The 230,686-nt window shown below is 51.4% G+C and carries 234 protein-coding genes, 1 other RNA gene and 2 pseudogenes (1 of these 237 only partly in view); 199 read left to right on the forward strand and 38 right to left on the reverse strand.

What is annotated here, in order from left to right:
* Together V5G20_RS11380 and V5G20_RS11385 are read left to right on the forward strand one after the other, a co-directional pair.
* A protein-coding gene (locus tag V5G20_RS11380; RefSeq protein ID WP_311068360.1) for a glycerol-3-phosphate dehydrogenase/oxidase crosses the window boundary here: on the forward strand, positions 1-1,047 show its 3' portion. Its footprint begins 669 nt before the window's first position; 1,047 of the gene's 1,716 nt are visible here — the last part of the coding sequence; the start codon falls outside the window, past its left edge; the stop codon is at positions 1,045-1,047.
* A gap of 42 nt (positions 1,048-1,089) precedes the next feature.
* Positions 1,090-1,905 carry a VOC family protein gene (locus V5G20_RS11385; protein WP_122958683.1) on the forward strand — a complete coding sequence of 272 codons (816 nt, stop codon included), beginning with the start codon at positions 1,090-1,092 and terminating at the stop codon, positions 1,903-1,905.
* Between the two features lie 69 nt (positions 1,906-1,974).
* On the opposite strand, the gene V5G20_RS11390 is transcribed toward V5G20_RS11385, so the two are convergent.
* Both V5G20_RS11390 and V5G20_RS11395 read right to left on the reverse strand, forming a co-directional pair.
* Positions 1,975-2,457 (reverse strand): CcdC family protein, encoded by a 483-nt coding sequence (locus V5G20_RS11390; RefSeq protein ID WP_003386163.1) that lies wholly within the window; start codon positions 2,455-2,457, stop codon positions 1,975-1,977.
* A 105-nt stretch (positions 2,458-2,562) separates the two neighbouring features.
* Entirely contained in the window at positions 2,563-3,765 is a 1,203-nt protein-coding gene (locus V5G20_RS11395; RefSeq protein ID WP_039070108.1) for an MFS transporter, read from the reverse strand.
* A 157-nt stretch (positions 3,766-3,922) separates the two neighbouring features.
* Here V5G20_RS11395 and V5G20_RS11400 point away from each other — a divergent pair, with 157 nt between their 5' ends.
* Together V5G20_RS11400 and V5G20_RS11405 are read left to right on the forward strand one after the other, a co-directional pair.
* Positions 3,923-4,606 carry a CPBP family intramembrane glutamic endopeptidase gene (locus V5G20_RS11400; protein WP_003386161.1) on the forward strand — a complete coding sequence of 228 codons (684 nt, stop codon included), beginning with the start codon at positions 3,923-3,925 and terminating at the stop codon, positions 4,604-4,606.
* Between the two features lie 22 nt (positions 4,607-4,628).
* A complete protein-coding gene (locus V5G20_RS11405; protein ID WP_024982924.1) occupies positions 4,629-5,189 on the forward strand; it encodes an RNA 2'-phosphotransferase in 561 nt (186 codons plus the stop codon).
* On the opposite strand, the gene V5G20_RS11410 is transcribed toward V5G20_RS11405, so the two are convergent.
* Complete coding sequence (locus V5G20_RS11410) at positions 5,153-5,698, reverse strand: DUF309 domain-containing protein (protein WP_171505979.1); 546 nt, start codon at positions 5,696-5,698, stop codon at positions 5,153-5,155. The two genes, V5G20_RS11405 and V5G20_RS11410, sit on opposite strands and share 37 nt — an antisense overlap.
* A gap of 88 nt (positions 5,699-5,786) precedes the next feature.
* On the opposite strand from V5G20_RS11410, the gene V5G20_RS11415 reads away from it, so the two are divergent.
* The gene (locus V5G20_RS11415; protein WP_003386158.1) at positions 5,787-6,026 is read left to right on the forward strand and encodes a hypothetical protein; all 240 of its coding nucleotides are present in this window, start codon (positions 5,787-5,789) and stop codon (positions 6,024-6,026) included.
* A gap of 52 nt (positions 6,027-6,078) precedes the next feature.
* Here the strand turns inward: V5G20_RS11415 and V5G20_RS11420 are convergent, their stop codons facing one another.
* The gene (locus V5G20_RS11420) at positions 6,079-6,249 is read right to left on the reverse strand and encodes a YjzC family protein (protein ID WP_003386157.1); all 171 of its coding nucleotides are present in this window, start codon (positions 6,247-6,249) and stop codon (positions 6,079-6,081) included.
* A gap of 143 nt (positions 6,250-6,392) precedes the next feature.
* Here V5G20_RS11420 and V5G20_RS11425 point away from each other — a divergent pair, with 143 nt between their 5' ends.
* From V5G20_RS11425 to ssrS, 5 genes are all read left to right on the forward strand, one after another.
* Positions 6,393-7,337, forward strand: a complete 945-nt coding sequence (locus V5G20_RS11425; RefSeq protein WP_024982922.1) for a GntR family transcriptional regulator — start codon at positions 6,393-6,395, stop codon at positions 7,335-7,337.
* A 23-nt stretch (positions 7,338-7,360) separates the two neighbouring features.
* Positions 7,361-8,296, forward strand: a complete 936-nt coding sequence (locus tag V5G20_RS11430) for a DMT family transporter (RefSeq protein ID WP_003386153.1) — start codon at positions 7,361-7,363, stop codon at positions 8,294-8,296.
* A gap of 546 nt (positions 8,297-8,842) precedes the next feature.
* Complete coding sequence (locus V5G20_RS11435; protein WP_251247280.1) at positions 8,843-10,015, forward strand: CaiB/BaiF CoA transferase family protein; 1,173 nt, start codon at positions 8,843-8,845, stop codon at positions 10,013-10,015.
* 27 nt (positions 10,016-10,042) lie between these two features.
* Complete coding sequence (locus V5G20_RS11440; protein ID WP_024982920.1) at positions 10,043-10,813, forward strand: enoyl-CoA hydratase/isomerase family protein; 771 nt, start codon at positions 10,043-10,045, stop codon at positions 10,811-10,813.
* 92 nt (positions 10,814-10,905) lie between these two features.
* A non-coding RNA gene (ssrS, locus tag V5G20_RS11445) (6S RNA) lies at positions 10,906-11,099 on the forward strand.
* A 109-nt stretch (positions 11,100-11,208) separates the two neighbouring features.
* Here the strand turns inward: ssrS and V5G20_RS11450 are convergent.
* The 3 genes from V5G20_RS11450 to V5G20_RS11460 are packed head-to-tail and all read right to left on the reverse strand — an operon-like array spanning position 11,209 to position 13,833.
* Positions 11,209-11,682 (reverse strand): hypothetical protein, encoded by a 474-nt coding sequence (locus tag V5G20_RS11450; RefSeq protein WP_003386150.1) that lies wholly within the window; start codon positions 11,680-11,682, stop codon positions 11,209-11,211.
* Between the two features lie 31 nt (positions 11,683-11,713).
* Complete coding sequence (locus tag V5G20_RS11455) at positions 11,714-12,058, reverse strand: DUF2512 family protein (protein ID WP_003386149.1); 345 nt, start codon at positions 12,056-12,058, stop codon at positions 11,714-11,716.
* A 35-nt stretch (positions 12,059-12,093) separates the two neighbouring features.
* Positions 12,094-13,833: an Rqc2 family fibronectin-binding protein gene (locus tag V5G20_RS11460; protein WP_338463464.1), complete on the reverse strand. Its 1,740-nt coding sequence runs from the start codon at positions 13,831-13,833 to the stop codon at positions 12,094-12,096.
* Positions 13,834-14,047: 214 nt separating this feature from the next.
* Here V5G20_RS11460 and V5G20_RS11465 point away from each other — a divergent pair, with 214 nt between their 5' ends.
* From V5G20_RS11465 to rpe, 14 genes are all read left to right on the forward strand, one after another.
* Positions 14,048-14,935, forward strand: coding sequence for a YicC/YloC family endoribonuclease (locus V5G20_RS11465; RefSeq protein WP_243014279.1), 888 nt, complete (start codon positions 14,048-14,050; stop codon positions 14,933-14,935).
* 25 nt (positions 14,936-14,960) lie between these two features.
* Positions 14,961-15,221 (forward strand): extracellular matrix/biofilm regulator RemA, encoded by a 261-nt coding sequence (gene remA / locus V5G20_RS11470; protein ID WP_003386147.1) that lies wholly within the window; start codon positions 14,961-14,963, stop codon positions 15,219-15,221.
* A gap of 20 nt (positions 15,222-15,241) precedes the next feature.
* The gene (gene gmk, locus V5G20_RS11475; RefSeq protein WP_003386146.1) at positions 15,242-15,856 is read left to right on the forward strand and encodes a guanylate kinase; all 615 of its coding nucleotides are present in this window, start codon (positions 15,242-15,244) and stop codon (positions 15,854-15,856) included.
* Between the two features lie 3 nt (positions 15,857-15,859).
* Positions 15,860-16,066: a DNA-directed RNA polymerase subunit omega gene (gene rpoZ, locus V5G20_RS11480; protein ID WP_003386145.1), complete on the forward strand. Its 207-nt coding sequence runs from the start codon at positions 15,860-15,862 to the stop codon at positions 16,064-16,066.
* Between the two features lie 94 nt (positions 16,067-16,160).
* Complete coding sequence (gene coaBC, locus V5G20_RS11485; RefSeq protein WP_003386144.1) at positions 16,161-17,396, forward strand: bifunctional phosphopantothenoylcysteine decarboxylase/phosphopantothenate--cysteine ligase CoaBC; 1,236 nt, start codon at positions 16,161-16,163, stop codon at positions 17,394-17,396.
* Positions 17,393-19,825 (forward strand): primosomal protein N', encoded by a 2,433-nt coding sequence (priA, locus tag V5G20_RS11490; RefSeq protein WP_003386142.1) that lies wholly within the window; start codon positions 17,393-17,395, stop codon positions 19,823-19,825. The genes coaBC and priA overlap by 4 nt, the downstream gene beginning before the upstream one ends.
* A gap of 16 nt (positions 19,826-19,841) precedes the next feature.
* Complete coding sequence (gene def / locus V5G20_RS11495; RefSeq protein WP_003386140.1) at positions 19,842-20,318, forward strand: peptide deformylase; 477 nt, start codon at positions 19,842-19,844, stop codon at positions 20,316-20,318.
* 30 nt (positions 20,319-20,348) lie between these two features.
* Positions 20,349-21,275 carry a methionyl-tRNA formyltransferase gene (gene fmt, locus V5G20_RS11500; protein WP_172921162.1) on the forward strand — a complete coding sequence of 309 codons (927 nt, stop codon included), beginning with the start codon at positions 20,349-20,351 and terminating at the stop codon, positions 21,273-21,275.
* Positions 21,276-21,278: 3 nt separating this feature from the next.
* The gene (gene rsmB, locus V5G20_RS11505; protein WP_338463414.1) at positions 21,279-22,625 is read left to right on the forward strand and encodes a 16S rRNA (cytosine(967)-C(5))-methyltransferase RsmB; all 1,347 of its coding nucleotides are present in this window, start codon (positions 21,279-21,281) and stop codon (positions 22,623-22,625) included.
* Positions 22,626-22,825: 200 nt separating this feature from the next.
* Entirely contained in the window at positions 22,826-23,896 is a 1,071-nt protein-coding gene (gene rlmN / locus V5G20_RS11510) for a 23S rRNA (adenine(2503)-C(2))-methyltransferase RlmN (RefSeq protein WP_024982916.1), read from the forward strand.
* Between the two features lie 4 nt (positions 23,897-23,900).
* Positions 23,901-24,662, forward strand: a complete 762-nt coding sequence (locus V5G20_RS11515; protein ID WP_024982915.1) for a Stp1/IreP family PP2C-type Ser/Thr phosphatase — start codon at positions 23,901-23,903, stop codon at positions 24,660-24,662.
* Between the two features lie 5 nt (positions 24,663-24,667).
* Positions 24,668-26,620 (forward strand): Stk1 family PASTA domain-containing Ser/Thr kinase, encoded by a 1,953-nt coding sequence (gene pknB / locus V5G20_RS11520; protein ID WP_338463415.1) that lies wholly within the window; start codon positions 24,668-24,670, stop codon positions 26,618-26,620.
* Positions 26,621-26,638: 18 nt separating this feature from the next.
* The gene (rsgA, locus tag V5G20_RS11525; RefSeq protein ID WP_003386133.1) at positions 26,639-27,529 is read left to right on the forward strand and encodes a ribosome small subunit-dependent GTPase A; all 891 of its coding nucleotides are present in this window, start codon (positions 26,639-26,641) and stop codon (positions 27,527-27,529) included.
* Complete coding sequence (gene rpe / locus V5G20_RS11530; protein ID WP_338463416.1) at positions 27,523-28,170, forward strand: ribulose-phosphate 3-epimerase; 648 nt, start codon at positions 27,523-27,525, stop codon at positions 28,168-28,170. Before rsgA ends, rpe begins: the two co-directional genes overlap by 7 nt.
* Positions 28,171-28,235: 65 nt before the next feature.
* Here rpe and V5G20_RS11535 read toward each other — a convergent pair.
* Positions 28,236-28,648: pseudogene (locus V5G20_RS11535) on the reverse strand (RDD family protein).
* Between the two features lie 50 nt (positions 28,649-28,698).
* On the reverse strand, positions 28,699-29,829 hold the full coding sequence (locus V5G20_RS11540) for a M20 family metallopeptidase (RefSeq protein WP_338463417.1): 1,131 nt from the start codon (positions 29,827-29,829) through the stop codon (positions 28,699-28,701).
* A 392-nt stretch (positions 29,830-30,221) separates the two neighbouring features.
* Between V5G20_RS11540 and V5G20_RS11545 the strand changes: the two genes are divergently transcribed.
* The 6 genes from V5G20_RS11545 to spoVM all read left to right on the forward strand — a co-directional run bounded on the left by V5G20_RS11545 (position 30,222) and on the right by spoVM (position 33,677).
* Positions 30,222-31,043, forward strand: coding sequence for a transporter substrate-binding domain-containing protein (locus tag V5G20_RS11545; RefSeq protein WP_003386129.1), 822 nt, complete (start codon positions 30,222-30,224; stop codon positions 31,041-31,043).
* A gap of 69 nt (positions 31,044-31,112) precedes the next feature.
* Positions 31,113-31,772 carry an amino acid ABC transporter permease gene (locus V5G20_RS11550; protein ID WP_003386128.1) on the forward strand — a complete coding sequence of 220 codons (660 nt, stop codon included), beginning with the start codon at positions 31,113-31,115 and terminating at the stop codon, positions 31,770-31,772.
* Positions 31,765-32,487, forward strand: coding sequence for an amino acid ABC transporter ATP-binding protein (locus tag V5G20_RS11555; protein WP_003386127.1), 723 nt, complete (start codon positions 31,765-31,767; stop codon positions 32,485-32,487). Before V5G20_RS11550 ends, V5G20_RS11555 begins: the two co-directional genes overlap by 8 nt.
* 168 nt (positions 32,488-32,655) lie before the next feature.
* Positions 32,656-33,216, forward strand: a complete 561-nt coding sequence (gene thiT / locus V5G20_RS11560; protein WP_003386126.1) for an energy-coupled thiamine transporter ThiT — start codon at positions 32,656-32,658, stop codon at positions 33,214-33,216.
* Positions 33,217-33,395: 179 nt separating this feature from the next.
* The gene (locus V5G20_RS11565; protein ID WP_024982910.1) at positions 33,396-33,572 is read left to right on the forward strand and encodes a hypothetical protein; all 177 of its coding nucleotides are present in this window, start codon (positions 33,396-33,398) and stop codon (positions 33,570-33,572) included.
* A gap of 21 nt (positions 33,573-33,593) precedes the next feature.
* On the forward strand, positions 33,594-33,677 hold the full coding sequence (spoVM, locus tag V5G20_RS11570; RefSeq protein WP_003386125.1) for a stage V sporulation protein SpoVM: 84 nt from the start codon (positions 33,594-33,596) through the stop codon (positions 33,675-33,677).
* A gap of 99 nt (positions 33,678-33,776) precedes the next feature.
* Here spoVM and rpmB read toward each other — a convergent pair whose 3' ends face one another.
* Positions 33,777-33,965 carry a 50S ribosomal protein L28 gene (gene rpmB, locus V5G20_RS11575; protein ID WP_003386124.1) on the reverse strand — a complete coding sequence of 63 codons (189 nt, stop codon included), beginning with the start codon at positions 33,963-33,965 and terminating at the stop codon, positions 33,777-33,779.
* A 401-nt stretch (positions 33,966-34,366) separates the two neighbouring features.
* Here rpmB and V5G20_RS11580 point away from each other — a divergent pair, with 401 nt between their 5' ends.
* The 4 genes from V5G20_RS11580 (at position 34,367) to V5G20_RS11595 (ending at position 38,043) form a co-directional block, all read left to right on the forward strand.
* Complete coding sequence (locus V5G20_RS11580) at positions 34,367-34,732, forward strand: Asp23/Gls24 family envelope stress response protein (protein ID WP_003386122.1); 366 nt, start codon at positions 34,367-34,369, stop codon at positions 34,730-34,732.
* A gap of 13 nt (positions 34,733-34,745) precedes the next feature.
* Positions 34,746-36,449 carry a DAK2 domain-containing protein gene (locus V5G20_RS11585; protein ID WP_338463418.1) on the forward strand — a complete coding sequence of 568 codons (1,704 nt, stop codon included), beginning with the start codon at positions 34,746-34,748 and terminating at the stop codon, positions 36,447-36,449.
* Positions 36,450-36,499: 50 nt separating this feature from the next.
* Positions 36,500-37,354: a DegV family protein gene (locus V5G20_RS11590; protein ID WP_003386119.1), complete on the forward strand. Its 855-nt coding sequence runs from the start codon at positions 36,500-36,502 to the stop codon at positions 37,352-37,354.
* A gap of 179 nt (positions 37,355-37,533) precedes the next feature.
* Positions 37,534-38,043, forward strand: coding sequence for a GNAT family N-acetyltransferase (locus tag V5G20_RS11595; RefSeq protein ID WP_003386118.1), 510 nt, complete (start codon positions 37,534-37,536; stop codon positions 38,041-38,043).
* Between the two features lie 25 nt (positions 38,044-38,068).
* On the opposite strand, the gene V5G20_RS11600 is transcribed toward V5G20_RS11595, so the two are convergent.
* The 3 genes from V5G20_RS11600 to V5G20_RS11610 form a co-directional block, all read right to left on the reverse strand.
* The gene (locus V5G20_RS11600) at positions 38,069-38,197 is read right to left on the reverse strand and encodes a hypothetical protein (protein WP_255320315.1); all 129 of its coding nucleotides are present in this window, start codon (positions 38,195-38,197) and stop codon (positions 38,069-38,071) included.
* A 76-nt stretch (positions 38,198-38,273) separates the two neighbouring features.
* Complete coding sequence (locus tag V5G20_RS11605) at positions 38,274-39,509, reverse strand: amidohydrolase family protein (RefSeq protein ID WP_031932947.1); 1,236 nt, start codon at positions 39,507-39,509, stop codon at positions 38,274-38,276.
* 2 nt (positions 39,510-39,511) lie between these two features.
* Positions 39,512-40,012 (reverse strand): hypothetical protein, encoded by a 501-nt coding sequence (locus V5G20_RS11610; protein WP_052259638.1) that lies wholly within the window; start codon positions 40,010-40,012, stop codon positions 39,512-39,514.
* A gap of 471 nt (positions 40,013-40,483) precedes the next feature.
* Between V5G20_RS11610 and sdaAB the strand changes: the two genes are divergently transcribed.
* The 4 genes from sdaAB (at position 40,484) to V5G20_RS11630 (ending at position 45,998) form a co-directional block, all read left to right on the forward strand.
* Positions 40,484-41,149 (forward strand): L-serine ammonia-lyase, iron-sulfur-dependent subunit beta, encoded by a 666-nt coding sequence (gene sdaAB / locus V5G20_RS11615; protein ID WP_024982905.1) that lies wholly within the window; start codon positions 40,484-40,486, stop codon positions 41,147-41,149.
* Positions 41,150-41,175: 26 nt separating this feature from the next.
* Positions 41,176-42,063 (forward strand): L-serine ammonia-lyase, iron-sulfur-dependent, subunit alpha, encoded by an 888-nt coding sequence (gene sdaAA / locus V5G20_RS11620; RefSeq protein WP_003386114.1) that lies wholly within the window; start codon positions 41,176-41,178, stop codon positions 42,061-42,063.
* Positions 42,064-44,118, forward strand: a complete 2,055-nt coding sequence (gene recG, locus V5G20_RS11625) for an ATP-dependent DNA helicase RecG (RefSeq protein ID WP_024982904.1) — start codon at positions 42,064-42,066, stop codon at positions 44,116-44,118.
* Between the two features lie 284 nt (positions 44,119-44,402).
* Positions 44,403-45,998, forward strand: coding sequence for a hypothetical protein (locus V5G20_RS11630; protein WP_003386112.1), 1,596 nt, complete (start codon positions 44,403-44,405; stop codon positions 45,996-45,998).
* Between the two features lie 258 nt (positions 45,999-46,256).
* Here the strand turns inward: V5G20_RS11630 and V5G20_RS11635 are convergent, their stop codons facing one another.
* Positions 46,257-46,754: a GNAT family N-acetyltransferase gene (locus V5G20_RS11635; protein ID WP_024982903.1), complete on the reverse strand. Its 498-nt coding sequence runs from the start codon at positions 46,752-46,754 to the stop codon at positions 46,257-46,259.
* Positions 46,755-46,995: 241 nt separating this feature from the next.
* Between V5G20_RS11635 and V5G20_RS11640 the strand changes: the two genes are divergently transcribed.
* From V5G20_RS11640 to V5G20_RS11680, 9 genes are all read left to right on the forward strand, one after another.
* A complete protein-coding gene (locus tag V5G20_RS11640) occupies positions 46,996-48,237 on the forward strand; it encodes a DNA polymerase IV (RefSeq protein WP_024982902.1) in 1,242 nt (413 codons plus the stop codon).
* The gene (locus tag V5G20_RS11645; RefSeq protein WP_003386107.1) at positions 48,234-48,674 is read left to right on the forward strand and encodes a hypothetical protein; all 441 of its coding nucleotides are present in this window, start codon (positions 48,234-48,236) and stop codon (positions 48,672-48,674) included. The genes V5G20_RS11640 and V5G20_RS11645 overlap by 4 nt, the downstream gene beginning before the upstream one ends.
* The gene (locus tag V5G20_RS11650) at positions 48,671-49,021 is read left to right on the forward strand and encodes a YolD-like family protein (RefSeq protein ID WP_003386106.1); all 351 of its coding nucleotides are present in this window, start codon (positions 48,671-48,673) and stop codon (positions 49,019-49,021) included. Before V5G20_RS11645 ends, V5G20_RS11650 begins: the two co-directional genes overlap by 4 nt.
* 67 nt (positions 49,022-49,088) lie before the next feature.
* Positions 49,089-49,874 (forward strand): C39 family peptidase, encoded by a 786-nt coding sequence (locus V5G20_RS11655; protein ID WP_051925549.1) that lies wholly within the window; start codon positions 49,089-49,091, stop codon positions 49,872-49,874.
* Positions 49,875-50,091: 217 nt separating this feature from the next.
* Positions 50,092-50,376, forward strand: a complete 285-nt coding sequence (locus tag V5G20_RS11660) for a hypothetical protein (protein ID WP_003386104.1) — start codon at positions 50,092-50,094, stop codon at positions 50,374-50,376.
* A gap of 346 nt (positions 50,377-50,722) precedes the next feature.
* On the forward strand, positions 50,723-51,451 hold the full coding sequence (locus V5G20_RS11665) for an EAL domain-containing protein (RefSeq protein WP_003386103.1): 729 nt from the start codon (positions 50,723-50,725) through the stop codon (positions 51,449-51,451).
* A gap of 28 nt (positions 51,452-51,479) precedes the next feature.
* Positions 51,480-51,833: a hypothetical protein gene (locus V5G20_RS11670; protein ID WP_003386102.1), complete on the forward strand. Its 354-nt coding sequence runs from the start codon at positions 51,480-51,482 to the stop codon at positions 51,831-51,833.
* The gene (locus V5G20_RS11675; protein WP_003386101.1) at positions 51,830-52,648 is read left to right on the forward strand and encodes a CBS domain-containing protein; all 819 of its coding nucleotides are present in this window, start codon (positions 51,830-51,832) and stop codon (positions 52,646-52,648) included. The genes V5G20_RS11670 and V5G20_RS11675 overlap by 4 nt, the downstream gene beginning before the upstream one ends.
* Before the next feature lie 311 nt (positions 52,649-52,959).
* On the forward strand, positions 52,960-54,036 hold the full coding sequence (locus V5G20_RS11680; RefSeq protein ID WP_031932941.1) for a hypothetical protein: 1,077 nt from the start codon (positions 52,960-52,962) through the stop codon (positions 54,034-54,036).
* Positions 54,037-54,105: 69 nt separating this feature from the next.
* On the opposite strand, the gene V5G20_RS11685 is transcribed toward V5G20_RS11680, so the two are convergent.
* Positions 54,106-55,454 (reverse strand): IS3 family transposase gene (locus V5G20_RS11685; protein WP_155808037.1). Its coding sequence is split into 2 segments (ribosomal slippage): positions 54,106-55,010 and positions 55,010-55,454, totalling 1,350 coding nucleotides; the frame shifts between segments, so codons are not numbered across the junction.
* 194 nt (positions 55,455-55,648) lie between these two features.
* Between V5G20_RS11685 and V5G20_RS11690 the strand changes: the two genes are divergently transcribed.
* Genes V5G20_RS11690 through V5G20_RS11710 form a run of 5 tightly spaced genes read left to right on the forward strand, consistent with a single transcriptional unit; the run spans position 55,649 to position 60,634 of the window.
* Positions 55,649-56,641, forward strand: a complete 993-nt coding sequence (locus V5G20_RS11690; protein WP_003386097.1) for a hypothetical protein — start codon at positions 55,649-55,651, stop codon at positions 56,639-56,641.
* Positions 56,638-57,273 carry a DUF4129 domain-containing protein gene (locus V5G20_RS11695; protein ID WP_003386095.1) on the forward strand — a complete coding sequence of 212 codons (636 nt, stop codon included), beginning with the start codon at positions 56,638-56,640 and terminating at the stop codon, positions 57,271-57,273. The genes V5G20_RS11690 and V5G20_RS11695 overlap by 4 nt, the downstream gene beginning before the upstream one ends.
* Positions 57,257-58,384 (forward strand): DUF4350 domain-containing protein, encoded by a 1,128-nt coding sequence (locus V5G20_RS11700; RefSeq protein WP_003386094.1) that lies wholly within the window; start codon positions 57,257-57,259, stop codon positions 58,382-58,384. The genes V5G20_RS11695 and V5G20_RS11700 overlap by 17 nt, the downstream gene beginning before the upstream one ends.
* 8 nt (positions 58,385-58,392) lie before the next feature.
* Positions 58,393-59,313, forward strand: coding sequence for an AAA family ATPase (locus V5G20_RS11705; RefSeq protein WP_003386093.1), 921 nt, complete (start codon positions 58,393-58,395; stop codon positions 59,311-59,313).
* On the forward strand, positions 59,264-60,634 hold the full coding sequence (locus V5G20_RS11710; RefSeq protein WP_024982964.1) for a DUF58 domain-containing protein: 1,371 nt from the start codon (positions 59,264-59,266) through the stop codon (positions 60,632-60,634). The genes V5G20_RS11705 and V5G20_RS11710 overlap by 50 nt, the downstream gene beginning before the upstream one ends.
* Here V5G20_RS11710 and V5G20_RS11715 read toward each other — a convergent pair.
* On the reverse strand, positions 60,601-61,593 hold the full coding sequence (locus V5G20_RS11715) for a stage II sporulation protein M (protein ID WP_031932938.1): 993 nt from the start codon (positions 61,591-61,593) through the stop codon (positions 60,601-60,603). The two genes, V5G20_RS11710 and V5G20_RS11715, sit on opposite strands and share 34 nt — an antisense overlap.
* Positions 61,594-61,657: 64 nt before the next feature.
* Here V5G20_RS11715 and V5G20_RS11720 point away from each other — a divergent pair, with 64 nt between their 5' ends.
* The 7 genes from V5G20_RS11720 (at position 61,658) to ltrA (V5G20_RS11750) (ending at position 70,488) form a co-directional block, all read left to right on the forward strand.
* Positions 61,658-62,482, forward strand: a complete 825-nt coding sequence (locus tag V5G20_RS11720; protein WP_003386090.1) for an RDD family protein — start codon at positions 61,658-61,660, stop codon at positions 62,480-62,482.
* A gap of 103 nt (positions 62,483-62,585) precedes the next feature.
* Complete coding sequence (locus V5G20_RS11725) at positions 62,586-63,098, forward strand: hypothetical protein (RefSeq protein ID WP_003386089.1); 513 nt, start codon at positions 62,586-62,588, stop codon at positions 63,096-63,098.
* Positions 63,088-64,155: a phosphodiester glycosidase family protein gene (locus V5G20_RS11730; RefSeq protein WP_170208355.1), complete on the forward strand. Its 1,068-nt coding sequence runs from the start codon at positions 63,088-63,090 to the stop codon at positions 64,153-64,155. The genes V5G20_RS11725 and V5G20_RS11730 overlap by 11 nt, the downstream gene beginning before the upstream one ends.
* Positions 64,156-64,352: 197 nt before the next feature.
* Positions 64,353-66,404, forward strand: a complete 2,052-nt coding sequence (gene ggt / locus V5G20_RS11735; protein ID WP_003386085.1) for a gamma-glutamyltransferase — start codon at positions 64,353-64,355, stop codon at positions 66,402-66,404.
* 157 nt (positions 66,405-66,561) lie between these two features.
* The gene (locus V5G20_RS11740) at positions 66,562-67,437 is read left to right on the forward strand and encodes an NAD-dependent epimerase/dehydratase family protein (RefSeq protein ID WP_338463419.1); all 876 of its coding nucleotides are present in this window, start codon (positions 66,562-66,564) and stop codon (positions 67,435-67,437) included.
* Between the two features lie 123 nt (positions 67,438-67,560).
* Entirely contained in the window at positions 67,561-68,601 is a 1,041-nt protein-coding gene (locus tag V5G20_RS11745; RefSeq protein ID WP_338463420.1) for a M15 family metallopeptidase, read from the forward strand.
* Positions 68,602-69,222: 621 nt separating this feature from the next.
* Complete coding sequence (ltrA, locus tag V5G20_RS11750) at positions 69,223-70,488, forward strand: group II intron reverse transcriptase/maturase (protein WP_024985202.1); 1,266 nt, start codon at positions 69,223-69,225, stop codon at positions 70,486-70,488.
* A 205-nt stretch (positions 70,489-70,693) separates the two neighbouring features.
* On the opposite strand, the gene V5G20_RS11755 is transcribed toward ltrA (V5G20_RS11750), so the two are convergent.
* Both V5G20_RS11755 and lepB (V5G20_RS11760) read right to left on the reverse strand, forming a co-directional pair.
* Positions 70,694-71,029 (reverse strand): hypothetical protein, encoded by a 336-nt coding sequence (locus V5G20_RS11755; protein WP_003386081.1) that lies wholly within the window; start codon positions 71,027-71,029, stop codon positions 70,694-70,696.
* Positions 71,030-71,108: 79 nt separating this feature from the next.
* Positions 71,109-71,669: a signal peptidase I gene (gene lepB, locus V5G20_RS11760; RefSeq protein WP_003386080.1), complete on the reverse strand. Its 561-nt coding sequence runs from the start codon at positions 71,667-71,669 to the stop codon at positions 71,109-71,111.
* Positions 71,670-72,080: 411 nt separating this feature from the next.
* Between lepB (V5G20_RS11760) and V5G20_RS11765 the strand changes: the two genes are divergently transcribed.
* From V5G20_RS11765 to V5G20_RS11775, 3 genes are all read left to right on the forward strand, one after another.
* Positions 72,081-72,509 carry a MarR family winged helix-turn-helix transcriptional regulator gene (locus V5G20_RS11765; protein ID WP_003386079.1) on the forward strand — a complete coding sequence of 143 codons (429 nt, stop codon included), beginning with the start codon at positions 72,081-72,083 and terminating at the stop codon, positions 72,507-72,509.
* A 92-nt stretch (positions 72,510-72,601) separates the two neighbouring features.
* A complete protein-coding gene (locus V5G20_RS11770) occupies positions 72,602-73,147 on the forward strand; it encodes a hypothetical protein (protein ID WP_024982970.1) in 546 nt (181 codons plus the stop codon).
* Between the two features lie 183 nt (positions 73,148-73,330).
* Complete coding sequence (locus V5G20_RS11775) at positions 73,331-74,446, forward strand: aminopeptidase (protein ID WP_122958705.1); 1,116 nt, start codon at positions 73,331-73,333, stop codon at positions 74,444-74,446.
* 10 nt (positions 74,447-74,456) lie between these two features.
* Here the strand turns inward: V5G20_RS11775 and V5G20_RS11780 are convergent, their stop codons facing one another.
* The 4 genes from V5G20_RS11780 to V5G20_RS11795 all read right to left on the reverse strand — a co-directional run bounded on the left by V5G20_RS11780 (position 74,457) and on the right by V5G20_RS11795 (position 77,940).
* Positions 74,457-74,777 (reverse strand): hypothetical protein, encoded by a 321-nt coding sequence (locus V5G20_RS11780; protein WP_003386074.1) that lies wholly within the window; start codon positions 74,775-74,777, stop codon positions 74,457-74,459.
* Between the two features lie 125 nt (positions 74,778-74,902).
* Positions 74,903-75,412, reverse strand: a complete 510-nt coding sequence (locus V5G20_RS11785; protein WP_003386073.1) for an isoprenylcysteine carboxyl methyltransferase family protein — start codon at positions 75,410-75,412, stop codon at positions 74,903-74,905.
* Positions 75,413-75,416: 4 nt separating this feature from the next.
* Entirely contained in the window at positions 75,417-76,487 is a 1,071-nt protein-coding gene (locus V5G20_RS11790; protein ID WP_024982973.1) for a type III polyketide synthase, read from the reverse strand.
* A 193-nt stretch (positions 76,488-76,680) separates the two neighbouring features.
* The gene (locus V5G20_RS11795; protein WP_003386071.1) at positions 76,681-77,940 is read right to left on the reverse strand and encodes an MDR family MFS transporter; all 1,260 of its coding nucleotides are present in this window, start codon (positions 77,938-77,940) and stop codon (positions 76,681-76,683) included.
* A 223-nt stretch (positions 77,941-78,163) separates the two neighbouring features.
* Here V5G20_RS11795 and V5G20_RS11800 point away from each other — a divergent pair, with 223 nt between their 5' ends.
* The 4 genes from V5G20_RS11800 to V5G20_RS11815 all read left to right on the forward strand — a co-directional run bounded on the left by V5G20_RS11800 (position 78,164) and on the right by V5G20_RS11815 (position 81,179).
* On the forward strand, positions 78,164-78,595 hold the full coding sequence (locus tag V5G20_RS11800) for a MarR family winged helix-turn-helix transcriptional regulator (RefSeq protein ID WP_003386070.1): 432 nt from the start codon (positions 78,164-78,166) through the stop codon (positions 78,593-78,595).
* A gap of 67 nt (positions 78,596-78,662) precedes the next feature.
* Positions 78,663-79,229, forward strand: a complete 567-nt coding sequence (locus V5G20_RS11805; RefSeq protein WP_003386069.1) for a DUF167 family protein — start codon at positions 78,663-78,665, stop codon at positions 79,227-79,229.
* Between the two features lie 320 nt (positions 79,230-79,549).
* Positions 79,550-80,167: a DUF47 domain-containing protein gene (locus tag V5G20_RS11810; protein WP_003386068.1), complete on the forward strand. Its 618-nt coding sequence runs from the start codon at positions 79,550-79,552 to the stop codon at positions 80,165-80,167.
* Positions 80,160-81,179 (forward strand): inorganic phosphate transporter, encoded by a 1,020-nt coding sequence (locus tag V5G20_RS11815; protein WP_003386067.1) that lies wholly within the window; start codon positions 80,160-80,162, stop codon positions 81,177-81,179. Before V5G20_RS11810 ends, V5G20_RS11815 begins: the two co-directional genes overlap by 8 nt.
* 87 nt (positions 81,180-81,266) lie before the next feature.
* Here V5G20_RS11815 and V5G20_RS11820 read toward each other — a convergent pair whose 3' ends face one another.
* The 3 genes from V5G20_RS11820 to ligD form a co-directional block, all read right to left on the reverse strand.
* A complete protein-coding gene (locus V5G20_RS11820) occupies positions 81,267-81,506 on the reverse strand; it encodes a hypothetical protein (RefSeq protein ID WP_003386066.1) in 240 nt (79 codons plus the stop codon).
* Positions 81,507-81,622: 116 nt separating this feature from the next.
* The gene (gene lgt, locus V5G20_RS11825; protein ID WP_003386064.1) at positions 81,623-82,420 is read right to left on the reverse strand and encodes a prolipoprotein diacylglyceryl transferase; all 798 of its coding nucleotides are present in this window, start codon (positions 82,418-82,420) and stop codon (positions 81,623-81,625) included.
* A gap of 108 nt (positions 82,421-82,528) precedes the next feature.
* On the reverse strand, positions 82,529-83,431 hold the full coding sequence (gene ligD, locus V5G20_RS11830; protein WP_003386062.1) for a non-homologous end-joining DNA ligase: 903 nt from the start codon (positions 83,429-83,431) through the stop codon (positions 82,529-82,531).
* Between the two features lie 136 nt (positions 83,432-83,567).
* On the opposite strand from ligD, the gene V5G20_RS11835 reads away from it, so the two are divergent.
* The 8 genes from V5G20_RS11835 (at position 83,568) to V5G20_RS11865 (ending at position 92,252) form a co-directional block, all read left to right on the forward strand.
* On the forward strand, positions 83,568-85,124 hold the full coding sequence (locus tag V5G20_RS11835) for a spore germination protein (RefSeq protein ID WP_003386060.1): 1,557 nt from the start codon (positions 83,568-83,570) through the stop codon (positions 85,122-85,124).
* A 40-nt stretch (positions 85,125-85,164) separates the two neighbouring features.
* Positions 85,165-86,340 carry a Ger(x)C family spore germination protein gene (locus V5G20_RS11840; protein WP_003386059.1) on the forward strand — a complete coding sequence of 392 codons (1,176 nt, stop codon included), beginning with the start codon at positions 85,165-85,167 and terminating at the stop codon, positions 86,338-86,340.
* 1 nt (position 86,341) lies between these two features.
* Positions 86,342-86,578, forward strand: coding sequence for a hypothetical protein (locus V5G20_RS11845; RefSeq protein WP_003386058.1), 237 nt, complete (start codon positions 86,342-86,344; stop codon positions 86,576-86,578).
* 14 nt (positions 86,579-86,592) lie between these two features.
* Positions 86,593-87,936 (forward strand): GerAB/ArcD/ProY family transporter, encoded by a 1,344-nt coding sequence (locus V5G20_RS11850; protein WP_003386057.1) that lies wholly within the window; start codon positions 86,593-86,595, stop codon positions 87,934-87,936.
* A gap of 369 nt (positions 87,937-88,305) precedes the next feature.
* Positions 88,306-89,553, forward strand: coding sequence for an MFS transporter (locus V5G20_RS11855; protein WP_216621063.1), 1,248 nt, complete (start codon positions 88,306-88,308; stop codon positions 89,551-89,553).
* A 278-nt stretch (positions 89,554-89,831) separates the two neighbouring features.
* On the forward strand, positions 89,832-90,086 hold the full coding sequence (locus V5G20_RS27120; protein WP_422387994.1) for a hypothetical protein: 255 nt from the start codon (positions 89,832-89,834) through the stop codon (positions 90,084-90,086).
* Between the two features lie 213 nt (positions 90,087-90,299).
* Positions 90,300-91,238 (forward strand): RNA ligase family protein, encoded by a 939-nt coding sequence (locus V5G20_RS11860; RefSeq protein ID WP_311068380.1) that lies wholly within the window; start codon positions 90,300-90,302, stop codon positions 91,236-91,238.
* A 135-nt stretch (positions 91,239-91,373) separates the two neighbouring features.
* Complete coding sequence (locus tag V5G20_RS11865) at positions 91,374-92,252, forward strand: cation diffusion facilitator family transporter (RefSeq protein WP_024982980.1); 879 nt, start codon at positions 91,374-91,376, stop codon at positions 92,250-92,252.
* 17 nt (positions 92,253-92,269) lie between these two features.
* Here V5G20_RS11865 and V5G20_RS11870 read toward each other — a convergent pair whose 3' ends face one another.
* A complete protein-coding gene (locus V5G20_RS11870; protein WP_338463421.1) occupies positions 92,270-93,202 on the reverse strand; it encodes a Ku protein in 933 nt (310 codons plus the stop codon).
* A 149-nt stretch (positions 93,203-93,351) separates the two neighbouring features.
* A complete protein-coding gene (locus V5G20_RS11875; RefSeq protein WP_170208356.1) occupies positions 93,352-93,495 on the reverse strand; it encodes a hypothetical protein in 144 nt (47 codons plus the stop codon).
* Positions 93,496-93,897: 402 nt separating this feature from the next.
* Here V5G20_RS11875 and rsmD point away from each other — a divergent pair, with 402 nt between their 5' ends.
* On the forward strand, positions 93,898-94,539 hold the full coding sequence (gene rsmD, locus V5G20_RS11880) for a 16S rRNA (guanine(966)-N(2))-methyltransferase RsmD (protein WP_024982981.1): 642 nt from the start codon (positions 93,898-93,900) through the stop codon (positions 94,537-94,539).
* Positions 94,540-94,570: 31 nt separating this feature from the next.
* Entirely contained in the window at positions 94,571-95,053 is a 483-nt protein-coding gene (coaD, locus tag V5G20_RS11885) for a pantetheine-phosphate adenylyltransferase (protein WP_003386050.1), read from the forward strand.
* Positions 95,054-95,083: 30 nt separating this feature from the next.
* On the opposite strand, the gene ylbJ is transcribed toward coaD, so the two are convergent.
* On the reverse strand, positions 95,084-96,316 hold the full coding sequence (ylbJ, locus tag V5G20_RS11890; RefSeq protein WP_003386048.1) for a sporulation integral membrane protein YlbJ: 1,233 nt from the start codon (positions 96,314-96,316) through the stop codon (positions 95,084-95,086).
* Positions 96,317-96,442: 126 nt separating this feature from the next.
* Between ylbJ and V5G20_RS11895 the strand changes: the two genes are divergently transcribed.
* The 30 genes from V5G20_RS11895 to V5G20_RS12040 all read left to right on the forward strand — a co-directional run bounded on the left by V5G20_RS11895 (position 96,443) and on the right by V5G20_RS12040 (position 123,524).
* Positions 96,443-97,240 carry a patatin-like phospholipase family protein gene (locus tag V5G20_RS11895; RefSeq protein WP_003386047.1) on the forward strand — a complete coding sequence of 266 codons (798 nt, stop codon included), beginning with the start codon at positions 96,443-96,445 and terminating at the stop codon, positions 97,238-97,240.
* On the forward strand, positions 97,233-98,300 hold the full coding sequence (locus V5G20_RS11900) for a SepM family pheromone-processing serine protease (protein WP_003386045.1): 1,068 nt from the start codon (positions 97,233-97,235) through the stop codon (positions 98,298-98,300). The genes V5G20_RS11895 and V5G20_RS11900 overlap by 8 nt, the downstream gene beginning before the upstream one ends.
* Before the next feature lie 84 nt (positions 98,301-98,384).
* Positions 98,385-98,900, forward strand: a complete 516-nt coding sequence (locus V5G20_RS11905) for a YceD family protein (protein WP_003386043.1) — start codon at positions 98,385-98,387, stop codon at positions 98,898-98,900.
* Positions 98,901-99,038: 138 nt separating this feature from the next.
* On the forward strand, positions 99,039-99,209 hold the full coding sequence (gene rpmF / locus V5G20_RS11910) for a 50S ribosomal protein L32 (protein ID WP_003386041.1): 171 nt from the start codon (positions 99,039-99,041) through the stop codon (positions 99,207-99,209).
* Positions 99,210-99,339: 130 nt separating this feature from the next.
* Entirely contained in the window at positions 99,340-100,857 is a 1,518-nt protein-coding gene (locus V5G20_RS11915; protein ID WP_338463423.1) for an IS1182 family transposase, read from the forward strand.
* A 142-nt stretch (positions 100,858-100,999) separates the two neighbouring features.
* Positions 101,000-101,788, forward strand: coding sequence for a DeoR/GlpR family DNA-binding transcription regulator (locus tag V5G20_RS11920; protein ID WP_031932925.1), 789 nt, complete (start codon positions 101,000-101,002; stop codon positions 101,786-101,788).
* A gap of 315 nt (positions 101,789-102,103) precedes the next feature.
* Complete coding sequence (fapR, locus tag V5G20_RS11925) at positions 102,104-102,715, forward strand: transcription factor FapR (protein WP_051925547.1); 612 nt, start codon at positions 102,104-102,106, stop codon at positions 102,713-102,715.
* A gap of 20 nt (positions 102,716-102,735) precedes the next feature.
* A complete protein-coding gene (gene plsX, locus V5G20_RS11930) occupies positions 102,736-103,743 on the forward strand; it encodes a phosphate acyltransferase PlsX (protein WP_003386038.1) in 1,008 nt (335 codons plus the stop codon).
* A 6-nt stretch (positions 103,744-103,749) separates the two neighbouring features.
* Positions 103,750-104,769 carry a beta-ketoacyl-ACP synthase III gene (locus V5G20_RS11935; protein WP_003386037.1) on the forward strand — a complete coding sequence of 340 codons (1,020 nt, stop codon included), beginning with the start codon at positions 103,750-103,752 and terminating at the stop codon, positions 104,767-104,769.
* Positions 104,769-105,716, forward strand: coding sequence for an ACP S-malonyltransferase (gene fabD, locus V5G20_RS11940; protein ID WP_003386036.1), 948 nt, complete (start codon positions 104,769-104,771; stop codon positions 105,714-105,716). Before V5G20_RS11935 ends, fabD begins: the two co-directional genes overlap by 1 nt.
* The gene (gene fabG / locus V5G20_RS11945; RefSeq protein ID WP_003386035.1) at positions 105,713-106,453 is read left to right on the forward strand and encodes a 3-oxoacyl-[acyl-carrier-protein] reductase; all 741 of its coding nucleotides are present in this window, start codon (positions 105,713-105,715) and stop codon (positions 106,451-106,453) included. Before fabD ends, fabG begins: the two co-directional genes overlap by 4 nt.
* Positions 106,454-106,518: 65 nt before the next feature.
* Positions 106,519-106,752, forward strand: a complete 234-nt coding sequence (gene acpP / locus V5G20_RS11950; RefSeq protein ID WP_003386034.1) for an acyl carrier protein — start codon at positions 106,519-106,521, stop codon at positions 106,750-106,752.
* 126 nt (positions 106,753-106,878) lie between these two features.
* Complete coding sequence (fabF, locus tag V5G20_RS11955; protein ID WP_003386033.1) at positions 106,879-108,120, forward strand: beta-ketoacyl-ACP synthase II; 1,242 nt, start codon at positions 106,879-106,881, stop codon at positions 108,118-108,120.
* Entirely contained in the window at positions 108,121-108,861 is a 741-nt protein-coding gene (gene rnc, locus V5G20_RS11960) for a ribonuclease III (protein WP_031932924.1), read from the forward strand. It begins immediately after the preceding gene.
* Between the two features lie 280 nt (positions 108,862-109,141).
* Complete coding sequence (gene smc / locus V5G20_RS11965) at positions 109,142-112,711, forward strand: chromosome segregation protein SMC (RefSeq protein ID WP_031932923.1); 3,570 nt, start codon at positions 109,142-109,144, stop codon at positions 112,709-112,711.
* A gap of 66 nt (positions 112,712-112,777) precedes the next feature.
* Positions 112,778-113,788 carry a signal recognition particle-docking protein FtsY gene (gene ftsY / locus V5G20_RS11970; RefSeq protein WP_003386029.1) on the forward strand — a complete coding sequence of 337 codons (1,011 nt, stop codon included), beginning with the start codon at positions 112,778-112,780 and terminating at the stop codon, positions 113,786-113,788.
* A 155-nt stretch (positions 113,789-113,943) separates the two neighbouring features.
* Complete coding sequence (locus tag V5G20_RS11975) at positions 113,944-114,282, forward strand: putative DNA-binding protein (RefSeq protein WP_003386028.1); 339 nt, start codon at positions 113,944-113,946, stop codon at positions 114,280-114,282.
* A 10-nt stretch (positions 114,283-114,292) separates the two neighbouring features.
* On the forward strand, positions 114,293-115,699 hold the full coding sequence (gene ffh, locus V5G20_RS11980) for a signal recognition particle protein (protein WP_003386027.1): 1,407 nt from the start codon (positions 114,293-114,295) through the stop codon (positions 115,697-115,699).
* Between the two features lie 108 nt (positions 115,700-115,807).
* Complete coding sequence (gene rpsP, locus V5G20_RS11985; RefSeq protein ID WP_003386026.1) at positions 115,808-116,080, forward strand: 30S ribosomal protein S16; 273 nt, start codon at positions 115,808-115,810, stop codon at positions 116,078-116,080.
* Between the two features lie 23 nt (positions 116,081-116,103).
* Positions 116,104-116,331 carry a KH domain-containing protein gene (locus V5G20_RS11990; RefSeq protein WP_003386025.1) on the forward strand — a complete coding sequence of 76 codons (228 nt, stop codon included), beginning with the start codon at positions 116,104-116,106 and terminating at the stop codon, positions 116,329-116,331.
* Between the two features lie 68 nt (positions 116,332-116,399).
* Entirely contained in the window at positions 116,400-116,831 is a 432-nt protein-coding gene (locus tag V5G20_RS11995; RefSeq protein ID WP_003386024.1) for a YlqD family protein, read from the forward strand.
* A gap of 66 nt (positions 116,832-116,897) precedes the next feature.
* On the forward strand, positions 116,898-117,416 hold the full coding sequence (gene rimM / locus V5G20_RS12000) for a ribosome maturation factor RimM (protein WP_024982988.1): 519 nt from the start codon (positions 116,898-116,900) through the stop codon (positions 117,414-117,416).
* Between the two features lie 13 nt (positions 117,417-117,429).
* Complete coding sequence (gene trmD / locus V5G20_RS12005) at positions 117,430-118,182, forward strand: tRNA (guanosine(37)-N1)-methyltransferase TrmD (protein WP_003386022.1); 753 nt, start codon at positions 117,430-117,432, stop codon at positions 118,180-118,182.
* A gap of 147 nt (positions 118,183-118,329) precedes the next feature.
* Positions 118,330-118,677 carry a 50S ribosomal protein L19 gene (gene rplS / locus V5G20_RS12010; RefSeq protein WP_003386021.1) on the forward strand — a complete coding sequence of 116 codons (348 nt, stop codon included), beginning with the start codon at positions 118,330-118,332 and terminating at the stop codon, positions 118,675-118,677.
* 118 nt (positions 118,678-118,795) lie between these two features.
* The gene (gene lepB / locus V5G20_RS12015) at positions 118,796-119,353 is read left to right on the forward strand and encodes a signal peptidase I (RefSeq protein WP_003386020.1); all 558 of its coding nucleotides are present in this window, start codon (positions 118,796-118,798) and stop codon (positions 119,351-119,353) included.
* 39 nt (positions 119,354-119,392) lie between these two features.
* Positions 119,393-120,283, forward strand: coding sequence for a ribosome biogenesis GTPase YlqF (ylqF, locus tag V5G20_RS12020; RefSeq protein ID WP_338463424.1), 891 nt, complete (start codon positions 119,393-119,395; stop codon positions 120,281-120,283).
* 80 nt (positions 120,284-120,363) lie between these two features.
* Positions 120,364-121,140: a ribonuclease HII gene (locus V5G20_RS12025; RefSeq protein WP_327927360.1), complete on the forward strand. Its 777-nt coding sequence runs from the start codon at positions 120,364-120,366 to the stop codon at positions 121,138-121,140.
* A gap of 37 nt (positions 121,141-121,177) precedes the next feature.
* Positions 121,178-122,842: a hypothetical protein gene (locus tag V5G20_RS12030; protein ID WP_338463425.1), complete on the forward strand. Its 1,665-nt coding sequence runs from the start codon at positions 121,178-121,180 to the stop codon at positions 122,840-122,842.
* Positions 122,839-123,132, forward strand: a complete 294-nt coding sequence (locus tag V5G20_RS12035) for an EscU/YscU/HrcU family type III secretion system export apparatus switch protein (RefSeq protein WP_024982994.1) — start codon at positions 122,839-122,841, stop codon at positions 123,130-123,132. The genes V5G20_RS12030 and V5G20_RS12035 overlap by 4 nt, the downstream gene beginning before the upstream one ends.
* Positions 123,129-123,524, forward strand: a complete 396-nt coding sequence (locus V5G20_RS12040; protein WP_327985859.1) for a YraN family protein — start codon at positions 123,129-123,131, stop codon at positions 123,522-123,524. Before V5G20_RS12035 ends, V5G20_RS12040 begins: the two co-directional genes overlap by 4 nt.
* Before the next feature lie 285 nt (positions 123,525-123,809).
* On the opposite strand, the gene V5G20_RS12045 is transcribed toward V5G20_RS12040, so the two are convergent.
* On the reverse strand, positions 123,810-124,625 hold the full coding sequence (locus V5G20_RS12045; RefSeq protein ID WP_003386014.1) for a hypothetical protein: 816 nt from the start codon (positions 124,623-124,625) through the stop codon (positions 123,810-123,812).
* 367 nt (positions 124,626-124,992) lie between these two features.
* Between V5G20_RS12045 and V5G20_RS12050 the strand changes: the two genes are divergently transcribed.
* The 4 genes from V5G20_RS12050 to istB all read left to right on the forward strand — a co-directional run bounded on the left by V5G20_RS12050 (position 124,993) and on the right by istB (position 129,014).
* A complete protein-coding gene (locus tag V5G20_RS12050; protein WP_003386013.1) occupies positions 124,993-125,763 on the forward strand; it encodes a nucleotidyltransferase domain-containing protein in 771 nt (256 codons plus the stop codon).
* 58 nt (positions 125,764-125,821) lie between these two features.
* Positions 125,822-126,433, forward strand: a complete 612-nt coding sequence (locus tag V5G20_RS12055) for a 3'-5' exonuclease (protein ID WP_338463426.1) — start codon at positions 125,822-125,824, stop codon at positions 126,431-126,433.
* A 353-nt stretch (positions 126,434-126,786) separates the two neighbouring features.
* On the forward strand, positions 126,787-128,289 hold the full coding sequence (gene istA, locus V5G20_RS12060) for an IS21 family transposase (protein WP_122906950.1): 1,503 nt from the start codon (positions 126,787-126,789) through the stop codon (positions 128,287-128,289).
* On the forward strand, positions 128,286-129,014 hold the full coding sequence (gene istB, locus V5G20_RS12065) for an IS21-like element helper ATPase IstB (protein WP_122906949.1): 729 nt from the start codon (positions 128,286-128,288) through the stop codon (positions 129,012-129,014). Before istA ends, istB begins: the two co-directional genes overlap by 4 nt.
* Before the next feature lie 140 nt (positions 129,015-129,154).
* Here istB and V5G20_RS12070 read toward each other — a convergent pair whose 3' ends face one another.
* Complete coding sequence (locus V5G20_RS12070; protein WP_327970465.1) at positions 129,155-129,880, reverse strand: polysaccharide deacetylase family protein; 726 nt, start codon at positions 129,878-129,880, stop codon at positions 129,155-129,157.
* 41 nt (positions 129,881-129,921) lie between these two features.
* Entirely contained in the window at positions 129,922-130,233 is a 312-nt protein-coding gene (locus tag V5G20_RS12075; protein WP_003386010.1) for a hypothetical protein, read from the reverse strand.
* 123 nt (positions 130,234-130,356) lie between these two features.
* Here V5G20_RS12075 and V5G20_RS12080 point away from each other — a divergent pair, with 123 nt between their 5' ends.
* Complete coding sequence (locus tag V5G20_RS12080) at positions 130,357-131,889, forward strand: YifB family Mg chelatase-like AAA ATPase (RefSeq protein WP_338463427.1); 1,533 nt, start codon at positions 130,357-130,359, stop codon at positions 131,887-131,889.
* A gap of 139 nt (positions 131,890-132,028) precedes the next feature.
* Here V5G20_RS12080 and V5G20_RS12085 read toward each other — a convergent pair whose 3' ends face one another.
* The 3 genes from V5G20_RS12085 to V5G20_RS12095 form a co-directional block, all read right to left on the reverse strand.
* Complete coding sequence (locus tag V5G20_RS12085; RefSeq protein ID WP_422387995.1) at positions 132,029-133,408, reverse strand: TrkH family potassium uptake protein; 1,380 nt, start codon at positions 133,406-133,408, stop codon at positions 132,029-132,031.
* Positions 133,409-133,453: 45 nt separating this feature from the next.
* Complete coding sequence (locus V5G20_RS12090) at positions 133,454-135,658, reverse strand: YhgE/Pip domain-containing protein (protein ID WP_122958711.1); 2,205 nt, start codon at positions 135,656-135,658, stop codon at positions 133,454-133,456.
* A 126-nt stretch (positions 135,659-135,784) separates the two neighbouring features.
* Positions 135,785-135,961, reverse strand: a complete 177-nt coding sequence (locus V5G20_RS12095) for a hypothetical protein (protein WP_170208357.1) — start codon at positions 135,959-135,961, stop codon at positions 135,785-135,787.
* A gap of 367 nt (positions 135,962-136,328) precedes the next feature.
* On the opposite strand from V5G20_RS12095, the gene V5G20_RS12100 reads away from it, so the two are divergent.
* The 82 genes from V5G20_RS12100 to dapA all read left to right on the forward strand — a co-directional run bounded on the left by V5G20_RS12100 (position 136,329) and on the right by dapA (position 218,380).
* Positions 136,329-136,643: a YbjQ family protein gene (locus tag V5G20_RS12100; RefSeq protein WP_003385915.1), complete on the forward strand. Its 315-nt coding sequence runs from the start codon at positions 136,329-136,331 to the stop codon at positions 136,641-136,643.
* A 199-nt stretch (positions 136,644-136,842) separates the two neighbouring features.
* Positions 136,843-137,166, forward strand: a complete 324-nt coding sequence (locus tag V5G20_RS12105) for an SCP2 sterol-binding domain-containing protein (RefSeq protein WP_003385914.1) — start codon at positions 136,843-136,845, stop codon at positions 137,164-137,166.
* A 163-nt stretch (positions 137,167-137,329) separates the two neighbouring features.
* Positions 137,330-138,223, forward strand: coding sequence for a helix-turn-helix domain-containing protein (locus V5G20_RS12110; RefSeq protein ID WP_024983000.1), 894 nt, complete (start codon positions 137,330-137,332; stop codon positions 138,221-138,223).
* 41 nt (positions 138,224-138,264) lie between these two features.
* Positions 138,265-139,320 (forward strand): hypothetical protein, encoded by a 1,056-nt coding sequence (locus tag V5G20_RS12115; RefSeq protein ID WP_024983001.1) that lies wholly within the window; start codon positions 138,265-138,267, stop codon positions 139,318-139,320.
* A 190-nt stretch (positions 139,321-139,510) separates the two neighbouring features.
* Entirely contained in the window at positions 139,511-140,671 is a 1,161-nt protein-coding gene (gene sucC, locus V5G20_RS12120) for an ADP-forming succinate--CoA ligase subunit beta (RefSeq protein ID WP_003385911.1), read from the forward strand.
* An 84-nt stretch (positions 140,672-140,755) separates the two neighbouring features.
* Positions 140,756-141,658 carry a succinate--CoA ligase subunit alpha gene (sucD, locus tag V5G20_RS12125; protein WP_003385910.1) on the forward strand — a complete coding sequence of 301 codons (903 nt, stop codon included), beginning with the start codon at positions 140,756-140,758 and terminating at the stop codon, positions 141,656-141,658.
* A 150-nt stretch (positions 141,659-141,808) separates the two neighbouring features.
* Complete coding sequence (locus V5G20_RS12130) at positions 141,809-143,254, forward strand: IS1182 family transposase (protein ID WP_024985259.1); 1,446 nt, start codon at positions 141,809-141,811, stop codon at positions 143,252-143,254.
* A gap of 587 nt (positions 143,255-143,841) precedes the next feature.
* A complete protein-coding gene (ltrA, locus tag V5G20_RS12135; RefSeq protein ID WP_024985202.1) occupies positions 143,842-145,107 on the forward strand; it encodes a group II intron reverse transcriptase/maturase in 1,266 nt (421 codons plus the stop codon).
* Between the two features lie 230 nt (positions 145,108-145,337).
* On the forward strand, positions 145,338-146,462 hold the full coding sequence (gene dprA, locus V5G20_RS12140) for a DNA-processing protein DprA (RefSeq protein WP_122957625.1): 1,125 nt from the start codon (positions 145,338-145,340) through the stop codon (positions 146,460-146,462).
* 118 nt (positions 146,463-146,580) lie between these two features.
* The gene (topA, locus tag V5G20_RS12145) at positions 146,581-148,659 is read left to right on the forward strand and encodes a type I DNA topoisomerase (RefSeq protein WP_003385908.1); all 2,079 of its coding nucleotides are present in this window, start codon (positions 146,581-146,583) and stop codon (positions 148,657-148,659) included.
* Between the two features lie 33 nt (positions 148,660-148,692).
* Positions 148,693-150,015, forward strand: coding sequence for an FADH(2)-oxidizing methylenetetrahydrofolate--tRNA-(uracil(54)-C(5))-methyltransferase TrmFO (gene trmFO / locus V5G20_RS12150; protein ID WP_003385907.1), 1,323 nt, complete (start codon positions 148,693-148,695; stop codon positions 150,013-150,015).
* A 55-nt stretch (positions 150,016-150,070) separates the two neighbouring features.
* Positions 150,071-151,012, forward strand: a complete 942-nt coding sequence (xerC, locus tag V5G20_RS12155) for a tyrosine recombinase XerC (RefSeq protein ID WP_122957626.1) — start codon at positions 150,071-150,073, stop codon at positions 151,010-151,012.
* Between the two features lie 16 nt (positions 151,013-151,028).
* The gene (gene hslV, locus V5G20_RS12160; protein ID WP_003385905.1) at positions 151,029-151,571 is read left to right on the forward strand and encodes an ATP-dependent protease subunit HslV; all 543 of its coding nucleotides are present in this window, start codon (positions 151,029-151,031) and stop codon (positions 151,569-151,571) included.
* 19 nt (positions 151,572-151,590) lie between these two features.
* Positions 151,591-152,985: an ATP-dependent protease ATPase subunit HslU gene (gene hslU, locus V5G20_RS12165; RefSeq protein ID WP_003385904.1), complete on the forward strand. Its 1,395-nt coding sequence runs from the start codon at positions 151,591-151,593 to the stop codon at positions 152,983-152,985.
* A gap of 39 nt (positions 152,986-153,024) precedes the next feature.
* Positions 153,025-153,804 (forward strand): GTP-sensing pleiotropic transcriptional regulator CodY, encoded by a 780-nt coding sequence (gene codY / locus V5G20_RS12170; protein WP_003385901.1) that lies wholly within the window; start codon positions 153,025-153,027, stop codon positions 153,802-153,804.
* Between the two features lie 417 nt (positions 153,805-154,221).
* Positions 154,222-154,635, forward strand: coding sequence for a flagellar basal body rod protein FlgB (gene flgB / locus V5G20_RS12175; protein WP_003385900.1), 414 nt, complete (start codon positions 154,222-154,224; stop codon positions 154,633-154,635).
* 2 nt (positions 154,636-154,637) lie between these two features.
* The gene (flgC, locus tag V5G20_RS12180) at positions 154,638-155,096 is read left to right on the forward strand and encodes a flagellar basal body rod protein FlgC (protein ID WP_003385899.1); all 459 of its coding nucleotides are present in this window, start codon (positions 154,638-154,640) and stop codon (positions 155,094-155,096) included.
* An 18-nt stretch (positions 155,097-155,114) separates the two neighbouring features.
* Positions 155,115-155,414, forward strand: a complete 300-nt coding sequence (gene fliE / locus V5G20_RS12185; RefSeq protein ID WP_039070085.1) for a flagellar hook-basal body complex protein FliE — start codon at positions 155,115-155,117, stop codon at positions 155,412-155,414.
* A gap of 31 nt (positions 155,415-155,445) precedes the next feature.
* Positions 155,446-157,026: a flagellar basal-body MS-ring/collar protein FliF gene (fliF, locus tag V5G20_RS12190; protein ID WP_024983841.1), complete on the forward strand. Its 1,581-nt coding sequence runs from the start codon at positions 155,446-155,448 to the stop codon at positions 157,024-157,026.
* Between the two features lie 13 nt (positions 157,027-157,039).
* On the forward strand, positions 157,040-158,053 hold the full coding sequence (fliG, locus tag V5G20_RS12195) for a flagellar motor switch protein FliG (protein ID WP_003385895.1): 1,014 nt from the start codon (positions 157,040-157,042) through the stop codon (positions 158,051-158,053).
* Positions 158,037-158,855: a flagellar assembly protein FliH gene (fliH, locus tag V5G20_RS12200; RefSeq protein WP_031932912.1), complete on the forward strand. Its 819-nt coding sequence runs from the start codon at positions 158,037-158,039 to the stop codon at positions 158,853-158,855. The genes fliG and fliH overlap by 17 nt, the downstream gene beginning before the upstream one ends.
* A complete protein-coding gene (gene fliI, locus V5G20_RS12205; RefSeq protein ID WP_003385893.1) occupies positions 158,852-160,171 on the forward strand; it encodes a flagellar protein export ATPase FliI in 1,320 nt (439 codons plus the stop codon). The genes fliH and fliI overlap by 4 nt, the downstream gene beginning before the upstream one ends.
* A gap of 1 nt (position 160,172) precedes the next feature.
* On the forward strand, positions 160,173-160,619 hold the full coding sequence (gene fliJ / locus V5G20_RS12210) for a flagellar export protein FliJ (protein ID WP_003385892.1): 447 nt from the start codon (positions 160,173-160,175) through the stop codon (positions 160,617-160,619).
* A 12-nt stretch (positions 160,620-160,631) separates the two neighbouring features.
* A complete protein-coding gene (locus V5G20_RS12215; protein WP_003385891.1) occupies positions 160,632-161,531 on the forward strand; it encodes a magnesium transporter MgtE N-terminal domain-containing protein in 900 nt (299 codons plus the stop codon).
* Positions 161,532-161,603: 72 nt separating this feature from the next.
* Entirely contained in the window at positions 161,604-162,806 is a 1,203-nt protein-coding gene (locus V5G20_RS12220) for a flagellar hook-length control protein FliK (protein WP_003385890.1), read from the forward strand.
* A 24-nt stretch (positions 162,807-162,830) separates the two neighbouring features.
* Positions 162,831-163,226, forward strand: coding sequence for a TIGR02530 family flagellar biosynthesis protein (locus V5G20_RS12225; protein ID WP_003385889.1), 396 nt, complete (start codon positions 162,831-162,833; stop codon positions 163,224-163,226).
* Positions 163,227-163,319: 93 nt separating this feature from the next.
* Entirely contained in the window at positions 163,320-164,138 is an 819-nt protein-coding gene (flgG, locus tag V5G20_RS12230) for a flagellar basal body rod protein FlgG (protein WP_003385887.1), read from the forward strand.
* A 67-nt stretch (positions 164,139-164,205) separates the two neighbouring features.
* On the forward strand, positions 164,206-164,430 hold the full coding sequence (locus V5G20_RS12235; protein WP_003385886.1) for a flagellar FlbD family protein: 225 nt from the start codon (positions 164,206-164,208) through the stop codon (positions 164,428-164,430).
* Positions 164,431-164,445: 15 nt separating this feature from the next.
* Entirely contained in the window at positions 164,446-164,904 is a 459-nt protein-coding gene (locus tag V5G20_RS12240; protein WP_003385884.1) for a flagellar basal body-associated FliL family protein, read from the forward strand.
* 39 nt (positions 164,905-164,943) lie between these two features.
* Positions 164,944-165,939 (forward strand): flagellar motor switch protein FliM, encoded by a 996-nt coding sequence (fliM, locus tag V5G20_RS12245; RefSeq protein ID WP_003385883.1) that lies wholly within the window; start codon positions 164,944-164,946, stop codon positions 165,937-165,939.
* Positions 165,932-167,281 carry a flagellar motor switch phosphatase FliY gene (gene fliY, locus V5G20_RS12250; RefSeq protein WP_003385882.1) on the forward strand — a complete coding sequence of 450 codons (1,350 nt, stop codon included), beginning with the start codon at positions 165,932-165,934 and terminating at the stop codon, positions 167,279-167,281. The genes fliM and fliY overlap by 8 nt, the downstream gene beginning before the upstream one ends.
* A gap of 29 nt (positions 167,282-167,310) precedes the next feature.
* Positions 167,311-167,673: a response regulator gene (locus V5G20_RS12255; protein WP_003385881.1), complete on the forward strand. Its 363-nt coding sequence runs from the start codon at positions 167,311-167,313 to the stop codon at positions 167,671-167,673.
* Positions 167,673-168,347 carry a flagellar biosynthetic protein FliO gene (locus tag V5G20_RS12260; RefSeq protein WP_024983837.1) on the forward strand — a complete coding sequence of 225 codons (675 nt, stop codon included), beginning with the start codon at positions 167,673-167,675 and terminating at the stop codon, positions 168,345-168,347. The genes V5G20_RS12255 and V5G20_RS12260 overlap by 1 nt, the downstream gene beginning before the upstream one ends.
* Positions 168,344-169,105, forward strand: coding sequence for a flagellar type III secretion system pore protein FliP (gene fliP / locus V5G20_RS12265; protein WP_003385879.1), 762 nt, complete (start codon positions 168,344-168,346; stop codon positions 169,103-169,105). The genes V5G20_RS12260 and fliP overlap by 4 nt, the downstream gene beginning before the upstream one ends.
* A gap of 34 nt (positions 169,106-169,139) precedes the next feature.
* Positions 169,140-169,409, forward strand: a complete 270-nt coding sequence (fliQ, locus tag V5G20_RS12270) for a flagellar biosynthesis protein FliQ (protein WP_003385878.1) — start codon at positions 169,140-169,142, stop codon at positions 169,407-169,409.
* A gap of 3 nt (positions 169,410-169,412) precedes the next feature.
* Entirely contained in the window at positions 169,413-170,195 is a 783-nt protein-coding gene (gene fliR / locus V5G20_RS12275) for a flagellar biosynthetic protein FliR (RefSeq protein WP_003385877.1), read from the forward strand.
* Positions 170,192-171,289 (forward strand): flagellar biosynthesis protein FlhB, encoded by a 1,098-nt coding sequence (flhB, locus tag V5G20_RS12280; protein WP_338463429.1) that lies wholly within the window; start codon positions 170,192-170,194, stop codon positions 171,287-171,289. Before fliR ends, flhB begins: the two co-directional genes overlap by 4 nt.
* 25 nt (positions 171,290-171,314) lie before the next feature.
* Complete coding sequence (gene flhA, locus V5G20_RS12285; RefSeq protein WP_003385875.1) at positions 171,315-173,357, forward strand: flagellar biosynthesis protein FlhA; 2,043 nt, start codon at positions 171,315-171,317, stop codon at positions 173,355-173,357.
* Positions 173,354-174,754 carry a flagellar biosynthesis protein FlhF gene (gene flhF, locus V5G20_RS12290; RefSeq protein WP_024983836.1) on the forward strand — a complete coding sequence of 467 codons (1,401 nt, stop codon included), beginning with the start codon at positions 173,354-173,356 and terminating at the stop codon, positions 174,752-174,754. Before flhA ends, flhF begins: the two co-directional genes overlap by 4 nt.
* 5 nt (positions 174,755-174,759) lie before the next feature.
* Complete coding sequence (locus V5G20_RS12295) at positions 174,760-175,626, forward strand: MinD/ParA family protein (protein WP_003385872.1); 867 nt, start codon at positions 174,760-174,762, stop codon at positions 175,624-175,626.
* Positions 175,627-175,658: 32 nt separating this feature from the next.
* Complete coding sequence (locus V5G20_RS12300) at positions 175,659-176,771, forward strand: protein-glutamate methylesterase/protein-glutamine glutaminase (protein ID WP_003385871.1); 1,113 nt, start codon at positions 175,659-175,661, stop codon at positions 176,769-176,771.
* Positions 176,772-176,791: 20 nt separating this feature from the next.
* Positions 176,792-178,852: a chemotaxis protein CheA gene (locus V5G20_RS12305; protein ID WP_003385870.1), complete on the forward strand. Its 2,061-nt coding sequence runs from the start codon at positions 176,792-176,794 to the stop codon at positions 178,850-178,852.
* Between the two features lie 15 nt (positions 178,853-178,867).
* The gene (locus V5G20_RS12310) at positions 178,868-179,344 is read left to right on the forward strand and encodes a chemotaxis protein CheW (protein WP_003385869.1); all 477 of its coding nucleotides are present in this window, start codon (positions 178,868-178,870) and stop codon (positions 179,342-179,344) included.
* 3 nt (positions 179,345-179,347) lie between these two features.
* Positions 179,348-179,974 (forward strand): chemotaxis protein CheC, encoded by a 627-nt coding sequence (locus V5G20_RS12315; protein WP_003385868.1) that lies wholly within the window; start codon positions 179,348-179,350, stop codon positions 179,972-179,974.
* On the forward strand, positions 179,961-180,446 hold the full coding sequence (locus V5G20_RS12320; protein WP_003385867.1) for a chemotaxis protein CheD: 486 nt from the start codon (positions 179,961-179,963) through the stop codon (positions 180,444-180,446). Before V5G20_RS12315 ends, V5G20_RS12320 begins: the two co-directional genes overlap by 14 nt.
* A 2-nt stretch (positions 180,447-180,448) precedes the next feature.
* Positions 180,449-180,820 carry a hypothetical protein gene (locus V5G20_RS12325; protein WP_003385866.1) on the forward strand — a complete coding sequence of 124 codons (372 nt, stop codon included), beginning with the start codon at positions 180,449-180,451 and terminating at the stop codon, positions 180,818-180,820.
* 17 nt (positions 180,821-180,837) lie between these two features.
* Complete coding sequence (locus V5G20_RS12330; RefSeq protein ID WP_003385865.1) at positions 180,838-181,626, forward strand: FliA/WhiG family RNA polymerase sigma factor; 789 nt, start codon at positions 180,838-180,840, stop codon at positions 181,624-181,626.
* A 72-nt stretch (positions 181,627-181,698) separates the two neighbouring features.
* Complete coding sequence (locus V5G20_RS12335; RefSeq protein ID WP_003385864.1) at positions 181,699-183,117, forward strand: DUF342 domain-containing protein; 1,419 nt, start codon at positions 181,699-181,701, stop codon at positions 183,115-183,117.
* A gap of 32 nt (positions 183,118-183,149) precedes the next feature.
* Entirely contained in the window at positions 183,150-183,494 is a 345-nt protein-coding gene (locus tag V5G20_RS12340; RefSeq protein WP_003385863.1) for a hypothetical protein, read from the forward strand.
* 43 nt (positions 183,495-183,537) lie between these two features.
* Positions 183,538-184,038 carry a DUF6115 domain-containing protein gene (locus tag V5G20_RS12345; protein WP_003385861.1) on the forward strand — a complete coding sequence of 167 codons (501 nt, stop codon included), beginning with the start codon at positions 183,538-183,540 and terminating at the stop codon, positions 184,036-184,038.
* Positions 184,031-184,696, forward strand: coding sequence for a DNA polymerase III subunit gamma/tau (locus V5G20_RS12350; protein WP_251255737.1), 666 nt, complete (start codon positions 184,031-184,033; stop codon positions 184,694-184,696). The genes V5G20_RS12345 and V5G20_RS12350 overlap by 8 nt, the downstream gene beginning before the upstream one ends.
* Before the next feature lie 193 nt (positions 184,697-184,889).
* On the forward strand, positions 184,890-185,597 hold the full coding sequence (gene rpsB, locus V5G20_RS12355) for a 30S ribosomal protein S2 (RefSeq protein WP_003385859.1): 708 nt from the start codon (positions 184,890-184,892) through the stop codon (positions 185,595-185,597).
* A 95-nt stretch (positions 185,598-185,692) separates the two neighbouring features.
* Positions 185,693-186,580, forward strand: a complete 888-nt coding sequence (gene tsf, locus V5G20_RS12360; protein WP_003385858.1) for a translation elongation factor Ts — start codon at positions 185,693-185,695, stop codon at positions 186,578-186,580.
* Positions 186,581-186,739: 159 nt separating this feature from the next.
* Positions 186,740-187,462 carry a UMP kinase gene (pyrH, locus tag V5G20_RS12365; RefSeq protein ID WP_003385857.1) on the forward strand — a complete coding sequence of 241 codons (723 nt, stop codon included), beginning with the start codon at positions 186,740-186,742 and terminating at the stop codon, positions 187,460-187,462.
* 3 nt (positions 187,463-187,465) lie between these two features.
* Positions 187,466-188,023 (forward strand): ribosome recycling factor, encoded by a 558-nt coding sequence (gene frr, locus V5G20_RS12370; protein ID WP_003385856.1) that lies wholly within the window; start codon positions 187,466-187,468, stop codon positions 188,021-188,023.
* 63 nt (positions 188,024-188,086) lie between these two features.
* Positions 188,087-188,857 (forward strand): isoprenyl transferase, encoded by a 771-nt coding sequence (locus V5G20_RS12375; protein WP_003385855.1) that lies wholly within the window; start codon positions 188,087-188,089, stop codon positions 188,855-188,857.
* Between the two features lie 18 nt (positions 188,858-188,875).
* Entirely contained in the window at positions 188,876-189,664 is a 789-nt protein-coding gene (locus tag V5G20_RS12380) for a phosphatidate cytidylyltransferase (protein ID WP_003385854.1), read from the forward strand.
* A 40-nt stretch (positions 189,665-189,704) separates the two neighbouring features.
* Positions 189,705-190,865, forward strand: coding sequence for a 1-deoxy-D-xylulose-5-phosphate reductoisomerase (locus tag V5G20_RS12385; protein WP_311068393.1), 1,161 nt, complete (start codon positions 189,705-189,707; stop codon positions 190,863-190,865).
* Between the two features lie 26 nt (positions 190,866-190,891).
* A complete protein-coding gene (gene rseP / locus V5G20_RS12390) occupies positions 190,892-192,160 on the forward strand; it encodes an RIP metalloprotease RseP (RefSeq protein WP_003385852.1) in 1,269 nt (422 codons plus the stop codon).
* A 45-nt stretch (positions 192,161-192,205) separates the two neighbouring features.
* Positions 192,206-193,288 carry a flavodoxin-dependent (E)-4-hydroxy-3-methylbut-2-enyl-diphosphate synthase gene (gene ispG, locus V5G20_RS12395; RefSeq protein ID WP_003385851.1) on the forward strand — a complete coding sequence of 361 codons (1,083 nt, stop codon included), beginning with the start codon at positions 192,206-192,208 and terminating at the stop codon, positions 193,286-193,288.
* 48 nt (positions 193,289-193,336) lie between these two features.
* Complete coding sequence (locus tag V5G20_RS12400; protein ID WP_171506816.1) at positions 193,337-195,061, forward strand: proline--tRNA ligase; 1,725 nt, start codon at positions 193,337-193,339, stop codon at positions 195,059-195,061.
* A gap of 159 nt (positions 195,062-195,220) precedes the next feature.
* A complete protein-coding gene (locus V5G20_RS12405; protein WP_327970469.1) occupies positions 195,221-199,531 on the forward strand; it encodes a PolC-type DNA polymerase III in 4,311 nt (1,436 codons plus the stop codon).
* Positions 199,532-199,723: 192 nt separating this feature from the next.
* Positions 199,724-200,182 carry a ribosome maturation factor RimP gene (rimP, locus tag V5G20_RS12410; RefSeq protein ID WP_003385847.1) on the forward strand — a complete coding sequence of 153 codons (459 nt, stop codon included), beginning with the start codon at positions 199,724-199,726 and terminating at the stop codon, positions 200,180-200,182.
* A gap of 39 nt (positions 200,183-200,221) precedes the next feature.
* Positions 200,222-201,313 (forward strand): transcription termination factor NusA, encoded by a 1,092-nt coding sequence (gene nusA, locus V5G20_RS12415; protein ID WP_003385846.1) that lies wholly within the window; start codon positions 200,222-200,224, stop codon positions 201,311-201,313.
* A gap of 2 nt (positions 201,314-201,315) precedes the next feature.
* Complete coding sequence (gene rnpM / locus V5G20_RS12420; protein ID WP_003385845.1) at positions 201,316-201,606, forward strand: RNase P modulator RnpM; 291 nt, start codon at positions 201,316-201,318, stop codon at positions 201,604-201,606.
* Positions 201,603-201,902: a YlxQ family RNA-binding protein gene (locus V5G20_RS12425; RefSeq protein WP_003385844.1), complete on the forward strand. Its 300-nt coding sequence runs from the start codon at positions 201,603-201,605 to the stop codon at positions 201,900-201,902. The genes rnpM and V5G20_RS12425 overlap by 4 nt, the downstream gene beginning before the upstream one ends.
* A gap of 18 nt (positions 201,903-201,920) precedes the next feature.
* Positions 201,921-204,383 (forward strand): translation initiation factor IF-2, encoded by a 2,463-nt coding sequence (gene infB, locus V5G20_RS12430; RefSeq protein WP_003385843.1) that lies wholly within the window; start codon positions 201,921-201,923, stop codon positions 204,381-204,383.
* Positions 204,383-204,664 carry a DUF503 domain-containing protein gene (locus tag V5G20_RS12435; RefSeq protein ID WP_171506804.1) on the forward strand — a complete coding sequence of 94 codons (282 nt, stop codon included), beginning with the start codon at positions 204,383-204,385 and terminating at the stop codon, positions 204,662-204,664. The genes infB and V5G20_RS12435 overlap by 1 nt, the downstream gene beginning before the upstream one ends.
* Positions 204,665-204,686: 22 nt before the next feature.
* On the forward strand, positions 204,687-205,058 hold the full coding sequence (gene rbfA, locus V5G20_RS12440) for a 30S ribosome-binding factor RbfA (RefSeq protein WP_003385841.1): 372 nt from the start codon (positions 204,687-204,689) through the stop codon (positions 205,056-205,058).
* Positions 205,051-206,046 carry a DHH family phosphoesterase gene (locus V5G20_RS12445; RefSeq protein ID WP_031932903.1) on the forward strand — a complete coding sequence of 332 codons (996 nt, stop codon included), beginning with the start codon at positions 205,051-205,053 and terminating at the stop codon, positions 206,044-206,046. The genes rbfA and V5G20_RS12445 overlap by 8 nt, the downstream gene beginning before the upstream one ends.
* Positions 206,039-206,965 carry a tRNA pseudouridine(55) synthase TruB gene (gene truB, locus V5G20_RS12450; RefSeq protein WP_003385838.1) on the forward strand — a complete coding sequence of 309 codons (927 nt, stop codon included), beginning with the start codon at positions 206,039-206,041 and terminating at the stop codon, positions 206,963-206,965. The genes V5G20_RS12445 and truB overlap by 8 nt, the downstream gene beginning before the upstream one ends.
* A gap of 2 nt (positions 206,966-206,967) precedes the next feature.
* A complete protein-coding gene (locus V5G20_RS12455) occupies positions 206,968-207,909 on the forward strand; it encodes a bifunctional riboflavin kinase/FAD synthetase (protein ID WP_003385836.1) in 942 nt (313 codons plus the stop codon).
* Between the two features lie 129 nt (positions 207,910-208,038).
* Positions 208,039-208,308 (forward strand): 30S ribosomal protein S15, encoded by a 270-nt coding sequence (gene rpsO / locus V5G20_RS12460; RefSeq protein ID WP_003385834.1) that lies wholly within the window; start codon positions 208,039-208,041, stop codon positions 208,306-208,308.
* 161 nt (positions 208,309-208,469) lie between these two features.
* Positions 208,470-210,605, forward strand: a complete 2,136-nt coding sequence (gene pnp / locus V5G20_RS12465) for a polyribonucleotide nucleotidyltransferase (RefSeq protein WP_003385833.1) — start codon at positions 208,470-208,472, stop codon at positions 210,603-210,605.
* A 174-nt stretch (positions 210,606-210,779) separates the two neighbouring features.
* Positions 210,780-211,757, forward strand: a complete 978-nt coding sequence (locus tag V5G20_RS12470; RefSeq protein ID WP_338463430.1) for a polysaccharide deacetylase family protein — start codon at positions 210,780-210,782, stop codon at positions 211,755-211,757.
* Positions 211,758-211,858: 101 nt separating this feature from the next.
* Positions 211,859-213,112 (forward strand): M16 family metallopeptidase, encoded by a 1,254-nt coding sequence (locus V5G20_RS12475; protein ID WP_251255738.1) that lies wholly within the window; start codon positions 211,859-211,861, stop codon positions 213,110-213,112.
* A gap of 146 nt (positions 213,113-213,258) precedes the next feature.
* Entirely contained in the window at positions 213,259-213,519 is a 261-nt protein-coding gene (locus V5G20_RS12480) for a YlmC/YmxH family sporulation protein (protein WP_003385830.1), read from the forward strand.
* A gap of 136 nt (positions 213,520-213,655) precedes the next feature.
* Positions 213,656-214,558 (forward strand): dipicolinate synthase subunit DpsA, encoded by a 903-nt coding sequence (gene dpsA / locus V5G20_RS12485; protein WP_024983827.1) that lies wholly within the window; start codon positions 213,656-213,658, stop codon positions 214,556-214,558.
* Positions 214,551-215,147, forward strand: a complete 597-nt coding sequence (locus tag V5G20_RS12490) for a dipicolinate synthase subunit B (RefSeq protein WP_003385828.1) — start codon at positions 214,551-214,553, stop codon at positions 215,145-215,147. Before dpsA ends, V5G20_RS12490 begins: the two co-directional genes overlap by 8 nt.
* Positions 215,148-215,187: 40 nt before the next feature.
* On the forward strand, positions 215,188-216,228 hold the full coding sequence (locus tag V5G20_RS12495; RefSeq protein WP_003385827.1) for an aspartate-semialdehyde dehydrogenase: 1,041 nt from the start codon (positions 215,188-215,190) through the stop codon (positions 216,226-216,228).
* An 11-nt stretch (positions 216,229-216,239) separates the two neighbouring features.
* Complete coding sequence (gene dapG, locus V5G20_RS12500; RefSeq protein ID WP_003385826.1) at positions 216,240-217,466, forward strand: aspartate kinase; 1,227 nt, start codon at positions 216,240-216,242, stop codon at positions 217,464-217,466.
* Between the two features lie 47 nt (positions 217,467-217,513).
* Complete coding sequence (gene dapA, locus V5G20_RS12505) at positions 217,514-218,380, forward strand: 4-hydroxy-tetrahydrodipicolinate synthase (RefSeq protein WP_003385825.1); 867 nt, start codon at positions 217,514-217,516, stop codon at positions 218,378-218,380.
* 60 nt (positions 218,381-218,440) lie between these two features.
* Here the strand turns inward: dapA and V5G20_RS12510 are convergent, their stop codons facing one another.
* From V5G20_RS12510 to V5G20_RS12525, 4 genes and pseudogenes are all read right to left on the reverse strand, one after another.
* The gene (locus tag V5G20_RS12510) at positions 218,441-218,653 is read right to left on the reverse strand and encodes a CLC_0170 family protein (RefSeq protein WP_122957631.1); all 213 of its coding nucleotides are present in this window, start codon (positions 218,651-218,653) and stop codon (positions 218,441-218,443) included.
* Between the two features lie 11 nt (positions 218,654-218,664).
* Positions 218,665-219,891 (reverse strand): Ger(x)C family spore germination protein, encoded by a 1,227-nt coding sequence (locus V5G20_RS12515; RefSeq protein WP_003385822.1) that lies wholly within the window; start codon positions 219,889-219,891, stop codon positions 218,665-218,667.
* Positions 219,860-220,981, reverse strand: coding sequence for an endospore germination permease (locus V5G20_RS12520; protein ID WP_338463431.1), 1,122 nt, complete (start codon positions 220,979-220,981; stop codon positions 219,860-219,862). The genes V5G20_RS12515 and V5G20_RS12520 overlap by 32 nt, the downstream gene beginning before the upstream one ends.
* Positions 220,965-222,624 (reverse strand): annotated as a pseudogene (locus V5G20_RS12525) (spore germination protein). Before V5G20_RS12525 ends, V5G20_RS12520 begins: the two are co-directional and overlap by 17 nt.
* Before the next feature lie 213 nt (positions 222,625-222,837).
* Here V5G20_RS12525 and V5G20_RS12530 point away from each other — a divergent pair.
* The 6 genes from V5G20_RS12530 to V5G20_RS12555 all read left to right on the forward strand — a co-directional run bounded on the left by V5G20_RS12530 (position 222,838) and on the right by V5G20_RS12555 (position 230,686).
* Positions 222,838-224,514, forward strand: coding sequence for a ribonuclease J (locus V5G20_RS12530; protein ID WP_024983824.1), 1,677 nt, complete (start codon positions 222,838-222,840; stop codon positions 224,512-224,514).
* A 340-nt stretch (positions 224,515-224,854) separates the two neighbouring features.
* Positions 224,855-226,111: a hypothetical protein gene (locus V5G20_RS12535; RefSeq protein WP_338463432.1), complete on the forward strand. Its 1,257-nt coding sequence runs from the start codon at positions 224,855-224,857 to the stop codon at positions 226,109-226,111.
* Positions 226,112-226,188: 77 nt separating this feature from the next.
* Positions 226,189-226,986, forward strand: a complete 798-nt coding sequence (locus V5G20_RS12540) for a ClpP family protease (protein ID WP_003385817.1) — start codon at positions 226,189-226,191, stop codon at positions 226,984-226,986.
* Positions 226,983-227,216 carry a YlzJ-like family protein gene (locus V5G20_RS12545; protein ID WP_003385816.1) on the forward strand — a complete coding sequence of 78 codons (234 nt, stop codon included), beginning with the start codon at positions 226,983-226,985 and terminating at the stop codon, positions 227,214-227,216. Before V5G20_RS12540 ends, V5G20_RS12545 begins: the two co-directional genes overlap by 4 nt.
* Before the next feature lie 106 nt (positions 227,217-227,322).
* Complete coding sequence (locus V5G20_RS12550; protein WP_338463433.1) at positions 227,323-229,746, forward strand: DNA translocase FtsK; 2,424 nt, start codon at positions 227,323-227,325, stop codon at positions 229,744-229,746.
* Between the two features lie 214 nt (positions 229,747-229,960).
* Positions 229,961-230,686 (forward strand): GntR family transcriptional regulator, encoded by a 726-nt coding sequence (locus V5G20_RS12555; RefSeq protein WP_003385811.1) that lies wholly within the window; start codon positions 229,961-229,963, stop codon positions 230,684-230,686.

Raw genomic sequence — 230,686 nt, forward strand, 5'->3', positions numbered from 1 at the left:
GCCAAATATGTCGTCAATGCGACGGGGCCATGGGTAGATGGCGTACGGCAAGTGGACGGCTCCCTGCAAGGCAAACGGCTCTATTTGACAAAAGGTGTTCACCTGGTCGTATCGGCGGACAGATTGCCGGTCAAGCAGGCCGCCTATTTTGATACGCCGGATGGACGGATGGTTTTTGTCATTCCCAGAGGAAGAATCACGTACATCGGCACAACGGATACGGCCTACGAGCATTCCATTGACCATCCGCGCACGACAGAAGAGGACCGGGATTATTTGCTCCGTGCCGTAAACAGCATGTTCCCGTCCGTCAGGCTGGAGCCGGCAGATGTCCACTCCAATTGGGCCGGGCTTCGTCCGCTCATTTACGAGGAGGGAAAGGGACCGTCGGAATTATCCCGCAAGGATGAAATTTTTCACTCGCCTACCGGATTGATCACCATCGCTGGCGGCAAGCTGACGGGCTTTCGCAAGATGGCGGAAAAAGTGGTCGACACGATCGCCCACAAGCTGAAGGAGAAAGAAGGCAAGGAGTACCCGGCTTGCTCCACCGACCGCATTGTCATCAGCGGAGGGGTACACCATGGATATGAAAAGTACGGGGATTGGAAAAAAGAGATGCTTCGACAGGGAATCGAGCTGGGAGTAGAAACGGAGATAGCGCAGGAGTGGATCGATACTTTCGGTAGCAACACATTGAGCATTTACAAGCGGATTTCCGAGGGCTCACCCACCCGGGAACAATTGCTGGCGGCACAGATCAAGTATGCAATCGAGGAAGAAATGACCGTCCAGGCCGTTGATTTCCTCCGACTGCGTACGGGATGGACCTATTTTCAACTGCACAAGGCCGAGGAGCTAAGAGAGCTTGTCGTCCGGCTGATGGCACAGGAGCTGGGCTGGAGCGCTGCAGAGGCAGCTCGCCAGAATGCCGAAGCGCAAAACTACCTGCATTCGCTGAAAAATCTCCCGCGAAATGAGCAGGACCTATCCGATCATGTTGGGGAATCAATTGACTTTTCCCAAAAATCAGGTACTATTTTTTGAAACGATCATTATGAGGACGTTCAAGAAAAGAGGGCGGATAGGATGAAACTTTCGTTTGATCACCTCGTTCACTTTCTTTACAGACCACCCCTGGAGGCTTCTGATCGGCTGAAAAAGGCGGGCTTTCATACAGTAGCGGGGGGACGGCATGAATCGTGGGGGACTTACAACAGCCTCAGCTATTTCGGCTTATCCTACGTGGAGTTTCTCGCCGTAGAATTTCCCGATATTGCCGCGAGTGCAGAGAATCCGCTCGTCCGGCAATTGGTTGCCGAGGCGACAGTCGGCGAAGGAATGGGGCAGCTTGCCTTTCGCACAGATGAGATCGAGCGGTGGGCAGAGCGCTTTGAACAGCGCGGATACCAGGTGACAGGGCCGTTGCCTGGCAGCAGAAAGCGGGAGGACGGCACGTTCATTCAGTGGAAAATGCTTTTTGCCGAGGGGGCCGAAAAGCAGCGCCGCATTCCCTTTCTGATCCAATGGGATGAGTCAGATGAAGCCAGAGTGAATGACTTGACCAGACGAGGGATGATCGCCCCGCATGAAAACGGCTCACAAGAAATCGCATACATTGCGCTTGCTACCGGCAATTTGGACGAAGCGGCCCGCGACTGGCAGGAGTGGCTCGGTCTTGTGGCAGGCGAAGAATTTGCGGACGAACGGCTGCAAGCCAAATGCCGGCGCGTCCAATGCGACGGGGCCGATCTGCTGCTCTGTCAACCGATGGGAGCCGGTGTCACCAAGGATGCGTTGTCCACCAGAGGGGAACGTCCCTTTCTCATCCGTTTTGCAGGTCCCGGCTCCAGCGTGCACAGCGCAGGAATTTTCGGCGGCAACTACGAGTGGTCGTCCATTTGATGCGAAAAAGAGCAGTTCCCTGGTTTTCCGCAGGGGACTGCTCTTGTTTTTTTGGAAGCACGTGTTTTGTTACGATTCCCGGACAGGATTTTTGGTAAATTGGCGATACATGTAGAGCATCGCCAGTCGCCACGGAACGATCATGCCATACGCCAAGACGAAGAACAGGCCGGCTGTCTGCATGACTGAAAACGAGTCGTTGACCCACAGCTTGATCACGGTCCGGATAACGAGCAACGCCAAAAGAATCATAAAAAACGCTTTGGATCGTTTCAAATATACGTCCTGCCCGACAATTTCAAAACGGGACGTCATAATCAACGGAATGGAAAGAATCATCCCTGCACCAAATGCAATCACGTGGTAGATCAGCGGTGTTGCCGTTTCCGGAAAGTGAAACATGGCAAAACCGGTTGACATGAACAATGGCGGCAGGATTATCCGGCGTGCGGAGACCGGCTTTTTCTGTCCGCGGAGTCGCAGAAAGATAACCGCGGTAGCCATGAGTAACGGGATAAGCATCCCGAGAGCGGTCGTTGACAGGATGTGCATGGAAATGCTCCTCCTTACTCCATGATGGTACTAGTTTACACCATTTTTTAAAAAAGAGGAAAGCGCTCTTTTCCATTTCTGCAAGCAATCGCAGTCAGACGGGTGTCAGGCGACTGCAGGCTCATCCGTCTCGCGGACGTCGAGTTTGTGCTTCTTGCTATACACCATCGTCAGCGCGGCCATCAGCAGCGTAACGGAGCCGATCCCGAGCATGTAACCGGAGACGCCGAACAGATCGAGGCAAATCCCGGTCGTTCCCAAAGCGACGAGAAAGAACCCGCGGTCAAGCATCCCTTTGAAGGAGAAGAACCGGCCTTGCTGGTGCTCTGGCAGCCGGCGCTGAAAAATCGTCGTGGTCACGGGGAAAAAGAAAGCGACGGTAAAGCCAAAGACGCCAAATGAAGCCAAGACCATGAACCGGCTGTCTGCAAACGACATGCCGTACTGCGAAAGGGCAAAAAAGAACAGCAAAACAGTGGATGCGGCGATCAGGTTGCGTCCGCCAATCCAACGCTTGGCAAGGAGTCCGCCCGCCAAAATGCTCATGCCCTCTACCGTATAAATCCAGCCCATCAGCTCGGGACTTTGCTGGATTTCGCTGAAATTGAGCACGAGCAGGTTAAAGCCGCCGAGAAACAGCGTAATCAGGCCTGTGTTGAGCAAGGCAACCATCAGCGCAGGGTCTTTCTTCGTCACGGTCAGCACCTCGCGGAATTCTACCTTTTCCTGTCGCTTGCGGGAATCGACTGCGGGGATACGCAAAAATCTGGTGACAAAGGCCAGAGCCAGATAAGCCGCGAGCGAAAACAGGTAGAGTTGGGATAAATCCATGTTCGCGACGAGTATGCCGCCTATGGCTGTTCCGCCAATCCGTGACAATGTCGAGAGGTTGAGGTAGACGCTGTTTGCCTTCAACAAGTCAGCCGGACTGAGGATGGCTGGCAGGGAAGACTGCACGGTCGGAAAATAAAAAGCGGCAGAGACCTGCATGATGACCAGAGAGACGACCATCCATGAAAGGGAGCCGTAGTAGATCGCAGGGAGCATGCATATCGGACTGAGACAACGCACGAGGCTCGCATAAAGCATGATCTTTCCTTTGTCGTAACGGTCGATCATGACGCCGGCTTTTGGTGACAAGAGAATGCTGACGATCAGTCCGCTCATCAGAATCAATCCCTTGACCGTGTCGGAAGGGATCATGTGCTGCATGAACTGGAGGTTGGCGATAATGGAAATCCACATACCGGCACCAGCGATCACTTCTCCGGTCATTAGGAGGAGAAAGGTACGATTGCGCCACAACATCTAAGCCACTCCTTCTGCCTATTCAAAATTTTTTTATTAATTGGATTCACACAGTATAGCATTTGCCCAAAATTTTGTATATTGATTCCCGGCTGTCGTATGCGCGACGGAAAATGGGGAACCCTATATTTGTCAAAAGGGAAAAGGGTGTTCCTCTGTGAAACGAAAGCGAGCTTTGCTCTTATTGGTGGCTTACGGTTTTTCAGCTACCTTGGCGATATTTTACGGATTGGTGGAAAAACGCAGCCTGTTTGCCACCTTTCTCTTGTTTCACTTGCTCGTTTGTCTGTTGGTGCCGCTGTTTCACGGCATGTGGGAAGAAAAGCTGTCCGCACAGTGGAAGCGGGCATGGGTGCCCTTTGATCAAAAAGGAATGCTATACGGTCTGGGCCTAGGAGCGATGCTCATGACGGGAGTGATGGCGGGGACCTGGCTCTTGATCAGCGGGGGAATAGTGAACGCCAGTCACGTCAAATACACGCTAAATGATTGGGGAGTGACACCTGACTGGCTTCTCCCGTTTTCCCTGTATTTGGTCGTTGTCAATTCCTTGTTGGAGGAGCTGCTCTGGCGCGGCTTTGTTCTGGAGCGTCTGCTGGATGCGCTGGCCCGGCCTGTCGCTGTGCTGATAAGCGGTTTTTTTTACTGCTTGTATCATCTCGTCGTCGGAGTCATTTTGTTTGGATTGTTATGGGGAGTGCTGATCACGGGACTTGTGTTTGGAACGGGCCTTTTGTGGGGCTGGCTGAAAGGATTGTTCCCGACCGTTTACGCGACCTGGCTGAGCCACCTCATGGCCGATTTGGGGATCATTCTCGCACTGCACATCTGGGTTTACTGAATTGACCATAGGAGGGTGCCGAATGCTCAAGGATTATGAAGAACAACGGCTGCGGAAAAGGCTGCTCTCGGCTCTCAGACAAAACGGAGAACAGCCTTTGCTTTATTTTGATACATATGGATATACGCCTGTGAATGCCTTGCTGGCCTACATCCGCACGTTAAAAGGCTGCAGCGGTGTCACCCTGAACGACATCCGGCAAGTGGTCGATCACGATCCGGAGCACCGGATCGACTGGGATGGCGGAGCGTTGATCCGCGCTACGTACGGGTTTTTGCCAGGTCCGAAAAAATGGGGCGAGGAGGTGGAGCCGCCGCCGCAGCTGTTTTATGGTACGCATCGAAAGCTGATCCCGCAAATAGCCGAGGGAGGACTCCTGCCAATTGCAAACGAACATGTGCAGTTGGCTGCAAGCCCGGCCGATATCGGTGAGGAGCAAGGTACACTGGTCTTGCTTGCAGTCAGTGCCCACGATGCATGGCAGCAAAAGATACGCTTTTATCAAGGCTCGGAACGTTATTTTTTTGCCGAGGCCATTCCTGCTGCTTACTTATCCGCATCGGTGCTGCCTGAGCGCCGCTGACTGCGCTCATCGAGCCGGCGAAGCCTTTCGGCGATTACATCCGACCGGTCCCGCTGTGTATGTTTATGTAACAAAAATGTATTGAACAGATCGCTTTCGCTGTCAAAATGAAGGCCTCGTTCTTCGCAACGCTTCCGGCAATCGGCCAGCAAGGCCGGGTCGGCAATAGGCAATCGGATGCTGTGATAGGGACTGTTTTGCTTCATCTCAGCAAGGAGCTGGCTGAGCGTTTGGATGGTTGCATCCGGGTCCAGGCCAAGCGACTGGACGTCGGTCCTCTCTCTATTGAGGATCTTGATCGCGCTGTCCACCATTTTGATGGCTCCGGCAAAATTCCCTCTGCGCTGGTGGTAGAGCGACACGGCTACTTGAATCAAGCCGACCCAAACCGCCCTTCTTTCTCCGGGAGGGCTTTCTTTCCAATATTCCTCCAGAATTTCGTGGCATTCAAAATAATCCCGTTCGGCATGGAACTGTATCAGGTATTCCAGATAGGGTTGGGGGTACATAACGATGACCTCACTCTTTTGTTTTCCGTTTTCACTATGTACTATTATAGAGGAGGATACATACAGAAAACGAGGTGCAGGAAAGAAAATGACCAAAGAAGAAATTCTTGCCATTCTGGAAGAGAAGCAATTGACAGATGTGATTGAACTGATACAAGATGCGGAAACGGGTGATCTGGAGGAGCTGGAGCTGGTTGAGAGTCTGGGGCTTCTCTGGGACGAGACGCTGAACCGGGAAGTGCTCCAGCTGCTTGAGAGCATGGGGGTTTCGATTATTTACGTGACCGATGATGACGAAGAAGGCGAGGAAGACGAAGGCGCTGATTGATACATGAAGAAGAACCAACCTTCCGGTGGGGGTTGGTTCTTCTCTTTATTCTTTACTTTTGAGTCCAAACCCGATTCTTGTTCCGGGTGGGAGGAAATTTGTCGCCTTTCCCCAGTTCGATGATCATCGGGTCCTGGACACTCGCTCCAGTCTCCCCGATTTCCATGTATACGGCGTTTTTCGGAGACTTGTCTCCCTCGTGAAAACGGCTGCGCTCGCCCATCTATATTCCCCTCTTTCCATGCGATGTAATCGTCACGCTTAGTATTTCATACGGCAGCGTGGTTCATCCTGATTGTTCATGTTGACGATACATTCAGAATTGATTTACGATTGAAATTAAATGATATACGGGGAGGTTGCCACGTGCTTCGCCTGTCTTTGCAAAAGGATTCCAATGTTTCGTATCACGAACAATTGTACCAGCAGATCGCAGCGGCCATACGCAGCGGTGAATTGCCGCCTCATGCACAGCTCCCCACGGTTAGAGAACTGGCGGCACAGCTCAAGGTAAACTACAACACGATTCGCAGCGTGTACTTGCGGCTTCAACAGGAGGGCCTGGTCGACTCCAGGCAAGGAAGAGGAACGATTGTCAGCAATGTCGTCAATGATCCCCTGCTGACCCGCAACCCCGCCCATCTAGCTTTGCTGGCCAAAGAGACGATTCACAAAGTAAAGGCTATGGGGTATTCGATGGAGGAATTCACGCGGGTGCTTTCCGTAGTGATGCATGAGATCAATCAGTTTCCCGTCCTCTTCATCCGTTTTACAGAGCTGGAGCTGGCCGAATATTTGCGTTTGGTCCAATATCACTTGCCCAGTGCGATGGTGGAAGGGCGAACACTGGATGACTTTTGGGATTGGCTGGAGAAAGAAGGAGGACTATTGTGTCAGTATAAAGCAATTGTCACGCATCCTTCGGTCAGCGCCAGAGTGAAGCAGGCGTTGCCGCGCGAATCACCGCCGATTGTCAGTCTCGATTTCATTCCGGACCCGACTACCGTGATTCCTGCCATGGAGGCGTACCCGCGGCAAACCAAGGTAGGTCTCATTTGCGCAACCCTCCGTGGAGCCGAAGGAATGATCGCCGATCTGCATAATGCCGGTATTACCCACTTGGATTTGCGAACGATAGAAGCCAATTCCCCGGACGTATTCGAGCTGATAGCCCATTGCGACGTCGTTTACATCTCCAAACCGGGCTACATGACCCGGCCGCATCTCCTGACGCTGCCCAAGGTGAAGGAATTTCAGGAAATTCCTGACCACCACGGGATCAATGAGCTAAGGAAAATCGTCACCCAGTAAAAGCCAACGGAGATGAAAATTTCATGAAACAAGCGAGCTGGATGCTGCTGGGAGCCGTTTTTTTATGGGGCCTGACGGTCGTCCCGGTAAAATGGGCCATGGAAACATTGCACCCTTTTTCCCTGATGTGCATGAGACTTCTTACAGCCGGACTCATTCTTTTTTTCTTTGCCAAACGAAACGCCAAAGCAAGGCGTCATGCTGGCGCCCAGCAAGAAGGACTTATCATTCCCTGGAAGCGAATGGCCATGCTTTCATTTACCGGTGTCGCGGGATACTTTCTCTGCAATTTTTCCGGGATGTCTCTTACCAGCGGGGTGCACGCCAGCATGATCGCTGCGATGCTGCCGCTCTTTACACTCTCGCTCGCGGCTCTTTATTTAAAAGAGCGCGTTACAATCTCCCAGTGGCTCGGCCTGCTGATCGGAATGGCAGGCGTACTCATGATCACACTGCAATCTCAAAGCAAAGCCAGCTTCTCGGTTTTGGGGGATTTGCTCGTTTTGGCTGGCGAATTTGTTTTCGCGATCTATGTGATTCAACAAAAACGGCCCGCAGGGGAAGAGAAGATGCCGAGCGAATGGTTTACCTGCCTGACGCTTTTGATCGGAGGAATCATGGTGATTCCGTTCGCCCTGGCGGAGGTCTGGATGTACGGGCCCCCTGTTTTTAACGGAAAGACCTTTGCCTGCTTTCTCTTCCTGACGCTCGGCTGCACGGTTTGTGCCTATAGTTTGTGGAATCAGGCATTGAAGACAGTGTCCGCAGCCCGGGCAGGCATCTACCTGAATGCAACACCATTGATCAATGTGGCGACGGCTATTCTGTTTCTTCACGAACCTTTGACCGCAATGACTGTGCTGGGAGGTTTTCTCGTTCTCATCGGTGTGGCCTGGGCGGAGCGAAATAAACAAAGGAATTCCCCGGCGGAACCGTTTCTCGAGTCAAAAAGCCTCTAGCGCAGCGCGTAGGGCGGATGCTCATTTTCCCATTGAATAGATACATGTACCGTGCCGAAGCACTCCCCTCGACATATTTTGTAACTGTACCAAGCGAAGAGGGGGTGAAGCGAGTGAGCTGCGGATGCAAAAAGTCTTACGGCCATTGCTATCACAAACAATGCTGCAAAAAGAAATACTACAAGAAAAAATGCTATTACAAACCTGTTTATAAGTACGACTGCCATAGCTATAAAAAAGGGTATGGTGGCGGCTACGGTCACGACTCCTCTTCCTCCAGCGGTGGTTACGACAGCCGCTATTAACAGAAATAACATGCTTCCCATTTAAGCGGGAGCATGTGCTGACCGCCAGCGGTCATACCTCCAAATGTGAAAGAATGCGATCCGTCTTTCACCAAAAGCGCCGACAGAAGCTGTGTGTACACAGGTTTTCTGTCGGGCGCTTTTTTTGTTGTCAGACTGTTTTATTTTTTGAAAAAAAGAGGATTGAAGGCATTCAAAACGAAATGAACATGGAAAGGGTTGGAAAGGAGCGGTCAAAGCCATGTTGACAGGGATTACGGTAGTCGATTTTTCGCGCCATCTTCCCGGACCGTTTTGCACCATGAGACTGGCTGACCTGGGAGCAGAAGTGATCAAGGTGGAGACGCATCCGTCCGGAGACCCTGGACGGGCAATGGGACCGAGAATCGGGGAGGCAAGAGCAATATTTCTTTCTACCAACCGAAATAAACAAAGCGTGGCACTCAATCTTCGTACGGGGAAAGGCAAAGAGCTGGCGTATGAGTTGGCCAGGCAGGCCGATGTAGTTGTCGAAAGCTTTCGGCCCGGAGTAATGAAGCTCTTGGGCCTTGACTACGAAAGACTTTCCAAAAGCCATCCCTCCATCATTTACTGCTCCCTTACCGGGTATGGACAGAGCGGCCCGATGCATCAGCTAGGCGGGCATGATCTCAACTTCCAGGCCGCAAGCGGACTCCTTGCTGCGATCCGCGGCGAGGACGGAAAACCGGTGGCTGCAGAGGTCCCGATTGCCGATTATGCGGGCGGCATGTACGCATCCGAGCAAATCTGCGCGGCATTGATCAGGCGGTACCAAACAGGCCAGGGAGCGTATCTGGACATTTCGTTGGTTGACGCATTGTCCTCCTGGATGGGCATGCACGTCCTTTGCGCCCAACATGCACGGGAAGAAGAGATGGCCCGGTTTTTTAAAGGTCGCCTTGCCTACCAGATCTTTGAAACAGCGGAAGGAAAGTACGTCGTTCTCGCGGCCCTCGAGGAAAAGTTCTGGCTCAATTTCTGCAGGGCAGTCGGCCGCGAGGATTGGGAAGACCTGTACGGGGCGGGGCTCGACGAACACCCGCATGTGTACGAAGAAATGAAAAAGCTTTTTCTATCAAGGACACAGCCCGAGTGGGGGGAACTGGGAAGCGAGGTGGACTGCTGCCTGACTCCCGTAGAGGAGATAGATACTTGGCTGGATAGCGCTTTTATAAAAAACAGACAACTGACGTTTACGCTTGAAGCAGGAGAATACGGGGAGAGACTGCAGGTTCGCACCCGAGCCAGTCTTTCTGACAGGGACGAGCCGGTCCGGGACCTATCGCCTCCGCCAGGTTATGGAGCGAATACCCGCCAGGTACTGACGCAGAAGCTGGGGCTGTCGCTTGAAGAGTTGGCCCAATTGGGAAGGGACGTAGTCATTTTCGTTTGAATACTAGCATAAACGGAGGTTTTGTGAATGAATGACCAACAGACACTTCCTCTCTATACCGAGCTTCATGAGGGGGTTCTGACTATTGTGCTGAATCGTCCGCGCGTATTGAACGCGATGACGATCGAGATGTTTTCTCTCCTGAAAGATGCGATTTCCTTTGCGGCTACCAAGGAAGAAGTAAGAGTGGTGATCTTTCGGGGAGCAGGCGGAAATTTTTGTTCCGGCGCCGATTTAAGCGTGCTCAGCATGCTGAGTGAATCAGATCAAGCCCATCAGGCGCTGACCATCATCAACGACTTTCTGCTGCAATTGCATCATATGCCCAAACCTGTGATTGCTGTTGTGGAAGGCGCGGCGGTAGGAGCAGGACTAAACCTTGCTCTCCATGCGGATTTTGTCCTGGCTGCAAAGGAGGCCGTGCTTCAGGAACCGTTTGTCCATATCGGATTGACTACCGACTTTGGCGGCACGTATTTGTTGCCAAGGCTGGTCGGTATGGCCCAGGCAAAACGACTGGCCTTGCTGGGAGAAAAAATCAGCGGAAGCGAAGCCGAGAAGATAGGGTTGATCTACAAGGCAGTCGATGCAGCGGCTCTTGAACAAGAAGCAAACCAGCTTGCGAAAGTCCTGCTGCGGATGCCGAAGCTGGCGTGGGAGACCACCAAAATGGGATTGACAGCATGTCTGGAGCTCAACATGGAGGAGGCTCTAGCCTGGGAAAAACAGCAGCAGCCCAAACTGATCGCCCATCCAGAGTTTCAGACGGTCATCCGCCAGCGGCTGAAAAAAGAGTAAAGCGCCAAGAGAGTTTTTCATCAAAGAACGGGCCTTTCAGGGGAAATTATCCATTGAGAACAGGGCATACCTATGGTAAAGTAAATAACAACAAGATCCTGCGATGTTCGTTAGGCTGTATATGTTTCTAACCTTATACGTATTTTCTGGGAGACAGAACTTCACGCGGATGTCAGGCCCACCTCCCTGTATGGGACGCATGGGAAGGCAAAAACGTGGACGGGTCGCCCACCTGTGTGAGCACAGGTTACAGAAACATTAGGTCGGACGGCAGAGCGGGGGATTTTTTTGTCCAAGCCTGGAAAGCAATTTCCATTCCTATGTGGCAAAAATTGTACATAAAAAACCTGAGGCCTCGTCGCTTCAGGTTTTTTTGTTATTCGTGATGTGGGACGCTATTGGTTTTTGGAGGAATTGGAGCCTCCTGAAAAGCTGCTGCCGCCGCCTCCGTTATTCCCGCCGGCCATGTTATGGCCTGCGCCTTGATTTTGCTGATCGCCATTGTTCACGATGGTCAGCGTCTGCTCCAGGTCCTTGCTGTCCTTTGCATCCTGGATGATTTGGTACATTTGCAGGAAGTTTGCTTTCTGGCCCTCGGGAATGCCTTTGATCCGAACAGTCAGCTCTTGGGGACCATTCTGCTGCTGATTGCCGCTGTTTCCCCCTTGGTCTTGACCGCCGCTGCTGTCGCCGGTTTGGTCCTCCAAAAAGCTGAGGAACATGGAGTCGTCCTGATCTCCGCCACCCTGCTGCTGTGATTGCTGTCCTTGTCCCTGCCCCTGTCCGCCTTGCTGCTGTCCACCTTGCTCAGGCTCGAACAGGACGCTAAATTCATTCAAGTCCGTCTGGATGATCCCGATGACGTTCATCCCGATCCTCCTTAGCTGTCAAAGTCGTGTATCAACCCGGGTGTCTGGAATGGTGGACACCGCGGTGCTGCAAGTAATTATGGTAGAAATACTCCACGATGGAGATGGCAAAAGCGGTTAAAAATATTCCCGAAAGACGGTAGGGCACTGCAAATAGGGCACAGCTCAGCCAGAGAAGGGCAAAGGCGAGCCCAAAATCGGCCGTACTGGCGAATGTGTTGTTTGTACGCGGAAGGATAAACAGATCCCCGGCCACATAAGAGATAAGACTGATGACTACGCTGGTGACGAGCGCAAATGAGAGTGACGTTCCCGACCACATTAGCCCCGGAACGGCAATAATCCCGTTTGAGAGGAGCTTTATCAAGATGCTCAAGAACGAACACCTCCTTTCATGCTCTTAGTATGATCCTAGGTAGTCTTGCTATTCGTATCGCGGAAATTCGATTTCAACCGGCGCACGCTGTTCTCGTCAGGTGTGACATAAAGAGTGCGCTGCTGCTCGTAGATGACGAATCCGGGCTTGGCTCCGCTAGGTTTTTTCACATGCTTCACCAGTGTGTAATCGACCGGAACCTGACTGCCGTTTTGGGCTTTGCTGTAATAGGCAGCGAGCAGTGCCGCTTCTTTCAGTGTTTGTTCCGAGAAATCTCGCCCGCGGATCACGACGTGGGACCCGGGGATATCCTTGGTATGAAGCCATGTATCACCCGAGGACGCCAGCTTGTTGGTCAAGTATTCATTTTGCTTGTTGTTTTTGCCTACCAGGATTTCCACACCCTCTGAGGACGTATACGTATCCAGCTCGGGGCGGTGGTCTTTTTTCTTTTTGGCCTGACGCTTTTGCCTGTTGCGGATGTAGCCCTGCTCCGCCAGCTCTTCTCTGATCTCTTCCGTATCCTGTACAGTCGCATGCTCCAACTGAACGAGCAGGCCGTCGAGATAAACAATTTCTTCTTCAGCCTGCGCGATCTGTTCCGCTACAATGCCAAGACTGTTTTTGGCCTTGTTGTATCGTTTATAGTACGCCTGCAAGTTTTCCGAAGGCGTTTTTAGGGGATCGAGCGGGATGCGGACGACACCGCCATCCTCGTCGTACCAATTGACTGTTTCCAGCACGGTATCTCCGCGTTTCAGCAGATGCATATTGGCCGTGATCAATTCGCCGTAAAGGCGGTATTGCTCCGCTTCCTGGGCATCCACCAGGGTTTGCTCCAGCTTCTCGATTTTTTTGACGTTTTTGTTCCGTTCATTGGTTACGAAGCGGATCAGATCGTGAACCTTCTGCTTGACCGTATCCCGCTGTGCCTTTCCTTCAAAATAACCCTGCAGGCATTGGCTGACGGTGGGAAAGGAAGTGATGGCAGCATCTTGAAGATGTGTCAGGGAAACGACGTGAAAGTATGTTTTGTCTTTGGCCACGGCCAAATGAGGGACGTAGTCGTGTCGGGCAATGTCTTGCATCACTTGCGAAAACGCTTGCCACAATGCTTCGCGGGTCGGCAGGCCGGAGCGGTGAACGATTTCTTTTGCGAGCAGGGGACTCATCCCCGTAAATGTATCGACCAATTGCTTGTCGAAACGGCCGCCGTTCCAGTTATACAGCGAGATAAACTCCTGCTGGGATACAAGCAGGGGATTTTTTTTGTCCTGACCGGGCGGAGCGACATACGTTTTGCCTGGAAGCACCTGCCGATACTGACTGATGGCGAGAGTCACATGCAGCGCACTGTCCAGGATTACACCGGTCGCCGGGTCGAGCAGGATGATGTTGCTGTGTTTTCCCATGATCTCCATCACGATCCGCCTGCGCGTCGTATCGCCCAGCTCGTCGCGGGCACGGATATCCATATGGACGATCCGCTCCATACCGACCTGCTCAATCGATTCAATCAATCCGCCTTCGCAATGCTTTCGAAGGAGCATGCAAAACATCGGGGCTTCCATCGGATTGGTAAAATCCTCGGTAGTCAGATGGAGGCGGGGGTAGGTCGGGTTGGCAGAGAGCAGCAGCTTGCCCGTTTCCCCCTGCATTCGCAATTGCATGACAATATCGCTGTAATGGGGCTGGTGGATTTTGGCAATCCGTGCGCCCTCCCATCGTTTTAATTCTTGTACAACGGCACGAGTCACAACACCGTCAAAAGCCATTTTCTTCACCTCTAGCTCTTAAAAAATACAAAATACGCTGTGAACGGTTCATGACCTCTTCTCATAAATAAGGATGATTGTCGCCTAGCGTCAGACACAGTGTAACATATTACCCCCTTGGACGGTATTGGAAGCGTGGGCGGCTTTGGTTGACACTGCAAAGAGTTGTCTCCTATAATGAATTAACGATTTTACGACAGTGGAAGTGATATCCATGGTCCGAAGCATGACTGGTTATGGCCGAAAGGAAACCATGTACGGGGCTTTCAGGTTGTCCGTGGAGATGCGGGCTGTCAATCATCGTTATGCGGAAATCATCGTTCGACTGCCGAAAGCCTACGGTGTACTGGAAGATCCGGTTCGCAAGCTGGTGGCCGAATACGTCCGCCGCGGGCGAGTAGAAGTGATGATTTCGATCGATGAGGCGGCATCCAGCGAGGCAGAGTTTCAAGTAAACTGGGACGCCGCAGAAAAGTACGTCAGGGCGTTGCGCGAAATGAACGATCGGTTTTCTCTCAGCGAACCGTTGGCAGCAAAAGATTTGCTGCAACTGCCGATGGTGATTTCCGAAAAGGAGACAGTAGCGGTAGAGCCCCAATCGTTCTGTGAGCCGCTTCTGGAAGTGACGAGAGAAGCCGCGAAAGACCTTCTTTCGATGAAACAAAAAGAAGGACAAAAGCTGGCGGAAGATATCAACAGTCGGCTTGCCGACATTGTCTCCTGGACCAGAGAAATCGCCCAGAGCGCTCCTGTCGTAGTGGAGGAGTACCGAGCCCGGTTGCAGCAGCGTGTCAGTGAATGGATGCAAGGCGCACCGTTTGAGCTTGACATGCAGCGGCTGGCGCAAGAGGTTGCCTTTTTCGCAGATCGAAGCGATATCAGCGAAGAGATCACGCGTCTGGAAAGTCACTGCACGCAGTTTTCAGAGCTGCTGAAACAGCCGGAAGCAGTTGGGCGGAAGCTCGACTTTTTGCTGCAGGAGATGAATCGGGAAGCCAATACAATAGCTTCCAAGGCCAACAACCTTTCCATTCAACGGTTGGCCATCGAGATCAAGACAGAATTGGAAAAGATGAGAGAGCAGGTTCAAAACATCGAGTAGCGATGAAGGGGTGGACGGTGCCGTCATGGCCATTAAGCTTATTAATATCGGATTTGGCAATATCGTCAACGCCAACCGTATTATTTCCATTGTCAGTCCGGAGTCCGCGCCGATCAAGCGGATCATCCAGGAAGCGCGAGACCGCAACATGCTGGTGGATGCTACATACGGCAGAAGAACAAGGGCAGTGATCATCACCGACAGTGATCATGTCATTTTGTCTGCTGTCCAGCCGGAAACGGTCGCGCAGCGGCTGACGAATAAAGACGATGAATCGGACGAATAAAGCAGGAGTTGAATTCATTCATGAGCGATAGGGGTCTCCTTCTGGTTCTCTCTGGACCGTCAGGCGTAGGGAAAGGAACGGTTTGCAAAGCTCTTCGGGAGCGCATGCCGGACCTGGTCTACTCTGTTTCTGCCACGACGCGTTCGCCGCGTGCGGGTGAAGTAGAGGGAGTGAACTACTTTTTTACGAGCAAGGAAGAATTTCGCCGGATGATCGAGCAGGACCAGCTGCTCGAATGGGCAGAGTACGTAGGAAACTACTATGGAACGCCGCGCAGGTTCGTGGAAGAGACCTTGGACAGCGGGCGTGACGTGATCCTGGAAATTGAAGTGCAGGGAGCTTTGCAGGTTAAGCAAAAGTTCCCGCAGGGGACGTTTTTGTTCCTGGCTCCGCCGGATTTGGCCGAACTGGAAAATCGGATCGTGGGCAGAGGCACGGAGTCAGAGGAAACCATCCGTCACCGCATGGAAATGGCTCGCACCGAGATCGAACTGATGGATCAGTACGACTACGTAGTAGTAAATGATCAGATTGAATGTGCCTGCGAACGTATTCAATCGATCATTACAGCCGAACATTTAAAGAAAGAACGTCAAATCCACAAGTTTCGCAAATGGTTGAAGGAGGCTGAATGAATCATGTTGTACCCCTCGATTGACAAGCTGACCGCAAAGGCTGAAAGCAAATATACGCTGGTGACGATCGCTTCCAAGCGCGCCCGCCAAATCCGCGAGAACAGCGCTGTGCAGGTGGATAAGCCAAAGTCCAAGAAGTTTGTTGGCCAAGCGCTGGAAGAGCTGATCGAAGACAAGCTGATCCACGATACGATTGATTCTCGGAAATAAGCGGACCGTTAACCGCGTACCTCGTTACGAAACAACCTCGCGCAGGTTGTTTTTTTTCGGACTGGAGATACCCACCTAGAGAGGAGAGATATGGATGCTTCCTTTGACAGGCAAACAAATCGTATTGGGTGTTTCAGGGGGAATAGCCGCTTACAAAGCTGCAGCGCTAACCAGCAAGCTGACCCAGGCTGGGGCTTTGGTGCGTGTCATCATGACCCAGAACGCCGCAAAATTTGTACAGCCGCTCACCTTTCAAGCGCTGTCCCATGGGCCGGTGTATACAGATATATTTGAGGAGCCGGAACCAAGCGTGATCAGTCATATCGATCTGGCGGACAAGGCGGATTTGGTGCTGATCGCCCCGGCTACAGCCAATGTGATCGGAAAAATGGCCAACGGGATCGCCGACGACATGCTGACAACCACTGTGCTCGCCACGAAAGCGCCGGTCATGCTGGCACCTGCGATGAATGTAAATATGTATCATCATCCGGCAGTTGCACAAAACCTGCAAAAACTGACCGATTTCGGCTATCGCTTCATCGAACCGGGCGAAGGGCTGCTTGCCTGTGGTTGGGTCGGGAAGGGCAGGCTGGCCGAGCCGGAGGAGATCGTAGAAGCGGTTATTCGCTTTTTTGCTGAGCAAACACGGGAAAAGCAGGATTTGAAAGGGAAAAGGGTGCTCGTAACCGCCGGCCCGACGCGAGAAAAGATCGATCCGGTCCGTTACATCACCAATCATGCTTCGGGCAAAATGGGCTATGCGATCGCCGAAGCCGCTCAGGCACGGGGAGCAGATGTCGTTTTGGTCAGCGGTCCGACACATTTGCCTCCGCCCGCCAGAGTAAAGCTCGTACCGGTAGAATCGGTGCAGGAAATGTACGATGCGGTCATGGCTGAACTGCCGATCAGCGACATTGTCATCAAATCAGCCGCAGTCTCCGACTATCGGCCAAAAGTGGTGCACGAGCATAAAATGAAAAAAGGAGAGGGGCCACTCGTCCTGGAGCTGGACAAGGCACCCGATATCCTCAAAGAGGTAGGGCAGAGAAAGGAAAAGCAGTTTGTCGTCGGTTTTGCCGCAGAGACGCAGGATGTGCTGCAGCATGCAAAGGGGAAACTGGACAGAAAAAATTTGGATATGATTGTAGCAAACGATGTCTCGCTGGAAGGCGCCGGAATGGGCAGCGACACCAATATCGTCACCCTGTTGACAAGGGAGGGAGAGCAGGTGGCGCTGGACAAATTGAGCAAGCGGGAAGTAGCGGATAAATTGCTTGATGCGATCTTGCTCAAGCTGGACCATCAGCCTCTGCCCGAAAAGCTATGATCGCCCGTGTCATTGTAGATGTTCCCGTAAACCGGACGAACCGGCCGTTCGATTACCGCGTTCCTGAGTGGCTCGTGCCGCTGATGAAAACGGGCAGCAGAGTCATCGTTCCATTTGGCCCCCGCAAGCTGCAGGGATATGTCATCGGCTTGGAGGAAGCGGCCGAACAGGGAGCAGCTGACAAGCTGCGGGACGTCGAACAGGTTCTCGATGATCAGCCGCCGCTCTCAGACGAGCTGATCAGACTGGGGGAATGGATGTCGAAGCAGTACCTTTGTCCATGGGTAACTGCTTTGCAGGCGATGATTCCGGCGGTATTGAAGGGGAAGTCGGAGAAATGGCTGCTCGCCTCAGACCAGTTGGAGGAAGAGATGTGCGGCCGCTCTCCGCTGCTGTGGGAGCTGTTCAGACGAAAGCAGCTGCCGCTTGCCGAGGTGGAAAAGCACTTTCCCGAAGAAGCCATGCTCGTGCCGGGGTGGATTTCGAGCGGACTTCTCTCCACAGGCTATCAAGTAACCGATCGGGTGACCCGCAAACAGCAATCGTTTGTCCGCAGTTTGCTGACTCGCGAGGAGCTTGCGGCAGCGGCCGAGAGCCTGCCGGCCCGGGCGGAGCAGATGCGGCGGGTTCTTCAGCTGTTGATCGAGCAGGAAGGCCAGTCCTTCTCCGTAAAAATGCTGCAGGAAGAGCTCGGGATTACCCGCTCTCCATTGAAAAGCCTGGAGAGCCGAGGCTGGATCGCGATCGAACAACTGGAGGTATACAGAGACCCGTATGCGCACAGGCGTTTTGCGGCAGCCCAAAAGCCCGTCTTTACCGACCAACAGGAGCATGTCCTGGAAGCCGTGCAGCTGTCGATCAAAAAAAACGAGTACGGCGCCTTTCTTTTGCATGGAGTGACCGGAAGCGGCAAAACAGAAGTGTATCTCGAAGCGATCGAAGAGACGTTGGCCAGAGGGCGGGAAGCGATTTTTCTGGTGCCGGAAATCTCGCTGACTCCGCAAATGGTGGAGAAATTCAAGGCCCGATTCGGCAATGAGGTAGCGGTCCTGCACAGCGCCCTGTCCCAGGGAGAGCGGTATGACGAGTGGCGCAAGATCATCCGCAAAGAGGTAAGCGTCGTCGTGGGGGCCCGCTCCGCTGTTTTTGCCCCGTTCCAAAACGTCGGGCTGATCGTCATCGACGAAGAGCATGAAAGCTCGTACAAGCAGGAGGAGACGCCGCGCTATCATGCGAGGGAGGTCGCCATCTGGCGGGCCAAGGAAAACAACGCCGTTCTTCTCATGGGCAGCGCGACACCTGCCCTGGAGACCTATGCGCTGGCCGAACGGGGCCGCTATACGCTGCTTTCGATGCCTGACCGCGTCGGAAACCGCCCGCTTCCCCGCGTTCACGTCGTCGATATGAGAGAAGAGCTGCGTTCCGAAAACCGCTCGATGTTCAGCCGTCAGCTGCATGAGATGATCGGAGAGCGGCTTGCGCGTCAGGAGCAGATGGTGCTGTTTTTGAACCGCAGGGGTTTTTCCACATTCGTCATGTGCCGCTCCTGCGGCTATACGCTTCGTTGTGTCCACTGCGATATTTCGCTTACCTACCATCGGACCAATCACACGGCTCGCTGCCACTACTGCGGGTATACGATCAAGCAGCCGAGCCACTGCCCGGAGTGCCAGAGCGAGCATATCCGCTTTTTTGGAACGGGAACGCAAAAGGTCGAGGAGGAGCTGGCTCGCCTGTTTCCCGGGATCCGGGTGATCCGCATGGACGTGGATACCACCTCGCGAAAAGGGGCGCATGAAGAGCTGCTCCGCAAGTTTCGCACCGGTCAGGGAGATGTGCTGCTCGGTACGCAAATGATTGCCAAAGGGCTTGATTTTCCCCGCGTCACACTGGTCGGCGTCATTGCCGCTGATACGTCGCTCTTTTTACCCGATTTTCGCGCCGCCGAGAAGACCTTTCAGCTGCTTACCCAGGTAGGCGGACGCGCCGGACGCCACGAATTGGAAGGGGATGTGGTGATTCAGACCTATACCCCGGAGCATTACAGCATCATGCACGCGACAAGGCATGACTACCCTTCTTTTTATCGGGAAGAGATGCTGCAGCGCAGGCGCACTGGCTATCCGCCGTATTTCCGGCTCGTGCTGATCACGTTTTCCCATGAGGAAGTACCGGTCGTCATCAAAGCAGCACATCTGGTCGCCGATTATCTGCGTCCCCGGTTGGCGGAGACGACGATTTTGCTGGGCCCTGTCGCTTCGCCCATTGCACGCGTGAAAGATAGATTTCGGTTCCAAATCATGTTAAAATATCGTGATGAATCGCGGCTGCCGGACCTTTTGGCCCAAGCGACATCCGCATTTGAAGAATGGAACAAACAGCAGAAGGTACTGATGACGATTGACGTCGATCCGTACGTACTGCTTTAGGGAGGATAAACAACAAATGGCTATTCGCACAATTGTCAAACACCCAGATCCAATCCTGCGGGAAAAAGCAATCCAGGTAAGAAATTTTAACGCCAACCTGCACAAGCTGCTCGATGATATGGCGGAAACGATGTACGATGCTGACGGAGTAGGCCTGGCGGCGCCGCAGGTAGGCATTTCCAAACGCGTCATCGTCATGGACTGCGGCGACGGTCTGATCGAAGTGGTCAATCCGGAAATTATTGACCACAAAGGAGAGCAGTTTGACTATCCGGAAGGCTGCCTCAGCATCCCGGGACTGCGCGGGGATGTCCGCCGCCACAAATGGATCAAGCTGCGCGGACAAGACCGCAACGGCAATGTCTTTGAAATGGAAGCGGACGACCTTCTGTCCCGTTGTGCCCAGCACGAGATTGACCATCTGAACGGCGTTCTGTTTATTGACGTGGCAGACCGGGTTTATACGGTAAATCCGGACGAGGAAGGGGAATAAATCGAATTGAAAGACGTGCGCATACTCTTTATGGGAACGCCCGACTTTGCCGTTCCCTGCCTGGAGGCACTGATCGCAGACGGGTATACGGTTGTTGCGGCCGTCACCCAGCCTGATCGGCCTGTCGGACGCAAACAAGTGATGACGCCGCCTCCGGTGAAGGAGGCGGCTTTGCGGCATGGCATTCCCGTGCTGCAGCCGGAGAAGATCAAAGCGCCGGAAGCGCTGGAGGAAGTGCTTTCGCTTCGCCCTGATCTGATCGTCACGGCTGCATACGGGCAAATCCTGCCCAAGCAATTGCTCGAAGCACCGGGATTTGGCTGCATAAATGTCCATGCGTCGCTGCTCCCGAAATACCGGGGAGGCGCTCCCATCCACAAGGCGATCATCGCCGGGGAAAAGGAATCGGGCGTAACGATCATGTACATGGTGGAAGCGTTGGACGCAGGCGACATGCTCTCCAAAGTCACCGTCCCCATCGAAGAGCGGGATACAGCAGGCACACTGTTTGACAAGCTGTCGGCAGAAGGCGCCAAGCTGCTGGTGAAAACACTTCCGGGACTTCTGGCCGGAGAAATCGTGCCTGAGCCGCAGGATCACGAGCAAGCGACGTTTGCTCCGACGATCAAGCGGTCCGAGGAGAAGGTCGACTGGACCAAAACAGCGGAGGAAGTGTACAACCAGGTCAGAGGATTAAACCCATGGCCAGTTGCTTTTACAACGTATCAAGGAAAAAACTGGAAAATATGGTGGGTAGAAAAGCATTCTGCGACCAGCCAAGGCGCCGAGCCGGGCACGATCATCGCCCTCGAGCAGGACGGCTTGGTAATCGCTTGCGGCAGCGGGGCGGTCAAGCTCACCGAATTGCAGCCGGAAGGGAAAAAACGGATGAGCGCTCTCGACTTTTTGCGGGGAGCGGGCGGCAGCTTGGAAATCGGCACAAAGGTAGGAGAATGACAAGTGGCAAAAAAAGGTGCGCGTGACATTGCCCTCGATGTCTTGAACCGGGTGGAAGAACATCAGTCTTACAGCAATTTGGAGCTTAAACACGTCCTGGACCGAGAGGAGTTGCGCGCTCCCGATGCCGGGCTGGTGACGGAGCTGGTGTATGGCACGATCCAGCGCCGACTGACGCTGGATACGGCGCTGGATCGTTTCATACGGGGCAAGAAGGTGCAGACATGGGTGAAGAATTTGCTTCGCCTCAGTCTATACCAGATTCGCTTTCTCGACCGGATTCCCGATCGGGCGGTCGTCCATGAAGCGGTAGAAATCGCCAAGCGGAGAGGACATCAGGGCATCGCCTCAATGGTAAACGGCGTTTTGCGCAACGCTCTTCGCAGTCCCGATCTGTGGGACAAGCTGGGCAGCGGTGATGACGCTGCACGGCTTTCGATTGAACAATCCCATCCGGAATGGCTTGTGCGCAGATGGGCGGGGCAATACGGAATAGAAGAGACGAGGCGGATTCTCGAAAGCAACAACCGCCCGCCGCGCACTTCCATTCGGGTCAATACACTGAAGTCCACGAGAGATGAGCTGCTGGGCAAGCTGAGGGAGCAGTTTTCAGCAGTCGAGCCTTCCGTCGTCAGTCCAGACGGCCTTGTCATGGAAGGCGGCCATGCAGCCGGGACAGAATGGTTCCGCCAGGGATTGTTCACTGTTCAGGACGAAAGCTCTATGCTTGTGGCCCCTGCGCTCGCTGCCGATCCGGGCATGCGGGTGCTTGACGCCTGTGCGGCGCCGGGAGGGAAAACGACCCATATCGCTGCGCTGATGCAGAACCGCGGAGAAATCATCGCAAGTGATGTGCATCCCCACAAGCGCGATCTGATTGCCCAAAATGCAAAGCGACTGGGGATCACCATTATCGAACCGATTGTTTCAGACGCCTTGCATCTAGGCGAGAAAAAACTGGGTACATTTGATCGAATCCTGCTGGATGCCCCTTGTACAGGCTTTGGCGTGATTCGGAGAAAGCCGGAACTCAAGTGGAACAAGACGCCGGATGACGTCAAAGCAATCGCGGAGCTTCAGTACAAGCTGCTGGAAAGCGTAGCTGCGCTGCTGGCTCCGGGAGGTTTGCTCGTATACAGCACGTGTACGATTGAACCGGAGGAAAATCAGCTAATCGTTCAGCGATTTGTGAAAAATCACCCGGCTTTTGAGCTTGATCGAACGCTTGCAGACGACCTGCCAGCGTCGGTTCGCGATAAAATCGACACTACTGAGGGCTTTGTTCAAGTATTGCCGCACCACTTTGAAAGTGACGGCTTTTTCATCGCCCGATTGAAACGAAAAGCGTAGCAAACAAGGGGGTGGCATGCCGTTTTCCGGATAAGCCGCTCCCTTGCCGTTTGTACTCGGATGGAATGGTTTACACTAGGAGAAGCGATGCATTTTGCGTTGTGCCACCGATTTCTTGTTTGATGCGACAGACAATGCAGGGTACAATGATAAGATGACGATTTGCACCAAGCTAATGACTTGAGGATGTGAAAAGAAGAATGCCACTGACTTCCTATACGAGCGAAAAGCCGCTCATTTACAGTTTGACACCGGACGAGATGAAAGAATGGCTCGTCGAAATCGGAGACAAGGCGTTTCGTGCCCAGCAAATTTTTGACTGGCTGTACGTCAAGCGCGTCCGTTCCTTTGAAGAGATGACCAACCTCTCCAAAGACCTTCGCCAAAAGCTGTCCGAGACTTTCCGGATCGAAGCGATGGAAGAGATCACCCACCAGACCTCTCAGGACGGAACCGTCAAGTTTTTGTTCAAGCTTGTCGACGGTCACGCCATCGAGACCGTAATCATGCGTCACAGCTACGGCAACAGTATCTGCGTGACGACCCAGGTGGGCTGCCGGATCGGCTGCACGTTCTGCGCATCCACGCTGGGCGGATTGAAGCGCAACCTGGACGCCGGCGAGATCGTCGCCCAGGTGCTGATGGCGCAGCGAAAGCTCGATGAGGAGGGCGCACGCGTCAGCCACGTCGTCGTTATGGGGATTGGCGAGCCGTTCGAAAACTTCGAGAACCTGATCGCCTTTCTGCGAATCATTAACGACAATCGCGGCCTGAACATCGGGGCCCGCCATATTACGGTATCCACAAGCGGAATCGTACCGAAAATTTACGAGTTTGCCGATCGCGGCGGACAGGTCAATCTGGCAATCTCGCTGCACGCCCCGAATACGGAGCTGCGGACCAAGCTGATGCCGATCAACCGCGGCTTCCCGTTGGAGAAGCTGCTGGAGGCATGCCGTTACTATATCGCCAAGACCGGACGACGCATCAGCTTTGAGTACGGCCTGTTCGGCGGGACAAACGATCAGCCCGAACACGCCGAGGAGTTGGCCGATCTGATCGGTGACATGCTGTGCCACGTCAATCTGATTCCGGTAAACTATGTGCCGGAGCGGGATTACGTACGGACTCCGCGAAATGAAATCTTCCAGTTCAAAAACATCCTGGAGGACAGGGGCATCAACGTCACGATCCGGCGCGAGCAGGGAAGCGATATTGCTGCTGCCTGCGGACAGTTAAGAGCCCAATATGCGAAAGAAACCGTGGGGTGATTCCATGGAAATGGCAATGAAATCTCATGTCGGCTGCGTGCGCCAGGTCAATGAGGATTTTTATGCGTGCATAGCCGATGTGAGCGGACGTGTGTTAGCAGTCGTAGCAGATGGAATGGGCGGGCATCAGGCTGGCGATGTAGCCAGCCGCCTTGCCGTTGAGCGAATAGTAAAAGAACTGCGTCATCTGGATACAGGACTGGATCGGGAGGACGAACGGGAGAAGCTGATGAACGCTCTTCTGCTCGCCAACGACGAAGTCTATCGATACGCGCAGGAGCACCCGGAATGCAATGGCATGGGCACGACCGTTGTGGCCGCTTTGCTCGGGCCGACAGGGGTCGTAACCGCCCATATCGGGGACAGCCGTCTGTACCATTTTCAAAATGAAGAGCTGGTGCAGAAGACAGAGGATCACACGCTTGTTCACGAGCTGTTGAAAAGCGGTCAGATCACTGCGCAGGAAGCATCTGTTCACCCGCAGCGCAACGTGATTATGCGAGCGCTTGGCACGGAGCCTGATGTCCGCATCGACCTTGGCCAGTTTGAGTGGTCGGAGGGCGATGTCGTTCTGCTGTGCTCAGATGGTTTGACAAATAAGGTGCAGTCCGCATCTTTGATTGATTGGCTGAAAAAGCCGGTGTCCCTGCAGGATCAGGTGGACGGTTTGGTTCATCAGGCCCTGGAGGCAGGCGGCGAGGATAATATCACGTTGGTGGCCGTTCGCAATCAGGCAAAGGTTGACACCGTTCAGAAAGAGGGGTGAGCGAGATGGAAGGTCAACGACTGGGGGGACGCTACCAGCTTGAAGCCCGCGTCGGTGGAGGCGGGATGGCGATCGTGTACAGGGCCAAAGACTTGGTTTTGAATCGACCGGTAGCTGTGAAAGTGCTCCGTTCGCAATTTGGGACGGACGAAGATTTCGTCACCCGTTTCCGCAGGGAAGCTCAGGCGGTGGCAAGCCTGTCTCATCCCAATGTAGTCGGTGTCTACGATGTGGGACAGGATGGCGATACCCATTACATGGTCATGGAATACGTGGAAGGGTATACGCTGAAAGAATTGATAAATCGCAACGGGGCTATTCCGGTTGAGGATGCCGTGGAGATCACAGCGGAAATCTGTGATGCATTGGATCATGCGCACGCCAACCAGATTATTCACCGCGACATTAAGCCGCACAACATTTTGATCGGGAAAAACGGCCGTATCAAGGTAACGGACTTCGGCATTGCGAGAGCCGTTACTTCAACGACAATCACCCATACAAATTCGGTGCTCGGTTCCGTTCATTACTTTTCGCCTGAACAAGCGCGTGGCGGTATTACGGCTGAAAAATCGGACATCTACTCGCTCGGTATTGTGCTGTATGAAATGGTGACCGGCAAGCTGCCTTTTTCCGGTGAGTCGCCGATCTCTGTCGCTCTGAAGCACCTGCAGGAGCCTCTGCCGGAGCCGCGTCAGGTTAATCCAGCCATCCCGCAAAGCGTGGAGAACGTCATTTTGAAGGCATTGGTCAAGGACCCGACCTTGCGTTACGGATCGGCTCGCGAAATGCTGGATGATTTGGAAACGTGCCTGTTGCCGGAGCGGCTGAATGAAGAAAAAATCCAGTTCCCTGTTGACGATGAAGCGACCAAAGCCTATCCCGTCATTACGCAGGAAATGCTGGAAGGACAAGGGCGGACAGGAACGCCATCTCGCCAGGAGGCCGAAGAGGAGAAAGCCAAACGCCCATGGTGGATGAAAACGGCCCTGTGGACGGGAGCGGTCGGATTGTTCTTCGTTCTCGCCTTCCTTGGCTTCAATCTGGTCATGGAGCTGTTTCCTTCTGTACCGGAAGTAGACGTGCCGCTAGTCCAAGGGAGCGAACGGACGGCTGCGGAACAGGCGATCCGGGCGGCCAAGCTCGTCCCCCACGTTGTGGAGGAAGCCAGTGATACGGTAGAGAAGGGAATGGTCATCAGCCAGGACCCGTCACCGCCGATGAAGCTGAAGGAAAATGCCGTCGTTACGCTGTATGTCAGCACTGGACAAGAGGCGATCAAAATGCCGAATCTGGTCGGGACGGTTCGGACAGTCGCAGAAAATGAACTGAAGTCAAAAGGATTCAAAATAACCGACAAGACGTTCACGGAAAAAGAATCGGATGACGTCCCAGCAGGTGAGGTCATCAATCAATTCCCGCCGGCTGATCAGGAGGTCGTGCCCGGCAAGACGGAAGTCCTCGTGGAAGTGAGCAAAGGAAAGGCACAGGTAACCATGCCCGATGTTCGCGGGGATACGCTGGAGCAAGCGCGGATAAAGCTGTTCAAGGAAGGTCTTTTGATCGATGAAACAGCGATCAAAGCAGAGCCGTCATACCTGTATGGCGAGCCCAACAGAGTGATTCACACCCTGCCGTACGATCCGGGGATGAAGGTCGAGAAGGGCACAGCCATCCCGGTTACAGTCAGCAACGGGCAATACCCGGCAGACGCCAAGATCACCAGCACCCCGGTTTACGTAGAAGTGTATCCGGGTGAGGGAGAAATCCCGGTGAAAATCACTGTCAGTGACGCCAGGGGAGACAATCAGGTTGTCGTAGACGAGAAAATCACGGAAAGCAGGACCTTCGATATTCCCATTGTCCTGTCTCCGAAGAAAAAGGCAACGATCAAGGTTATCCGCGCCGGTGTGGAATTATCTAACGAAGAAATCAGTTACGACAGTATTATGTACTAAGCAGTTGGGGGGACATGAATGCCAGAAGGACGGATCGTCAAAGCGTTAAGCGGGTTCTACTATGTGGACGACGGCAACCGGGTTTACCAATGCCGGGCGCGAGGGTTGTTCAAGAAAAAAGGAGCCAAAGTAAATCCGCTGGTCGGGGATTGGGTCGTGTACGATCCGACCAGTGAGACGGAAGGATATGTCATGGAAGTGGGGGAACGGACTAGTGAGCTGGTTCGTCCTCCCATCTCCAACGTGGATCAGGCAGTCCTTGTTTTTTCCATGGTCGAGCCTGCTTTCACCTCCTTTTTGCTGGACAAGTTTCTCGTCCATACGGAGAATGCAGGCATCGATTCCGTAATCGTACTTTCCAAGGCAGACAAGGCTTCGGAAAGCGATGTGGAGGCGATCGTTCGCAAGTACGAAGCGATCGGCTACCGCGTCATCCCTACCTCGACGAAGCAGGAGCGCGGGATTGATTCGGTGCGGGAGGTGCTTCGTGATCGTATCTCTGTTTTTGCCGGTCAGTCCGGTGTGGGGAAATCGTCCCTGATCAATGCCTTGTTCCCTGGCACGAGTCTGCAGACAGGCGATATCAGCCAAAAGCTGGGGAGGGGACGCCACACAACCCGCCACGTAGAACTGATTCCGCTGGAGGGCGGCGGTTATGTAGCGGATACGCCGGGATTCAGCTCGCTTGAATTCATCGGAATCGACGAGCTCGATCTGGCTGAGGCCTTCCGTGATTTTGCCGCTCTCAGCAGCGAGTGCAAGTTCCGCGGCTGCCTTCATGTCAGCGAACCCTCCTGTGCCGTCCAAAGCGCTTTGGAGGAAGGCAAAATCGACCTGGAGCGTTACGAGCACTACAAGCAATTTCGGGAAGAACTGAAAGAATACCAACGGAGGAACAAACCATGGTAAAAATCGCCCCCTCAATCTTGTCCGCAGACTTTGCCCGTCTGGGCGAGGAAATCCGCGATGTTGAACGCGGAGGCGCGGATTGGATTCACGTAGATGTAATGGATGGACACTTTGTTCCCAACATTACGATTGGACCTTTGATTGTCGATGCGATTCGTCCGGTGACGACGCTGCCTCTGGACGTCCACTTGATGATCGAAGAGCCAGACCGCTACATCCCGCAATTCGCCAAGAGCGGAGCAGACTGGATCACTGTCCATCAGGAGGCTTGCCGTCACCTGCATCGAACGATCCATCTGATCAAGGAGCAGGGAGTAAAAGCAGGCGTTGTCCTGAATCCGGCTACACCGGTCTCGACTATTGAACCGATGCTTGGCGACCTGGACATCGTTCTGCTCATGACGGTCAACCCGGGGTTCGGCGGCCAAAAGTTCATCCACAGCGTCGTGCCGAAAATCAGAGAGCTGCGCAGGATGCTGGACGAGCGCGGTTTGGGGCACGTCGAGATCGAAATTGACGGCGGGGTAAACCCCAAGACAGCCAGGCTGTGCGAAGAAGCGGGGGCGACAGTCCTCGTGGCTGGCAGCGCGGTGTTCAATCAGGCGGATCGGGCAGCGGCCATTGCTGCGATTCGCGGGTAAAAAAGTGCACGAAAAAGACCGGGACATCAGCTCCCGGTCTTTTTGCATACTTGATGATAAGAGTATTATGGCTGGTTCGAAGTCACATACGTACCTGCAATCAAATCGTGAATGGCGCGTTTGTCTTCGCGAACGCCCACCATGATGGCGCAATGCCAAAAGTAAGACCGTATACGAGTCCCATGCCGACAATCAGACGAAGCAGCATCGTGCCGATGCCGACCGGGCTGCCGTCTACTTTCACAATGCGAACCCCGACGATTTTCTTCCCAACCGTATAGCCATACCAAAATACTGGCAGCAGCAGGGAGTAAAGGGTAGAGATCAGATTGGAGACGAGATTGTCCTCCAAGCCTCCTGTGATCAACCAGGTGAGAAGGATCAATGGAACACCAATAATAATTCCATCAAGCAAGTTTGCACCTAGGCGTCGCCAAAAACCGACAGGGTTAATTGGCAATGGTTTTGCTGTTTCCATGTTGTCACACTTCTATATTTTTATCCTATTATATGCATAAAAAGGAAAAATTACAAGGTTGTGAACAATCTTGCCAGGAGAGCGATTTTTTGTGGAATGCTGTCGATTTCGACGTGCTCATGGGATGCGTGGGCACCATCGCCATTCGGTCCCAGACCATCGAGTGTGGGCGTCCCGACTGAAGCGGCAAAATTTCCGTCGCTGGTGCCCCCTACGCCTGTTTCCGTCAAATCGAAGCCTTCCAAACGCGCTTGTTCGCGGGCATGGAAAAACAAATGTTCCGTCCCGGCTGTCCGCTCCATCGGCGGTTTCGGGATGCCTCCTTCGACGATCAGCTCGGCACCAGGCAGGACAGGCTGCAGCTGGTGCATCAAGCGGGTAATCCGTACCGCTTCCTCTGCTGTAGACACCCTTACATCAATGACCGCTTCTGCATAATCCGGCACGACGTTGCTCACGCTGCCCCCTTGGATGGTTCCGACGGAAAGGGTGGTACCAGCCTCGTAATTCGTCCAGGATTGAATCGTCAGCACGTGATGGGCCAATTCTTCAATCGCATTGATTCCTTTGGCATGGTCATTCCCAGCATGTGCGGCCCGGCCCTTGACCTTCAGCAAAAATTCTCCGCCGCCTTTTCGGCTTGTCTTGAGGGAACCGTCACCGGCTGCCGGTTCGATTACTAGCGCGCACCGGCTCCGTTTGGCCTCTTCCTTGATCAGCTCCTCTGAAGACAGGCTGCCTGTCTCTTCGTCCGTATTCCAGAAGAAAACGAGCTTGCGGGAGAGGGGCAGCTTTTGCTCGATGATGGCCTGCAATGCGTAGTAGCAAAAGACAATTCCCGCTTTCATATCGTATGTTCCCGGCCCGTAAACCTTGCCGTCCTCGATCCGCCACGGCTCGCGGCTCAAGCTGCCAATCTCTTTGACCGTATCGAAGTGACCGAGAACAAGAATTTGCTCCTCGCCCTCACCGTATTCCACGCGCAGCTGGTCTCCGTACTCATGTTGCGGATATGTATCCACCCGGCAGCCGAGGGCCCGGAAACGGTCGGCAATGAATGCGCCTACCCGATCTACGGCCTCCTTGTTGTGTGTAGGCGACTCCATTTCCACATAACGGCGAAGCTCCTCCAGGATGTCTGGCAGCTGATCGCGGAAGTATGCTGTCCAGTTCGCAGTCATATTCCATCCTCCTGTGATTGTATGTTTGTTTTTGATCCTATTCATTATGCCAGAAAGCGCTGACGAATGATTCTTTTTTTCTGTAAATTTGTTCATTATCTATCATCTTTTTCATTTCGCTTTAAAGTGAAGGGGAGAAAAAGAGACAAGCTCGTACCGAAACAACAAGAACCAGCTGTCATGAATCGCGGATCAGAAATGATGTCCATATTCTTATGTGAATTTTATAAATATTCAGCGAAATGATTTTAGTATTGATTAAAATACTCATTTCATTGTATAAATATTAGTTGTTGGGCAAAGTTCTTTTTATTCCTTGTTACAAACAGTTTTGCACTTATGTTTTTTGTAAAACGATTCAACAGATACAAGATGACGAAGGGGGATTCATCATGAAAAAATCTGCACTCGCTTCACTTGCACTTTCTTCTCTTTTGGCTGTAGCCGTACTGGCTGGCTGCGGCACAGGAAATCAGCCGGGCACTGCACAGCAGCCTGCAGGCCAGGATTCTGCCGGACAAGCCGCAGGAGGCGGAAAGAAGCTGGTCATGGCTACATCTGCTGACTACAAACCGTATGAATTTCACGATTTGTCCAGCGGGAAGGACGAGATCGTCGGATTTGACATCGACATTGCCAAGTACATTGGAAAAGAGCTCGGCTATGAAATCGAAGTGGTCGACATGAACTTTGACGGACTGGTACCGGCGCTTCAGACCAAGCGCGCCGATTTCGTCATGGCAGGCATGACCCCAACGCCTGAGCGTCTGCAGAACGCCGACTTCTCGACGATCTACTATGATGCGAAAAATACGATTGTCGCCAAAAAGGAGAGCAATCTGACCAAGCCGGAGCAGCTTGCGGGCAAAAAGATCACCGTACAAACCGGCTCCATTCAGGAAGGTGCGGCCAAGGAACTGCAAAAGACCATCCAAGGCCTGGAGATCGTTTCGCTGAACAAAACCGGTGAGATCGTGGAAGAAGTCAAAACAGGCCGTGTGGATGCTGCGATCCTGGAGGATACTGTAGCCAAGGGTTATGTGGAAGCGAATCCGGAACTGCAGTTCACCACCATCCAAAGCGATGAGGTTAACGGCTCCGCTATCGCATTCCCGAAGGGTTCTCCGCATGTGGAAGAGTTCAACAAGGTGATCAAGACCATGCAGGAAAACGGCGAGATGGACAAGCTGATCAACAAATGGTTCGGCCAATAATCAGCTGACAGAGGGGCCTTGTTCCCGGTCTAGACAGCGCAGTTTTATTCGAAAAGGAGTCGAAAGGGCATGAGTTTGGATTTTGCACAAATTGTGCCCTATATCCCCTTTATAGTAAACGGGATAAAGGTCACATTACAGGTAACACTTCTGTCGGTCGTGTTCGGTTTTATCTGGGGCTCCTTGCTGGCACTCATCAAAATTTCCAACATTCGTCTGCTGAAAGGATTTGCGGTCGCATATACGTCTGTCTTTCGCGGCACGCCGCTCATCCTGCAGCTGACGTTCGTCTACTTTGCCACGCCGCAGATTACAGGCTACAACATTTCAGCGTTTGAAGCCGCCGTTTTGACTTTTACGCTCAACTCCGGGGCGTACATCTCCGAGACGATCCGCGGCGGAATTATGGCCGTAGACAAGGGGCAATGGGAAGCGGCCAAAGCTCTCGGCGTTCCGTACCGCAAAATGATGACGGATATCATTTTGCCGCAAGCAGTGAAAAACATCCTGCCTGCATTGGTAAACGAAACGATCGCGCTCTTGAAGGAATCGGCACTTGTATCTACGATCGGCCTTGCGGACATCATGCAGAACGCCAATATCGTCAAAGGGACGATCTTCCGCTACTTTGAGCCGTACCTTCTGGCGGGCTTGCTCTATTACGTCATGGTCATGCTGCTCACTTGGGTGGCGCGTGTGCTGGAGAGGAGGATGAGACGCAGTGATTAAGATTCAGAATGTGAGCAAGTCTTTCGGCTCGCTCGATGTTTTGCACGACATCTCCACTGAGATCGGCCGCGGTGACGTGGTGGCGATCATCGGTCCATCCGGCTCCGGCAAATCGACGCTCTTGCGCTGCATGAACCTGCTGGAGACCCCGACAAAGGGAACGATCGTCATCGACGGGCAAGCCATTACGGATCCGAAAGCGGATGTGATGCGCATTCGCCAAAAGATCGGCATGGTGTTTCAGCATTTTCACCTGTTTCCGCACATGAGCGTGCTGGACAATCTCACGTACGCTCCTGTCAAGGTCAAGGGACTCTCCAAAGCGGCGGCGGAAGCCAAGGCAAGGGAGCTGCTCGCTCGTGTCGGGCTGTCCAACAAGGCGGATGTCTTCCCGAATCGTCTTTCCGGCGGACAGAAGCAGCGGGTTGCGATCGCCCGTTCCTTGGCGATGGAACCGCAAATCATGCTGTTTGACGAGCCGACATCGGCGCTCGACCCGGAAATGGTCAAAGAGGTATTGGATGTCATGAAGGGACTTGCCGATACGGGGATGACAATGGCGATCGTGACGCACGAGATGAATTTTGCCCGCGAGGTCGCCGACCGCATCTGTTTTCTTGACGGAGGAAGATTGGTGGAGGATGCGCCGCCGAGCGAGTTCTTTTCGAATCCCAAAAGCGAGCGGGCCAAGCAGTTTTTGGAAAAAATGCTGTAACAACGAGTGGTTTTTACGCTTCGGAGCCTTGGGGCTGCGAAGCGTTTTCTTTTTTGACAGACATTCGGCCTTGGGCTAGAATCAGGTTGAGCCGAGTAATTATTGGTGTATTCTGCTATTTATATTCGGTATTGCCTTTTTACAAATGAAAAGGGAGTGTAGAAACAAATGTCTAGGCAACGATTGCTTATCTTGCTGGAAATGGCGATGATGACGGCGCTCGCTCTTGTATTCAGCGAGATCAAGGTATTTCAAATGCCGCAAGGGGGATCTGTGTCCCTCGTGATGGTGCCGATCGCGCTGCTCGCGGTGCGTCGCGGCCTTTTGCCGGGAGTGACATGCGGTATCCTGGTTGGTGTACTGCAAACCTTCTTTGGCAGCGGTTACGTTCATCCGGTCCAGCTGCTGCTCGATTATCCGGTCGCATTCGGCGCTCTGGGACTGGCAGGGCTTGTCCGCCTGTCTGCGATCGAGAAGCGTACGAACAAGGTTACGGCTCTGTGGAGCGTCCTGTTCGTCGGCGTGATCGGACGGTTTGTCTGTCACTTTCTCTCCGGGGTGATCTGGTTCGGCGAATATGCGCCAGAGGGCATGCCGGCTGCGCTGTACTCCTTCGTCTACAACATCACCTATCTGCTTCCGGAAATGATCATCACAGGGATTGTTTTGACCGTCGTCATGTCGAGTGCGCCTCAGCTTTTGTTCCCGGTGCGAAACAGACTGGCGTAACGAAGCTTTTACCAAAGAAACACGCATATTGGCGGCTGGTGCCGCATAGAGTATTCAGGCAGCGAAATGTTGCCTGAATTTTTTTTGTTTCGACAAGGTGAGACACATGTTTATCCCAGAGCGGAATAAGATGTAATATGCACGTTTCGAAAGAACGCCCGAAGGAGGTGCGGCATGAAATGGGATTGCGCTCCTTTCGCCTGCGACAGGGGGGCGCCTTGCGACGTGTTCTCGGGGTGGCATTGGCTGTCGGAGGTATTACCATTCTATTGTACTCGGCACCTCCATGGGTTTGGTATAGCCTGTTGGCGGTAGGACTCATCGGGGCCGGCTGGTATTTGTATCACAAGAAGTAATTTCGGTAAGGAGGGGTAGTCATGCGGTTTTACACCATCAAGTTGCCGAAGTTTATAGGTGGCATGATTCGCGCTGTCATCGAGGCATTTAATAAGAAGAAATGAAGGCAGCGGTCTCCTTCAGTCGAAGCAGGGGAAGCAGCAGAAAAGCAAAAAAGCACCTCGTGGGTGCTTTTTTTACTGATGTTCGGTTGAAACGCGAAACTATACGCGAGTTACCAGACCGGATTTCAGCGCTCGAGTGCTTACATAAACGCGCTTCGGTTTACCATCTACGAGAATGCGCACTTTTTGTACGTTAACACCCCATTTGCGGCGATTTGCGCGCATGGAGTGGGAGCGAGCGTTACCAGTTTTGCCAGAACGGCCAGTTACAAAGCAGCGACGTGCCATTACGATCCACCTCCCTCAGATGCATATAAACGGGATACTTTGTTTTGTTTAGATAATACAAACACTTGCTTATCTTAGCATACGCCCCTGTCAATTGCAATACTTGACATGAGGAAAAGCCATTCTCCTTCTGTTTTGGGGGTCATTCGACAAAACGCTTCATTTCTACCTATTGATAGTGTAAAATTGGGAGAAGCATGGAAATGCATTGGGTTGCTGCTTCTTCAATCGAAGAAGTTCTTTTGACAAGCGGCATTTTTTGTACACGCACTTTGCAATAGGTGAGTGGATATCGGAGCAGATCTATGCGGTATGGATGGTGGCAATGTCGCACATGCTTACTGGTACGGTTACTGTTACAATAGACGGCGATGCCGTTTGAAAAAAGGAGGAGTCCTTGCATGACAGTGGAAATGAGCACACCTCTTGGTAAAATCGATGTGACAGAAGATGTGATCGCGCGGATCGCTGGAGGCGCCGCCATGGAAGTGTTCGGCCTGGTCGGCATGGCTTCACGCAAAGCGCTCAAAGACGGAATTGCCGAGATGCTGGGCAGAGACAACCTCAGCAAAGGGGTAGTCGTCCATAACCAGAACGGTGAAGTCATTCTGGACATGCATATTATCGTCACTTACGGCGTGAAAATTTCTGAGGTTGCCGGCAATGTTCAAAGACGCGTTCGCTACACCTTGGAGCAGATGGTAGGCATTGATGTGACAGCAGTTAATATTTTTGTACAGGGAGTCCGTACAGACAGGGATACGTAAGGAGGAACATCAGTTGGTACATACGCGTCTTGACGGCGTGCTGTTTAGCCGGATGGTTTATCTGGGGGCGAGGCTCCTGTCCAGCAACGCCAAAGTGGTGGATGGATTAAACGTCTTTCCCGTTCCAGATGGTGACACGGGGACAAACATGAATTTGACGCTCACATCGGGAGCAGAGGAACTTGCACGAAAGGAATCTCCCAAGATCGGAGAGTCTGCGGCCGCTCTTGCCAGAGGTCTGCTGATGGGAGCGAGGGGGAATTCCGGCGTGATTCTCTCCCAGTTGTTTCGCGGATTCAGCAAAGCGGTAAACGGAAAAGACGAGATTAACGCCCGCCAGTTTGCCGAAGCGTTAAAGGCCGGAGTAGATTCCGCCTACCAGGCAGTGATGAAGCCGGTTGAGGGCACGATTCTCACTGTAGCCCGAGAAGCGGCCGAAACAGCTGTACGGACGGCACGCACGACAGACGATGTTCTCTTCGTCATGGAAAGAACCTATGAGCAGGCCCAGGAGACGCTGCTGCGCACACCCGACATGCTGCCCGTCCTAAAGGAAGTAGGCGTGGTGGATTCGGGCGGACAGGGACTACTCTTTGTATACGAGGGCTTCATCCGTGCGCTTCGCGGTGAAACGGCGGATCAGGTCAAGGAAGCGAAGCCATCGATTGCTTCGCTCGATATGGAAGAACTGGTTCACGAGCACCACAATGCACAAGTCCATATGAAAACAGAGGACATTCATTTTGGCTACTGTACAGAGTTTATGGTTTGGCTGACGCATAGCACGGAAGCCAACAAAAAGCCGTTTTCAGAAGCGGCATTCCGTACCCAGCTCGATCAGATGGGGGATTCTCTGTTAGTCATCTCTGACGATGATATAGTCAAAGTACATATACATGCCGAGCACCCCGGCAACGTGCTCCAATACGCACAGCAGTTTGGCAGCCTGCATCGGATCAAGATCGAAAACATGCGGGAACAGCACGGCAACATCCTTCGCGAGGAGGAGCGGAAAGCGGCCGCACAGGTGCCTGCTGAAACTGCTCCGGCAGCAGCCGCTCAGCCCTATGGATTGATTGCTGTTGCGGCTGGTCCTGGACTGGCTGATATTTTCAGCAGCATGGGGGTTCACGTAGTCGTGGAAGGCGGCCAAACGATGAATCCGAGTACGGAAGACTTCCTTTCCGCGATTGACGGGCTGCATGCAGACGAGATTATTCTTTTGCCGAACAACAGCAATATTGTGATGGCGGCGAAGCAGGCGGCCGAGCTGACGGACAAGTCCGTTACGGTTGTTCCGTCCAAGAGCATTCCGCAGGGGATGGCTGCGCTGATTGCTTTTAACGCAGGCGCGTCTCCGGAGGCCAATCAGCAGGCAATGACTGCTTCTATCGAACAAGTGAAAACAGGCATGGTAACCCATGCGGTTCGCGATACGAAAATGGGCGATGTCGAGATCAAGCAGGGAGACTTTATCGGCATTGCTGAAAAAGAGATCGTCTCATCCGGCCCGGATATGATGGCGATCGCAAAGGAACTGCTGTTCCAGCTTGTCGATGACGAGACTGGCATCGTGACGATTTTTATCGGGGAAGGCGCTGAAGAGAATCAAGCGGACGAACTCGCTCAGGCGTTGGATGAAGCTTTCCCGGACGTGGACGTGGAAATCCACGAGGGCGGACAGCCGCTTTATCCGTTTATTTTCGCTGTAGAGTAGTCATAGAGGGCTGCGCTTTTGACTCGCTTCCCTGGAGAGGAGTTGTGTAGATGTCCATTGTGATCGTAACGGACAGTGCGGCTGACATCGATTCCGAGCTGCGGGAGTCGCTCGGAATCGTAGCAGTTCCGCTGAAGGTGATGTTTGGAGAAGAAACGTATTTGGACGGGGTCTCCATTACATCTGCCATGTTTTTTGAAAAATTGAAGCATACGGATGTGATGCCGACCACATCTCAACCGTCCCCGCTCGACTTCGCTGAAACGTACAAACAAATTCGGGAGCAGCACGGCAAAGATGTCCAAATCATCGCCATCATGCTCTCCGGTTCGCTTTCAGGTACGTATCAGTCTGCCGTCATCGCACAATCGATGATGGAAGAACAGCTTGATATCACCGTCATTGATTCGCGTAAAGCTTCATTTGTTTACGGCATGCTCTGTGTCGAAGCGGCCAAAGCAGCGCGCGAAGGGAAGAGCAAGCAGCAGATACTCGACATGATCGATCGTTTTCTCGATGAAGTGCAGGTCTATTTCATCGTTGACACGCTGGAGTTTCTGCAAAAGGGCGGCCGCATTGGCAAGGCTTCTGCGGTCATCGGCTCCTTGCTTAACATTAAACCGATTCTGACCTTGGACCCTGCGGGGTACGTAGCTGCTTTTGACAAAGTAAGAGGGACCAAAAAAGCGATCGCCCGTGTGAAGGAAGCATTGAAGGAATACGCCTCGGACCAGCCGGTGAAGGTAGCGATGCTGCACAGCGCCGTACCTGATCAAGCGGCGGAGCATTTGGCGGCGATCAAGCAGGAGTTTCAGGTGACCGAGTCTTTCTTGCTGGAGATCGGCCCGGTAATCGGTACCCATGTAGGCCCGGGATTGCTCGGATTTGTGATGGTAAAAGAATAGACGTCCTTTTCGAAAGAAAAACCTCCTCGTGTGCTTCGAGGAGGTTTTTATACGGTCCTGTGCTCTCCCGGTACATGTTGCGGCGCTGCATGGCAGTTGCGGACCATATGCTCTGGAAAACAGGGGGACTGTCATTTACACGATGAGCATGTTTGAAAAAACAAGGAGGGTGTATTTGCATGCTGGCGACAGAGCGTCTTGTATTTCGTCCGTATACAGCAGAGGACCTGGATTTTTTGATGTCGATGACAGGTGATCCGGAGGTGATGCGGTATATCGGTCAAGGGAATGTCTGGACCAGAGAACAGACCGCCGAACGGCTGCGCATGTGGATGAACCGCTATGAAGAGGAGCAGGGGCTTGGACTGATGGTCGTGGCAAGGAAGTCTGATGGTGAACTGATTGGGCACGCAGGACTTGTTCCCCAGCTCGTCGATGAGCGCAAAGAGACAGAGGTTGGGTATTGGATCTCGAGAAGGCATTGGGGACAAGGCTATGCGTCCGAAGCTGCCCTGGCCTTGCGGAATTTCGGCCTGTCTCATCTGGGAAAAAAGCGGCTGATCTCGCTCATCCAATTTGACAATCATAGCTCAGTGAAGGTAGCGCGGAAAATAGGCATGAACTTTGAACGTGAAATCGTGTTCAACGGGAAAAGCATTGCGCTGTATTCTCTAACGCGGCAAGGCTGAAAGTGCCTAGCCTCCCCATCAGTTTCTATACCAAGTGATTCGCTTTATAAATGTCTGCCCGACGGCTCTCCATGTAGATAAACGGGTACTGCTCTTTAATCCGCTTGACTTCTGACAGATCCAGCGTGACGATTCCCAATTCTGGGTGTCTCAAGCAGACGCCACCCGAACTGTCTCTTCTGCCTGTTTCCCTTCCCATACCGGGATGAGGTTCTGCGCTACCAGCTCAATCAGCCTTCTCCGATACGATCAATTACCTTCACCCCGCGATAGTACACCTGCCTGATGTCCTCTTCGGAGGTTATCTCCAGTCCAGGCACACCTGCTGTCACCAGAAAATTCGCTTCCAGTCCCTTTCCCAAACTGCCGTAGCGCTTTTCCTTCCCAAGGACCATTGCTGGATTGCGGGTGATGAGCGAGAGGATCTCGTTTTCCCCATACCCTTGCTTTTGCAAAAGCTTCATCGCAGGCTGGGCGATGGCCATCAGCGTCTCCGGCCCCTTTAATTCCCGATCCGGAAAAGAAAGCCAGGAGGCCTGCTCGTGTGGAGGCAAGTAGGCATCGGTAGAAATGGCGGTGGTCACCCCGGCCTGAACCAAGCGGCTGATTTGCTCCGGGGAATTCGGCAGTTCATGTGTGCCGCCCAGCGGAGTCGCGACTATTTTTATGTTCTTTTGGGCAGCTTCGATAATTTGCTGCTCGGTAATCCCGTGAGCGTGATGAAGCACATCCACTCCTGCAGCAAGGGCCATACGGATCGCTTCTTCGCCGCCGACATGAACGCCAATCGATTTGCCCGATCGGTGGAAAGCATCGACGACCCGGGTCAATTCGCTCTGTTCATAAATGATCTCGCCCGCCCGAGGGACCTCCTCCGGCTTGAAATTGGCCGGTGTGGCGTTGAGAAACAGATTCTCTCCTGGGTATTCGCTCTCGCCCGCCAGCACGTGCACGATCTCAGGGGCAGCTAAGCGCTCCCTCTCGACCGGATGGGGGCCGGTAGCCGCAGTAAAATGAGCAAGCTGCGAAAATCCAATCGAGATACTGGACAGAGAAAAGCAGACATCGATGGGCACAAAGGAAGCGAGACGACGATAAAAAGCGAGGTCGAAGCCGCACTTTGGATGCCCGCAAATTTGTTCCCCAAGGGCCGTAATCCCGCAGGACAGTGCCTTGAGCAGAAGCGACATGCCGGCGGCTCCATGTGTTTCTTCCGTTACCGGAAACAGTGATCCGGGAGCGAACTCCAAAAGGTGGGTATGGCAGTCCGCCAGCGAAGGGGCAATGACCCAGTCCCGGCAGTCGAGCAAAGCCACTCCATTCGCCCGATGCTCTACCCAAAGCTTCTCCCAGGGGCCAATGTCAGCGATCAGCCCGTTTTTCACAAGCATGGCTCCGTCGTTGATACTGCCTTTTTCGGTTACGGTCACCAGCTTCTTGGCCCTGATCATATACGTTCCGCTCATGTTTACACCACCCAAGGCGTCACAAAGTATCCGATCACAAAAGCAGTGACGAGCCGCATGAGCATGCCGATGACAGCGGCTGCCATCGCTTCACGCTCCGTCAAGTCGGAATGGGCCGCCCATGTCGCAGGAACCTGTCCGAAGATCACTGACAAGGGCAGTCCCGAGGAGGCGAGGACAAAGGAACCGACAGCAAGGCGCGGGTCGATGCTCGCGGCGATTTTTTGCAGCTCAGCCATCGCCAGCGTGGGACTGGCCAAAAGGGACAGCATGCCTGTCGCAGGCTCGATGCTCAAAGCGGAGAGCAGCAGGGTAAAAGCGTTCTCGATCGGTTGCCAAACGCCAATGTATTCCAACAGGCCGATGACCCCAAATACGACAGCAACCGCGGGGATAATGACCAGCAAGAGCAGTTCCGTTCCCTCTTTGGCAGCGTCAAAGACCGTTTTGAGGTAAGCGGTGCCGGGAGTAAAACGCGGAAGCTCCGATTTATGGACAGCCATTTCATGACAGGAGCAAATACGCGGAACAGCGCATCTGTAAACCCGAGCCGTTCCAGCATCCTTCCGACGATGACGCTGACAATGACGGCAATTCCCACTTCCCCCGTGAGGAAAATGTCGACAACAATCGGAAATACTTTTTTGATAATGGCATCGAACAGGCCGGCCAGCGCATGCGGCCAGAACAACAGGGAAGCCAGAGACGACAAAACAAGGAAAATGCCGAGATATTCCACGCCTGTCCATTTTCTTCTTCCGGGGTCCTTCCGTTCGCTCATCTTGCTCGCTCCTTTCCTGGTCAAATCGCGCTTGCACAATCATGCTCCGTGCTGCAGTATATGAGCTGCCGCAGGAATGGGTGATGGCCCAGTTTCAATGAGAGGAACCTGTAGCGCTTTCAGAGGCGGTAAGATAAAATGAGAGTGAACCTTTCAAGGTGGAGAACCCCTTTGCATTCAGGAGGAGAACCGGGTGAAATATAAAAGTGTATTTGACATTATCGGTCCAGTCATGGTCGGACCTTCAAGCTCCCATACAGCCGGTGCTGCCCGGATCGGGCGGATAGCCCGCAAGCTCTTTGGCAGACAACCGAAAAAAGCGGAGATCACGTTTTACGGTTCCTTTGCCAAAACGTATAAAGGGCATGGCTCCGATGTCGCGACAGTCGCGGGCATTCTTGATTTTGATACGTTTGATCTGCGGCTGAAGGACTCCCTGCAGATTGCCAAAGACCTGGGTATCGATATTGTGATCAACACTTCCGAAGAATTGACCGGTCACCCGAACACTTCGCGGATTCGCTTGAGCGACGATGAGAAGGATGTGGAGGTAGTCGGTGTTTCCATCGGGGGCGGCAAGATCGAGGTAACCAAGCTCAACGGCTTTGCCTTCCAGCTTGGCTTCGATACGCCGACACTGATGGTTTTGCACGAAGACCGCTTCGGAATGATCGCCGGCGTAGCCAAGGTGCTCACGCAGCATAAAATCAACGTGGGACTGATGGAAGTCTCCCGGCACGACCGCGGGTCACGCGCGCTGATGGCGATCGAGACGGATTCTGTCGTCCTGCCAGAGGTGCTGGAGGAAATCGGGAACATCCCGTATATTTTTGATGTCTCACTGCTTTCTTTACAGTAAAGCGGGAGGAGAGGAGTGAACAGGACATGTTTCGCAACGTAGCAGAATTGGTAGAACTGGCTGAGTCCCAAGGGAAAAAAATTTCGCAGGTGATGATTGAGGCGGAGATGGAGGTTTCCCAGCGGACTCGCGAGGCCATTTTAACGGATATGTACACGAATCTGGACGTGATGGAAAAAGCCGTCCGGCGCGGACTGACGGAAGACATCCGTTCGCACAGCGGACTGACTGGCGGCGATGCGAAAAAACTGCAGGAGTACATGCGCACAAAGCCGTTTCTGTCTGGCCCCACCCTGCTCAATGCCGTCTCCATGTCGGTCGCTGTGAACGAGGTAAACGCGGCGATGGGCACGATTGTGGCTACGCCGACGGCAGGTGCTTGCGGAATTGTGCCAGGTACCTTGTTTGCCGTATCAGACAAGCTGAAGCCGACGCGCGAGGAGATGGTCAACTACCTCTTTACTGCCGGAGCGATTGGCTACTGCATTGCCAATAACGCGTTTATTTCCGGTGCTGCCGGCGGCTGCCAGGCGGAAGTGGGCTCGGCGACCTCGATGGCTGCCGCTGCGATTGTCGAGATGGCAGGCGGTACGCCGGAACAGTCGGCTCAGGCTGTCGCCATCGCCCTGAAGAACATGCTCGGTCTCGTTTGCGACCCCGTGGCCGGACTTGTAGAGGTTCCCTGTGTCAAACGGAACGCGATGGGGGCCGCGATCGCAACCGTAGCTGCCGATATGGCGCTTGCAGGGATCAAGAGTGTGGTGCCGACTGACGAAGTGATTGAAGCGATGTACCGGATTGGCTGCTCCATGCCGACTACCCTCAAGGAAACAGCACAGGGAGGTTTGGCCGCGACGCAGACCGGACGCCAGATCGAGGCCAAAATCTTCGGTGTGCAGCTGGAGAAAAAGTAAATGAACGAATGGTACGACGCGCCCGTCTCGCTCTTGCATGGGGTAGGCGAGGAGAGGGCCAAAGCTTTCGCAGGTTTGGGCATTGAGACTGTGGGGGAGCTGCTGGAGTATTTCCCGAGCCGCTATGAGGACTACCGCGTCCGCGATTTGACAGAGGTGAAGGACGGAGAGAGGGTAACGCTGGCAGGCACGGTCTACGGCGAACCCTCTGTTCGCTTTTACGGCAAGCGAAAATCGCGTATCTCCGTCAAGCTGGTCATGGACAGAGTGGTGGTGACGGCGGTCTGGTTCAACCAGACATTCGTGAAAAGCAGGCTCTCTCCGGGAAAAGAAATTCTCGTGACCGGAAAGTGGGACAAGCACAAGCTGCAAATCACCGTCAGTGAAATGACCGAAACCGACTCCGACCGGGCACAAAAGAGAGGGGAACTGGCACCCATTTATCCGCTCGGCGGAGATGTGACCCATACGCTTTTGCGAAAAACGATCCAGCAGGCGCTTCGCCAGTACGGCGAGCAAATCCCGGAGATTCTGCCGGCCGATATCGTCAGTCGCTACCGGCTCATGCCCCGGCCTGACGCGATTCGGTCGATCCATTTTCCGCAGGATGCCGAGAACGGACGCCAGGCGCGGCGGCGGATCATGTTTGAAGAGCTTTTTTTATTCCAATTGAAAATGCAGGCGCTTCGCCGGATTGCCCGGGAGCAGACAGAAGGGACGGCTCTGCAAATTCCGATGGAGGAATTGCGCACCTTTGTGAAGTCGTTGCCGTTCCCGCTGACGGATGCACAAAAGCGGGTAATCAAGGAGATTCTCACCGATATGCGTTCGCCGTACGCAATGAACAGGCTGCTTCAAGGGGACGTCGGCTCGGGAAAAACCGTAGTCGCGGCCATCGCTTTGTTTGCGGCAGTCAAAGCGGGTTTTCAGGGCGCTTTGATGGTGCCGACAGAGATTTTGGCTGAGCAGCACGTCCAGTCGCTGACAGGGCTTCTTTCCCCGCACGGCATCCAGGTGGCGCTGCTGTCCGGCTCGCTTACAGCCAAACGGCGTCGCGAGGTGATCGGAGCCTTGCAGATGGGCTTGATTGACGTCGTTGTCGGGACTCATGCCCTGATTCAGGAGGATGTGTTTTTCTCAAAGCTCGGCCTGGTAATCACGGACGAGCAGCATCGCTTCGGGGTGGAGCAGCGGCGCATTTTGAGAAACAAAGGCCTTACTCCCGACGTGTTGTTCATGACGGCCACACCGATCCCGCGCACGCTGGCGATTTCCGCCTTCGGTGACATGGATGTCTCCACGATCGACCAGATGCCGGCGGGGCGCAAGCCGATCGAGACTACGTGGAAAAAGCATGAGCAGTTTCACCAGGTGCTGGAGCAAATGCGAGAGGAACTCGTGAAAGGCAGGCAGGCGTATGTCATCTGCCCGTTGATCGAGGAGTCGGAAAAGCTGGACGTGCAAAATGCGATTGACGTTCATGCTCAGCTCTCGCAGGTATTTCCTGAGTACGGGGTCGGTCTTATGCACGGGCGCCTGCCAGCAAAGGAAAAGGATGCGGTGATGCAGGCCTTTCTTTCCGGGGAGTATGCGGTGCTGGTTTCGACGACCGTGGTAGAGGTAGGGGTAAACGTCCCAAACGCGACATTCATGATCATTTATGATGCGGAGCGGTTTGGGCTTGCCCAACTGCATCAGCTCAGAGGCCGTGTTGGCCGCGGCTCGGAGCAATCGTACTGCGTGCTGATCGCCGATCCCAAATCGGAGATCGGAAAAGAGCGGATGCGCGTTATGTGCGAAACGACAGACGGTTTCGAACTGTCGCGCCGCGATTTGGAACTGCGCGGTCCCGGCGACTTTTTCGGGACAAAGCAAAGCGGCTTGCCTGAATTTAAGGTGGCCGATCTGATGAGCGATTTCAAGGCATTGGAAGTGGCTCGCCAGGAGACGGCTGCTTTGGTAGAGAAGGAAGAGTTTTGGAAAAACAAGGAATACGTCTGGCTTCGCAGTTATCTGAAGCGGGAAGGTGTTTTGGACGGGATCGTCTTTGATTGATCGTCGTCAGCCAAAACGTCCCGGACAGAAGGCAGCTAGACGACTGCGCCTTTTCGAGTGAATGGACTCGGAAGGGCGTTTTTTGTTGGAATGAACTTTGTTTATCGAAGGATCAAACAAGCGGGACAGCATAAGATGAGTTGTGATGCTAGATGAGTTGTGATGCTGCCAACTCAAGCCAATTCCGCTGTAATTCCCACCAGTCCCGGCCGTATGGCTGAAACGAAACACGCTTTCCTACGTCTTACAGGGAAATATTGTTAAGAAGTCAAAGGAGCGAAATCATGGTTCAGATGAAACGCTTACAGGCATTCGCGCTGCTTCTCGCAGGCACATTGCTTTTAACCGGATGTGTTCCTGCCGCAAGCACAGGCACACCGCCATCCGGCAGCGGCGGAAATCAACAGCCGGAATCACAAGCGCCACCTGGGAGTACAACTCCGGGGACAACCCCGAATTCCTCCTCCGGGCATCCGCCAACGCCTTCCTCCGCCGAGTGGAATCCAGCAGAGATTCCGTTTGACTATGCATCGATGAAAGCAGATGTTGTGATCCGACTGGATGAGGAGCCGGTACTGCAATCTCCGATCAGGACTCCGGTTGGTAGTGGACCGCAGACATTTACGTTGTTCTTTCGTCAGGCGATGGACCGAAGCAGTGTGGTAGAAGCGATTGAATCGCGGATAAAAGAGAAGGCGTCTGCCGAGGAATGGTTTATCGAGCCCGACCTGGAGTTCCGTTGGGTCCATGATAAACAGCTTCACCTCCGGGCGACACCCAGGACGAGAGTACAGCCGGAAGACGGAATAAAGGAGTATGTATTGGATGTAAAAGGCGCACGCACCGCCAGCGGCCATGTTCTGTCGGAACCCCCTGGCTTCCTGGCTGTTGTTCTTGCTCCCAACCAATTGTGGAAGGTGAGCCTGGATGGAAAGGTGCGGGAGCAGATCAGCGGGTATCCCGGCTCGTATCATAGCGACTCTTTTCTCGACCCTGAGCAGCGATATCTGCTCTTGAGGCGGTATACGGAATATTGCGAATGCGACGCGCGGCATCCCCTCCTGTACGGGATCTATGACAGGCAGACGAACGAGCTGACTCGCTATCCAGTGGAGCTGACCACCAGTTACCGGGGGGAAGGCGCATTTGTTGCCGACCGGCGCGGCTTTTTTTATGCGGCACCGCAAGAGGGGCAAAACATGCCTGTCAGTGAAACTGCGGTTCCCGTCGAGATAGGGGAATTCGTTCACGGAGCCGACTTTAGCCATGACCGAAAAAAGCTGATCATGGCTGTAGGGCCCAAAGACCAGGAGCAAAATCTGGACCTGCTGCTGCTGAATCTGGAAACCGGAGAAAAGCAGCGGTTGACCGGTGCGCTGAAAGGCTTTGTGCCTATCGATGAAATGTACGGAGATGTCATCCCCATTTCCTTTGATGATGACGGGCGGCAGTTCACTTTTGCGATGCGGCAGAGCCGTAGTTCCTTCGACCAATTGCGTTACCGCTATGACTGGAAGACGGAAAAGGTCAGCGCGTGGAACCCGCCTGTTCCGAGAGATGCTTGGGCTGGCTATACGCAAACCGATGACGGGATGTATCAGATGTATTGGAATGCGGGGCTGTTTAAAGGAAAGGAGCACCTGATGGATTTCCAGGGAGAAGGGTTGTGGCTCCCAAACAGTCACCGGTATTTGTTTGCGAGACATAAAGAGAACGCGGAAGGGCACGCGGTCGCGATGGACATTATGGCTTTTGACGCTGACCAGCGAAAGACGGACACGTTGATCACAGACCTCTCCTTCGGAATCAGCTTTATCGGTGCAAGCGCTGACGGTCAGTGGCTGTACTTGCTGAGCAGCGGCGACCTTCAGCCGCACTGAGCAGGAAAGCCTTTCCCAGATGGAGACAGTTTGGTAGACAGCGCACCTCTTATGTGAAGACCAGCTTGAATTCTGCAAGACGAGAAAAACGGTCGGCAAGTGGAATTAGCGGATGGTGCTATATTCGCTAATTCCACCACCCGGCAAGCATTTTGCAAGCACGAGAGTCTCCACTTTCCTTTTCTTCCCGGCTTGCGTTTCCTTGCACCTTCATCTTTTGCACCATTATCTTTGCTTTTGGCGTATAACTCCGTTCAGTCAAGTTTGCGTCCAGCTTTTGTACTCGCGTGCCAGCATGGAGAGGACAATCAGCGATTCGTACCGATCGTTCGTTTTGAGACACTCCCGCAATTTTCCCTCCATGATAAAGCCTTCCGACAGGTAGAGCTGAAGCGCTCGTCGATTTTCCTCCTTGACGTCCAGCCAGAGGCGGTTGGCCCCCCACTCGTCAAAAGCCAGCCTTTTGATCTCCTGCAGCACCTTGCGCCCGTATCCTTTTCTTTTTTCGGAGATGGTAATCCGCATGAATTCGATACTCGCGTGCGGATTGGCCAGTCCGGCCAGGATCACGTATCCCACGCTGTTCCCCTTCTTCGCATCTTCTACAATCAAATGGCGGATATCCGGGTTTGCGAGAGACTGCTCATGCCGCGTGCTCTCCCACGGCAGGATGTAAGCGCGGTTTTCCTCCATCTGTTCGGTTTCGTATACATACGGTATATCTGCCAATGCAGTGGGACGCAGACGAATGTCCATCCTTTTCTCCTTTCTGCTCGTGAAGCTCCTGATCCGGCTTGCTGCTCGTTACGGGATGTCCATCCGGGCGCTCCACCGGTTCCTTCGCTTTTGATGCTTACTAATTTCTCTCCTGTCAGGCGACTTCCTTCAATTTCCAGCCCTTTTTTAAAAGTACATGGTATAAAAGCGAACATCTGTTTGCTATAATAAGAACAGAAATGAAACGGGAACGTTTGTTCCTATTCAGGGGATGGTTGTAATGGCTCATGACAACAAACGGATTATTTTTCTCGCTGACATGCAGAGCTTTTATGCCAGTATCGAAAAAGCGGCTCAGCCGAAGCTGCGCGACAAACCGATCGTCGTAGCAGGCGATCCCGAACGAAGAAGCGGGGTGGTCCTCGCTGCTTGCCCGATTGCCAAGTCGTACGGCGTCACCACGGCAGAAGCCTTGTGGCAGGCTCAGCAAAAGTGCCGCCATCTGGTCGTGGTTCGCCCGAGGATGGAGACCTATATCCGTGTGGCTGTACAAATTACTCGCATATTCGAGTCGTTTACCGATCTGGTGGAGCCGTATTCCATCGACGAGCAGTTTTTGGATGTGACGGGAAGTGTCCGGCTGTTTGGAGGTCCGTGGAAAATCGCAGAGGAGATCCAGCGGCGCATCCGCTTGGAAACAGGAGTACATTCACGGGTCGGTATTGGAGAAAACAAGGTGCTGGCCAAAATGGCGTGCGACAATTTCGCCAAGAAGCGGGAGGAAGGCATTTTCTGGCTGAAGCGGGAGGAGCTTGCAGAGACGCTCTGGAAGCTGCCGATTGAAAAATTGTTTGGAGTAGGCTCGCGGATGAAACGGCATTTTCATCGCATGGGCGTATACCAGATCGGGCAGCTGGCGCAGCTCTCGCCCGCTGTGTTGACCCGGCGCTGGGGCGTCAATGGGGAGGTGCTGTGGCGTACGGCGCACGGCATGGATGACTCGCCCGTTTCGCCTCGTACGCATGATACCCAGAAGGGGATCGGTCACCACATGACGCTGCCGCGCGACTACCATACAGCTACTGACATCAAGGTGGTGCTGCTTGAGCTGTGTGAAGAGGTATGCCGCAGGGCCCGCAGCAAAGAGCTGATGGGCTGGGTGGTATCGGTTGGATGCCGGGGAGCCGACTTTGACGTGCCGACAGGATTTGGACGTCAGCTCAAGCTGCCGGAGCCGACCAATGACGCGATGACGCTTTACGAAGCTGTCTGCCGCCTGTTTGACCGGCACTGGCAGGAAACCCCTGTTCGCAGCGTCGGCGTCAGTCTGGAGCAGCTGGTGCCTGACAACGTGGTTCAGCTCAACCTCTTTACCGATACTCAGAAGCAGCGTTCACTTGCCCGAGCTGTAGACGATATCCGCAATCGCTACGGAGCGGATGCGATTTTGCGTGCCGCTTCCATGTCGGGAGCCGGGCAGGCTCGTGAGCGTGCTCGCAAGATCGGGGGGCACTATAAATGACGGAGAGGCAGGACGCTGAGGAAGAGCAAGAACTGGTCCGCTTGTACGTGTTGTTTGGCCTGTTGTTTCGGGTTGCGATGGTCGATATGGGAAAGGGGCGGACCGTTCCCTTCAAAATTTCGTACGACTGGTTTTTTCAGGAGCTGTCCCGCTGGGCAGAGCGGGAGCATCATCAGTTGCGGCGCCGGCTTCGGCAGATGGGCTGCATTTTGCTGACGGCGACCCGGCAGGATGGCACCTATGTGGTACAGTACCGACATCGCGGATATGTCAGGGAAGCGGTCTATTCCATCGAAGTGCTTCGCTCCGAGTGTCAGGAATTGGCCCGCTCCTGGATGACGGCAAGGCCGAAATCCTTTGCGGATGAACCGCGAGCAATGTTTCAGAGGCGAGAGGAAGAACAAGGCGCAGTCAGCAAAGAGGAGAGAAGGACATGAGGGAAAAGCGCGTTTCCAAACGGGATAATTTGTTTGTGGCAAGCCGTTTTGTGCTGCCGGAGCACCGTGAGATGTACATCAGGATCAAAGCGGAAGAGCTTCGTTATGTGCCGCCTGGGCTCGACGAGGAGCAGATGGCTGAAATAAGCGGGCGTATCTGGGAGGCACTGCAAACAGGTCAGGGTGTCGTGCTGACGTATTACGATGGAAAAAGTGCTTGCGGTTTGGCGGGGAAAATCGCCCACGTCGATCAGGCATTAAAAAAGATAAAGCTGCACACGGATAAGAAGACCGTCTGGATTCCCTTTTCCAGCCTGCTTGCGGTAGAGCTGGAAGCGATCTCCTGAGAGAGTCTGTACATGGACTGCACGACTCCAGGGCATCCTGTGGATAAAATCGAAGGGGATCAATTCCGTGAGACAAACGGCCATTGCCACTCTGACGGCATGGGGAGTTTTGCTGACGGGATGCGGTGCAGCAGCGCCGCAAACCGAACAATCCCAGCCTGTTCCAAGCAGCGAGCGACTAAGCAGCAAGCACCCAAGCAGCGAACAATCAGCGATTCCGGCACCGCGGCTGGCCTTGCATACAAATACAGCCAGACCCGCTCAAGCGATGCTGGATATTCCCGTTATCGCGCAAAATCCGGAATTAAAGAACGGCTGCGAGGTGACGAGCTTGGCGATGCTGCTGCAGCATGCCGGTCATTCCGTAGATAAAATGACACTGGCCCGGCAAGTTAAAAAGGACCCGGAACGGATCGTTCAGCAAAATGGCGATATCAAAAAATGGGGGGATCCGGCTGAAGGTTTTGTCGGGGATATGACAGGAAAGAAAAAAGGCTTTGCCGTCTACAATAAACCGCTGGAGGAACTGCTTCGGCATTATATGGGGGAGCGGACGGTCAATCTGACTGGAGAAAGCTACGAGACGCTGCTGGACAGTGTAGCCGCAGGGTATCCCGTAGTCATATGGGCGACCGGAGACTTTACGCCGCCGACTGAGTGGGAGTACTGGGACAGCGACGGCAAACAGATCGTGGTTCCTTTTGACGAGCATGCCGTACTGCTGGTCGGATACGATGAGACTTACGCCTATGTCAACGATCCGCTGACAGTAAAAAAACAGCGGAGAGTAGCTCACCAGGCGCTGAAGAACAGTTGGGAAGCATTGGGAAAACAAGCGGTCACCTATCGGTAAAAATAGGGAGGACAAGGACAAACAGCGAAAAACAGCGGCCCGCGGTGAAAAGTTGTGTGCGGTGACGAGGGAAGGGTCTTAAAAACGATAAGCGGGGAAAAACCGGATTTTTTCGCAGATTATTGTTCAAAACGCATTTTGCCAGAAGGGAATGTTTCCTTGTATCGTTAGAATGTCTTAACTGATCAAACTTGATGGGAACCAAAGGGGATTGTACATGTTAGCACAAGAAATGGGTGTCATTTTCACGAAGCACGTGGGGCACATGACCGCCAAGCGCTGGACTGACTTTATCCAGCAGTTGGAGAGCAAGGGGCTGTACGTCGTGATCGAGACAGACACAAACGGGCGAGTGATGAGCCCTCTCGGCGGCCTGATGCCAATGCCATGCAAAAGTGAGACGCTCCAAATTTTCACGTCCGACGAGCTGCAGCAGCGGGGGTTGCCCGTCGGCCATCACATCGTCACAAAGAGCAAGGCAAGCGGAAACCTGACGACGTAAGACCGCAAGCCAAACAAAATCGACAAGAACGAACCTTTCTTCACCGAGAGTCGGCTGGGGAAAGGTTTTTTTGCGCTCAAAAGAAAGCGTTTACTCCATAAAAATATCCTTGCCAACAGAAAAAAATAATCAGGTAGTTCAAATTACATAAAAAAGAAAAGGAATTAGGTAAAAATTAGCGAATAATTAGGGATAATGGAGCTATTTGTCAAAAGGACTCTTTGTGAATAGTGAGTCTATTTACCTAAATAGATGATCGGGCTGGTTGTACAACCAGCTGGCGTGTCCGTTTGAAGAGGGTGCAGGGTACGATCATTTTAATCAAACATGTAAGGAAGGTAAGACGATGGAGAGCATAGCAGAATTTATTGAAAATCGACGATTCTACCACGTATTCCAGCCGATTTGTCACCTTCCGGAAAAAAAGGTTATAGGATATGAAGCGCTGATTCGCAGCGTATCCCCTATCGGCCCTGAAGCATTGTTCCAAAAGGCGACTGAACAGAATAAGTTATTTGAATTGGATACCCTGTCTATTTCACAGGCATTGACTGTTTTTTTCATGCCCCAGCAGAGGCAGGAAAAAAGAGAGTTTCTCTTTGTCAACATTTATCCGTCTACGATCGTGGAGGATCAGTTTCCGGCATTTATTGATGGCATCATGAGCAGGTTTCGTCCCAATCTGAGCAAAATTGTTCTGGAAATCAACGAATCCATCGTAGAGCGAAAAATATGGCTGAACCCGCTGTTTACGAGAAGAATCGCCATGCTTAGAAAGATCGGCTTCAAGATCGCGCTGGATGACGTCGGAGAAGGAGCGACAACCTTTCGCAAGATTGTCGAGATCTCCCCTGATTTTATTAAAATGGACAAGTTCTTTTCAGATGGCTTGGCCCATTCAGGAAAGAAACAAAAAATCGTACAGCTTTTGGTTGAGTACTGCCGGGATGAAGCTGAGCTTATTTTGGAAGGGATTGAGCGCGAGGAGGATTTTTGCTGCGCCGCGAGCCTCGGCGTAAAAACCGGTCAGGGCTACTACCTCGGGAAACCGGGACGACTGAATCGATATTCATGAAAAGTGTACATACTGGAGGAAATATGTGATGAGTGACAGAAACGTGTATTCCCGGAAAGCGACGCTTTCTCTACGAATCTCGGAATTCGAGGTTCCGCCGATGCAGGATCTCTTAATCGTAGGAAGAAAAGCCCCCATTGGGCCAGAGGCCGTCAGGCGGATGGCAGAGGCGCTTTCGCCGGAGCAATTTACTTTGGTGAAGATAGATCATCCGAGAATTGAGGCTGTCCTCATCCGAAATTCGCTGATGCAGATGCTGGATAGAGATGTGTTGATGAACATTATTCTGGAGGAAGCAGAAAACATGATCAGCGATTCGATGGTTCTTCGCTCTGAGTTGAAAATCGCTGTTTCTGTTCAGCGCGAGGTGGATCTGTCATGAAGGTCTCCGAAATCATGACTACTTCCGTTCACACCATTACGTCGGGAAGAAGTGTTTCCTATGCGGCGGAGCAAATGAATGAATGGAAGATCGGGTCGCTGATTGTAGTCGATCACGACCAGGTACAGGGAATCATCACTTCCCGGGATGTCCGATCATCCCATCCCAATCGGATCGTAGCAGATGCCATGACTCCCAATCCCGTCACGATCAGTCCCGATCACGACATTTGGGACGCCTATCGCATGCTCACGGAGAATCAGATTGAACGGATTCTCGTCATGGACAAGACAGAGATGAAGGGGCTGGTGACTCGCGAAGAAGTGATGCGAAAGCTGGCTGAGTTCATGGATTCGCATACAGGCTTGTACCGGGCTCCCTATATACAGTACATTGGAGAGGAGTTCCTCAAACAGCGTCAGCCGTTCCACCTGATTTTTGTGGACATAAACGATTTCGGTCGAATCAATAAAGAATACGGCCATCCATTTGGCGATGACGTGATTCGGACTTTATCTCAACGGCTTTCCGCGCTCGCCAAGGAGAAATACGACTATTTGTGCCGGTATGCTGGCGATGAATTTGTGCTGATATCGTTAGCGGATCAAGAGCAAGTAGAGGAATATCTCGAGGAGATCGGACGGCCAATGGTGCTTGAAGGAGTATCCATATCGGTTGCTGTCGGACATGTGGACGGATGCAAGGAGCCGGATTTTTTCAGCCATAGCTTAAAGGAGCTGCTGCGAAAGGTGAGTCTGATCTCGTCGTACAATAAACAGTTCAAGGAAGAATATGCGGCAAGTATAAACCGGTAGGGGCGGGGAGAGGAAGAGGGGATTCGATCTTTTTCAAGAAAATGGGCCTGTTTCTTTACATAGAAAACACCAATCCAAGGCAATGTTGCCTGACTTGCCAGCAACCTACGAAGGAAATTCCCGAGCCTTTTTCATATAATAGAACCATTCACGTACTATGCCTCCGGCTATTGATTCAATGGCTGGAGGATTTTTTTTGCTCGTGTGAACTCTGTATATTTACATAACTGGAAAATGGATGAAAAGTCGATTTGTTTCGCTATAATAAAAGAAAATGACCTAAGCCATATGGCCGAGGAGGATTGTAAGGTATGAAGCGCTTCAGATGGTTTCCGGGAAGCAACAAAGCCAGTTGGTCAATGTTTGTTTGGACCGCCGTGTTGGCTGTTGGACTTGGCTTCTTTTGCGTTCAACCAGCAACTGCGGAAGAAACAGCGAGTGAACTGGAGAGTCAGCTTCGTTTAACACCAGACTACAAGCAATATAATTACGAACAAGAGATTACAGCCATAGCCATGACGGAGAAAAAGGGCGATTTGGTCCAGGTCGAGATGTCCATCGACAATTACGGTGAGAAAGGAGAACGACTGGATATTCCTGTGAAAACCGAAGAGGTCGACGGCCAGTATGTCTCAAAGGGTGTCTTTTCGACGGGAAGTCGAATCACTTCTTATAAGCTCGTGTACAAAATCGTTATGGATGACGGAGAGCAAAAGTGGTTCGGACATGCGAGCAAAATGATCCAAGTTGACAATATGCCGCCCATGAATCCTTCTGTAGAGTCCATCTTTAAAATTGAGCAGAAGGAATATTATAAGGTAGGCGAGCCGATCAAGTTTACTGTCTATACACCCAATAAAGGTAAACTCGTATCCGAGCCGAAGTTTATGTTTTTCTTTAATTCTGTTGATCAATCACAGCCTGTAGAGGAATTGGAGACTGAGTTGGATCAAAAAAACAACCAGTACGTGACGACGGGGACGTTTACTCCAAAAATACCGGGAGTTTACAAGCCATTTTTCTTTGCGGGTATGGAGGACGAAGAGACAGGCGAGACAATTGAGGCCAGCGCCGTCACCGAGTTTACCGTCGAGGACCATGACAAGATACTTGTCTCTCTCAGTCCGGGCACAGCGACCATGAAAGCGGGAGACGAAATTTACCTGGTAGCCTACTACAAGATCGGCAAATGGGAGGATCATAAAATCTCCTGGAATTACAAGGCAGAGGAAATTACGCGGCAATACGACAAAAAGCGGGGAATCCAGAAGGTTGTGATCCGCTTTGTCCCCAAACGAAAAGGGACGTTTACGTTTGAAGTGAAGGTAGAACAAGAGGACGGCGAAAAGCGGGGAGCGGCGAGTGCGGTGATCCGCGTCACGGAATAGAAAAATGGAGTCGAAAAAGCACTGCACATCAAAATGAAGTGACCCCAAAAAGTTAGACAGTCATTTTAATTAAGCAGCAAGTAAGGTTTGAGTTCGGTATTGCACTGGACTCAAGCCTTTTAATTTTGCCTTGATTCGTTTGTTGTTGTAGTAATCGATGTATTTTGCTAACTCTTGTTTAAAATGTTCAATGTTTTCAAACTCCTGCATATATAAAAATTCCGATTTTAAGATACCAAAGAAGTTCTCCATTACAGCATTGTCATAACAGTTTCCTTTTCGTGACATACTCTGCGTAATGTTCTTTTCTTTTAATGCCTGTTGGTACTTGCTCATTTGGTAATGCCAGCCTTGATCCGAGTGAATAAGCAGCTCGTCTTCATCTGTTAGTCGTTTAAAAGCTTGGTCCAGCATCGTTGAAACAAGAGAATACCTTGGTTTTGAATCAATCGTATAGGCGACAATTTCTCCGTTAAATAAATCTAACATTGGCGATAAATAAAGCTTTTCGCCAAATAATTTAAACTCCGTAATATCCGTTACCCACTTCTGATTTGGCTTGTCTGCGTGGAAGTTGCGATCCAAAATATTCGGCGCCACCTTTCCAACTTCCCCTTTATAGGAGCGATATTTTTTCATCCGAACCATGCTTTTTAAGCCTAACTGTTTCATCAATCGCTGTACTTTTTTATGGTTTACCTGATGTCCTAGATTCTTGAGTTCATCCTTAATACGACGGTATCCGTAGCGTCCTTTATGTTCATGGTAAATCGCCTGAATTAATGTTTTTAATTCAGCATGTTTATCTGGACGGCTGAAAGTTTTTACATAGTAATAATACGTACTTCGTGGAATACCCGCGAGTTTAAGTAGCGCTTTTATAGGAAATTCGGTCCTTAGTTCAAATACTACTTGCGCTTTGTCTTGCTTTGTAATTTTTCCTTGCTTTGAACTAAGGCATTCAACTTTTTTAAGTAAGCATTCTCCATGCGTAAACGCTCTAATTCTTCCTGCAGTGCCTCGACTGATCCTTCAACAGGTGTTCCTTTCTTGTGTCTCTTCTTCATGGCTGGACGCCCCTTTTTCTTTGAAATGAGAGCGTCTATTCCTTGTGATTGAAATTGCATTCTCCATTTTCGAATCAATCCAGGAGAGGTGATTCGAAAAATGGCGGCTGTTTCATTCGGAGACGTCCCATAAGTATTCATATAATTGAGTACGTCTAGTTTAAACTGTACCGAGTAACTTGTATAGGATTTTACAAAGGCTTTTTCACCCTGATGCTCGTACTGCAACACCCAGTTTCTCACCATATAGTCAGATGCACCAATGGACGCTGCGATCGAAGCATAACTCTCCACACCTTCTAAGTATCGTTGAACCGCAGCTAACTTAACATCCCCACTAAATTTAGTCATAAAAAAACTGCACCCCCAACTGTTGAATATGTCCAACAATTGGGGTGCAGTTCAAAAGGAGCAGTGCTTTCTTTTTGCAAGGGCTTCGTGTTCCGACATGTTGTGTCAAATAGAGAGGAATTTTTTCAAAAAAGAGGAAAATCGTGTATAATGGTCGGGTAATCCCAAATACAGAGATGGTGGAGGTTTCACGAATGGATCGAAAGCGGCTTGAACCCATGGGAGTGGGGGGCTTATTGGACCGGAGCTTTTCGGTGTACCGCCAACATTTTACCACGTTTTTTCTGTTGGCACTAATCCTGTTTGCTCCGCTGCTGTTGCTGCAGGAGGTACTGCTCAATGACGTAGGCAGCATGCCGCTGTTGGTATCGGACGATGATTCGAGCAGTTTTGAAGAGTTTTTGCAAAACCGTTTTATCCAATCGGATGAGGCAATGACGGACGACATCGGGAAATTGCTGGTGTATTTGCTGTTGTGGCTGCCGCTGAGTATCCTGCTGGTCTATCCGCAGCTGCAGGGAGCGACGCTGCTTGTTACTCAGGCTGCTGTGTACGGGGAATCGATCTCGCTGAAGGCTTCTTTGAAGCAATCATTTGGAAGGTTCTGGCCGATGGCAGGAAGCACGGTCGTCTATATGTTGATTGCAATTGGCATTATGCTCGCGTTTGGCGTGGCTATTTTTCTATTGTCGATGCTGGGGATTGGCATTGGCAGCTTGTTTGAGTTTGACGACCCGAATCCGGTTGTCATCGTCATCTTCGCCATCTTGGCCTATCTGCTGTTTTTGGTCCTGATGATTCTGGTTCCCGGGTATTTTCTCCTGCGCTGGGCGTTTTTTCTGCCGGTTGTCCTGGTGGAACGCGACGGGATCGGGATCGGACGGAGCTGGAGGCTGACGAAGGGGAACTTCTGGCGGTTAGTCGGGCTGTACCTGGTGCTCATGGTCATTTATTCGATTTTTTCAGGGGGCATTCAGGCCCTTCTCATGGGTATATTCGGCATATCCGTTTTGGGACAGCTGTTGATGGTTCTGTTCACATGTCTGTTGACTCCGTGGATGATGATCGTTTACTCGCTTGCCTATCTCGATCTGAAAGTACGCCACGACGGAACGGATGTCGAAGCGCTGCTTCAGGAACAGACAGAACCGGCATTTACTGCCCCGGGGGCGGAAGATAGGCCATGATCGATTCGGAAATGCTTACCCAAGACAAGGAAAGGCTTGCGGACATTCTGGCCAGAGACGAATTTGGGGAAGTAAAAAAGCAGGGGAAGAGCTGGCTGGATGCCCTCTTCGAGGAAATCCTCGATACGATTGCCCGCATGCTGCAGTCGGCTGATGTCAGTCCGGGGACGGCAAGCGTGTTGTCAAAGGTTATCGTTGCCGCGGCTGTGATTGGCGTCATCGTTTTTCTTTTGATCTGGTGGCGGAGAATGGTCCGCAGGGGCCCGGCGGAGAACCAGTTGCTCGCCCGAGAAGAACGGATCCGCACGTATGCCGATTACTTGCGCGAGGCAAAAGAACGGGGACAAAAAGAAGACTGGCGCGAAGGTGTGCGCTATTCTTTTTTGGCTCTGCTCAGTTTTATGCAGGAGCGCTCTTGGGTTCGGATTGAGAGCTGGAAGACAAATTGGGAGTACCTCGATGAATTGCAGGCAAGGCAACCCGAGTGGGAAACGTTCTTCCGCACACATGCCCGTCTTTTTGAACAGGTTTGGTATGGAAGGGCCGAGCTTGCTCCGGCTGCTTTCTGGGAATCGCTGAGCGAATTGGAGAGGAGATTGCACGGGGAGGGAAAACATGACGAACGCCGCTAAATCAAGACTGGTTCTGGGAGCGGCGATCCTGCTTTTCTTAGTGGCGGGAATCATGCTGCTCAAACCGTCGAGCCAATCGTATTCTGCCTATGTCTCCTTTTCTCCCAACCCCAATGGAACGAAGGCAGTAATGGAGCTGCTGGGACAAAAACGTGAGGCAATCAAGGAATGGAGAAAACCGACGGGATTCCTTCCGGAAGGAACAAGCCAGGCCATGCTGCTTGTAGAACCATATAGCTTGCAGGAGGAAGAACAGGAAGAGCTCCTGCAATGGGTGGAAAAAGGGAATGACTTGCTCATCTTTCAAAGGGAGCCGGAAGGATGGGAGGATGCCGACCTAAGCGTCAGTCTGGTTGGAGGCTACGAGTCGGAACAACGGCGAGTAGAAAGCTCGCTGCTGAACAATCCCGGCTTCGGACAGGCAGATACGGAGTGGAGAATCGATCCTGCGGATGGAATGGAGCCGCTGCTCTCTGACCAGGAGGGGATTCTGGCGGGGCGGAGCCGGGTGGGAGAAGGGACAGTAAGCTTGTTTCTCGTCCCGGAGTGGCTCACGAACGGCAAGATAATGGAACATAACCACTTTGAATTGATCTGGCCGTACCTCCAGGGAGACTGGAGCGTTTTTTGGATAGATGAGTACCATCACGGCTATCAGCAGAGACCGGGAATCCTGGCGATCTATCCGGACTGGCTGATTGCCAGCCTGGCACAGCTCGCCATCGCTCTGCTGCTCTTTATCTGGTGGAAGGGGAAACGCTTTGGCCCCGTCTATACGCTTAGAGAATGGACAGTTCGTCGTGGAGATGAAACGCTTCTGGCGATTTCGAGCTGGTACGAACGGCGACGGCTGGCCAAGGACGCTCTGCAGATTCGGGAGGCGTACCTGCGTCAGTTGCTTGCGGACCGATGGGGATTGCACAAAGGCACGACCGATTACGAAATCGTCCGGGTAGCTGAAAGCCACTGGACAGCGCAAGAGGCCGGCAAGCTGAGCCACGCTCTCGCCCGGCTGGATGACGCAAAGAAAGACCGGCACTACACGGCGAAACGGCTGGTAGCCGACAGCCGGCTTTTAGATGATGTGACCAAGCGATTGGAAAAGGAGTGAAGCAAAACGTGCAGCAATTGCTACAGGAAATGGAGAAGCACGTATTCGGACAACGGCAAAATATCCGCCTGCTGATTACCGCCATGCTGGCTGGAGGCCATGTTCTGCTGGAGGGGGTGCCCGGCATCGGGAAAACCAAAATGGTCCGGACCCTTTCACGGCTGATTGGCGGTGAATACAGAAGGATTCAATTTACGCCTGACCTGATGCCGAGCGACATTGTCGGAAACGTCGTTTTCAATATGCAGCAAAACTCGTTCGAAACCCTTAAAGGACCGATTTTTTCCAATCTGCTGCTGGCGGACGAGATCAACCGTACCCCGCCAAAGACACAGGCAGCGCTGCTGGAAGCAATGGAAGAGCGCCAGGTGACGATACACGGGGTCACTTACGAGCTGCCGAATCCGTTTTTTGTCATGGCTACCCAAAACCCGGTTGAGTACGAGGGGACCTATGTATTGCCGGAAGCACAGTTGGACCGGTTTTTGTTCAAGCTGCAGGTAGATTATCCGTCACAGGAGCAGGAACTGGAGATATTGAAGCAGCATGTTCCGTTCTTTGCCGAAAAGAAGGAGAGCGAAACGGTCGTATGCGGAATCGAGGAGATTGTTTTGCAGCGGCAAAAGCTGGAGGACGTAGTGGTGGAGGAGCAAATTCTCGCCTACATCACGACGATCATCCGCAAGACGCGGGAGACAAAGAGACTATTGCTGGGAGCCAGTTCGCGTGCAGGCATCGCCGTACTCATGGCAAGCAAGGCATGGGCTTTGCTCGATAACCGGATGTATGTCACACCAGACGATGTCAAGGCTGTCGCCCGTCCAGCCCTCCGTCACCGGCTGATTGTGGCTCCACAAGTGGAATTGGAGGGGGGAAACAGTGACCACATCATCGACGAAACGCTCGCGGCCATTCCGGTCCCTCGTTAACAGGCTGCTGGAAAATGGCGTGCTGCCCACCAAGAGAATGATCATCCTGCTCGGGTGTGGTGCTGCAGTCGCTGCGGCAGGCTCGCTGGCCGGACTCGGTTATGCGCTTTTTTGGATGTACAACGCTTTGCTGCTGTTGGCGAGCATCGCCGACTGGTATACGATGCCCCGAGCAAAGAAGATCGCAGCGGTTCGCAGGCTGCCTGAGCAGACCGACATCGGCCAGGAACTGACGGTGTCAATCGAGCTGGAGAACCACAGCGGTCAACCGATCCTGTTCCGATTGCGAGACGATCTGCCCATCTCCTTTGACCGCCCGGAAGCGGTAGAGGGCATTCTGAAACAAAAGTATGAAACGGTATCGTACACAACGCGAGGAAACGAGCGGGGATTGTTTACGCTGTCCTATTTGTATTTGCGCTATCAGGGAAAAATCCGGCTGTGGGAAAAGCAGGCGAAAATCCCCTGTGAACAAAAGATCAAGGTGTATCCGGATCTCACCGCCGTCCGGGGCTATCTGCAGTCCCTTCAGGACAGCTTGATTGTGGACGGGAAAAAAATTCTCTTGCGTACGAGAAGCGGTACAGAATTTCATGCGATCCGCGAATATGTGCAGGATGATGATCCACGCTACATAAACTGGTCTGCCTCAGCGCGGAGCAGGCGTCTGATGACAAACCAATACCGTCCGGAACAAGGCAAAGTGCTGACGATTCTCCTGGACTGCGGGCGGATGATGGGCGTCGAGCTGGAAGGGAAGACGAAGCTGGATTTGACCATCGAATCGGCGCTCACCTTGGCTGCCGTTGCGTTGAAGCAGGGAGATCAAGTAGCGTTGCTCGCTTTTTCCCACGAAATCAAAACGTATGTGCCGCCTGGCCGCGGGCTCGCCCACCTGCATACGCTCGTCGAAGCGGTGTACGATCTGCAAAGCGATTTTGTCGAATCCAATCCTCTGCAGGCACTGGAGTACCTGCATCGGCAGCAGAAGCGGCGGAGTCTGATCGTCCTCTTCTCCGACATGGAGAATTACTTGCTGGAGGATCAATTGGGAGCATACCTGTGGAGACTGCGGCGAAGTCATTTGCTGCTGCTGCTCTCGCTGGCTGATCCGCTGCTGCATGAGTGGAGCAGGACGGAGACCAAAGACAGCCGTCTGGCGTACATCAAGGCGCTGGCGCAGCGCTTCTGGCTGGACCGCAAAGCGTTTCAACAAAAAATGATCGGCGCGGGCATCCAGGTACTGGACATTCCGGCCGATCAATTGACGCTGACTGTTGTAAACTCTTATTTGGACATCAAGTCGAGAGAAGCGCTCTGACCGCTGCTGCGGCGATGGCGGTACAATCCGTAGAGGTACCAGCCGGCCAAGGCGAGGAGCGTCAGCACGGCCACACTGTACTTCGCCTCCAAAGAGAGCGAAGACGGAGTAATGTACCCTTCGATGATCCCGGCGATGACAAACAGCGGCATCGTGCCCAGCAGCAACTGTGCGGATTCCTTCGCTGCCTGCAAAAACTGAAATTTGCGATGGTAAATGCCGGGTACAAGGAGCCGATAGCCCATGTGGAGTCCGGCTCCTCCGGCAATAAAGATGGCCGTCAGCTCGATCACGCCATGAGGCAGGATGTAAGCCCAGAAGGCATAGCTGCTGTCAGCCTGGCTGTAGACAGATGCCAACGCTCCGACCAACAGGCCGTTGAAAAGCAGCAGGTAAACGGGGAACACGCCGAGCGTAATGCCGCTGATAAAGGCCAGAAATGCCACCTTGATGTTATTCAGCATGATCGCGGTGGACATAAGCGGACTGTTGATGGCATCATGGCCTTCTCCCAGTCGGCTGGGATCGATTTGGGCAGCCATTCCCTCCGGCAGCACGTAATACAGATTCAATGGATCGACCATGACTGCTGCAAAGCCGGAAATTCCGCCAATGGCAAACAGGAGCCCGGCCAGGCCGATGAACCAGATTCGCTTGTGCACCAGCGAAAACAGATGGACCCAAAAAAAGCGGGACAGCTGCCCGAGACTGCTGGACTGCTGTTGATAAGCAATGTTGTGGGCCCGTGCTACCAGTTGGTTTAAATAGCGGGTCACCTCATCGTTTGGATGGTAGGTTCGGATATAAGCCAAATGGGCGGAAGCTTTTTTGTACAGAAGCGTCAGACGGTCTATTTCCACCGCCCCGATAGAACGGGGGCGCTTTTGAAAGTGCTCCAGCAAGCGGTCGAGCTCAGCCCAGGTTGCTTTGTGCGCCTGCCAAAATGATGTCAGATTCACGAAAAGGGCCTCCTTTCAATTTTTTCATAAAGAGTGTAGTGTACAGGAAGGGTGAAGCACCGGCATGAATGAACAACACATACCAAACCAGGCGGGACGAGAAGTTGCCATCGTCACACCGGAGCACGTCCAGCTAAGGTTTCAGACAGCCGGTCTCGGTAGCAGGGCGGCTGCTCATCTGATCGATACAGGGCTGCTTCTCTTGGTTAATATTACTGTATTTATTTTGTTTGGCATAGTTGTTTTTGGAAATGGAGAGGATATTTTCCTGGAGTCGGAGAGCTATGCGATTGCCATTATAATGATCGCGCTGTTCCTGTTCAACTTTGGCTACTTCTTTGTCTGGGAATACTTTCGAGCCGGTCAGACGCCTGGCAAAAAATGGATGAAAATCCGTGTGATTCAGGAGAATGGTCAATCACTAACGTTTTTGTCAGCGGTGATCCGCAATCTGTTTCGGATTATTGACAGCCTGCCGACCGGCTACTTGCTGGGAAGCATCGTTTCGTTTTTTCATCCGCGAGACAAGCGGATCGGCGACCTGGTGGCAGGGACGATCGTTGTGGTCGAGGAAGGCGCGGCCCGTACCCGTTTTCGCGGACGATGGGGCAGACAGGTGGAGAGATGGAAGGCGGAAGCCCCGCCGGTACTGCTCGACGAGCGGCAAAAGCGGGCCATTACACGTGAGGACTGGAACCTGCTGGCAACCTTCGTAGACAGACTTCCCTCTTTGTCTGAGGGGAAACGGATTGAACTGGCCATGCAGATTGTTCGCCGCATCTGCACGCGGATCGATTGGCCGGATGGACAGGCGGCGGAAGCGCATCCGGTCGGGTTTGTCCTGCGGCTTCATGAGCAGCTCAAGCATGAATGGATGATCGGAAGATAAAGATCAGGACGATGGTCCTGATCTTTTGCGCAAAGAGGTGTCGAAAATTGTTTTATGATATAATAAAACCTCATTCTTTGTCACACGAAAGGAGGGGGAACTGATGAGCGACAAAATTTTGTCCGCATCGTCGTCACCATCCACAACGTTACATGCTCCCGATCAAAGCAAGCAGGGAAGACGGAAGCGCAACGGTTTGTTTAAAAGCTTGTTTCAAACGCTAGCGCCCCGCTCGGAGGAGAAACGCTCAGCCGTTCCAATCGTCCTGGCTGTTGTGCTGTGGGGAGGGCTGGCTTGGGCCGGGTACGCTTTTGCCGTACATACATTGGACAAGCAGCAGCAGCTGGTCAGCCAGCAAATTCAGGCGATACAGACGCAGAACGCTCAGCAAATGAAGGCGATGGAGGAGCAGATCGCACTGGTTCAAGATGAGATGAAGCAGGTCCAAAGCGGGCTTTCCAACATCGAGGAGGAGCTGCAGCTCACTGGAGAGACGCTCGGCGGAAGCAATAAGACGAAGCAGGCCCTGCAGGATCGGATCGATCAATTGAACAAACAGCTGGTCGATTTGAAAGCTTCGCTGAAAAAACTGGAGGATGCGGCTCGTGCTTGGTAAGATCCATCGCTTCTTTGCGTTTCTGCTCGCTCCAGCTGTCGGCTTTTTGCTGGCGTTCTCCCAGGCCAATCCGGTAGACAAGCTGCCTTACGAAGGGTTGGCATTATCAGCAAAGGCCGCGAACGAGCAGGTGGCCATGCTGCAGGAGCAAATGAACGAGACGAAAGATCTGCTTCGCAATACGGAACTCCTGATCGAAGACATCCGCGAGCAAGCCACCAAAGAAAAAGAAGAGTACGAGAAGCAGAACCAATCGATCCACAACCTCCTGGAGGCCAGCAAGTCGCAAACGCAAAAATCGGCGGACGTCTTGGACAAGCTCCTGGCCAACATGCTCGGCAACCCGATTGGCCAAACCTTTGGCAAAAATGCAACGGTCAAGGTCTACTCCCTGGAGGAAGCAGGCTATCGGGGGTACATGGCCAAAGTCCGCTTAAACAATCCAAATGCCCTCAAGATGGTGCTCGCGGGCGATTCGGTCAAAAGTCGCGGAGAGACGACGAGTCACGCAGCCCGACGGACTGGCGCCATACTGGCGATCAATGCAGGGGGCTTTATGAGCAAAGGCGGATATTTGACGCCGATTGGCACAACGGTCGTTGACGGCAAGATTCGCACGTTTTCCAATAATACGGATTTGAGCTTCGTCGGCTTTAACAAAAACGGGCGACTGGTGGGAGGAAAGATTTCCTCTCAGGCTGAAATTACCAAGAAGGGCATTTTGCAAGGGGCCAGCTTCCTGCCGACCCTGCTCCAAAACGGCAAGCGGATGACGATACCGAAGCAATGGGCGAATACACGTCAGCCGCGGACACTGATTGGTCACTTTGACAATGGCGACTTGCTGCTGATCGTCATCGACGGCCGGCGCAAGGGGTGGAGCAACGGCGTAACCTTGGAAGAGGCTCAGCGGAAGCTGCAGGAGTTTCACGTCGTGGATGCCTATAATCTGGACGGCGGCGGCTCCAGTGCCTTCTTCTACAACGGCAAGCTGCTGAACCGTCCATCCGGAGGCAAAGAGCGGCCGGTATCTAGCAATTTGGTCATCTTGCCGTAACAGTCATGGGAAGACAGACGAAATCCCTTTCTCGCAAGCAGGAAAAGAAGGCTTTTTCTGCAAACGAGAAAGGGTTTTTTTCGTTCTGACGTCGTTCCGGCTGTCCTCTCCGGGTGGATAAGACTTTCTCCACGTTGACTGGTCGGAATATTCAAAATTATAATGAAGCTAGGCAATACATAGACGGGAAGGAAAGGATGAGGAAGGTGAAAGCGACGACGAAGACAAAGCTTCAAGCAATCGTCTCTTCGGCAGCTTCTTTTTTGCTGCTGGCTGTCCCCATGCAAGCCAAGGTCCCGGGCATTCCCGAGGGAACGACGGGCGCGACGAAAGGAATCGTGGCGGTATCCCATCCTGCAGCCGCACAGGTGGGCAAGGATATCCTGCAGCAGGGAGGCAATGCGGTGGATGCCGCTGCCGGTATTCAACTGGCGCTAAATGTCGTCGAACCGCAAATGTCCGGCATTGGCGGCGGCGGCTTCATGATGATCTACCTGAAAAAGGAAGGAAAAATCACAGTCATAGACAGTCGGGAAATGGCGCCGAAAGCAGTTGATCCGAAGCTGTTTTTGGATAAGGACGGGAAGCCGGTACCTTTTGAAGAGCGTCATACCAACGGAAAGGCAGTGGGGGTTCCGGGTACCCTGCTTGGACTGGATACTGCTTTGAAAAAGTACGGAACAATGAAGCTGGGAGAAGTGATCGATCCAGCCATCGCGTTGGCCGAAAAAGGAGTGCCGGTGAACTGGATCACCGCCCAGCATATTGCGGACTCTGCGGAGAAGCTCCAAAAACACGGTACGGCTGGCCGGGTGTTTGTTCCGGATGGCAAGGCGCTGAAGCCGGGAGAGCTTCTGATTCAGCCGGAGCTGGCCAAAACGTTTAAGCTGATCAAGGAAAAAGGGACCGATGCACTTTACAAGGGCGAGATCGGCGAGGCTTTGGTCAAGGAGGTCCAGCGCACAGGCGGAGCCATGACGATGCAGGATCTGAAAAATTATGTGGTAAAAGAACGGGAGCCGGTGAAGGGCACTTTCCGCGGGTACGAGGTAGTCTCGATGGCTCCGCCCAGCTCTGGCGGTTTGACTCTGATCCAGATTTTGAAGCTGATGGAGGGCTTCGACAACAAGAAGGACGGCCCTCTTTCTGCCGCGTATCTCCATCGGCTGATCGAAGCGAATCATTTGGCGTATGCCGACCGGGCTGCTTATATGGCGGATGAGGACTTTTACCCGGTGCCGAAAAAGGGGTTGATCCATGATGAGTATATCAGTGAGCGGAGAAAGCTGATCAACCCGGAAAAGGCAAGCAGTGATGTGAAGGCGGGAGACCCATGGCGGTACGAGGGCAAAAAAGCGGTGAAGGCCATGTCTCAGGTCGAGGTGTCTCCGGTAAAACAGACTACGCATTTTGCGGTCATGGATAAGTGGGGCAATCTCGTTTCCTATACGACGACGATCGAGGACGTGTTTGGCAGCGGCATCATGGTCCCGGGCTACGGCTTCATGCTGAACAATGAACTGACTGACTTCGATGCTGTTCCCGGAGGGGTAAACCAGGTAGAGCCGGGGAAACGGCCTCGTTCCAGCATGACGCCGACGATTGTGCTCAAGGACGGCAAGCCGTTTATGGCGGTCGGATCGCCAGGCGGCTCGACGATCATCGCCTCCGTCTCCCAGACGATTTTGAATGTGCTGGAACACGATATGCCGATCCAGGAAGCGATCCTCTCTCCACGGATTTTCTCCAGCAGCTATCCGACGGTCAGTTGGGAGGCAGGCATTGATCAGGATGTGATCCTTCAATTGATGGGGATGGGGCATGCGTTCAAGGCACAGCCGGAAAACATCGGAAACGTGCAGGCGATCATCTACGACCTGGAAAACGGCAGGATGTACGGCGGAGCCGACAATACCCGTGAGGGAACGGTGCTGGGCGTAGACGCGGTCGCGTATACGTCTGCCGAGCCGCCCGCCCCGAAGGAATCGCCAAAAGCAGCCTTCCAGATAAAGGTAAACGGAAACCTGTATCCGTATACGGCAGATCAACTGGCTTGGTACAAAGGCGAGCCTTACGTCCAGGCCGATAAACTGCTGCTCGGCTTGCACGCAAAACCAGGTTCCTTCCAGAGCGAGCAGGCCTTCATCGACGGACGCGCTTTTCTGCCCGTCAAAAAAGTAGCAGAGGGGCTAGGATTTACGGTGACGTGGGATGCCAAGGAAAAAGTTGTCTCCTTGCAAAAGCAATAGGAGATAGAGACTGGATTCCGACAGGACCAAGCAAAATGAAAAGCCAATGGGGAGCTCCAAGACTGGGCTCCCTTTCTTCATGCAAAGAGAGCAGGGGATGCGTGCGAAATAGGAGAAGTAGTTTACCGACAACCAAAAAAAGAAACAGGAGTGCGAGATGAAAAAAGTTCTGGTATTGGGTGGGACGCGATTTTTTGGAAAAAGGCTGGTAAAAGGTCTCGTTGATAGCGGTTATGACGTCACGATCGCCACCAGGGGAAGGCAAGCCGACCCGTTTGGAAACGAGATTGCCCGTATGCAGGTAGACCGGAATGATCTGGATTCCTTGAAACGCATCGGAAGCTCTGAATGGGAGCTGGTCTTTGACAGTCTCTGCTACACGGGAGCAAATGCGAGCCACATTTTGCAAGTATTGGAGGGGAAAGTAAAGAGACTCGTCGTCACTTCCTCAAGAGCTGTGTACGAACACTCTCCGCTGATCAGGAGGGAAGCTGATTTTGACCCGTATTCATATCCGATCACAGCCGGTACGAGAGAAGAGGTCTCCTATGAAGAGGGAAAACGGCAAGCGGAGGCCGCCTTGTTTCAAAAAGCCGGCTTTCCGGTGATTGCCGTCAGATTTCCCATCGTTTTGGGTGTGGAGGATTATACCAAGAGGCTGCATTTTTATGTGGACCAGATACGAGCTCAAAAAGAGATCTATGTCGGAAACCCGCATGCGAGGCAATCCTATATAGACGCGGACGAAGCGGCCCGGTTTCTGCAGTGGGCTGGCGAATCAACTCAGGCTTGCGGGCCCTACAACGCTTGTTCTGACGACGCATGGACACTTCCCCAACTGCTCGGTGCAGTCGAAGACGCAATCGGCAAACCGGCCCGAATCTTGACCGGCGGTACGGCCGAACAGCTGTCTCCGTTTGCGATCCCGGATTCCTATGTTCTGGATACGGGCAAAGCCCGGAGGGAAGGCTATGCGTTTCGGTCGCTCTCTGATTGGCTTGTGCCTTTGATTCAGCGCTTGGCGGCAGAATAAAATGAGTCGCGGCAGCCAATTGGCCCGTTACGTTCCATTCTTTTCATACGTCTTCATACATGGTAAGGTAGTAAAGACACTGAAGACTGTATTTGTCTTGATGGAAACCAGGAGGCATAACCGATGAAAAAGCAACCAACAGTCATTCTCGCTGTCGCAGCCGCACTTTCCGGCGCGCTTCTGGGAGGATGTGAAGCTCCGGATGTCAGCACGTGGATCTCTGGATCAGGCGGACAATCGACTACGGCACCGGAAGGACAAGCGACAGGAGAAGAGACGACGATTCCAGAAGCGCCATCTATCGACTGGAATGCCATTCCTGAGACATTTGTCCTCGCTCCGGGAAGCGAGAAAGCACTGCCTCATGGAGAAGGAGTCACGTACCACATTTCTGCGCCAGATGTGGCAACGGTATCGCCGGATGGCAAGCTGGCCATTTCCGAGCACGCAGCGATCGGCTCCAAGGCAGAGGTAACCGTAGAATATCAGGGGCAAACCAAAACGGCTCAAATTACGGTGAAATCGTCGCTTGCTGAAACCATTATGATGGTAAACAGTGTTCCGACTGTAACCAATCCTACTGATCTTGCAGTTGTTGTGAACAAGCAGCGCTCGCTGCCTGTCGATTATATCCCGCCAGGATTAACGGAACCAAACGTCCCCTTCCCGTTTTCCGGCAAGGCTGAGAAAAAGCTTCTCCGCGAGCCCGCCGCTCGTGCTCTCGAATCGCTGTTTGCCGCCGCGGAGAAAGACGGAATCCAGTTGTACGGCGTGTCGGGATATCGTTCCTACCGGACGCAAAAATCGCTCTTTGACGGCTACGTAAAGACGCAGGGAGCAGAGCACGCTGCCCGTTACAGTGCCAATCCCGGCAAAAGCGAACACCAGACCGGGCTTGCTATGGACGTTTCCGGTGCCGATTCCTGGACCAGACTGGAAGAGCCGTTTGCCGATACGCCGGAAGGAAAGTGGCTCGCCGCTCACTGTGCAGAGCACGGCTTTATCATCCGCTATCCAAAGGGCAAGGAAGAGATCACGGGCTATGCGTATGAACCGTGGCATTTGCGGTATGTAGGAACGACGATGGCCAAAGAAATCATGGAAAAGGGCATCACGCTGGAGGAATACTTCCAGGATGCTGTTGCTGTGCAAAGCCAATCGTAAACAAACAGGACCAATTCGCTTCAAGGAAACCATCCGCCAGGTAGCTGCTATCTGGCGGTATTTTTTGTGCGCCCAGCATGGGCGATAGCTATAGGGTGAAAGTCCCGAACGGGGGTTGGCTGTACCAACCGTTAGCTCAAGGCAAGGGTGTCGACCGCGAGGTCGAATCTGAAGGAAGCCGGCGGCAAAATCCCGACCTGAGGTACACGAACCCAATTTGAGGCTGTTGTATCCGGGCGAGTCTGCCAAACAAGACAAAGCCCCATACAGCCAAGGGATACAGTAGTAAACTTGGGCAGGTACATGGGATGAAAGTTATCGTTCTTACCTGGGGAGGTCTGCATGAAACGCCTTCAACTGTTGGTAACCGTCTCCGTAAGGAGACGCTGAACATGCAGAAGTCAGCAGAGGCCATAGTACCCGAGTAGAGGACGCTTGAATGGGGAAGGGCCGAACATCAAGTCAGCATGCGATCCATGTCTTTTGATACGGTACGTCGAAGCAGAATTCTGTCAAGGAACTACTTTTGAAGAGCAGGGGTGAAGCCCCGAGGGTACAAAAGAGGGCTGAGTATCGTACAGCAAGCACGGAGTCCGCATGTGCGAAGGAAGGAACATCATTATGGATTTGCTGGAAAAAGTCTTATCACGGGAAAACTTACGGATGGCACTCCAACGAGTGGAGGAAAACAAAGGTGTCGGTGGAGTCGATGGTGTTTCAACCGAACAACTACGCGATTATCTACGTGAACACTGGCAAGCCATCCGCGAGAAGATGGAAAGGGGAACCTATAGACCTTCACCTGTTCGCAGAGTCGAAATCCCGAAACCTGACGGTGGTGTAAGGTTATTAGGCATTCCCACCGTGGTAGACCGCTTTATTCAGCAGGCCATCCTCCAAGTGTTAACGCCGATCTTCGACCCCACCTTCTCGGAATCTAGCTATGGGTTCCGTCCAAAACGTAGCGCTCACATGGCAGTAAGGAAAGCGCAAGCGTATATCTCCGAAGGATATCGTTTCGTGGTGGACATCGATCTAGAGAAATTCTTTGATCGCGTAAATCATGATATTCTAATGAGCCGTGTGGCTCGAAAAGTTCAGGACAAGAGAATTTTAAGACTGATTCGTTCCTACTTGAATGCGGGGATCATGATAAATGGCGTCTGTACAACATCAAGTGAAGGAACACCGCAAGGTGGGCCGTTAAGCCCACTTTTGGCAAATATCCTACTTGATGATTTGGACAAGGAACTCGAAAAGAGAGGCCACCGTTTCTGCCGCTACGCAGACGATTGTAACATCTACGTGAAAACAAAACGGGCAGGGGAACGAGTAAAGAAGAGTATTCAAAACCACTTGGAGAAGGTACTAAGGCTAAAAGTAAATGAGGAGAAAAGCGCGATAGACCGACCATGGAAACGAAAATTCTTGGGCTTTAGTTTTACCTTTGCAAAACAGACAAGGATTCGCATCCATCCCAAATCCCTCCTCAAGCTAAAAGAGAAAATCCGCACGATCACGAATCCGGTGTGGAGCATCTCGATGGAGAAGCGGATTGAAAGAATAAATCAGTACCTCATGGGCTGGATTGGATATTTCGCCCTTGCAGACGCGAAGGGCATTCTACAATCCATTGAGGAATGGACAAGGCGCAGGCTCCGTCTTTGTTTGTGGATGCAGTGGAAACGCGTGAGAACCAGATATCGAGAACTTCGTTCTCTTGGCATATCTCACGTAAAAGCCATTGAAATTGCAAATACCCGCAAGGGTGCATGGCGTACCACAAAGTCTCCGCATATACACAAAGCCCTCGGCATTGCCTACTGGCAACAACAAGGGCTGAAAAGCTTAGTGCAACGATATTCTCAAATTCGTCAAGCTTGGTGAACCGCCGTATACCGAACGGTACGTACGGTGGTGTGAGAGGACGGGGGTTAGTCGCCCCCTCCTACTCGATTGTCATTGCACAGAGAACTGCTCCCAAACAAAAAGACGCGGGAAGGACGGACAATCCCCCGCGTCATGCTCTTTGCATGTTTTTTGAATGGTTTCCCGGATAAATCCAGGCAGCCAGGACTCCCGGTAATAACAGCTACTGTCTTCCCGTAACTGCGGTCAAAGACGGCTGAGAGAAAGCGGTCTGCTGCTGGTACGATCTTTGAAGCAGCTCGCGTTCCATTTGATCGCAGTAAGAGATGACCTGCTGCAGCTGCCGGATAGCCGTATCATGTCCTTGCAAAGCCTGTTGAATCATCCGAACGGCCTCAAATTCACGCGCAGCAAGCTGTTGCAGAGTGGCTGCGTTTTGCTGTTCCTGTTGGAGCATTTGCCGATACGTATTGCTCGCTTGCATCGTTTGCTGAATCATTTGCTGAGCGATTTGCTTGCACTGAGCGATTTCCTGCTGAGTATGTTGCAAATTGTGCATCTTCCCAACCTCCTGATGATCGTTATGCCGTACCATCATAGGATGAGCGAAAGGAAGAGGATTCATTACTCGCTTGCAATTACTTGGGCAGACGGATGCTTCCCAGCGGCCAGTAGACAAGCTCGGCCCGTCCCACGACATGATCAAGGCTGACAGGCCCGATTGCACGGCTGTCCATGCTGTTGTTACGGTTGTCACCCATCACGAAGATATGTCCTTCCGGAACTGTGATCGGTCCAAAATCTTCCGTCAGCGTGACACCTTCAGCAGCAGCTTTTAATTTGTTGGCTGTCAGGAACGGCTCGTTGACAGGCTGGCCGTTTACGTACAATTGGTCGTTTTTCGCTTCTACCGTATCGCCGGCCAGGGCGACGACCCGCTTGATCCAATTTTCCCCCGAAGCATCCGGGTGAATGATGACGATATCACCGATTTGCGGGTTCTTCAAATAGAAGATGGCCTTGTTGACGATGACGCGTTCACGGTCGTGCAGTGTGCTTTCCATGGAGCGGCCTTGTACAACATAAGGCGCCATGACAAAGACATAGATAAAAGCGGTGAGTCCGCCAATCAAGACAAACGATTTTACCCAATCAAGCAATTCTGTTTTCCACTTGGCAGCACGTTCAATTTGTTCCATAAGCAATCTCCCATGTACAAGTTTCTCCGTCGGCATATCTTTGTATGTAGCGGGTCTTCTCACGTTTTGGGGAAAAACCGACAGATGTTCTTATTATACATGCTTTCAAAGCGAAGAAGAAGCCGGATTCATGGAAATCGGTGGGAAATGGGACTTGCCTCCTGTTCACAAATTCGTCACCATTAAACATCTTGCCATGTTTTTCATTATGAGGTAATATGACATTGCAAATTAGTTTTACAGTAAAAATATTAAATCATAAACGCATTGTCCACTCTCGTATCAACCTATTTTCAGGCGGGTACATAAATGCGCAGAAACTATCGAAATACTTGCACTATAAAACCAAACGCTATATAGTTTTATAGTAAAAGTATTTACTTTCTGAAAATGGGTGATGATGTGAGCGAAATGTCTCGCGCTGTTCAAATCGAGGAACTGGATCAAGCCTTTATCGAGATGGCCCGTTACTTTATCAGTCACTGGCTATTGGATGAAGATGAGGTTATCAGTCCAAAACAATTCATACTGCTCCGTGTCCTCTACGACAAGCAGCGCAGTACCGTCTCGGATCTCGCAACTGTGTTACGGCAATCCAACAGTGCAACGACGATTGCTTTGAATCGTCTGGTGAAAGCCGGATACGTCAACAGAATTCGCGATGAACAGGACCGGCGGGTTGTTTGGGTAACCGTATCCGATAAAGCGATCCCCTTGATCGAACGGTTGCTATGCAAGCGAAGGAACCTGATGAAGGGCTTGTTGAAGAGCTTGAGCGACGAAGAGCTTGAGCAGTTTGCAACCTATTTGCGAAAAATGAAACAAGGCCTCGAGGAATGAAGGATCGCGTTTGCCTGTTGGGCAACCGGTATCGCGTAGCATAGCGGCTAAGAGATATTTCATGGACAGCGTGAAAAGACAGGAGTGTATGAATGATGAAAAAAATGACAACTCTCATGCTCGGAACCATGGTGCTGGGCGCAACGCTGTTTACGAACGCTGCATTTGCTAAAGAAGTAGCGACTCAACCTGAAAAACCTGTATTTGGAAACGGCCAAGGCGGCTGGATTAACATGCCATTGGAAGATCAAACGATCACCATTACCAATAAAATTGACAGCAATGCTGCGGCTAAAGGCTGGGTAAATGCCCCTCTGGAAGATCAAACAATCGTAGTCAGCGACCGGGGTGCCTTCGTAGCACCAACACAAGGCTGGGTAAACATGCCGGTAGAAGACCAGTATGTCATTTTGGAGCGCGGTCAGGCGCAAAATGTTCAGCCGACAGGTTGGATTCAAATGCCGAAGGAAGACGAAACAATCGTCATCTCTCCAGTTGTTAGCCAAGAAGCTGCACGCACTGGTTGGGTAGCTGCTCCGACAGAGGACAATACCATCGTCATTTCCAGCAAAGGTGCTGACACTGGAACTCGTTCCGGCTGGGTATGGTCCGCTCCTGAATCCGATAGCGATAAATAAGGAACAGTCCAATAAATGAACGCGAAAAAGCAGTCTCTTTCCACCGGGAAGAGGCTGCTTTTTTGTTTAGGTATGTGTAATCGGTCCGAGCTGCCGGTCTTTAATAAAAAAATTTTTATTGACTTGCAAGGGTTGATTGCGAACAATAGAAGGGAGTCAGAAAATTGAAAAAGGGGTGAACGTATGAGAGATCCGCGTTTGGAGGAATTGGCGCGCAATCTTGTTTCTTATTCTGTCCGTGTTCAGCCGGGAGAAAATGTACTGATACATGCGGTAGGCCATACGCCTGAGCTGGTTCAGGCGATCATTCGGGAGGTGTATCTGGCAAAAGGAAACCCGTTTGTTCAACTGGTCGATCCGAAGATCAAACGGGAGCTCGCCAAAGAGTGTACAGAGCAACAGCTGACGCTGCTGGCGGAGCATGAGACAGCCTTGATGAAACAGATGGACTGTTATATCGGGATACGCGCAGGCGACAACATCAATGAGATGGCAGATGTGCCAGCTGATCGGATGAGTATGTACTCGCGTCTTTACGAGCTGCCTGTCATGGATGTCCGGGTGCCTGAGACAAAATGGGTGGTGTTGCGCTATCCGAATCCGTCCATGGCGCAATTGGCGAACATGAGTACCGATGCTTTCGAACAGTTTTACTTCCAGGTGTGCAACCTTGATTACAGTAAAATGAACGAAGCGATGGATAACCTTGTTGCGTTGATGAACCGGACAGTTCGCGTTCGAATCGTAGGACCAGGCACTGATTTGCGTTTTTCCATCAAGGACATCCCGGCTGTCAAATGTGCCGGATTGCGCAATATTCCCGATGGAGAAGTGTACACAGCGCCGGTACGGGATTCCGTAGAGGGAGTGATTACGCATAATGCGCCGACTCCGTACAACGGATTTACTTTCGAACAGGTCTGCCTGCATTTTGAGCAGGGTAAAATCGTGAAGGCGACAGCCAACGATACGGAGCGCTTGAACGCTATCCTGGATACAGACGAGGGTGCGCGCTATATCGGAGAGTTTGCGATCGGCGTAAATCCGCTGATCCGAAATCCGATGAAGGACATTCTGTTTGACGAAAAGATTGACGGAAGCTTCCACTTCACGCCGGGCCAGTGCTATGACGAGGCGTACAACGGAAACAAATCCTCTGTCCACTGGGACATGGTATCGATCCAACGACCGGATTGGGGCGGAGGGGAGATCTGGTTTGACGAAGTTCTGATCCGAAAGGACGGCCGGTTTGTCATTCCGGAATTAGAATGTCTCAACCCAGAAAACCTCAGCTCCTGATCGGCAACCGTTATTTTATAAAATCGCGCATGCGCTGTTCAGCAAGCACAGGGTCCATGTCAACCTGAAACAGCATATGCAGATTGCTGGTGGCAGCCACCGTTCTGCGTGTGGCGCTGTACAAGGTCGGTTTTGCCTTCTTGATCAAGGTCATGATCTCTACGACGGGCGGGATTACCTGCTTGATGCGCAGCAGCCCTTGCAAGTAACGGACTAGTTTTTGAATCGTGGCGGTTTGATCGTTATCAGGCAAGTGCTCAATCATGCTGTAAAATTCACGGATGATGATGTGTTTTACTTCATGGGGGCCTTCCATGCTGGTCGTTTTCAAAACAGGTCACCTCGTGTCAGTAATGGAAAATGGGAAGGTACTTAAAAAAATCGTACTTTCTATCTACCCGCTGATCATGTGAAATAAACACGCGGAAGAACCCGATTTGAAGCGTCGGGTTCTTTTTATCGATGCTTGTATACGGCTCGTTCTTCGGCTGGGATACGGACCCGCAGCAGCAGCCAGAGATTGCAGATGGTAAAGAACATGGCTGTAACATAGGCGGAAAAGGTCAGCGGCAGTGTGAAAAGCTCGATCGTCACGATCCAGTAGTTGGGATGCCGGATGTAACGGTAAGGGCCGCGTGTAATCGGGGGAGCGCCGGGAAGGATGATGATCCGCGTATTCCAACGTTTTCCGAGAGTCAGGATACACCAGTAGCGAAGAGTCTGCGCGAATAGAAAGAGCGAAAAAGACAGGGGCCACCAAGGGGCAGGCATGCCTTTTCGCCAGATGCCCTCGGCCAGCAGCGCGGCAAAAAAACCGACATGTAGAAATACGATGTACTTGTAATGGTCAGCACCGACTTCATACCCGCCAATCGAACGCAAATACCGGGCATTTCGCGAGGCGAGCCTGAGCTCCAGAAGGCGCTGGAGGACAACAGCCATATAGACAATCAGGAAAAAGGACACGGCCTCACCTCGCTTCCAGCAGGATGAATTCCGAGCTGAAGCCGGGACCAAGGGCAGCTAGCAGGCCTTGTTCTCCCTTCGACCACGGCTTCTGCAAGCTTTTTTCCAGCACAAAGAGGACGGTAGGGGACGACATGTTTCCGTAATCCCGCAGAACCTCTTCTGAAAACCTGATCGAGTCAGCGGGGAGCTGCAATGCTTGTTGGTAGGCGTTCAGCACCTTTGCGCCGCCCGGGTGGAAAATAAAGTGCCTCAGCTTCTCCACGGTTGTGCCGAGGGGCGCAAGAAAGCTCTCCAGCTCTTCTCGCATGGATTTGTGAATCAGGGTGGGAATATCTCTGGAAAAGACAACTTTCAGTCCCGGGTCGGTCACTTCCCAGCCCATGACATCGAGCGAATCGGACCACGTCCTGGAGCGGGCAGCGCAAAAATGGAGCTGCGGCTGATCAGAGACGCCTGTATGTACCACTTCATCCCCTTCGATGAGCACAGCTGCAGCGCCGTCCCCGAACAGGCAGGTGGCGACCAGATTGCTTTTGGAAACGTCCTGGCGAATAAATGTCAGGCCGCACAACTCCACACTGAGCAACAGGACCCGGCGCTTGGGGTAGGCGTTGACATATTCGCAGGAGCGGGCGAGTCCCATCGCTCCGCCCGCACAGCCCAACCCCCACAGAGGAATGCGGGTGATGTCAGAGCGCAGTCCCAGGCGGTTCAGCAGGTGGGCATCGATACTGGGTGTGGCTATACCCGTACTGGATACGAATACAAGGCAATCAATATCGTCTATTCTGCAATTGCTGTTCTCAAGGCAGCGTTTCGCCGCCTCGGCACCGAGAGCTACAGCGTGTTGTATGTACAACCGGTTTTTTTCGGCAAAGCTGTGGTCTTGTCCGAACCATTCCAGCGGCATGCAAAAGTGCCGCTTGCGAATCCGGCTGTGGGAAAAAATGCTGATCAGCCGGTCGATGTCCGGAAAAGCATCCTGGAACAACAGGCGGGCAAAGGCCATCGAAGCCTCTTGCGTCACTTCATAAGCAGGAACAGCGGTAGCAGCAGCAGTAATCCGCGCCAGCGAGCTCACCTCCTCTAAAAGGTAAGTAGTTCCATTTTTCCCTACCGCAAGGAATACATTCGTGACAGGAAGCAAGCAAAACAAAAACAAGCCAAAGCCTGGCAACGACCAGACATTAGCTTGTTTTGCAATCCGCAGCCAAGATTCCGCCAGCAGGTATGTTCCTATTTGTTCCAGCAACAATAATTGCGGCTCATGATGCGGACATATTCACAGAAGTTTCTGCCGGTGCGGAAGACGACTTTCTGACAGCCTTTTTCACCAAACCGTATTGAAACACTCCGGCGATCAGCAAGAGCAGACCGACGATGGAAAACCAGTACGCGCCGCCGATATTGCGAAACGCGACGGCTCCGGTGGACGGACCTATCGTACCGGTGATTCCCCAGTTCGCGCCGAAAATGGAAAAGTATCTCCCTCGGAGCTCCGCTGGTGCCAGTACGGAGATCGCCTTTTGGATCTGCGGGCCATAGAGCATCTCGCCAATCGTAAAAATGGCTTCGGCCACTACGAGCAGCCAGAATACTGGGGCCCAACCGTAACCGAATCCGACGCATCCGAGCAGCAGGTAAGCGGCGAGAATAATTCGCTCGGGCGGGAACCGATCGGCAAACCTGGCAATGGCGATTTGACAGCAGACGACCAGTACTCCATTGATTGTCATCAAGGTGGCAAATACCGTCAGGAAGTCGTCAAAGCGAGTGCGCAAGTGCTGCGGCAGGATAATTTCCACCTGCGAGTACAACAGTGAGACGGGGATTGCGGCCAATGTCATCCACAGCAGGGTGGTATGCTCCCGCAAGCGGAGCTTCGGCGCTTTTGACACGTCCTCTGGCTGCCCCCCTTTCTGTTTGCCGGATTCCCTTCTTTCCTTGGGGAGTGTCTCCGGGATTTTCCACATGATCAACAGACAATAGATCATGAGCGTCGCCGAGCAAATTCCGAAGGCGATAGCCGGGTTGATCTTGTAAAGCGTGACCCCGATAAGAGGGCCTGCGGCTGCTCCGAGGTTTAAAGCGGTATGGAGCAGGGCGAACACCTCGCTGCGCTTTTCTTCCGGGACGACGTCTGTCACCTGGGCGCTGGCAGCAGGCCAGAACAAAGCGGCTCCAATTCCATTCAGGATGGTTAGAGAAGCAAAGGCGATCAGGGATTCGGCCCAAATATAGCCCGCCATCGAAATCGACTCGATGACCAGAGCGGCCACCATCAAAGGCTTGCGTCCATAGCGGTCGGCAAGTCCACCGGCGTATACGCTGGCCACGATGCTGGTGAGAGGCTGAAGGCTTGTAACCATTGCTGCTACCAGAAGATTCCCATCCATCCGATCGTACAAATAGAAAGCGAGAAAAGGGCGAAGCATAAAACCGGCAAACGTTGTCAGGATGGTTCCGATCACGCGTATCCAAATCGTGGTATCATAGCGTGAGATGATGTTCTGCAGCCAAGCCATGCGACAAATTCCTCTCTTCCGATAAAAGGTTATTTAGTAAGACATAAGTATAAGGGAGCGTCTATTGAAAAGAAAGGAAATTGTTTCTGTTGGCAACTTTCAGAGATTTAAAAGCTATAAAAGAGCTTTGACGGATGCTTACTCCTGTGTTTCTATAGGAAGTAACTGCATTATCGCAGGAAGACCAGATCCCCCAAGGGTAGAATAAAAGGAGACAGGGTACATGACAGATCGCTTTCGAGACAGCCTCGGCCACAACCTTCATCGCGTAGGCCAACTGATCAGGGAAGAGACAGCCAAAGCGCTTGGGCCGTTTGGCATAACTCCCGAGCAGTGGCAACTGTTGGTTGCGACCGCACAGACGGACGGGCTCACTCCCTCGGAATTGGGAAAGCGGACTTTGCGTGACAAGACGACGATATCGCGCATTTTGCCCGGTTTGCTGAAAAAAGGCTGGCTGAAAACGGAGCCCCATTCCCAGGACGCCCGAAGCTACATCGTAAAAATGGCGCCTGATAAAGTGAAGGTCATAGAAGAAACATTGGAGGCAGTACGGGACCATTTCACGCAAAGCGTATTTGCGCCATTTTCGAAAGCCGAACAAGACATGTTTCTAAGCATGGTGGTAAGGCTGAGGGACCACCTGGAGAAATGATGGTTGCATATGCAATATCCTTTTGTTACCCTAATGGTTGTATATACAATTAGTTGGGGTGAGAAGGATGAAATTGACCGTACGAAAGGCAGACGGACCGGGCTGGCTGATGATCGCCGAAATGGTGGAAAACGGGCTTTACAAAGTCGTCACGGAGCGTTGCGGCGAAGACCCTCCTTACGCTACAATCCTGCAGTTCTTGCACCGCCTGCCAAGGCTTCTCGACCGGATATGCGGAGTCGAGGCGCTCGAAATTCAGCCGAGCCGCGTCGTTTCTGCCAAGCGTGCAGCACGAGCGGCCAGCAGGGAGATGGAGGCGGCGAGGAGAAAGCAGTCACCCGGGAAGTCTTTTCAGATCATCAGCCAGGAGCTGGAGAAGGCGGCGGAATGGAAGCGGGAGGTCACAGAGCTGACTCTCTGGGTCAAACCGGGCAAAAAGAGAACGGCCATAACGGGGGAGACACTCAAGGGAATGCTTGTCGTCGAGGTGACAGGATCTCCAAGGGACAGCCAGACACACGACGAACTCCGTGCCTTGTTAAAGAAGAGGTTTCACGCATATGACAACGATATTGAATTGGTCGAAGGCTACGCCAGCCAGCGCAAGCTTTACCGGATCACGCACCGCCGCTGATTCCTGCTGCCGAGTCCAGGCAGCAAAGGGGGAAGTCAAAGAAAAAAACGGCATGCTGGCAGCCGGGAAATAAAAAGTGAACAACTGGCAACACTAACACTCGTACCCTAGGCGGACGGGTATTTTTTTATCCTTTCAGAAAATAAGGATCGGGGCCGTTTTAACGCATCATTTTTCATTTGTCATCTGTCTTTACAAAAACTTAACAATTTCTTAAAGAAAAAAATACACATTTGTCCTTGTTTTTAAATTTACCTTCACAAAGTTGTTCGATATAATCGGTGAGGCGTTAGTTATTCAAAGGAGTGACGACTGATCTTATGTTAAAAAGCAAAAAGCACATCTTCTTTGACTTGTTCGAGCAGCAAATTGCCAATGTCCACAAGGGAACCCATCTGTTTTATGAAATGATCGGGAACTACCAGGACTTGGAATCCAAAGTAAAAGAAATCAAGTCGGTGGAAAAAGAAGGAGACGAGATCGTTCGCCGGATTATGAATGAATTGAACTCTACCTTTATCACTCCGCTGGAGAGGGAAGATATTCACCAGTTGGCCCATACGATGGACTCAATGATCGACTACATCGACGGCGTAGCAGACCGGATGTACTTGTACCAGGTGCGCCAGCCAGATCCGCGCGTGCTTGCACAGGCCAACATTTTGGTGAAATGCTCGGCGAAGCTGATCGAATTGATCCGTACGCTGCGCAAACTGGATCATCAGGTCGTATCCAAATACGCTGCCGAAATCAAGGAATTGGAACATGAATCCGACTCCAACTACCGTAAAATGGTTTCTGATTTGCTCAACGCTCCTAACGCTGATCCGATCGAAGCGATCAAGCTCAAGGAAATTTACGACAAACTGGAAGACTGTGCCGACTTTGCCGAGGACGTATCCAACCTGGTAGAAGGGATCGTGCTGAAGAATGCCTAGTCTTTCCCCGGATATGATTATCCTGATCCTCGTTGTGATCATGGCGCTTAGCTTCGACTTTATCAATGGATTTCACGATACCGCTAACGCCATCGCGACTTCAGTGTCTACCCGAGCGTTAAGCCCGCGCACGGCTATCATTATCGCGTCGTTCTTAAATCTGATCGGGGCGCTCACGTACACAGGGGTAGCGAAAACGATCGGAGGATCGATTGCCGACCCGTTCCAGTTGGAAAACGGATTGGTCGTCGTGCTTGCTGCATTGACGTCAGCCATCCTGTGGAACCTGATCACCTGGTGGTTCGGAATTCCCAGCTCCTCCTCGCACGCGCTGATTGGCGGGATCGCTGGGGCAGTCGTAGGTGCTGCTGGCGTCGGTTCCATTAACATGGCAGGCTTTATCAGCATTGTACAAGCCTTGATTTTTTCTCCATTGATCGCATTTGTCGTCGGTTTTACCGTAATCAAGATCATTTCGGCGATCGTAGCCAATATGGCGTATCATCCGACGAACAAAGGTTTTCGGATGCTGCAGGTCGTAGCTGCCTCCTGGCAATCCTTTAGCCATGGAGCCAACGATGCGCAAAAAACGATGGGGATTATTACCTTCGCATTGATTTCCGGTGGATTTATGACGCCGGAAAACGGTGACTTCTCCATTCCTCTCTGGGTCAAAATCTCCGCTGCGGTGGCGATGGCACTAGGGACATCTGTCGGCGGCTGGCGGATTATCAAGACGATGGGCGGCAAGATCATGAAAATCAAGCCGATCAGCGGCTTCTCTGCAGACCTTTCGTCGGCGATGATCATCACCATTTTTACGGCGTTCAAGCTGCCGGTCAGTACAACGCACGTAATTACTTCCTCGATTCTTGGCGTAGGTGCCTCCCAAAAGTTTTCAGCTGTTAAATGGGGGCTTGCCGGAAGGATTTTGGTCACATGGGTAATCACGTTGCCGGCTACAGGTTTACTGGCTGCTGCCTGTTACGTGGTGTACGATGTGTTCCTGTAAAAGGAATTCGTTTATAGCGTTCATAAATAAAATGCCAGCGTCCTTTCCTGCCGTACGGGGAAGGACGCTTTTTGCTGCCCTGCAAAGTTATGACGGACGCGTCAGACGCGCCCAAAAGCCTTGTTTCGGTTTGATGGTGACCATGCGTATGGATGAGATGGGAATATACGCGAGAGACCCGTCCGTCATCTCCAGAAGAATGCCGTCTTCGCTGTAATCGTAGAGCCGCCCCTCTTCAAAGGAGGATGTACCAGCGGAAATCATCGCCGGTGCGAAGTGAACCCGGACATCCCTGTCGAGGTAGTCCTCCAACATACCCTCATTCATATCAAAACACCCGCCTTGTTTTTTCCTCAGTATGCCCATCTTTTCGACAATTCAGACGCAGGTGCCCCGAAAGAAAAGCCACCGCTCGTTGGAGGGTGGCTCTGTCATTCTGTTTCTTATTCTGAAGTATTGTGGGACTGGATGGACTGTCTGCTTTTTCTCGCAAACACGATCAGCAAGATAATGCCCACCGCGATTAGAGAAAGGCTGACCAATTGGGCAACGCGCAATGTTCCGCCGATCAGGAGAGAGTCTGTACGCATGCCCTCGATAAAAAAGCGGCCGATTGAATACAGGACCAGATAGCTGAACAATACTTGTCCGTCAAAGCGTTTGAAGCGGTACAGCATTGCCATCAGGATGGCGAAGACGAGCAGGTTCCACATCGACTCGTAGAAGAACGTTGGGTGGTAATACTGCCCCCCGATGTACATCTGGTCGCGGATAAACGCAGGAAAATGAGCCATGTACTCCGCAGTTGCCGGTCCGCCGTGCGCTTCCTGGTTAATAAAGTTGCCCCAGCGGCCGATCGCTTGCCCCAGAATGACACTGGGAATCATCGCATCCCCCAGCAGCAAAAACGGCAGGTTGTGCTTGCGGACATACCAGGCACCGGCGAGAACGCCGCCGATCAAGCCGCCGTGAATCGCCAGCCCTCCTTCCCAAACGTAGAAAACGGAGAGGAGATTGTCTTTGTACTGGTCCCACTCAAAAATGACGTAGTAAGCACGAGCGCAAATGATGGCAGCGGGAATGATGAGTACGACCATGTTCAGGACGTGATCAGGATCTATGCCCGAACGCTTGGCATTGTAGCGGGCGAGATAGGTTCCCAGAAAAAACGCAAACCCCATAATGATTCCGTACCAGTGAATATTGATGGGGCCAAGTGATAATGCTATCGGATCAATCATGTTGTATTCCTCCTTGCCTCCAAACATCTCTGCACAGTATAGCACAAATCGCATGCGCAGTTCCAATTGTGCAGATGGCAACAGCAGGCAGCCTGTGGACCGCCGCACTTATGGCTTTTGTTTCAGAAAGGCCAGGATCGAATCAAGGGAAGCACGCTTCTGGTCATGGACGGCAGCGAACAAATCGCCGAACTTTTGCAACCGTTCGGGAACCGTATGGACGGTGAAATCAGTCGGGTGGATATGGGGAACCTCTTCCCAGCGAAGCGGTGTGGAAACGGTCGCTTCCTTGCGGGCCCGCGTCGAATAGGGGGCGGTCAAGGTCTTTCCCCGCCAGGGCTGCAAGTAATCGATGTAGAGCTTCGTGCCCCTGTTCTTGACCAGGCGCTCCAATGTGATCAGATCAGGCCGCTTTTCCGCCAGGTAGGTCGCCAAGAAATGCCCGACCTGTCTCGTTTGTTCAAATGTATAACGACGTTCGATCGGAATGTAAATTTGCAAGCCCGATGCGCCAGAAGTCTTGACGACAGAGGGGAGCTGCAAATCGTCCAACAGCTCCTTCAAAAGCATGGCCGTTTCGGCGACGGGAGCGAATTCCGGTGTAGACGGGTCAAGGTCGAAAACGAGCTCAGTCGGTATCTCGTCTCCCGCCAGGTGAAACGAGACGTGCCATTCCAGTGCCGCCTGATTCGCCAACCAAACAAGAGTCGCCGCATCATTTAAGAGGGGATAAGCGGTATTTTCCCATACGCTGGAAGCGATCCAGTCCGGAGCGTACTCAGGAATGTTCTTTTGATAAAAATGCTTGTCGTGGATGCCGTGGGGATAACGGATAACAGTTAAAAGGCGGTCTTTCGTATAAGCCAGAAACGGAGAGGCGACCTCCATTAAATAACCGATGTAATCCCATTTGGTGACGTTTGCTTCCGGCCAAAGCGGTTTGGTTGGATTCGTAATCGTCAATTCCTTGCCCGCAACGGCAACGGTAATATCAGCAGCTTCAGTAGGCAAGACAAATCCCTCCCTCTGGGACTAGTGCTGCCCCTACTTTTCCCGCATTGGCCAAACATATGCAAGCGAGGCACCTGCATATTTTGGAAACCCGAGTAACATAATACGGGTAGCTTACCAACAGTTGGTGAATCGTATGAAGCATACTCGTCAGTCAAAGAAGGAACAAAATATTGCCCAGTTAAACGAAAAAAGTCTGAGCGAGCTGGAGTCTTTTCCCGTTCGTTCTTCTTTGGAAGAGAACATTGAGATTCTTGAACATCTGTTTCAGGATTGCTCGGATTTTGTTCTGCGTGAGTTTCAACTGAAAGACAGTGTTCAAGCTTGTGCGGTCTTTGTAGATGGCTTGATTGATACGCAATCCGTTAATGAAGCACTGAGGGCGCTAATGATCCTGAAGGGTGGCCGGGAGAGCATCAGGAGCATCGAGCATGAAGTTCTCCCCGTCTCGCAAATTTCCGAGGTCACCAGTTACAAGGATTTTCTGTCGGCTGTGCTTGGGGGAGATACGGGAATTCTCGTAGACGGCAACGACATTGCTCTCACGCTCGGGATTCGCGGAGCCGAAAAACGTTCCGTAAACGAACCGGAAGGGGAAGCTGTCGTACGGGGGCCGCGGGAGGGATTCATTGAAAATATCCGGACGAATACGTCCCTTCTCCGGCGGAAGCTGAAAACGCCCCGATTGAAAATGAAATCAATCGTCGTTGGCAAGGAGAGCAATACGAACCTCGTCGTTTCCTATCTGGAAGGAATAGTAGACCCTGCTTTACGGGACGAGGTTATTTCGAGAATCGAGCACATCGAGATCGACGCGGTTTTGGAATCGGGTTATATCGAAGAGATGATCCAGGATAATGCTTTGTCGCCATTTCCGCAGGTCCAATATTCGGAAAGGCCTGATACGGTTGCAGCCGCTTTGCTGGAAGGGCGGATTGCTATTTTTGTCGACGGGACACCAATGGTCCTGATCGTTCCGACTACGTTCTGGATGATGATGCAAGCCAACGAGGATTACTATGAACGCTTTCAGATGGCCACACTCGTCCGCTGGCTGCGCTATTTGTTTTTGGCTATTTCTCTTGTTACACCGGCCGGCTATGTAGCGATTTCGACCTTCCATCAGGAGATGCTCCCAACCACTTTATTGCTGAGCATCGCGGCAGCGCGGGAATCCATTCCGTTTCCGGCGATTGTCGAGGCGCTGATCATGGAGATTTCGTTCGAGGCCCTGCGCGAAGCGGGGATTCGATTGCCGAAAACAGTAGGGCAGGCAGTCAGCATTCTGGGGGCGCTTGTCGTAGGACAGGCTGCCGTCCAGGCGGGAATCGTTTCGGCACCGATGGTAATTGTCGTTTCGATCACGGGAATCGCTTCCTTCACCGTGCCGCATTACAATGCATCGATCGCTTTGCGGATGCTTCGTTTCCCATTGATGTTTGCCGCCTCCTTTTTGGGAATATACGGCATTCTGGTCGGCATTCTTCTGATTATGGGACACATGGCAAACCTTCGCTCGTTTGGGGTGCCGTACCTTTCCCCGCTGGCGCCGATGTCAATAGGCGACTTCAAGGATGTGCTGATTCGTGCTCCTTGGACAATAATGGAGAAACGCCCAAGCTTTACGGGGGTAGAGGACGAAAAACGCTTGAACACAGCCTCGATCAATAAGTCCAGACAAACGAGCGATTGAGGAGGCTAAAATAAACAGAAATAACCGGGGGAGTGGTACTGTGAAAAGGAGTTCCCGCTTCAAAATTGCTAGTATCATCGTCATCCTGATTCATTCACTGCTGCTTACGGGGTGCTGGGATCGGGTAGAAGTGAACGATCTGGCGCTCATCCTTGCTTTCGCGGTGGATAAGGAAGAGGACGGCTTGTACCGGATGTCTGTACAACTCCCCCTGGTCAGCAGTCTCGGAGGTCCTTCCGGCGGTGGTGGAGGGACCAGTGGAGACAAGAGCTATTATGTGGATTCGGCTACCGGAAAAACACTCCGGGAAGCGAACAACGTTTTGCAGTCAAGGATGAGTCGAAAGCTTTTTTACGCCCATCATCGGGTGATTGTCATTGGCGAGGAGACAGCCAAATCAGGGCTGAGAGAAATACTTGATGTCATCGCCCGTTTTCCGGAAAACCGCCTGACAGCATACATGGTCGTGGCGAAAGGGAAAGGCTTCGATCTTCTCAAAGCCCAGCCTCAGTTCGAGAGATTTTCTGCGGAAGCGATGAGAGAATTGATCAAAATGGTGGGTGTTACCGTTACGGTAAAAGACATTGCGCAGATGTTGAATACACCTGGTGTCGATGCGTATCTGCCAGTATTGGCAAGCGTTGATTCCAGACCAAAAGGGAAATCAAAGGAAATCGAGCTGATCGGTTTTTCCATGTTTCGTGATGATCGGTTCGCTCATTTTTTAACTTTGGAGCATGCCAAAGGGATTCGATGGTTCCAACCGACTTTCTATTCGTACGCTACGGATTTTGATATCCGAAAAAACAGGGAGATCAGTGTTCAAGTAAATCAAGGTAGGATGGAAATTACACCGATCGTCCGTAATGGAAAGGTTCATTTTCAAATAAACGTCCACGCGAGAGCGGCAATCATTGAAGATCACAGCGGTACCGATTGGGGAAACTCGAAGAATTTGCGCATGCTGGAAAACAAGCTGGCTGCCAACATAAGCGAAGGCATACGAACAACCCTTCAGGAAATGGTGAAAAACCAGAGCGACATAGCGGGGTTGGGACTGGTGCTCGCAAGAAAATATCCTCAGCTATGGAAAACATCGTTTCGCGAAAACTGGGACAAGCATTTGAAAGCAGTGACATTTGAGATTCGTACCAGAGCGACTGTTCCAAACATCGGACAAACCACAGAGAACCTAACCAAGGAGGAGATGAGATAGGATGAACCTGATTTTTGCAGGGATTTTTCTCCTTTCCTTCTCTTTGATGGCAATCCGTGACATCATGTTACAGCATCACCGTTCTTCAAAAATGAGAGTGGTCATCTATCTGCTCTATATCGCAACGCTGTGCCTGTTCGTCGCTGCGTTTTACCAGGTTGATATCTTCAAGCCCTTTCAAAACACGATCAGTGCTTTCGAGTCAAGGGTTAAAGCATGGATGATGAGCCTTTACTAAGGGGGCAGGAAAATTTGCAAGTCAAACAAGTGATCAACCATCGCCAGATCGCCTGGCTGACGAGCGGTGTGATTATGACAGGGGCCGTTGTCAGCCTTCCGCAGCAACTGGCGGTCGTGGCCAAAAACGATGCCTGGCTGTCCCAATTGCTGCCTGTCATGTATACGGTTCTTGTCGCCTATGTGTTTGAAAGGCTCATTCGGGCTTATCCGGGGAAGAACATATTTGAAATCTTGATAGAGACCAGAGGGCGTGTTGCCGGCAGCCTGTTTAATGGAATACTGCTGCTTTTTTTCTTGCTCATCCTTTTGCGCGATATAAAAGGAGTCGGTCATTTTCTGCATCTCAGTTTGCTGAGCGAGACCCCGCTGGAGATTATTCTTCTCGTCTTTGTCGTGGTTCTCCAGTATTTCGGGCGGTCCAGCATGGAAGTGGCGGCTCGGGTAAATGAGATGTATTTCCCGATGTTTTTTATACTCTCTTTCTCGATGTATTTTATCTTGTCCAACGAATATGATCTTCGACGACTCGAGCCGATTATGGACAGCAAGTTTGTCGCGTTGCTGCTGAGCAATTGGATGTCAGGGGGGTTGTACGGGGATATCTTTGTTTTTGGCGCTTTTTTGCATGCCATTTCCCAATCCCGGTTGTTTTTTTCGGCGGTTAAGCACGGGGCGACGATGGCCGGCTTCGGAATAATGCTGATCCTGATTATTCAACTGGGTGTCATGGGATACCTGATCACAAGCCGCTTGAATTATCCCGTATATGTTCTCGTTGAGCAGATCCACTTGACTGACTTCCTCGACCGGGTCGAGGTGATGCTGTTCAGCATCTGGTTTCCCGCTTTCGCGATTAAAGTGGTCATCACCTACTTGACCCTACTGATCGGGATCGGGACGTTGACCAGAAGGGAGGACTATACGTATTGCAACGGGCCGTTTGGCTGGTTTGTCCTGATCCTCAGCATTACTACCTTTCAGCACATAAACGACGTGAATAACTTCATCGGCTTTGTATTGCCTGTACTTGTTCCGTTGATCCAATGGCCAATGTTGCTATTGCTGTTCTTGTCCGCACGGCAAAAGGCAGGAAAGAGAGCAGGCTCGGATCAAGGCAGCCACCCTCTCCTAAAGAAATATCGCAGATACACACGATTGTGGTGGATATGTTTTGCCATATGCACGATTTCTCTTTTGATCGGTTCATTTATAGAGCCCTTTTATGGGGGATGGGGAAGAGTTTTCGGTGCCGTTTACTTTTTTGGATTTTTGGCGGCGTTTATCTTCTCTTATTTGGAACTGCAGTCCCTGAATCATATCATGGAGCGGGCAAAATCAATCGCGAGAAGGGCTTAGAGAAACAGAGCTTGAGCTGTCGGAAAGAGCCGGTTTTCACCAGGGCAAGGGTGGAACCGGCTTTACACTTGTACGACCTTTGCAATCCTGGGATTGCTCAAAATGATTTGACTTTTCCATGAAGTGGATTTACAATCTTCGCCAATACTTGTTTGCTCGTAAGTATGCAGCCAGCCTTTTGCCTGATGATCTCGCAACGGTTTGATTGCCTGATTCATGCGAAACGGGAACATGAAACCGATCAATATGCAAGGCTGCCCAAAATTTAGACTGGAAAGGTGGTTCCCGTTCGTGTCAAAAGAACCCTGTGATGCAAGCGCAAACCAAAATCAAAAATCGAGCTTCCACCATTACATTCAATCCCCGGAAATGCAGGGGAAGTTGTACAAGCGGACGTTGCTTATCGTTGTCATTTCACAAATTTTCGGAGGAGCCGGCCTTGCAGCCGGGGTAACGGTCGGAGCGCTGCTCGCCCAGGATATGCTCGGAACGGACAGCTTTGCGGGGATTCCTGCCGCGCTGCTCACCCTTGGTTCTGCAGTAGCCGCGATGCTGGTCGGGCGGCTCTCTCAGCGTTTCGGACGTCGTTTTGGACTCGCAGCAGGATTCTTGACTGGTGGCGTAGGTGCGGTTGGGGTAGTGCTTGCGGCTGTTGGTCACAATATATGGCTTCTTTTCGCTTCACTGCTGCTCTATGGTGCAGGCACGGCTTCAAACCTGCAAGCACGCTATGCAGGGACGGACTTGGCTAAGCCGCAACAGCGGGCAACAGCAGTCAGTATTGCAATGGTGTCCACTACTTTCGGTGCGGTTGCTGGTCCAAATCTGGTGGAGGTAATGGGGCGATTCGCCGCCTCGATCGGAGTTCCGGCTCTGGCAGGTCCTTTCATTCTAGGTGCCGCCGCGTTTATTCTGGCAGGGCTTGTATTTCTGACCTTCCTCCGTCCGGACCCATTCGTTGTAGCCAAGGCAATCGCTGATGCACACAAAAAGGATCAAAGCCCGGCTGCGAAAGAAAGCTCGCTCGTATCCGCAAACACCCGGGGCATTATTGTCGGGGCGACTGTCATGATTTTAACCCAAATCGTTATGGTCGCGATCATGACGATGACACCTGTTCACATGAAACACCACGGGCATGGGCTCAGTGAGGTAGGGTTGGTCATCGGCGTTCATATTGGCGCCATGTACCTGCCGTCTCTTGTGACCGGTATTCTCGTTGACAAGGTGGGACGAGTGGCGATGTCATTTGCGTCTGGGGCGATTCTGCTTGCAGCCGGGGTCCTGTCGGCTGTCGCACCTGCAGATTCCATGCTGCTGCTCACGATTGCTCTCGCTCTGCTCGGGCTTGGCTGGAACTTCGGATTGATCAGCGGCACAGCGCTTATCGTAGATGCAACCAACCCGTCTACTCGGGCAAAAACGCAAGGTACCATTGATGTCCTGGTTGCTTTGGCGGGGGCTTCGGGCGGAGCATTATCCGGCATGGTCGTAGCGCATTCCAGCTACGCGGCCCTTTCGCTTGGCGGCGGCGTTCTTTCACTGCTGCTGATACCAGTTGGCATTTGGTACCATAGCAAACATAAAGCGGCCAAATCTGAGAGCATGTCGCTATAAAGCGGAGTGGATTCATCCCCGGCTATTTCCTGCAGCTTGCGGAACATACCAGAAAAAATGGAATTGGCCGACTGGACAAGCTGCCTTTTTTCCTCGACGCTTTGCTTTTCCCGTTAAAATGAGTTCCGCAATGATCAAAGGTACAGAGCGGCCCGTATGCCCGATCATCAGGTATTCAGGTAACAAAGTTTGAGGCCGGTTTTGCGGAAGCGGTGCCGGATGTTCAAAATCATATGGTAAATGCATAGGGAACCGTACATGGTGCAGTTATCTATGCGTTGGCTGACCACGCATTTTCGGTTGCCTGTAACGCGTACGGAAATACATCCTTGAGGCATCTCCACCACTATTCAGTTTATGGAATCAGCAAAGCCGGAGACAGAATCGTTGCCCGTGCGACGGAGGTTAAACGAAACGTTCGTACAGGATTCTATCGGATCGATAAATGTCACGAGGAAAATCTGATAGCTACGATGGAGGCAGTGTCATATCGGAAGGACCACTACTTTGTAGAACGTGATGAACAGAAATAAATAAAGGCAGTGCAAAGTCTGAGGCTATCCTTTCTGTCTTGGGCTAGCACTGCTTTTTTTCGCAGCAGCCAAAAACGAGTGATTCAAAGCTGTCTCCGTTTCTAAGAAAAGAACCGCTTTTTTGTGTTCTGCCCGCATCATGCATTTGAATGGCCGAATGTGGAGATGTTGATGGTAAGAGGTACGAATTAATCCTTTTCATGAGGTGAAAGGATGCATCCAATCATTCCGATGGAACCGATCAGCTGCGAAACAATCCCCGAAGGGCCGAACTGGATAGCCCAGGTTAAATGGGATGGGGTCCGAATTGTTACCTACTTTGACGGACAGGAAACGCGTTTGTTCAACCGGAGAAAAAATGAGCGGACAATCCAATTTCCGGAGCTTGCTGACATACAAACATACTGCAAAGCTCGCTCCATAATCCTGGATGGAGAAGTCATCGCATTAGGGTCTGACGGAAAACCGTCATTTCATGAAGTGATGCGGCGGGATGGCATTCGGCGACCGGAAAAAGTCAGTCAGGCACAAAAGGCGGTTCCGATTACCTACATGATCTTTGATGTGATTTTCCTGGATGGCGAGTGGATTATCAATCGTTCGTTGCGTGAACGCATGAGCCTGCTGTCGGAAATCATCATGCCAAATGAGCACGTCCAGTTGGTTCCTGGCAATGACAATGGCCAGGCTTTGTATGATGTTATCCAGCAGCATGGGATGGAAGGCATAGTCATGAAAGATCTGAACAGCAAATATGTCATTGGCGGCAAAGAGAAGCAGTGGCAAAAGAAAAAATATTACCGGGACACCATCGCAGTTGTTGGGGGAGTGACACTCCGCGATAACATCGTAAATGCCCTTCTTTTGGGGTTGTATGATCAAGAGGGGCATTTATTTTACATTGGCCATGCGGGAACAGGCAGATTCACTCAAAGCGACTGGAGGGCCCTTACAGAAAGGATAGCGCCTTTGACGCAACAGAATTCACCCTTTGCCAACAAACCATCGAGAGTCAAAGGAGCTGTCTGGTTGACGCCAAAGATCACGGTGAAGGTCCAATTTGCCGAGTGGACAGAGGGATACACACTGCGACAGCCCAGTATTCAAGCGGTTGTTGATGTACCTGCTGATCACTGTGTTTTGGAGAGTTGAAAAATTGACCAAGGCCAACATAGTTTCCCCCCCTCTACGATCATGGGTCAGACTAAAACTGTTTCTGTAGACCCACACGAACCGGGTCTGATACGATGAAGATCGCTTGAAATGGATTGTATTGGAGTGGTTCGGATGGATGTTTACGCAAATTTAAAGCAGGGAGAACGCGGGGTGTGGATCAGTATCGCCGCGTACATTTTCTGTTCGATCATAAAAGTTGTCGTTGCCTTGTTTGCCGACTCGGAGGCGCTTCTGGCTGACGGATTGAACAACACGACGGATGTGATAGCATCCATTGCTGTTTTGATTGGACTTCGAATCGCCCGCAAGCCGCCGGATAAAGATCATCCCTACGGGCATTTCCGGGCAGAGACGATCTCTTCGATGGTCGCTTCCTTCATTATGTTTGCGGTCGGAATTGAAGTGTTGACGAGGGCCGTGCCATCCCTGTTCAATCCGGAGGTGCAGGCGCCCGATATGGTGGCTGCATGGGTGGCGCTGGGCTCTGCTGTGGTGATGCTGGCTGTTTACCGTTACAACATCCGTTTGGCCAAATTGATTGACAGTCAAGCTGTAGCTGCTGCTGCGCAGGACAACCGCTCCGACGCATGGGTGAGCATCGGTACTTTTGTGGGGATTGCCGGGGCCCAGTTCCAACTCCATTGGCTGGACCCGCTGGCAGCGCTTGTAGTCGGCGTGATCATCCTGAAAACTGCGTGGGAGATTTTCAGAGAAGCCGCCCACCGTCTCACCGATGGATTTGACTACGGTGAATTGGAGGTCCTGCGTAACACGATTTCACAAATACCCGGTGTCGCCGAGATCAAAGACATCAAAGCCCGATACCTGGGAAGCAGTGTAATCGTCGACGCCGTTATTCATGTCGATCCGGACCTGAATGTGTTGGAGAGCCATGTCATTACAGAAGAGATTGAGAAACACATGAAGGAAAAACACAAGATCGGGACCGTGCACATTCATATTGAGCCGGATGAACGGCTGGCCAGATAAACAAGGGCAGAGACGGGTCAGGACGTTTCTGCTTTTTTTCTGCGCAGTTTTTTTGTTGTCGTTGTCGCGGCGGTCGGCTTTTCGGGGCTTTTGCGTTCGGGCTTGATTCCAGGCTGCTTCTTGACTCCTGCTGGAGGGGCTGGCGTTGGATGCGGCTCCAATTTTGCCGGAGTGGCCTGATCTCCAGTCGCCGCCAAGCTTTCTCGGAGCGCCTGCATCAGATCGACGACGTTGGCGCGCGGCGCAGCGGGAGCCACGGCAATTTCTTTTCCTTCCTTTTTCTTTTCGATCAGCGCCTGCAGGCTGCTTCGATACTCATCTTTGTACTTGCCCGGCTCAAAAGCTGTCGTCATATTATTGATCAGCTCGGCAGCCATCCTCAGTTCATTTTCCGCCAGCGCCACATCAGCTTCCGGAAGCGCAGGCACCTGAGCTACCGGGCGCACCTCATCAGGATAAAAGATCGTTTCCATCATGATGCAGTGCTCATAGAGGCGAATGACAGCGAGACTTTCCTTGTTTCTCATGGTCACCCGGGCTATCGCGATTTTTCCCGTTTCCTTCATCGCTGCCCGCAACAGGGAGTAAGCCTTGTCCCCGGTTTCTTGTGGCGAAAGGAAGTAGCTTTTGTCAAAATAAACCGGATCAATCTCGGTCAAGTCGACAAAATCTACAATTTCGATGGCTCTGCGCGTTTCTGGAGTAATGGCTTCCAGATCTTCGTCTTGAATAATGACGTAATTTCCTTTTTCATACTCAAAACCGCGAACGATGTCTTCGACACCCACTTCTTTTTCGCAATGCGGACACATTTTCGTATACCGGATCGGTGTATGGCATTCCTTGTGAAGCTGGCGAAAACGGACATCCCTTTCTTCAGTTGCAGTAAACATTCGCACAGGTATGTTGACCAGTCCGAAGCTGATCGACCCTTTCCAGACGGTATGCACGAAAATCCCCCTTTTTTGCTCTTGTTACGTTAGTATCCGCATGTTTTGATCGGATCGGGTAGGGAAAAGAAGGCGATTTGCGCCGTTGTGGGAGCAGCGCTTTTTTCCATAGAAAAAGCCAGCCTTCGCTTTCAGGCTGGCCTGTTTGCTTATTGTCCGTGCTTGACGATGTCCGATTGATCTGCTGCGGACTGCATGAGGCGAGCTTCTTCCTTGCCTGTTCCTGTCCGGTCAGCGCGTGACTGAGCCGCTGCAGCCTCCTGCTTTTGCTTCGATGGAAGTTTTTCAGCCATGTTTCATCCCTCCAGTACACGAAACTGGCGTTAGTGTGCCCTGCAGACAGAAAAAAAAACCTCACCGCAAATGCAGTGAGGCAGCAGTCCATCTCTCCCTGTTCGGGAGCGGTGGCACGGAATGCTCCTATCAGACACGCCGTGCGCGAGTAGGAACTGCTTTTCAATTATGGGAGAGGAGAAACCGGAGGAAGAGCTTATGGGGAAACGTAAGTCTTCTCCGCGGTTGTCAGCGACACCGTTGCGTCGCTATCCATATTCTTTTCCAGTGGAGGTGCGTTTTATTCAGCATCTGCGAAAAAATTTTCCATCTGAATAATTTTACCGGCCTAGGCCGTTGTGATAGTATGAAATCATTCTCAACCAAGAGGAATAAAACCAGACTGCAAAGGTGAATGGCTTATGCGCGTAATTTCAGGTGAACACAGGGGACGAAAGCTGGTGGCGGTGCCCGGAAAAGGGACCCGTCCGACTACTGACAAGATAAAAGAGTCCATCTTCAATATGATTGGTCCTTATTTCTCGGGCGGAATTGCTCTTGATTTGTACGCAGGTACAGGCGGGTTGGGGATTGAGGCGTTAAGCCGGGGAATCGAGCGATGCGTATTTGTGGAAAGGGATCCCAAGGCCTTTTCCGTCGTCAAACAGAACGTAGCCGCCTGCCGGCTGGAGGAGAGGGCCGAGCTGTACCGTAACGATGCGGGCAGAGCATTAAAGCAGCTCTTTAAAAGGAAGATCGCCTTCGATGTTGTTTTTCTCGATCCACCTTATGCCCATCAGCATATCGCCGAGGAGATCATGCAGATGCAGGAGGGAGGACTGCTCGCGGAAGGAGCCTGGATCGTCGCCGAACACGACAGCGCCATCCGCTTGCCCGACGTGATTGGCGAATGCTGTCTTGACCGCACGTCTACATATGGTGAAACGACGATTACCATCTACCGCTTCGAACCGGGCGGCCCGACGGATCAAAAGCAGGAGCAAGAGCAAACGGACGAACTTGAACCAAAAGCTGCATCGGAAAGTGACCAGCAGCCGGAATGATTCTACAACTACGCAAAGGGGCAGGAAATCTATGAGGATTGCCGTATGTTCGGGAAGCTTCGATCCAGTAACGAACGGACACCTCGACATCATAGCGCGAGGTGCCCGGATATTCGACAAAGTAATCGTTGCTGTACTGAATAACTCGCAAAAGCAGTCGTTGTTTACCGTAGAGGAACGGGTAGAAATGCTGGAGCTGTCGACCGCACACCTGCCTAATGTCGAAGTCGATTCCTTCAGTGGACTTTTGATGGACTACATGCGCAAACAGAAGGCAAGCGTTATCCTCCGCGGTCTGCGCTCAAATGCGGATTTTGACTATGAAATGCCAATCGCGGCGGCCAACAAAACGCTTGGCGAGGATGTAGAGACGATGTTTCTTTTGACCAACCCGCAGTATGCCTACCTGAGCTCCAGCATCGTCAGGGAATTGGCCAAATACCGCGCAAGCGTTAAAGGGCTGGTGCCGCCCCCGGTAGAGGATGCGCTGGCGAAAAAATTTGCCGGCAAGTGACACCTTCTCCGTTGATTTCTTGCCTCCAGTTTATTGCGGCTTGTGGCCTTTCGTGCCGCGCAACAAAAAGCTGAGCAGCAGCAGAACACACAGGAGAGCTCCTGCTGCGAGGCCGGAATGAAGCAAGGAATCCCACCAGCTCACGACAGGCACGCCGGAGGTCGTCGGCATAAACACCGGGACGTCTCTTTCGGAAAACCAGGTAGAAGCAGCCGTTAACGGTTTCCAGCAGAAAAAGGCCAGTAAAGCGGAGAGGCCGGCGTGAATGACCCGAGCGATCAGATACGGAGCAACGCGGATGTCCGTTTCGCTGAGGATGCTTGCCACTTGAGCGTGCACGCTGAGCCCACCCCACGAAATAATGGCGCTGGCAACGACCGCTTTCCAGATCATAGGTACGGAAGAGCTGACGACGCTCACTCCTTGAGCACCCAGCGTGACCTCAAACAAACCGGCAATAATTCCGGAGGAGAAGGCCGAAGGGACGCCCAGAGGACCGAGAAACACGGCGAGCAGACTGCTTAAAAATCGGGTCAGCTCAATCGTGGCGAACAACTGAATCAGGACGGAAAAGACGATGATAAACCCGCCGATCATCAGCAAAGTATGGAGGGCTGATTGAACCGCCTCTCCCATTAGCCGCCCGAATGGCCGACGGTCCCGAATACGGGCCCGGTGCATCGCCTGCAAGGCTCGAAGCGGCAGGGGCAGGCGATTTTTTTCCAAAGGTCTGCTGGATGGGGCAAAAGGCGAGTAAAACCGGTATATCACCCCCAACAGCAAAGCGGACGCGTAATGGCTGAAGGCGAGGACAAAACCGAACTGTTCACTGTGGAAAAAGCCTATGGAGACTGCCCCGATGACAAACAGGGGGTCGCCTGTCGTCGTGAACGAGACCAGTCTTTCTCCTTCTGCCTGCGTTATGCTTCCTTGTTCCCGCAGTCTGGTTGTCAGCTTGGCTGCGACCGGATACCCGGAAGCGAATCCCATCGTAAGCACAAAGCCGCCCGTCCCCGGAACGTTAAAGAGGGGGCGCATCAAAGGCTCTAACAAAACGCCTGCGAAGTGGACGACACCTACGCCCATCAGAATTTCAGACAATACGATAAATGGCAAAGTGGATGGGAAGACAATCTCCCACCATACTTTCAAGCCCCGGATCGCCGCCTCGAAGGACGTCTGCGGATGGGAGACCAGAATGATGACCAGAGCGATCGCTGAACAAGCGTATAACAATGTGAGAATGGGAGAGCGGCGTGTCATGGCTACCTCCTGTCCTGCAGCTAGATAGTACATGTCTACGTGAGGAAGGACAAAACTATTCGCCTGCGTTGTTTGCATGAAAAGTTTGGCGATCGGCCACATACGCTTGAAAAGGGGGATGTGGACATGGAAAAGAGAAGGAAACCAAAGATAGGGCTTGCCCTGGGATCGGGGGGCGCGCGGGGATTTGCCCATATCGGCGTCCTCAAGGTATTTGAAGCCCATGGCATCAAGATCGATATGCTGGCGGGAAGCAGTATGGGCAGTCTGATTGCGGCAGTTTACGCCAACGGCATTGAGCCGCATATGATGGAAAAGCTGGCCCTCAACCTGAAGCGCAAGCATTGGCTCGATCTGACGGTACCGAGCCTTGGCTTTGTGACGGGCGAGAAAATCAAGCAATTAATTCGGTTGCTGACACACGGGAAAAGAATTGAGGAACTGCAAAGGGAGCTTGCCATCGTGGCGACAGACATCGAGACGGGAGAGCGGGTCGTGTTTCAGGAAGGCCCGGTCGATCAGGCTGTCCGTGCCAGCATCTCCATTCCGGGCATTTTTGTACCGGAGCGGGTGGACGGAAGGCTGCTGGTGGACGGCGGGGTCATCGACCGTGTCCCCATCACGGTCATCCGCGACATGGGAGCTGATCTGGTCATCGCCGTTGATGTCGCGCTGTTTGATACGCCGATGAAAGTAACGACCATTTTTGATGTCATCGCCCAGACAATCGACGTGATGGAGCGGGAGATTTTGCGCCATCGAATCCTCTCAGCCGATCTCGTAATTCGCCCCGATGTTGGACACTATAGCAGTATCGCGTATACAGGAATAGAAGAGATTATTGCGCTCGGAGAACAGGCGGCACTGGAATACGTAGACAAAATTCAGGAAATGATCGCGAACTGGGGGCAGGAGAATGAGTGAAGAAAGAATAACGACACACCGGAGTGCCAGTGGGCGAAACGGCTTTGCCCGCTGGCTGATGGTTGTAATCCCGGTTGCCCTGGGGTTGTTATTTTTTGTACCTACGCCGTATTATGTTACAAGACCTGGCTCTGCCATTGAGCTGGCCCCGATGATCGATGTCGAAGGCGGGGAAAAAGACGAGACCGGTGCCTTTATGCTGACGACCGTGCGGATGGGAGAGGCCAATCTTGCCTGGTATTTGTACGCGCAGCTCTCCCCGGATGCCGAGCTGATGGAAAAAGAGCTGGTTGTCGGCAAAGGGGAAAGCAACGAGGACTTTACCAGACGCGAGCTTGCGGTCATGGACAACTCGCAAAAAATTGCGGAGGCTGTCGCTTTCCGGATGGCGGGATACGACGTGAAGGTGGAAAATCAGGGCGTCTGGGTGATGGGCACGGTTGACAACATGCCGGCCAAAAATGTGCTGAAAATAGGGGATGTTATCACCTCAGTAGACGGGAAGAAAATGTCCCGAAAAGAGGACTTGCTCGGGTATTTGTCAGAAAAACGCAAGGGGGATTCCGTCGAGATCGAGTTTACGCGGGACGGCAAGAAGCAAAAGCAGACACTGGTTCTCGATCAATTGCCCCAATCGAAAAATGCCGGGATCGGCATCCGGCCCGAAGACAAGCAGGAAATTATCGTGCCCAATCGGGTGACGATCTCTTCCGAGGGCATTGGAGGCCCTTCCGCCGGGTTGATGATGACGCTGGAGATATATGATCAGCTCAATACGGAAATGGATCTGACCCGCGGCTATCAAATAGCAGGGACGGGGACGATTTCGCTCGACGGCACTGTGGGACGAATCGGAGGAATCAACCACAAAATTGTCGCTGCAGACAAGGCAGGAGCAGAGATCTTTTTTGCACCGCAGGATGATCAGGGACCGATCTCCAATTACGAGGAAGCGCTGGCTACGGCAAAACGAATCGGAACCTCGATGAAAGTAGTGCCAGTCCGTACAGTGGAGGATGCACTTGTTTACCTTCGTTCTCAGCCTCTGAAAAAATCTTGAGCGGACTTGCTGTCAAGGAAAAATGGTTGACAAAGAAAAACCCAGATTATATAATCATCCTTGTTGTGCATGAGGTGAAAAGCCGTGAATATTAAAATTGTAGACTTGGATCATCGCAAAGGGGAGCCGCTGCCATTTCGACTTACGTTGGATGCGGACGAGCTGAAGCGCCGTCATCACGAAATTCGCAATCTGACGCCGGTAGAAGTGTCGGGCGAAGCGACCAAGCTCGGTGACCTGTACTACGTCAATGGAAACATGAAAGCCGATGTCGATTACGTTTGCGCCAGATGTTTGAGGCCGTTTCGTCAGCATACGGAGGTTCCGTTTTCCGAAACCTTCGCCTCTGAGGAATCACTGCTCGCAGATGAGGAAGACAGTGATATCATCCCGCTCGAAGGCGATGAAATCGAACTGATTCCTTTGCTGCAAGAGGATTTTTTGTTGGACATACCCGCTTTTCCTCTCTGTGAGGATGATTGCAAGGGCTTGTGCCCGACCTGCGGCGTCAATCGGAACGAGCAAGCGTGCGGCTGCAAAAACGAGCGGATCGACCCTCGTTTGGCCGGATTGGCTGACTTTTTCAAGGACGGAAAGTAAACTTGTTTTCAAGATGTGACGACAGATCTGATGGTCTGCGCGTCTCATTTTTGAACGGATGGCAAAAAGCGTTTCGCCTATTCCATCCACCCTATAGAGCTTCTTGAGCATTTACCAGTTGAAGGAGGTGTAAGGAAGATGGCAGTACCTCAACGGAGAACTTCCAAAACCCGTAAAAGAATGCGTCGTACGCACTTCAAATTAGAGATTCCTGGCATGATCAAATGCGATAATTGTGGCGAATACAAGCTCGCGCATCGCGTTTGCCCGAGCTGCGGACACTACAAAGGTGTGAAAGTGTCGAAGTAAGAAGAGCAAGGTGAGAAATCACCTTGCTTCAGCCTGTAGACAAAGTTCCGTAAGGAACAGGGTCTGCAGGCTTTTTTGTTGAATATAGAACATGTTACGTTTTCAAAAGTTATTTTTTAGAGGTGGCATTATGCTTAATAAGCAAGAGGCCGAAGGGCGTTATCAGATATCTGCATTCTCGCTAGATGAGTTGGTGCCAGAAGATCATCTCGTAAGAAAAATTGAAAATGCAATCGACTTTTCGTTCATCTATGACTTGGTGGAAAGCCTCTACTGTCATGACAATGGCAGACCCAGTGTTGACCCTGTAGTCTTAGTTAAAATTGCTTTCATCCAATATATTTTTGGAATTCGTTCCATGCGACAAACGATTAAAGAGATCGAAACCAATGTTGCCTATCGGTGGTTTATTGGCTATGATTTCAGTCAGCCCATTCCCCATTTCACGACCCTAGGCAAGAACTATGTTCGCCGTTTTCGGGATACTCAACTCTTCGAGTCGATCTTCCTTCGAATATTGGAGGAGGCGGTTCATCATGGATTCGTGAAGCCTGATGTGCTTTTCATTGATGCTACGCATGTAAAAGCCAGTGCGAATAAGCATAAATACGTGAAAGAAATCGTTGAAGAACAAGCGAAGAAATATCAAGAGCTGCTGGACGAAGAAATCAATCAGGATCGTATTGCACATGGAAAGAAGCCCCTTGAAAAAAAGACAGAAACTTCGAAGAAGGAGGTGAAAGTCAGCACAACTGACCCGGATTGCGGATTGTTTGTAAAAGGGGAAAAGGAACGTGTATTTGCTTATAGTTTTCATACAGCATGTGATCGAAATGGATTTGTGCTTGGTGCCAAGGTAACGCCAGGCAATGTGCATGACAGTCAGGTTTTTGAGGATGTTTTGAATCAAGTGCGAAAGACGTTTGCACAGCCTCAAGCTGTGGCAGTGGACTCGGGATACAAGACGCCTTACATCAGTAAAACACTCCTTGATGACCAGATTCGCCCCGTTATGCCCTACACAAGACCACGCACCAAAGAAGGTTTTTTTAAAAAGCACGAATATGTGTATGATGAATATTTCGACTGCTACATCTGCCCGAACGAGCAAATCTTAACATATGAGACAACAAACAAGGATGGGTACCGTATCTATCGATCAAATTCTCAAGTTTGCCGAAGTTGTCCGTTCTTGAAACAATGCACGGAAAGTAAAGACTACACAAAGAGAGTGAGTCGCCACATCTGGGCTGATTACCTCGAAGAGGTAGACCACCTCCGGCATACCGAGGAAAACAAACAAATCTATAGCAAACGGAAAGAAACGATTGAACGTGTATTCGCTGATATGAAGGAAAAGCATGGCATGCGTTGGACGACCTTACGAGGACTGGAGAAGGTCACGATGCAGGCGATGCTTGTTTTCGCTGCCATGAACTTGAAAAAAATGGCGACCTGGCTATGGAAATCAGGTCGCCAAAAGGTGAACGATCAAAACACCTTCGGTATTTTCATCAAATTATTAAACAAACTCCCTCTGCTGTTCGTTCAGCGAGGGAGTTTGTCTGCAACCTGGAGCAAGGTGAGAAATCACCTTGCTTTTTTTATTTTGTTTGGCTGTTGGAGTGGGGAGTATTGCATAGAATGAAGCTTGTATAAGTCATTGTAAGTGTTTAAAAGGAAAAATGAAATAAAACGCACCTAAATGACTTGATTTCACTTGAAATTGCTGGAAATAATGCATACAATGAAGCAAGGAACGATGCAAATCCATTACGGAGTTGACTTGTGTGTACCAGGAAGAACGATTGATGGCGATTCTTCGCTATCTGGAGCAGCATGAGCGTATCGGCGTCCAGGATATCGTAGAGCAATTCAAGGTTTCACGCGATACGGCGCGCAGAGACATCCTCAAGCTGGAGGAGCAGGGGTCAATCGTCCGCACCCGTGGAGGGGCGATCCTGCCCGGCTCAGCAAGACAAATCCGCTCCTATCAGGAACGGCTTCAGCTGGAGTCTGAGGGGAAACGGGCGATAGGCATGCTTGGAGCGCGTTTTATCCAGGACCGCGAATCGGTGATGATGGATGCCTCCACTACGGTTCGCTTCGCAGCGGAGAAGATGGAATCCAAGGATAACGTGGTCATTACGAACTCGATTGATATTGCCGCGGTTCTCGCCGACAAGGGCAATGTCTCTGTCAAGTTGCTCGGAGGCGATCTGGATCTCGAGAACCGGTATGTGTACGGTCCCCGAGCGGTGCAAATGCTCTCCGATTTTCACGTCAACAAGCTGTTCATCGGGGCTTGCGGAATCACAGTGCATGGCTTGTTCTCGTGGTCTGAGGAGGATGGCTTGATCCTCCGGGAGATGATGCGCCGCGCGGACGCGATCTACGTGCTTGCCGACCACTCCAAATTCGGCGTCCAGCTGCTGTATCGGGTAGCGGGACTGGAGCGCATCGATGTCGTCATTACGGACGAAGAACCTGCCGAAGAGATTCAGGATGCCTTGCGGGCCAACAATGTGGACTGGATTCAGGCGACCAAGCACTTGGCTAAAGAGGATGCAACCGAATAGTGAAACGGGATAAACTTTGCCGGGCCGGCGTTATGGCAACAGCGTGACGGCAGGCAAATTTATCAAAGGGGAGCTCCTGATGGTCGGGGCTCCTTTTTAGTTTTTGTATTTACATTGCTCGACCGGCGATGGAAGCCGGATTTTCTTTCAGGCGAAGGTCTTTGCTTCAAAATGGACCTTGGGGAACCATTCCCCTTCAAAAATCACAGGTCTATGGTCGTTTTTTTGCCGCAACCCCTGATCTTTACTTGTAATTGCAAGCATCCTCCCTTATACTTTGGTTGGTACCTGGTATTAAAAACAGCTCGTAAACATATGGATGCGAATAAAGACGCACTGGGGGTGTTGATCATCGCCCGCTTGCCAAAAAAAGACCGCCAGAATCGTCTGGTGCAGTTTCTGCAGGAGAATCCTTTTGCCACTGACGAGGATCTGGCTGAGTTATTTCAGGTCAGTATTCAAACAATACGGTTAGACCGTTTGGAACTTGGAATACCGGAGCTGCGCGAGCGTATCAAGTCCGTTGCCGAAAAAAATCTCGACCCGGTAAAATCGCTTGGGATCGATGAAGTGATCGGCGACGTGGTTGACCTTCAACTGGACGTACAGGCAATCTCTGTACTTGAAATTAAAGAAGAGCATGTTTTTGCTCGGACACAAATCGCTCGAGGCCACTACATATTTGCGCAAGCCAATTCACTGGCAGTCGCTGTCATCGATGCCGATGTGGCTTTGACCGCGACTGCACGCATTCGCTTTGTCCGCCCGGTCAGACTGGGCGAAAAGCTGGTAGCCAAAGCGGTCGTACGAAATCGCGATGGCGATGAATGCAAGGTTCGCGTCGAAACAAAGGTGCAGGGTGAGCTCGTTTTTACAGCGACATTCCGAGTCGTCGGGATGTCAAATGTCAGCACGAGAAATATATGAGCAAACAAGGAGGGACACGGATGCGAATCGCATTGGATGCGATGGGAGGAGACAACGCTCCGCGAAGCGCTGTACTGGGCGCATGGGAGGCAGTCAAAGAGAATCCGGCTTTAACGGTGGTGCTGGTGGGAGACGAGGAAGCCATACGGCGTGAACTGCCTGGAGAGCTTCCGTCCGGTTTGGAAATCCACCATACGTCGGAAATCATTGAGGCTGATGATGAACCGGTGCGGGCCGTCCGGCGAAAAAAGGATTCGTCTCTCGTCGTAACGGTGCAGCTTGCCAAGGAAGGCAAGGTAGATGCTGCGATTTCGGCAGGAAATACGGGTGCGCTTATGACAGCCGGACTTCTGCTGTGCGGAAGAATGGAAGGAATCGAACGGCCTGCGCTTGCTGCCTTTATCCCCAACATCAAAGGAAGGGTCACGTTGGCGCTTGATGTTGGAGCCAATATGGACGCCAAGCCGCAGCATCTCTATCAATACGCAATCATGGGAAGCCTGTACGCGGAAAAGGTGCTTGGCTTTGAACGTCCCCGCGTGGGGCTGTTGAACGTCGGGACGGAAGAAGGCAAGGGAAACGAGCTGACAAAAGCCGTTTACGGAATGCTCGTGGATGCCGATTTGCATTTCATCGGAAATGTGGAGTCCCGCGATGTCATGCAGGGCGAGTGCGACGTGCTTGTTTCTGACGGCTTTGTTGGAAACGTGCTGTTAAAAGCAATGGAAGGCACGGCAGCGACAATCTTTTCTGTCTTGAAGCAGGAATTTACTTCCAGTTTGATTAATAAAGTAGGGGCGGCTATTCTAAAACCGGGTCTGGTCCGGTTCCGCAAACGGATGGATTACGCGGAATACGGAGGAGCACCGCTTTTGGGATTGCGGCGACCAGTCATCAAGGCGCACGGCTCGTCAGACGAACGAGCGGTCAAAAATGCGATAGCCAGTGGCGTACGTTTCGTTTCACAGGATGTGAACGGGTACATTCAGGACGCCTTGCAGAAAAATACACCGGGAGAAAGTGAGTGAGAACAGATGAAAGGAACGCGTTCGGTTGGAATTTTGGCGACAGGCTCCTATACACCTGAGAGAGTGCTGACCAACTTTGATCTGGAAAAAATGGTGGAAACCTCGGATGAATGGATCGTGAGCCGCACGGGTATCCGGGAACGCCGCATTTGCGGACCGGAGCAGGCTTCTTCCGATTTGGCCCTGGAAGCCGCGAAAAAAGCGCTGGCCAAAGCGAATATCAGTCCGGAACAGCTTGACATGATTATTGTGGCTACGGTTACGCCTGACACGATGTTCCCATCGACAGCCTGCATCTTGCAAGAAAAGCTGGGGGCGAAAAAAGCGGCGGCACTGGATGTTTCGGCTGCGTGTACCGGATTTTTGTACGGGATTGCAACGGGAAGCCAGTTCATCGCCAACGGACTGTACCGTTATATCCTCGTCGTAGGGGTGGAGACGCTCTCCAAAATCACCAACTACAAGGACCGCAATACATGCGTTTTGTTCGGTGATGGTGCTGGGGCTGCGGTACTCGGACCGGTCAAGGATGGTCTCGGGTTCCAGGCATTTGAGCTGGGGGCAGACGGATCGGGCGGCGCACTTCTGTCTCAACCGGCCGGCGGTTCCCGAATCCCGGCTTCCGCCGAATCCATTGAAAACAATCTCCACTACATTTCGATGGCTGGCGGAGAAGTGTTCAAGTTTGCGGTGCGTGTCATGAACTCCGCTACGGAAGCCGTGCTGGAAAAATCGGGTGCCTCCAAGGAAGACATCGACCTGCTGGTGCCGCATCAGGCAAACAAGCGCATCATTGACTCGGCGATTCAACGCTTCGGCCTCTCCGAAGATAAAGTGGCCATTAACCTGGACCGCTACGGAAACATGTCTTCCGCATCGATCCCTGTTGCGCTGGACGAAGCGATCCAGGAAGGGCGGCTGAAGGAAGGAGACAACGTGATTCTCGTCGGCTTTGGCGGCGGACTCACCTGGGGTGCGACTTTGCTTAAATGGTCGACCCAAGAAGCGGAAGGAGGAGAAAAGTAATGGGTAAGGTGGCATTTGTGTTCCCGGGACAGGGGTCTCAATTTGTCGGGATGGGCCAGGCGCTGTCGCAACAGTCAGATGCCGCACGGCGCATTTTTGAACAAGCCGATGAAGCGCTCGGTTTTTCCCTCTCTCGTCTTTGCTTTGAAGGTCCGGAAGAAGAGCTTCGCCTGACGGCCAATACACAGCCGGCCATTTTGACGGCAAGTGTAGCCGTACTGGAGGCACTTCGGGAAAAGAAAGCGGATATGAAGGTTGATTTTTATGCGGGCCATAGCTTGGGCGAATATTCTGCGCTGGTGGCGGCAGGAGCCCTGTCCTTCACGGACGCGGTGAAAGTCGTACGGGCACGCGGCCAGTTCATGGAGGAAGCCGTTCCAGCAGGCCAGGGCGCCATGGCAGCCGTTCTCGGGATGGAGCGCGGAGCCCTGCATGCTGTTTGCGAGGAAGTCAGCGGTGCCGGGAACCCTGTCCAACTAGCCAATATGAACTGCCCTGGACAGATCGTTATTTCCGGATCGGCTGAGGGCGTAAAGCTGGCAGGCGAAAAGGCCAAAGCAGCCGGAGCCAAGCGGGTACTGCCGCTTAACGTAAGCGGACCGTTTCACTCCAGTCTGATGCAGCCTGCGGCCGATAAGCTTCAGTCTGTGCTCGCAGAAGTCAGCGTACAGGCTGCTTCTGTGCCGGTAGTGGCGAACGTCTCGGCTCGTCCTGTTTCGGATGCGGGAACCATTGTGGACAGCTTGATCCAACAGGTAGCGGCCCCTGTATTGTGGGAAGATACCATTCAATGGATGGTCGAGCAGGGGGTCACAACCTTCGTTGAGGTAGGTCCAGGAAAAGTTTTGGCAGGCTTGATCAAAAAAATCGCCCCGGCCGAGACGAAAATCGTCTCCGTACAGGATATGGAATCGCTGACGGAGCTGTTGAACGGAGGTATCCTATGATCACAGGAAAAACGGCGCTCGTTACGGGTGCTTCCCGGGGAATTGGGCGTGCGATCGCCTTGACTCTGGCTGAAGCGGGAGCCAATATCGTGGTGAACTACTCAGGCAGTGAAGCGGCTGCGGCCGAAACCGTTGCCAAGGTGAAAGAGCTGGGCCGCGACGCGATTATGGTACGGGCGAATGTAGCCGATGCCGAAGAAGTAAACAATATGTTTAAAGAGGCTTTGGATCACTTTGGAACCATTGACATCCTCGTCAACAATGCGGGAATTACCCGCGACAATTTGCTGATGCGGATGAAAGAAGAGGAATGGGACGATGTGATCGCGATCAATCTCAAAGGCGTGTTCAACTGTATCAAGGCAGCGACCCGCCCGATGATGAAGCAGCGATCCGGCCGGATTATCAACATCACGTCCGTTGTCGGTGTGATGGGCAATCCGGGCCAGGCCAACTACGTGGCCGCAAAAGCGGGCGTGATCGGACTGACGAAGACCTCTGCGCGTGAGCTTTCCTCCCGCGGTATCACGGTAAATGCGGTCGCTCCCGGTTTTATCGATACCGATATGACCGCCGCTTTGCCGGAAGACGTGAAATCGTCGATGCTGGGTCAAATCCCGTTGGGCCGTTTCGGACAGGCCGAGGACATCGCCCGCGTCGTTCTGTTCCTGGCTTCAGATGCTGCTGGCTATATGACCGGACAGACGCTTCACGTTGACGGCGGTATGTACATGTAACAAAGAGCCTGCTAGTTTTTCATAGGCTCATCCACTATAATTACGGGGAGAGGGGGTGAAGCAAAATGGCAGATACATTTGATCGTGTGAAAAAAATCATCGTAGATCGTCTGGGTGTAGATGAGTCCAAAATCACTTTGGAGGCTTCTTTCAAAGAAGATCTTGGTGCTGACTCCCTGGATGTTGTTGAACTGGTAATGGAACTGGAAGACGAATTCGATCTGGAAATTTCCGACGAAGACGCTGAAAAGATCACTACTGTTGGTGAGGTTGTTTCCTACATAACAGCTAACAAGTAGTTCCATTCAGTGGAAGTCCCGCATGGTCGGGGCTTCCCCCTTCCTTTCTCCATTTCCGATCGCAGTTCAACCCCTAAAAAGCAACAAGGAAGCGTATGGCTGACTTCATTATAGAGGTGATACCTTATGAAACGCAGAGTGGTGATTACCGGCGTTGGCGTTGTTTCGCCGCTTGGCAATGACGCGACGACATTCTGGAATAGCTTGCTGGAAGGAAAGTCGGGCATTTCACCGATTACTTCTTTCGATGCCTCTGACTACCCGACGCAAATTGCAGGGGAAGTCAAAGATTTCAATCCAGAAGACTATATGGATAAAAAAGATATTCGACGTACAGACCGATTCGTTCAGTTTGGACTGGCTGCTGCCAAGATGGCTGTGGAGGACGCCAAGCTGGAAATCACAGCTGAAAATGCCGAACGTGTTGGTGTATACATCGGATCAGGCATCGGGGGGCTCAGCACTTGGGAGGAGCAGCATCAGGTGCTGCTGGAAAAAGGGCCGCGCCGCGTCAGCCCGTTCTTTATCCCGATGCTTATCGCGAATATGGCTTCTGGAGCCGTGTCCATTCAATACGGAGCCAAAGGGCCTACTTCCAGTGCGATTACCGCATGTGCGACTGGAACGAACGCGATTGGCGACGCGCTTCGCCTGATCCAATACGATCAAGCGGATGTCATGATCACCGGGGGCGCAGAAGCGACGATCCGTCCGATGGCGTTTGCCGGCTTTTGTTCTGCCAAGGCTATGTCTACGCGAAATGACGAACCGACGAAGGCCAGCAGGCCGTTTGACCGCGACCGCGACGGATTTGTCATGGGCGAGGGTGCGGGCGTGCTTATTCTCGAAGAGCTTGAGCACGCGAAAAAACGCGGGGCTACCATTCTCGCAGAGGTGATCGGCTACGGCATGAGCGCGGACGCCCATCACATCACCGCTCCATCACCGGGAGGCGAGGGTGCTGCCCGCTGCATGAAGAACGCACTGAGAGACGCAGGTATCGAACCTTCCGAAGTGGAGTACATTAATGCACACGGTACTTCCACGGGTCAAGGGGACATTGCGGAAACGATGGCGATCAAGGAAGTGTTTGGCGAGCATGCATACAAGCTTGCAGTCAGCTCGACCAAATCGATGACGGGGCACCTGCTCGGTGCAACAGGCGGGGTAGAAGCGATTGCAACGGCGTTCGCGCTCCGTGATCAAATCTTGCCGCCGACGATTAATCTGGAGAACCCCGATCCAGAGTGCGATCTGGATTATGTACCGAATGAAGCACGCAAGGCGAAGGTGAATGTGGCCCTTTCCAATACGTTTGGATTTGGCGGTCACAACGCAACCATTATTTTAAAGCGTTACGAGGCATAAATGGTCCCTGCTCACAAGAAGAGTAGGAAGTCTTCGGGGATGGTGGTGAGGGTGATGAATTTCGCCGAGCTGCAAGAAACCATTGGCATCCGGTTTCGCGACGAGAGTGTTTTGCGGCAAGCGTTCACCCATTCTTCTTACGTCAACGAGCAACGCGGCAAGCGTATACAGGATAACGAGCGGCTGGAGTTTCTCGGCGACGCTGTCCTGGAGCTTACCGTTTCCCAGTTCCTGTATAAAACTTTTCCCAAGATGAGCGAGGGCGAAATGACCAAGCTTCGAGCAGCGATCGTCTGCGAGCCCTCACTCGTAAAGTTTGCTGAGCTGCTTCGCTTTGGTGAGCTCGTTCTCTTGGGAAAAGGGGAAGAATTGACGGGTGGCCGGCAGCGGCCCGCTCTGTTGGCAGATGTGTTTGAAGCATTTATCGGAGCGCTTTACCTGGACCAAGGTCTGGATGCGGTTTTCACCTTTATGGAAAAATACGTTTATCCGCGCGTGGATAAAGGGGAGTTTACCAACCTGACGGACTTCAAGAGCCAGCTCCAGGAATTTGTTCAGCAGGATAACCTGGGTGAAATCAACTACCGCATATTGGAAGAAAAAGGCCCTGCTCACAACCGTGAGTTTGTGTCCGAAGTGCTTTTGAACAATCGGTCGCTGGGTGTTGGCACAGGCCGTTCCAAGAAAGAAGCGGAACAACAGGCAGCCGCAAAAGCATTGATTCTACTCGGTGCCAAGTAATACGGAAAATGAGTATGAAGGAGAGTGAGGAAGCGCCTGTGCTTGTCTCGCTCTTTTTTTCATATGGTTTGTAGAAGCGTACAGCAAAGGCTCCATCTGTCAGGACGGAGAAAGATACCGCTCGATTGCAGTTATATGGTACACTATAAAGGGAATGTCCTAGAAAAAATCTTGCGCTCCTGTCCCAGGCAGGAGCTTTCTTTTAGAACGCTATTCAAGTAGTGACAGTTTCTTTGTAGAGCTTCAAAACAGGAGCTTTTTTGGTAGGAGGACCATTCGTATGTATTTGAAACGCCTGGAACTGGCAGGGTTCAAATCGTTTGCAGACCGGACAGAGCTTGAATTTGTCCCTGGTGTCACCGCTGTAGTCGGACCAAACGGCAGCGGCAAAAGCAACGTCTCGGACTCGATCCGCTGGGTGCTCGGCGAACAGAGCGCCAAGTCTCTTCGCGGAGCCAAGATGGAAGACATCATTTTTGCCGGCAGCGACTCGCGAAAACCGGTAAATTATGCAGAAGTGACCTTAACGCTGGACAATACAGACAGGTCTCTCGACGTGGAGTATTCGGAAGTATCCGTGACCCGTCGGGTGTATCGTTCGGGCGATAGCGAATATTACATAAATAAACGAGCGTGCCGGCTCAAGGACATTATGGAGCTGTTCATGGATACCGGGCTCGGAAAAGAAGCATACTCGATCATCGGACAAGGAAAGATCGAGGAAATCCTCAGCACGAAATCCGAAGACCGCCGCGGCATTTTCGAAGAGGCGGCAGGGATCGTCAAATACAAGAGCCGCAAGCGGGAAGCAGAGAAAAAGCTGGATGAAACGGAACAAAATCTCGTTCGTATTCATGATATTGTCAGCGAGATAAACGAGCAGGTCGGCCCTTTGAAAGAACAGGCCGAAACCGCACGTACCTATAAGCAATTGCATCAGACACTGGTTGAGCATGAAATCTCCCTTTACGTACAGCAGATCGAAGCCGCCCATGCGAAGTGGGAGGAAGCGGGAAGACGCGTCCAGGAGCTTCAGGAAGAGCTGGCCGGACAGTCGGCGCAGGCATCCTCCAGAGAAGCCGATCTGGAGAAGGCGAAGTTTCACGTCAGCCAGATAGATGAATCGATTGAGGAGTTGCAGCAGGTTCTCTTGACCGTCAGTGAGGAGACGGAAAAAGTAGAGGGGCAGCGGGAAGTGTTGAAAGAAAGGCTGCGCAACCTGGCAGCCAATCGCTCGCAAACAATCGAGCAGCTTCACCGCATTACGGAAAAGCAGCACGCCGTGGAAGCGGAACTAGAGGGAGAGCTGGCCCGCAAGGAAGAGACAAGCAAGCGGCTCTCGGAAGCCCAAGCTGCCCTGCGCGAGGCGGAGAACCAGTTTTACGCCATGGTCCAATCGCTGACCGACGACGTAGAGCGGCTAAAGGGCGACTACTTTGAAAAAGTAAACGATCTGGCCAATTTGCGAAATGAGATTCGCCATCAGCAGCAGCTACTGCAGACAGGCCTTGCCCGTGCAGAAAGACTTTCGAGCGAGAAAGAGCGGCTTGACCAGGAGGAAGCGACCCGGATCGGAAAAATCGAAGAGCTTCGGGGGCAGCTTCGGGAGATCGAAGCGGCTCTCGAAGAGACGCTGGCCCGCTACAAGGAATCACTCGAACGGATTCGCGAGGGACAAGCCCGGTTGGAGACGGCCCGGCGCGAGCTGAGGCAGGCGGAGCAGCGCAAAGAAGCGATCCGTTCCCGCTTGGATATGCTCAAGGAAATGCAGGCTGACTTTGCCGGCTTCCAGCAAGGGGTAAAGGAAATATTGAAGGCCCGGGAACGCGGATTTCAAGGCATTCACGGCGCCGTGGCGGAGCTGGTTGTCGTACCGGAGAAATACGAGACAGCGATGGAAGTGGCCCTTGGCGGAGCGCTGCAAAACGTCGTGGTGGAAAATGAGGCTGCCGGCCGGGCTGCCATCGCTTATTTGAAGCAGCACAACGCGGGACGAGCTACCTTTCTCCCGCTGGATGTCATCCGTCCGCGCAGTCTGCAGCCGGAGGACAAGCGCCTTCTCGGCAAGGAGGCGGGCGTCGTCGGCATTGCCAGCGAACTGGTTTCCTATGATGCTGCGTATCGGACCATCGTAGAGTCACTGCTGGGAAATGTGATCGTGACAGAGTCTCTTGAACAGGCGAATCGCGTAGCCCGCACGATCGGGTACCGCTACCGGGTCGTGACTTTGGAAGGGGACATCGTCAACGCCGGGGGTTCCATGACGGGTGGCGCCTTGAAGAAAAACTCGACGAACCTGCTGGGGAGAAACCGTCAGGCTGAAGAGCTGGAAGCGCAAATGACCCAGATCGACGAGGCCATTATTGGGCATACTACACTGGTGGAAAATGTAACCAAAGAGCTGCTTCAGATCGAGCAGGAGCAGGAGCAGCTGCGCAATCAGGGAGAACAGCTTCGCCTCAAGGAGCAGGAAGTGAAGGTCATCCTGCAACAGACAGAGGGAGAAGGGAAAAATCTCTCCGACCGGCTGCTCGTGGTCGATCAGGACATTGCCGGTTACGAACGGGAAATGAATGAAGCCCGCAAAAAGCTGGAGGAGCTGGAAGCAGCTCTCGCCCTGATGACGGAGGAAGAAAAAGCGCTGTCGGACCAGATTGCCGCTGCGGAAGCAAAGCGTCAGGAGCAACTGGAATCAAAAGAAGAGATGAATCAACGGATCACCAGCTTGAAGGTGCTGGATGCGCAGGTGAGCTCTGAGCATCAATCCCGCGTCGAGCAGGTAGAGAGATTGGAAGAGCAAAAGAAGACCCTGCAGCGCGAATGGGAAGAGCTGAATAAGACACTTGCTTCCTACGACGAGCTGGAGGCGACGAACGAAACAAGCAGTGCCGAGCTCGACCAGAAGATCGCCGAGCTGCGCCAGGATAAAGAGCGAGTCGCTTCGCTGATCCAGGAACGCCGTAGCGAACGCGCGACTCTGTACCATCGCCAGGAGCAGGTGGAGCTGGAGGTAAAAGAGATCCGCAAGCGGCTCAAAGCATTGGAAGACAGCCTGCATCAGGAGGAGGTCAAGGTCAACCGCTTTGACGTCGAACTGGATCACTTGTTGAATAAACTCTCCCAAGAGTACGAAATGAGCTATGATCTGGCCAAGCAAAAATATCCGCCGCGCGGCGAGATTGAAAGCGAGCAGCAAATCGTCAACCGCTTGAAGAAAGAAATTGCTGCGCTCGGTACAGTAAACCTCGGCGCGATTGAAGAATACGAACGCCTTTCGGAGCGACAGCAATTCCTCAGTGCCCAGGAAGAGGATTTGAATGAAGCCAAAGCGATGCTCTACCAGGTGATCGAAGAAATGGACCAGGAGATGTCCCGCAGGTTCAAGGAGACCTTTGACGCGATCCAGGAGCAGTTCCGGGACGTATTTGTCCAGTTGTTTGGCGGAGGCCGGGCCGATCTGGTATTATCCAATCCAGACAGTCTGCTCGATACGGGCATTGACATCGTCGCCCAGCCACCCGGCAAAAAGCTGCAAAATCTCGCCCTCCTCTCAGGGGGAGAACGCGCACTGACAGCGATGGCCCTGCTGTTTGCCATACTCAAGGTCAAGCCGGTGCCGTTCTGCGTGCTCGACGAGGTAGAGGCTGCGCTGGACGAGGCCAATGTCAACCGCTTTGCCGAATACATGCATCAATTCAGCGGTCAGACACAGTTTATTTGCGTGACTCACAGGAAAGGCACCATGGAGAGCGCCGATGTGCTGTACGGTGTCACGATGCAGGAGGGCGGCGTTTCCAAGATCGTTTCCGTCAAGCTGGAGGACACGCGCAAATATATCGAGTCGGCTTGAGAAGCCCGATAAAGCCAGTCATGTAAAGGCATGGCGCTTTTACTCAGACAGAAAAGGAAGATGAAGATGAGCTTTTTTAAACGCTTGCGGGATGCGATTGTACAAAAATCGGAAGCAGTCACGCAGAAGTTTACAGACGGATTGGCCAAGACCCGAGACCTCTTGGTGGAAAAGGTGGAGGATCTCGTCCGTCGCTACAAAAAAATCGATGAGAACTTCTTTGAAGAGCTGGAAGAAATTTTGATCACCGCCGATGTCGGGGTCAATACCGTCATGGAGCTGATCGACGAGCTCCGCTCCGAGGTTCGCAAGCAAAAGATCGAAGACGCGATGGACTTGCAGCCGATCTTGTCCGAGAAGCTGGTTGCCCTGCTGAAAAATGACGATTCCATGGACGCAGGCCTGAACATCGAGGACGGCCGCTTGAACGTCATCCTGTTTGTCGGCGTCAACGGCGTCGGAAAGACGACGACGATCGGGAAGATGGCGCATATGTTCAAGCAGCAAGGCAAAAAAGTGCTGCTGGCAGCCGGCGATACATTTCGCGCAGCCGCCATCGAACAGTTGGAAGTGTGGGGAGACCGCGTAGGCGTGGACGTGATCAAGCACCAGCAGGGAGCCGATCCCGCGGCCGTGATCTACGATGCAGTGCAGGCGGCAAAATCGCGGGGAGTGGACATCCTCCTGTGCGATACGGCGGGACGTTTGCAAAACAAAGTAAACCTGATGGAAGAGCTGAGCAAGGTCCACCGCGTCCTGCAGCGGGAATTGCCAGGAGCGCCGCATGAAGTGCTCCTCGTGCTCGATGCCACGACGGGACAAAATGCGCTCTCGCAAGCGAAAACGTTCGGAAAGTCTGCCGGCGTGACAGGGATTGTCCTCACAAAGCTGGACGGTACGGCAAAAGGCGGCATCGTCATCGCGATTCGCAACGAATTGAACATCCCGGTGAAATACGTGGGACTTGGCGAGAGGATGGACGACTTGCAGCCGTTTGACCCGGAACAGTTTGTCCACGCCTTGTTCGCCGGACTGATCGCGCAGGAGACAGAGGGCGAGCAGCAGCCGGAGGCTTGATCTTTCGCGTACAGGAACCGTAATTGTTGTTCCAAAAATCTTGTCAATAAAAAAGCTTGACAGTACATGGGGAATTAGGTAGTATAGGTATCGTGCTGTAAAGGAAAAAGTCTTTACAGGATGATTCGAGTACCTCTCAGCAAAGGATTGGTTACATGCTCGAAAAAACCAATCAAGTTAATCTCTTGTTTGACTTTTACGCACCGCTTCTCAAGGGCAAGCAGCGCGAATATCTGGAATTGTATTATCTGGACGATTTGTCGCTGGGCGAAATTGCCGAGATGCACGAGGTCAGCAGACAGGCTGTGTACGATCACATCAAGCGGGCAGAGAAACAGCTCTTCGAATACGAAGACAAGCTGCGTTTGTCGGCCCGGCATGAACAGCGGCAGGCTTTGCTGAACCGGATGGAGAGCATTGTCGAGGGACTTGCGGACAGCGGAGCGAGAGATGACTTGATGACTTTGCTCCACCAACTGTCAGAGATGGATTAGGAGGGCTCGTATGGCGTTTGAAAGCTTAGCCAGCCGGCTGCAGAGCGCATTTGACAAACTGCGCGGCAGAGGCAAGATCGACGAGGCCGTCGTCAGTGAGGCGATGCGCGAAGTCCGTCTGGCCCTGCTGGAAGCCGACGTCAACTTCAAGGTCGTAAAGGATTTCGTTGCTCGCGTAAAAGAGCGGGCAGTCGGGCAAGAGGTGCTCAAGAGCCTCACTCCCGGCCAGATGGTCATCAAGATCGTCAACGAAGAGCTGATCGAATTAATGGGCGGAAACGTCGCCCAATTGGCCGCGTCTCACCGACCGCCAACAGTCGTCATGATGGCTGGTCTGCAAGGGGCCGGTAAGACGACGACGACTGGCAAGCTGGCCAAGTACTTGCAAAAGCAAAATCGCAAACCGCTATTGGTTGCAGCCGACATTTACCGTCCGGCAGCCATCAAGCAGCTGCAGGTTTTGGGGGATCAACTGAACGTTCCCGTTTTCTCTCTGGGTGATCAGGTAAGTCCGGTCGAGATCGCCAAACAAGCGATCGACCATGCGAAAGCCAATCACCTCGACTATGTGATTATCGATACGGCGGGCAGGCTGCATATTGACGAAGCGCTGATGGAAGAGCTGAAGCAAGTGCGCGAAGTAGCCAAGCCGGACGAAATTTTGCTCGTAGTCGACGCGATGACAGGTCAAGATGCCGTCAACGTGGCAGAGAGCTTCAACAGCCAGTTGGAGCTGACGGGCGTGATTCTGACCAAGCTTGACGGCGATACGCGCGGCGGTGCAGCCTTGTCCGTAAAAGCAGTGACAGGCAAGCCGATCAAGTTTGCCGCGATGGGCGAAAAGCTGGATGCTCTGGAGCCGTTTCACCCGGATCGCATGGCCTCCCGGATTCTCGGGATGGGCGATGTGCTCAGCCTGATCGAAAAGGCGCAGGAAGCCGTCGATGAAGAGAAGGCCAAAGAGATGGAACGCCAGATGCGCCAAGGGGAATTTACGTTTGACATGTTCCTCGACGCCATGCAGCAAATGCGCAACCTCGGACCTTTTGAGGACCTTCTCGGCATGATGCCGGGAATGAACAAGATGAAGGGCTCCGTAAAGGTGGATGAAAAACAGATTGCCCGTGTCGAGGCGATCGCCAAATCGATGACCAAAGAAGAGCGCTCCAACCCTGAGTTGCTCAACGCCAGCCGCCGAAAACGCATCGCGGCAGGCAGCGGGACAACGATTCAGGAAGTAAACCGGTTCATCAAGCAGTTTGACGAGATGAAAAAAATGATGAAGCAGTTTACCGGCGTCGCGGACAAGATGAAAAAGAAGGCGAAGAAAAAAGGCTTCGGACTTCCGTTCATGGGCAAAGGCGGCAATCAGGGAGGAAACAACTTCCCGTTCAATTTCAAGCCGCCATTTAAATAAGTGGGATGATCTCTTCGCCTCTTTTTGCAAAAGCAAGGGCGGCGATGGTTCAGATAAGCATTGCCAACGCATAGTTGATTGCGTTGATCCATATAGGAGGTGAACAACATGGCAGTTAAAATCCGTCTGAAGCGTATGGGTTCCAAGAAAGCTCCATTCTACCGTGTAGTTGTTGCTGACTCCCGTTCTCCGCGTGATGGCCGTTTCATCGAGGAAATCGGTTACTACAACCCGGTTGCTCAACCGGCTGTTGTGAACATTGACACTGAGAAAGCGGTGCAATGGATCCTGAACGGTGCAGCTCCGACTGATACCGTTCGCAACCTGCTCTCCAAAGCAGGCGTTATGGCGAAAGTACACGAAACGAAATACGGCAAGTAAGCCGTTCATCTGGAGGTCCGATGATGAAAGCACTGGTCGAAACGATCGCAAAGGCTCTCGTCGATCATCCTGATGAAGTTCGTGTCAATGCGGTGGAGAAAGAGCGCACGCTCGTCTACGAACTGTCGGTGCATCCCGATGATATGGGGAAGATCATCGGCAAGCAGGGGCGAATAGCGAAGGCTCTTCGCACTGTCGTGACCGCCGCATCTGTGCAAACGGACAAGCGGGTCACGGTTGAGATTGTCTAGGAAAGGCTGGGAGGTGTCCCAGTCTTTTTTCTATAGGTCCAGATGTCGACTAGTCCTTACGGGAGGAAATGGCAGACGTGCTCACGATCTTACGTACGGTCCAGGTGAAAATCGTTTTGACCGAAGCGTCTCGTGCCGCGCTAACCGAGCAGTACCAAAGGCAGCTTCGCCAACAGCAGGACGAATGGCAGCAGTGGGAGTTTCAGGCGAAAAAGCTTTTGGCTGATGCCCGCAAACGATCGGCAGACATGCTGCAGCAGGTACAGGAAAAAATTTCGCAGGAAGAGCGCCGCCGCCAGGAAAAGCAGGAGCATTTGCATGTACAGATGAGGCTGGTGGAAACCTTGCCTGCGGGTGCGGAATTGGACTATATGACGGTACAAAGCCCGGTTCAAATTGAAATTGGCGACGTTTGGGAAGAAAAAATGTCAGGAACGGTAATCCTGATAAAAGACGGTGTCGTTAACGAGATTAGAAACGGACCGCCGACTAACGGGTAAACAGCCGTGCTTCGTCACTGCTTGTACTCGAAACACAGGTTTTCGCGAACCGAAAGGAGGAACCGCATGAGTGAAAAGCGTTTCTATACCGTGGGAAAGCTGGTAAATACGCAAGGGCTGCGGGGAGAAGTCAGGGTCATTTCCACGACTGATTTCCCTGACGAGCGGTTTAAAAAAGGCAGCGAGCTGTATTTGTTCCACCCTTCCTTGGACAAGCCGATCACGCTTAAAGTAGCGACCCGCCGTTCCCACAAGGATTTTGAAATCCTTAGTTTTGAAGGGTACTCGTCTATCAACGACGTGGAGAAATACAAGGGCGGCGAACTGAAAATCCCGGACGATGCCCTGCTGGAGCTGGAGGAAGACGAATTTTACATACACCAGCTGGTAGGCTGTCTGGTGGTGACAGATACGGGAGAAGAGCTGGGAAAAATCGTCGATGTCCTCCAGCCCGGTGCCAATGACGTATGGGTCGTAAAAGGGAAGCGCGGAGAAATCCTTTTGCCGTATATTGACGATTGCATCAAGGAAGTCGATATTGCCGGCAAACGCGTTGTCTGCCACCTGATGGAAGGCTTGCTGTAGAGGAGGACAATGGGTGCGAATTGACATATTGACACTGTTTCCCGAAATGTTCGAAGGAGTCTTGGGGAGCAGCATTCTCGGCAAGGCCAAGGAAAAGGGAATCGTGGACTTTCACGTGACAAACTTTCGGGAGTTTTCCGAGAGCAAGCACGGTACCGTGGACGATACGCCATACGGCGGCGGCGGGGGCATGGTTCTCAAGCCGGAACCGTTGTTTCGGGCTGTCGAGGCAGTAACCGCTGAGGCGAAGCCTCGGGTTATCCTCATGTGTCCGCAAGGCAAGCCGTATCGACAAAAGCTGGCGGAGGAGCTGGCCCGTGAAGAGCACCTGGTGTTTATATGCGGGCACTACGAAGGCTATGACGAACGCATCCGCCAATATCTCGTGACCGATGAAATATCGATCGGCGACTACGTGCTGACAGGTGGCGAGCTGGCTGCCATGGTCGTCATCGACAGTGTCGTCCGCCTCCAACCCGGGGCTTTGGGCAATGAGAGCTCGGCTGTGGAGGATTCCTTCACCACCGGATTGCTGGAGCATCCTCACTATACGCGCCCGGCTGAGTTCCGCGGGTGGAAGGTGCCTGATATTTTGCTCTCGGGCCACCATGCCAATATTGTTCGCTGGCGGATGAAGGAATCCCTGAGGAGAACAAAAGAGCGCAGGCCCGACCTGCTGGCTGCTATGGAAATGACCGAGGACATGCAGAAGCTGCTGCGCGAGCTGGAACAAGAGGAAAAAAATTCGGGCTTGTCTAAGGAATAAACCTTGTAGTTTGCAGATCAATATGCTAATATACTTCTTGTGGCAATTTTGCCCGCTGACTAAGGCGGTCCGCTACTCGTATCCCGGTTTTCATGCCGGCTATTGATAGACGAGTAAGAACGTCTGATCGGAAGGAGGGAATTGAGGATGAACCAAGTAATTCGTGAATTGGAAAAAGAGCAACTGAAACAGGACATTCCTGCGTTCCGACCTGGTGACACTGTTCGTGTTCACGTTAAGGTTATCGAGGGTCAGCGCGAGCGTATCCAGCTGTTTGAAGGCGTTGTGATCCGCCGCCGTGGTACAGGTGTCAGCGAAACCTTCACTGTTCGTAAGATTTCTTACGGCGTAGGTGTTGAGCGTACGTTCCCGGTACACACTCCAAAGATCGACAAGATCGAGGTTGTGCGCCACGGTAAAGTTCGCCGTGCGAAACTGTACTATCTGCGCGATCGCGTTGGTAAGGCAGCCCGCATCAAGGAAATTCGTCGATAATAGCAAGTGTTCGATAGAAAAGGGGTCTGGCCTGCTAGCCGGGCCTCTTTTTCCATTGCAGAAGAATGGAGAAACCCTATTTCGGGGAACATACCGGCAGAAGCGGAGGGATCGAAATATGAGCGAAGAAGTCGCCTCCAGCCGAGCCAAAAACGAGACATGGGAATGGCTCAAGGCATTAGGCATAGCGATCATTTTGGCGTTTATCATCCGAACGTTTCTGTTCGCCCCCTTCATCGTAGACGGTGAATCGATGGAGCACACTTTACATAACAACGAAAAATTGGTGGTCAATAAAGCTATCTACTATCTCTCCGAGCCGAAGCGCGGCGATATTATCGTTTTCCATGCCGAGGAAAAACGGGATTATATCAAGCGGGTTGTCGCGGTAGCGGGAGATACGGTAGAAGCGAAGGATGACCAGTTATTGATAAACGGGAAAGTCGTAGACGAGCCCTACTTGGCCCAAAATCGCAAGGAAGCGGCGGAGAGGAAGATTCCGCTGACTGAGGATTTCGGCCCCTTCCAGATCGGCGAAGGACAAATTTTTGTGCTTGGCGATAATCGCCTGAACAGTCACGATAGCCGCGCCATCGGCCCAGTTGGGCTGGATCGTGTGGTGGGACGTGCCGAGTTTGTATTTTGGCCCTTCTCCGACATACGGGTAACCCGTTGATCGGACGAATATGTATGACAAAAAGGCAGGTGAGACGTCATGGCCATTCAGTGGTTTCCCGGACATATGGCAAAGGCCCGCAGACAGGTTACGGAGAAGCTGAAGCAGATTGACGTAGTGATCGAACTGCTTGACTCCAGGCTGCCGCTATCAAGCCGCAATCCGATGATCGACGAGATTGTGAGTGAAAAGCCGAGATTGCTGCTGCTGAACAAAGCCGATTTGGCAGATGACAAGGTAACGGAAGAGTGGGTTCGATACTTCCGCGAGCAAAACCTCCGGACTCTCCCCATCGATGCTTTGAGCGGAAAAGGCGTGAACAAGCTGCCCGAAGTCTGCAAGGAGCTGGCAGCAGATATGCTGGCCAAGCGAGCGGAGCGCGGCATGCAGGCCCGAGCGATCCGGATTATGATTCTCGGGATTCCAAACGTGGGGAAATCCTCGCTGATCAACCGACTGGCCAAGCGTGCCGTGGCGCAAACGGGTGACAGACCGGCTGTTACCAAGGCGCAGCAATGGGTAAAAATGGGCGACACCTTGGAGCTGCTCGATACGCCAGGGATTCTGTGGCCGAAGTTTGAGGATCAGATGGTCGGTCTTCGGCTGGCAGCGAGCGGCGCCATCAAGGATGAATTGATCGATTTTACGGAAGTGGCGCTCTTTGCGATCAGCTACATGATGCACTATTACCCGGAACGCTTGACAGAGCGGTTCAAGCTGAAGGAATTGCCCCAAGACCGGGTCACCATGCTCGAGGAAATCGGCAAAAAGCGCGGCTGCCTCATATCAGGCGGAGAAATCGACTATGACAAGGCAGCCGAGTTGTTTTTGCGCGACCTGCGGTCAGGCAAATTGGGGACCGTTACGCTGGAGCGCCCCATCGATTGGGAAATGGAAGAACCGATCGGCAAGCCGCAAGCCCTCATTTAGGAGGCTTACAGATACACACCTGTCTATCCAATGGGTAGACGGGTTTTTTCGTAAATACATAGCGTAAGGTGATGGAATCAATGAATCTGGCCGAAATGTCGATAAAAGAAATACGGGATCTGCTAGAAAAAATGGACGAGGTCCCGAAAGATTTTTTACAATTGCTGAAAGAAGATAAACGAAAAGGCGTGCATGACCTTGTGCGCCAAATGGAGCAAGCCAAGGCCAGACAGGAGAAGCTTGCCTGCCAGTGGGAGGAGATGACCACGTTTGAACGGTCGCTCCGGGCTGAGGGATATGAGCATCTTCTCGGCATCGACGAAGTAGGGCGAGGACCTCTGGCGGGGCCTGTAGTGGCTGCGGCTGTCTGTTTGCCGCCAGATTTTTACCTGCCTGGTTTGAATGATTCGAAAAAGTTGCCGGCTGCGACGAGAGAAGCATTTTACGAAGTCATTGCATCCAAAGCGGTTGCGGTCGGGATTGGCATCGTATCCGCCGAACGCATCGATGAGATCAATATTTTGGAAGCGACGAAAGAAGCGATGAAGCTGGCTATCGCAGATGCTTCGCTTGCCCCGGACGCTTGCCTGATCGACGCTGTTCAGTTGAAGGATCTGCCCTACAGGCAATTGCCGATCATCGGCGGAGACGGCAAAAGCGTCTCCATTGCGGCGGCCTCGGTCGTCGCAAAGGTGACACGAGACCGAATCATGGCAAAATACGCAGAAACCTATCCGCAATACGGCTTTGAAAAAAACGCTGGCTACGGTACGGCGGAGCATCTGGCGGCTCTGGAGCGCTGCGGTTCGACCCCGATCCATCGGAGGACGTTTACCGGGGTAAAGGCGCAGGCCTGACGCTCCGGCACCGGGCTTGCGATATAGGAGGCATGACATGTTTTCCCCTGCGCAAATGGTACAATCGCTCATGCAGCGCACCGGCGCTGCGGCTCCCAAACCGATTGAGTTTACACCTGGCCAAGTATTTACAGGAGCGGTAGTGAGGACATATCCAGAAAATATGGCATTGGTCCAGATCGGGGGGATGCAGGTCCAGGCAAAGCTGGAAGCGAATCTGGAAGCAGGCCAGCGAGCCTGGCTTCAAGTCCAGCCGACCAGCGGTGTCATCACACTGAAGGTGCTGAACTCTCCGCAGGGTGGAACGGTCGCAGATGCATCCCTCGAAGGCTTGATGAGGTCTCTGGGCTTCGCGGAAACAAAAGAGAACCGAGCGATCGTCCAAGCACTGGTTTCGTCAAACCTTCCTGTAAATCGGGATGCTGTACAAAGCTATGCTGCCGTGACACAGCAGTTGGGAGCGGATCAGGGGACACTGGATGCGTTCCTGCTTGCCTTGAAGCGCAATCTACCGGTGACGCCCGACTCAATTGCAGGCTTGAAAGCATTTCTGTCAGAAAAGCCGCTCGCTCAAGTGATACAACATTTTTTGAACCAAGCCGACAGCTTTTTGCAATCTGAGGAACAAGGGGCGAATCGCTTCTCGCAAGACGGAAGCCAAGCAAGGCCTTCAGGCGGCAGTGGAGCGGGAAATGCGGCTGCCGATCTTCTGAACGCCCAGCTTCGGATGATTGTCGGACAGCTCCGCGATAAAGTCGCCAAACTGCCAGTCGCTTTGCCACAGGGCGATGTGTCCGAATCACCGCAGCCAGCGTCAAATTCTGCAGCTATGGCCGGCCATGCAAAAGGAGCGGCGACTGGGCAGTTCGGCGAGCAGCAGTTGAGGACGCTGACAGAGCAGGTCTCGAGGTCTGGGAATCAGCCATTCAGCCAGCCACGAGCCGGAGGTCTGACCACTTCCGCCGACCAGCCTGCGGGCATATGGCAAGCGGAATCGAGCGGTACAGATACCGACAGAGCAGCATCCCTCCAGTCCTCGCAAACTCCGCGAAATGACCACCCGATTTTGGAGATGTTTCGTCAGTTGGGGCTTTCCCACGAGCGCGATGCGTTGGGACATGCGATGAAGGGTGCACAAGAAGCTCAGAGGCAACTGGAGTCTGTAAAGTCCCTGTTATTGCAGCTTGCCTCCAGTTCGCAAAACGGCATGCCTGCAGGTCTGCGCGATGCGGCAGACACTCTGCTGCAGCAAGTCACCGGACAGCAGCTCATGCTCGCACAGCCCTCCAATCAGCCGTTTGCACAAGTGGTCATGCAAATCCCTATCCGGACAAACGATGGCGAGGACACGGCCTATGTACAAATCGAGTCCAAGAAAAAAGGCGGAGGAGAGCTGGACCCGGAAAACTGCCGCCTGTTTTTCCATCTCGATCTAAATGCGATGGGCACGACCATGCTGGATGTCGGGATCGTCAACCGAATTGTGAATATCCAGGTGTTCAACAACAATGATTGGGTAGAACCGCTCGTCCAGAACATGCGAGAGGGTCTGGCTGACCAATTGCAAGGCATTGGCTATCAGCTCTCCTCCATGAGGGTACAGAGCATCCCGGACGCGGACGCGAAACGGACGGCCCCCCGGCTGGGCGGTAATAGTGGATACATGCTTGCAGACTACAAGGGGGTAGATTTTCGCGTATGAGCACCCCTCCCTTTGAAAGAGAAAAGCGAAAGCAAGCCGTTGCATTGCGTTATCAGGCTGGCGTGATGGAGGCGCCAACCGTTGTGGCCAAGGGCAAGGGCTACGTGGCGGAAAACCTGCTGAAGGCTGCCAAAGACAGCAATATTCCGATTCAGGAAGATCCATCACTGGTAGAAGTGCTGGGCAAACTCGATCTGAACCAGCAAATCCCTCCCGAGCTGTACCAGGTAGTAGCGGAAGTCCTCGCTTTCGTCTACCGTCTGGACAAAGGAGGGAAAAAGTTGGGGTGAATGATGCACGCCGTGAACTGGGCCATCGAGGCGAGCGCATGGCGGAAGCGTATTTGCAGCAAAAAGGGCTTCGGATCGTAGAACGGAATTACCGGACAGCGAGGGGAGAAATCGACCTGGTTGCTTGGGACGGGGATGTTCTTGTGTTCGTCGAGGTTCGTACTCGAAGCGGCCTGAGATACGGCTCTGCTTTAGAGTCAATTACATGGCAGAAGCAAAAAAAGCTGAGGGAGATGGCGCTCACGTACATGCAAGCGAATATGATTTCGGTGAGACAGTTTCGCTTTGATGTAGTGGGGATCCAGTATCATACGGGCAAAGCGAACGATAGGGCCAATATGGACATTACGGTCCAAGCACCAGTCATTACCCATGTCGAGTATGCCTTTTAAAACCGAAAAACGGGCGCCAAATAGGCCGCCTACTGGGGATGCGTCTAAAGCAGAGGGCCGTTTGATCGCGTACTATGTACTGTACTCGACGCGATGAAACTCCTCCAAGCACCATCTCTTGACCTTCCGGCTTCGCCGGGGGGTATTTTTTTGTTCCCCTGAGCAGAGCATTCATTCCGCAACGGTCACTCCCTGTCCTTTGGAAAGGCATAATTCTGCTGTTCATAGCTTCCCAATCATTTCTCCAGTCATGGTCCTGGTAGAGAAATCACATCACGATCTGAATTACACCGGCAATTTATGCTCCGCGTAATAATTCTCGGCAATGGAGCGGCATTTGGCAAAATATTCCCCAGCGACATCCTCATCTTCGATCAAATCGGCAAGAATATCGGAAACAAAATCAAGGCAGTATGACAATGGCCAATGAAAATGACGGTTGTTCTTCATGATCTCTCCGTAATGCTTGAGGTAATTCTCCAGGAATACCGCAAAGACAAAATGATCCAGCAAATTGTTTTCCAGCAAGTATTCCCTTAACCCCATTTCTTTCACAAAGCTGTCAAACTGCCAGAGCCCCTCTTGGCCACATCCGATGCCGCCGCGAACGGCTGCGAGCTCCAAAGTTTCAGGACACCAACCGTACATTTTAATCAGTTCCTCGATATCCTGATATTCTGACACTTCGTGATCCATGTCGTGCCATTTTATGTACTCAGTGTAATAGGGGAGGTTAGCGACTGATAGCTTGGACAGATAAAAGGCTGCACTTCGTCCAGCAGGATTTTCTTCATCGAGCCAAACAGGTTTTGAGGATTTAACAAGATGTATCAATGCTTTGTGATAACGGATTGCCAAGTCCTCCAAACGAAAATCAAGAATCGCCTTTTCCCAAAACGCCGGTTCGCTGATTTCCTCCCCGGCCACGATGATTTCAAGGGAATACATATCATTTTGCGTCTTCCCGATATAGGGGATAAAGTCATGAATAAGTTTTTCAATGGCATGCGAGTATGTATCGGGAGTAGCGGTTTCTTCTATGTTCAGTGTAACAGTATGCGAACGGTATTTTTCCTCAAAAGCGAAATTGAGCGAAATCAATGGGAACAACTCCTACTGGTAAGAATCGTACTAAGAAGTGGAGAGAGTTATCTGTAAAAAGGAAGACGAGCTTCAGTCGGATTGCATACTTTAGTAGCTTCATTAAGTATATTCCATTATATTGGTTTTGAGGAAGCGTTATGAGGTTCATGAATGGAAGAGGCGGTGGAGATAGTCATTTTGATTGCTAGGAAGCAAATTACGGTATGCCATCTCAATCGAAAACAGTGTGTCCGGTTGGGAATGAAAATGGGCTCAATTTCAATATTATCACCAAATTGATCAAAATGAGAGAATCATTGAACTGCTTACGAAAAAAGCAAAAATGGCAAGGAATGACGTGGATCAGAAGGACGAGGGACGAAAAATGATCGAAACCATTCAAAAAGCGCTCAAAAGAATAGAAGAAGAGCATCAGGTACGCATTTTATTTGCTGTGGAATCAGGGAGCAGGGCATGGGGGTTTCCGTCTCAAGACAGTGACTACGACGTGAGGTTTGTGTATATCAAACCCCTTGAGTGGTATCTGTCTATCGACGACAAAAGGGATGTCATCGAGGAGCCGATCAATGATGTACTTGATAGTAGCGGTTGGGATATCAGAAAGGCTTTAAAGCTGTTTCGAAAATCGAATCCGCCGCTCTTGGAATGGCTGAATTCCGATATTGTCTATCACGATGCGTACGGTTTTAAAGAGGAGATGCTGAATATTAGGCATCAAGTATTCTCTCCAAAGTCGTCCCTCCACCATTATCTCAGCATGGCCAAAGGCAATTATCGGGATTATTTGCAAGGCGAACAGGTCCGGATAAAGAAATACTTTTACGTGCTTCGCCCTCTGCTGGCATGCATGTGGATCGAGAAATACAACACGAATCCGCCCATATTGTTTCAGGAATTGCTCGATGATTTGCTCGATGATTCACAGATAAAACACATAATCGAGGAATTGCTGAAAAGAAAGATAGCGGGAGAGGAGCTGAATCTGGAAAAGCGGATCGATGAATTACATCTGTTCATCGAAGAGCAAATGACACATTATACGGATTACGCAGCTTTGCAAAGGAGCGTCATTGCCGATCCAACACAGCAGCTTGATGAACTCTATCGCAAATATTTGAAAATCGTATGGCAGTAGGGCCTGCTGAGTTATAATAAACTGATTGACTACATGATGGTGCACTTGAGGTGAAGATATGGATGCAGTTGTGTTTGATCTGGAGACTACATTTACATACGAAAAGGGGCAAACTCCCGAAATTATCGAGATTGGTGCAAGAAAAATAAACTTATCTGATCCTCAGTCGGCACAGATGCAAACATTTCAGTGCTATACACATCCAGAGATAAGAGGAAAGATCGGCCTGAGAACAAGAAAGTTCATAGGGATGAAAGAAGCGGATTTGCAGCGAGTAGTACCGTTTCAGCAAGGCATTCGGCAGTTCATCGATTGGCTCGGTGATGACTATTATTTATGTTCTTGGGGAGGGGATGACAGACTACTATTCGTTGAGCATTGCGCGAGATACGGAATAAGCCTGAACTGGTTGAAAAATTATAATGATATTCAACCGGCGATCAGCCATTACTTGAGCGGTCGTACACAAATGAAGCTGAAGGACGCTGTCCTGCAATCGGGGCTGGAGGTTCAGGGAAGGCTTCACTCCGCTGTTACAGACTCGATCAACACGGCAAATTTGTTAATGAAGCATCGCGCTCACGTGCAGCTTGAGAGGAATGCGCCGGAGGAGAACTATTCGATGTCGTGTGCTCTTTACTGGAAATGCAGAAGATGTTCAAAAGAATAGTACTACACCGCTTTTTCCGGGTCGAAACGCTTTTGTCTGGAATGTGCAGCGAGCAAGCAGGAAGTGCAAAGCACTTCGCTGGTTAGGGAATAAACGTGAAGACGAGGGCCCCCATTATCCATAAGTTTTCATTCATCTAATCAACTGAAACCAGCTAGAACTCAAACGAAGAAAAGGATTGCTGACAGTTTCACAGCTGTATATCGCATAATAAAAGTACAGAAAATCGCAGCGTAAAAATGCAGAGCTAGCCTGCGTTTTACAAGGCGGAAAAATAAATAGGCACTTGCCAACATCACTCTATTAAGTCTACCTTGGTCTTTGTCCAGAAGAACCAGGGAGATGTGAGAGGAATGTTGAAAGTGCCACAGCAACAGTATATCAAATTTTTGTACGAGAATGAGGATTATTCAATCTCGGAGATTGCGAGAGCCATGGGAGTCAATTGGAGGACAGCCAAGAAATACGCCACAAAGGACGATTGGAATGAACCCGTTTGTCGGCGCAAGAGACGATATCCCGTTCTCGGTCCGTATCTTGACATCATTGATACTTGGTTAACGGAGGAGCAGGCGTTGCCCCGCAAACAGCGTTATACCGCGAAGCGAATCTTTGATCGTCTGCGTGATGAATACAGGTTTGAGGGCGGACGACGCACTGTTGAAGAATATGTAGCCAAACGCCGAAAAGAACTCAAGCTGGAACGTGCCGAAAGCTATGAACGACTCGAACACCCCGGCGGCGAGGCACAGGTTGATTTTGGTACAGCCTATGTTGGGCAACCAGGTCAACTCGTGGAGCGCAAAGTGCTGATTATGTCCTTCCCGTTTAGCAATGCGGCCTTCGCCTTTCCGGTTCGAAAGGAGAACACAGAGTGTTTTCTGGAGGCAATGAAGCGCATCTTTGAACGGATGGGAGGCGTTCCGAGGAAAATCTGGTTCGACAACTTGTCGGCGGCGGTGGTCTCGATTGGCCGTGATGGAAAGCGGTCATGCACCGATCAGTTCCTGCGGTTTGCTACCCACTACCGGTTCGACCCAGAATTCTGTAATCCCTATCGTGGTCACGAAAAGGGGCATGTGGAGAACAAGGTGGGGTACAGTCGGCGTAATTGGCTCGTACCACCACCGATTTGCGAAACGGATGCTGACCTTGAGACATACTTGGCCCAGGCAGCAGAGGCAGACATGGATCGTCCACACTATGCCAAGAAAGAGCGTATCGTCGACTTGTGGGAGCAAGAACGGAAGAAGCTTTTGGCTATGCCAACCGTTGCGTTTGAGGTTTTCAGGCTTGAACCGGCCCGCTTGAACAAATATAGGGAACTCCGGTTTGAAACAACCACATATCCACTACCGCAGTGCCGTGCGCTAGATCCCGTATTGCTCAAGGTGAAATGGGACGAGATCGAGGTTTTGTCGGGCGACGGAGAGTACCGACACCTGGGGACGTTGCCTCGCCCGTACACGGAAAAGGCAATCCCGATTGAGTGGACAGATGTGTTTGAGGGTTACCTGAGAAAGCCAAGGATGGTGATGTACTCCGATCTGGCGAGGTTCATGCCTGCTTCCGTCCGCAGATTCGTGCAAGTGGAGGATATCGATCTGAGGAAATCTCGTGTGGCTCTGATTCGTCGATTGTTAGATACACACCAGATGTCCGACATGGGTGCTGCACTCGATACACTGGCTGGGCATTTCGATCCTGACACAGTCCTTGAGCATGCGCTATATGCGATGAAACATCCTGAGTTTCACCCTAAGCCGTTTGCGGAGGCTCATACACCGATGGAGATTCACGGGCACACACCGGACCTCAGGCAATATGACGCCATTCTGGGGGTGAGCAGAGCATGAAACACGAATTGGTTACTGCATGCAAGAACCTCCACTTGGGGTATGTGATGGAAGCGTACGAGGCGATTGCGTTCAATGACCGCTCGCAATACCTGCTTGAAGTCCTCCAAGTGGAACTGCGGGGCCGAGAGATATCCAGGATTCGCAGACTCATGAAGAAAGCCCGGTTTCCACAGATGAAGACACTAGAGGATTATGATTTCGGAGCAGTCACCTTCCCAGCGCATTGCAGTCGTGAGCTCCTAACGGATCTGGCATTTCTCGAGCGGAAAGAGAACGTGATGATGCTGGGCAAAGTGGGAACAGGCAAGACCCACCTGGCAACGGCACTAGGCGTGGAGGCTTGCCGACGAGGGTACGAGGTACGATTCTTTCGGGTGCATGACCTTGTGGCCGCGTTACAGGACAAGTACCAATCCGGGACGCTTAGCCGTTTTCAGCGGGAGTTGCAGAAGGCTGAGTTACTCATCCTCGACGAAATGGGGTTTGTGCCCTTTCACAAAGACGGAGCTGAACTACTGTTTAACGTCATCTCCGAATGCTATGAGCAAAGGAGTGTGATTGTCACCTCTAACCTTGAGTTTGGCCAGTGGAACACGGTGTTTGGAGATGCCAGACTGACAGCAGCGCTCGTGGACCGACTCGTTCACCACGCACACGTCCTGGCTTTCACCGGCGAGAGCTACCGGCTACGAAATGCGCTATCCGGAGTGAGATCGTCATAATCTTCAGCGTTGGCCGTGCCTATGCACAAATCCGCAGCGATTCTCTGTATTTTTGACTTGCGAAAAACACACAGCAATCCTTTGTCAATTTGTTTTAACCGATTTCTAAGCTGATCCTTCCCCAAAAAGGAGCCATTCATTCAACGAAGGAATCCCAAAGGATCCTTGGTTGTCGAGATACGACGCACAGCAAACATTCCTTGCCGCTCCCCAGCCAGACCCGGATACGTGGATAACGCCATTTCATAACCAGCCTTTTTTAACATGGGAAACATGTAAGGGCGATGATAGCCGTATGGATAGGCGAGGATCCGTACAGGTTTGTTCAGGTGCTGCTCCAGCATTCGCTTTGACTCGATAAACTCATTCCGTACCTCTTCCGCCTTCAATTTCAACAGATTGGGGTGGCTAATCGTGTGCGACTGAAAATCTATCAAACCGCTTTCCTGCATTTCCTTAATCTCATCCCATGACAAAAAATTCGGTTTCCCGATGGAGGAAGTGACGAGGAACACGGTAGCTTTTATTTGATATTTTTTCAAAATGGGAAAAGCAGTGGTGTAATTGTCTTTATAACCATCGTCAAATGTTAACAAAATAGGCTTGGAGACCGTCTTTTTCTTGTCTTTCCACATTTCGAGCAATTCTGATGCCGTAATTGGCTGATAGCCCATTTGCAAGATTGTTTTTACTTGTTCCTCAAAAGTAACGGGGTCGACACAATACATGTTGTCTTTATTATCCACGATGGAATGGTATTCCAAAATGGGGGTGGAAGCAGAATCCGTTTCCGCAGGAGCAGGTGAAAAAGCACATGCAAATTGAAGAGCGACTAATGAGACAATGAGGAGCCATTTCTTTTTCATCATATTTTTTCCTTTGTTTCTATCAATTTTTATGCTGATCCTTAGTCGTACCTCTCGTCTTCCTCTCTTGTTTCCCCTTCGACGATCAATTCCAACTCAGTCTCAAAATTTAAGACGAGTTCGCCAGGCAATCGTTTCAAAATCTGTTCCATCTCGGGGAGTCGAACAGCTTCGTCAAGCGACTTGGGCGCCTCTTCCAGGCCTGCGAACCAGTCCCGAATCTCATCTATCAAAGCGTAGAAGGAGGCCTCAAATTGATTTGCATCTTCCTCTGCGTCATCCTCCTGACTTTTCTTTAACCGGTCCCAGTTTTCCAGCATCACGCCGAGTGCCCTTTCAATCGTCGTATCCATTTGTTCAACTCCTTTCACTTTAATTTCCAGCTATTATTGTACCATCGCTTATGGCTGCTGGAAACTTATTTGCCAGCCCCATCTTACTTTTTCTACAGTGGAAGTAAGAGGTGATGCTTGTCTATGTACGCACGCAGTTTTTGCGGAACTGTTTACGGGATCAACGGCATGCTGGTCGCTGTTGAAACCGATATAGCTAATGGTTTGCCCCAGTTTGATCTGGTCGGCTTAGGGGGATCAGCTGTAAAAGAATCGCGCGATCGCGTCAGGGCAGCGCTTCGCAACTCCGGCTTCGAGTACCCGATGCAGCGAATTACAGTCAACCTTGCTCCCGCTGATCTGAGAAAGGAAGGCTCCGGATTTGATTTGTCTATCGCAATGGGAATCCTGCTGGCGTCCAAACAGATTCCACAGAGAAGAGAAGCAATTTTGCTGCTGGGGGAGCTGGCATTGGACGGCTCATTGCGGCCGGTCAGCGGTGTTTTGCCCATTTTGCTGCAGGCACAGGCGGAAGGCTTTACACATGTGATCCTGCCTGAGCAAAATGCCGCCGAGGCGAAATTGGCCGAATTGACCGTTCTGCCGGCTGCGAGTTTAAGCGCTGCTGTAAAGTATTGGTCAACGACCCTCGAAGCGCCGGAGGGAGTTGAAGAGAGGTCAGATGACAACTCTGCCCGGCAGTCTTTACCCGACTTCTCCTCGGTTTACGGTCAAACTTTTGTAAAGAGGGGACTTGAAGTGGCTGCCGCCGGCTTTCACAATGTGATGCTCATGGGCCCTCCAGGCTCCGGAAAGACAATGCTGGCAACATGCTTGCCGTCCATCATGCCAAAAATGAATCTGGATGAATCGTATGATGTTACAAAAATTTACAGTATCGCCGGGCAATTGACGGATAAAAGAGGACTCATCCAGGAGCGGCCATTTCGCTCTCCGCATCACACAGTGACGACGGCAGCGCTTGTCGGCGGAGGAGGCCATAGCCCGAGACCGGGGGAATGCAGTCTGGCTCATGGCGGCATCTTGTTTCTCGATGAAATGCCCGAGTTTTCACGGCACGTATTGGAAGCGCTTCGGCAACCGTTGGAAGCGGGAGTTGTGACTATCGCCAGATCGCGGCACGTTTTTACGTTTCCAGCAAGGTTTTTGCTGATATCGTCGTTAAATCCTTGTCCGTGCGGCTTCTACGGCTCAAAAGACCAGCGTGAATGCACGTGCACACCGCAGCAAATTTACAGATATCGCGCCAAGCTCTCCGGCCCTTTGCTCGATCGTATCGATCTTCACCTAGAAGTGCCAAGAGTCCCGATACAGTTGCTGAACGAAAGGAACGCAGCTGAAAGCTCCGCTGAAATTCGCCTTCGAGTAGAAGCAGCCAGAGCGATCCAGAGCAAGAGGTTTGCGAATCGCCCTGCAGCACCGTTCAATAGCGCAATGAATGGAGAAGAACTGCGTCGTTACTGCAAACTGGACAAGGAGGGACAGGAGCTGCTCCAGATGGCTTTCGACACGCTGGGGCTGAGCGCCCGAGCCTACGACAGGATCGTAAAACTGGCCCGGACAATAGCGGATTTGGCGGGAGCGGTAGATATTGGGTCCGCGCACGTGGCGGAAGCAATCCGCTACAGGGCGCTAGATCGCAATATCGCTGTTTGAACGAGAGTTTTGCGGATGGGAAAGCATCATTGATTTCTCCTGCTACATAAAAATAACCCTCTTCAGATGAAGAGGGTCGAGGGAAAGAAACGGACTGCAAACTCGTACAAAAAGCTGCATTCTCGTCCGGCCCCAATATTTACTGGCCGATGATAATGCGTTCCTTTGGATAGTGATACGTAATAATGCGATCGTCTTTTTTGAGGAACAGCAACAGGTTGATGATCCCGATCCGGCCGATGACCATCATGACAATCAATATCATTTTTCCGGCACCGCTCAGCTCGGGGGTGATTCCCATAGACAGTCCTGTCGTTCCAAAGGCGGAACACACCTCAAACAGAACCTGCGGAAGCGGGAGCTGCTCAATCCACATCAGCGACACAACCGCTGCGATGACAAGTATGACGGCAACGAAGAAGACGATGAACGAACGAATGATGTCTTCTTCGACCAGTTCCCGGCGGAAGACCTTTACGTCTTTATGGCCTCTCATATATGCGACCACTGTAGCGACGAGAACAAAGAAGGTGGTCGTCCGAATCCCGCCCCCTACACTGCTTGGAGAAGCCCCGATAAACATCAGGCCAGCCAGGACTACTATCGTAGGGGTGGAAAGGAGGCTGCTATCCATTGTGGATAGCCCGGCACTTCTCGTTGTCACCGACTGAAACAAGGAGTAAAACAGTGATTCATGCCAGCTCTTTCCTTGCAAGAAGAAGTCCTTTTCAAACAGGAAAAAGAACAATGTCCCAACAACAATCAAAGAAAAAAAAGTAACAGTCGTAATTTTTGTAAATAGAGAAAAGGCAAATCGTTGCCCTACTCGTCGATGGGCAAAGTAGTTTCTCAGCTCGATCAGAACGGGAAAGCCAACAGCACCACAGATGATCAGGCCCATTGTGATGGATTGCAGGATATAGTCGTGGGAAAAGTCCTGCAGGGAGTTTCCGTAGATGTCAAAACCTGCATTGGTAAAAGCGCTGACGGCGGCAAAAAATCCGTAGTAGTAAGCCTCGTACCAATCTTGGTGATAGCCTGCGATCAGGAAATAGCTGCCGAGCAAAATGGTCCCTACAAGCTCGATTACTACGGCGAGTACGATGATGTTGCGCATCAATTCAACCAGGCCGGCCAAGGTTGGGCGATTGTGGTCGGTTGCGATCCACTTGCGGTACTCCAAGCCAATTCGTTGCCCCAGCATCATCCAAAAAAAGGTTCCCAATGTCATAATCCCGATTCCGCCAACTTGAAAGAGCAGCGTAAGCAGAATAATCCCCTTTTGATTAAAGACCTCATGAATCGTAATTACGTTCAGTCCGGTTACGCTAATGGCGCTGGCTGCAGTAAACATGGCATCGATGAAGGAGAGCCTCACACCTGGAAGGTGGAAAAACGGCAGCCATAGCAAAATAGAAGCTACCAGCACACTGCATAAGTACAAAAATACGATGATTTGAACGGAACTAAATCTTTTTTTGTTATAGGTGAGTGTCAAAAAAAACTGCCTCCTGACCATGATTCATACCGGTAATCATACCGGAATCACAGACAACTTGCAAAGCTAAACAGATTGGCTGATCTCCTCAAAAATACTGCGGCGTTTGGTGACATAAAGCAGAACCAATGCTCCCAGTCCAAACAAGAAGAGAGCCAGGGCGTCGATCTGCAGAATTCCCGTGTTGCCGACAGAGATGAGTTGGCGCAGTCCCTCCACTGCATAGGTCATCGGCAAAAACGGCTGGATAAAGGAAAAGAGGCCAGGCTCCAGTTCGACCGGATAGGACCCGCTGCTAGAGGTGAGCTGCAGCATTAATACGAGAACAGCAGCAAATCTTCCCACATCATTGCCGAGTACAGACAACAGCATAAACAAAATGGCAGTAAAGCACAGTCCGATCAGAATAGCAAAACCGTAAAGCAGGAGAGGGGGGAGCTCCGTATGGACACCCAGTCCGGCATGCAGGATGAACACCGAAATGATCGCCTGCAGGATGCTGACCGAAGCCAAAGCAAAATATTTGTTTGTGATATAAGAAAGCGGTCGTTTCGGCATCGCATATACCTTCTTGATATCGATCACAAAGAACAATACCAATGAGCCTACCCAGAGCGAGAGCGCGAGGAAGTATGGAGCAAAGCCGGTGCCGTTATTCGGCACGGGATGCAGATTTTGCTCAACAGCGACGACTGGGTCGGCAATAACCTGAACTCGCTGATCGGCCTTCCCGTCCTGCTTGGCCATGCCTGCTGCTTCTTGGAGCTTTTGGGTCAGCTCATGCTGCCCGCGGGAGATTTCTCCCAGACCGCTGCTTAGTTTGTCGGCTCCATCCATGAGTCTGGAATTCCCCTCCTGCAAACGGGAGAAGCCTTGGCCAAAGGTCTGTAAACCATTTACCAGGGCCGTACTGCCCTCCTGCAGCTTGTGGATATTTTCAGACAAGCTTCGCAGTTGCTCTGGCAGTGAAGCGAGGGCGGCATCGTTTCTCAGTTTGCTCGTAAGGCCGTTTATGCCGCTATGAATACGGTTCAGCGCCGCCTGTAATTGATCGGTTTGTTTTTGAATACTCTGGTCAGCCTCATTCAGTCTGGAATGGGCACTAGCCATATCGGCTCTAAGCTGGTCGACCGAATTCTTAGCCTGCTCCATATCATCCCGTACGGTTTGTCGGTAGCGTGAGGCATTTTCCAGCGCATTCAAGGCCCTTTTTCCCGCTTCAGAATTCTTCAGCTCGGGATGCGAATCGAATAAGCTGACAAGAGAATGATTGAGTTCGTCCATAGCTGCCTGCTGCTTATCCAGTGCTGTATTGACTGGAGCCAGTGCATCATCGCGCAATTTGGCTGCAGATTGAGCGCTGGTATTGATAGAGTCAGCGACAGCTGCTATCGCCTGGCGACCGTTGCGCAGCTCGCGGATTGACGCTTGTGCTCCTTCAGAAATCACATCCAAATCACTTGACAGTTTTTCAGATGACGAGACAAGGGACTGCAAGCGCTCCGCTGTTTTTCCGATTGCGGCAGATGACAGTCCGGCCACTGTGTCCAACCGTATGATTCCGTTTTCCAGTTGATTGGCACCTGTCGACAAATCAGCAAGTCCAGAGGACAATTTTGCCATCCCTGAATGAGTTTCCTTTAATCCGGCTGCCAACGCATTTGCCCCGTTTAGGGCCTGGTCGGTTCCAGCGGCAAGTGCAGCCGATCCATCAGCCGCTTTTTGGAGGCCTTCTCCGCCTTCCATCAAGTTGTCAAATACCACTTGAAGATATCGTGTGGTCAGCTCATGCTGGAGCTGTTTTTCTACAGTTTCTGCGATGGTTCTGGAAATTTTTGCTCCCAGCATGTTTGCACCTTCGTTAATGCGGTACTGAAGCTGAGTCTGTTCTGGAGCAGAAGTACCTGCACTATACGCTTTTGCAGTAAAATCCTCAGGGATCACCAACAAGATAAAATAGTCAAGCTTGTTGATCCCTTCCTCACCTTCGGCCAAGGAAACTTCCTGCCAATTGGTTTTCTCATCGGCAATCAGTTTATTCGTCAAATCTTGTCCGAGGGTAACCTTTTTGGCGCCTTGGACCATCCCTTGATCCAGATTGACGACGGCCAAGGGAAGCTTGTTGACAAGCTCGGTCGGATTCCAAAAAGCCCAGAGATAGAGAAAACTGTACAACAAGGGCAGAATCATCAAGCCAAGTACGGACCTTCTCAGTAGGTGTGAGGACCACATCTCTTTAATGTCCTGTAAAGCAAGCCGAATTCCATTCATGTCCAAATCCTCCGCATCAATTCCTTCGCAATTACAAATACAATACGAATAATGTATCACCAAAACAGGTGAGGGAAAACCAAAAAAGAGTGCCCCTCTTCATGAAGGATACTCTTTTTTTGAATGTCAGGGCTTGAGCCGATCTGATTCGGCATCGGATTGACTTCCGATGGATTCATCTTCCGACAGAATCTCGTTAAGCTCGCCGGTGTCTCCCTTGGCGTTGATGACCTCGACCAATTGCTGCAAGCCATCTGCGTCATCCGCGTAATCATGCCGCTTTGTCCAAAAAGGCTCTTTCATCTTTGGCCTCCTGTCGTTTCCATTTCCAATAGAATGCACCGTGTCCTCTGATAATATGAGGAGATGCTCCGGGCATACTGTAGAAAAACACTGTAGCAGGAGGATTGCATGTCCAAGAACAAAAACATCGATTTGCATAAGCAGAGCAGCAAGGGCAAGGCGGCCGAAGTGGCTCCGCAGACCGAGCCCACATCCAGGGAGCACCAGCAAAACAAACGTTAATAAACGAAGGATTAGGCACCGCAACATGTGAAACGTGAACGAGTGAAGCGACAGTATGTAAAACAGCGACATGTGAAACTTGGAGTGACATCATAACGTATTAGTAGAAAGACGACTTAGTTTAAACAAGCGGGAGGGTGCGAGGATGATCGTTACAACAACGAGTACATTGCAAGGGAAAGAAATCGAGGAGTATCTCGATATAGTCAGTGGGGAAATTATTTTAGGCGCCAATGTTGTCCGTGACTTCTTGGCAGGGATTACGGATATTATTGGCGGCCGAAGCGGGGCATATGAAAGCAAGCTTGCAGAAGGAAGAGAGATGGCACTGCGTGAAATGAAAGACAGGGCACGTGCTCTCGGCGCGAATGCTGTCATCGGTGTCGATCTCGACTTCGAAACCCTCAGAGAAGGCATGATGATGGTAATCGCCACCGGAACAGCGGTCAGAGTCAGATAAGCCTTACTCTCAGTGCAGGAATCGACGCATCATAAACGCCAGCAGTAACCCCCAAAAAGAAGAGGAAGCCGGACAGCAGGAAGGTCCGGCTTCTTTTTTGCTTTACTCTGCACATTGAATCGGACTATGCTAATGAATAGAAGGAATATTTGGACAGAATGGACCAAAAACTGAAAAAGAGAATTGAGGAGTGATCCGTATGACAGTACAAGAGACAATGGCGGCATTAGCAGACAAAATAAACGCGAATCCGGCCGGTTTGGAAGGACTGCGGGCAGTCTTCCATTTTCAGCTCAAGGACAGCGGTCTTTTCCAGATAACCTTTAGCGAGAACGCCGTAAGTGTGGTCGAAGGTGGTCCGGACGAAGCCGCTTGCATATTGGAGATGTCTGATTCAAATTTCATCAAGCTGGTCCGGGGGGAATTAAATCCAACGATGGCCTTCATGATGGGAAAGCTAAAAGTGAAGGGTGATTTGGGGTTGTCTCTCAAGCTGCAGTCGATCCTGCAAAAGTATCAATAACCTCAAAAAAATAGGCAATCAAACACCTTGAAAACGGGAAAACATCCAAGTCAAATTTCTGGAAAACCGGATTCATTTCCGCAATTGACAGAAAAATACTGGTCAATCGCTGAAGGGCTGATATAGAATAAGACAAATGAACCAGGAGCCAAAAGAGGGAATTATGCGCCATACGTGTACATTTTTAGCGATCATCAAGGAAACGGATGAAAAAAGCGTTCACTTTGACTTTTATCACGTCACGAAACGACCGCCGACATCCAGAGAGCTGCTGAAGAATGCTGTCACACTGCCTCGCCATTACTTCGATTATCTCTTGTACAACGGGGTACTGGAAGTGGAGAGCAGCGTCCTTTATCAACCGCTGGAAGCCCAGCCGGCAGCCATCGGGATGAACATTCGTTCTCTGGGAAGCTCCGTTTTATTTGACATGTGTTTCTCGCCGCAAACCTACAAGCTCTGGCAAAATGCAGATATGATTCTAACCGATATTTCACTGCCGGCCGATATTTTTGAGGAGTACGTATACCGCTTGGGCGCGATAAGCCGTTTTCGCTATTTGGGACGGGTGGATGACCCTGTCGTTGCTACACAGCTCGGCGAAAATGACATGATTGAGTTTAAGCGGGATTTTCTCCTTTCCAAAAGCGGCATTATTAAAACGGTAGTAGCCTTTGCCAATTCCAATAACGGCAATCTGTTTTTGGGCATATCCGATGAGGGGGAAATCATCGGAGTAAACCATGAAGTGGAACAATATGGGGACCCAGACAAGTACGTTCTGGCCATTACACAGTACATCCAGGACAAGACGGTTCCGTTTTTGACTCCGTTTCCCAAGATTACAGTAAGAAAAGTGCAGGACAAATATGTGGTCGCCATTTTCGTGGAAGTGGGCTCAGAATTGGTATGCGGCTTGGATAAGAACAACGAAAAATTCGTAGCCATCCGAACGAACAATCGCTCTGTCGCAGTCAAAGATCCACACCAGATTGGGGAAATCTACGTGAAGCGTAAATTGGGCAGCGAAATCAGCCGTCGATTGGGGCTTCTGTGAGTGTGTTGACAGAAAAGCGAACACGATGGGGAGGTACCTGCATGAAGGGGAATTTGCGTACGTATCTGTTCCCGGTACTAATGGCCGGGTTACTCTTGGCTGGGTGCGCAGAAAACACGAATGGACAACCAGCTGACATGAAAAAACAGATGGATAACGAACTTGGGTCGGTTGAAAAGGTTACCGTACTGTCTACGGATGGTGTAGAAGTTCCGCTGGAATTGCAAAAGTTTCTCAAGGAATTGCCCGAGCAGGGAGGAGACCTGCACAAGTCTGATCAAGTACTGACCCGCGATGAAATCAGATATACCCTTGTTTTGTACCGGTCAAAGCAGGCTCCGTTGGTTGTCGAAGTGGGAGAGCAGGCCAGTCAATATGGAGAAAATACATACCGGGGACAGGGTGCCGTGAAGCTGTACCAATGGATTTACCGTCAGGCTGGAGTCGGCTTGCTGTCGGGCACATACAAGAATGCAGTGCTTTCTGCTGTCGATCTGAACCAAACAATGTCCTTGGATAATGGACAGACAGAAATGGTCCAGCAGACGTTTTTAGCGGCAGAACCACTCATAGAGAAGGAAAAACGGCAGTATCCGCTACATCCGTACTATCAACTGAGGGTAGACTCCGGGGAGAGAATGCTGGACGCGACTTTGCTTACACCAACGATGATTGCCATTCCGTTCGGACGGGAGACCCAATATTACCGGATTCAAGGTTCGCTGTTTTCCAAGCTGACCCAATGGATGCCTCCCCGGAAAACGACCGATGATTCTTTTCAGCAGCTTTATCAAGCCACTTCGATACGCTTGATCGCCACTGGGGACGAGAAAGTGCCAGCGTTGGAAAAAAAGCCGACAGAGACTACAGTTGAGCAAGGAATGGCTCATCAATGTATCCGCCTGTTAAAAAACAGCGTCGCCCTGACAAAAGTACCTCAAAATGTAGGGAAAGAAAGGTTTCAGTTAACGTTTTTGGTAGGAGAGAAAAATCATACCATACATTTTTTTGACGACTATTTCCGTTACGAAGGGAAATGGTACTCCCAAAACAAGCTTGATGAAGAAATGATCCGGCTCCTCGGAGCAAAAAAGTAAGAGCCGAATTTCATGAAGTTCACCTCATATGGTCAGGATAAAAGAGAAGAAACCGATCATGACACTACCACTTTTGCGAATTTTGTCGTAGAATAGTCATGTTGCACTGATAGTGGCAGTTTTTATCATGCGCAAAAAGCGTTTGGCACGGTTGGACTGCCGATCTTTATCTGCCATAGGAGGATGGAGAATGAACATTCATGAGTATCAAGGCAAACAGATACTTAAGCAGTACGGTGTAAAAGTTCCTGAGGGAAAAGTTGCTTTCACTGTCGATGAAGCGGTTGAAGCGGCAAAAGAGCTGGGCACAGCGGTTGTTGTGGTGAAAGCGCAAATCCATGCAGGTGGCCGTGGTAAGGCTGGCGGCGTGAAAGTTGCGAAAAACCTCGACGAGGTTCGTACATACGCCCAAGAGATCCTCGGCAAAGTTCTGGTGACTCACCAAACCGGTCCAGAAGGAAAAGAAGTAAAACGCCTCTTGATCGAACAAGGCTGCGACATCAAGAAAGAATACTACGTGGGTGTGGTAGTTGACCGTGCAACGGGTCGTGTCGTTATGATGGCATCCGAAGAGGGCGGTACTGAAATCGAAGAGGTTGCAGAGCGCTCCCCTGAGAAAATCATCAAAGAAGTAATCGATCCGGTAACTGGTCTGACTGCTTTCCAAGCACGCAAACTGGCTTATGCCATCAACATTCCAAATGAACTCGTTAACAAGGCTGTCAAGTTCATGATGAGCTTGTATCAAGCATTTGTTGACAAAGATTGCTCCATCGCTGAAATCAACCCGCTTGTTGTTACCGGCGACGGCGAAGTTATGGCACTGGATGCCAAGCTGAACTTCGACAGCAACGCTCTGTTCCGCCACCCTGACATCCAAGAGCTGCGCGATCTGGACGAAGAAGATGAGAAAGAAATCGAAGCTTCCAAATACGACTTGTCCTACATCGCACTCGATGGAAACATCGGCTGCATGGTAAATGGTGCGGGTCTTGCCATGGCAACCATGGATATCGTGAAATTCTACGGTGGCGACCCTGCCAACTTCCTCGATGTAGGCGGCGGCGCAACGGAAGAAAAAGTAACGGAAGCATTCAAGATCATCTTGAAAGACCCGAAAGTAAAAGGGATCTTCGTCAACATTTTTGGCGGTATCATGAAGTGCGATGTCATCGCAAATGGTGTCGTGGCCGCTGCCAAACAAGTGAAACTGGATCGTCCGTTGGTTGTGCGTCTGGAAGGTACCAACGTCGATTTGGGTAAAAAGATTCTTAACGAATCCGGTCTGAACATCGTGGCTGCCGAGTCCATGGCAGATGGCGCTGAAAAGATCGTAGCGTTGGTAAAATAACAAACATTCCCTGACGTACAGGTTCGAAAGGCCATATTTTCGAGCGGTATCTACACGTGATGAAAAAGGTGGGAAATATACGCGATGAGTATTCTTGTTAATAAAGACACGAAAGTCATTACCGTAAATATTACTGGTGCAACGGGTCGTTTCCATGCACAAGGTGCAGTCGAGTACGGAACAAAAATGGTCGGCGGCGTAAACCCTGGCAAAGGCGGCATGGAAGTCGATGGCATTCCTGTATTCAACACTGTGCAAGAAGCAGTGGAAAAGACAGGCGCGACCGTTTCTGTGATTTACGTTCCGGCTGCTTTCGCTGCTGACTCCATCATGGAGTCTGTAGATGCAGGTCTTGATCTGGTAATCTGCATCACCGAAGGCATCCCTGTTCTGGACATGGTGAAAGTAAAACGCTATATGGAAGGCAAAAAGACAAAACTGATCGGACCAAACTGCCCTGGCGTTATCACTCCGGGCGAGTGCAAGATCGGTATCATGCCAGGCTACATCCATAAGCCAGGTAAAGTGGGTATCGTTTCCCGTTCTGGTACCTTGACTTATGAAGCGGTCCACCAAACCTCTACCCGCGGCATCGGTCAATCTACCGCTGTAGGTATCGGTGGAGACCCTGTAAAAGGCATGGAGTTCATTGACGTTCTGGAAATGTTCAATGAAGATCCGGATACCGAAGCAGTAATCATGATCGGTGAAATCGGTGGTACAGCCGAAGAGGAAGCAGCAGAATGGATCAAAGCCAACATGAAAAAACCGGTTATCGGTTTCATTGGAGGTCAAACAGCGCCTCCAGGAAAGCGCATGGGCCACGCTGGTGCGATCATTTCCGGCGGTAAAGGAACAGCTGCTGAAAAAATTGCCAAACTGGAAGAGTGCGGTGTTCGCGTAGCGAAAACCCCTGCAGTAATTGGCGAAACGCTGGTTGAAGTACTGAAAGAACGCGGACTTCTCGAAAAAGTAATGAGCAACTAAGCAGGATTCCTGCTTTAGCCATAGAAAGGACAGGCCTTGTGCCTGCCCTCAGCCTGTAGACAAAGTTCCGTAAGGAACAGGGTCTGCAGGCTTTTTTGTTGAATATAGAACATGTTACGTTTTCAAAAGTTATTTTTTAGAGGTGGCATTATGCTTAATAAGCAAGAGGCCGAAGGGCGTTATCAGATATCTGCATTCTCGCTAGATGAGTTGGTGCCAGAAGATCATCTCGTAAGAAAAATTGAAAATGCAATCGACTTTTCGTTCATCTATGACTTGGTGGAAAGCCTTTACTGTCATGACAATGGCAGACCCAGTGTTGACCCTGTAGTCTTAGTTAAAATTGCTTTCATCCAATATATTTTTGGAATTCGTTCCATGCGACAAACGATTAAAGAGATCGAAACCAATGTTGCCTATCGGTGGTTTATTGGCTATGATTTCAGTCAGCCCATTCCCCATTTCACGACCCTAGGCAAGAACTATGTTCGCCGTTTTCGGGATACTCAACTCTTCGAGTCGATCTTCCTTCGAATATTGGAGGAGGCGGTTCATCATGGATTCGTGAAGCCTGATGTGCTTTTCATTGATGCTACGCATGTAAAAGCCAGTGCGAATAAGCATAAATACGTGAAAGAAATCGTTGAAGAACAAGCGAAGAAATATCAAGAGCTGCTGGACGAAGAAATCAATCAGGATCGTATTGCACATGGAAAGAAGCCCCTTGAAAAAAAGACAGAAACTTCGAAGAAGGAGGTGAAAGTCAGCACAACTGACCCGGATTGCGGATTGTTTGTAAAAGGGGAAAAGGAACGTGTATTTGCTTATAGTTTTCATACAGCATGTGATCGAAATGGATTTGTGCTTGGTGCCAAGGTAACGCCAGGCAATGTGCATGACAGTCAGGTTTTTGAGGATGTTTTGAATCAAGTGCGAAAGACGTTTGCACAGCCTCAAGCTGTGGCAGTGGACTCGGGATACAAGACGCCTTACATCAGTAAAACACTCCTTGATGACCAGATTCGCCCCGTTATGCCCTACACAAGACCACGCACCAAAGAAGGTTTTTTTAAAAAGCACGAATATGTGTATGATGAATATTTCGACTGCTACATCTGCCCGAACGAGCAAATCTTAACATATGAGACAACAAACAAGGATGGGTACCGTATCTATCGATCAAATTCTCAAGTTTGCCGAAGTTGTCCGTTCTTGAAACAATGCACGGAAAGTAAAGACTACACAAAGAGAGTGAGTCGCCACATCTGGGCTGATTACCTCGAAGAGGTAGACCACCTCCGGCATACCGAGGAAAACAAACAAATCTATAGCAAACGGAAAGAAACGATTGAACGTGTATTCGCTGATATGAAGGAAAAGCATGGCATGCGTTGGACGACCTTACGAGGACTGGAGAAGGTCACGATGCAGGCGATGCTTGTTTTCGCTGCCATGAACTTGAAAAAAATGGCGACCTGGCTATGGAAATCAGGTCGCCAAAAGGTGAACGATCAAAACACCTTCGGTATTTTCATCAAATTATTAAACAAACTCCCTCTGCTGTTCGTTCAGCGAGGGAGTTTGTCTGCAACCTGAGGACAGGCCTTGTGCCTGCCCTTTCTTTTTTGGTGCGCCCAGCATGGGCGATAGCTATAGGGTGAAAGTCCCGAACGGGGGTTGGCTGTACCAACCGTTAGCTCAAGGCAAGGGTGTCGACCGCGAGGTCGAATCTGAAGGAAGCCGGCGGCAAAATCCCGACCTGAGGTACACGAACCCAATTTGAGGCTGTTGTATCCGGGCGAGTCTGCCAAACAAGACAAAGCCCCATACAGCCAAGGGATACAGTAGTAAACTTGGGCAGGTACATGGGATGAAAGTTATCGTTCTTACCTGGGGAGGTCTGCATGAAACGCCTTCAACTGTTGGTAACCGTCTCCGTAAGGAGACGCTGAACATGCAGAAGTCAGCAGAGGCCATAGTACCCGAGTAGAGGACGCTTGAATGGGGAAGGGCCGAACATCAAGTCAGCATGCGATCCATGTCTTTTGATACGGTACGTCGAAGCAGAATTCTGTCAAGGAACTACTTTTGAAGAGCAGGGGTGAAGCCCCGAGGGTACAAAAGAGGGCTGAGTATCGTACAGCAAGCACGGAGTCCGCATGTGCGAAGGAAGGAACATCATTATGGATTTGCTGGAAAAAGTCTTATCACGGGAAAACTTACGGATGGCACTCCAACGAGTGGAGGAAAACAAAGGTGTCGGTGGAGTCGATGGTGTTTCAACCGAACAACTACGCGATTATCTACGTGAACACTGGCAAGCCATCCGCGAGAAGATGGAAAGGGGAACCTATAGACCTTCACCTGTTCGCAGAGTCGAAATCCCGAAACCTGACGGTGGTGTAAGGTTATTAGGCATTCCCACCGTGGTAGACCGCTTTATTCAGCAGGCCATCCTCCAAGTGTTAACGCCGATCTTCGACCCCACCTTCTCGGAATCTAGCTATGGGTTCCGTCCAAAACGTAGCGCTCACATGGCAGTAAGGAAAGCGCAAGCGTATATCTCCGAAGGATATCGTTTCGTGGTGGACATCGATCTAGAGAAATTCTTTGATCGCGTAAATCATGATATTCTAATGAGCCGTGTGGCTCGAAAAGTTCAGGACAAGAGAATTTTAAGACTGATTCGTTCCTACTTGAATGCGGGGATCATGATAAATGGCGTCTGTACAACATCAAGTGAAGGAACACCGCAAGGTGGGCCGTTAAGCCCACTTTTGGCAAATATCCTACTTGATGATTTGGACAAGGAACTCGAAAAGAGAGGCCACCGTTTCTGCCGCTACGCAGACGATTGTAATATCTACGTGAAAACAAAACGGGCAGGGGAACGAGTAAAGAAGAGTATTCAAAACCACTTGGAGAAGGTACTAAGGCTAAAAGTAAATGAGGAGAAAAGCGCGATAGACCGACCATGGAAACGAAAATTCTTGGGCTTTAGTTTTACCTTTGCAAAACAGACAAGGATTCGCATCCACCCCAAATCCCTCCTCAAGCTAAAAGAGAAAATCCGCACGATCACGAATCCGGTGTGGAGCATCTCGATGGAGAAGCGGATTGAAAGAATAAATCAGTACCTCATGGGCTGGATTGGATATTTCGCCCTTGCAGACGCGAAGGGCATTCTACAATCCATTGAGGAATGGACAAGGCGCAGGCTCCGTCTTTGTTTGTGGATGCAGTGGAAACGCGTGAGAACCAGATATCGAGAACTTCGTTCTCTTGGCATATCTCACGTAAAAGCCATTGAAATTGCAAATACCCGCAAGGGTGCATGGCGTACCACAAAATCTCCGCATATACACAAAGCCCTCGGCATTGCCTACTGGCAACAACAAGGGCTGAAAAGCTTAGTGCAACGATATTCTCAAATTCGTCAAGCTTGGTGAACCGCCGTATACCGAACGGTACGTACGGTGGTGTGAGAGGACGGGGGTTAGTCGCCCCCTCCTACTCGATTGTCCCGGGTCCAATGTTGTCAAATCAGCTCATGTTTTGTTATAAAAGCTCCGACAAACGTCGACTACTAGAAAAAAACGCATATCCAGGTTTTCTAGAGTGACTCTCTGTCTCTTTGTAAAATTAATGAAAAAGGGGCTCAAGGGAGAGTGGAGAAGGGATGACACCTGTCGGAAACGAAGAAGAGATTGCCTGGTATTGCGGGCTTGTGGGCATTCCGGGGCTGGGAAGAAAAAGGCTTCGAGAGTTATATGAGAAGCATGGGTCATTTACGGCAGTGGGCAAAGGGTGGCGTCAGGTTGCGGCAGAAGCCGGATTCCCCGTCAAGCTGATCGGAGCGGGAGTAGAACGGCTGAGCGGAGTGCATTCAGAAAGACGTCTGACTTTTTTAAGACAAAACGGTATCGGTGTGATCGGATGCTGGGAAGAGGTGTTTCCTCCTCTGCTGCGAAACATTTCCGATCCCCCGCTTGCACTCTTTTACAAAGGAAATATCGAATTGATCGTCGGGCCTGCGATTGGCATTGTCGGGTCCAGAAAGCCAACGCCCTACGGCCGGGCCGCTTGCGCACAACTGGTCAAGGAGCTTTGTGGCGAAGGTCTGGTTATCGTCTCCGGTCTTGCTCACGGGATTGATGCAGAGGCGCATCGGACTGCCCTGCGGATGAAAGGAGCGACAATCGGCGTATTGGGATGCGGCATCGACGTCGTTTACCCTGCCGCCCACCGTCCCTTGTTCCGAGAGGTTGAATCCGCAGGCCTGCTTGTCTCCGAGTATCCGCCGGGTGTGCCGCCGGTACCTGGCCTGTTTCCCGAGCGCAACCGGATTATCAGCGGTTTAAGTGTAGGGACAGTGGTCGTTGAGGCGGCGGAGAGGAGCGGGTCGTTGGTTACAGCGGATTGTGCGCTCGAGCAGGGGCGAGAGGTTTTTGCTGTGCCCGGACCCATATTTTCTGAGGTAAGCGCTGGGCCGAATAACTTGGTGAAACAAGGTGCAAAGCTAGTAACAGGCATTGAAGATGTTCTCGATGAGCTGCCACCTTATTGGAAAGCGGTCATTGCGAGCAAGAAAAAGGGTTCGGGTGCTTTCGCGGACGAGAAAGTCGCACTGGATGACGAGGAACAACGGCTTTTTCAGCATATCCGCCACGAACCGATCCATATGGATGAAGTAGGCCGACGTCTTTCCGGGGCTGATCAGGCCTGCTTGTTTCGGACATTACTAAAGCTGGAAAGTAAAAATGTGATTGCCAGCCTACCGGGAGGATATTATGTGAGACGATAGTCACTTTCTCCCGGAATCGCTGGAATCCTCCCGAAGCCTTCATGCTTCAAGTGTTTGACAAATCGGATAAGCATATTTAATAATAGGGGAGATTCCTTACAGAAAGGGGAGGAAAAAGATGGCTGACACGCTAGTGATTGTCGAATCCCCGGCGAAAGCAAAAACAATTGGAAAATATTTGGGAAGCAAATATATAGTGAAAGCGTCCATGGGCCATGTACGCGACCTCCCAAAAAGCCAAATGGGCGTTGATGTTAATCAGCAGTTTCAACCGAAATACATAACCATTCGCGGCAAAGGCGACGTTTTGAAAACCTTGAAGGACGCTGCGAAAAAAGTGAAAAAAGTCTATCTCGCAGCCGACCCGGACCGCGAAGGGGAGGCCATCGCCTGGCACCTGGCTCAATATCTTGGCCTTGATATGAACCAGCCTCTGCGGGTTGTTTTCAATGAAATCACGAAAGACGCCATCAAGGAGGCTTTCAAGCATCCTCGCCATATCAATATGGACCTGGTGAATGCCCAGCAGGCGAGACGAATTCTGGACCGTCTCGTCGGCTACAATATCAGCCCGATACTTTGGAAAAAGATCCGCAAAGGATTGAGCGCAGGGCGGGTTCAAACTGTCACTGTCAAGATGATTGTGGATCGGGAAAGAGAAATTCAACAGTTTATTCCCGAAGAGTATTGGACGATCAGCAGCATGTTAATCAGCAAAGGAAAAGTTTTTGAAGCCAAATTTTACGGGATTGGCGACGAAAAAACAGAGTTGAAGTCCGAAGCCGACGTCAAACAGGTGATCGAGCAGATCGGCAATCATCCTTACCTGGTGAAAAAGGTGACCAAGCGGGAAAGAAAGCGAAATCCGGCTCCGCCTTTTATTACCAGCTCGCTTCAGCAGGAAGCGGCTCGGAAGCTGAATTTCCGAACAGCCAAAACGATGAGGATTGCCCAAGAGCTATACGAAGGGATTGACCTGGGCAACAAAGAGGGAGCGGTAGGTCTAATTACCTACATGCGTACGGATTCCACGCGAATTTCCGTGACTGCTCAAAATGAAGCAAAAGAGTACATCCTGGAGAATTTCGGTGCAGACTACATATTGACGGAACAGAGAACACAAGCGAAAAACGAGAACGCTCAGGATGCTCACGAAGCGATTCGCCCGACTTCCGTGCTGCGGACGCCCGACCAGTTGAAAGAGGTCCTCAGTCGGGATCAGCTCCGCTTGTACCGCTTGATCTGGGAGCGCTTCCTGGCGAGCCAGATGGCTTCCGCCGTTTTGGATACGATGAGTGTGGATATTGATGTAAACGGGGTGACCTTCCGCGCCACCGGCTCCAAGGTAAAATTCCCCGGATTCATGAAGGTATATATAGAAGGAAGCGACGACAATAAAGAGGAAGAATCATTCCTGCCTCCAATTGAAGAAGGAGAATCCCTTGAATTGAAGGAGATCGAGCCCACCCAGCACTTCACCCAGCCTCCTCCGCGCTATTCGGAAGCAAGGCTGATCAAGACGCTGGAGGAGCAAGGAATCGGACGTCCTTCCACTTATGCTCCAACACTCGAAACCATTCAAAAGCGTGGCTACGTTGCCTTAGAGGAGAAACGCTTTCTGCCGACAGAACTCGGAGAGCTCGTCGTTACCATGATCGAGGAGTTCTTTCCGGAGATTGTCGATGTTGAATTTACGGCAAATATGGAATCGGATCTGGACGGAGTCGAAGAAGGTATTGCAGATTGGGTAAAGGTGCTGGACCAGTTTTATCAAGACTTTGCAAAACGGTTGTCAGTCGCTGAAGAACAGATGGAAGAAGTCGAGATCAAAGATGAAGAATCAGACGAGTTCTGTGAGCTGTGCGGAAGCGTCATGGTTTACAAGCTCGGACGTTTCGGGAAGTTTCTCGCTTGCTCCGGGTTCCCGGACTGCAGGAATACCAAGCCGATTGTCAAAGAAATCGGCGTAAAGTGCCCAAACTGTGAAACCGGATCGATTATCGAACGTAAATCCAAGAAGAACCGTATTTTCTATGGATGCAACCGATATCCAGACTGTGATTTCGTCTCTTGGGATAAACCGATTGCACGTCCTTGCCCGAAATGCAGCAGCCTGCTGGTCGAAAAGAAACGCAAGAAGCAGGGCGTCAGCGTGGTGTGCACCAATTGCGATTACCAGGAAGAAGCAGATTCCTAAGCGGATTCCTGAGAACGTATGGAGGATAACAGCATGACAAAACAACCGTATGTAACTGTGGTCGGCGCCGGGCTTGCAGGAAGTGAAGCAGCCTGGCAGATCGCCGAATCGGGTGTACACGTCAAACTGTACGAAATGCGCCCGACAAAGCAGACGCCGGCCCATCATACCGATAAATTTGCCGAACTCGTTTGCAGCAACTCTTTGCGTGCCAACTCGCTGACCAATGCAGTAGGTGTGTTAAAGGAAGAAATGCGCCGATTCGAATCTGTCATCATTGGCGCTGCGGATAAATGTGCCGTACCTGCTGGCGGGGCGCTGGCAGTCGATCGGCATGAATTTGCCCAGTATGTGACCGACGCTGTGCGGAACCATCCGCTGATTGAAGTAATGACAGAAGAAGTTTCAGAGATCCCGGACGGTATCGTCGTAATTGCGACGGGACCGCTTACCTCGCCCGCTTTGTCTGAAAGGCTCAAGTCTTTGACAGGAGAGGAGTACCTGTACTTTTACGATGCAGCTGCTCCCATTATTGAGAAAGATTCCATCGACATGGAGAAGGTCTTTGTGGCTTCGCGCTATGACAAAGGCGAAGCCGCGTACCTCAACTGCCCGATGTCGGAGGAGGAATTCAACCGCTTCTACGATGCCCTGATCGAAGCCGAGGCTGTTCCGCTCAAGGATTTTGAGAAGGAAATTTTCTTTGAGGGCTGCATGCCGATCGAGGTTATGGCAAAAAGAGGCCGTCAAACGATGCTGTTTGGCCCGTTAAAGCCTGTCGGACTGATCGATCCGCGCACCGGAAAACAGCCGTATGCGGTAGTGCAGCTTCGTCAGGACAACAGTGCGGCAACCCTTTACAACATCGTCGGATTCCAGACGCATCTGAAATGGCCGGAACAAAAACGCGTCTTTTCGATGATTCCAGGTCTAGAGAACTGCGAGATCATCCGCTACGGCGTCATGCATCGGAATACGTTTATCAATTCCCCTAAGCTGTTGAAGCCGACCTATCAGTACAAGGACCGGGATACACTGTTTTTTGCGGGACAGATGACTGGTGTGGAAGGTTACGTAGAATCGGCCGCGTCGGGCTTGCTTGCTGGACTGAATGCTGCCAGACTGGCAAAAGGCGAGGAATTGCTCGTACTGCCTCCGGAAACGATCATGGGCAGCATGGCACGCTACATCACGACAACCGATCCAAACAATTTCCAACCGATGAATGCCAACTTTGGGCTGGTGCCGGAACTCGAGAAGCGCATTCGCAATAAACGGGAGAAAAACGAAAAGCTCGCTGAGCGGGCGCTAGACACAATTCAGAATTTTACACAAAAACGACACAAATTAGGTTGATATCAGATTTTTGGCTATGTTACTATATAGGTGCCTTTGAGGAGGTGCGCGTCAGATGGACAATTCACAGCAAATATCCACGGAAATTGATATGTTTGTGGACTATTTGCGTGTCGAAAAAAACGCCTCTACTCATACGGTGAAGCATTACGTGGCAGATATCAGCGAATTCGTCGCCTTTATGGAACAGCACCAAATCCCTGTATTTGCTGCTGTTTCTTATTTGCACGGCCGCTCCTTTCTCGCTCATTTGGCTAAAAAGGGTCTATCGCGGCGCAGCATCGCCCGCAAGCTGTCCAGTTTGCGAAGTCTGTACCGTTTTTTGTTAAGGGAAGGTCAACTGGCGCAAAATCCGTTTCAATTGGTATCGACACCAAAAGTGGAGAAGAAACTGCCATCCTTCCTGTATCCGAACGAAATCCAATCGTTTTTTGACCTGCCTGACACTTCGACCCCACTTGGCATGCGGGATCGGCTCATTTTCGAGCTGTTGTATGCAAGTGGGATTCGCGTGTCGGAGCTGGTAACACTAACATTGGAAGCGGTAAACCCAAGCATGGGGATTGCTCTTGTTTACGGGAAGGGTGCGAAGGAGAGATATGTTCCAATCGGCAGTTATGCGTGCGACATTCTTCGGCAATACCTAGATAATGGAAGGAAGAAGCTTCTTGCCGGCAAGGCTGACCACGGGTACCTTCTTCTCAATTATCGCGGGGAGCCGCTCTCCGACCGCAGTGTCCGCCGTATCGTCGACAAGCATGTGGAGGCCCACGCGCTCAGTCTGCGCGTATCGCCGCATACGTTTCGCCACACATTTGCTACCCATCTCCTGAATGGAGGTGCGGATTTGCGTACGGTGCAGGAACTGCTTGGTCACGTCAATATTTCGACAACCCAGGTGTACACGCATGTGACCAAGGAACGGTTGCGCCACGTTTACGACGCAGCCCATCCACGTGCGGGTCATTCCCGTCCAGGATCGGCCGGAAGTACATAAGCGGGAGGAATCTGCAATGGAACAGTTTCATGCTACTACAATTTTTGCCATACACCATAACGGAGAAGCGGCCATGGCTGGCGACGGTCAAGTCACGTTCGGCAACAGCATGGTAATGAAGCACGGCGCTAAAAAAGTAAGACGGTTGTATCGCGGTGAGGTGCTGGCCGGTTTTGCCGGCTCGGTAGCAGACGCGATCACCCTGTTTGAAAAGTTTGAAGCAAAGCTGGAGGAGTACCACGGCAATCTGCAAAGAGCTGCTGTGGAACTGGCAAAGGAATGGCGAATGGACAAAGTCCTCAGGAGACTGGAAGCGATGATGATCGTTTGCAACAAAAATAATCTGCTTTTGATCTCTGGAAACGGTGAAATCATCGAGCCGGACGACGGTATTCTAGCCATTGGGTCAGGAGGAAGCTTTGCGCTTGCTGCAGGCAGGGCGTTGAAACGGTATGCGCCGCATCTGAGTGCGAGAGAGATTGCCGAAGCTTCTTTGCGGACAGCTGCTGAGATTTGCGTATTCACCAACGACAATCTCGTTGTCGACGAGATGAAGTGAAAGGAAGGGAGGACTCCTGGTGCTGAGCCTTGAACAATTAACCCCGCGTAAGATTGTAGAGCATCTGGACAAATACATCGTCGGACAAGGTCAAGCCAAAAAAGCGATAGCCGTGGCCTTGCGCAACCGATATCGCCGGAACATGCTTCCTGAGCATATGAGGGATGAAGTCATACCGAAAAACATCCTGATGATCGGGCCGACAGGTGTGGGGAAGACAGAAATCGCTCGCAGGATTGCCAAATTGACGGGCGCGCCTTTTATCAAGGTCGAGGCCACCAAATTTACGGAAGTCGGATACGTAGGCCGTGACGTAGAGTCGATGGTTCGGGATTTGATAGAGGCAGCAATCCGCACTGTAAAACAGGAGAAGATGGAATCCGTAAAGGAAAAGGCCGAGAAACTGGCCAACGAGGCCATCGTAAATATCCTCGTTCCAACGCGAAAGCAGCAGCAGTCATTTAAAAACCCGCTGGAAATGTTGTTCGGAGGCGGACAACAGCAACAGCAATCATCTGAACCCGAGGACGTTTCCATTGAACAGCAGCGACGTCAGGTTAAGTGGCAGCTGGAGGCTGGACAACTGGAAGATCAGATGATTGAGATCGATGTGGAGGACCAATCCCCCTCCATGTTTGATATGTTCCAGGTTCCGGGTACAGAACAAATGGGGATGCAAATGCAGGATATGTTGGGCAATCTTTTGCCGAAGCGGACGAAGAAGAGAAAATTGCGAATTAAAGATGCACGAAAGGTATTAATTCAGCAAGAAGCGCAAAAACTGGTGGATATGGATGAAGTCACGCAGGAGTCGATTCGGCGTGCCGAGAACCACGGCATCATCTTTATTGATGAAATCGACAAGATCGCCGGCAAGGATGGGAGAGGCCCCGACGTATCGCGTGAAGGTGTGCAGCGAGACATCCTGCCCATCGTGGAAGGCTCTACCGTGATGACAAAATACGGTCCCGTAAAGACTGACTTTGTTTTGTTTATCGCAGCTGGCGCTTTCCACATCGCCAAACCGTCCGATTTGATTCCGGAGCTGCAGGGACGTTTTCCGATCCGGGTCGAGCTCACCAGCTTGCGGGTGGAGGATTTCGTCAGGATTTTGACGGAACCGAAAAATGCGCTGTTGAAGCAATACATCGCTCTTCTCGAAACAGAAGGGATTCGGGTCGATTTTACCCCGGATGCCATTTCGGAGATTGCCCGATTGGCCGCAGAAGTGAATCAGTCAACCGACAACATCGGTGCGAGACGGCTTCACACCCTGTTGGAAAAGCTTTTGGAAGACCTTTCTTTTGAGGCCCCTGACATTCATCTGGATGTGGTGCAGATCACGCCTGAGTATGTGCGTGAAAAGCTTGGCTCTATCGTTGGCAACAAGGACTTGAGCCAATACATCCTATAAAACATACGATGGTCAATTATTGACTGGGAGGAAACCATAATGGATCTGTTGTCAAAAACAAGAAGAATTAACCGTCTGCTGCAAAAGTCAGCGGGACACGCGGTCAATTTTAGTGAAATGGCCCAAGTATTAAGCGATGTAATTGAAGCAAATATTTTCGTGGTCAGTCGCAAGGGAAAACTGCTCGGTTTCTCGATCCACCAAGAAGTGGACAACGAGCGCATCCGTAAAATGCTCGAAGAACGCCGCTTCCCTGAAGAGTACAGCCTTGGCTTGCTCAAAGTGGAAGAGACGTCCGCAAACCTGGATGTGGACAGCCCGTACACCATTTTCCCAGTGGAGATGAAAGAAGTATTCCGCACAGGCTGGACGACATTGGTTCCGGTAATGGGCGGCGGTGATCGACTCGGTACCCTGATCCTTGGACGCGTCAACAACCCGTTTGTCGACGATGACCTGATTCTCGCAGAGGTAGGGGCAACTGTCGTCGGTATGGAAATTTTGCGTGAACGTTCCGAGGCAATTGAGGAAGAAGCACGCAGCAAAGCAGTTGTGCAAATGGCGATCGGTTCCCTGTCTTACAGTGAACTGGAGGCTGTTGAACATATTTTTGAGGAGCTGGAAGGAAAAGAAGGTCTTCTTGTCGCTTCGAAAATTGCAGACCGCGTGGGCATTACCCGTTCTGTCATTGTAAATGCACTGCGGAAGCTGGAGAGTGCTGGCGTGATCGAATCCCGTTCCTTGGGTATGAAAGGGACCTTCATTAAGGTTCTGAATGAGAAGCTGCTTCCAGAACTGGAAAAGCTGAAAACTTCATGACATTTTTTTGGCTCCAGGTAAGCGGGCTATGCAAATAAATAGGTTTCAAAGTGAATATATAACGGGAATAGGTAAGGTGTAGCTAAACGTGCTACACCTTTTTTCTAGGTATTTGTACCTAGATATTTGTCGAAATTGGGGGAATTAAATCGAAACGGTCAAAAATTATTAACTAAAAAAGCTAGTTTATTCAAATATATGTAAGGTTCTTTTACAATTTTCCATCACACTAACAAAAATAGGGAGCATCAGGGATTTAGTCCCATTGAATCATTTTGTCACAACTTGTGAGAATAGGGCTTTTTTCGCCATAGCAGTTTTGCTATGATTGAGTCGTATTCTTGTGTCGAATTAACAGGAAAAAATGGAATATTTGTGGGAATGGAGCGAAAGCAAGATTGGGGGAGTTTGGAAAAAATGCTAGTCAGTAACCATTTAGGAATCTTGGAGCGATCTTTGGACGCCGCTATGCTTCGACAAAGAACGATAGCCAACAACGTCGCTAACATTGACACCCCGCAATTTAAGAGCAAGCAGGTTGTGTTCGAAGACCTACTGAAACAAGAGATGAATGGGGCTTCAGGACAACAAAAACTGCAGGCGTATCGTACTAATGCCCGGCATATCCCGTTTGCCGACAGCGGTTTGAATGTGGTGCCGAGAATTGTCTCCAACCCAGAGAACTTCGTTCAAAACAATGGCAATGACGTGGATCTTGAGTTTGAGATGAGCGAGTACGCCAAAAACCAGATCTGGTACAATGGGTTAACCCAATTGACTGCAGGGCATTTTCAAAAATTGCGCAGCGTAATTGAAGGCGGAGGTAGATAAGAATGAGTTTGTTCCAAGGGCTTGATACAAGCGCTTCCGCTCTGACTGCAAACCGGCTCAGACTGGATACAATTGCAGCGAACGTGGCCAACGCAAATACGACCCGCGCTACATTTGTAAACGGGGCTTGGCAGCCTTACAAAAGAAAAATGGTTGAGCTGTCCCCGAAAGCGCCCAGCCAGTCCTTCGACAGTGTACTGCAAGGAGCGATTGGCATGGTGTCCGGCAGAACGGAGCAGGGAGTGAGGGTAACGTCCATTCGCGAAGACAATACCCCATTTAAGCGGGTATACGATCCGACACATCCGGATGCGGATGCGGACGGATATGTTCTGATGCCGAATGTGGACATGATGAAGGAAATGGTCGATATGATTTCCGCATCGAGAGCTTATGAAGCGAACGTTACCATACTGAACGGTGCGAAGAGCATGATGATGAAAGCACTGGAAATCAAGTAGGGAAAGGAGTAAGAACGGATGGATATTAACGCGCTTTCCCGGATTGGCGGAGTGCAGCCTCAAATCCAGACCAAGACCTATACGCCGGATGAGGTAAGCAAATCATTCTCAGCGTATCTTTCCGATGCACTGAACCAAGTCAACCAGGCCCAGGTAGAATCGGCAAATTTGGCAGACAAGTTTGCGATGGGACAAGTTCAGGATGTCCATCAGGTCATGATTGCAGGGCAGAAGGCCTCTGTCATGCTGCAAATGACCATGCAAGTTCGTAACAAAGTCATAGAATCCTATCAGGAAATCATGCGCATGCCACTTTAATGTTTTGGCGGTATCATTGGTGAGGTGAACCATGAACGAGCGTCTAGCACTATATAAAGATCAAGCTTTGGCGAAATGGAACCAGCTGCCTGCTAAACAGAAATGGATGATTTCCGGTATCGCGCTGTTTTTGCTCATATCACTTGGCCTATACATATACATCGCTTCTCAGCCGGTGTACAAGCCGTTATACAACCAGCGGTTAAGTGAACAGGAAATCGGGATCATCAAGCAGGAACTGGAAGGAAAGAAAGTTCCATTTCGAATTACAGACAACGGCACAAGTATAGAAGTGCCAGAAAAAATGGCTCAGGATGTCATAGTTGACTTGGCTGCACAAGGGATCCCCAGCGAAGCAGGCATCAACTCAGAAATATTTTCTAACACCCTGGGAGTAACAGACCGTCAGTTTGACGTGATGAAAAAAGAAGCTTTGCAGCAAGAACTGAGAAAAATGCTGGAACGGGTAAAAGGTGTTCGCACCGCGCAGGTAATGATTACTCTGCCGCAGGAAAGCGTTTGGGTGACGGAGACACCTGATAGCGCGACAGCTTCGGTCATCGTTGATGTCGAGCCCGGAACCAGACTGGATCAAAAACAGATCAACTCCTTGTATCTGCTTGTTTCCCGCAGCGTACCCAAGCTGTCGCCTGAAAACATTACCATTTCCGACCAGTACTCCAATCTGCTGGAGCGAACTGACGGCAGTGAACCAGAAGGAAACCTGACAGCTTACGAGCAGCAAGAGAAGATCAAAGCAGATGTGGAAAGAAAGATCCAGCAAAATTTGTACACGCTCTTGGGCACGATTATGGGCAGAGACAAAGTCATTGTTCATACCTTTATCAGCATGAACTTTGACAAGGAAAACCGTGTTGAGAATCTGGTTGAAGCGCCAGACAAGGAAAACAACGAAGGACTTATCATCTCATCGCAAAAATTATCGAAAACCTTTAGCGGCCAGGGCGCCCCTCCCGGAGGAATCGCGGGAACGGGAGCGAACGACACGCCAGGCTACCCGGGCAGTACGCCGCAGGGCAACAACAGTCAGTATGAAGAACTGAATGACACGATCAATCGGGAAGTCAACCGGATCACCCGCAATATTTCAATGAGTCCCTATAAAATCGATGACATCACGATCAACGTTGGGGTAGAACCACCCGAAGGCGGACAGCTCGACGAACAAACTATCGACAGTATCAAGCAAGTCCTTCGCAATGTGGTTCGCGTTACGTTAAGCGACAAAGGCATAGATTTGACACAAGAAGAACTGGACAAGCACATCTCTGTTCTGCCGCGTCCATTCTCCGGAAAAGTCGCAGTTGATGGTTCCGGAAGTCTGACTCCTGCCCTCTTGTATGGTACGGGTGCTGTAGCCTTGCTGGCTCTCGGAGCGGTTGCCTACCTGATCTACCGCAGACGCCGCCAGGCCAAACAGCAAGAAGAGGAAGTCGCAGATGTCATGTCGATGCAACCGACGGAGGTACCCGATTTAACCTATCAAGACGATACAGATCAGGCAGTGGTGCGGAAACAACTGGAAAAATTGGCGCGCAGCAAGCCGGACGAATTCGTTGTTTTGCTTCGTACTTGGTTAGCTGAAGATTAAGGAGTGAAAGCAAATGGCTCGCGGCGCAAAAGAATTGTCAGGAAGACAGAAGGCTGCGATCCTGCTCATCTCTCTCGGGCCGGAAATCTCCGCCCAGGTGTTCAAGCACCTCAGAGAGGACGAGATCGAGCAGCTCACGTTGGAAATTGCCAACGTTCGTAAGGTAGACGCGGATGAAAAGGACAAGATCTTGGCAGAATTCCATCAGATAGCGGTCGCTCAGGAAGTCATCTCTCAAGGCGGAATTACGTACGCCAAGGAGATCCTGCAAAAAGCACTTGGCGAGACCAAGGCAATGGACATCATTAACCGCTTGACAGCAAATCTTCAGGTTCGTCCATTCGACTTTGCAAGAAAAGCGGACCCAGGCCAGATCCTGAACTTTATCCAAAATGAGCATCCGCAAACAATTGCGTTAGTTCTTTCTTATCTGGAACCTCAACAGGCAGCGATGATTCTCTCCGCGCTTCCTCAAGAGAGACAAGCGGAGGTAGCAAAGCGCATCGCCTTGATGGACAGCACGTCACCGGAGGTTATCACGCAAGTGGAGCAGGTTCTGGAACAAAAACTGTCAGCCACCGTTACTCAGGATTATACCCAGGCTGGTGGTATCGAAGCGATTGTCGCTGTTCTTAATGGTGTAGACAGAGGTACAGAGCGGACGATTCTGGATTCTTTGGAAATACAAGACCCAGAGCTGGCAGAAGAGATCAAAAAGCGTATGTTTGTCTTCGAGGATATCGCTACTTTGGACAACCGCTCCATTCAGAGGGTTATCCGCGATGTGGAAAATGCAGATCTCCAGCTTGCGCTTAAAGTTGCCAGCGAAGAAGTCCGTGAAGTTATCTTCCGGAACATGTCCAAACGGATGGCAGATACATTCAAAGAAGAAATGGAATTCATGGGACCTGTCCGTCTGCGTGATGTAGAGGAAGCGCAGTCCCGTATCGTCGCGATCATTCGCCGCCTGGAAGAAGCGGGTGAGATCATCATCGCTCGCGGCGGAGGAGATGATATCATTGTCTAGGATTATCAAGCTGTCTCACTATCAGACATCGGACGAATCTTTTCTTCTCTCCGTGAAGTCTACACACATACAGACGGTTGAATCGGATGAAAGGTTGCAAGAAAATCTACAAATTGTAAAAAATGCAGAAGAAGAAGCCGGAATGATTCTCCAGGATGCGGAAGAAACCGCGCAGGGACAGCTTCGCGAAGCGATGGAGCAGGCTGAAAAAATTCGGCAGGATGCCCTTGCGGAGATTGAACAGTGGTGGGAAAACAAACGGCAGGAAGCAGCTGTGCTTTTTTCCGAAACCGAAGCACAAGCCCGAGAACAAGGGTTTCAAGCCGGTCTTCAGGATGGCAAGCAGCTGGCATGGGAGGAAGAGCGTGAAAAGGTAGAAGAAGCTCGGAATCTGTTGGAGTTTGCCCACCGGGAGAAAGAGCGAATCATCTCTGAAGCTGAACCGTTCCTGGTGGAGTTAAGCCTGGAAATTGCAAAAAAAATTATCGGCAATGAGTTGAGCGCATCTCCGGAAGCTGTCCTTGAGATCGTAAAAAATACGCTTCAGCGTTCGCGGGTGCACGGTGAAATAACTGTCTGCGTCAATCAGCGTCACTTTGACTTTGTTCAGCAGCACCGCCCGCAGCTGCTTGCGCTTTTGGATGGACAAGCAGAGATTGCGATTTACCCTGACCACACGGTAGATGAGGGCGGCTGTGTCATCCGCACCCCGCTGGGCAGCGTGGATGCCCGGATTGATACGCAATTGACAGAAATCAGACAAGCGCTGCTGGATATTGCCAAGGGAAGTGACGAGGCATGACTGTTCTTGATGTAGGCAAGTACAGACATATCCTGCAAGGAATAGATCCGGTACGCGTCAATGGAAAGGTTACCCAGGTAGTAGGGTTGACGATCGAATCGCAGGGACCGGAGGTTAAGCTCGGAGAAATTTGCCATATCTATGCAAGTCAAAGCGAGGAACCGATTGCAGCAGAAGTTGTCGGCTTTCGAGACAATAAAGTGCTGATGATGCCGCTCGGAGAACTGACCGCAATCGGGCCGGGCAGTGATGTTGTTGCGACTGGCCGCTCTCTCCACGTCAAAGTAGGCCCGGAAATTCTCGGCCGAATTCTCGATGGGCTCGGCCGTCCGCTCCAGGGCAGCCTTCCGCTGGGCCTTGCTTCATATCCTACATCGAACATGCCGCCAAATCCGTTGTTGCGGCCGCGTATTCAGGAGCCGCTTAGTGTCGGAGTGCGGGCGATTGATGGATTGTTGACAGTCGGAAAAGGTCAGCGCGTAGGGATTTTCGCCGGGTCTGGTGTCGGTAAGAGTACATTGATGGGCATGATCGCCCGCAATACGACAGCCGACATTAACGTGATCGGATTGATCGGGGAGCGCGGGCGCGAGGTCATGGAGTTTATCGAACGCGACCTCGGTGAAGAGGGGTTGAAAAGATCGGTCGTCGTAGTCGCGACTTCGGATCAACCCGCTATGATACGGATCAAGGGTGCCATGATCGCGACCTCGATCGCCGAGTATTTCCGGGATCGCGGGCTCAATGTCATGATGATGATGGATTCAGTGACTCGCTTTGCTATGGCGCAGCGCGAGATTGGGCTGGCCATCGGGGAGCCACCTGCGACTCGTGGTTATACGCCTTCCGTCTTTGCCATGCTGCCAAAGCTGCTGGAACGTGCGGGTACAGCAGACAAGGGAAGTATTACAGCCTTTTATACTGTACTCGTTGATTCTGATGATATGAACGATCCGATTGCCGATGCTGTTCGCGGAATTTTGGACGGGCATATCGTCCTTGACCGGAAAATCGCCCACAAAGGCCACTTTCCGGCGATCGATGTGATGGCAAGCGTCAGCCGGGTGATGAACGAAATTTGTACAGACGATCATCTGGAGGCAGCCCGTCAGTTGAAGCGGTATTTGGCTACCTATAAGGAAGCAGAGGATTTGATCAATATTGGAGCATACAAGCCGGGCACGAACAGGGAGATTGACCAGGCGATTCGTTACCGAGATGTGATCAGAGATTTTACGATGCAGGGCACCCATGAGCCTTCGGATCTCCAAAGTGCCATTAAGGCGCTGACAGCTCATTTCGGGGGAGTGAACTAGTGTGAAGGTGTTCCAGTTTCATCTCCAGAAGGTTTTGGATGTGAAAGAAAAAGAGAAGGAACAGGCTGAATGGGACTTCGGCAAGTCAATCCAAAGAAAGAATGAAGAAGAGTGGAAGCTGGGGCAGCTGCATGAGCTCCATGAAGAAGCGACAGGGATGCTGCACTCCGTTCAAGCCGAGCCTGTCAGTGTTGCACACCTTATGGAGATTACGCGGTATCGCCAGTCAGTCGAGCGTTCTATCCACAACCAGAAGCAAATGGTGTATGGATGCGTACGCGAAATGGAACGGTGTCAAATGCTCTTGACAGAGCGCATGAAAGAAACGCAATTGTGGCATAAGCTCCGGGAGAGGGCCCATGGGCAGTATCTCGAGGCTGAAAAACAACGGGAACAAAAAGAGATGGACGAAATTGGCACGCAGCTCTATCTTCGCAAAAGCAACTGATGGAGGTTCACTATGGAAGAGATCCAAGAAGAACGGGAATACAGCAGGTGGGAATGGTTCTTTTACATGATTGTCATCCCTGCTCTGTTTGCCACACTCCTTGGGGGGGTCTTTCTCAGCTTTCTGGGTGTCAACGTCTTGGGACAAGTGCTTACATGGGCAAACAGCATTCCCTACGTGGAAAAATTAGTTCCCGACGATTATGCGGCAGGCGATGGAGAAGCACCAATGGTAGATAAGGGAAAACAGGTACAAAGCCTGCAGGAAGAACAAGCAAAAAGCCAGCAAACCATCGCCAGCTTGCAAGGAGAAGCAGAGAAGAAGGACGCCACCATTCAAGCGCTGGAGAAACAAGTTCAGGATTTGCAAAAAATGATCGAGGACAAGCGGACGACAGAGGAAGAACGCCAAAAGCAGTACCAGGATTTGGCGAAGCTGTATTCTACGATGTCGCCGAAAAACGCGGCTGCCATCGTAGAGAATTTAAGTCTGGAAGAAGCCGTTACGGTGATGAAGAAGATGAAGGCGGATCAGCAGGCGAACATTTTGGCCAAAATGGACCCGAAAAAAGCTGCTGATATCTCGATCCTGCTGAAGGACTCGGTTGTAAACAAAGACGACGACATCGCAGCCTTGCAGGAGAGAGTTCAAGTGCTGACAAAAGCGCTGAGCGAAACGAGGAAAGATACGACCAGCTTGGACGCGCTTGTTCAGACATTTTCACAGATGCCCGCCGAGGATGCGGCCTCCATTATCCGCTCGCTCATGGGGACCAATAAGAACCGTGCAATCTCGATTTTGGCGGGCATGTCCAATGACAAACGGGCGTCTATCCTGGCGGCCGTAGCCAAGGAAGACAGCAAAAAGAAAGAAGATGTAGCAGCCCGAATTACCAGCGAGTTGCTTCGATAAGCGGAGAAGAGCCTAAAGCTTGTTCGCTTGTCGTTTTCCATAAGCAACAAAAAACAAGAGGAGGTGACAGAGATGAATGTAGCCAATGTCGCTGCGCCAGCAGTACCCGCTTCGGTAGGAACATCTGCAAACGGTTCAGCCATTCTGACGGGGACGGCTGGTCAGCAACTGCCTGGGACTCTGGAGAATTTGTTTGCCATGCAGATGATGTCAGCTCTCGAACAATTAGAGGGAATGGAGGATGCTGTCATTCAGGTTGAAGCGGACGGAATGGACACAGAAGACCAGGAAGAAATTGCTGAATTGCTAGCCATGCTCCAACAGTTGTTTGCAACGTCGCAGTCCCAGAGCCATGACATCGTCAATTCGTTGGAAGCAAAGACAAAAGAGCTGGCTGACATGATGAACAAGCTTCCGAAGACAGCGGTCTTGTCTGACAGTCAAGTTCAGAACTTGCTAGCTACGTTCACTCAACGGGGCCTTTCCCAAGCAACAGCAGAAAAGCTGGCCAATTTTATGGCGGCGCTCAACCAATCCAATGAGACTATGCCCCAAGGCCTTGTGCCTGCTCGTTCAAAGGAACAGTCGACTGCGGCGTATATGTCACAGCGGACAAACCTGATGTCGACGATGCAGCCGGTGCGCGTGTCACACGCATTGTCCAGCTACCAGGCCGAGGCCGGTGTGCAGGCGAAAACAGCCGCTCCAACCAGCCAGCAGCAAACGGCAGATTTCATGATGGAGCCAGACGCCAATCCTTTGACTGCACAACAGAACAATCCGAATGTGCAAACGTTTGGGCAAAAAGGAAATGTTCCGACTGGCGGCCATCCAATCCACGCAAATCAGTTCAGCCAGCAGGTGACACAGTTGTTTGTGAAGCAAATGAAGCTGACGCAAGTGGACGGGGTGCACGAGGCAAGGCTGATCTTGTATCCGCAGTCTCTCGGACAGGTTGACGTCAAAATCACTTCCCATAACGGGATGATTACCGCTCATTTTTCCGCGGAAACAACCGCCGGAAAAGAATTGCTGGACAACCAGCTGCCTCAGCTGCGCGCTGCATTGACGCAGCAAGGACTGCAAGTCGACCGTCTGGAGGTAAATCAGCAGCAACAGGCTGGAAGCTTGCCATTTCAGCAGCAGCAACGCGAACGCCAGCAGCAGCAAAACAATGAAAATCAGCAAAGCGACAGGCAGGACAAAGCTGAATTCTCGCTCGATGCTCTTGTAGAAGGCAGCGATGAGATCAGTAAAATCGGTTATTCCGGCTAAGGAATAGGACAAGGAGGAACCGCCATGCACTCGTTTAACGTCGGGCAGACCTACTTTCCTGTCAAACCAAGCCATACCGTACCTGCACGTTCAGGCAGTTCTGCGACAAACGGGAAAGCCTTTCGCGACTACCTGACGGAATCTGTTGAGAAAGCCAAGAGGTCTCAGGAGATCACTTTCAGTCAGCATGCGTTGAACCGTTTGAATGAAAGAGGAATCAGCCTGGATGAGACCAAGATGGACCGTCTGGCTGGCGGCGTCAAAAAGGCTGCCGACAAAGGCGCAAGGGAATCTCTGATCATGATGGACAATGTAGCGTTCGTGGTCAGCATCCAGAATCGGAAAGTGATTACTGCCGTAGATGACGGACGAATGAAGGATAGCGTTTTTACTAATATAGACAGTGCTGTGTTTGTGTAACGAACGAGGGCTGGACCTCTTCGGAGGAAGCCTGCGGACTGCCGACTGACTGAAGCAGTCAATTACTGAATATTATCGAGGAGGAATCGCATTATGCTGCGTTCTATGTATTCGGGCATCTCAGGTTTGCGCGGATTTCAGACAAAACTAGATGTGATCGGCAACAACATCGCCAACGTGAATACCGTAGGCTTCAAAAAAGGACGCGTCATGTTCCAGGACATTCTCAGCCAGAACATCGCGGGAGCGACAGCGCCAGCAGATCAGGGAGGGAAAGGCGGTACAAACCCGATTCAAATCGGTTTGGGGTCGCAAATGGCTTCAATTGATACTGTCTTCTCTGCCGGCAGCCCTATGCAAACGAACCTGCCAACCGATTTGTCCATTGAAGGCGACGGCTTCTTCATGGTAACGCCCGACGATGGCACTACTTTCTACTATACGCGGGCAGGGAACTTTACCCGGGATTCGCAAGGATACTTGGTAAACTCCCAGGGTCTCAAGCTCGTAGACAGCGGTGGAGGAACCATTCAAATCCCGCAGGACACCTACGTTTCCTATTCGATTGGAAAAGATGGGGTGGTCACTACGGTTGACGCGCAAGGTGCTTTGGACACGCCGTTCACTATTGGCGTCATGAAATTCAACAATCCGGGCGGGCTCAAAAAAATCGGCAATTCCTTGTATGAAAATACGAACAATGCTGGCCCATTCGATGGTGCTCCTGATACGCCGATCACAGCTGCTCAGGCTCAAGTAAGCATCATCTCCGGACAGTTGGAAATGTCCAACGTTGACCTGTCCGAGGAATTCACCGAGATGATCGTTGCTCAGCGCGGATTCCAGGCAAACTCCCGGATCATTACGACATCTGATACGGTACTGGAAGAACTGGTGAATCTGAAACGATAATGTGTAAAGGGGATCGGGGAGTGAAGCTGCTTGCTTCCTCCCCCCTACAACCCGAAAGGAGCGGCAGATGATCCAACTAACCCGATTCAACGGCGCACAGTTTTACTTGAACGCGACGCACATAGAGACGGTGGAGTCCACTCCCGATACGGTTATCACCTTGCTTACGGGGAAAAAGCACATCGTGAAAGAAACGGCAGAGGAAGTGATCGCGCGGATCCTGCGTTTCTACCAGCACGCGTTCCCGGCGTTTACACCGCCGCGCATGCCGGAAGACGATTCCATTGAATAGCGGGAGGCGCAAAAAATGTTTCAAAATCGCTTGTTTAACATGGCCCTTATCATCATTATTGCGATATCGCTTCTAGGAGTCATATCGTTCGTGCTCTGGCAAACCTATCTCTCCCCTGCAGCACAATCAGCAAGCCATGACGAATCCAAAGAGGTAAAGGCTCTTTCGGCCAAGGAAATGCAAGAGTACTCGGTTGACACTGGCGAGATTACCACAAACCTGCTCTCCAAAAACTACATCATCGTTCGTTTCACCATCACTGCGGACAGCAGCAGTTCCAAGGAAGAGCTGGAGCAACGCCTGCCTCAGGTGAACCAGATTATCATCAAGACACTAGCAGGTCTGGAACCCGATGACATCAAGGGAACAGAGGGAATCAACAAGCTGGAAGCCAAAATCATGAACGAGATTAGCGCATTGATGCAGGAAGGCAAAATCGTTCAGGTAATCACAACGAAACAGCTCCTATCTTAACAAATGATGAATGAATACATAGCAAGGGGGTGACGACAGATGGCCGAGGTTCTCTCACAAAGTGAGATTGACGCGTTGTTGGCAGCACTTTCTTCCGGAGAGATGGATGCCAACGAGCTGAAAAAAGAAGAGACTGAGCGGCGGGTTAAAGTATACGACTTCAAGCGGGCATTGCGATTTTCCAAAGATCAGATTCGCGGATTGACGCGTATCCACGAAAACTATGCACGGTTGTTGACGACATATTTTTCAGCTCAGCTTCGTACCTTCGTGCAAATAACAGTTGCCTCCGTCGACCAATTACCGTATGACGAGTTTATTCGCTCCATTCCGAAGATGACGATTCTCAATATTTTTGAGGCGCCACCACTTGAAGGCCGAATGGTTTTGGAAGTGAATCCAAACATCGCATACACGATGCTGGATCGACTCCTTGGCGGGCAAGGAATTATCCCCGACAAAATGGGGGCACTGACAGAAATCGAGACAACCGTGATGGAGCGCGTGTTTGGAAAGGCATTGGATACCTTCCATGAAGCGTGGAAACAAATTATCGAGTTGGACCCGTATTTGGAAGGGCTTGAAATGAATCCCCAATTCATGCAGATCGTTTCTCCGAACGAAATCGTGGCGGTTATCTCCTTTAGTACAAAAATTGGAGATACGACGGGGATGATCAACCTGTGTCTGCCACACGTCGTGTTGGAGCCAATCATGTCGAAGCTGTCCGGACAGTACTGGTTTTCCAAACAGAAGAAAACGAGGGATGAAGAGGAGCGATTGCGGGTTGAGGAGCGGGTGAAAGCAGCCAGCCTGCCGATTATCGCGGAGTTGGGTACCGCTACCATCACCGTAGGAGAGTTTTTGCAGCTTCAGGTCGGTGATGTGATCCAGCTCGATCATCTCGTCGATAACAAGTTGAGAATTAAAGTGGGAGATCAACTGAAGTTCCTGGGACAGCCCGGCACGCAAAAAGGTCGTGTTGCGGTGCAGATCGACGAAGTCCTTGAGGAAGGGGAGGAAATGAATGAGTAGAGACATGCTTTCTCAAGAAGAAATTGACGCGCTGCTGCGAGCAAACAATTTGGTAGAAGAGGAAACGGAACAACAGAGCGTGCCAGATGTGGCCGACTACCTGTCGGCGTTTGAGCAAGACGCACTTGGAGAGATTGGAAACATCTCTTTTGGCAGTGCAGCAACGGCTCTCTCTACCTTGTTAAGCCAAAAGGTGGATATTACGACGCCTACTGTTTCGATGGTTCAAGTCAGCGAGTTGGAAAAAGAGTTTCCCATGCCGCATGTCGCAGTTCACGTAGAGTATACAGATGGCTTTAAAGGCGTCAACCTGCTTGTCGTCCGGATGGAAGATGCGGCGGTTGTAGCCGATCTGATGATGGGCGGGGATGGTCGCCCGAGCACGACGGAAATGTCCGATCTGCATATAAGTGCAGTTCAAGAGGCCATGAATCAAATGATGGGGTCTGCAGCCACGTCGATGTCTACCATTTTTAATCAACTGGTAAACATCACACCGCCAGGGATTGATGTGATGGATCTTGCGCAGGGGAAGGGCGGAGACAGCTTCACGGAGGATGACACCCCGCTGGTCAAAGTCTCATTCCGTTTAAAGGTAGGGGAGCAAGGAGAGCTGATCGACTCCAATATCATGCAGCTCTTGCCGCTATCCTTTGCGAAGGATATGATCGGACGTCTGACTGGCGCATCAGATGCGGATGCCGCTGCTGCAAGTCCTGCTGAGGAAGCTCAAGCGCCCTCTGCTCCTAGTCAGCCGGCTGGCCACACCGAACCAACGATTCCGGCAAGTCCAGCCACTCAGCCGCCAGCAGCAGCTGCACAGACACCTTATCCAGAACAGCCGGCACAAGCGCCGCACCCTGGTTACGCACCACCGCCGATGGGTTATCAGGCTCCGCCGATGTACCAGGATCCATATGGTCAGCATCCTTATCCACCGGCTTATGCGTACCCGCCGCAATATGTCCAGCCGCCGGTTCCACACGCTCCCCAGCACTTTGGAGCACAGCCGATGAATGTTGCCAATGTGAAAGCAGCGCAATTTTCTCCGTTCGGTGGCGGTATGATGGCTGCACCTGACGAACAGAACCTGAATTTGCTATTGGACATTCCTCTGCAGGTGACAGTCGAGCTTGGCCGTACGAAGAAGCTGATCAAAGACATACTGGATCTTTCCGCCGGATCGATCATCCAACTGGACAAGCTGGCTGGTGAGCATGTAGACATTTTGGTAAACAACAAATTGATCGCCAAAGGCGAGGTTGTGGTCATCGACGAAAACTTCGGGGTTCGCGTAACCGACATTATCAGTCCGATTGACCGCGTTTCGAAATTGCAATAACAACGGTAAAAACGAGGAGGAGCTAATCCATGTCTAACAAAGTTCTCATTGTTGATGACGCAGCATTTATGCGCATGATGATTAAAGAAATTCTGTCTAAAAACGGGTACAGCGTCGTCGGAGAAGCAAGCGACGGAGCACAGGCAGTAGAAAAATACAAAGAACTCGGTCCTGACCTGGTCACCATGGATATTACCATGCCAGAGATGGATGGAATCTCGGCACTGAAAGAAATCAAAAAGATTGATCCGAATGCTCGTGTCATCATGTGTTCTGCGATGGGGCAGCAGGCAATGGTAATTGACGCCATTCAGGCTGGAGCAAAAGATTTTATCGTGAAGCCGTTCCAGGCAGATCGCGTATTGGAAGCGATCAAAAAGACGTTGAGCTAATGATGAAACTCCGGGACACAAGGGTGCGGCTCATCTGGATTTGTTGCCTGCTGTTGTTGTTCGTCGCTTCCCTTCCGGCTCAGGCTTTGGCGGAGAGCAGTTCTGTCGCCGATGCACTGAAAAAAGGCACGCTATCGACTGATGGGTCCGCCGGTCCACAGGAACCGGCACCCATTCCAGGAAGCGGGTCTGGCAGTATGTGGGGTTACCTGATACAGGTTATTTTCTCACTGGGCATCATTCTGGTTCTCATCTATTTGTTGCTGCGTTTTTTGTCAAAGCGTCAGGTTGGAATGGCACAAGGGCCGATTAAAGTCATCAGTATGGCACCGCTCGGGAATGGGAAGTCGGTCCAAGTGGTAATGATCGGAGAATCATTGTACGTGCTCGGTGTCGGTGAAAATGTTCAATTGCTTCATCACATACCGGCTGGAGAGGAAGCTGACCTGATTTTGGCAGATGCAGAAATAAAAGGCGCGCTGCCATCGCCGCTGAAATGGCTCCCATTTGGCGGCAATCGAAAGAACAGTGACGAATTTTTCCAGCCTTCCGATGGGCAAGGTCGTACGTTTGAAGAAATCCTACGAAACCAGTGGGGAACGGTAACAAAACGCTCGGAACAAAATGTCCGCTGGATGGATGAGCAAGGTAAGGACAGAGGAGATTTGGGATGAAACAAATACTGCAGCTGCTCGTGATTGTGCTCGCATTGCTGGTCATACCGGATATGGCGGCAGCAGCACCGGTTCAACCATCATTGGTCCCTACGATTGACTTGAAAATTGGGGGCGGAGCTGGTACGCCGCAGGAGACTTCGACAGCCATTCAATTGCTGTTGATCTTGACAGTTCTGTCCGTAGCGCCTGCCATTTTGCTGCTCATGACCAGCTTTACGCGAATTGTCGTCGTATTGTCGTTTGTCCGCAATGCATTGGCAACTCAGCAAATGCCACCAAACCAGGTATTGATCGCACTCGCTCTGTTCATGACCTTTTTTATCATGTCCCCGACATTGGCCAAGGTAAATGAGACGGCTGTCCAGCCTTTTATGCAGGGGCAATTATCGCAAGAACAGGCGTTTGCGGCTGCGGTCATCCCATTCAAGGAATTTATGGCCAAACAGACACGTGAAAAGGACCTGGCGCTGTTTCTGGAGTTTGCAAAGGCAGAGCGGCCGAAGACAGTACAAGATATTCCGCTTACTGCATTGGTTCCCGCTTATGCGATCAGTGAACTGAAAACAGCATTTCAAATCGGTTTTATGATTTTTATTCCGTTTCTTGTCATCGATATGATTATTGCAAGTATTCTGATGGGAATGGGGATGATGATGCTTCCCCCGGTGATGATCTCACTCCCGTTCAAAATTTTGCTGTTCATCATGGTCGATGGCTGGTACCTGGTAGTCAAATCTCTTCTGACCAGCTTTTAGCGTACGAGAGGCACCCGGCCAAGGAGGGTAGAGCATGACACAAGAGTTACTTATGAGAGTTGCCCAAAGCTCTGTCTATACGATTTTGCTGATCGCTGCTCCGGCGCTGGGCGTAGGTCTGCTGGTAGGGTTGATCGTCAGCATTTTTCAAGCAACGACACAAATTCAGGAGCAAACGCTCGCTTTTATTCCCAAAATCGTCGCCATCCTGGTCACCATCCTGGCTGTCGGCCCTTGGATGCTGCGAATCATGCTCGAGTTCACCATGGGGATATTTGGGAATCTCCACAAGTTTGTCGGGTAACCAATGACAGCCTTCTTGGTTCACCTACCTGTGTTGTTGCTTGTATTTGTCCGCCTGACCGCTTTCTTCGTATCGGCTCCGTTTTTCTCGATGAAAGGCGTGCCGAATCAGTTTAAGATCGGTTTGGCTTTGTTTATGGCGGTCATCAGTTTTGGTTCTGTCCCGGTTCAAGGGGCAATCCCGATGGATTTGACATTTATCCTTTACGTCATCAAAGAGGCATTGGTCGGCGTCATATTGGGCTATATTTGCGAGTTGATGTATGTCACTGTCCAGGTTGCGGGCGGGATCATGGATATGCAAATGGGGCTGGCTATGGCCAACGTCATCGATCCGCGGACCGGTGCGTACGTTCCGCTTACGGGCCAATTCAAAAACGTTTTGGCGATGCTATACTTTCTGAGCATGAATGGACATCATATGCTCATTCGCGGAATCATCAAAAGCTATCAAGCCATTCCAATCGATGCCGTATGGGCTGCTTTGGGCAGCGAACAGGTCATGTGGCTGGCGGTAAAAGTATTTCGGGAAATGTTTCTAAGCGCCTTTCTGATTGCTACGCCGATAATCGTTTCATTGTTTCTGGTAGACCTTTCTCTTGGTATTATCGCCAAATCAGTCCCGCAATTTAATATTTTTGTTGTTGGATTTCCGATCAAACTGCTGGCAGGCTTTCTTCTGTTAATCGTAGTGATGCCTGCATTTCTCCTGACGTTAAGCAGTTTGTTCGAAAAAATGTTTCGATCGTTAGCGGAGATGATGAAGCTGCTCGGAGGAACAGGATGAACCGAATAACTTTTTTGTACCCTGTCGACCTCCAATACTTCAGCGGAGAGAAGACAGAAAAGGCAACTCCCAAAAAGAAACAGGATGCCCGTAAAAAAGGGCAAGTGGTGAAAAGCGCCGACTTGTCTCCGGCGCTTAGCCTGATGGCAGCGTTTCTCATGCTCGTCGCTTTTGGTGCAACTATGTTTCATTCCTTTGAAAACCTGATGAGAGAGTCCCTGATCACCTTTGCGACGTGGCAAGTAAATGAAGAAAACCTGGCAATCATTATCCGGAAGGTTGCCTGGGAAGCAGTCAAGATTGCCGGGCCAGTGCTCGCCGCTGTTTTTTTAGTTGCCCTCTTTGCAAACTACGCCCAGGTGGGGTGGCTGTTTACGACAGAGACGATTCAGTTCAAACTGGAAAAATTGGACCCTATCAAGGGGGCCAAACGAATGTTCAGCCTCCGTTCATTGGTGGAGCTGGCCAAATCGCTTTTAAAAATCAGTACAGGCATACTGGTTGCCTACATGATCTTGTGGGATGTGCGAGATGAATTAATCAAGCTCTCCATGCAACCGCTGGAAGCGACGCTCTCCTTTGCTGCAGCGGAAGCTTCCAAACTGGGACTGCTAATCGGGCTGTTGCTTCTCATCTTGGCTATTTTGGATTACTTGTATCAACGATATGAGTACGAAAAAAATCTGCGAATGTCCAAACAGGATATTAAAGACGAATACAAACAATCAGATGGTGATCCCCTCATTAGAGGGAAGATTCGTGAGCGTCAGCGCAGCATGGCAATGCGGCGCATGATGCAGGAGCTGCCGAAAGCCGATGTAGTGATTACCAACCCGACTCACTTTGCGGTTGCGATCCGCTACGACAGCAATGAGATGCACGCGCCGACAGTGATTGCCAAAGGGCAAGACTACATGGCATTGAAGATTAAGGAAATTGCAAAGAAACACCGTATTGTAACGATGGAAAACAAGCCTCTTGCCAGGGCTCTATATAGCCAGGTGGAGATTGGTCAGCCGATACCTGAAGAATTGTTTAAAGCGGTTGCCGAGGTTCTCGCCTATGTATACAAACTGCAAGGGAAAGTGAAGTAAAACAAAGAAGAGAGGAGGACTAACGGTGGGATTAAAGATGAAAGAGCTAGGTACGGTCTTGTTTGTCATTAGTATCGTTGTCATGATGGTGATCCCACTGCCTTCCGAGTTGTTGGATCTGCTTCTCATATTGAACATCTCCCTTGCCTTGACGATTTTGCTAGTGTCTATGTACACGAGGGAGACATTGCAGTTCTCCATCTTTCCTACAGTCCTGCTGATTACGACACTCTTTCGACTGGCTTTGAACGTCTCGACGACGCGGAACATTCTTTCGCATGCCGAGGGCGGTAAAGTTATTGAAGCGTTCGGCAGCTTCGTCGTAGGCGGCAATCAGGTCGTAGGTTTTGTTGTTTTCCTGATCCTTGTCATCATTCAGTTTATCGTTATTACAAAAGGCTCGGAGCGCGTTGCCGAGGTTGCAGCACGCTTTACCCTGGATGCAATGCCAGGGAAACAAATGAGTATTGATGCGGACTTGAATGCCGGGATGATTACCGATACAGAAGCTCGGGCCCGTCGGAAAAAAATCGAAGACGAGGCGGATTTCTACGGCGCGATGGATGGTGCCAGCAAGTTTGTGAAAGGGGACGCCATCGCCGGTATTATCATCTTTATCGTGAATATTATCGGCGGATTTATCATCGGCATGGTGATTCATGACATGAGCTTTGCCGAGTCCGCTTCTAAATTTACAACGATGTCCGTAGGTGACGCGCTTGTCAGCCAAATCCCGGCGCTGCTCATTTCGACTGCGACCGGTATCATCGTAACGCGCGCAACGTCTGGAGACGGACTGGGCGAAGATATCGCCAATCAGCTATTCAGCTACCCGCGCCTGCTGTTTATCGTGGCCGGTGGAATATTCCTGCTTGGCTTGCTCACGCCCATTGGTCTGGTGCCTGTTGTTCCGATTTCCGGCTTGCTCGCTTTTGCCGGATGGAAAATGACGCGGAAGCAAAAGGTGGCCTGGGAAGAGACGGCTCAACAAGAAGAAGATCAGCAGCTGGAAGAAGTGCGCAGTCCAGAAAGCGTCGTCAACCTGCTTCAGGTCGATCCGATCGAATTTGAATTTGGCTATGGACTCATTCCGCTTGCGGATAGCAAGCAGGGTGGTGATCTGCTCGATCGCGTCATTATGATTCGACGCCAGGTTGCCTTGGAACTTGGCATTGTCGTGCCGGTCATCCGCATCCGCGATAACATCCAGCTTCGCCCGAATGAATATGTGATCAAAATCAAGGGGAATCAGATTGCGACGGGAGAAATCCTGCTCGATCATTATCTCGCCATGAGCCCGGGCTTTGACGATGATTCGGTCGTCGGGATCGAAACCGTTGAACCTGCGTTTGGTCTTCCCGCTTTATGGGTAACAGAAGAAAATAAGGAGATTGCTGAACTTTCCGGATATACGGTTGTGGACCCTCCATCTGTTGTCGCCACTCATTTGACCGAAGTGATCAAGCGTCATGCTCATGAATTGCTTGGACGTCAAGAGACGCGGGCACTGATTGACAATGTTAGAGAGGTGGCACCGGTTCTCGTCGATGAGCTGATTCCAGGCTCTCTGTCGATCGGCGAAGTGCAGAAGGTGCTGCAAAAGCTTCTGCGTGAAAAAGTCTCGATTCGCAACCTGACAGTCATTTTGGAAGCATTGGCTGATCATGCGATGTACACAAAAGATCCGGAAGTGTTGACCGAATACGTGCGTCAGGCGATGTCGCGCCAGATCACCCTGCAATATACGGAGCCGGGACAGCCGCTCCGCGTCATCACCGCCGGACCAGGATTAGAAAAGACGATTTCCGAGCACGTAGAGCAGACTGAGCAGGGCAGCTACCTGGCTATCGATCCGGAAACATCACAGCGCATTTATCAGAATATGTCAGCGGAGGTTAGCAGAATGGTCAATTCGGGACAGCAGCCGATCATTCTCTCATCGCCTGCCGTCCGCATGTATCTGCGTCAGCTCATGGAGCGGATGATGCCGGATGTTCCTGTTCTGTCGTACAGCGAGCTGGAGCCACATGTTGAAGTGCAAAGTGTAGGGATGGTGAACATTTCGTGAGAGTAAAACGATACATAGTCGATTCCATGCCGGAAGCACTTGACAAAATTCGTGTTGATCTAGGGTCTGAAGCCATCATTCTCAATTCCAAAGCAATCAAGACGGGAGGCTTTCTCGGTTTTTTTGGAAAGCAGCAAATTGAGGTGGTCGCGGCTGTCGACGACAAAGAATCCGAAAAGCAAAAAAGCTCGGCTGCGGCCAGACAGCGGACCGTTCCCGCCAGACCTGTAACGACCGGCACGAGCACTGCCCAGCGAGCCTATCAGTCTATTGCGGCAAGCTCCCAGACCAAAAGCCAGGGCATTGGGAGCCAGCCGCTGTCGGAAGACGCTGCACCAGTCCTCTTCGGCAAGCAGGATACACGTGAGCAGAGGGTGGAGGCGGAACGTCACGGATCAGACAATCTTCTGAAAGAGCACCACCCAGAAAAAGAACCGATAAAAGAATTGATGAAAGAACCAATGAAAGAACCAATGAAAGAACCGATCCAACCCCGGAACTCGAAAACCGACTCGCCCCCGTCGGCGAGTGAGCAGAGCGATCAGATCGCACTTGAGGTCCGCAGCATGCGGCAGATGTTTGAAAAGCTGTTGACCAATGATATGACACAGCAATTGCCCCAGCCGGTTCAAGCGGTGAGAAGCCGATTGAGGCAGCAAGAGGTAACTGAGGAGGCTGCAGCGCAGGTTATTCAGCAAGTCATTCTGGAGTGCGAGACTGATTGGGATGATGCCAAGGCCTCGCAGGTAGCGGAGGAATTGATCGCCAAGCGTCTCGAAAAAGCCGTGAAACGGCCATCTTGCATCGAAAAAGACGTACGGTATGCTTTCTTCTTTGGACCGACTGGCGTGGGAAAGACGACGACCATCGCAAAATTGGCGGCAGCCTGCATGTTAAAGGAAAAGCGGAAAGTCGGCTTTATTACGGCAGACACATATCGGATTGCGGCCGTTGAACAACTGAAGACGTACGCAAACATATTGAATGTACCGTTTGAAGTGGTTTTTTCTCCGAAAGAGATTCCGCAAGCGATGGAGCGATTAAGCGGGTGTGATCTGATCTTTGTCGACACAGCGGGAAGAAACTACCGAAATGACGAGTATGTGCAAGGGATTCGCGATTTGGTGGTGGCAGATCAAAACAGTCTAAACTTTTTGGTACTGAGTCTCACGTCCAAATACAGCGACATGAAGACGATCATCCGCAATTTTGACGATGTTCCGGTTTCCCGGGTCATTTTTACAAAGGCGGACGAAACGGATGCCTATGGGGCCATGCTAAACGTAGCGTTTGAGACGGAGCTCTCGATTTCTTATGTGACTACGGGCCAAAATGTCCCGGACGATATTATCGTGGCGACCCCCCGACTGATAGCTAACATGATAATGGGGGAATGAATCGTATGCATGACCAAGCAAAACGACTTCGTGAGCGAATGCAGCAGAATTCGTCCTCCCGGCAGACGCGGTTGGTTACGGTGACGAGCGGCAAAGGGGGAGTAGGGAAATCCAACTTCAGCCTGAATTTCGCACTTGGCTTGCGCGAAAAAGGGCACAAGGCTATCCTGTTTGATGTCGATTTGGGACTTGCAAACCTGGATGTACTGATGGGAATTACGCCAAAGCGTCACCTGCTGCATTTGATCGATCAAGAGGCAACAGTCTGGGACATTATGGAGACGGGGCCCGGAAATTTGGAATTTATCGCGGGAGGTTCAGGGTTTACCCAAATTCTTCAGCTCGACAACCACAAGCTGGATATCCTGTTTCAAAAGCTGGAACCGCTTCACGGCTACGCCGATACGATTATTTTTGACACCGGGGCGGGCATCTCTCAGGAGTCTTTGCGATTCATGCTGTCTTCGGATGAAGTGATTTTGGTCACGACGCCAGAGCCGCCGGCTATTACGGATGCGTATGCTGTAATTAAAATGATTCACTCCCGCAATCCTCAGACGAAGGTACGCCTTGTCATTAACCGGGCAACGTCGGATCGTGAAGGACAAGCCACTGCGGACAAATTGAGCATGGTAGCCAAACGATTTCTGGATATGGAGATAAGCAAGCTCGGCTATGTCATGGATGACGATCATGTCACAAAGGCTGTAAAACAGCAGCGTCCGTATTTCCTTGCCTTTCCGCAATCGCAAGCTTCCAAAAGCATCAGAAATCTGGTAGCTGCATATCTCGGGAGCGCTGGAGCAGCGGGTTCCGGTTCACCAGGAGGTTTAAAAGGTTTCTTTAAGAAGCTGAAGGGCTTCATCCCATAATACAACTAGACTTCGGAAGGGAGCGATGGCGGATGAGTACTATTCGTGTTCTCGTCACAGATGATTCGGCATTCATGCGTAAGGTTATTTCTGACATCCTGCAAAGCGACCCTGAAATCGAAGTAATTGATCGTGCGAAGAACGGACTTGAATGCGTGGAGAAGGCTGCCAAGCTGAAGCCTGATGTAATCACGCTGGATATCGAAATGCCGATCATGAATGGCTTGGAAGCTTTGGAACAGCTAATGAAGCAAAGTCCTGTTCCTGTAGTGATGTTGAGCAGCTTGACCAGAGAGGGCGCAGAAGCAACGATTCGAGCGCTTGAGCTCGGAGCCATCGATTTTGTTGCAAAGCCATCCGGGCCGATTTCACTTGATATTCACAAAGTCGGCGATCGTCTGATCGAGAGAGTGAAAGCTGCCTCTCAAGCCAAGAAAAGAACGAATAAGTTTAAGCTTCATGCAGAGAGTACTGCTTCCCCGTTCCTGTTCGCAGCCAAGGCCACGGAAGACATTGTGCTTGCACCCCGGCAGGCATCGACTGAAATGCCTGTAAACAGAGCTGCATCCGGTTCGGCCAAGCTTGTGGTGCTGGGAACTTCAACCGGAGGCCCCAAAGCACTGCAAACTGTTCTGACAGCATTGCCCAGTCAGCTCCCTGCTCCGATAGCAATCGTGCAGCATATGCCAGCCGGTTTTACAAAATCGCTGGCACAGCGTCTGGACTCTCTCTGTGCGATCCGCGTAACAGAGGTAACAGACGGAGAATGGTTGGAGCCCGGAACCGCGTACATCGCACCTGGCGGCTATCATTTTGAAGTTGTACAAACGAACGGAAGACTGCAGGCCAAACTGCATCAGGAAGAGCCCCGAGGTGGTCACCGTCCTTCTGTCGACATCCTTTTTGAGTCTGTCAGCCGATTGACAAAAGTAGACAAATGGGCAATTATCATGACAGGCATGGGAAATGATGGGACGAAGGGCCTGATCAAAATGAAGGAAATAGGTCCTGTAACGAGTATTATCGAGGATGAATCGACATGTGTCGTGTTCGGGATGCCGCGTGCGGCCATCCAGGCAGGCCTCGCTGATCATGTCGTGCCATTACACAAAATTGCAGAAACACTCTGCAAGCTGCTGCACTGATTTTGGGAGGTGGAACACCCATGGACATGAATCAATATTTGGACATGTTTATTGAAGAGTCAAAGGAGCACCTGCAAGCGATCAATGCGAACTTGCTCGTTTTGGAGAATGATCCGGAAAGCACTCAGATCGTCAACGAAATATTCCGTTCCGCGCATACGCTAAAAGGTATGTCGGCGACAATGGGTTTTGAGGATATGGCGAGTCTGACCCATGAAGCGGAAAATGTGCTGGATTTAATCCGAAATGACAAGCTGAAAATCAACAGCGATATTATGGATGTGATTTTCCAAAGCGTTGACCTGATTGAAGGCATGGTCATGAATATTATGGAAGGCGGAGATGGCTCGGCAGACGTGTCACAGCCAGTTGCTAAACTGCGGGCAATCGTATCGGGGGATTTTTCTGCCATTGCGAATGTGGCAGCCCAGGAAGCAACTGCGTCAGTCGAGCAAGTCGCTGCTGGCGGCTCCGAAGACGGCAACCGCGAGTACGATCTGGACGAGTTTTCTCTTACGGTTTTGAAGCAATCGAAGGAAGCGGGCAACAACCTGTTCTGGATCAAAGTAACCTTGCAGGAGAACTGCCTGTTGAAAGCAGCCCGTGCGTATATGGTTTTTGACCAGCTGGAGTCGATGGGGGAAGTGATCAAATCGACACCTGCGGTAGAGGATTTGGAAAACGAGCGCTTTGATCTTTCCTTCGAAGTAGTCTTTGTCACGATGGAACCTTTGGAGAAAGTGAAAAAAGCAATCAGTAATATTTCGGAAATTGAGGAAGTGCTCGTAGAACCGGTTGAAATGAAGGAAGCAGGAAAGCAAGCCAAGCAAGCAGAGCAGCAGGTAGCTGCTGCAGCCGCTGCGCCTGCAGAAGTCAAAAAAGCCGAAGGACCCGCACAGAACAACACGGCCGTGAAAAAAGTGACGGCGGGCGGAAAAACGATCCGCGTAGACATCGAGAGATTGGACGTCCTGATGAACCTGTTTAGTGAGCTGGTTATCGACCGTGGGCGTTTGGAGCAGCTGGCCCGCGAACTCGGCAAGAGCGAGTTGCAGGAAACCGTTGAGCATATGAGCCGCATCAGTGGCGATTTGCAAAACATCATTCTGACGATGCGCATGGTTCCGGTCGAGCAAGTATTCAACCGTTTCCCTCGGATGATTCGCGACCTGGCAAAAGATTTAAACAAAAAAGTAAATCTGGAGATATATGGCGCGGAAACAGAGCTTGATCGGACGGTCATCGATGAAATTGGCGATCCGCTTGTTCACCTCCTGCGAAATTCGCTCGATCACGGTGTGGAATCTCCAGCCCAACGAAAGCAGGCTGGCAAGCCGGAGGAAGGAACGATTCAGCTTCGTGCCTTCCATAGCGGAAACCATGTGTTTATCGAAGTAAAAGATGACGGTGCCGGCATTAACAAAGATAAAGTTCTGAAGAAAGCGATTGAACGGGGCATCGTAAATCCGGCTAACGCAGATTCCTTGAGCGACAGGCAAATCTTTGAACTGCTGTTCTCGTCAGGCTTTAGTACCGCTGAGGTCATTTCGGACATCTCGGGACGAGGAGTCGGGCTCGACGTAGTGAAAACGAAGATTGAGTCCCTGGGCGGAAACGTAAGCGTCGACTCTGTTCGTGGACAGGGAACGACATTCCTGATCCAGCTTCCGCTCACGCTCTCGATCATCTCGGCCATGCTCGTTCAGGTTCAAAACGAGAAATACGCTGTTCCACTCAGTTCTATCATTGAAACAGCGGTATTCCGCAAAGATCAAATCATGATGGCGCATCGCCAGAAAGTCATTGATTTCCGCGGAAGAGTGGTTCCTCTCGTTTCGTTGCAGGAAATCTTCCAGATTCCGGATAACGGAGCGGACAAAGATGACGAAGTAGCAGTCGTAATCGTCCGCAAGGGTGAAAAAATGGCCGGACTTGTCGTCGATTCATTTATTGGCCAGCAAGAAATCGTCCTGAAGTCACTCGGCAAGTACCTGGTAAACGTGTTCGCCATTTCTGGGGCAACGATCCTGGGAGACGGACAAGTAGCGCTGATTATCGACTGCAACGCACTGATTAAGTAAGAGGAGGGCAGCCGTATGCTCGAGCAAAAGGAAATCATCGGAGAAGTAAAAGTCATCGTATTTCGCTTGAAAGACGAAGAATACGGAGTTGATGTAAATCAGGTCAAATCGATTGAGAAATTGGAGCATATTACCCGCGTTCCGCGAACTCCGGCATTTGTCAAAGGGGTAATCAACCTGCGCGGAGTTGTAACGCCGATTATCGACCTGCGCAATCGCTTCAGTCTGGAAGAGACAGCGTATACCGAATCGACGCGGATTATTATTGTGGCGGTTGGTGAACTGGAAGTAGGCCTGATCGTAGACGCGGCTAATGATGTGATCGATATACCGGTGAACGCGATCGAACCGCCGCCGGAGGTTGTCGGAGGAGTGGAGGCCGCCTACCTGCGCGGAGTGGCCAAGCTGGAAAAACGCCTGCTGATCCTGTTGAATCTGGATAAGGTGTTGAGCAACGAGGAAATCAAACAACTTGACTCCTTTGAGGGATAAGGGATGGAATACTTTACAAAGTTTGGCGATTTTCAATTTGACGTACTTCGGGAAGTAGGGAACATTGGCGCTGGCAACGCGGCTACTGCACTTTCCAAACTGATACAAAAAGAAATCGACATGAAGGTGCCGCAGGTAAAAATTATTCCCTTTGACGAAGTAGCGGACTGCGTCGGAGGTCCAGAGGCGGTCGTTGTTACTGTCTTTCTTCGGGTTGAGGGAGATTGTCCGGGCAACATGTTTTTCATCCTGGATATGGCTTCCGCTCGGCACGTTCTGCAGCAGATTATCGGCGAAGTGAAGGATGTAGAAGAATGGACAGAGTACGAGGCTTCCGCTCTTCATGAAATCGGCAACATCCTCACCGGTTCCTACTTGTCTTCGCTGGCTGATTTTACGAATTTGAATCTGCAGCCATCCGTACCGGCTCTGGCGATCGATATGGCGGGGGCCATTCTCAGCTACGGACTTTTGGAACTGGGACAAGCAGGGGACTTCGCGCTCACTATCGATACGGCTTTCTTTGAAGGCAATGAACAAGTCCAAGGTCACTTTTTTCTGATCCCTGATCCCGAATCCTTAAAGACATTATTTCGATCATTAGGAGTACCGTTCGATGGAGATTATTAAAATTGGGATGGCGGACCTCGGAGTTGCAAAATCTCCTGACCGATTACGGACTACAGGGTTAGGTTCATGTGTGGGAGTCGTCCTGTATGATTCTGTACATAAAGTTGCCGGGATGGCCCATGTCATGCTGCCTGAGTCCTCTCTCGGAAAAGGCGGGGAGATCGCGATCGGGAAATACGCCGATACCGCTATCCCCCGTCTCATTCAGGACATGAAGCTGGCTGGAGCATCGACGACCAACATGGTGGCAAAGCTGGCCGGCGGAGCTCAGATGTTTGCATTCCTCGGAAAGAGTGACTCGATGAGGATCGGACCGCGAAATGTAGAGGCGTGCAAAATGGCACTGCAGCAGGCAAAGATAAAAGTAGTTGCCGAGGATACAGGAGGAAATTGCGGGAGGACCATCGAGTTTGATGCGGCTACGGGTCTTCTGCAAATTCGAACCGTCAATCAAGGTGTGAAGGAAGTATAGGTATGCTGGGTACGATGTGGGTGAATACAGGGTTCGGAGCACTTGCTTCTGTCATTACGTTTTTTACGGCTTTGGCCGGAAACGTCTGGCTGGTTTCTTTGGAACGCGCCGGTTATGCATTTATCCTTTTTTTTCTTGCAGCTTTCCCGATACGTTGGCTCGTTGCTAAAATCATGGGCTCTTTCCAAGCCCCTGAGACCATGGTTCCGGCAGAAGCTGCCGAGGGGGGCGTCCCCTCGGCTTCCGGAGAGCCGGATGATCCCCAGGGAGACGGTGAATTTATACCGCTGTCTCTGGACCAAATGGGGAGCGCTCCTCTGGCGCATGATCCCACCACCGTTGCAGATGTTGTGAGGCGTTTAACTGATGAGTAAAGGTTGGTGACGAAATCGTGGCACGGCTAACCAATCAAGAAAAAGCAAGGCAGTTTGACAAATGGGTATTGTGGAAAGAAGAAGGCAGCCGGGACGCGGAGGTGGATCTGGTCACACAGTATCTCCCGTTAGTGGACAAGGTAGCCAACAGGCTTGCGATCAACCTTCCGAATAATGTGGACAAAGATGATCTGATCAGCTATGGCCGCTTTGGTTTGTTGGACGCGTTGGCCAAGTTTGATCATACCCGCGGGCTTCAGTTTGAGACGTATGCGATGTGGCGGATTCGCGGTGCCATGATCGATGGTTTGAGGGAGAACGATTGGATCCCCAGGACGGTTCGAGACAAGGCAAAGAAGATCGAAGAGGCGTATACGCTCTTGGAGCAAAAGCAACTGCGAGCGCCGACTGACTCCGAGGTTTCTTCTTACCTCGGCATTTCGGAGAAAGACTTGCAGCAGGTCTTTTATGAAACTTCACTCGCCACGATGATTTCTATAGATGAAGCTGTGGGGGAAGAAGAGGAGCAAAAGACAGCAAGGCATTCCTACATCGTCGATGAAGTGACACCGCGTCCCGATCAGGTGGCTGAATTGGCAGGCCTGAAAGAAGTGTTGACCGCCGTCATCGACAAGCTGCCGGAAAAAGAGCGTCTTGTCGTTTCCTTGTTTTACTTTGAGGAGCTGACCTTGTCGGAAATTGCAGATGTGATGAGCTTGTCACCCTCGCGTATCTCGCAGCTTCATTCCAAGGCGATATTTCGTTTGCGTTCCGCACTTGCCAGATGGAAGTCTCAGCTTGTCTAAAAGATAAATAGCTACAAATAGAAGATACAGAAAATGGGAGAAGAGGGCCCATGGTTTGAGAGGGGTAGAAAGATGGAAGCGATAGGAAACTACAAGCTCGAAGTCAAAATCTCTCAGGACAAACTGGAAGCCGGGATCATGTTGGTGATTGCCGACCAGGAGCTAGGATCGCAGCTTCGCATAACGGAGACAGAAGTGCGTGAAGTATTGCGACAACAAAAAATTACACATGGAATTCTTGATCAGGTCGTCCAAGAACTGTGCAGCAACCCGGCAAAATTTGTGAACACGTACGTTACGATCGCGAACGGAACTGCTCCTGTTGCCGGGAAGGATGGCGAGATCGAGTACACCTTTCTTGAAAAAAATCAAGACGAAAAACGGCCAAAAGAGCTGGAAGACGGACGGGTTGACTATTACAGCATTACGAACATTCCCAATGTGGCTAAAGGGCAGCTGTTGGCGCGGAAAACACCCCCAGTGCCCGGAATAGCGGGTATTGCGGTTACCGGAGAGCCCATCGTTCCTAAAGCCGGCAAGGAAGCTGTGCTGAAGCTCGGCAAAAATGTGGTGTTGAATGCAGAGAAAACGATGCTGTATTCAGCGATAGACGGTCAGGTTTCCTTTACGGACAATCATAAAGTGAATGTATTTCCTGTGTTCGAAGTCAATGGTGATGTCGATTTTAGCGTCGGGAACATCGATTTTGTGGGAACGGTGGTCATTCGCGGTAACATTCCGACTGGCTTTCGGGTGAAGGCATCAGGGGATATTCGCGTCCTCGGAAGTGTCGAGGGCGCCGAATTGGAAGCCGGAGGTTCGGTTGAGATCAAGAGTGGTATTGTCGCTCAAGACAAAGGACAAGTAATCGCCGGCAACAACGTGAAGACGTCATTTATTCAAAATGCAAATGTTACGGCAGGCAATCAAGTCCTGGTTTCGCAGAGCATCATGTTCTCCCAGGTGCGGGCGGGAAAGCAAATTATTTGTAATGGTCCAAAAGGAATCATTATTGGCGGCACGCTTCAAGCTGGAGAAAAAATAACGGCTCGTGTGATAGGCAATACGAGTGCAACGCCTACGGTTCTGGAGGTTGGCGTCAAGCCGGAGCTGCGTCTGGAATTGGCATCGATCAATAAAGAACTGCAAATTGTGTATGAAAATTTGCGCAAAACGGATCAAGGGCTGGGCGTACTAAACCAGCTCCTGCAGGTAAATGGCGAGCTTTCTCCGGAAAAGAAGACCATGCAAATCAAGCTGGCCAATACAAGGCTGATTCTGGAGAAAGAAGGAAAACAGCTCGAAGCTCGCAAAAAAGAAGTGGAAGCGGAGCTGGAGGGAGATTCACCAGCCGCCATTGATGTGTATTACACGATGTATCCTGGCATTAAAATGGTATTTGGCAAACTGGTCCGGTTTATCAAGCAGGAGTTTGCACGTACCCGCTTTCTCGTCGTTAACGGAGAGATCACGACTTCCACTCTCGTCTGAGCATAGCGATACGGAAAAAGGAGATGGCCCTGATGAGTCTCAAAACGGTTGAGTTACAGGTGGCACTGCCGCGAACCACTGAGGTTGGGCGCATTCAGGAACAATACCAGCATCGGCTAACCAACGAGCAGCATCTCCTGCAACAAGAGCAGAAAGGGATAGACCAACAAAAAAGTCAGCGTGCAGCAGAGGTCAACGAGACAGATAAAAACCAGCTGAGGGATAAAGAGCGACAAGACCAGCAGGGCAGCAAGGAGTCGGCGTTGGAAGCCTCTACAAAACAGGCGGCACAATCTCCCGGAAATGGCGGCACCGCATCTGGGGAAGTGGCGATGCGCGACCCTCTTCGCGGACGTTACATCGACATATCCTTGTAGCCTTACCATCAAGAAGAAAATGAAGGAAGTATAGGTGACTACAATGAATGGGTCTTATTATATTTTGGCAGGGGCAGGGGTGGCAATCATGGTGCTGGCCCTGCTGTTTTCTTCCAGACGTTCAAAAAGGGATCGCATGCCAGCCGCTCCACAACTGAATATAGAGGAAGTGGAGGCAACGCTCCAGCGTTTTGTCCTGCAAATCAAGCAAGAGAAAGAAGCTGAGAGTGAAGCGTTCTACAAGTCGAATGCACAACTCAAGAAAGAACTGGCTGATGCGAAAGGGCGACTGGACAAAGTGGAGCGGGAATTGGCTGAACTGCGTACCGCCCGTCGGCAGCCGGCAAGTCCAGACCAGCAGGAGTCCTCCGGAGAGGCGGCGGATGTGCTTTCCATGCGTGAGCGCTATCGGCGCGTATTCGAATTGATGCAAGAAGGACTGGGGCCTGACGAGATTGCAAAAAGGCTGGGGGCAGGCAGAGGAGAGATCGATTTGATCTTGTCATTGGCCAAGCCGCGGGAGGCAGGAGCGGCCAATGAATAAGCGCGATATCTTTTTTGGATTCGGGGCCGGTCTCCTCGTGGCAGCATCGATTTTGGGAATTACAACACAAAAGGAAGCCCCGGGAACCCACCAGTCCTTGACGAAGGAACAGCTGGAGACAGCTGCAGAAGAGCTGCAACTGGTCGTTCTTTCTAAGGAAGAGTTCAATCAGCTGCAACAAGAAAAAAAGATTGAGATCCAACCGCTGCCAACCCCGCCAAAGAAGCCTTCTGCCCCTGTTTCATTGACACCGGATCAGCCGCAAGCGGGAAAGCCTGAGAAACCCGAAGCAGCACTGCCGCAAGCGCCGGTGAGAGCAAAGGAACCAAAAAGCGAGACCTCGGTCATGCCCACTGCCGAAACTGCTGATCCAAGCAAGCCGCAGCAGCCTGTTCCGGCGGATAGTCCTCAGGTGTCCGTGCCGACAGAGCCCTTGCCAAAAGAGACGAAGACGATCCAGATTCCATATAAAGCGACGGCGGAAAGTGTCGAGCGCACATTGGTGGACGCAGGGATTTTGGAAGCCGACAACCAGTTTGTAGAAACGTTGAAAAAGCAGAACAAACTCAATCGCATACGTGTCGGCACGTATCAGATTCCCCTCGGGGCAAGCGAAGCTGACATCGTGTCCATCATCGCGACGCCTCCGAAAAAGTGAGGCGATTTTTTTTGCGGGAAATGGGATTGGTTTCTTGCAATCGTTTAGGTCATATGATATATTCATTAACGGTGTTGAATTCGCACGTCCACCAATTCCGGCAATGGTGCTGCCAGATTGGCAGTTTTGTTTGGAAAATGCGGTGAGGCGGAGGTAAGCACAAAAAAACCATTTTTTAAGGAGGTGTGAAAATATGGCAGTGATTTCGATGAAACAGCTCCTCGAGGCTGGTGTACACTTCGGTCACCAAACTCGCCGCTGGAACCCGAAAATGGCACGCTATATCTTCACCGAACGTAACGGCATCTACATTATTGACCTGCAAAAAACCGTGAAAAAAGTTGAGGAAGCGTACAACTTTGTACGTGAACTCGCTCAAAACGGCGGAAAAGTGCTCTTCGTTGGAACGAAGAAACAAGCACAAGAATCCGTAAAAGAAGAAGCAATCCGTACAGGCCACTACTACATCAACCAACGCTGGCTGGGTGGTACGCTGACGAACTTCTCTACGATTAAAAAACGTACTGCTCGCCTTGCTGAGCTGAACCGTATGGAAGAAGACGGTACTTTCGCAGTTCTGCCGAAGAAAGAAGTTATCGTTCTTCGCAAGGAAAAAGAGCGTTTGGAAAAATTCCTGGGCGGTATCGCTCACATGGAAGAACTGCCAGACGCGCTGTTCGTAATCGATCCGCGCAAAGAGCGCATCGCAGTAGCAGAAGCTCGCAAATTGGGTATCCCAATCGTTGCGATTGTAGATACTAACTGCGATCCGGATGAAATCGACTACGTGATCCCAGGTAACGACGATGCCATCCGCGCTGTTAAGCTGCTGACTTCCAAAATGGCTGACGCTCTGGTTGAAGGCAACCAAGGCGGCGAACAAGCTACAACAACTGCGTAAGCAAGTGTATGAGGGTGGACTGAGGGTTTCAGAACCCCGTCCACCCTTTTTAACACCTATACTTAGATTCGACTTTCCCAAGGAGGTTCTACGATATGGCAATCAGTGCACAAGCGGTGAAAGAACTGCGCGAGCGTACAGGCGCAGGGATGATGGACTGCAAACGCGCTCTCGAAGAAACGAACGGTGACATGGAAAAAGCGATTGACCTTCTCCGTGAACGCGGAATCGCGAAGGCTGCGAAAAAAGCGGGCCGCATCGCAGCAGAAGGCTTGACTTCCTGCGCTGTAGCCGGCAACGTTGCGGCAATCGTGGAAGTAAACTGTGAAACAGACTTCGTAGCGAAAAACCCTGAGTTCCAAGAGCTGGTGAAGGACATCGCTGAGCACGTTGTATCCCAACGTCCTGCGAGCGTAGAAGCTGCTCTGGAGCAGCCGTTCAAAGGCCAAGGAGAAACTCTCGGCCACATGATCAACGAAAAAATCTCCACCATCGGAGAAAACATTTCCTTCCGTCGCTTCTCCATCCTGGAGAAATCCGATAACGGCGTGTTCGGTAGCTACCTGCACATGGGCGGCCGCATCGGTGTTGTAGTCGTCCTCGAAGGAACTACAGACGAAACGCTGGCAAAAGACCTGGGTATGCACGCAGCTGCATCCAACCCGCGTTTTGCCAACCGTGAGGAAGTATCTCAAGACGAGATCGAGCGCGAGCGCGAAGTACTGAAAAACCAAGCTCTGGCTGAGGGCAAACCGGCAAATATCGTAGAAAAAATGGTAGAAGGCCGCCTCTCCAAATACTTTGAAGAGTACGTAATGGTTGAGCAGCCATTCGTTAAAGATCCAGACAAAAAAGTTGCCGCTCTGCTGAAAGAAAAAGGCGCTACTTTGAAGGGCTTTGTCCGTTATCAAGTGGGCGAAGGCATCGAGAAAAAACAAGAAGACTTTGCCGCTGAAGTAATGGCGCAAGTTAATAAACAGTAATGACCGTAAAAATAGGGAACACCTGCGTGTTCCCTATTTTATAAGAGCAGGCGGATCGCCGCTAGGCACGTATTGCCCGGTGATCGGAAAAGTCGCTCGGCTAGCTGGGAGGATTCCGGTAAAGCACAGAGAATGTTTCATGAATGGAGGCCGTTTCACATGCCACTTCCTGCCTATAAACGGGTTGTGTTAAAGTTGAGTGGGGAAGCTCTGGCGGGAGACATCGGGTACGGGATTGACCCGAAGGTGATTTTCTCCATCGCCAACCAGATTAAGGAAATTGTAGAATTGGGAGTACAAGTTGCAGTTGTTGTCGGTGGTGGAAATATCTGGCGCGGACTCTCAGGCAGCTCCAAAGGCATGGATCGGGCCACAGCCGATTACATGGGGATGCTTGCAACCATTATGAACTCGCTCGCTCTGCAGGATGGATTAGAAAAAGTGAACGTCCCGACTCGTGTACAAACGTCCATCGAAATGAGGCAAGTAGCCGAACCATACATACGCCGCAGGGCAATACGCCATCTGGAGAAACAACGAGTGGTCATATTTGCCGCAGGTACGGGGAATCCCTATTTTTCCACAGATACGACGGCTGCGTTGCGGGCCGCCGAAATCGAAGCTGAAGTCATTCTGATGGCTAAAAACAAAGTAGACGGTGTCTATTCCGCTGATCCGAGCATTGACCCAACAGCAGTGAAGTACGACAAGCTCACGTTCCTCGAAGTGTTAAGCAAGGGTCTGGGCGTAATGGATTCCACGGCATCGAGCCTCTGCATGGATAATGACATTACATTGATTGTCTTTAATATTTCTGAAGAAGGCAATATTCGTCGCGCCGTTATGGGTGAAAAGATCGGAACATTGGTTAAGGGGGAATAATACATGCCGCAAACCGTATTGAAAGATATGGAAGAACGTATGAGCAAAGCCATCAGCACACTAAAAAAAGATCTTGCCAGCCTGCGTGCGGGTCGTGCAAACCCGGCCATTTTGGATAAGATTGTGGTGGATTACTACGGAACACCGACACCGATCAGCCAATTGGCTAATATCAGTGTGCCGGAACCGCGCATGCTGACCATCCAGCCATGGGATAAGTCTTCCTTAAAGGAAATCGACAGAGCGATTCAGCAATCCGACCTCGGTTTGACTCCTTCCAACGACGGGACAATCATTCGCATTGTGATCCCGCCGCTTACAGAAGAGCGCCGCAAGGAATTGGTCAAGGTAGCGAACAAGAGCGGGGAAGAAGCGAAAGTAGCGATTCGGAACATCCGCCGCGATGCCAACGATGACATCAAAAAGCTGGAAAAGGGCGGAACGATATCCGAAGATGAGTCCCGCCGCCATCAGGAGACGATTCAAAAGGCGACTGACAAGTACATCGCTGAAGTCGATAAGATCGTCAAGGAAAAGGAAAAGGACATTCTGGAAGTTTAATGCATGATCCCCCTCATCTGAGGGGGATGAATGTCTATATCTCTCATTTTGGGGGAACACTTTATGTTAGAACATCTCGCGCGCAAGTTGACTCGAAAAGAAAAACAGGGGTCATCCGTAGAGTTTGACAGCTCCGGACCAGTCCCGAACCACTTGGCCGTAATTATGGACGGGAACGGACGCTGGGCCAAAATGCGGAATCTTCCCAGGATTGCCGGACACAGGGCAGGGATGAAGACGGTAAAAGAGATCGTCAAAGCATCCGATGAAATTGGCGTCAAGTATTTAACCATGTATGCATTTTCTACCGAGAACTGGAAGCGACCCAGAGAAGAAGTAGACTTTTTGATGAAACTGCCGCAGGAATTTTTGTCGACAGAATTGGAAGAATTGATCGAACGCAACGTTCAGATTCGAATGGTCGGCAGCAAAGACGAATTGCCTGCACATACGCTGAAAGCGCTGGAAACAGCGGAGGAGCGGACGAAGCAAAACACGGGGCTGCAGTTGATTTTTGCCCTTAATTACGGGGGACGAAAGGAAATTGCCTTAGCAGTAAAAGATATAGGTACCCGTTTGCAAGCGGGTGAGATCGACCTGGAACAATTGGACGAAGAGATGATTTCCCGACATTTGTACACGAGTGACATCCCAGATCCAGACCTGTTGATACGCACCAGTGGAGAACTTCGTTTGAGCAACTTTATGTTGTGGCAGCTGGCCTACACGGAATTGTGGTTCACCGATGTGCTTTGGCCCGATTTTACCAGGGAACATTTATATCAAGCGATTGCTGAATACCAGGGCAGAGCTCGTCGCTACGGAGCGGTATAAGCCGAGAGGTGGAATCAGTTGAAGCAGCGGATCATTACAGGCCTCATTGGTGGGGCAGGCTTTTTGTTATTGGTTTATTTAGGGGACCATTGGTTCTCGTTGCTCGTATTTTTCTTGGCCGTTATAGGCCTTTTTGAATTTTTGCGGATGGCAAAGGTTCAACCGCTGAGTGTGGCAGGGGTACTGGCGTATCTGCTCATGATCAGCCTGTTGTGGCCGTCTCTTTCCTTTACGAAAGAGACAGGAGTCATACTGCCTGATCTGGTACTGCCCGTAACCCTTCTTTTGCTTTTGTACGCGGTCTTTCGGAAAAATCAGTTTCACATTGAACACGCCGCCCTTGCATTGGTGGGGGCGTTATACATAGGCTATGGCTTTGCCTATATGGCTGCGCTGCGCAATTTGCCAGACACAGGGCTGATGCTTACAGTTCTCGTTATCCTGGGAATATGGGCAACAGATTCAGGAGCGTATTTCATGGGAAAAGCCATCGGCAAGCGGAAGCTTTGGCCTGCAATTAGTCCGAACAAAACGATTGAGGGAGCCGCAGGCGGCTTGCTTGCGGCTGTTCTTGTCGTTATGGCAGTAAACGTATGGATTGGCGGAATCTCTTTGGACAAGGCGCTGATCATTGCCCTCGTCAGTGGGATTGCGGGTCAGCTTGGCGATTTGGTTGAGTCCGCGATCAAACGTCATTTTGAAGTAAAAGATTCAGGACAAATCATCCCTGGACACGGGGGAGTTCTTGACCGTTTTGACAGCATGATTCTTGTCTTTCCGGTTTTGCATTTGCTGGGCATTGTCTAACGGGAAAAGCCATATAGAAAGTATATAGAGGGTGAAGCGTTTGAAACGAATATCGCTCTTGGGCTCAACAGGCTCCATCGGCAAAAGCACGCTCGACGTGGTGTCTCAACATCCGGAGGAGTTTAGCGTAGTCGCGATGGCAGCCGGGTCCAATATCGAACTGCTGGCTGAACAGATCGAACAGTTCAGGCCGGAACTGGTCTCTGTAGGAAACGCTCAAGCGGCCAAAGAATTGCAGGGACGTCTGGGGAACAGCCGGGTCGAGATTATGTACGGAGAAGCGGGATTGGAGGAGACGGCGAAGCATGCTGAGGCCAATTTCGTAATGACGGCAGTGGTCGGAAGCATCGGAGTTGCGCCTACACTCGCTGCCATAGAAGCTGGCAAGACCATCGGTTTGGCCAACAAGGAAACGCTTGTCAGCGCTGGCCATATCGTGATGAAAGCAGCCAGGGACAGAGGTGTGCAGATCATTCCGGTCGACAGCGAACACTCGGCAATCTTTCAGTGTTTGCAAGGGGAGCGTCGCGAGGATATCGCCCGCATCATTTTGACAGCTTCAGGCGGGTCATTTCGCCATTTGAGCCGGGAGGAGCTGGCCGATGTGTCTGTGGAGCAGGCTTTGCATCATCCGAACTGGAGCATGGGCTCCAAAATCACGATCGATTCGGCGACGATGATGAACAAGGGCTTTGAGGTTATCGAGGCTCATTGGCTCTTCGGCCTTCCTTATGAACAGATCGAATGTGTTCTCCATTATGAGAGCATCATTCACTCTATGGTAGAATACAAAGACCGGGCTGTCATGGCACAACTGGGTACGCCCGATATGCGCGTGCCGATCCAGTATGCGCTGAGCTATCCGAAAAGAATGCCGCTTGGTACGGAACCGCTCGATCTGGTGAAGAGCGGCACGCTTCATTTTGCACCAATGGATTTTGACCGCTATCCTCTGTTACAATTGGCGTATGAGTGCGGAAGAGTAGGCGGGACTCACCCCACTGTATTGAACGCTGCAAATGAGGTGGCTGTAGACAGCTTTTTGCGAGGAAGCATCGCATTTCTGGAGATTGAAAAGATCGTTCGCCAAACGTGCGAAGCCCATCAGGGCACGAGTCATCCTTCTCTGGAAGAAATTTTGGCAGCCGACCAGTGGGCACGCGATCAGGCTGCGAGCTGTCTGGGCGTTAACAAGCGTTAAAAACGGAATGAAAGGTGGCTGTTCTCTTGCCTTTTCCCAACTTGGATTCAGTGGAATCAATTCTCGCGATAGTCATCGTGTTCGGTGTACTTGTCTTTGTGCACGAGCTTGGTCATTTTCTGTTGGCAAAACGGGCCGGCATTTTGTGCCGGGAGTTTGCACTTGGAATGGGACCAAAGATTTTTAGCGTAAAGCGAGGAGAAACAGAATACACACTGCGGCTGCTGCCGATTGGCGGGATGGTACGCATGGCGGGGGAGGACCCTGAGCTGGACGTTCTGAAGCCGCACATGGAAGTGACCTTGGAGCGAGATCCGGTGGGGAAGGTAACCCGCATCCTGCTGGATGGCCCAAATGGTGAAGGCAAAGGTGCGGTAACAGGTACAATTGTCGATTTCGACCTGGAGAAAGCATTGTCCATCGTTCTGGAAACAGACGGAGAACAACGCACTTTTTCGGTGCATCCGCAAGCCCAGCTCGTAAAAGACGGTCATGAGGTGCAAATCGCCCCGTTGGACCGCCAGTTTAAAGGAAAGACGGTTATGCAGCGCTTCTGGGCAATCTTTGCGGGCCCTGCTGCAAACTTTTTGCTCGCTTTCGTGTTGTTTATCGTCATCGGACTCGTTTATGGAGTACCTGTAAATGAGCCCGTGCTGGGCGAGATCATCCAGGGAGGACCGGCAGCACAGGCGGGATTGCAATCAGGAGACAAGGTTATTACGATTCAGGGACAGCCTGTATCGACATGGAGAGAAATGGTGGAGATCGTCAGCAAATCGCCGGACAAGCAACTGGAAATCGTTGTTGATCGGGGAGGACAGATGATCAATGCCATGGTCCATGTCAAGAACGAGGAGAATGTCGGGAAGATCATGGTGGGCAACGCTGTCACCTACGCTCCGGCGCAAGTGCTTCAGTATGGCGGAAAATCGACATACGAGTTTACCACGATGATTTTGACGAGTATCGGCATGCTCTTTACAGGTTCAGTGGGATTGAACGATCTTAGCGGACCAGTCGGAATCTTTAAGATGACCGGCGAATTTGCTCAGCAAGGCTTGGCGATCCTGATGAAATGGGCAGCTGTCCTGAGTATTAACCTGGGACTGATCAACCTGCTTCCTTTGCCTGCTTTGGACGGAGGCAGACTCGCCTTCCTGCTGATCGAAGCCCTGCGGGGAAGACCGCTTGATCCGCATAAGGAAGGGATGGTACACTTCCTTGGGTTTGCCTTTTTGATGTTGTTGATTTTGGTTGTGACATGGAACGATTTACACCGATTGTTTACAGAATAAAGCAGTGTTCACAGGCTGTTTGACAAACATAAAGGATGGTGCCCTATGTACAAGCGTGAGGAGACCAAACCGGTATTTGTGGGAGGCGTACAAATCGGCGGACAAAAAAGTGTTGTCATTCAATCGATGACAACCGCTGATACGCGGGACGTAGAAGGGACGCTGGCACAGATTCAGCGGCTCTATGACGCAGGCTGCCAAATTGTTCGTCTGGCGGTTATCAACGAGGATGCGGCCCGTTCCATCAAAGCGATTAAAGAACGTTCTCCACTCCCGCTAGTGGCAGATATTCACTTTGACTATAAACTGGCGCTGATCGCCCTGGAGAGCGGAATTGACAAAATCCGCATCAATCCGGGGAATATCGGTTCAAAAGAGAAGACGAAAGCGGTCGTGGAAGCATGCCGTGAGCGCAATGTTCCGATCCGGATCGGGGTGAACTCCGGTTCCGTGGAAAAACGGCTGTTGGAAAAATACGGCTACCCATCTCCGGAAGCAATCGTGGAGAGCGCAATGGATCACGTGCACATTCTGGAAGAGCTCAATTACGACAACATCGTCATTTCACTGAAGTCTTCCGATGTTCCGACCATGATCCAGACGTACTCTTTGATGGCGCAGAAGCGCAATTATCCGCTGCACGTCGGAGTGACCGAAGCCGGGACACAGTTCTCTGGTAGCATCAAATCCGCTGTCGGGATCGGTACAGTGCTGTCAATGGGTATCGGCGATACGATCCGGGTTTCGCTGACCGCTGATCCGGTTGAGGAAATCAAGGTAGCTAAGCAAATTTTGCGCAGCCTTGAGATTGTGAACAACGATCCGGTCGTAATCGCTTGCCCGTCTTGCGGACGTTGTGCGATCGATCTGATCGGACTTGCAACCAAGGTGGAGGATGCTGTTTCTACACTCAAAACACCTTTGAAAATCGCCGTAATGGGATGCGCGGTAAATGGTCCCGGCGAAGCGCGGGAAGCGGACGTAGGTGTTGCCGGCGGTAATGGCGAAGGCCTGATCTTCCGAAACGGCGAAATTGTACGGAAGGTAAAAGAAACGGAATTGTTCGAGGAATTGATGAAAGAAATCAATGAAATCGTGGAAGAGAAAAAGACCACCCAGGTCGGCTAGACCCTCTGCAACGTGAAGGAGGACACGTGTGTGTTAAAGCAAAGTCAGATGTTGATTCCTACTCTGCGGGAAGTCCCGTCGGATGCGGAAATTGCCAGTCATAAACTGCTGCTCCGTGCAGGCATGGCGCGGCAGTTAGCTTCAGGCATTTATACCTATCTGCCGCTTGCGCTCAGGACCCTGCAAAAAATTCAGGCAATCGTTCGCGAAGAAATGAACCGGGCAGGCGGACAGGAATTGCTTATGCCAGCCATGCAGCCGGCAGAGCTGTGGCACCAAACCGGCCGCTGGGATGTGTACGGGCCGGAGCTGGTACGCTTGAAAGACCGTCATGATCGATCCTTTGCACTCGGCCCCACTCACGAAGAAGTGATTACGAGCCTGGTCAGAGACGAGATCAACTCCTACAAAAAACTGCCGATCAATCTGTATCAGATTCAGACGAAGTTCCGCGACGAGGTCCGCCCTCGCTTTGGTCTGATCCGCAGCCGGGAGTTTATCATGAAGGATGCGTATTCATTCGACACGACGCAGGAAGGGCTGGATAAGAATTTCCAAGCGATGTACGATGCCTACACACGCATTTTCACGAGGGTAGGTCTGAACTTCCGTGCAGTCGAAGCTGACGCGGGAGCGATTGGCGGAAAAGGCACCTATGAATTTATGGCGCTTTGCGATATCGGTGAAGATACGATCGCCTATTCGGAAAATGGCGACTATGCAGCCAATCTGGAAAAAGCGGAAGTGGTGTACAAGCCTTCAGCGAAGCCGCAGGGAGATACGCCGGCGGTTGAGAAGGTGCACACGCCTGATGTAAAAACAATTGAACAGTTGACGCAAGCTCTCGATGTTGAGGCCAGCCGGATTATCAAAAGTCTCGTTTACCGAGTGGATGAGAAGCTGGTCATGGTCCTGGTACGCGGGGATCACGAGATCAACGAGGTGAAATTGAAAAATCTGTATGATGCTACCCATGTCGGCTTGGCTTCAGAGCAGGACATTTTGGCGGCGATTGGAACACCTGTTGGCTTTGTCGGGCCAGTCGGTGTAGACCAGGAGAAGCTGGAGATCATCGCCGACAACTTTGTTCAGGATGTTGCCGACGGCGTAGCTGGTGCCAACGAGAAGGACTACCATCTCGTTCATGTGCAGGCTGGCCGCGATTTTACCGTCTCCCGCTATGCTGACCTGCGCAACATTATGGAGGGAGATGAATGCCCCCGCGGCGGCGGCTTGATCAAGTTTGCCCGCGGCGTGGAAGTGGGGCACGTCTTTAAGCTCGGCACGAAATACTCTACAGCCATCGGCGCGACCTATCTGGATGAAAACGGCCGAAGCCAGCCGATGATCATGGGCTGCTACGGCATCGGCGTGTCTCGTACACTGGCAGCTGCGATCGAGCAAAACAATGATGAACACGGGATCATTTGGCCTGTGTCGATCGCGCCGTTCCACGTCCATGTCATTCCGGTAAACGCCAAAGTCGAAGCGCAGCGACTGATCAGCGAGGAGATTACCGAAGCACTGGAGGCAGCCGGTGTTGAAGTGCTGTATGATGATCGTCCGGAACGAGCCGGCGTCAAATTCAAAGATGCGGATTTGATCGGACTGCCGCTTCGCATTACCGTTTCAGACAAGGCCTCAGAAGAGGGGCTGGTGGAGGTGCGGGTGCGCCGGACAGGCGAAACGCATGAAGTGAAACGAACCGAGCTGGTATCGTTTGTCAAATCGCTTCTCGCCCGTGTGGACAGTACAGGTGCGGAACTGTTTTAAGTCCTAAAATCAAGCAGGAACTTGCACGGATTTTGTCGAATTAGTCGGGGTACGCCCCCTTGTGATGGGGGAGTATCCCTTTTTTATTTCTTTTGTTCGCTCCTTGCGAAAAAGGGAGACATTTTCGGGTAAGATCGGGAGATTGAGGTGGAAGAGACCGTGAATCGGTTACAAGAACAAAAACATCGCTTCTCACTGTTGGTTAAGCAGATGGACCTGCCAACTGATTGGGTGGAGCGATTTTTTCTTGATGCACATATCGACAAATTGGAGCTGTATCGTCAAAACAAGGAATGGGTCTTTCATTTTACACTTCCTCGCTTGCTTCCGGCTGATGTTTTCAAGGCGTTTTCCGAGCGGCTCAAGCAAACGTTCTCGCATCTGGCTTCGGTGGACGCCCGTTTCCGTTATCACGAGCAGCCATCCGTAGAATTTGCCGTTCAGGAATATTGGGATGTACTGCTCGCAAATTTGGAGCAAAGCCTCAATTCGTTGGCAGTCACTCTGCGTACGGCGCGCAAGCAGGTAGAGCAGCAGGAAGTCAAAATTTACTTGCCGACGGAGATGGCCGTAGAGATGGCCAAACGCAAACGGGCCGATAGTGAATTGGCGTCGTCGTTTGAAAAAGCGACAAGCTGTGTTCCCCGTTTTGCCTTTATTGCAGAAGAAAGCGATGAGGCGTACAAGGCCTTTGTGGAACAGCGCGAAGAAGAAGAACGTGCGCTGGTCGAAGTGGTCATGAGTGCTGTCCAGCAGGAGAAGGACAGCAAGGGAAGCGACCAGACGGAAGCAATCACTACGTTGATGATCGGCTATGACATCAAGGATGCGCCGATTCCGATTTGCGAAATACAGGAAGAGGAACGCCGTGTCGTGATCCAAGGTACGGTGTTCAATGTTGAGGTCAAGGAGCTGCGTAGCGGCAGACATCTCCTGACGTTCAACGTAACAGACTACACAGACTCGTTGACCGTCAAAATCTTCTCGCGCGACAAAGAGGACGTCAAAATGCTGGAGGCGCTCAAGGACGGCATGTGGGTGAAGGTTCGCGGAAGCGTCCAGCACGATACGTTCCTGCGCGAATTGGTCATGATGGCCAATGACGTCAATCAAATCGAGCAGGTAAGCAGGAAAGATACTTCGCCGGAGAAAAGGGTGGAGCTGCACTGCCACACGCCGATGAGTGCGCTTGATGCCGTCGCATCGGTCAAATCTCTCATTTCAACTGCTGCCAAGTGGGGACACAAAGCGATTGCCGTAACGGATCACGGTGTTGTACAGTCCTTCCCGGAGGCATACAGCATTGCCAAAAAGAACAACATCAAATGCATTCTCGGCATGGAGGCGTATGTCGTAGAGGACGGTGTCGACATCATCTACAATTTGACGCCGGAGAGTGATTTGCCGATCGACGAAAAGACGGAGTATGTCGTATTTGATACCGAGACAACCGGGTTGAACGCAGCCGAACATACGATTATCGAGATCGCCGCCGTAAAAATGCGCGGTCTGGAAATTGTGGACAAATGGACAGAGCTGATTGATCCACAGTTGGAAATCGGGCCCAAAACGACAGAGATCACAGGGATTACCAACGAGATGCTGCGCGGAAAAGACACCCTGGAAGTTGTCCTTCCCCGCTTTAAAGAGTTTGCCGGCAATGCAGTGCTCGTCGCCCACAACGCGGAGTTTGACAAGAACTTTATCAATGCCTGCGCAAAGCGGATCGGCATGGAGCCGTGGAGCAATCCGTTTTTGGACACTCTGCCGCTGGCCCGCATGATGTATAAAGGGATGCGAAACTACCGCCTGGGTACGCTGGCAAAACGCTTCAACGTTGAATTGATCAACGCTCACCGCGCTTTGGACGATACTGTCGCATTGGCGCACGTGTTCCAGTATATGCTCAAAGATATGCGAGAAGCCGGGATTCAAAGCCTCATGGACCTCAACGAGCGGAGCAATGCCGAAGTCGATTACAAGAGCGGAAGACCGTTTCATGCAACCATTTTGGTCAAAAACAAAGCCGGGCTGAAAAACTTGTACAAGCTGGTCAGCAAATCCCATGTGGAAACCTTCTACCGGGTGCCGCGCATCCAGCGGAGCCAGCTCGTAAAATTCCGCGAAGGCTTGCTTATAGGGACCGCTTGCAAAGACGGCGAGCTGATGCAGTCGATTCTGCGCGGGAAATCGAGGGAAGAGTTGAAAGAAGTGGCAGCTTTTTACGATTACCTGGAACTGCAGCCCATCGCCCATTACGCGCCGCTGCTCAGAAATGAGGAAATTCCCTCGCTGGAAACGATGAAAGGCTATCACAAGATGATCGTGGAAATCGGGAAAGAGCTGGGAAAACCGGTGGTGGCGACCGGGGACGTTCATTTTCTCAACCCGCAGGATGATATTTTCCGGGATGTATTCTTGCTCTCGCAGGGCTCCCACGATGCCGGCAACCAGCCGCCGCTGTATTTGATGACGACCGATGAGATGCTGGAGGCTTTTCAATTCCTCGGGGAAGATATCGCCCGCGAAGTGGTCATCACCGCCCCGAATGAAATTGCCAACAGTATTGAAGAGGTCTCGCCGATCCCGGATTCGCTGTACACGCCGATCATCGAAGGGGCCGATGATGAGCTCCGTCAGATGTGCTATGACAAGGCCAAGAGACTGTACGGAGATCCGCTGCCTGAAATTGTTGAGAGTCGGCTGGAAAAAGAGCTGACGAGCATTATCAAGCACGGTTTTGGGGTCATTTACCTTATCTCGCAGCGACTCGTGACCAAATCGCTCTCTGACGGCTATCTCGTCGGATCACGTGGATCGGTCGGTTCATCCTTTGTTGCGACCATGTCCGACATTACCGAGGTAAATCCGCTGCCTCCGCATTACCGTTGCCCGGAGTGCAAGCACAGCGAGTTTATTACGGACGGTTCGATCGCTTCCGGTTTTGACCTGCCTGACAAGGAATGTCCCTCCTGCGGGCATAAGCTGGCAAAAGACGGACAGGACATCCCGTTTGAAACGTTTCTTGGCTTTAAGGGGGACAAGGTCCCCGATATTGACTTGAACTTTTCTGGCGAATACCAGCCGCGGGCGCACAAATACACGCAAGAGCTGTTCGGTGTGGACTATGTGTACCGTGCGGGTACGATCGGCACGGTTGCGGAAAAAACAGCGTACGGCTATGTCCGCAAATATGCGGACGAGCGAGGAATGACTCTCAGAAATGCAGAGATTGCGCGACTGGTAAACGGATGTACCGGGGTAAAACGGACGACCGGCCAGCACCCGGGAGGGATTATCGTCGTACCGTCCTATATGGAGATCGAGGATTTTTGCCCGATTCAGTTTCCGGCGGATGACAACGAGTCCGAGTGGAGAACGACGCATTTTGACTTCCACTCCATCCATGACAACCTGCTGAAGCTCGACATTCTTGGACACGATGACCCGACCGTTATTCGGATGCTTCAGGACTTGACCGGAATCGATCCAAAAACCATTCCGCTGGATGACAAAGCGACGATGTCGATTTTTAGCTCGACAGAAGCGTTGAATGTAACGCCGGAGCAGATTCGCACGAACATGGGGACACTCGGTATTCCGGAGTTCGGTACGAAGTTTGTCCGGCAGATGCTTGAGGATACGAAGCCGACGACCTTCGCCGAGCTTGTGCAGATTTCCGGTCTTTCACACGGAACCGACGTCTGGCTGAACAACGCCCAGGACCTGATTCGCAGCGGAACGTGCAGACTGCCGGAAGTTATTGGTTGCCGGGACGATATCATGGTTTATTTGATCTACAAAGGTCTTGAGCCATCCCGGGCCTTTAAAATCATGGAGTCGGTCCGTAAAGGAAAAGGGGTTCCCGAGGAAGATCAGGAAGAGATGCGCAAGAACAATGTGCCTGAATGGTATATTCAATCTTGTCAAAAGATCAAGTACATGTTCCCGAAAGCGCATGCGACCGCTTACGTCATGATGGCTGTCCGCATCGCCTATTTCAAGGTGCATCGCCCGCTTGAATTCTACGCGACGTACTTTACGGTACGCGCTGACGACTTCGACATTCCGTTGATGGTAAAAGGTTCCTCGGCGATTCGCCAAAAGATCGAAGAGATCGAGGGCAAAGGGCATGACGCACAGCCGAAAGAAAAGTCGCTCTTGACTGTTTTGGAGATGGCTCTCGAAATGGTAGAACGCGGTTTCAAATTTGCCAATGTGGACTTGTACCGCTCGGATGCCACCAAGTTCCTCATTGACGGCGACAAGCTGATCGCGCCTTTCAATGCCTTGCCTGGGCTTGGTACGAACGCCGCTATCGGGATCGTAAAAGCCAGAGAGGAAGGGGAGTTTCTGTCCAAAGAGGACCTGCTCACCCGCTCCCGCATTTCCAAAACCATTCTGGAATATTTGGAAGAACAAGGAGCGCTTCAGGGATTGCCAGAATCCAATCAGCTCTCCCTGTTCTAAAAAATAGGAGAGGGTTTGGCGACCTTCCCAATCCGGTTCGGACAGGTTTCATAGCCGCGGTTGTCAACAAAGGGCTGTTATGCTATAATTTTTTTGGAAATACTGGTTATTACGAACGCAGATCGAGAGTGGGGAAACCCACTCTTTCTTTCTGGCTGAACTTAATGCTTCATTTGACAAGGAGGTACTTGCTTGAGCAAGGTAACAGACATCGTCACCGACCTGGTAACTCCCATTCTCGACGAGCTGGGTCTGGAACTGGTTGACATCGAGTACAAAAAAGAAGGCAGCAACTGGTTTCTGCGCGTGTTCATCGACAATGAAACAGGAAGCATCGACATCGATGACTGCGGCCTTGTCAGCGAGCGGCTAAGCCAGCGGCTGGACGAAGTGGACCCGATCCCGACCGCATACTTCCTGGAAGTATCTTCACCGGGAGCAGAGCGTCCTCTGCGAAAAGAAAGCGATTTTCGCAAAGCTGTTGGCAGGCACGTACATATCACGACAAAGGAGCCGATCGAAGGCGAAAGCACTTTCGAAGGCGAGCTGATTTCCTTTGAAGATGGTAAGCTGACAGTGAAAGAGCAGAAAAAAACGCAAGTCATTGCACTGGAGCAAATTGACACAGCCCGAATGGCGATTGTCTTTTAATACTGTGGTCTGTGGGTAAAGGAGGAGGCAACGAAAATCATGAACGCCGATTTTATCGAGGCATTGGAAGCCATTGAGAGAGAAAAGGGAATCTCCAAAGATATACTGATTGAGGCAATTGAAGCTGCTCTCATTTCGGGATACAAACGAAATTTTAATTCTGCCCAAAACGTACGTGTCGACGTCAATCGTCACTCGGGGCAGGTTCGGGTTTTTGCGCGCAAAACCGTTGTGGAGGAAGTGCTTGACCCGCGCTTGGAGATTTCCTTGGAGGCATCACAGGAGATCGACCCCAATTTCCGCCTGGATGACATCGTCGAAATCGAGGTAACCCCGCGGGATTTTGGACGCATCGCTGCGCAAACGGCGAAGCAGGTGGTTACCCAACGCATCCGCGAAGCAGAGCGCGGCTTGATTTACAGCGAGTTCATCGAACGCGAAGACGACATCGTGACTGGTGTTGTGCAGCGTATGGACCAACGCAACTACTACATTGACCTGGGAAAAGCGGAAGCGGTCATGCCGATTACGGAAAAAATGCCGACTGACGATTTTAAATCCCAGGATCGGGTAAAGGCATACATTATCAAGGTAGAAAAGACCACAAAAGGACCGCAAATCGTCGTGTCCCGTACACATCCAGGTCTGCTCAAGCGTCTGTTCGAGCTGGAAGTGCCGGAAATCTACGACGGTGTGGTTGAGATCAAGTCGGTTGCCCGCGAGGCGGGAGACCGTTCCAAAATTGCCGTTCATTCCATCAATCCTGACGTCGATCCGGTCGGCGCTTGCGTAGGCCCGAAAGGTCTTCGCGTTCAGACAATCGTGAACGAATTGAAGGGCGAAAAAATTGATATTGTCCGCTGGTCGGAGGACCCGGCTGAATACGTGGCCAACTCGCTGAGCCCGGCAAAGGTGCTCCATGTAGAAGTGAACGCGGCGGAAAAAGTAACACGGGTGATCGTTCCTGATTATCAGCTTTCGCTTGCCATCGGAAAACGCGGACAAAACGCTCGTCTCGCCGCCAAACTGACTGGCTGGAAAATCGACATCAAGAGCGAATCTCAGGCAGACCAAGAAGGCATCGTCTATCCCAAAGCGGAGGAAGGCGATGAGGGGGCGGATTGGGTATAACCATGAAGCAAAAGAAAATCCCTTTGCGAAAGTGCATCGTTTGTCAGGAAATGTTTCCAAAAAAAGAACTGGTACGTGTCGTACGTACGCCGCAGGAAGAGATCATTATTGATCCGACCGGCAAGGCGGCAGGACGCGGGGCGTATGTTTGCCGTCAGGAGAGCTGCCTGAAGCCGGATACATTTGCAGCAGGTAAATGGAAAAAAGTGTTGGAACGAGCCCTCAACATGTCTGTCACCCAGGAACAGTACGATGCGTTTCGTGAAAAATGGCTGGAGATGATGGGACAATGATCCCCAAGGCAGCGCAAATGTTGGGATTGGCGATGCGGGCCCGCAAGGTCATTACCGGAGAAGGATTGGTCGTCGAGGCCGTTCGGAACGGAAAAGCCAAACTGGTGCTTCTCGCTGCCGATGCCTCTGCCAATACATCCAAAAAAGTGCAGGACAAGTGCGCCCATTATGGTGTGCCGTGTGTATCAGCAACAGACCGCTATGAGCTTGGCCGTGCAATCGGCAAGGATGAGCGTGTAACGATTGCCGTAACAGACGGAAAACTGGCGGAAAGTATACAGCGTCTGCTCACCTAATTCAGAAGGGGTGATCTCATGAAGACACGCGTGTATGAATATGCGAAGCAGCACAACATGAGCAGCAAGGAAATCCTCAATTTGCTAAAGAGATTAAATATAGAAGTTGCAAATCATATGAGTATCATGGACGAACCGATGGTCAAAAAGATTGAAGAGCATTTGGCCAAATTGCGTTCGGGAAGCGGGAAACAACAAGAGCAGCAACGTTCTTCCGGACAGCGGGAGGCAAAGCCCGCTAAGACGGAAGAGAAGAAACGGGATGAATCCAAAGGACAAACACAACGAACCGGACAGTCGAATCAACAGCAACAGCAGCATCGCCGCAATGACCGTCCGGGAAATCAAACTGGCAGCCGACCAGGTGGACAACGACCAGACCAATCACGTCCACAGCACGGAAAAAATCAGGGGAAGAATCAGGAGAGAAAACCAAACGATATGAGAAGTCAACCAGGGAAACCGCTTGATCGCAAACCAGTCAACCAGCAAGAGCCAACGGTGAACGAAAAAGATGATGTACGCACGGGCGAGGATTTTGAAGAAAAGGTAAATATCCCGAACAAGGTAAGCTTGGAAAAACGGGAAAAAATCAAAAAAGCCCCAGGACCAAAGAAAACCTTTGAAGACAACAAGAAGAGCCAGCCGTTCAAAGGCGGAAACAAACGCCAGGACAACCGCAGGCATGGCGGCCAGCGCGAACAGCAGCAACAGCGTCCTGTTCTCGAGCCACCTAGCAAAATTACGTTCACTGAATCTTTGACCGTAGGAGAGCTGGCGAAGAAGCTTCGCAAGGAACCGGCGGAAATCATCAAAAAGTTGTTTAATTTGGGCATCATGGCTACGATTAACCAGGATCTCGATCGCGATGCCATCGAATTGATCTGTTCGGAATACAATGTGGAAGTCGAAGAAAAAATCGTCATCGACGAAACCAACTTTGAAACGATCGAAGAAGTGGACAATCCGGCAGATATGGTGGAGCGTCCGCCGGTCGTTACGATCATGGGTCACGTTGACCACGGAAAAACGACACTGCTTGATGCCATCCGCTCCACGAACGTAGTGGCAGGCGAAGCAGGAGGCATCACGCAGCACATCGGTGCATATCAGGTCGAGATTAAAGGCAAGAAGATTACCTTCCTCGACACGCCTGGCCATGCAGCCTTTACGACCATGCGTGCGCGCGGTGCGCAAATTACGGACATTACCATTCTGGTAGTTGCTGCAGACGACGGCGTAAAACCGCAAACCATTGAAGCGATCAGTCATGCCAAGGCAGCAAAGGTTCCGATTATCGTCGCCGTGAACAAGGTCGACAAACCGGAAGCCAATATCGACCGAATCAAGCAAGAGCTGACCGAGTATGAGCTGGTAGCAGAAGAATGGGGCGGAGATACGATCTTTTCTCCAATTTCCGCTAAGCAGCGCCAAGGTATCGAAGAGCTGCTCGAGTACATTCTGCTCGTTTCCGAAGTGCAAGAGCTGAAGGCCAATCCAAACAAGCGGGCCCGCGGTACCGTCGTGGAAGCCGAACTGGATAAGGGACGCGGACCTGTAGCGACTGTCCTCGTTCAACACGGTACCCTGAAAGTCGGAGATCCGATTGTCGTCGGTTCCGCCTTTGGACGCGTTCGTGCCATGGTAAATGACAAAGGACGCCGCATGAAGGAAGCTGGACCGAGCACGCCTGTAGAAATTACCGGTCTGAACGACGTGCCGCAAGCCGGGGACCAGTTCATGGTCTTTGAAGATGAGAAAAAAGCGCGTGCAATCGGGGAAGCCCGTGCTTCCAAGCAGCGTGAATCCGAGCGCCGCGCAAACACTCGCGTATCTTTAGACGATCTGTTTCAGCACATTCAAGAGGGCGACATCAAGGAGCTCAACCTGATCGTCAAGGCTGACGTTCAAGGTTCTGTCGAGGCTCTTCGCGGCTCTCTGGAAAAAATCGATGTCAACGGAACGCGTGTAAAAATCATTCACACAGGCGTAGGTGCGATTACGGAATCCGATATTACGCTGGCAAATGCCTCCAATGCGATTGTGATCGGCTTCAACGTACGTCCGGAACCAAACGCGCGGAGCATGGCTGAGCAGGAGAGCATTGATATTCGACTGCATCGGGTTATTTACACCGTGATTGAAGAAATTGAACAAGCACTGAAAGGCATGCTGGACCCTGTCTATAAAGAGTCCATCATCGGCCAGGCAGAAATTCGCGAGGTATTTAAAGTGTCCAAAGTGGGCAACATCGCAGGCTGCTATGTTACAGAGGGCAAGCTGACCCGCGATGCCGGTGCTCGTCTGATCCGCGAAGGCGTCGTGATCTACGAAGGAAAGCTGGATACGCTGAAACGCTTCAAGGATGACGCCAAAGAAGTTGCCGCAGGCTACGAGTGCGGACTTACGCTGGAGCGCTACCATGACATCAAGGTTGGCGATGTGATCGAAGCCTTCGTCATGGAAGAAGTAAAACAATAATGATTGCGGGTGCGCGGATTCAATTGTTTCTGCCTGCCTGCCAAAATCTGAAAGAGAAAAGGGCCATTGTCAAAAGCGTTCTGGGAAAACTGCGGAGCAGATTCCATGTCTCCGCGGCAGAGCTGGCCTATCAGGAGCAGTGGCAGCGTGCCGAAATTGGTATCGCTGCCGTTGCCAATGAAATGTCCTTTTTGGCAAATCAGATGCGAGCGATGATACGGCTGGTGGAAAACCATCCCGGTGTGGAGTTGATCCAAGCCGATACGGAATACTACGAGTAGGAAGCCAGCGGAGGTGATAAATATGAACAAGACACGGATGAGCCGGGTTGGCGAAGAGATCAAAAAAGAGCTGAGCATCGTTTTGCAGCGCGGTTTGAAGGACCCTCGCATCGGGTTTGTGACCGTTACGGATGTAGAGGTGACAAGCGACCTGCAGCTTGCGAAAGTATACGTCAGCATTTTTGGCAGCGAAGAACAACGGAGAGACTCTCTGGCTGGGTTGCAAAAAGCGAAGGGCTACCTGCGCACAGAGATCGGAAGACGGGTAAAGCTCCGTCATATACCGGATTTTGTATTTAAATTGGATGAATCGATTGATTATGGCAGCAAAATTGAAACCATCCTGCGTGAAATCTCCACGGATGGAGAAAAAGGGGACAAACAGGATGAGTAATTACAACCGTTCCTTGGAGGAAGCGGTCAGCTTCATGAAGAAGCATGACCGTTTTCTGGTTCTTTCCCACGTCAATCCGGACGGGGACGCCACGGGCTCTGCGTTGGCCGTCGCCCAGATGCTGCGTGATCTCGGCAAAACCTTTGTAGTCATCAACGAAGGCGAGACACCGGCCAGATTTTCCTTTTTGCCCGGATTTGAACAGATTCGCAATGTATCGCAGTCACCGCTGGAGGAGTCTTTCTCGGCGGTGATTGCTGTCGATTGCGCGGACCGCTCTCGCATGGGCAATGTCGAGCATCTCTTTGCTCAGGATGTGCAACTGTTAAACATCGATCATCATCCGACCAACGACGAATTCGGCACATGCAATGTGATCCGGACCGATGCCGCTGCGACTGCGGAAATCCTGTACGATCTGGCTGTAGCCGGCCATTTGCCGTTTCAAGCGGATTTGGCGCTATGCCTCTATACCGGCCTCTTGACCGATACAGGGGGATTTCGCTATTCCAACACCACGCCGCATGTGATGGAGAGTGCCGCCAGTCTGCTCAAATATGGCGTTAATCCGGGCGAGGTCGCTGAGCGTTGCCTCGAAGTGATTACACTCGGGCATGTGAACATTTTGCGCCAAGCGTTGGGCAGTCTGAAGCTGTCATTCCAGAACCAGGTTGCCTCTGTTTGCGTCAGCAGACAGGATCTGGCCGAGGCGAATGCCGACCGCGAAGACGCAGGCGGCCTTGTGAATTACTGCCGCAACATCGAGGGTGTCGAAGTCGGCATTTCCTTCGTGGAAGCGGAGCCGAATGTGGTCAAGGTGAGCTTGCGGGCGCGCAGCTACGTCAATGTAGCCGAGATAGCCAAGCAGCTCGGTGGAGGAGGCCACGCCAAAGCGGCGGGATGTACGCTTCACGGATCATTGGACGAGGTTCGCGATCGAGTCTTGGCCCTGCTGGGGGAAGTCATGGGAGTGAAGGACAATGAGTAAGGTCCACGGTGTCGTGGTGATCGATAAACCGGCTGGCATGACCTCCCATGACTGTGTGGCACGGGTACGCCGGATGTTTGGAACCAAGAAAGTCGGGCATACGGGTACACTGGACCCGGAAGTGACCGGTGTCTTGCCGATTTGTATCGGTAATGCGACGCGGCTGGTGGAGTATTTGCAGGAGCTGCCGAAACGCTATGACGTCATCATGCGGCTCGGCTCCTCGACAACGACCGAGGATGCTGGCGGTGAAATAGTCGAGCACAAGCAGGTCGACCCGCATGACGTTACACAGCAGAAAATCGAGGAAGCGTTCCGGCAGTTTTTGGGTGAAATCGAGCAGATCCCGCCGATGTACTCCGCTGTAAAGGTAAACGGGAAACGTCTGTACGACCTTGCACGCGAAGGAATTGTGATTGAACGGAACGCGAGGAAGGTAACCATTTACGAGCTGGATTTTCACCAGGTAAAAACGGACGGCGAGTTTGTGGACGTTTCCTTTTCCTGCACATGCTCAAAAGGAACGTATGTCCGCACTTTATGTGTTGACCTTGGGCGTGCTCTGGGGTATCCTGCCCATATGAAGCAGTTGCGGCGAGTCAAAAGCGGTCCGTTTTTGGAAAAGGAAGCGATACCGCTTGAGCGGCTGGAAGAAGCAGTCCAGACAGGTGAGGATATAACGAAGCACGTTATTCCGATCTCCCATGCGCTGTCGTTCCTACCGCGGTATGAAATCGCCCCCGACCGAAAAAAAGCGGTGCTGAACGGACTGTCGACCGCTCTCCCGGGTCTTGCGGCTAAAGAAGGTACGCTGATCTGTCTTTTTTCGGGAGAACAGCTTCTGGGAATCCATCGCGTCTGCCTTGGACCCAAGGGCCTTTTTGCAAAGGCTGAAAAAGTCTTTCCTCCTGAGGTGTAACCGTGAAAACGATATCCTTGACTTATCCTTTGCCAAAAGATTTGCTACCTGTCCCCTGCGCGGTCGCTCTGGGGTATTTTGACGGTGTACATATCGGTCACAGGCGGGTAATCCAGAAAGCGATTGACACAGCCAAGGCAAATGGATGGAAAAGCGCTGTGATGACATTCGATCCGCATCCGCGGGAAGTGCTGGGACAAACCGGGTACAGCCAGTATCTTACCCCCCTCCCGGAAAAGCTGGAGCAGCTCGAGAAGATGGGCGTCGACCTGGCGTACGTCATTCGCTTTGACATTTCCTTCGCGGCTGTCTATCCCGAGGACTTTATCGAAGAATGCTTGCTGCCATTGGGGTGCCGTCATGTCGTTGTCGGCTTTGACTACACATTCGGTCACCGGGGGATGGGAACGGCCCAGACTCTGCAGGAGCTTGCCAGGGGCAGATACGGCGTAGACATCGTTGGCCCGGTCAACCGCCTAGGCGAAAAAGTTAGCAGTACGGTCATTCGCGAATACCTGCACCATGGAGATGTGGAACAGACCCGGCACTTGCTGGGACGTCCTTACAAAATCAGCGGAGAAGTGGTACACGGGGATAAACGCGGGCGTACCATCGGTTTTCCGACGGCGAACGTACGCGTCTCAAGTCCTTATCTGATCGGCAAGAACGGAGTGTACGGTGTCCGGTTTACCGTTGGCGGACAAGTATATCAAGGTGTCATGAATGTCGGGATCAAGCCGACATTTGAATTGGAGAAGAAAGAAAAATCGTTGGAAGTGCACATTTTTGACTTCAAACGCGAAATCTACGGGGAAAAAGTAGAAGTAGAATTTTTGTTCTTCATTCGGGATGAACAAAAATTCTCTGGGGTTGAAGCCCTGATCGCGCAAATCCAGCAGGATGTACAGGTCGCCAAGGAAAAATTCGCTGAGGGAAATGCATGATTCGTCTTTGCTTTTAGCGGGCCTGTATGCTATAATTCATAACGTTGCAGAAAAACCGCAGCTTGGTTGTCCGATTCTCACCGACGGCAAACTCGGCTGACGGGGATAAAATGTAGGAGGTGAGTCAAGATGGCATTGTCTCAAGAACGTAAAGCACAGCTGATCCAAGAGTTCCGCACTCATGAAAATGACACCGGTTCTCCGGAAGTTCAGATCGCTATCCTGACAGAAAACATTAACAATCTGAACGAGCATTTGCGTACGCACAAAAAAGATCACCACAGCCGTCGTGGTCTTTTGAAAATGGTAGGTCAACGCCGCAACCTGTTGGGCTACCTGCGCGAGCTGGATGTTACACGTTATCGCGAACTGATCAATCGTCTTGGTCTGCGTCGCTAGTTCGTATCAGGAGAAAAAAGCGGGTTCATCCCGCTTTTTCTATTATCTAAAACCGCTGCCAAAGCTGCCCATTTAATTTTGATGGCGGCAGGAAATAATACATACAGGTAGAAAATGATTGTGTATCGTGCACAATGAGGTAAAGGAGGACTGCTAGCAACATGGAGCAACAATTCCGTACATACGAGTTTGAACTGGCAGGCCGCAAACTGACGCTGGAATTTGGCAAAATGGCAAAGCAGGCGCAAGGTTCGGTCTTGGTTCGATACGGCGATACGGCTATTCTTTCTGCCGTTACGGTTTCCAAAGAGCCGAAGCCGCTTGACTTCTTTCCATTGACTGTCAACTATGAGGAGCGTCTATACGCTGTCGGAAAAATCCCCGGAGGGTTTATTAAACGGGAAGGACGCCCGAGCGAGAAGGCTATTTTGGCCAGCCGTCTGATCGACCGTCCGATCCGTCCGCTGTTCCCTGAAGGATTCCGCAACGACGTCCAAGTGGTAAACACCGTACTGTCGGTGGATCAGGACTGCTCTCCTGAGATCGCAGCCATGATCGGAACGTCTGCCGCCCTCTGCGTTTCCGAGATTCCTTTCAACGGGCCGATTGCCGGCGTGATCGTAGGGCGTGTAGATGGAAAGCTCGTCGTTAACCCTACTGTTGAACAGATGGAGAAGAGCGACATTCACCTGGTGGTAGCAGGAACGTATGATGCGATCAACATGGTGGAAGCAGGAGCAGATCAGGTTCCTGAATCAGTCATGCTGGAAGCGATCATGACCGGTCACGATATGATCCGGAAGCTGGTAGAGTTCCAGAACAAGATCGTAGCTGAGATCGGCAAGGAAAAAATGGTTGTGGTGCTTCATGAGGTAGACCCGCAGGTCAATCAGGCTGTTCGGGAATACGCTGAAGCGCGTCTGAAAGAAGCGATTCGCATTGAAGAGAAACAGGCTCGTTACGACGCCATCGATGCGATCAAAGCGGAGACCAAGCAGCATTTCGCCGAAGCAAATCCGGAGACTTATGCGGAGCAAGAGCGGGCTATCGACGAGGTTCTCTACAACATCGTCAAGGAAGAGGTACGCCGCTTGATCACCGAAGAAAAAATTCGCCCCGATGGACGAGCTCTGAACGAAATTCGTCCGCTGTCCAGCGAGACGAACATCTTGCCGCGTACACACGGTTCCGGACTGTTTACGCGCGGTCAAACCCAGGCTCTCAGTGTCTGCACCCTCGGCGCGTTGGGCGACGTGCAAATCCTGGATGGCCTTGGGCTGGAAGAGTCTAAACGCTTTATGCATCACTACAATTTCCCGCCGTACAGCGTAGGGGAAGCACGTCCGCTTCGTCCTCCAGGCCGCCGCGAGATTGGTCACGGTGCGTTGGGTGAACGCGCAATTGAGCCGATCATCCCATCCGAAACCGAGTTCCCGTATACAATCCGACTTGTATCGGAAGTAATTGAATCGAACGGTTCCACCTCGCAGGCCTCGATTTGCGCCAGCGTACTTGCTTTAATGGATGCCGGTGTGCCGATCAAGGCACCTGTAGCCGGAATTGCCATGGGTCTGATCATGGGCGAAGACGGAAAAACCTTCTCTATTCTGACAGACATCCAAGGGATGGAAGACCATCTGGGCGATATGGATTTCAAAGTCGCAGGTACCGAAACAGGGGTTACTGCGATTCAGATGGACATCAAGATCGCCGGCATCAACCGTGAAATTCTGGAGCAAGCGCTGGAACAGGCAAGAGAAGGCCGTTTGACCATTCTCAAGCATATGCTCAGCACGATTTCCGAGCCGCGCAAGACGCTGTCTCCCTATGCGCCTAAGATTCTCACGATGCAAATCAATCCGGACAAGATCCGCGATGTCATCGGACCTCAAGGCCGTATCATCAACAAGATCATCGATGAGACCGGGGTCAAAATCGATATTGAACAGGATGGCCGCATCTTTATTGCATCGGTGGACCACGACGCAAACCTGCGGGCAAAACAGATCATCGAAGATCTCGTGCGCGAGGTAGCCCTCGGACAAACATACCTGGGAACTGTGAAGCGCGTGGAAAAATACGGTGCATTCATCGAGCTGTTCGCTGGAAAAGAAGGGCTCTGCCACATTTCCCAGCTGGCTGAAGAGCGCGTAGCGAAGACAGAAGATGTCGTATCCGTTGGCGATAAAGTGATGGTAAAGGTCACCGAGATCGACGACCAAGGCCGTATCAACCTGTCCCGCAAAGCTGTTCTGAAAGAGCAAGCGGCGCAAAACGCACCAGTACAAGCAGAATAACGGGTTAACCGTTTCCCAGAAAAACGTCATGACGTTTTTCGCAGACAAAGGCTTCGTCACTCGAAGGACTCTTCGCGTACGGAAGCTTTTTCTTTTTCCTTCTATCTTCCCGGCTCTCCTCATACATTGGACAAAGAAGGACTTGTACGTGTGAAAGCCGGGAGGGGCATGTGGATGAACAAAGCAGTGACATTTCGGATCCTGTTTACGGTAGGCTGCGCCGTATTGCTCGCACTGACCCTGAATTACAGACCGATCGATCGCTATATAGAAACGGTAAAAATCAAATCGATAACGGCCGACAAGCCGATTGCGGGTGGGCAGGAGGATGAGCTTCGGAAGAAAATCGACGAGTGGAAGCAGGGGAGGGAGGAGGCGCCGATCAATGCGAAGGTCGACCGGGTGTGGCGTGCCATTCCGGGATATAACGGATTGGCTGTGAACGTGGAAGCCTCCCTCGAAAAGCTGAAGAACGCGCAGACAGCAGGCCCCGGAGCGCTTGTCTTCGAAGAAATCCCTCCCGCCATCTCGCTGGAACAGCTGGGAGCCCATCCGATTTATCGCGGAAATCCGCAAAAACCCGCTGTTTCTTTTATGATCAATGTTGCTTGGGGCAATGAATATTTGGATACGATTTTGGATACGTTGGACAAACACGGCGTGAAAACGACTTTTTTCCTGGATGGCTCCTGGGTGAAGCGGTACCCGGAGCTGGCCAAAAAAATTGCAGAGCGCGGCCACGAGATCGGTAACCACGCCTATTCTCATCCGGATATGGCAAAAATCGGCGTGGAGCGGATGAGGCAGGAAATCTCAAAAACCCAGGAAGTGATTCAAAAGACGCTGGGAATAAAACCGGTCTTGTTTGCACCTCCTTCCGGTTCCTTTAATCAATCGGTGGTCAACATTGCTCACAACGAGTTTCAGATGAAGACCATTTTGTGGACGGCAGATACGGTCGATTGGAGGAAGCCGCCAGTGGGCGAGATGGTCAGTCGCATCGAGGCCAAGCTGGGCAACGGTGTTCTGATTCTGATGCACCCAACGGCACCTACAGCTGCAGGATTGGATAAAATGATCCAGGACGCCAAGAAAAAAGGCCTGATGCCGATGCCGGTTTCAGAAGTAATTTCCAGTAAGCGGCTGCGATGACACCCCCTTTATTGTGAGAATAGGCGAATTTTGTTATAGTAAAACTTGTTTGCAAGCAATCAAACGAGCAAAGGATGGAATAGCAACCGAGGAGGGTTTATGTGATACAACGATATACATGTGAGAACGGGCTCCGCATCATTACGGAGAAAATCCCATCCGTACGTTCAGTGGCTTTGGGTGTATGGGTCGGAACCGGTTCCAAGTTTGAGACGGAACGGGATAACGGAATCTCGCATTTTCTTGAACATATGTTCTTCAAAGGAACGACGAACCGTTCAGCAAAGGAAATTGCGGAAACGTTTGATGAAATCGGAGGGAATGTAAACGCCTTCACCTCCAAGGAGTACACGTGTTACTATGCGCGCATCCTCGATCAGCATGCGCCGATCGCCCTGGATGTATTGACGGATATGTATTTTAACTCCGTATTTGATCCAGAAGAGCTGGAGAAGGAAAAAAATGTGGTCATCGAGGAAATCAGCATGTACGAGGATACTCCAGACGACCTGGTCCACGATTTGATTGCAAGGGCAAGCTACGGGGACCATTCGCTAGGATATTCGATTCTCGGGACGGAAGATGTGCTGCGCTCTTTGAAAAGAGAGAATTTGCTCGATTACATTGATGGTCATTACCTCCCTTCCAATACCGTCGTGACGGTGGCCGGAAATTTTGACGAAGCATTGATTGAGGATATCAAGCGCAGATTTTCTTCCCTGCAGCGAAATGCAAGGATGAAAGAGGTACGGACGCCGGAGTTCCAGGGACGCTCGATTGCCCACCATAAAGCAACGGAACAGGCACATTTGTGCATTTCCCTGCCAGGCTTTCAGGTAGGCCATGAGGATACCTATTCACTGATCTTGTTGAATAACGTGCTCGGCGGCAGCATGAGCTCCAGGCTGTTTCAAGAAATTCGTGAGGAACGCGGCCTGGCTTACTCGGTGTACTCGTATCATTCATCTTTCAAAGAGGCAGGTACATTCACCATTTATACGGGAACCGCACCGGAGCAGGTTGGGCAGGTTTTCGATATTGTCGCCAATGTGCTTCGCGATGTTACCGAACATGGAATTACCGAGAAAGAACTGAAAAAGGGCAAGGAGCAGTTGAAGGGCAGCTTGATGCTCAGCCTGGAAAGCACAAACAGCCGGATGAGCCGCCTCGGCAAAAACGAATTGCTGCTCGGGCGTCATCTCAGTCTGGATGAGATTGTCGCGAAGATCGACCGTGTTTCGCATGAGTCCGTCCTTTCAGTCGCTAGACAGCTGTTCCGCTCCAAGCTGGCCATGGCCATGGTAAGTCCATTGGACGGTTTCCCCGACAACGTTAGAAGCGATATTCTCCTGTGAAAAAATCCGGCATAGACCGGATTTTTTTTCGTATAAAAGTAGAAACGAATAACCTTGACGAGCCCCGGAATGGCGGGTCCGTAAAGGAAGCGGCCACTTCATAGAACTGGCTTGAGAGGCGGTTCAAAATAAGGGGGATGGAGTGCATGCGTTTAAGCGAGATGAGCGGCAAGGAAATCATCGGGTTGGACAATGGGGAGCGATTGGGCGTGATCGGCGACTCTGACCTGGAGATCAATACCGAGACAGGAAGCATCCACGCGATTATCGTACCGGGTGGAAGCTTTTTTGGTTTCGGAAAGAAGCGCGACGACATGGTCATTCCCTGGGACGCCATCGTCAAAATCGGGCCGGATATGGTGATTATTCAGGTAAATAAAAATCAGTCACAAGCTTTGGAAAAATAGGCGCTTTAGTCACCGAACCGGATACGGCCGAATAGGATGGGGTAGACGTAACGCTTTCCGTTATCTTTTTCACACGGAAAAACCTTTGCGTTTCGATCGTTTAATGCAGTAAAATGTGTGGAAAGGGGAACGCAGCATGCTAACGGGCAAACACGTTGCCTTTATCGGCGGCGACGCACGCCAGTTGGAAGTGATCAAGCGTTGCATTCAACTGGATGCCAGTGTCACGCTGATTGGCTTTGACAACCTGGAAAGCATCTTCACCGGGGCAACCAAAAGACCATTAACATGCGATGTGTTGAAAGACGTTGACGCCTTGATTCTTCCCATCGTCGGGTCGGATGACAACGGCTATGTGGAAAGCATATTCTGCTCTAAGCCGCTGCAGCTATTGGATGAGCATGTAGCGAGTCTTCAAAAGCACTGCATTGTCTACACGGGTATGGCAAAGACATATTTGAAGCAACTGCTTGCCGCCCAGCAAATTGAGCTGGTGGAACTTCTGGATCGTGATGATGTGGCCATTTACAATTCGATCCCGACCGTAGAGGGAGCCTTGATGATGGCCATCCAGCATACAGACATCACGATACACGGTTCGCAGTCCATCGTGCTTGGTTTGGGACGGACAGGCATGTCCATGGCGCGTGCGCTGCATTCGCTGGGAGCCAGAGTTCGTGTAGGGGCAAGACGTCAGGAACACATAGCACGTATTTTTGAAATGGGGCTGACGCCCTTTCATATGAGCGAATTGAAACAGCAGGTGAACAATGCCGATTTTATTTTCAATACGATCCCGAAGCTTGTACTGACAGCGGAAATCATCGCCCAAATGCCGCAAACGGCATTTATTCTTGACCTCGCTTCCAAACCGGGGGGGACTGATTTTCGCTATGCCGAAAGACGGGGAATCAAGGCTTTGCTTGCACCCGGATTACCCGGTATCGTCGCACCCAAAACAGCCGGACAGATTTTAGCCCAAACCTTGTCGCGTCTTATCGGGGAGCAAACGATCACCAGGGGGAATCAGCATGGGTAAACTTCAGGGAAAGACGATCGGTTTTGGACTGTCTGGCTCACACTGCACGTTTGAGGAAACCATGCCGCAAATCAAGCGGCTTGTGGACGCGGGCGCCCGTGTCGTTCCCATTGTTACGAATACGCTCCTTACCACTGACACCCGTTTCGGCACATCCGAGAGCTGGCAAAAGCAGCTTGTGGACATAACCGGGGAAAAGCTGATCACAACGATCCCGGAGGCGGAGCCGCTCGGTCCATCCAAGCTGCTGGATGTAATGGTGATTGCTCCATGCACGGGCAACACGACCAGCCGCCTGGCAAATGCCATCACGGACAGCCCCGTGCTTATGGCAGCCAAGGCTACGATGCGAAACTTGCGGCCAGTTGTAATAGCGATCTCGACCAATGACGGATTGGGTTTGAACGCAGCCAATATTGCAAAGCTTCTGGCGGCGAAAAACGTCTATTTTGTGCCTTTCGGACAGGATGCTCCTGACAAAAAACCTACCTCGCTGGTAGCTCGTATGGAACTTATTTTGGAAACGTGTGAGGCTGCGTTAGAAGGCCGACAATTGCAACCCTTGTTGATAGAAAGATACCAATACTAAAACCAGTACTGTTTGAGCGCGATTAGGAGGAGAGTAGAAGATGGCGAACCAACTGACCTACAACGTTGCTGTGGTCGGTGCAACCGGCGCAGTCGGGCAGCAGATGATCAAAATTTTAGAAGAGCGGAATTTCCCAATTAAGCAGTTGAAGCTGCTTGCTTCCAGCCGTTCGGCAGGCAAAACGGTCATGTTCAAGGGACAAGAGATCGTTCTGGAAGAAGCGACACCGGACAGCTTTGCTGGAGTTGATTATGCCCTGTTCAGCGCAGGCGGAGCGATCAGCAAGGAGCTGGCTCCTCACGCTGTGCGCCACGGCGCAGTCGTAATCGACAACACAAGCGCTTACCGGATGGACCCGGAAGTCCCGCTGGTCGTTCCGGAAGTGAACATGGATGCCGCTCTTGCCCACAAGGGGATCATTGCCAACCCGAATTGCTCGACAATTCAAATGGTAGCCGCTTTGAAACCCCTTTATGATCGCTATGGAATAGATCGGATCATCGTCTCTACTTATCAGGCAGTCTCCGGAGCGGGCGCGTCTGCCATTCAAGAGCTGTTGACGCAGTCCCGTGACGTTTTGGATGGCAAAGAACCGGAGTGCAAGGTGCTTCCGGTAGGGAAACTGCCTGTTCATCATCAGATCGCGTTCAACGCTATTCCGCAAATCGACGTGTTTACGGAAAACGGATTTACGTATGAAGAAATGAAAATGGTGAACGAGACAAAGAAAATCTTCGGGGACGACAATGTGCTCGTATCTGCTACCTGCGTTCGCATCCCGGTTGTATATGGACACAGCGAAGCTGTCTATGTAGAGCTGAAAGAGGATTACGATCTGGCAGAAGTAAAATCGCTGCTGGAAAAAGCTCCCGGCGTCGTATTGACCGATGTACCGGAAGAGCAGCGCTATCCTTTGGCTACGGATGCGGCAGGCAAACTGGATGTGTTTGTAGGACGCGTACGCCGCGACCTTCATCATCCAAGAGGACTGCACATGTGGATTGTGTCCGACAACCTGCTCAAGGGTGCTGCTTGGAATACAGTACAAATCGCTGAAGAACTCATCAAAGCACGAGCATAGGGGAGAGGTTTGTGAAAATTCTCGTCCAGAAATTCGGTGGATCTTCACTGACAACAGAAGATTGCCGGATCAGGGCTATTACGCATATAAAAAGAGCAATCGACGAAGGCTATGCCCTCGTCGTTGTCGTGTCAGCGATGGGGCGCAAGGGCGATCCCTACGCGACTGACACATTGCTGCAGCTCATTCGCAGCAACGGGAACGGTTTGCCCAAAAGAGAGACGGATCTGTTGATGCACACGGGTGAAATCATCTCGGCAACGGTCATGTGCAGCATGCTGAATGCCGAGGGAATACACGCGACGATTTTGACAGGCGGGCAGGCGAATATTGTCACCAGCGATGATTTTACTAATGCGCAGATCGAGACGATTGAACCAAAGCGAATCTTGCAGGAGCTGGAAGCCGGGAAAGTGGTTATCGTTCCCGGTTTTCAGGGACGGACGCCGGATTGGGAAATTACGACGCTCGGCCGAGGAGGAAGCGACACGACGGCAACAGCTCTAGGCGTCGCGCTCCATGCCGAAATGGTAGACATTTTCACTGATGTGAACGGAATCATGACGGCTGATCCACGGATTGTGGATGAGGCCCAGCCGCTGGCGACGGTTACGTATTCGGAAATCTGCAACATGGCACATCTGGGGGCGAAGGTTATCCATCCGCGTGCTGTCGAGATTGCCATGCAGGCAAATGTCCCCATTCGTGTCCGATCCACTTTTTCGGATGATCCAGGTACACTGGTTACCAACCTTTTGGAGATTGGTCGAATGGGGTACACTGTACATGATCGGCTGGTCATGGGGATCGCGCATGTCCCGAATATTACGCAAATCAAAGTCGCCAACAAGGATGGCCGTTACGATACGCAGCTGCAGGTATTCAAGGCGATGGCCAAGAATGACATCAGTGTCGACTTCATCAACGTGAATCCGTTGGGTGTCGCGTATACGGTCCATGATGAAATGGGAGAAAAGGCTTCCCGCATCTTGACGGATATGGGATACGAGCCTCAGTTATTGCCGCATTGCGCAAAGGTCTCTGTAATCGGTGCGGGGATGACGGGCGTTCCCGGTGTCATGGCTCAGATTGTGGAAGCTTTGACGCACGAGGACATTCCCATTCTGCAGTCTGCTGACTCCCATACGACCATTTGGGTTCTGGTGCACGAGGAAGACATGGTACGGGCCGTTCGCGCCCTGCATCATCAATTCCAACTGCATACCGGACACTTATAGCAGCTATGACATTATACATGTGAGAATAGACAGAGGAGTTGGGGGCAGTGGCACGTTTTGGCCGATTGGTTACCGCGATGGTAACTCCTTTCAATCAACAACTGGAAATCGATTATGAACAAACCGAGCGTCTTATTGATCATTTGCTGGCCACCGGGACGGATGCGGTAGTAGTAAGCGGGACAACGGGCGAGTCGCCGACGCTGTCCGCCAGGGAAAAGCTGGATTTGTTCAAGCATGTCGTGTCCTATGCAAAAGGGAAATGCCATATTATTGCCGGTACAGGCAGCAACAATACGGCGGCGAGCATCGAGTTTACGAAAGAGGTTGAAAAGATCGGCGTTGACGCAGTCATGCTCGTCACTCCGTATTACAGCCGTCCTTCCCAGGAAGGAATATATCAGCACTTCAAGGCTCTTGCCGAGTCTACCAAGCTGCCAGTCATGCTGTACAATGTTCCCGGCCGTACGAGTGTAAACATGACAGCAGAGACTACTCTCCGGCTCGCGCAATTGCCCAATGTGGTTTGCGTGAAAGAAGCATCCGGCAACCTGTCTCAAATGGCATCCATCATTGAGCATGCGCCGGAAGGGTTTGAGCTGTACAGCGGGGATGACGGGTTGACACTTCCGGTACTGTCTATCGGGGGCGTAGGCATCGTCAGCGTGGCCAGCCACGTGGTAGGTGCACAAATGTCCGAGATGATGTCCGCGTTTTTCCGTGGAGAGCATGCACAGGCAGCGGCTATTCATCGCAAACTCCTGCCTGTATTTGAAGGCTTGTTTGCCTATCCCAGCCCAGGACCGGTCAAAGCGGCCCTGGAGAAGCTCGGAGTACAGACCGGTGGCGTTCGGTTGCCATTGGTCGATTTGACCGAAGAAGAAAAAGCGTTTGTCCATTCGCTGTTGGGATAAACAGCGAACCAAAAACGGGAGCCGCTCCAAGGCTCCCGTTTTGCTGTTTCGCTTCTGTTCTCAGACCAGCAAGGGACTGAACATCCAGTGAAGGAAAAGAACCAGCACTCCCAGACTGATGTTGATCCAGCCGAGGAGCTTTGCGGCTCGTCGTTCTCTCTTCATGTTTGCCGCCCGGTAAGTCTCGGAGTCGATCAGAAGGACGAATATGCCGGTAGCTATCGTCAGAAACACTACATAGTAGATGTACCCGAGATGCAGGGAGAAACTCATGTATTGACCTCCTAACCCAGCCTCATTCCGACGCGGCGTATTGTGGTCGTAAAGTTGATCTCCACATCCAACTCCTTAAATTTCTTCCGCCAGTTTTCTTTCGTTTTGATGTGGGTATTCCAGTAATCGGGGAGCTTGGCCCGAACGTGCTCTCCAAAGCCGAATATATCTGATCCGTTCTTTTGGGTCATGGCAAGAATATTTTTAATGGTGTTTTTGCCACGGTCCGATACTTCGGCAGAGATGTCTTTTAACAGGCCTGGCTGATTCAAAGACCGGGTATTTTTTGTCTTTTCAACGATATCAGCTTCCACGTGGATAAAGAGCTTGATCTTTGGCTGTCCATGATCCAGTACGGCGTCAATTTGCGCGTCGCGAGAGCGGGAGCGGACCAATACGCTTCCCGGTTGGCCGGGGACAGGAGTAAAAGCGGAATAGCCTCCTTGTTTGATTCCCATCACTGCCATATAAAACCCAATTTCTAAAGGCTGGAGAACCCCGACCATCCGATCTCCTTGAAAATATGCCATCCCCGAGATTTCGGTGTTTTCATGCCGTTTTACTTCAACGACTGGCAAAAACGGTTCTTGGCCCAATTTGGAAGAGGCGCTCCAAAATAGGCCGAGGAACGCTCGTGGAAACTTGCCCAGAGAAACGGCGTTTTCCATCATGGCCGAAAGATAGAGCGTAGGGATGCGTTCCAGTTGCGGTGAGCTCTCCATGACCTTTGAGGCTCTGCCATTGGAGATGATCATCCATGCAGTACGGCGTACTTCAGGATTTCGGCGCAAATAATCGTTAAGATCGCCAAGACCTTTGCGGGCAACTTCATTGCTGACGATAATGACTCGCAAATGACCGAAAAAAAGTCGATCCGCAATTTCTTGCTGGAGGTTCAGGATCGCGTCATCCAATGTATGACCGACGGTGCTGACGAGCCAGACCGGCTTTTGCGAACCGTTGCTTCCGCTTTCCGGCCCGAGAGGAATTCTTCCCGGTACAGCAATTTGTGCCGTAATCTGGATCAGCTTTTTGTTCGGCTCCGGGAAGATACCGGTCATATGGTTTACTTCGGATTCATGCATCTGTTGGTTATCTTCGGATACGTCAATGGCGATTCCGAGAATGTTGGCTCTCGTCTCGATCTCGGTTCTGTCCCAACATCCTGTCAGAAAAGGCAGGAGCAGAGCGAGTATCAAAACGATATTAAGGTGTTTTTTGTGCGTGTTCCCGATCATGTTGATCCTCCCTTTTCTTGCGTAAAATGGCGATAATCAACAGGACTGCGGGGTAACCGATGGTGATGATGAGTCCGTACAGACCGATAGTAAGGATAAATCGGTACGTATCCATAACATTTTGCGGCACCATGGCCAGCACGAAGACGATCGGCAACAGAAACAGCGAAAACATCTTGTGATCTCTGAGGCGAAGCAGATTGCTCAGCGAATGGATCGTAAAGTAGTAGGTGGAAAACAGGGTCGTAAATACAGCCGTTACCCAAACAGCCAGAAACAAAATATCCAACCGCTCCAGGACATTGGCCGGGAGTGAGGTCATTCGGGCCAGTTCAAGGGTGGGCCAAATGAGCATCTTTGTCTCCTCGGCTCCAAAGATCGCCACGCTGGCAATCACGATCAACAGGTAGAGACCGCCTGAGACGATAATCGCCAGCACACAGGCGATCGATGTTCTCGCCGGATGTCGCATGGACGGAATGATCATGGTGACGATAAATGAACCTTGAAACAGAGTTGCAATGGTCAAGCTGCCGTAAAACCAGTGGCCTTTATGAACCGGGGCGATGGGCTGCAAATTAATCAACTCTGCGTTTTGCAGCGACAATGCGACGATTAATAGTCCCGGAGCCAAAATAAAAGGCAGGTAGAAGAGATGGATGTAAGAGAATGTGCTCAGGTCGTTTCGGCAAGAGATCGCCGCTAAGGCAAGCATGACAATGACAGTGACCTCCAATGGAGTATTTCTGAGCACAGCAGTGACGACGACTTCTCCGAATTCTCGGGCTGTCAGAGCGGACAGCACGGCAAAAAAGAAGATAATCGCGACACTCCCGACCCTGCCTATCCAGACGCCGAGAATGTCTTCGCTATAGTGAATGATCGATTTGCGGGGAAAGCGTTTCCCCAAAGCCGCCAGGATACCCAAGGAAAAAAGGGCGATCATGGTTCCGATAAAGGTAAGGAGCGGGGCGCCGGTATCTACCGCTTTTACGGCGATGACCGGCAAGGAAAGAACCCCGACTCCGATGATGGTACTGATCAACACTGCTGCTGCCTGTAAAAAGGTGATCTCACGTGGAGTCTCCATCCGAATCCTCCCACCTCCTATTTCCGACAGAAACCGGATCAAGCGTATTATGTGGTCTGGGCTCGATTACCTGGGACTTTGTCTCGATACGATTAGGATCTAGAGGGTGCAAGAGTTCAGGACGCTTGCGGGAAAGCCAAAAGGGACCACGCACTGCCGTATCCTTCATCCCCTGCCATTGGCCAGGCACGAGAGGACTCATGTAAGGTATCCCAAAAGACCGCAGAGAAAGCATGTGGTTTACGATCAGAATCAAGCCAACCATGACCCCATAAAGCCCAAAGATTCCCCCCAGGATAATCAGCGGAAAACGAAGAAGTCGCAGGGCCAGAGCCATGTCATATGCTGGCGTGGCAAACGACCCGATGGTAGTAAGAGCGATAACAACGACGGTAATCGGGCTGGCAAACCCTGCTGATACGGCAGCTTGTCCGATCACAAGCACTCCGACGATCGACAGTGCGCCTCCGACCTGCTGAGGCAGCCTGATCGTCGCTTCCCGCAAAACTTCCATGGAGATTTCCATGATCAGCACTTCTACGAGGGACGGAAAAGGGACCCCTGCGCGACCACCGGCAACAGCAACGGCGAACTCGGTCGGGATCAACTCGGGATTGAAAGAAATAACAGAAACATATAAAGATGGAAAAAATTAAGGAAAACAGAAGGGCTACCAGGCGCGATAGCCGGACAAAGCTGGATAGCACGAACCGTTCGGAATAGTCATCGACAGATTGATAAAATTGGCTGAACACAGCTGGCGCTATCAAGGCAAAAGGGCAGCCGTCGACGAGAATAATCACTCTGCCTTCCAGCAAGTTGGCCACACATTTGTCCGGGCGCTCCGTATTTTGTATTTGCGGGAACGGTGAAAAATGGTGATCTTCGATGAACTGTTCCAAATAGCCGGAATCGATCACGCCGTCGATGTCAATTCGCTGCAGTCTGTCTATCACCTCTTTAGCGAGTGCAGGATTGCACACATCCCGCAGATAACAGACTGCCACTTTCGTCTTTGTCCTTCGACCGATCTGAACGGTTTTGACGAGCAAATCCACGGAAGGAAGCCGGTTTCGCAGGAGGGCAAGATTCACGCCAAGGCTTTCGATAAAGCCTTCCCGGGAACCGCGGATCACTTGCTCCGTTTCGGGCTGACTAATAGCACGGTGCTCGACTTTGCTGGAACCCGAAATGATTGCTCTATCGAATCCGTCGATGATAATCACGACTTGACCGGACAAAACCTGCTCGACCAGGGAGCGAATCTCATGTTGGGTAGATACGTTCCCTCCGATCAGGATGTCATTTGTGATCATGGTGAGCAATTCATTTTTATCAACAATTCCGTTTTCATCCTGCGTACCGTTTTTTTGGAGGAGCGGACGCAGGATGTCTTCTTTCATTTCCCGTTGATTCGTAAGGTGCTCCAAGTAGAGTAGTGCTGCCGGAAAGCGGCCAAACACATCAAACCGACGAATCTTGAAGTCGTCGGTGTCTCCAAATGTCTGCCTCATGTAAGCAAGCGTCTCTTCTAGATTGGCGGTTAACCGCCGATTGTCAGCGAAGGAAGAGCCAGACGTGGCCTTGGGAGAAGAGAGCTTCTGAGTCTCTTTCTTGTACTTTAGCCTCTGCCACACAGACATGCGGGCCACCTCCTTTTCGGCAAGTTACCCTATAGTCTGTCAGATTCCCGCCAATTCATTCTGATAGGTGCTCTTTTTTATTCTGGAAAATGACTTTTCCGGGTGGTTGTTTTTTCTTGTGTTCCACTTTTCGATTCGGGTATAATGAATCTAAGTGATTTGGGGCGGTTAATTTGAGTGTGAAAGACAACTAAATATAGGAGGTTACACGTTTTGGCAAAATCGAATCACTCTGTTCTCATTTTCGCCCTGGGCGGAGTAGGCGAAATTGGGAAAAATATGTACGTAGTCCAATGTGACGATGAAATTGTGGTCATCGACGCCGGATTAAAATTCCCGGAAGAGGAAATGCTGGGAATTGATATGGTAATCCCGGACATTACGTACCTGGAGGAAAATCGCGACAAAGTTCGCGGTATTATTGTTACGCACGGACACGAGGATCACATCGGCGGACTTAGCTATGTGCTAAAACGTTTGAAGGTACCGGTATATGCGACAAAATTGACGCTGGGTCTGATTGAAGCAAAATTAAAAGAAGCGGGTATTCTAAACGATACAAAGCGCATTTTAATTAACAGCGACTCGGAAGTTGATTTCGGGAACATGAAGGCGACGTTTTTCCGCGTCAACCACAGTATCCCGGACAGCGTAGGCGTTTGTCTGGAAACCCCTGAAGGATACGTAGTGCATACGGGGGACTTCAAATTTGATCAGACACCGGTAAACAATCAACAGGCTGATTTGGCCAAGATGGCCATGATCGGTGACCGTGGCGTATTATGTCTGCTGTCGGACAGCACCAATGCCGAGCGGCCCGGTTTTACCGGCTCGGAGCGTTCTGTCGGTGTTGCGATCAAGGATGTGTTCAGCAAAGCGGAAGGACGGATCATCGTTTCCACTTTTGCATCCAACGTTCACCGGATTCAGCAGGTAGTCGATGCTGCGACCGAATATCGTCGCAAGATCGCTGTCGTGGGCAGGAGCATGCAAAACGTCATCCATATCAGTAAGGATCTGGGGTACCTCAACGTGCCTGAAGGTCTGTTCATCGATACGGATGAAGTGAACAAGCTTCCTGCCGAGCAAGTAGTCATTTTATCCACTGGAAGTCAAGGGGAGCCGATGTCCGCGCTCACTCGTATGGCCCGATCCGCCCATCGGAAAATCGATATTCTTCCAGGGGACACAGTAGTAATCGCAGCTACACCTATTCCTGGCAATGAAAAATACGTAGCACGCACCATCGATCAATTGTCCCGGATTGGCGCTGAGGTGATTTACGGCGGGCACGGTCCGAATGGCGCTGTGCACGTTTCCGGTCACGGCAGTCAAGAAGAGCTTCGTCTGATGTTGAATCTCATGAAGCCAAAGTACTTTATCCCGATTCACGGCGAGTTCCGCATGCTGAGAATGCACGCCATGTTGGCAGAACAGGTGGGAGTTCCAAGTGAGAACATTTTCCTGTTGGACAACGGTGACACAGTGGAAATCTCCGGGGGAAAAGCACGGTTTGGGCCAAAGGTCAACGCTGGCAATGTCTTGATTGACGGCCTTGGTGTCGGCGATGTAGGAAATATTGTTCTTCGGGACCGCAAATTACTGTCACAAGATGGAATTCTGGTAGTTGTCGTTACACTCAGCAAACAAAATGGTACGATTTTGTCCGGTCCAGACATCATTTCCCGCGGATTTGTCTATGTTCGGGAATCTGAAGAGCTGTTGGACGAGGCAAATCGCATCGTCACCCAAACACTTGTAAAATGCATGGAAGAAAATGTGAATGAATGGTCTTCTTTGAAAAATAACGTCAAGGAAGCCTTGGGCCGTTTCTTGTACGATCAAACCCGCCGTCGTCCAATGATCTTGCCCATCATCATGGAAGTTTAAAAATGCTTTTTTCTTACAAGCAACATCCGAGCCGAAAATCCTGTTTGCACAAGGGTTTTCGGCTTGTTTTATTTTTCTTGAAAAGCCTCTTTACTGCAGCGAAATTAGTGGCCCTGCACTACTTGCCAAGGCTTTTGCCCTGCTCTCCTTATTTTTATTTTGAAAAAAATGGAATAGCACGGTAAAATGAACCAATCCCATGCCCGGGATGTAATTCCCAAGTTGCTGACAGTCCTGGATTGAAACAATCACGAAGCGTACAACGTCACATTACATGCTACACGTATTTCTTGAAGGTTCTTCCCTTATATGTGTTTAGAAGCAAAGGAGAGCGATCATATTGAAAACGAAGATCATTCCTCTGGCGATTGTAGCCTGCTTGCTGGTACCCTCATCCCAAGTGTGGGCCGAATCTGCCATCGTCAAAAAAATGAAAGAAACGGATCAAAAACAGCTGGCCGAAGAACGAAACAAAGAGTGCACAATGGGATGCCGGACGACGAGGGGATGGTCCCATCAGATTGGACCCGATTTTTTCGCATATCCCGACATGGCTAACGGTGCTGAGCTTTCACCCGATCAACTGTATCTTTTGCGGCGGTTGAACGATCTGTATCTGCAGCAAACGAAAATACTGCAGCTTGTCTGGGAGCAAAAGGTTTCCGCTCCCTACTCTCAGCGGAGAGAGGAAATAAAGGGGATTGTGCTCGACATGTTTGCACGTGTCGGGTCAATGCAGGACGTTTCTCCGAATGAAGTGAAGATCCTGCAGGAGGCTGTCCGCGTCGCAAGCAATCTGCACCTCTGGGACGACCTGCGAGAAGAGTGGGTGGAGGACAGGGATATCAATTTTGCTTACCAGTATGCAGAAGGCGTAGAGAAAGCTCTCGACCGTTTTCGGGAGGACATTTACAAGTACCGGGACCATATCCCTGGTGGACATTTTGCCCGCTTTGAATGGGGGCACGCTTTTACGATGAATGTCCTTAAAGAATTTCATAAGCCGTTGGCATCAGCGTACCCTGAGACTGTACACGCCTGGACCGAAAAATATACAGTGAAATTTTTAGATGATCTGCAAAAAGACAACACAGCGAAGCTGGATGAAAGATTACAGGCTGTTCTTTCGATCTACAACACTTACAAAGCGATGCCTGGAACAGCAGGGAAAGGCAGTCTGTCTTTTTCCCTGGGAGACAGAATCATTGAAATGATCAAAACCAATAATCAGACGATCACAGAGAACGAACGATACTACCAGGATTATGCCATCTCTCTTGGAAACCTATATGAGGTCTCCAAGCTTCCAGATATCGCTGCCGACAAGAAAAAGGCGATGAAGCTGCAGTGGTACCGTTCCTTTATGGAGGGACTTGGCAAGCTCGATGTCCCGGCTGTCTACAAAGGGAATTTCTATTGGTATGTTAACTATTTGGTTGACAATGACTTGAAGCTGTTCAACGCAGAATTTCCAAATGAGCGGAAGCTGCTGGCCAAACAGCTACTCACAAAACTGAAGGAAGAAAAAAATCCGGAAAACAAGGCGGAATACAACCAAACAATCGCCAAGCTGACAAAGCTGGCGAACGGTAAATAAACGGATTGTCTTCCAAAGCTTGCATCTTTTCTCCTCCTGCGACCCATACTATCACAGACAGCGAAGGAGGAGGATTCATGCAAAACAGACAAAGGCCCGATTATTTGAATCGCCCCCCTTTTGGGAGCAATCAGGAGGCCCCGCAAACCGCGCCGACAGAACCGCAACAGCCTGGCCAGCCTCCGGGTGCAGAAGATCCGAAAAAGCGTTTGCTCGACTCCATCACGCAGTTGGGGCAAACCAATGTTCCTCAACTGGAAAGCAATATTTATTGTTTGACGATCATCGGACAGGTGGAAGGTCACATCCAGCTGCCGCCGCAAAACAAGACGACGAAATACGAGCATATCATTCCGCAACTGGTTGCGGCAGAGCAAAACAGCAAAATTGAGGGAGTCATGGTGATCTTGAATACGGTCGGGGGAGATGTAGAGGCAGGCTTGGCGATCGCGGAGATGGTCTCTTCTCTCTCGAAACCGGTCGTTACACTGGTCCTTGGAGGAGGACACAGTATTGGCGTGCCAATCGCCGTCGCTGGCGACTATTCCTTCATAGCAGAAACGGCGACCATGACGATTCACCCGATACGCTTGACCGGCCTTGTGATCAGTGTCCCGCAAACCTTTGAATACCTGGATAAAATGCAGGATCGGGTCGTCAGCTTTATCGCCCGCCACTCCAGGATCACAGAGGACCAGTTCCGCGAGCTGATGCTGAGGACAGGCGAATTGACGCGGGATATCGGCACCAATGTCATCGGAGCAGATGCGGTCAAGTACGGGTTGATTGACGAGGTAGGAGGGCTCGGCAAGGCTTTGAAAAAGCTGAACGAGCTGATCGAAAAAGCCCGGAACGGAGAGAAGGTGCTGCAGTGATTTTCTATTCCGTGGTCCCGATGGAAGTAGTGTTCGAAGGGATGGATCAGGTAGAGAAACAAGTCCTGCGTGAGCTCCCGATGGGTGAGGCGACTATGGTGGTTGAGCAAACAGGTCCTTACGAGGGCAAGATGGTTCGCCTGATCAGTCCCAATCCGCAGGACTATCTCAACCCGGCGTTTGCACCCGGTCAAGTGATTCGTTTTCGGCCGGAAGGTTTCGGGCAATAAGACCTGTATTTCTATGAATTTCCTGTGTTATACTAGATGTGGACAAACAGCAGCCGACCTACAAACGGCTGCCTTTTTATACGTCCGGACTTTTTTTGAGTGATAGATGAGTGATGGAAACGAAAGAAGGGAGGCATGCCACCTGAGTAGAAGAGCAAAAAGACAGTCGCAAACGGCAGTTGCCTCTGTTGTCAAACTGGAGCTGCTGGGACTGGTCATGATCGTGCTTTGTCTCATCGGACTTTTGGAAAGCGGCTGGCTTGGAAAGAACATTCTCGCCTTTTTATTCCGCTTTTTGGCCGGGTCGTGGGATTTTACCATCCCATTATTGATCATGGGGCTGGCCGTACATATGATGTTTACCCGAAAACCGCCGCGGATGTCGTTGCGCGTTTTTGGATTGCTGCTCATACTTGTCGCTGTTTTGACCTGGGATCACATGTTTTTGTACAAGCAGGTAACGGCTGGAGGAACGTTTTCCGATCAGAGCATCATCCGCGTCACCTGGGATCGGATCTGGCTTGACCACAGCCAGAAGGTGTCGACGACCGGAGTCGGCGGCGGGATGGTGGGGGCGGTATTTTTCGCTCTATGCAATGGTCTCGTCGGGCCGATCGGTACCGGATTGATTATCGGCTTTTTGATTTTGGCCGGAATCATGTTTTTGTTCAACCTGTCTTACGTGGACATCGCCATTTTTGCGAGAGACAAAATCGCTCTGCTGTATGCCAAGATGAAAGATTCGGTCAAAGATTCTGTTCAAATGCTGCAAAATGAAAGCGAAAAGCGAAAGCAACTGGCTGAAGAAGAGCGCGAAGCGAAGAAAGCCAAGGAAGCGCAGATGGCAGCCGCGTCGAACGCAACACAAGCCTTTGATGCCGGCAATGCTGACACCTCCGGGGACAGCCAGCCTGGAACAGGCGGAGAAGAGCAGACACAGCATGCAAGCGCACCGCTTATTCGCGATTTTGCGGAAAGGCTGGTGACCGAGCAGGGAAGCGAGGCGGAAGAGGAAGCGATTGCAACTCCTCGCACGAAACCATCGGTTGAGCGCGAGATTACCTTTTCGCTTGAGGGGGACGAAGAGATCTTTGGCACGCTGGAGGAGGAAGGCGCGCAGCCGAGCGTTCCTTATGTGCTCCCCAGCATTCAGATGCTGACCCGACCAAAGGCGTACATTCCAGGCAAAGATGTCGATCATACGTCCAACGCGAACAAATTGGTGCAAACGCTCAAAAGCTTCGGGGTCAATGCGATCGTCTCCGAGGTTCACCGCGGTCCGGCCGTTACCCGTTATGAAGTGCAGCCTGCAACCGGGGTGAAGGTGAGCAGGATTGTCAGTCTGACAGACGATTTGGCGCTGGCGCTCGCTGCCAAGGACATTCGCATCGAAGCGCCTATTCCGGGAAAATCAGCGATCGGGATCGAAATCCCGAATTCCGAGGTTGCGGTTGTCTCGCTTCGAGAGGTGCTGGAATCGGCCTCTTACCAGGATGCCTCCGCGAAATTGACGGTTGCCCTCGGGCGCGATATATCTGGCGAGCCGATCGTTGCCGACCTGACGAAAATGCCGCATTTGCTCGTCGCAGGCGCTACGGGCAGCGGGAAGTCTGTATGTATCAACGGGTTGATCATGAGTATTTTATTCAAAGCAAGCCCGGACGAAGTAAAGCTGATGATGGTCGATCCCAAAATGGTCGAGCTAAACGTATACAACGGCATCCCGCATCTGTTGGCACCGGTAGTCACTGACCCGCGAAGAGCCTCGGTTGCGCTGAAAAAAGTCGTGGCTGAGATGGAGCGGCGGTACAATCTGTTCGCCAAGACAGGCAGCCGCAACATTGAGATGTACAACCAGCAGGCAGAAGGGGCTCCACTTCCTTACATTGTCGTGATCGTGGACGAGCTGGCAGACCTGATGATGGTCGCGCCCGGTGAGGTGGAGGATGCGATTTGCCGTCTCGCCCAGATGGCGCGTGCGGCGGGGATCCATCTGATCATCGCTACGCAGCGCCCGTCAGTAGATGTCATCACGGGATTGATCAAGGCGAATATCCCTTCCCGGATTGCCTTCGGCGTATCATCCATGGCCGATTCCCGAACCATTCTGGATATGGGCGGTGCGGAGAAGCTCCTCGGACGCGGAGACATGCTCTATTTGCCGATGGGCGCTTCCAAGCCGACCCGTGTACAGGGGGCCTATGTTTCTGACAAGGAAGTAGAGGAAGTAGTAACGTTTGTCAAGGAACAGCAAGAGGCACGCTACCAGGAAGACATGATTCCGGAAGAGACAACAGAAGACGCGCAGCCGGTAGTCGACGATGATATGTACGACCAGGCTGTCCAAGTCGTAGTAGAGGCCCAGACGGCATCGGCTTCGCTTCTGCAGCGCAGACTGCGGGTTGGGTATACACGTGCGGCCCGTTTGATTGACATGATGGAGGCACAAGGCGTCGTGGGGCCTTACGAGGGAAGCAAGCCGAGAGAAGTGCGTTTGCCAAGGCCCACTCCCGAGAGCAACATTTCCTAAAATGAACATGATTTTCATAAATGTACCTGCGGGGCGCAGAGACGAGACGATCGTCAGAAAACTGTCATCTAGTCAAAAAAATTGGCTTGCATGATATTCGCCCCTAGGGTACAATTTTTACGGGATTGAAGGAAATTGTTGTTATCCTCTCTTGATTTCAAGAGGTCTGACGTCCTACCTATTCGAATAGCTGAGGAAGCAGGAGTGGAGGAAGATGAGCATCAAGGGGAATTTCCGTTCGCTTTGTCTCTTGGTAATGGACAAGATCAAAAGCGACATCGATTCCGGGAAGCTAAAACCCGGTGAACGTCTACCTTCCGAAGCCGACCTTTCCAAGCAATTGGGTGTGAGCCGAGCGACGCTGCGGGAAGCTCTTCGCTTGCTTGAAGAAGAGAAGATTGTCATTCGGAGACACGGTGTGGGGACCTTTATTAATTCTCGACCTGTTTTTTCAGGTGGAATTGGGGAACTCTTTAGTGTGACGGATGCAATCGAACGCCAAGGCTATGTTGCCGGCACAACCATTTTGCGTACGGCTTACGGCGAACCTGCGGAGGAAGAGCGGAAAAAGCTTTCTCTCAATCCGGGAGAGGGCGTTCTCATGGTAGAACGGATTCGCACGGCAGATGGGGAACCGGTGGTCTACTGTTTTGACCGCATACCCGCCCATCTGGTACCTGGAGGCTATACGGAGGGTGGAGAATCTATTTTCAAGTGGCTGGAGTCCGTGACCGGGATCCGCATCGCTTATGCGATTGCCGATATGGAACCGCTCGGACATTGCGAAAAGGTATCTCCCCTGTTGCAGTGCAACAAGGCGACGCCTCTCTTGCTCTTGAAACAGATTCACTACGACGAAAGTGAACGGCCTGTCTTGTATTCACACAATTACTTTCGGGCCGACAAATTTCACTTTCACGTTGTACGCAGACGGTTGTAA

Origin of the sequence: Brevibacillus borstelensis, from assembly GCF_036700025.1 — a bacterium.
Classification (GTDB): Bacteria; Bacillota; Bacilli; order Brevibacillales; family Brevibacillaceae; genus Brevibacillus; species Brevibacillus borstelensis.

Coding starts and splice junctions, on each gene's coding strand:
- V5G20_RS11385 (WP_122958683.1), top strand. CDS start 1,090: ATGAAACTTTCGTTTGATCACCTCGTTCACTTTCTTTACAGACCACCC.
- V5G20_RS11390 (WP_003386163.1), bottom strand. CDS start 2,457: ATGCACATCCTGTCAACGACCGCTCTCGGGATGCTTATCCCGTTACTC.
- V5G20_RS11395 (WP_039070108.1), bottom strand. CDS start 3,765: ATGTTGTGGCGCAATCGTACCTTTCTCCTCCTAATGACCGGAGAAGTG.
- V5G20_RS11405 (WP_024982924.1), top strand. CDS start 4,629: ATGCTCAAGGATTATGAAGAACAACGGCTGCGGAAAAGGCTGCTCTCG.
- V5G20_RS11410 (WP_171505979.1), bottom strand. CDS start 5,698: ATGTACCCCCAACCCTATCTGGAATACCTGATACAGTTCCATGCCGAA.
- V5G20_RS11415 (WP_003386158.1), top strand. CDS start 5,787: ATGACCAAAGAAGAAATTCTTGCCATTCTGGAAGAGAAGCAATTGACA.
- V5G20_RS11420 (WP_003386157.1), bottom strand. CDS start 6,249: ATGGGCGAGCGCAGCCGTTTTCACGAGGGAGACAAGTCTCCGAAAAAC.
- V5G20_RS11430 (WP_003386153.1), top strand. CDS start 7,361: ATGAAACAAGCGAGCTGGATGCTGCTGGGAGCCGTTTTTTTATGGGGC.
- V5G20_RS11435 (WP_251247280.1), top strand. CDS start 8,843: ATGTTGACAGGGATTACGGTAGTCGATTTTTCGCGCCATCTTCCCGGA.
- V5G20_RS11440 (WP_024982920.1), top strand. CDS start 10,043: ATGAATGACCAACAGACACTTCCTCTCTATACCGAGCTTCATGAGGGG.
- V5G20_RS11450 (WP_003386150.1), bottom strand. CDS start 11,682: ATGAACGTCATCGGGATCATCCAGACGGACTTGAATGAATTTAGCGTC.
- V5G20_RS11460 (WP_338463464.1), bottom strand. CDS start 13,833: ATGGCTTTTGACGGTGTTGTGACTCGTGCCGTTGTACAAGAATTAAAA.
- V5G20_RS11465 (WP_243014279.1), top strand. CDS start 14,048: ATGGTCCGAAGCATGACTGGTTATGGCCGAAAGGAAACCATGTACGGG.
- remA (WP_003386147.1), top strand. CDS start 14,961: ATGGCCATTAAGCTTATTAATATCGGATTTGGCAATATCGTCAACGCC.
- gmk (WP_003386146.1), top strand. CDS start 15,242: ATGAGCGATAGGGGTCTCCTTCTGGTTCTCTCTGGACCGTCAGGCGTA.
- rpoZ (WP_003386145.1), top strand. CDS start 15,860: ATGTTGTACCCCTCGATTGACAAGCTGACCGCAAAGGCTGAAAGCAAA.
- coaBC (WP_003386144.1), top strand. CDS start 16,161: ATGCTTCCTTTGACAGGCAAACAAATCGTATTGGGTGTTTCAGGGGGA.
- priA (WP_003386142.1), top strand. CDS start 17,393: ATGATCGCCCGTGTCATTGTAGATGTTCCCGTAAACCGGACGAACCGG.
- def (WP_003386140.1), top strand. CDS start 19,842: ATGGCTATTCGCACAATTGTCAAACACCCAGATCCAATCCTGCGGGAA.
- fmt (WP_172921162.1), top strand. CDS start 20,349: ATGGGAACGCCCGACTTTGCCGTTCCCTGCCTGGAGGCACTGATCGCA.
- rlmN (WP_024982916.1), top strand. CDS start 22,826: ATGCCACTGACTTCCTATACGAGCGAAAAGCCGCTCATTTACAGTTTG.
- V5G20_RS11515 (WP_024982915.1), top strand. CDS start 23,901: ATGGAAATGGCAATGAAATCTCATGTCGGCTGCGTGCGCCAGGTCAAT.
- pknB (WP_338463415.1), top strand. CDS start 24,668: ATGGAAGGTCAACGACTGGGGGGACGCTACCAGCTTGAAGCCCGCGTC.
- rsgA (WP_003386133.1), top strand. CDS start 26,639: ATGCCAGAAGGACGGATCGTCAAAGCGTTAAGCGGGTTCTACTATGTG.
- rpe (WP_338463416.1), top strand. CDS start 27,523: ATGGTAAAAATCGCCCCCTCAATCTTGTCCGCAGACTTTGCCCGTCTG.
- V5G20_RS11540 (WP_338463417.1), bottom strand. CDS start 29,829: ATGACTGCGAACTGGACAGCATACTTCCGCGATCAGCTGCCAGACATC.
- V5G20_RS11545 (WP_003386129.1), top strand. CDS start 30,222: ATGAAAAAATCTGCACTCGCTTCACTTGCACTTTCTTCTCTTTTGGCT.
- V5G20_RS11550 (WP_003386128.1), top strand. CDS start 31,113: ATGAGTTTGGATTTTGCACAAATTGTGCCCTATATCCCCTTTATAGTA.
- thiT (WP_003386126.1), top strand. CDS start 32,656: ATGTCTAGGCAACGATTGCTTATCTTGCTGGAAATGGCGATGATGACG.
- V5G20_RS11565 (WP_024982910.1), top strand. CDS start 33,396: ATGGGATTGCGCTCCTTTCGCCTGCGACAGGGGGGCGCCTTGCGACGT.
- spoVM (WP_003386125.1), top strand. CDS start 33,594: ATGCGGTTTTACACCATCAAGTTGCCGAAGTTTATAGGTGGCATGATT.
- rpmB (WP_003386124.1), bottom strand. CDS start 33,965: ATGGCACGTCGCTGCTTTGTAACTGGCCGTTCTGGCAAAACTGGTAAC.
- V5G20_RS11580 (WP_003386122.1), top strand. CDS start 34,367: ATGACAGTGGAAATGAGCACACCTCTTGGTAAAATCGATGTGACAGAA.
- V5G20_RS11590 (WP_003386119.1), top strand. CDS start 36,500: ATGTCCATTGTGATCGTAACGGACAGTGCGGCTGACATCGATTCCGAG.
- V5G20_RS11595 (WP_003386118.1), top strand. CDS start 37,534: ATGCTGGCGACAGAGCGTCTTGTATTTCGTCCGTATACAGCAGAGGAC.
- V5G20_RS11605 (WP_031932947.1), bottom strand. CDS start 39,509: ATGAGCGGAACGTATATGATCAGGGCCAAGAAGCTGGTGACCGTAACC.
- V5G20_RS11610 (WP_052259638.1), bottom strand. CDS start 40,012: ATGGCTGTCCATAAATCGGAGCTTCCGCGTTTTACTCCCGGCACCGCT.
- sdaAA (WP_003386114.1), top strand. CDS start 41,176: ATGTTTCGCAACGTAGCAGAATTGGTAGAACTGGCTGAGTCCCAAGGG.
- recG (WP_024982904.1), top strand. CDS start 42,064: ATGAACGAATGGTACGACGCGCCCGTCTCGCTCTTGCATGGGGTAGGC.
- V5G20_RS11630 (WP_003386112.1), top strand. CDS start 44,403: ATGGTTCAGATGAAACGCTTACAGGCATTCGCGCTGCTTCTCGCAGGC.
- V5G20_RS11635 (WP_024982903.1), bottom strand. CDS start 46,754: ATGGACATTCGTCTGCGTCCCACTGCATTGGCAGATATACCGTATGTA.
- V5G20_RS11640 (WP_024982902.1), top strand. CDS start 46,996: ATGGCTCATGACAACAAACGGATTATTTTTCTCGCTGACATGCAGAGC.
- V5G20_RS11645 (WP_003386107.1), top strand. CDS start 48,234: ATGACGGAGAGGCAGGACGCTGAGGAAGAGCAAGAACTGGTCCGCTTG.
- V5G20_RS11650 (WP_003386106.1), top strand. CDS start 48,671: ATGAGGGAAAAGCGCGTTTCCAAACGGGATAATTTGTTTGTGGCAAGC.
- V5G20_RS11660 (WP_003386104.1), top strand. CDS start 50,092: ATGTTAGCACAAGAAATGGGTGTCATTTTCACGAAGCACGTGGGGCAC.
- V5G20_RS11665 (WP_003386103.1), top strand. CDS start 50,723: ATGGAGAGCATAGCAGAATTTATTGAAAATCGACGATTCTACCACGTA.
- V5G20_RS11670 (WP_003386102.1), top strand. CDS start 51,480: ATGAGTGACAGAAACGTGTATTCCCGGAAAGCGACGCTTTCTCTACGA.
- V5G20_RS11675 (WP_003386101.1), top strand. CDS start 51,830: ATGAAGGTCTCCGAAATCATGACTACTTCCGTTCACACCATTACGTCG.
- V5G20_RS11680 (WP_031932941.1), top strand. CDS start 52,960: ATGAAGCGCTTCAGATGGTTTCCGGGAAGCAACAAAGCCAGTTGGTCA.
- V5G20_RS11690 (WP_003386097.1), top strand. CDS start 55,649: ATGGATCGAAAGCGGCTTGAACCCATGGGAGTGGGGGGCTTATTGGAC.
- V5G20_RS11695 (WP_003386095.1), top strand. CDS start 56,638: ATGATCGATTCGGAAATGCTTACCCAAGACAAGGAAAGGCTTGCGGAC.
- V5G20_RS11700 (WP_003386094.1), top strand. CDS start 57,257: ATGACGAACGCCGCTAAATCAAGACTGGTTCTGGGAGCGGCGATCCTG.
- V5G20_RS11720 (WP_003386090.1), top strand. CDS start 61,658: ATGAATGAACAACACATACCAAACCAGGCGGGACGAGAAGTTGCCATC.
- V5G20_RS11725 (WP_003386089.1), top strand. CDS start 62,586: ATGAGCGACAAAATTTTGTCCGCATCGTCGTCACCATCCACAACGTTA.
- ggt (WP_003386085.1), top strand. CDS start 64,353: ATGAGGAAGGTGAAAGCGACGACGAAGACAAAGCTTCAAGCAATCGTC.
- V5G20_RS11740 (WP_338463419.1), top strand. CDS start 66,562: ATGAAAAAAGTTCTGGTATTGGGTGGGACGCGATTTTTTGGAAAAAGG.
- V5G20_RS11745 (WP_338463420.1), top strand. CDS start 67,561: ATGAAAAAGCAACCAACAGTCATTCTCGCTGTCGCAGCCGCACTTTCC.
- ltrA (WP_024985202.1), top strand. CDS start 69,223: ATGGATTTGCTGGAAAAAGTCTTATCACGGGAAAACTTACGGATGGCA.
- V5G20_RS11755 (WP_003386081.1), bottom strand. CDS start 71,029: ATGCACAATTTGCAACATACTCAGCAGGAAATCGCTCAGTGCAAGCAA.
- lepB (WP_003386080.1), bottom strand. CDS start 71,669: ATGGAACAAATTGAACGTGCTGCCAAGTGGAAAACAGAATTGCTTGAT.
- V5G20_RS11765 (WP_003386079.1), top strand. CDS start 72,081: ATGTCTCGCGCTGTTCAAATCGAGGAACTGGATCAAGCCTTTATCGAG.
- V5G20_RS11770 (WP_024982970.1), top strand. CDS start 72,602: ATGATGAAAAAAATGACAACTCTCATGCTCGGAACCATGGTGCTGGGC.
- V5G20_RS11775 (WP_122958705.1), top strand. CDS start 73,331: ATGAGAGATCCGCGTTTGGAGGAATTGGCGCGCAATCTTGTTTCTTAT.
- V5G20_RS11795 (WP_003386071.1), bottom strand. CDS start 77,940: ATGGCTTGGCTGCAGAACATCATCTCACGCTATGATACCACGATTTGG.
- V5G20_RS11800 (WP_003386070.1), top strand. CDS start 78,164: ATGACAGATCGCTTTCGAGACAGCCTCGGCCACAACCTTCATCGCGTA.
- V5G20_RS11805 (WP_003386069.1), top strand. CDS start 78,663: ATGAAATTGACCGTACGAAAGGCAGACGGACCGGGCTGGCTGATGATC.
- V5G20_RS11810 (WP_003386068.1), top strand. CDS start 79,550: ATGTTAAAAAGCAAAAAGCACATCTTCTTTGACTTGTTCGAGCAGCAA.
- V5G20_RS11815 (WP_003386067.1), top strand. CDS start 80,160: ATGCCTAGTCTTTCCCCGGATATGATTATCCTGATCCTCGTTGTGATC.
- V5G20_RS11820 (WP_003386066.1), bottom strand. CDS start 81,506: ATGAATGAGGGTATGTTGGAGGACTACCTCGACAGGGATGTCCGGGTT.
- lgt (WP_003386064.1), bottom strand. CDS start 82,420: ATGATTGATCCGATAGCATTATCACTTGGCCCCATCAATATTCACTGG.
- V5G20_RS11835 (WP_003386060.1), top strand. CDS start 83,568: ATGAAGCATACTCGTCAGTCAAAGAAGGAACAAAATATTGCCCAGTTA.
- V5G20_RS11845 (WP_003386058.1), top strand. CDS start 86,342: ATGAACCTGATTTTTGCAGGGATTTTTCTCCTTTCCTTCTCTTTGATG.
- V5G20_RS11855 (WP_216621063.1), top strand. CDS start 88,306: ATGCAGGGGAAGTTGTACAAGCGGACGTTGCTTATCGTTGTCATTTCA.
- V5G20_RS11860 (WP_311068380.1), top strand. CDS start 90,300: ATGCATCCAATCATTCCGATGGAACCGATCAGCTGCGAAACAATCCCC.
- V5G20_RS11865 (WP_024982980.1), top strand. CDS start 91,374: ATGGATGTTTACGCAAATTTAAAGCAGGGAGAACGCGGGGTGTGGATC.
- V5G20_RS11875 (WP_170208356.1), bottom strand. CDS start 93,495: ATGGCTGAAAAACTTCCATCGAAGCAAAAGCAGGAGGCTGCAGCGGCT.
- rsmD (WP_024982981.1), top strand. CDS start 93,898: ATGCGCGTAATTTCAGGTGAACACAGGGGACGAAAGCTGGTGGCGGTG.
- coaD (WP_003386050.1), top strand. CDS start 94,571: ATGAGGATTGCCGTATGTTCGGGAAGCTTCGATCCAGTAACGAACGGA.
- ylbJ (WP_003386048.1), bottom strand. CDS start 96,316: ATGACACGCCGCTCTCCCATTCTCACATTGTTATACGCTTGTTCAGCG.
- V5G20_RS11895 (WP_003386047.1), top strand. CDS start 96,443: ATGGAAAAGAGAAGGAAACCAAAGATAGGGCTTGCCCTGGGATCGGGG.
- V5G20_RS11900 (WP_003386045.1), top strand. CDS start 97,233: ATGAGTGAAGAAAGAATAACGACACACCGGAGTGCCAGTGGGCGAAAC.
- rpmF (WP_003386041.1), top strand. CDS start 99,039: ATGGCAGTACCTCAACGGAGAACTTCCAAAACCCGTAAAAGAATGCGT.
- V5G20_RS11915 (WP_338463423.1), top strand. CDS start 99,340: ATGCTTAATAAGCAAGAGGCCGAAGGGCGTTATCAGATATCTGCATTC.
- fapR (WP_051925547.1), top strand. CDS start 102,104: ATGGATGCGAATAAAGACGCACTGGGGGTGTTGATCATCGCCCGCTTG.
- plsX (WP_003386038.1), top strand. CDS start 102,736: ATGCGAATCGCATTGGATGCGATGGGAGGAGACAACGCTCCGCGAAGC.
- V5G20_RS11935 (WP_003386037.1), top strand. CDS start 103,750: ATGAAAGGAACGCGTTCGGTTGGAATTTTGGCGACAGGCTCCTATACA.
- fabD (WP_003386036.1), top strand. CDS start 104,769: ATGGGTAAGGTGGCATTTGTGTTCCCGGGACAGGGGTCTCAATTTGTC.
- fabG (WP_003386035.1), top strand. CDS start 105,713: ATGATCACAGGAAAAACGGCGCTCGTTACGGGTGCTTCCCGGGGAATT.
- acpP (WP_003386034.1), top strand. CDS start 106,519: ATGGCAGATACATTTGATCGTGTGAAAAAAATCATCGTAGATCGTCTG.
- fabF (WP_003386033.1), top strand. CDS start 106,879: ATGAAACGCAGAGTGGTGATTACCGGCGTTGGCGTTGTTTCGCCGCTT.
- rnc (WP_031932924.1), top strand. CDS start 108,121: ATGGTCCCTGCTCACAAGAAGAGTAGGAAGTCTTCGGGGATGGTGGTG.
- smc (WP_031932923.1), top strand. CDS start 109,142: ATGTATTTGAAACGCCTGGAACTGGCAGGGTTCAAATCGTTTGCAGAC.
- ftsY (WP_003386029.1), top strand. CDS start 112,778: ATGAGCTTTTTTAAACGCTTGCGGGATGCGATTGTACAAAAATCGGAA.
- V5G20_RS11975 (WP_003386028.1), top strand. CDS start 113,944: ATGCTCGAAAAAACCAATCAAGTTAATCTCTTGTTTGACTTTTACGCA.
- ffh (WP_003386027.1), top strand. CDS start 114,293: ATGGCGTTTGAAAGCTTAGCCAGCCGGCTGCAGAGCGCATTTGACAAA.
- rpsP (WP_003386026.1), top strand. CDS start 115,808: ATGGCAGTTAAAATCCGTCTGAAGCGTATGGGTTCCAAGAAAGCTCCA.
- V5G20_RS11990 (WP_003386025.1), top strand. CDS start 116,104: ATGAAAGCACTGGTCGAAACGATCGCAAAGGCTCTCGTCGATCATCCT.
- V5G20_RS11995 (WP_003386024.1), top strand. CDS start 116,400: ATGGCAGACGTGCTCACGATCTTACGTACGGTCCAGGTGAAAATCGTT.
- rimM (WP_024982988.1), top strand. CDS start 116,898: ATGAGTGAAAAGCGTTTCTATACCGTGGGAAAGCTGGTAAATACGCAA.
- rplS (WP_003386021.1), top strand. CDS start 118,330: ATGAACCAAGTAATTCGTGAATTGGAAAAAGAGCAACTGAAACAGGAC.
- lepB (WP_003386020.1), top strand. CDS start 118,796: ATGAGCGAAGAAGTCGCCTCCAGCCGAGCCAAAAACGAGACATGGGAA.
- ylqF (WP_338463424.1), top strand. CDS start 119,393: ATGGCCATTCAGTGGTTTCCCGGACATATGGCAAAGGCCCGCAGACAG.
- V5G20_RS12025 (WP_327927360.1), top strand. CDS start 120,364: ATGAATCTGGCCGAAATGTCGATAAAAGAAATACGGGATCTGCTAGAA.
- V5G20_RS12030 (WP_338463425.1), top strand. CDS start 121,178: ATGTTTTCCCCTGCGCAAATGGTACAATCGCTCATGCAGCGCACCGGC.
- V5G20_RS12035 (WP_024982994.1), top strand. CDS start 122,839: ATGAGCACCCCTCCCTTTGAAAGAGAAAAGCGAAAGCAAGCCGTTGCA.
- V5G20_RS12050 (WP_003386013.1), top strand. CDS start 124,993: ATGATCGAAACCATTCAAAAAGCGCTCAAAAGAATAGAAGAAGAGCAT.
- V5G20_RS12055 (WP_338463426.1), top strand. CDS start 125,822: ATGGATGCAGTTGTGTTTGATCTGGAGACTACATTTACATACGAAAAG.
- istA (WP_122906950.1), top strand. CDS start 126,787: ATGTTGAAAGTGCCACAGCAACAGTATATCAAATTTTTGTACGAGAAT.
- istB (WP_122906949.1), top strand. CDS start 128,286: ATGAAACACGAATTGGTTACTGCATGCAAGAACCTCCACTTGGGGTAT.
- V5G20_RS12070 (WP_327970465.1), bottom strand. CDS start 129,880: ATGAAAAAGAAATGGCTCCTCATTGTCTCATTAGTCGCTCTTCAATTT.
- V5G20_RS12075 (WP_003386010.1), bottom strand. CDS start 130,233: ATGGATACGACGATTGAAAGGGCACTCGGCGTGATGCTGGAAAACTGG.
- V5G20_RS12080 (WP_338463427.1), top strand. CDS start 130,357: ATGTACGCACGCAGTTTTTGCGGAACTGTTTACGGGATCAACGGCATG.
- V5G20_RS12085 (WP_422387995.1), bottom strand. CDS start 133,408: ATGGTCAGGAGGCAGTTTTTTTTGACACTCACCTATAACAAAAAAAGA.
- V5G20_RS12090 (WP_122958711.1), bottom strand. CDS start 135,658: ATGAATGGAATTCGGCTTGCTTTACAGGACATTAAAGAGATGTGGTCC.
- V5G20_RS12095 (WP_170208357.1), bottom strand. CDS start 135,961: ATGAAAGAGCCTTTTTGGACAAAGCGGCATGATTACGCGGATGACGCA.
- V5G20_RS12100 (WP_003385915.1), top strand. CDS start 136,329: ATGATCGTTACAACAACGAGTACATTGCAAGGGAAAGAAATCGAGGAG.
- V5G20_RS12105 (WP_003385914.1), top strand. CDS start 136,843: ATGACAGTACAAGAGACAATGGCGGCATTAGCAGACAAAATAAACGCG.
- V5G20_RS12110 (WP_024983000.1), top strand. CDS start 137,330: ATGCGCCATACGTGTACATTTTTAGCGATCATCAAGGAAACGGATGAA.
- V5G20_RS12115 (WP_024983001.1), top strand. CDS start 138,265: ATGAAGGGGAATTTGCGTACGTATCTGTTCCCGGTACTAATGGCCGGG.
- sucC (WP_003385911.1), top strand. CDS start 139,511: ATGAACATTCATGAGTATCAAGGCAAACAGATACTTAAGCAGTACGGT.
- sucD (WP_003385910.1), top strand. CDS start 140,756: ATGAGTATTCTTGTTAATAAAGACACGAAAGTCATTACCGTAAATATT.
- V5G20_RS12130 (WP_024985259.1), top strand. CDS start 141,809: ATGCTTAATAAGCAAGAGGCCGAAGGGCGTTATCAGATATCTGCATTC.
- ltrA (WP_024985202.1), top strand. CDS start 143,842: ATGGATTTGCTGGAAAAAGTCTTATCACGGGAAAACTTACGGATGGCA.
- dprA (WP_122957625.1), top strand. CDS start 145,338: ATGACACCTGTCGGAAACGAAGAAGAGATTGCCTGGTATTGCGGGCTT.
- topA (WP_003385908.1), top strand. CDS start 146,581: ATGGCTGACACGCTAGTGATTGTCGAATCCCCGGCGAAAGCAAAAACA.
- trmFO (WP_003385907.1), top strand. CDS start 148,693: ATGACAAAACAACCGTATGTAACTGTGGTCGGCGCCGGGCTTGCAGGA.
- xerC (WP_122957626.1), top strand. CDS start 150,071: ATGGACAATTCACAGCAAATATCCACGGAAATTGATATGTTTGTGGAC.
- hslV (WP_003385905.1), top strand. CDS start 151,029: ATGGAACAGTTTCATGCTACTACAATTTTTGCCATACACCATAACGGA.
- codY (WP_003385901.1), top strand. CDS start 153,025: ATGGATCTGTTGTCAAAAACAAGAAGAATTAACCGTCTGCTGCAAAAG.
- flgB (WP_003385900.1), top strand. CDS start 154,222: ATGCTAGTCAGTAACCATTTAGGAATCTTGGAGCGATCTTTGGACGCC.
- flgC (WP_003385899.1), top strand. CDS start 154,638: ATGAGTTTGTTCCAAGGGCTTGATACAAGCGCTTCCGCTCTGACTGCA.
- fliE (WP_039070085.1), top strand. CDS start 155,115: ATGGATATTAACGCGCTTTCCCGGATTGGCGGAGTGCAGCCTCAAATC.
- fliF (WP_024983841.1), top strand. CDS start 155,446: ATGAACGAGCGTCTAGCACTATATAAAGATCAAGCTTTGGCGAAATGG.
- fliG (WP_003385895.1), top strand. CDS start 157,040: ATGGCTCGCGGCGCAAAAGAATTGTCAGGAAGACAGAAGGCTGCGATC.
- fliH (WP_031932912.1), top strand. CDS start 158,037: ATGATATCATTGTCTAGGATTATCAAGCTGTCTCACTATCAGACATCG.
- fliI (WP_003385893.1), top strand. CDS start 158,852: ATGACTGTTCTTGATGTAGGCAAGTACAGACATATCCTGCAAGGAATA.
- V5G20_RS12215 (WP_003385891.1), top strand. CDS start 160,632: ATGGAAGAGATCCAAGAAGAACGGGAATACAGCAGGTGGGAATGGTTC.
- V5G20_RS12220 (WP_003385890.1), top strand. CDS start 161,604: ATGAATGTAGCCAATGTCGCTGCGCCAGCAGTACCCGCTTCGGTAGGA.
- V5G20_RS12225 (WP_003385889.1), top strand. CDS start 162,831: ATGCACTCGTTTAACGTCGGGCAGACCTACTTTCCTGTCAAACCAAGC.
- flgG (WP_003385887.1), top strand. CDS start 163,320: ATGCTGCGTTCTATGTATTCGGGCATCTCAGGTTTGCGCGGATTTCAG.
- V5G20_RS12235 (WP_003385886.1), top strand. CDS start 164,206: ATGATCCAACTAACCCGATTCAACGGCGCACAGTTTTACTTGAACGCG.
- V5G20_RS12240 (WP_003385884.1), top strand. CDS start 164,446: ATGTTTCAAAATCGCTTGTTTAACATGGCCCTTATCATCATTATTGCG.
- fliM (WP_003385883.1), top strand. CDS start 164,944: ATGGCCGAGGTTCTCTCACAAAGTGAGATTGACGCGTTGTTGGCAGCA.
- fliY (WP_003385882.1), top strand. CDS start 165,932: ATGAGTAGAGACATGCTTTCTCAAGAAGAAATTGACGCGCTGCTGCGA.
- V5G20_RS12255 (WP_003385881.1), top strand. CDS start 167,311: ATGTCTAACAAAGTTCTCATTGTTGATGACGCAGCATTTATGCGCATG.
- V5G20_RS12260 (WP_024983837.1), top strand. CDS start 167,673: ATGATGAAACTCCGGGACACAAGGGTGCGGCTCATCTGGATTTGTTGC.
- fliP (WP_003385879.1), top strand. CDS start 168,344: ATGAAACAAATACTGCAGCTGCTCGTGATTGTGCTCGCATTGCTGGTC.
- fliQ (WP_003385878.1), top strand. CDS start 169,140: ATGACACAAGAGTTACTTATGAGAGTTGCCCAAAGCTCTGTCTATACG.
- fliR (WP_003385877.1), top strand. CDS start 169,413: ATGACAGCCTTCTTGGTTCACCTACCTGTGTTGTTGCTTGTATTTGTC.
- flhB (WP_338463429.1), top strand. CDS start 170,192: ATGAACCGAATAACTTTTTTGTACCCTGTCGACCTCCAATACTTCAGC.
- V5G20_RS12295 (WP_003385872.1), top strand. CDS start 174,760: ATGCATGACCAAGCAAAACGACTTCGTGAGCGAATGCAGCAGAATTCG.
- V5G20_RS12300 (WP_003385871.1), top strand. CDS start 175,659: ATGAGTACTATTCGTGTTCTCGTCACAGATGATTCGGCATTCATGCGT.
- V5G20_RS12305 (WP_003385870.1), top strand. CDS start 176,792: ATGGACATGAATCAATATTTGGACATGTTTATTGAAGAGTCAAAGGAG.
- V5G20_RS12310 (WP_003385869.1), top strand. CDS start 178,868: ATGCTCGAGCAAAAGGAAATCATCGGAGAAGTAAAAGTCATCGTATTT.
- V5G20_RS12315 (WP_003385868.1), top strand. CDS start 179,348: ATGGAATACTTTACAAAGTTTGGCGATTTTCAATTTGACGTACTTCGG.
- V5G20_RS12320 (WP_003385867.1), top strand. CDS start 179,961: ATGGAGATTATTAAAATTGGGATGGCGGACCTCGGAGTTGCAAAATCT.
- V5G20_RS12325 (WP_003385866.1), top strand. CDS start 180,449: ATGCTGGGTACGATGTGGGTGAATACAGGGTTCGGAGCACTTGCTTCT.
- V5G20_RS12335 (WP_003385864.1), top strand. CDS start 181,699: ATGGAAGCGATAGGAAACTACAAGCTCGAAGTCAAAATCTCTCAGGAC.
- V5G20_RS12340 (WP_003385863.1), top strand. CDS start 183,150: ATGAGTCTCAAAACGGTTGAGTTACAGGTGGCACTGCCGCGAACCACT.
- V5G20_RS12345 (WP_003385861.1), top strand. CDS start 183,538: ATGAATGGGTCTTATTATATTTTGGCAGGGGCAGGGGTGGCAATCATG.
- V5G20_RS12350 (WP_251255737.1), top strand. CDS start 184,031: ATGAATAAGCGCGATATCTTTTTTGGATTCGGGGCCGGTCTCCTCGTG.
- rpsB (WP_003385859.1), top strand. CDS start 184,890: ATGGCAGTGATTTCGATGAAACAGCTCCTCGAGGCTGGTGTACACTTC.
- tsf (WP_003385858.1), top strand. CDS start 185,693: ATGGCAATCAGTGCACAAGCGGTGAAAGAACTGCGCGAGCGTACAGGC.
- pyrH (WP_003385857.1), top strand. CDS start 186,740: ATGCCACTTCCTGCCTATAAACGGGTTGTGTTAAAGTTGAGTGGGGAA.
- frr (WP_003385856.1), top strand. CDS start 187,466: ATGCCGCAAACCGTATTGAAAGATATGGAAGAACGTATGAGCAAAGCC.
- V5G20_RS12375 (WP_003385855.1), top strand. CDS start 188,087: ATGTTAGAACATCTCGCGCGCAAGTTGACTCGAAAAGAAAAACAGGGG.
- ispG (WP_003385851.1), top strand. CDS start 192,206: ATGTACAAGCGTGAGGAGACCAAACCGGTATTTGTGGGAGGCGTACAA.
- V5G20_RS12400 (WP_171506816.1), top strand. CDS start 193,337: ATGTTGATTCCTACTCTGCGGGAAGTCCCGTCGGATGCGGAAATTGCC.
- nusA (WP_003385846.1), top strand. CDS start 200,222: ATGAACGCCGATTTTATCGAGGCATTGGAAGCCATTGAGAGAGAAAAG.
- rnpM (WP_003385845.1), top strand. CDS start 201,316: ATGAAGCAAAAGAAAATCCCTTTGCGAAAGTGCATCGTTTGTCAGGAA.
- V5G20_RS12425 (WP_003385844.1), top strand. CDS start 201,603: ATGATCCCCAAGGCAGCGCAAATGTTGGGATTGGCGATGCGGGCCCGC.
- infB (WP_003385843.1), top strand. CDS start 201,921: ATGAAGACACGCGTGTATGAATATGCGAAGCAGCACAACATGAGCAGC.
- V5G20_RS12435 (WP_171506804.1), top strand. CDS start 204,383: ATGATTGCGGGTGCGCGGATTCAATTGTTTCTGCCTGCCTGCCAAAAT.
- rbfA (WP_003385841.1), top strand. CDS start 204,687: ATGAACAAGACACGGATGAGCCGGGTTGGCGAAGAGATCAAAAAAGAG.
- V5G20_RS12445 (WP_031932903.1), top strand. CDS start 205,051: ATGAGTAATTACAACCGTTCCTTGGAGGAAGCGGTCAGCTTCATGAAG.
- truB (WP_003385838.1), top strand. CDS start 206,039: ATGAGTAAGGTCCACGGTGTCGTGGTGATCGATAAACCGGCTGGCATG.
- rpsO (WP_003385834.1), top strand. CDS start 208,039: ATGGCATTGTCTCAAGAACGTAAAGCACAGCTGATCCAAGAGTTCCGC.
- pnp (WP_003385833.1), top strand. CDS start 208,470: ATGGAGCAACAATTCCGTACATACGAGTTTGAACTGGCAGGCCGCAAA.
- V5G20_RS12470 (WP_338463430.1), top strand. CDS start 210,780: ATGAACAAAGCAGTGACATTTCGGATCCTGTTTACGGTAGGCTGCGCC.
- V5G20_RS12480 (WP_003385830.1), top strand. CDS start 213,259: ATGCGTTTAAGCGAGATGAGCGGCAAGGAAATCATCGGGTTGGACAAT.
- dpsA (WP_024983827.1), top strand. CDS start 213,656: ATGCTAACGGGCAAACACGTTGCCTTTATCGGCGGCGACGCACGCCAG.
- V5G20_RS12490 (WP_003385828.1), top strand. CDS start 214,551: ATGGGTAAACTTCAGGGAAAGACGATCGGTTTTGGACTGTCTGGCTCA.
- V5G20_RS12495 (WP_003385827.1), top strand. CDS start 215,188: ATGGCGAACCAACTGACCTACAACGTTGCTGTGGTCGGTGCAACCGGC.
- V5G20_RS12510 (WP_122957631.1), bottom strand. CDS start 218,653: ATGAGTTTCTCCCTGCATCTCGGGTACATCTACTATGTAGTGTTTCTG.
- V5G20_RS12515 (WP_003385822.1), bottom strand. CDS start 219,891: ATGATCGGGAACACGCACAAAAAACACCTTAATATCGTTTTGATACTC.
- V5G20_RS12520 (WP_338463431.1), bottom strand. CDS start 220,981: ATGGAGACTCCACGTGAGATCACCTTTTTACAGGCAGCAGCAGTGTTG.
- V5G20_RS12540 (WP_003385817.1), top strand. CDS start 226,189: ATGCAAAACAGACAAAGGCCCGATTATTTGAATCGCCCCCCTTTTGGG.
- V5G20_RS12550 (WP_338463433.1), top strand. CDS start 227,323: ATGAGTGATGGAAACGAAAGAAGGGAGGCATGCCACCTGAGTAGAAGA.
- V5G20_RS12555 (WP_003385811.1), top strand. CDS start 229,961: ATGAGCATCAAGGGGAATTTCCGTTCGCTTTGTCTCTTGGTAATGGAC.